This window comes from Acidovorax sp. sif0632 (assembly GCF_019218805.1).
Classification (GTDB): domain Bacteria; phylum Pseudomonadota; class Gammaproteobacteria; order Burkholderiales; family Burkholderiaceae_C; genus Acidovorax; species Acidovorax facilis.
The window spans coordinates 343,520-569,905 of sequence record NZ_JAHUWW010000003.1; the positions used below are offsets into that span (position 1 = coordinate 343,520).

Below are 226,386 nucleotides of genomic sequence, written 5' to 3' on the forward strand. Positions count from 1 at the left end.
GCTGCGCGGTCAGTTCGACAGCGGTCTCTACGGTGCCTTCAGCTGGACCGCGCTGGAGAACGGGCCTGAGCAATGGCGCGTGGAGATCGCCAAACCCGCAGACAGCAAGCCTGTGCATGGGGTGGACTCCTGCTGCGGCGCCTGCGGCGGCTGACCGGGAGGCATTGCCATGACCTTCGTGGTCACCGAAGCCTGCATCCGCTGCAAGTACACCGACTGCGTTGACGTTTGCCCGGTGGACGCATTTTGCGAAGGGCCGAACTTTCTGGTGATCAACCCGGACGAGTGCATCGACTGTGCGGTCTGCGTGCCCGAATGTCCTGTGGCGGCGATCTACGCCGAAGAAGACGTGCCCAAGACCAGCGCGACTTCATACCGCTCAACGCCGAACTGGCCCAGACGTGGAAACCGATCACCCGGACCCAACCCGCGCTGCGCGACGCCGAAACCTGGAGCAAGGTGCAGGAAAAACGCGACCGGCTCGAACGCTGAAACTGCAGTACGCGCAGAACCCGGTACAGCCACTGGGCAGTATTACAGACCCAGTGACAACAATGCCACTTCAGACATCCGGGACCGGTCCCAGGGCGGATCGAACACAAACTCCAGATCCACCTGCACCACGCGGGGCAAGGCCAGAAGTTTCTCGTGGATCTCTTCCACCAGCAGGTCTCCCATGCCGCAGCCGGGCGCTGTCAGGGTCATCTCAATCGATACCCTGAAATCACCCGTGCCATCTATCGGCAGCACGTCGCACGCATAGACCAGGCCGAGCTCCACGATGTCCACCGGAATCTCCGGGTCGTAGCAGGTCTTGAGCGCCTGCCATACCTGCGCCCGCACACCTTCGGGCCCCTCCGCCTGCTCCAGCACCGGAGCCGTCGGCACCGGCTTGCCGATGGCGTCGGCGTCCGCACCGGCCAGGCGCATCAGCTGGCCTTCGACCAACAAGGTGAACGATGCGCCCAGCGCCTGGGTGATCTGCACCAGCGTACCCGCGGTCAGTTCGGCCGGGGTTCCATCGGGTACGCAAACCACCTCGACATCGCGGCGGACGATCACCCGTTCGCGGCGCGCGCTCATGGCGTGACCTCCAGCGCGGAGTTGTCGCTCTTGGCCTCGGCGGCCAAAGCGTGCATCAGGGCATGCCAGCCCAGCAGGGCGCACTTGATGCGGCCGGGGTAGTGGCGAACGCCCGCCAGGCTGACCAGCTTGCCCAGGGGCGCCTCTTCGGACACCATCTGGCCCGTGAGCACGGCCCGAAAGCGCGCCTGCAAGGCCTGCGCTAGCGCCACCTCCTGCCCCAGCACCGCTTCGGTCATCATCGACGCCGACGCAATGCAGATCGCGCAGCCCTGGCCATTGAAGCGGATGTCGCTCACGCGCCCGTTGTCAACCACCAGGGCCACCTGCAGGTCGTCCCCGCATTGCGGGTTCTGGCCGCGCGCCTGGTGGGTCGGCGCGGCCAGAGTGCCGAAGTGGCGCGGCGCGCGCTTGTGGTCCATCACCACGTCCTGGTAGAGGTCGAGTTCGGCGGCAGTTTCTGAAGTCATTGCAGCACCTTGAGGGCATGTGCCACGCCAGCGAGCAGGCGCTCCACCTCGGCGTGTGTGTTGTAGAGCGCGAACGATGCGCGCGTGGTGGGCCCCACGCCCAGGTGTTCGAGCAACGGCTGGGCACAGTGGTGGCCGGTGCGCACGGCGATGCCGCGCTGGTCCAGCAAGGTGCCGATGTCGTGCGGGTGCACGCGGTCGGCAACGAACGAGACGATGGCCGATACGCGGCTGTGGGCGGACAGCACCGTGACGCCGGGCATCGCGGCCAGACCCGCCACCGCGTGCTCGCGCAGCGCGTTCAGGTGGGCGTCGATGCGATCACGCCCGACCCCGTCGATGAAGCCTGCCGCAGCGGCCATGCCGATCGCGCCTGCCACGTTGGGGGTGCCGCCTTCCAGCCGCGCTGGCAGTTCGGCAAAGCTGGCCTCGGTGGCGCTGACCCAGGCCACCATGTCACCACCGTAGCGCAAGGGCTCCAGGCGTTCCAGCGCAACGCGCCGGCCCACCAGCGCGCCAGTGCCCATGGGGCCGTACATCTTGTGGCCCGAGAAGGCCATGAAGTCGCAGCCCAGCGAAGACAGCGCGGGCGCAGCGTGGGCCATGGCCTGTGCTGCGTCGAGCACGGTCAGCGCGCCCGCGTCGGCGGCCAACTGGAGCAAGTCCTCGTAGGGCGGCCGCTCGCCGGTGGCATTGGCACAGGCGGTGAGCGCCAGCACGCGGGTGCGGGCGTTGAGCAGGGGGCGCAGATCCGCGGCGTGCAGCCGCCCCTGGGCATCGGGCTGCAGCACGCGTAGCACTGCCCCGGTGCGCCGCGCCACCTGCTGCCAGGGCACGAGGTTGGCATGGTGTTCCAGGCCGCTGACCACGATCTCGTCGCCTGCCTGCAACCAGGCCGGGTGCATGCCGCTGGTAGAGAGCCCATGGGCCACCATGTTCAGCGCATCGGTGGTGCCCGAGGTGAACACCAGCTCGTGGTCTGCGCCCGCTCCGACAAAGCGCTTGAGCGAGCTGCGCGCGTGCTCGAACGCATCCGTGGCGCGCTGGCTCAGCGCATGCACGCCACGGTGGATGTTGGCCCGGTCATGCTGCTCGAAGGCGCGCATCGCCTCCTGCACCGGCATGGCCATCTGGGTGGTGGCCGCGTTGTCGAGGTAAGCCAGCTCCGCACCGTAGATGCGCTGCGCGAGCACCGGGAACTGCGCACGCACAGCATCGAGCTCCAAAGGATCGATAAAAAACGCGTCACCCATGTGCGGCCTCCGGCTGGGTCATGGAGGCGGCAGGGTCGCCGCCCAGGTGCTGGGCCACCGCCTGGCGCAGCAGCGCCGTGAGGTCCAGCGAGTCGATCAACGGGGGATCACCCAACGCCCGCGCGAACAAGGCGGTGGCCATGCCTTCGATGATCAGTCCGCGCGCACTGCGTTCGTCCAGCCCCCGCTGGCGCGCATAGAACAGCGCGTCCTCCGGCAAGGCGCCCCAGGTGGCGCCGTGGGCCGCCTGCACTTGGTCATGGTGGATCTCCAGGTGCGGGCGCAGTACCAGCCGGGGCTGGCCGCTGGTGGGCACACCCGTCAGCCGCTGCCGCACCTCAGCGTCGGCGGCATGGGGAGCAATGCGGGTGTGGGCGTTGACCACCGCGCGCGCCGCGCCGCTGGCCAGCGCCAGCGTCTCGATGGTGCTGTGGGTGCGCTCGCCGGTGTGTAGCATGCGCACCTGTTGTTCCACATTGGCGGTGGCCGCCAGTAGCAGGCCCGCACTGTGGGCCTGGGCACGGTCGCCCGTCAGCTCAACCTCCTGGCGTTGCAGGTGGTAGCGGCCTCCCGTGGCGATCAGGCCCTGCTCGTAGCGCGCGCCCTGCCCCAACTCAAGCTGCAGGTGGTGGGCGACTTGGTCGGCAGCCCCGGGGCGCACGCTGCGCAGGTGCTGCAGCGTGGCGCCCGCGGCCAGGCGGATGTGGGCGTGCAGGTTCTGCACCACCGGCTGTTCGCAGGCCACCTGTTCACGGTGATGGGTTTCCACCAGCACGCAGTGCACTCCCTCCTGCACATCGATCACCAGCATCGGCGCTTCGACCGCGCTGCGTGGCTGGTGCCTCAGCTGTATCCACACCGTCTCGGCCGAACCGCGCTGGCTGGCCGGTTCCCCGCCGATGCGCAGCCGCAAACCGCGGCGGCACAACGCGCGGTGCACCCAGGCGAACGGTGCGGCATCCTGCTGGGCAGTGTCGCCCCGGCCGCCTGCATTGTCCGTGCCGGTCGGCAGGCGCAACCCGGCGAACAACTCCTGGCGCTGGGCCGGGTCGGCGGCGTCGAGCCAACGGGCGTCCACACAGCCTTGCGGCCTACCGCCCAGCAGGTGCAGCGTCCAGCCGGCGCAGATCAGCGGAGGGGCATCGCAGCTAGCCGATGCGGCTTCGGGTGCCTCGCCCAGCCAGACGGCGACCGGGGGCGGCGGCAGGTGGCGAAACGCATCAGCGTTGCGGGGGATCCAGCCCGAGTCTTCCAATCGGTGGCGGGCGGCCAGGATATCGGCGCGTGCGGTGTCCATGCTCAGACCTCCAGTACGTCGGCCGCGCGCGCGAACCCGGTCCGCTCGATCTGGCGGGCCAGTTCCAGATCGCCGGTCTCGGCGATGCAGCCCTGGTCCAACCGCAGCACCGCGTCGGGCTGCAACAACTCGATCAGGTGCAGGTAGTGCGACACCACCACGAAGGCCGTGCCCTGCGCACGCAGCGACTGCACCAGGTCCACCACCGCTCGGGTGCCGTCCACGTCCATGCCGGAGTCGATCTCGTCCAGCAGCGCCAGGCGCGGGCGCAGCAGGGCGAGCTGCAGCAGTTCGTTGCGCTTGCGCTCTCCGCCCGAAAAGCCGTCGTTGACGGGGCGCGCCAGCATCGCCTCGGGCAGGCCCAGACGGGCGGCAGTGGCCCGCGCGTCGCCCAGGAAATCGAAGGCATCCAGCGGCGCTTCGCCACGCGCCTCGCGCACAGCGTTGAGGGCCGTGCGGATGAACAGGTTGTTCTTCACGCCTGGGATCTCGGGCGGCGCCTGGAACGACACAAACAGCCCGGCGCGGGCGCGCACCTCGGGGCTCATGGCCAGCAGGTCCTGGCCTGCGAAGCGGGCTTCGCCGCCAACCACGCTGTAGCGCGGATGGCCGGCCAGCGTCTGGCCCAGCGTGCTCTTGCCGCTCCCGTTGGCGCCCATGAGCACCACCAGTGCACCGGCCGGGACATCGAGCGAGATCGACTTCAACACGTGGCGGCCGCCAACGTCAACGCGCAGATCGCGCACCTGCAACAAGGGTTCGGCATGGGTCATGGTGGTTCTCTCCTGGGAAATCGGGGGGGTGGACTCAGCCGACGGCACCTTCGAGCGAGACGGCCAGCAACGCCTTGGCTTCGAGCGCGAACTCCATGGGCAGCTCGTCCAGCACCGCCTGGCAGAAGCCGCCGACGATGAGGGCGGTGGCGTCCTGCGGATGGATGCCGCGCTGCTGGCAATAGAACAGGCGCTCTTCGGAAATGCGGGTGGTGGTGGCTTCGTGTTCCACCAGGGCGTCGTTGCGCGCGGTCTCGATGTACGGGAAGGTGTGGGCTCCGCAGTCGGGGCCGATGAGCAGCGAGTCGCACTGCGTGTGGTTGTGGGCGCCGGCCGCAGTGGGCGCCACGCGCACCAGGCCGCGGTAGCTGTTCTGCGCGTGCCCTGCGCTGATGCCCTTGGACACGATGCGGCTCTTGGTGTCGCGGCCCAGATGAATCATCTTGGTGCCGGTGTCTGCCTGTTGGAAGTGGTTGCTCACGGCAATCGAATGGAACTCGCCGCGCGAATCGTCGCCGCGCAGCACCACGCTGGGGTACTTCCAGGTGATGGCCGAACCGGTCTCGATCTGCGTCCAGGCAATGTGCGAGCGCCGGCCCGCACAGAGGCCCCGCTTGGTGACGAAGTTGTAGATGCCGCCACGGCCCTGCTCGTCGCCGGGGTACCAGTTCTGCACCGTCGAATACTTGATGTGGGCGTCGTCGTGGGCGATCAGTTCAACCACCGCCGCGTGTAGCTGGTGCTGGTCGCGCTGCGGCGCCGTGCAACCTTCGAGGTAGCTCACATAGCTGCCTTCCTCCACAATGACTAGCGTGCGCTCGAACTGGCCGGTGTTGGCCGCGTTAATGCGAAAGTACGACGACAGCTCCATCGGGCAGCGCACGCCCTTGGGGATGTAAACGAAGGAGCCGTCGGAAAACACCGCCGAATTCAGCGCCGCATAGAAGTTGTCGCCCGGGGGCACCACGGTGCCCAGGTAGCGCTCGACCAGCGCGGGGTGGTGTTGCACCGCATGCGAGAACGAGCAGAAGATCACGCCGACTTCGGCCAACTGCTCACGGAAAGTGGTGCCGACGGACACCGAGTCGAACACCGCGTCGACCGCCACCCCGGCCAGGCGTGCCCGCTCGTGCAGCGGCACGCCGAGTTTTTCGTAGGTCTCCAGCAGCTTGGGGTCCACCTCGGCCAGGCTCTTGGGGCCGTCTTTTTGCGACTTGGGCGCCGAGTAGTAGCTCAGGGACTGGAAGTCCACCGGCTCGATGCGCAGCTGGCCCCAGTGCGGATGCGCCATGGACTGCCAGCGCTCAAAAGCTGCCAGCCGCCATTGCAACAAGAACCCTGGCTCGCCCTTGCGGCGCGAGATGGCACGCACGGTGTCGGCGTCCAGCCCCGGGGGCAGTGAGTCGCTCTCCACGTCGGTGATGAAACCGTGCCGGTAGGACTGCTGCAACGCCTGGGTCAGCGGTAGTGCTTGTTCAACGGTGGTCATGGCGGGCTCCTGCGGCGTTGGGCTGCGACTTCGATATGCGATCGACGCGGTGTAGGCTTATCTAAACTTAAAGATTCATATTGTATGACTCTTTAATTCATTGAATAGCGGTCAACACCTTGCCGCGGAAGGGGAAAACTATTTGACGGTCAGCAGGCCACGTCCGACAGGCAACCTTCGATGCGCCCGCATGGACCCAGTTTCAGCAAAGCCTTGTGAATCGCAGTGATGGCATTGAAGAGTTGTGAGACAGCCCGGCATTTCCTGACAAGTTCAAATGACAGCTTGGTCAAGTGAAGGACTGTTGCGGTCGAGAGCAGACAGCGAAAAACTGCGTCGGATGCTCTTCCACATCGCAGGACTTACAGACTAGCGTGGTTAGTCTAGGAAGGCGCATCGACTGCCTCACCTTACTTGACGGGAGACCAATATGGAACCATTGCAACTGATATTCATCGCGTGCTTTGCACTGAACCACCCCGGTATTCCCGGAAACTTTTGAGCCTTTGGGAATGTCGCTGCTCGAACTCTACAGAAAATAGTGCTGCCTCCGACGAGTGACGGCGCGGGGAGCTACGGCGGGCGAAGCCATAGTGCCATCAGCGGTATCCAGGACCAGGCTCGCGTCAATGCAGCTGGCACCCCGCACGTCGCCTTCAATGTCAACCATGAGGATCAAGGCCAGCGCAACGCGCACACCCTCATGCGGACGCTGCAGGACGAGTAGTCCCGCTTCGGCGCCGTTGCGGGTCCGCGTCAGTCTTCAGGACCCTTGGACATCGGCACCCACCGGACGCTCTGCTTGAGCGCTACGCCGATGGAAATGAAGGACTCCAGTTCGCTCGGGTCCAGGCGATCGGAGATGGATGCGAGCAAGTGGGCGTAGGTAACAGCGATATCACGGGCTTTGGGGGCTGCCGTCGCGGGGTCGGAGATGAGACGAAGAATGGTTTGTGAATCCATAAATCGAATCATGCCGCAAGTTGATGACTGCATAGGCGAACACTCGGCGTATGTGACCACTCCTTACAGTAACTTCGGGACTCAGCGACTACCCTGGCTTGCCAGTCCACAAAGAAGCCCATCATGCTCACACGCATCCTCGTTCTGACCACTGCATTTCTCGCCGGTTGCTCGACCACGCATGGTGCACCCGACGTCGTTAACGTTCACATTCTGCCCACTAAATACCATGCCGGATCGGTCAGCTCGGACTTGGCCACACCCGTGGTGGACGCGGTGGTTCACCTGCGACCGAAAAGCGTCCACGTGTCGATGTGCCGCTCTACGCCTGCGGCGAAGGTGATCCAGTTTCAAACGGAACTTCGAGCGCGACATGATGTGCAAACAACTGCGGGTTACTACAAAGTCTGTCCCGAAACCGCCACTGAAAATACCGCGCCTGCCGACAAGCGGTTCGGGTTTCAACCGGATGGCATGCTGCGAGCACTGCCGACGTCCGGCACCTTCATTTGAGGAGATCGAGGTAATTGCTAGTTCACCCGTCCGATCGGGGAGCCTGGTAAAGCCTAAACACCCCGGTTTTCTAACCATCGGATGGCGCGATGTCCTACACAAATTACCCCACGCGAACCACAACAATGGCCAACCATAGTGCCCCCTTCGGGCATGCGAGGACTACGCCATGCAACCTTGGTACGCGCCATTCAAGATTTTTTCAATGGTCGTCGTTGTGCTGATGGCCTGTGCCATTGCCTACGGCGGCGGCATGGCGCTGATGTACTGGTCCGGTATAGGCGTTTGAGGCGGCCATGAACAAGCGCCAGACCCGCATCTTCGCCATCGCCGCCACCGCGATCTCTGCCCTGGTTTTCCTCGGGCTCACACTCGACAGCCACCGGCAGTTTGGCAAGCTGACCAACGCCGAAGCCATCACCCCCGCCGTCACGCTGGGCAAGGACGTGTGGCACAACAACAACTGCATCAACTGCCACACGCTGTTCGGTGAAGGCGCCTACTACGCGCCCGACCTCACCAAGATCACGCAGCTGCGCGGCGAGGCTTACCTCACGGCCTACCTCAAGGACCCGTCGAAGTTCTACGACGAGAAACGCCACCGTCGCCTCATGCCGAAGCAGGACCTGAGCGACGAAGACATCAAGGGGTTGATCGCCTTTCTGGACTGGGTGAGCAAGGTGGACAACCAGGGATGGCCACCCCGTCCCATCCTAGTGACCGGTGCCGCTCTGCCAGGTGGGGACCGCAGCGCCGAGCAGCAGACCGACCCCGCCCGTACCCAAAGCAGTGGCGTGGGAGAAGCGCCGCCCGGTGCGCGACCAGTGACGGGAGCGGAAGACCCGATCGCGCTCGGCGAGCGGCTGTTCCGCTCGGTCACGCCTGCATGCACTGCGTGCCATTCCACGGCGCCAGGGGTGAACATGGCCGGCCCGTCGCTGGCAGGTCTCTCGGCGCGCACCCAGGCACTGCTCGCATCGGGGCAATACAAGGGCAAGGCCAGTGACCTAGCCAGCTATGTGCGCGAATCCATCACCAGCCCGAGCGCCCACCTGGTGCCTGGCCCGATGTACTCGGCGGATGGCACCTCGTTCATGCCCACCACGTACGAGAAAGACCTGAAGCCTGAGCAGATCGATCAGCTCACCGCCTATCTGATGTCGCTCAAGTGAACGCTCACGATTCGATCTGCCTGTTGGACGCACCAAGCCGACGGCGCAAAGCCACAAACGCAGTGGCGGCGCCGCGGGCCCCGCGAGCCTAGAACCTGCCGGAGTACACCATGCGATACAAGTCCCAATCCGTTGCCTACTGGTATTTCGCTGTGGCGATGTGCCTTTTCGGCCTTCAGCTGGTGTTTGGCCTGTTGTCGGCCACCAAGTACCTGGGGCCAGATCCGCTGCTGTACATCCTCCCGTTCGACGTGACAAAGATGATCCACACGAACATCTTGATCGTGTGGGTGATCTGCGGCTTTATGGGCGCGACGTACTGGATGGTCCCTGACGAGTCGCGCACCGAGCTCCACAGCACGCGCATCGCCTACATCCAGCTCATCCTCTGGACCTTGATGGGCCTGGCGACCGTGGTGGGCTACCTGTTCCGCTGGGGCACGGGCAACAAGCTGCTCGAACAGCCACTGCCCTCCAAAATCGTGATCGTCATTGTCATGCTGATGTTCCTCTACAACGTGGGCATGACCATCCGCAAATCCGGGCGCTTCACCACCACCGAAGGTGTGCTGCTGGGCGGGCTGGGGCTGGCCGCCGTGCTGTACGTGCCGGCGCTGCTGTACTACGAAAACTACACCGTCTCCATCTTCTACCGCTGGTGGACCATCCACCTCTGGGTCGAGGGTGTTTGGGAGATGATCCAGGGCGGCTTCCTCGCCTACCTGCTCATCCGCCTCTCAGGCGCGGACCGCGAGGTGATGGAAAAGTGGCTGTATGTCATCGTCGGGCTTGTCTTCATCGCAGGCATCCTGGGCACGGCGCACCATTACTACTGGGTGGGCGTGCCAGCGTACTGGCTGCCCATCGGCGGGATCTTCAGTGCGCTAGAGCCGGTGGCGCTGGTGGGGATGGCGATGTATGCGTACTTTGCGATGCGGCGCACGGGCTTGGCCCATCCAAACAAGCTGGCGCTGCATTGGACGGTGGGCAGCGCCGTGTTCACGCTCTTTGGCGCCGGCTTGCTGGGCCTGGCGCACACGTTCCCCAGCGTCAACAAGTGGACGCACGGCACGCTGATCACAGCCATGCACGGGCACGCGGCCTTCTACGGCGCCTACGCCATGATCGTCATGGCCATGATCAGCTATGCGCTGCCGTCCTTCACCCGCCGCCCGGAAGAGGGCACGTCGATGGGCTTTCTGGCCTTCTGGCTGCAACTGGCGGGGATGTTTGGCATGACGCTGTCGTTCGCCACCGCGGGCATTGGCCAGGTTTACCTGGAGCGCATCATGGGCATGGGCTATCTGGACGCCCAGCTCAAGATCCAGGTGCACTTCGTGATGCTGATCATCACTGCGTCGATCTTCACCGTGGGCGTGGCACTGTTCATCATCGACTTCTTCCGATTCGCGCCACGGCTGGAGCCGCTTCGCCCCGAAGATCGGCCTGACGGCCGACCACTGGATGCACGACGTCCCGCACATGCCCTCTGACGGCGCCATCGGCGCGGCAGCGGCCCAGAGTGGTGCCGCGCCGTACTACCTGCAGACCGCCGACGAGGTCGAGGTCTTTGCCCAGTGTCACGCGCAGGGGCTGGCCGTGATGCTCAAAGGCCCCACGGGCTGCGGCAAGACCCGCTTTGTGGAGCACATGGCTTGGCGGCTGAATCGGCCGCTCGTCACCATTTCCTGCCACGACGACCTGAGTGCCAGCGACCTGATCGGGCGCTTTCTCATCCGCCATGACGGCACGGTGTGGCAGGACGGCCCGCTGACGCGGGCGGTGCGCGAGGGCGCGTTGTGCTATCTGGACGAGGTAGTGGAGGCTCGGCAGGACACGGTGGTGGTACTGCACCCCCTCACCGACCACCGGCGCATCCTGCCCATCGACAAGACGGGCGAGACCATCGAGGCAGCGCCAGGCTTTTGCTTGATTGTCTCATACAACCCTGGCTACCAGCGCATGCTCAAGGACCTCAAGCCCAGCACCCGCCAGCGTTTCGTGGCACTGGAGTTCGGCTTTCCCGAGCCCGAGGCCGAGGCACAGATCGTCGCGCGCGAAAGCGGCGTGCAGCTGGGCGACGCGCGGGCGTTGGTTCAGTTGGCGCAACGCCTGCGCGGCCTGCACGACCGGGGGTTGGCCGAGGTTCCCAGCACGCGGTTGCTGATTGCTGCGGCACAGTTGGCAGTCCATGGCATCGACCTGCGCAGGGCCTGCTGGCATGCGGTCGTGGCGCCGCTATCGGATGAACCATCGCTCGTCGCAGCCATGCGCGACCTGGTGGATGCCACGTTTGTCTAACGCCCGCTGAAGCGCTGAGCTGCTCGCCATGGCCGAGGCCGAAGACGTCATTGCCGATGCCGCCCGCCACGCGACGGTGTATGCGCAGGCCTTGTGGCGGCGCCACCGCCCGGCGCCGCCGGGCCCTCCGGTGGTGACACTCGCCGAAGTGGCTCCCCGCCTGGACCTGCTGATCGCCGCTGCATTTGGCGCCAGCCTTCCCCTGCGCGCCGCGCAGCCTCCAGCGCCGCCAACCTTGCTGATGCGCTGGGCTGGCCGACACAGCGCGCCGCCCCCGCGCACTGCGGTACCGGGGACTGATGGGAGCCACCTGTGGCTGCCCGCGGCGTTGCCAGCCGGGGGAGGCACAGTCCTGGCAACGGAACACTACCGCACCCTCGCGCTGGTTCAGGCACAGCGCGCACTGCGCAGCAGCGCGGCGATCGCGGCAACCCTGCGGGAGCCGCCGCTGCGCGCGCTGTTCCTGCTGCTGGAGGCCCACGCTGCCGATGCGGCGCTGGTGGCTCGGCTGCCCGGCATGGCCGCGCCCCTGATGCGGCTGCGCCAGGGTGCCCTGCGGAATCGCCCGGCCGTTCAAGCGCTACCAGGCGCCGTGCGCGGATTCGAGCGCCTGGTCCAAGCGCTGATGGCGGCTCCGCCGGGTGAGCCGGCACCCCTCGTTGCGGCCTTGGACGGGGCAGAGGCGCAGGGCGCGCGGCAAGGCATTTTGCTGGACCTGCCCGCCGACGCGACCGCCGTCGTTGTGCGAGCGCGCGAGCTGCTCAGCCGCCTGGTGGACCCTGCGGCGCCACCAGTGCGTCACTGGTTCTGCGCGGACCTGTGGACCGGCGAGTTCCGCTCCCCATCACCAGATGCGTCGGCGCTGCCGGGGAGGCAGCACGAAGTCGGCGATGCTGACGCCCCCGGCGCCCCACCGCGCGCGGCCCGAATGCCGCGCCGACCCGAGGCACGGCAGGCGCTGGACGAAGAAGACCGCGAAAGCCCGCCCGGCCCTTGGATGGTGCAGACCGCCCAGCCGCATGAGCAGGCCGAAGACCCGATGGGCATGCAGCGCCCCACCGATCGGGACACGACGACCGCGGCCGAAGATTTCGCCGACGCGCTTTCCGAGCTGCCCGAGGCGCGTCTGGTGACGGCGCCGGGACGCCCGAAGGAGGTGTTGCTATCCGACGACCCGCCCGATGCCGGTGCCCGCCGCGCCGCGGCAGCGCCTGGAGACTCAGCGGGCGCGGTGGCGCTGCAGTACCCAGAATGGGACTGGCGGGTGCGCTCCTACCGCGCCCCTGGCGCGACCGTCCGCCTGGGGGTGGCCCCTGACGGGCCCGCCCAGTGGCTAGCGCAGACCCTGGCCGAGCGCCATGGCATGCTGCAAGCGGTGCGCCGCCATTTCGAGTTGCTGCGCAGCCAACGCAGCGTGGTACGGCGCCAGGTCGATGGCGATGACATCGATCTGGACGCGTGGTGTGAAGCGCGTGCCGACTTCGTCGCCGGGCTGCCTTTATCCGAGCGGGTTTACCGCCGCCAGAGCCGACATCGCCGCGACCTGGCCGTGCTAGTGCTGATCGACGTGAGCGGCTCCACCGACGGCTGGGTGGCGCCAGGGCGTCGGGTCATCGACGTGGGCCGCGAGGCACTGCTTGTGGTGAGCATTGCGCTCGACGGCATGGGCGCGCCGTTCGGCGTGCAGGCTTTTTCCGGGGAGGGGCCGCAGGGCGTGGTGGTGCGAAGCGTCAAGCAGTTTGCGGAACCTTACGGCCCGTCGGTGGCCTTGCGCATCGCCGGCCTGGAGCCCGAGCACTACACCCGCGCGGGCGCCGCGCTGCGCCACGCCAGCAGCACCCTGATGGCCCAGGCCGCCGCGCACCGCCTGCTGCTGCTCATCTCGGACGGCAAACCCAACGACGTTGACGCCTACGAAGGCCGCTACGGTGTGGAGGACATGCGCCAGGCCGTAACCGAGGCCCGCCTGCAGGGCATCGCACCGTTTTGCCTGACGATTGACCGCCAGGCGGCAGGCTACCTGTCCTGCATTTTTGGAGCGCACAACTATGCGCTCCTTCCAAGGACAGAGAGGCTGCCGGAGGTATTGCTGGATTGGTTGCGGCGTCTGGTCACGCAGTAAAGAAAACCGACCAAAATCCGCACGCGAGGTCATGAGCGAGGCGCTCAAATTGGTGCGGACAGGAGGCTATTCGCATGCCGCTTGGTGCTTGTCCGCTGAACTCGAGGCTCCTTCACACTCAAGACCGCATTCGGCTGTGGAGCGGACTGCTGATTGCGTCAGCCTTGATGGCAGCTATCGCTGCAGAACGGCCATTTACACCGCCAAGCTCACACGCTTTGCCGACAGGGTCTCAACATTCAATTGAAGAGAAACTGCCATCGATTCATGGCAACCCACCGCAATGACCAAGTCCAGCGAAATGGCAGATCAGGTACTTGCATCGTCAAGAGTTTTGGAAGTCGTCTTGCCTGCTGCTTTGCCTTCCCTCAGTCTGTCCAGATAGTCTGCCCACCGCTGCATCATTTTCGTTCGATGGGCTAGGTACTGTGTCCTGTTGTAAGCGCGCCCATTGGCGTCCTTGACGGCGTGAGCCAGCTGCGCCTCAATCACCAACGGGTCCACATCCAATCGCTCCGCCAGCATTGTTCGCGCCGTGGCGCGAAAGCCATGCCATGTTTGGATCTCCGGCGTATAGCCCATGGTGATGAGCGCGGTTCGCACTGAGTTCTCTGAAATAGGTCGACTGTGGTTGCGCTCACCGGGAAACACCAAGGCACTGTGCCCCGTCAATGGATACAGCTCCCGCAACACTTTCACAGCCTGGGTTGAAAGAGGCACCAGATGTGGATCCCCGTTTTCCTTCCCGTCCTTGCCTCGCTTCATCCGGATAGCCGGAATCGTCCAGAGGGCAGCATCCAGGTCAACCTCGGCCCAAGCTGCACCGCGCAATTCGCCAGGACGCTGAAACAACAAGGGTGCCAACTGTAGTGCCGCCCGCACGATAGGCCCGCCCTTGTAAGCCTGGATAGCACGCAGTAGCTCACCCAGTTTGACCGGTTCGATAATGGCAGCGAAGTGCTTACCCCGGTACGGAGACAACGCGCCTTTGAGGTCTCCCGTGATATCCCGCCCCACCCTACCGGTGGCGACGCCATAGCGCCAGACCTGGCGAGCCAACATCAATCCACGATCGGCCGTCTCTACAGCCCCGCGCTCTTCCACCTTACGCAGGGTTGCCAGCAGTTCCACCGGCTCAATCTCAGCTAGGCGACGACCCCCTAACCAAGGAAAGAGATCACGTTCGAACTGGCGCAGCGAGCGCTCAGCATGAGAATCACTCCATAGAGGCTTCTGTTTGTCGTACCACTCCAGAGCGACAGCCTTGAAGGTATCCCCGGCACTGGCAGAAGCCTTCAGCCTTTCCACCTTTCTGGCATGCACAGGATTTATTCCTGTCGATTTCTGCAGCCTGGCGGTATCACGAGCCTTGCGAGCCGCCGTCAGGCTGATCGAGGGATAGCTGCCCAGAGCCATGCGCCCTTCCTTGCCCTCATGCCGATACTTCCAGAACCAGCGCCTCGATCCCCCGGGAGCGACTTCCAGGTACAAGCCTCCCGAATCCGATAAACGCTCCCGCTTCGATGTGGGGGAACAGACGGCGTTGCGGCACTGTGCGTCGGTCAACATGGGGGAACACCTCCAGAGGTTTCACTAGGATTTCCCCTCTGAAACGGGGGAACAAACGCCGCCAGTCTACCCTTTTCGGATTTTGTTCCCCCGTCTGTTCCCCCGCCTCAGCCTGGCTGCCAGGAGATCGCCTCGGACGTCTCCAGACCGTAACCCATTGATTTACCAAAGAAAAAGGGCGTTCACCGGATGTTGGTGAACGCCCTTGGACGTCGTAATGGTGGAGCTGGCGGGAATTGAACCCGCGTCCGCAAGCCTTCATCGGGCAGATCTACATGTTTAGCGATCTGATTTGAGTCTCGCCGCCTGTGTCGCGCAGTCGCACGCTACACAGGCCGCCAGCACCCTATTTTCTCGCTCCAACCCAAGGTACCCGGATCAGAGCCAGCCCATGTAATTATCCTTGCAGCCGGGAGGCACTGATTGCTCAGAACCCCCTTGCCCAGCCCATCGGCCAACTGTTGCAAGGCTCACTGGCAATTAAGCAGCGAGTGCGAAACGTTCGTCGTTTGCAGTTAGTTTTTTAAATCGAGATTTACGAGCGTGACTCAAGCTCGACATGCACCACACCGATTCCGAACCCACGTCGAAACCAGGACAGCCCCAGACCCTCTATTTTAGGTGCGTACAAGCAATTGCAAGAGCTCGACCGGAGATTTAATTGCAGCATGCGCGCCCCACTCCGCCGGATTGGTCTTGGCCCCCAGGTATCCGTAGGTTGCTGCGACAGTTCCCATGCCCGCAGCGAGGCCTGCAAGAATGTCGCGCTCATCGTCCCCCACATAGATGCACTGCCCCGGCTCCAGTTTCAAGCGCGACGCCGCTTCGAGCAAAGGGGCTGGATGGGGTTTTGCATGGGGAGTGGTATCTCCGCTGATCACCGCTCCTGCGGTCGCAAACAGTGGAATGGCGCGGGTCAGAGGGTCCGTAAAGCGGGTCGCCTTGTTGGTCACCACGCCCCATGCCAAATTGCGGCGGAGGATCTGGGATACCAGCTCCGGCACCCCCTCAAAAATGCTGGTGCGTTCTGTCATGCACGACTCATAGTTCACGAAGAACTCCTCGCGCATGGTCAGAAAGTCGGGATGGTCGGGCGCCATGCCAAATGCCTCGCCCAACATGCCACGGGCGCCAGCACCGGCCATCGGACGATAGCGCTCCAGCGGCAGGGAGGGCAAACCACGGTCCGTGCGCATCTTGTCGGCAGCAGCACCTAAATCAGGGGCACTGTCAATCAGTGTTCCATCCAGGTCAAACAGCACCGCGCGGATATTCTGAAACATTGGCTGGGCCTCAGGCTGCGCGCCGCGTGGCAAACAGGTAGTTCACACTGGTGTCGCTGCTCAACCAGTAACGTTGCGTAAGGGGGTTGTACTCCAGGCCTCGGGTGGTCTGCACGTCAAGGCCCGCACTGCGGCAGCTGGCGGCCAGTTCGCTGGGTCGAATCATCTTGGCGTATTCATGCGTTCCACGGGGCAGCATGTTCAATACATATTCAGCGCCCACAATGGCCAGCATGAAAGCCTTGGCACTTCGGTGTATGGTAGAAAAGAAGACCCATCCGCCCGGCTTCACGAGCTTAGAGCAGGCTCGCACAACCGATGCAGGATCAGGCACATGCTCAAGCATTTCCATGCAGGTCACCACGTCAAAGCTGGCGGGTTGCTCTTTGGCGAGCGCCTCCACACTGACTTCCCGGTACTGGATATTGGTGGTCTGGGCCTCCAGCGCGTGCAACTGGGCCACTCGCAGCGCCTTGGAAGCCAGGTCAATACCCAACACGTCCGCGCCTTTGCGGGCCATGGAATCGGCCAAAATACCGCCGCCACAGCCAACATCCAGTACACGCTTGCCTGACAGGCTGCACTGCGCATTGATCCAGTCGAGCCGCAAAGGATTAATCTGGTGCAAGGGGCGAAATTCACTTTCGGGATCCCACCAGCGATGGGCCAATTCCGAAAACTTGGCCAGTTCGGCCGGATCTGCATTGACGATTTCACTCATGCACTGATTCTCCACGACGAAAGGCAATGGACAAAAAACCCCAGACGCAAAAAAGCCCCGATAACGGGGCTTTTTTGGGAAGCAATCCGAGGATTACTTGGAAGCGCGGGTACCGACCACTTCGATTTCCACGCGACGGTTCTTCGCACGGCCTTCGGCAGTCTTGTTGTCAGCCACGGGTTGCTTTTCGCCCTTGCCTTCGGTGTAGACGCGGTTCTTTTCGATGCCCTTGGACACCAAGTAAGCCTTCACGGCTTCGGAACGACGCACCGACAGCTTCTGGTTGTAAGCATCGGAGCCCACGGAGTCGGTATGACCCACGGCAATGATCACTTCCAGGTTGATGCCCTTGACCTTGGAGACCAGGTCATCCAGCTTGGCCTTGCCTTCTGGCTTCAGCACCGACTTGTCGAAGTCGAAGAATGCGTCAGCAGCGTAGGTCACCTTGGTGGCCACAGCAGGAGCTGGAGCGGCAGGAGCTGGAGCGGCAGCAGCAGGAGCTGGGGCAGCAGCAGGAGCGGCAGCAGCAGGAGCTGGAGCGGCGATAGCGCCATCGCAGCCAGGAGCAGCCGTTGCAGGCGTCCAGTTGGCATTGCGCCAGCAGTATTCGTTGGTGCCGTTCTTCCAGACGATGCCAGAAGCGTTTCTCCAGTTGTCAACGGTTTGTGCGCCAGCGGCGGTTGCGAGCGCTGCAGAGGCAAACAACATCGCCACTTTGTTCAGTTTCTTCATGGTTCTCCTCTTGGGGAAAAAGCCGCAGCCGCGCTGCGAATCAGGACGCTTGGAGTGACCATCACCCAAAGCGTTCAAACGATTGTGCCATACGTAACAGGGCAAAAGCGGGGGCACCCGCCTGGGGCCCGTAGGACAAAACCGGAATTGCTTCGATATGTTGCGTGGTCGCTACACGGTCTTACCTCTAAAATGGTTCTCCTTCGCCGCCACCGCAGTCCCCAATGACCCAGTTTGCCAAAGAAACCCTGCCGATCAGCCTCGAAGAAGAGATGCGGCGCAGTTACCTTGATTACGCGATGAGCGTGATCGTGGGCCGGGCCCTGCCCGACGCGCGCGACGGCTTGAAGCCAGTGCACCGCCGCGTGCTTTTTGCGATGCACGAGCTCAACAACGATTGGAACCGGCCTTATAAAAAGTCGGCCCGTATCGTAGGCGACGTGATTGGTAAATACCACCCGCACGGTGATTCCGCTGTATACGACACCATCGTGCGGATGGCACAGGATTTTTCGCTGCGCCATATGCTGGTGGACGGCCAAGGAAATTTCGGATCGGTGGATGGCGATAACGCCGCAGCGATGCGGTATACCGAAATCCGCCTGGCCAAAATCGCGCATGAAATGCTGGGCGATATCGACAAGGAAACCGTCGATTTCGGCCCCAACTACGACGGCAGCGAAAAGGAACCGCTGGTATTGCCCAGCAAGCTTCCGAATCTGCTGGTCAATGGTTCGGCCGGTATTGCCGTGGGCATGGCCACCAATATCCCCCCCCACAACCTCAACGAAGTGGTCGATGGCTGCCTGCACATGCTGCGCAACCCCGATGCCACGGTTGATGAGCTGATGGAGATCATTCCCGCGCCAGACTTCCCCACGGCCGGCATCATCTATGGCATCAACGGCGTCAAAGACGGTTACCGCACGGGGCGCGGGCGTGTGATCATGCGCGCCAAGTGCCATTTTGAGGACATCGACCGGGGCCAGCGCCAGGCCATCATCGTCGATGAGCTGCCCTACCAGGTCAACAAAAAGACGCTGCAGGAGCGCATGGCCGAGCTGGTGCACGAGAAGAAGATCGAAGGCATCAGCCACATCCAGGACGAGTCTGACAAGTCGGGCATGCGCTTGGTGATTGAACTCAAGCGCGGCGAAGTGCCCGAGGTAGTGCTCAACAACCTGTACAAGCAGACGCAGCTGCAGGACACGTTCGGCATGAACATGGTGGCGTTGATCGACGGCCAGCCCCGCCTGTGCAACCTGCGCGACCTGATCAGCGTCTTTTTGCAGCACCGCCGTGAAGTGGTCACCCGCCGCACAGTGTTCGAGCTGCGCAAGGCGCGCGACCGTGGCCACGTGCTCGAAGGCCTGGCCGTGGCGCTGGCCAACATCGACGACTTCATCGCCATCATCCGCAACGCCCCCACCCCGCCGGTGGCCAAGGCCGAGCTGATGGCCCGCCCCTGGGACAGCAAGCTGGTGCGCGAGATGCTCACCCGCACGCGTGCCGACGGTGGCGTGATCAATGCTGACGACTATCGCCCCGACGGCCTCGAAAAAGAATTCGGCATGGGCCAGGACGGCCTGTACCGCCTGTCGGAAACGCAGGCCCAGGAAATCCTGCAGATGCGACTGCAGCGCCTGACTGGCCTGGAGCAGGACAAGATCGTCGCCGAGTACAAGGAGGTCATGGCGGTCATCGAAGACCTGCTGGACATCCTGGCCAAGCCCGAGCGCGTCTCCACCATCATTGGCGAAGAACTCACCTCCATCAAGACCGAGTTCGGCCAGCACAAGCTGGGAGCTCGCCGCAGCATCGTCGAGTACAGCGCGCAGGACCTCTCCACCGAGGACCTGATCACCCCCACCGACATGGTGGTCACACTCAGCCACACCGGCTACATCAAGAGCCAGCCCCTGTCCGAATACCGTGCCCAGAAGCGCGGCGGACGCGGCAAGCAGGCCACGGCGACCAAGGAAGACGACTGGATCGACCAGCTCTTCATCGCCAACACGCACGACTACATCCTGTGCTTCTCCAACCGAGGCCGCCTGTACTGGCTCAAGGTCTGGGAAGTGCCCGCCGGCTCGCGCGGATCGCGTGGCCGCCCCATCGTGAACATGTTCCCGCTGCAAGACGGCGAAAAAATCAACGTCGTGTTGCCACTGACCGGCGACATGCGCACTTTCCCGGCCGACCGCTATGTGTTCATGGGCACCAGCATGGGTACCGTGAAGAAAACGGCGCTGGATGAATTCAGCAACCCGCGCAAGGGCGGCATCATCGCCGTCAACCTGGATGATGGCGACTACCTGATCGGCGCCGCCCTCACCGATGGCAAACACGACGTGATGCTGTTCAGTGATGGCGGCAAGGCCGTGCGTTTCGACGAAAACGACGTGCGCCCACTGGGCCGTGCGGCACGTGGCGTACGCGGCATGATGCTGGAAGACGGCCAGAGCGTGATCGCCATGCTGGTCGCCGAGGACGAAACCCAGAGCGTGCTCACCGCCACCGAAAACGGCTATGGCAAGCGCACCAGCATCACCGAATACACCCGCCACGGCCGGGGCACCAAGGGCATGATCGCCATCCAGCAAAGCGAGCGCAATGGCAAGGTGGTGGCCGCCACGCTGGTGCATGCTGACGACGAGATCATGCTGATCACCGACAAGGGCGTGCTGGTGCGCACCCGCGTCTCCGAGATCCGCGAACTGGGCCGCGCCACGCAGGGTGTCACACTGATCGCATTGGACGAAGGCTCCAAGCTCAGCGGGCTGCAACGTATTGTTGAAAACGATGCCAATGTGGCTGAGGGCGAAATCGAAGGCAACGCCAACGACGGAAACCCGCCAGCCGCCGAAACCCCGGAACCACCAGACGCTTGAGTCAGACCAGCGGGTGCTGCCCCGACGGCGCAGCACCCATTGCGCTATTAAAACTGAAGCTGCTAGCGCTTATCTGATAAGCGCCAGCAGCCTTTTTGACCAAAAAATGAAACGCCCATATAACTTCTCGGCCGGCCCGGCCGCCATACCCACCGAAGTCCTGGAGCAGGCCGCCGCCGAGATGCTGGACTGGCATGGCAGCGGCATGGGCGTGATGGAAATGAGCCATCGGGGCAAAGAGTTCCTGTCGATCTACGAACAGGCGGAAGCCGATCTGCGCGAGCTTCTGGCCGTGCCAGCCAACTTCAAGATCCTGTTCATGCAAGGCGGTGGCCTGGCCGAGAACGCGATCGTCCCGCTCAATCTCTCGCGGGCCGGTGTGGTTGATTTTGTGGTGACTGGCAGCTGGAGCCAAAAGTCGCAGAAGGAAGCGCGCAAATACGCATCCGAAGTGAACATCGTGGCCTCCTCCGAAGACACCGGCTTCACCACCGTGCCCGACCCGGCCTCCTGGACGGTGAGCCGGGGCGCGAGCTATTTGCACATCTGCAGCAACGAAACCATCAATGGCACCGAGTTCCACGAGTTGCCCGACCTGAAGGCGCTGGGCAGCGATGCACCGCTGATCATTGACTTCTCTTCCCATGTCGCATCGCGGCCGGTGGACTGGTCACGTGTCGGACTTGCCTTTGGCGGTGCGCAGAAGAACCTCGGGCCTGCAGGCCTCACGCTGGTGATCGTGCGCGAGGACCTGCTGGGCCACGCCCTGCCCGCCTGCCCCAGCGCGTTTGACTACCGCGTGGTGGCAGAAAACCAATCCATGTTCAACACCCCCCCCACCTGGGGCATCTACGTTGCAGGCCTCACCTTCCAGTGGCTCAAGCGCCAGACCGAAGGGGCCTTGAGCGGTGTGGCAGCCATGGAACAGCGCAACATGGCCAAGGCGGATCTTCTCTACAAAGCCATCGACAGTTCGCAGTTGTATGTGAACAAGGTAGCTGCCAACTGCCGCTCGCGCATGAACATCCCGTTCTTCCTGCGCGACGAAAGCCGCAACGAAGCCTTCCTGGTCGGCGCCAAGGAGCGCGGCCTGCTGCAGCTCAAGGGCCACAAGTCCGTGGGCGGCATGCGCGCCAGCATCTACAACGCCATGCCCCTGGCGGGCGTGCAGGCGCTGGTGGACTACATGCGAGAATTTGAACAAAAACACGCCTGAGCGGACTACGGCCCACCCACGTTTTCGCGACAGCGCACCGAAATTTCCCCATCCATGAACACTCCGCAAGCCTCACCCGACCTCGCCAGCCTGCGCGTGCAGATCGACAGCATCGACCAGCAACTGCTCACGCTGCTGAACCAACGGGCGCTCGTGGCCGAACAGGTGGGTGAAGTCAAGAAGCGCGAAGGCACGCCCTTTTTCCGACCCGACCGTGTAGCCCAGGTCATCGACAAGATCACCCATGCCAACCCTGGGCCGCTCAAGGGTGCGCACGTCGCTGCCATCTGGCGCGAGATCATGTCCGCCTGCCTTGCGCTCGAATCGCCCCAGCGTGTGGCCGTGCTCGGCCCCGAGGGCACGTTCTGCGAGCAGGCAGCGATCGAGTTCTTTGGCGGCGCGGCCGACCTGATGTACTGCGCCAACTTCGACGAAGTGTTCCACGCCACAGCCGCTGGCAGCGCGCAGTACGGCGTCGTGGGCGTGGAGAACTCTACCGAAGGCGTGGTCACCCGCTCGCTCGACCTCTTCCTGCACACCCCCACCCACGTGGTGGGCGAAGTCAGCCTGCTCGTGCGCCACAACCTGCTGCGCACCAGCAACTCACTGGATGGCATTGAGGTGGTACTGGCCCATCCGCAAGCGCTCGCACAATGCCAGGCATGGCTGTCCAAGCACCTGCCGCATGCCGAGCGCCGCCCGGTGTCCAGCAATGCCGAAGGCGCACGCCTGGCCACCACCAACCCTGCCTGGGCGGCACTCTCCAGCGAACGCGCAGCCACTCAGTTCGGCTTGCACATCGTCTCCCACGCCATTCAGGACGACGCCTACAACCGCACCCGCTTCGCCATCATCTGCCTGCCGCACACGCTGCAGACGCCACCGCCCTCGGGCAAGGACTGCACCAGCCTTGTGGTGTCGGTGCCCAACCGCCCTGGCGCCGTGCACGACCTGCTGGTGCCACTCAAGACGCATGGCGTTTCCATGACACGTTTTGAGTCACGCCCTGCCCGCACGGGCCAGTGGGAGTACTACTTCTACATCGATCTCGATGGCCACCCCGCCCAGCCCCATGTGGCGAGAGCGCTGGAGGAACTGCGCAGCCTGTGCGCTTTCTACAAGGTCCTGGGGACCTACCCTGTCTCGTCATAAGGAGCCGTCGCCATGTTCGAACAATTGGGGCTGATCGGCTGTGGACTCATGGGTGGTTCGTTTGCCCTGGCCATGAAAAAAGCCGGGTTGGTCAAGCGCGTGGTGGGCTACAGCAAGTCCCCCTCCACCACCGACCGCGCGCGCCAGTTGGGCGTGATCGATGTGGAAGCGCCCTCCGCACTGCTGGCGGTGGCGGGTGCCGACATTGTGCTGGTGGCTGTGCCCGTAGCCGCCACCGAAGCCACGCTCAAGGCCATCAAGCATCTGGTCACGCCCCGGATGCTGATCATGGATGTGGGCTCGACCAAGGCCGATGTGGTGCAGGCTGCGCAGCGCTCGCTGCGCGACCAGGTGGGATCGTTCGTACCAGCACACCCCATCACGGGGCGCGAAGTATCAGGTGTGGAACACGCAGAAGCCGATCTGTACAGCGGACGCCAGGTGATCCTGACACCTACCGAGCGCACCCTGACGGCCCAGCTGCAGGACGCCGAAAAAATCTGGACTGCACTGGGCTGCCGTGTGACCAGCATGTCGCCGGAGTCGCACGACGCGGCCTTTGCCGCCGTCAGCCACCTGCCCCATTTGCTCGCGTTTGCAATGATGAACAGCATCACGGGCCAGACGCACGGCGACGAATTTTTATCGCTCGCAGGCCCCGGATTCCGCGACTTCACGCGCATTGCCGCCAGCGACCCCAAGGTATGGCGCGACATCCTGCTGTCCAACCGTGAAGAGCTGATTGCCCAGTCCAAGCTGTTCCAGCAGGCCCTGCGCAACATCGAGCAGGCCATGGAAAAAGGCAACGCCCAAGCGCTCGAAGACATGCTGACCTTGGCCAGCGAAACCCGTGTACACTGGCGCATGGGCGCGAAGAGAAAGTAACCCCCGGAGCCGCCTGCGGCGCCTTCCCCCAAGGGGGACGCACCCGGTGGCCTGGCAAAGCCAGCTCCACGGGTGCACTGGGATGGGCCTGCGCCAGTAATGACGGGCGCTTGCACCCAATGGACGAAAGATACCGATGTACAGCACCGCATTCCTTGATCTCCCCCCCCTGCAAGCCGCGGCAGGTGAAGTTGACCTGCCGGGCTCCAAGAGCATCTCCAACCGGGTACTGCTGCTGGCCGCGCTGAGCAATGGCACCACCACGGTGCACGACCTGCTGGCGTCCGACGACACGCGCGTAATGCTCGACGCGCTGCGCCAGATCGGGTGCACGGTGGATGAGGCTGGAAGCACGGTGCGCATCACAGGTCTGGGTGGCCGCCTGCCCCAATCCCCCGCCAAGCTGTTTCTGGGCAATGCGGCCACTGCCATGCGCCCGCTCACGGCAGCGCTGGCGCTGCTGGGCGGCGAGTTCGAGCTGTCGGGCGTCCCGCGCATGCACGAGCGCCCGATTGGCGACCTGATTGATGCCCTGCGACAACTGGGCTGCCAGATCGACTACCTCGGCAACGACGGCTACCCACCACTCAGGATCGCCCACGGCCAGGGTGTGCCTGTGCTGGCGCTGGCAGAGCCCATCCGCGTGCGCGGCGATGTATCGAGCCAGTTCCTCACCGCGCTGCTCATGGCGCTGCCTCTGGCCGCAGGCGCGCAGGCCATCGTGATCGAGGTGGTGGGCGAGCTGATCTCCAAGCCCTACATCGCCATCACGCTGCAGCTGCTGGCGCGGTTTGGCATCGTGGTCGAGCACCAGAACTGGCAGCGTTTCACCATCCCTGCGGGCAGCCGCTACCAGTCGCCCGGCAGTATTCATGTGGAGGCAGACGCCTCATCTGCTAGCTATTTCATAGCGCTTGGAGCAATAGCGACTGGCGCTACTGGCCAAAAAGATGCCAAATCCGGCATCAAGATACAAGGCGTCGGCCTCGACTCGATCCAGGGAGATATTCGCTTTGTCGAAGCGGCCCGGGCCATGGGCGCGGTGATCACCGGGGGCCCCAACTGGCTGCAGATCGAACGCGGCGCCTGGCCCCTCAAGGCCATTGACCTGGACTGCAATCACATCCCCGACGCGGCCATGACGCTGGCCGTGATGGCCCTGTATGCCCAGGGCACGACCACGCTAACCAACATCGCCAGCTGGCGCGTGAAGGAAACCGACCGCATCGCCGCCATGGCCACCGAGCTGCGCAAGCTCGGCGCCACGGTGGAGGAAGGGGCGGACTACATCCGCGTGACGCCTCCCGCCCAGTCCTCTGACTGGAAAGCCGCCAGCATCCACACCTATGACGACCACCGCGTGGCCATGTGCTTCTCGCTGGCCGCCTTCAATCCGGCGCGTCTGCCGGTGCGCATCGAAGACCCAAAGTGTGTGGCCAAGACCTTCCCGGACTATTTCGAGGCGCTGTTCTCGGTCGCCCAGGTCGACACCTCCCACATCCCGGTGATCTGCATTGACGGCCCCACGGCCTCGGGCAAAGGCACGGTGGCGGCGGCGGTGGCGCAGCGGCTGGGCTATCGCTTCTTGGATTCCGGCGCGATGTACCGCATCACCGCCCTCGCCGCGCTGCGGGCGGGTTTCGCCATCGATGCGGACCACGAAGCCCGCATCGCCACCCTGGCCCAGACGCTGCCGGTGCGGTTTGAGGGCGGCAAGGTGTGGCTGGGCAGCGACGACGTGACCGAGGCCATCCGCACCGAAGAAGCCGGTATGAACGCGTCCCGCGTGTCCGCCCTGCCTGCCGTGCGCACGGCGCTGGTGGACCTGCAACACAGCTTCCAGCGCCTGCCGGGGCTGGTGGCCGATGGCCGCGACATGGGCACCGTGATCTTCCCCGAGGCACCGTTGAAGGTGTATCTCACGGCCAGCGCCGCCTGCCGCGCAGAACGCCGTTATAAGCAGTTGATTTCTAAGGGTTTTTCGGCTAGTATCGCAGACCTTCGCGCAGATTTGGAGGCGCGCGACGCCAGGGACAGTTCCCGCAGCGTTGCACCCCTCAAGCCCGCGCAAGACGCTCTGGTCCTGGACAACTCCGATTTGACGATTGAACAAGCCGTCGAACAGGTGTTGGCCTGGTGGCAGGAGCGCCAGCCCTTCGCAGCTTCTGCGCAGCGCTGACAACGTGGAGCCCTAGGGCTCCAGGCAGTGCCGAAAGGCCTTGCCACAGGCCCACGCAGCCCCTCTCGCGCGTCAGCGCACAGGTTGTGTGGATCGATAACCTAACCCGCGGCTTTGCCGCAAAAAACCACCGCAAGCAGCTATAAAAACGGTAGCAATGGTGCTGCCGGAATCCTGTTTGTGGCAAGGAAACACATGTCCGAATCTTTTGCCGCCCTTTTTGAAGAATCCTTGCAGCGCACGGAAATGCGCCCAGGCGAAGTCATCACCGCTGAAGTCGTGCGCGTTGAGCACAACTTCGTGGTCGTGAACGCTGGCCTCAAGTCCGAAGCCTACGTGCCGCTGGAAGAGTTCAAGAACGACAAGGGCGAAGTCGAAGTCCAAGTGGGTGACTTCGTGTCGGTGGCCATTGGCTCCATCGAAAACGGCTACGGCGACACCATCCTGTCGCGCGACACCGCCAAACGTCTGGCTTCGTGGATGAGCCTGGAAAAGGCCCTGGAATCCGGCGAATTCGTCACTGGCACGACCAGCGGCAAGGTCAAGGGCGGTCTGACCGTTCTGGTCAACGGCATCCGCGCATTCCTGCCCGGTTCGCTGATCGATACCCGTCCGATCAAGGATCTGACGCCGTACGAAAACAAGACCATGGAATTCAAGGTCATCAAGCTGGACCGCAAGCGCAACAACGTGGTGCTGAGCCGCCGCGCCGTGGTGGAAGCCTCCATGGGCGAAGAGCGCGCCAAGCTGATGGAAACCCTGAAGGAAGGCTCCATCGTTCAAGGCGTGGTCAAGAACATCACCGAATACGGTGCGTTCGTGGACCTGGGCGGCATCGACGGCCTGCTGCACATCACCGACATGGCATGGCGCCGCGTGCGTCACCCTTCCGAAGTGGTGACAGCTGGCCAGGAAATCACGGCCAAGATCCTGAAGTTCGATACCGAAAAGAACCGCGTGTCCCTGGGTCTGAAGCAAATGGGCGACGACCCATGGATGGGCGTGAACCGCCGCTACCCCCAAGGCACCCGCCTGTTCGGCAAGATCACGAACATTGCCGACTACGGCGCGTTCGTCGAACTCGAACCCGGCATCGAAGGCCTGGTGCACGTGTCTGAAATGGACTGGACCAACAAGAACATCGCTCCCGCCAAGCTGGTTTCGCTGGGCGACGAAGTCGAAGTCATGGTCCTCGAAATCGACGAAGACAAGCGCCGTATCAGCCTGGGCATGAAGCAGTGCAAGGCCAACCCATGGCAAGAATTCGCACAGGACACGAAGCGCGGCGACCGCGTGAAGGGTCCTATCAAGTCGATCACCGACTTCGGCGTGTTCGTGGGCCTGGCTGCCGGCATCGACGGCCTGGTTCACCTGTCTGACCTGTCGTGGAATGAAGCTGGCGAAGCCGCAGTTCGTAACTACAAGAAGGGCCAGGAAGTGGAAGCCATCGTGCTGGCCGTGGACGTGGACCGCGAACGCATCTCGCTGGGCATCAAGCAGCTCGACGGCGACCCATTCACGACCTTCGTGACGGTGAACGACAAGGGCCAGACGGTGACCGGCAAGGTCAAGACCGTGGACGCCCGTGGCGCTGAAATCGACCTCGGCGAAGACATCGTGGGTTACCTGCGCGCTTCGGAAATCTCCCGCGACCGCGTGGAAGATGCCCGCAACGTGCTCAAGGAAGGCGACGAAGTCACGGCCGTGGTGGTCAACGTGGATCGCAAGACCCGCAACATCCAGCTGTCGATCAAGCAAAAGGACATGGCTGACGAACAAGGCGCCATGGCCAACCTGAGCCAGCAATCGAGCCGCGAAAGCGCCGGCACGACCAGCCTGGGCGCCCTGCTGCGCGCCAAGCTGGACAACTCGGAAAAGTAAAGCGCTGACCCGTTGAGGAGCCTCAGCGCACATTGCGCGGTAAGCTCCTTGTACGGTCAGACAGCGGGCGCCTCGGCGCCCGCTCTTTTTTCAGCAAAGACCTGCCCACCCGCAGCCTGCCCATGCCCCAAGATTCCATGACCCGCTCAGACCTCGTTGAAGAACTGGCCGCGCGCTTTGGTCAGCTCACCCATCGCGATGCCGAATACGCCGTCAAGACCATCCTGGACGCCGTGGGCGAGGCCCTGGTGCGTGGGCACCGCATCGAGATCCGGGGCTTTGGCAGCTTCTCGGTCAACCACCGCCCACCCCGCATGGGACGTAATCCGCGCAGCGGCGAGGCCGTGGCCATCCCCGAAAAACGGGTGCCCCATTTCAAGCCTGGCAAGGCTCTGCGTGAAGCCGTGGACAAGCGCACCGCCGAGATGGAAGAAAACTCCGGTGCCGCCAGCAGCACAACCATTCAAAAATAATAGCTGCTCGCGCTTTACAGATAAGCGCTAGAGGCCTATTTGACTTGAATTCTTATCCTGCAAGGGCCATGCGGCCCAGCAGGCACAAGCTCTTAGAATCGCCCCACCACTGGGGAGACCGATGAAATACCTCCTGTGGCTGCTCAAGGCAGCCATTTTTTTTACGCTGTTTGCCTTCGCGCTGAACAACCAGCAGGACGCCACCGTGCACTTCTTCTTTGGCACGCAATGGCGCGCGCCGTTGGTGCTGGTGGTATTGACCGCATTTTCAGCGGGCCTGGCCGTGGGAGTGCTGGGCATGGTGCCGCGCTGGTGGAGGCACCGCACCGCAGCGCGACGCGCCCATGCAGCGGTGGCAGCGCCCACGCCCGTGGCATCCTCCGCAGCAGCGGGCTCCATGCCCCCCGCCCCGCCACCACCGCCCGACCTGCCTTCAGCCCATGGAATTTGACCTGACCTGGATCCTGCTGGGCCTGCCCGTGGCCTTTGTGCTGGGCTGGCTGGCATCGCGTTTCGACCTGCGCCAGCTGCGCGCCGAAAACCGCCGTGCGCCCAAGGCCTACTTCAAGGGCCTGAACTTCCTGCTCAACGAGCAGCAGGACCAGGCCATCGACGCCTTCATCGAGGCCGTGCAGAACGACCCCGACACCTCAGAACTGCACTTTGCGCTGGGCAACCTGTTCCGCCGCCGGGGCGAATACGACCGCGCCGTGCGTGTGCACGAGCACCTGCTCTCGCGCGGCGACCTCTCCCGCACCGACCGCGAGCGTGCCCAGCACGCGCTGGCGCTCGACTTCCTCAAGGCCGGGCTGCTCGACCGCGCGGAAGACGCCCTGCACCGCCTGGAAGGCACGCCCTTCGAGGCCCAGGCCCGCCTGGCCCTGCTGGCCATCTACGAGCGCTCGCGCGACTGGCCACACGCTGCCACCATTGCCCGCAAGATGCACGACGCCGACCAGGGCGATTTCAGCACCCGGCAGGCACATTACCTGTGCGAACAGGCACTCGCCCTGATTGCGCAGGGCGACCTGCCCGCCGCCCAGGCGCTGCTGGAACAGGCGGTGGCCGCCGCCCCCGAGGCAGCGCGCGCGCGCATCGAACTGGCGCGGCTGCAGCGCCTCATGGGCCAACCCGCCGCCGTGCTGGCCACGCTCAAGACGCTGGGTGAACGCAACCCTGCGGCCTTGCCTCTGGCCGCCCCGCTGCTGGTCGAAGCCGCCACGGCCAGCGGGCGCACCGCCGAGGTCCATGGCCTGCTGCAGGCCCACTATGAACAGGCACCCTCGCTCGACGTGCTGGAGAGCATCGTGGCCATGGAGGCCGCTGACGCCACCACCAGCGGTTCCGCCCGGCAGCGCTATGTGGAGCATCTGGACAAGGAACGCTCGCTGGTGGCCGCCGCCAAATGGCTGGCCACCGAAAAGCTGGAGCACGAGGAGTTCCACCCCCAGGTCCAGCGGGCGCTGGAGCATGCCGTGAAACCCCTCACACGCTACCGCTGCGCGGCCTGCGGCTTTGAAGCGCGCCAGCATTTCTGGCAATGCCCCGGCTGCCAGACCTGGGACAGCTACCCCGCGCGCCGCGTCGAAGAACTCTGACCCGCCATTCCAGCCCTCCACGCCAAGGACACCCGCCACCATGCTGAAGACACTGCTGACCCTGATCGCCACTTTGCTGCTGGCCACCACCGCCGCCTTCGCCGCCGTGGACGTGAACACCGCCACCGAAGCCGAACTCGACGGCATCAAGGGCATCGGGCCCGGCCTGTCGGGCCGCATCCTCCAGGAGCGCCAGAGTGCTCCCTTCAAGGACTGGGCCGACTTCATCGGCCGTGTGGGTGGCGTGGGCAACAAGAGTGCCGTCAACTTCTCCAAAGAGGGCCTGACCGTCAACGGCAAGAAGTACAGCGCAGCAGCCGCCGCCAAGGCGGAAGCCAAGAGCAAACAGAAAGAGAAAGAAAAAACCGCCAGCCACCAGGGCACAGAACGCAAGGCCCGCAGCAGCGCAGACAAGACCGCCGCCGCACCAGCCACACCACCAACAGCGGCACCAGCAGCCCCCGCCCCTGCCGCTACCCCAGCAGCCAGCGCTAGCAAAAACTAAGCAGACTTCACAAGCAGCAAGCCCGCTCCAGCGGGCTTTTTTTTTGCACCCACCACAAGCTCGGCAGCAAGGGCTGGGCAGGGTTTTTAGGGGCTGCCCCTAAAATTGTTCGCGCATGCCCCTGATCACCCTCATCCTCCTCCCCTTCATCGGCAGCCTGCTGGCGGCAGTGTTGCCCGCCAATGCCCGCAACACCGAGTCCACGCTCGCCGGGCTCATTGCCTTGTTCTGCACGGTGCAGGCGGCGCTCTACTTCCCACAGATTGCAGACGGCGGCGTGCTCCGGCAAGAGCTGGCCTGGCTGCCCGCCCTGGGCCTGAACCTGGTCATCCGCATGGATGGCTTTGCGTGGATGTTCTGCATGCTGGTGCTGGGCGTGGGTAGCCTGGTGGTGCTGTATGCGCGCTACTACATGTCGGCCGCCGACCCGGTGCCACGCTTCTTTTCGTTTTTTCTGGCGTTCATGGGAGCGATGGCGGGTGTGGTGCTGTCGGGCAACATCATCCAGATTGCGTTCTTCTGGGAGCTGACCAGCCTGTTTTCCTTCCTGCTGATCGGCTACTGGCACCACCGCAAGGATGCGCGGCGCGGTGCGCGCATGGCGCTCACGGTGACGGGCACAGGCGGGCTGGCCATGCTGGCGGGCATGCTGGTGCTGGGCCACATCGTGGGCAGCTACGACCTCGATCACGTGCTGGCCGCAGGCGCGTTGATCAAGGCGCACCCGCTGTACCTCACCGCACTGGTGCTGATCCTGCAGGGCGCGCTCACCAAAAGCGCACAGTTCCCGTTCCACTTCTGGCTGCCCCACGCCATGGCTGCGCCTACGCCCGTGTCGGCCTACCTGCACTCGGCCACCATGGTGAAGGCCGGTGTGTTCCTGATGGCCCGGCTGTGGCCCGCACTGTCGGGCACGGAAGAGTGGTTCTGGCTGGTGGGCGGTGCGGGCCTGGTCACGCTGCTGGTGGGCGGCTACGCGGCGATGTTCCAGAACGACCTCAAGGGCCTGCTGGCCTACTCGACCATCTCGCACCTGGGCCTCATCACCCTGCTGCTGGGCCTCAACAGCCCGCTGGCCGCCGTGGCGGCCGTGTTCCACATCATGAACCACGCAACCTTCAAGGCCTCGCTGTTCATGGCTGTGGGCATCGTGGACCATGAAAGCGGCACGCGCGACATACGGCGCCTGTCGGGCCTGCGCAGGATGATGCCCATCACCGCCACCCTGGCCATGGTGGCCAGCGCGGCCATGGCGGGCGTGCCGCTGCTCAACGGCTTCCTGTCCAAGGAAATGTTCTTTGCCGAGACGGTGTACGTGAACACCACGCCGATGCTCGAATGGCTGCTGCCCGTCGCGGCCACAGTGGCCGGCATGTTCAGCGTGGCGTACTCGCTGCGCTTCACGGTGGATGTGTTCTTTGGCCCACCCGCTACCGACCTGCCGCGCCCGCCCCATGAGCCGCCGCACTGGATGCGCGTTCCTGTCGAACTGCTGGTGCTGGCCTGCCTGGTGGTGGGCACGCTGCCCGCCTGGTCTGTGGGGGCCTACCTGGCCGCCGCCGCACGGCCCGTGGTGGGCGGCGAGCTGCCCACGTACAGCCTGGCGGTGTGGCATGGCTTTAATACCCCGTTTGTAATGAGCCTGGTGGCATTGGGCGGTGGCATTGCGCTGTATGCGCTGCTGCGGCGTCAGCGCGCGCGCGGCATGCTGGATGCACCGCCCCTCATGCATCACCTGAGCGGCCAGCGCATGTTTGAGCACCTGCTGGCCGCCCTCACGCTGGCGGGCCGCAACGGCCGCCGCCTGCTGGGCACCAGCCGCCTGCAGTGGCAGATGCTGTGGCTGGCCGCAGCGGCCCTGGTGGCGGGTACCCTGCCCCTGTGGGCGCGGGGACTGCCAATTGGCGACCGCGTGCAGTTGCCGCTATCGCCCACGTTTGCGCTGCTGTGGCTGCTGGGCGCCGTGTGCGCCGTGGCGGCGGCGTGGCAGGCCAAGTACCACCGGCTGGCCGCCCTCACGCTGCTGGGCGGCTCGGGCCTGTGTGTGTGCCTGACCTTTTTGTGGTTCTCGGCGCCCGACCTCGCGCTCACACAGATCGTGGTGGAGATCGTGACCACCATCCTCATCCTGCTGGGCCTGCGCTGGCTGCCCCGCCGCGACGAAAGCCTGCGCGTGCCCACCCTGGCCGAAGAGCGCCGGACCCAGCTGCGCCGCTACCGGGACCTGGCACTGGCGTTGAGCGCGGGCGCAGGCATGGCGCTGTTGTCGTTCGCGATGATGAGCCGCCCTTTCCCCGACAGCACCTCCACCTTCTTCCTGGAGCGCGCCCTTACCGACGGGGGCGGCACCAACGTGGTCAACGTCATGCTGGTGGACTTCCGGGGCTTTGACACCTTTGGCGAGATCGTGGTACTGGGCATTGTGGCGCTCACGGTGTATGCGCTGCTGCGGCGCTTCCGCCCTGCGCGCGAGGTGATGGACCTGCCGCCCCAGCAGCGCGCACTGCCCGCCGATGTGGACACCGACCTGACCAACCCGCGCCAGACCGCCGACACCGCCGTCGGATACCTCATGGTGCCTGCGGTGCTGGTGCGGCTGATGCTGCCGTTTGCCACGCTGGTCGCGGTCTACCTCTTCATGCGCGGCCACAACGAGCCCGGCGGCGGGTTTGTGGCAGGGCTGGTGTTCTCGGTGGCCCTGCTGCTGCAGTACATCGTCTCGGGCACGTCATGGGTCGAGGCGCATCTGCCCCTGTACCCACGCCGCTGGATCGGCGTGGGCCTTCTAGCCGCGCTGGCCACCGGGCTGGGCGCACTGGCCTGGGGCTATCCGTTCCTGACCAGCCACACGGCCCATTGGCACCTGCCGGTGGTGGGCGAGATCCATGTAGCCAGCGCGCTGTTCTTCGACATCGGCGTGTTCACCCTGGTGGTGGGCTCCACCATGCTCATCCTCACCGGCATTGCCCACCAGTCGGTGCGCAGCCACCGCTACAACAATGCGCGCGCCGACGACGAGGCGGCAGAACAAGCCGCTGCTGCCACAGCGCCCACCACCCGGGGAGAAACTGCATGGAACTGATACTGGCCCTGGCCATCGGTGTGCTCACCGGCTCGGGTGTGTGGCTGCTGCTGCGCCCACGCACCTTCCAGGTCATCATGGGCCTGTCGCTGCTGTCGTACGCAGTCAACCTCTTCATCTTCAGCATGGGCCGCCTGGGCCTGGCGATTGACAAGGAGCCCGTACTGCAGCCCGGCCTGCCGCAGGACCTGGCCCACTATGCCGACCCCATGCCCCAGGCGCTCACACTCACGGCCATCGTGATCGGCTTTGCCATGACGGCGCTGTTCCTGGTGGTGCTGCTGGCATCGCGTGGCATGGCGGGCACTGACCATGTGGACGGCACCAAGGGTAAAGACGTGCAGGAAATGCCATGATGAAGAACACCCCCCTGAGCGGCTTCGCCGCTTCCCCCCGCTCTCGCAGTGCTGCACACTGGGGGGGCAGGGGGACGCAGCCCTCGCTGCGGGGCGGCCCTTGCTAGGCTGCCCTGGCCTAGCGCGTGCCAGTTTCGTGCGCAGCGCCGTGGACCGATGACATGACATTCACAGGATTTTTACTTGACCGGCTGATGCCGCACCTGATCCTCGCGCCCATTGCGCTGCCCCTGCTCACGGCCGGGCTCATGCTGCTGCTGCGCGAGGAACGCCAGCGCACCAAGGTCACGCTCAACATCACATCGACCCTGGTCGGCCTGGTGGTGGCTGTGTTGCTGCTGGTGCAGGCCAAGGAGCCCAGCGTGCAGACCAGCCTGGGCGTGTACCTGCCGGGCAACTGGCCGGCGCCGTTCGGCATCGTGCTGGTCATCGACCGCCTGTCGGCCATGATGCTGGTGCTGACCAGCACAGTGGCGCTCGCCACGGTGCTGTTCTCGGCCGCGCGCTGGCACCGGGCGGGTGTGCACTTTCACCCGCTGTTCCAGTTCCAGCTCATGGGGCTGGCCGGTGCGTTCCTCACGGCCGACCTGTTCAACCTGTTTGTGTTCTTCGAGATCATGCTGGCGGCGTCCTACGGGCTGCTGCTGCACGGCTCAGGCCGCCCGCGCGTGTCGGCGGGGCTGCACTACATCGCCATCAACCTCGCCGCCTCTTCGCTGTTCCTCATCGGGGTGTCGATGCTCTACGGCATCACCGGCACGCTCAACATGGCCGACCTGGCCCAGAGCATTGCGGGTGTGGCCGTGGCAGACCGGGGGCTGCTGCATGCGGCCGCTGCGATTCTGGCGGTCGCGTTCCTCATCAAGGCCGCCGTGTGGCCGCTCAACTTCTGGCTGGTACCCGCCTACAGCGCGGCCACGGCGCCCGTGGGCGCACTGTTTGCGCTGATGACCAAGGTGGGCGTGTACAGCGTGCTGCGGCTGTGGACGCTGTTGTTTGGCCCCGAGGCCGGTGAATCGGCCCAGTTTGGCAGCCAGTGGCTGATTGGCGGCGGCCTGCTCACCATGGCCTTTGGCGCCATCGGCATGCTGGGCTCGCAGCGCCTGGGGCACCTGGCAGGCTTCAGCGCCGTCCTGTCGTCGGGCACGCTGCTGGCGGCCGCGGGCTTCGGCCAGAACCTGCTCACAGGCGGGCTGCTGTACTACCTGCTCAGCTCCACGCTGGCGGTGAGCGCCCTCTTCCTGCTGACCGACCTGATCGACCGCTGGCGCAACGATGGCTCCAACCTCGCCCCCTACGAGCAGACGGACGATGCGCCGTTTCTGTCGGCCGATCTGGTGCCCACGGAAGGCATGAACCTCGACGACAAGGAGGAGGCGCTCATCGGCGAGGTGATCCCTGCGGCCGCTGCCTTCCTGGGCCTGGCCTTCATCGCCTGCACGCTGGTCATTGCAGGCCTGCCACCTCTGCCAGGGTTTGTGGGCAAGTTCGCCATGGTGCATGCGCTGCTCAACCCGCTGGGACTGGGCGCCTCCAGCGGGTTCCAGCTGGGCGCTGCGGGCTGGACGCTGGTGGCCCTGCTGGTGACCTCGGGCCTGCTGGCGCTGGTGGCCTTGACCCGTGCAGGCATCCGCCATTTCTGGGCCGCACATGATCGGTCGGCCCCCAAGCTGCTGGTACTGGAAGGCTTGCCGATTGCCCTGCTGCTGGGCGCCTGCGCGGCGCTGGCCTGGCAGGCCGGCGCCGTGATGCGCTACACCCAGGCCACGGCCGACGCATTGCACGCGCCCGCTGGCTACATGCGCGCGGTGATGGCCACTGAGCCCGTGCCCAACCCGCCCCAGCCTGCCACCACACCGGGGGGCAACCTGCCATGAAGCCAGAGCCCCTTCCCACATCCACATCGCCCCGGCCCTTCAAGCGGCTGGTGCCCGCGCCCCTGCTGTCGCTGGCGCTGCTGGGCCTGTGGCTGCTGCTCAACCGCAGCCTGAGTGCCGGGCATTTTGTGCTGGGCAGCGTGCTGGCGCTGGCGATTCCGCTGCTCACGGCCGGGCTGCGCCCGCTGCCGGTGCGCGTGCGCAAACCGGGCGCCGTGCTGCGCCTGGCCTTCACGGTGGTGGCTGACACCACCCGCTCCAACCTGGCCGTGGCCCGCCTGCTGCTGGCGCCCGGCCGCAGGCGCCACCCTGCCGGGTTTGTGCACATCCCGCTGGACGTGCGCGACCCCAACGCACTGGCCGTGCTGGCGATGATCGTCTGCATCACCCCTGGCACGGCCTGGGCCGAGCTGTCGCTGGACCGCAGCGTGCTGCTGCTGCATGTGCTGGAACTGGACGACGCGGCCACCGTGATCGCCGACGTGAAGCGGCGCTACGAGGCCCCTTTGATGGAGATTTTTGAATGACCCCGATACTGGATTGGGCCCTCCCCATCGCCCTGTTCATGCTGGCCCTGGCCATGGGCTGCGCGCTGATCCGCCTGCTCAAGGGCCCCTCCGCACAAGACCGGGTGCTGGCGCTCGACTGCATGTACCTGAGCGGCATGCTGGTGATGCTGGTGCTGGGCCTGCTGTATGGCAGCAAGAACTACTTCGAAGCTGCGCTGCTGCTGGCGCTGTTCAGCTTTGTGGGCAGCATGGCCATGGCCAAGTTTCTGCTGCGTGGCGAGGTGATCGAATGACCGACGCCGCTACCACTGCCGTGCTGCCGCTCTGGCTGGAAATCATCGTGGCCTTGCTGGTGCTGGCGGGCGCGGGGCTCGCGCTGCTGGGCTCCACCGGCCTGCTGCGCCTGCCCACGTTTTTTGAACGGGTGCACGCGCCTGCCATCATCGCCACGCTGGGCTGCTGGCTGATCATGCATGGCACGGTGCTGTACTTCTCGGTGGCCGACCGCAGCCTGGCGCTGCATGCACTGCTGATCGCCGTGTTCGTGGCGATCACGGTGCCGATCATGTCGATCTTCTTGATGCGTGCGGCGCTGTTCCGCGCGCGGCAGATGGGGCTGGATGTGCCTCCCAGCCTGAGCCAGCCCAAGGCATCTGCAGCGCCTGCAGATGCCAAAGACTCCTGATTTGATAGCTGCTTGCGCTTGATGGACGCGCGCAAGCAGCCATTTTTATCACTATTTTTGGTCTGAAGATCCAAAACCGCCGCCGCCCGGCGTGTGGATTTCAAACACGTCGCCCGGTTGCATCTCGGCCTGGCCGATGTGATCCAGCAGTTCCACCCGACCATCGCTGCGCACCACCTTGTTGATACCCACAGCGCCCGGCTGACCACCCGCCATGCCAAACGCGCCATGGTGGCGGCCGTTCGACAAGATGCTGGCCGTCATGGGCTCCAGAAAGCGCACACGGCGCACGCCGCCGTCGCCACCTTTCCACTGCCCGGCGCCTCCCGAGCCCTTGCGGATCTCGTAGCCCTCCAGCCGCACCGGAAAGCGAAACTCCAGCACCTCGGGGTCCGTCAGGCGCGAGTTGGTCATGTGGCATTGCACGACGCTGGTGCCACCAAAACCGCCCACCAGCTGCCCGTTGGCATCCCACACACCGCCCGCGCCGCTACCGCCCGAGATGGTCTCGTAGTACTGGTAGCGCGTGCTGCCAAAGGTGAAGTTGTTCATGGTGCACTGCCCCGCCGCCATCAGGCCCAGTGCGCCGTACAGCGCATTGGTGATGCAGGTGGACGTCTCAACATTGCCCGCCACCACCGATGTGGGTGGGTTGGGGTTGAGCATGCTGCCGGGCGGGATGATGACGTTGAGCGGCTTGAGGCACCCCGCGTTCAGCGGAATGTCGTCATCCACCAGCGTGCGGAACACATACAGCACCGCCGCCATGCACACCGCCGTGGGCGCGTTGAAGTTGTTCGTCTGCTGCGGGCTGGTGCCGGTGAAGTCGATGGTGGCGCTGCGACTCGCTGCATCCACCTTCACGGCCACGCTGATCTGCGCGCCGTTGTCCAGAGGCAGCGTGAACGCACCATCCTTGAGCCGTGTGATGACACGGCGCACGGACTCTTCGGCGTTGTCCTGCACATGGCGCATGTAGGCCTGCACCACGTCCAGCCCAAACTCGGCCACCATGCGGCGCAGCTCCTGCTGGCCTTTCTCGTTGGCGGCGATCTGCGCGCGCAGGTCGGCCATGTTCTGCTGCGGGTTGCGGCTGGGGTATTCGCCGCTTTCCAGCAGTGCAATCATCTCCGCCTCGCGCAGCACGCCGCGCTCCACCAGCTTCACATTGTTGATCTGCACGCCCTCTTCTTCAATGCGCGTGGAGAACGGCGGCATCGACCCCGGCGTGATGCCGCCCACATCGGCATGGTGGCCCCGGCTGCCCACGTAAAAAGTGGGCATGGCTTCATCGGCAAGGTACACCGGCGTGATGACCGTGATGTCCGGCAAATGCGTGCCACCGTGGTACGGGTCGTTGAGCACAAACACATCGCCGGGCTGCATCTTGCCTTGGTTCTCGCGGATCACCGTCTTGATGCTCTCGCCCATCGAGCCCAGGTGCACCGGCATGTGCGGCGCATTGGCAATCAGGTTGCCTGCGGTGTCGAACAGCGCGCAGCTGAAGTCCAGGCGCTCCTTGATATTGACCGAGTAGGCCGTGTTCTGCAGCTGCAGCCCCATCTGCTCGGCAATGTTCATGAACAGGTTGTTGAACACTTCGAGCAGCACCGGGTCCACCGTGGTGCCCACGGCATGCTGCACGGCACGGGCCACGCGGCGGTTGAGCAGCAGGTGGTCCAGGTCGGTCAGCGCGGCCTCCCAGCCAGGCTCCACTATTGTTGTAGCGTTCTTCTCGGCAATGATGGCCGGGCCGGGGATCACATCGCCGGGGCGCAAGTCCTCGCGCACCACCAGGGCGGCGTCGTGCCATGCAGGCACGCCATCGATGCCACCGGTGTACATGCGCACGGTGCTGCGGCGCGGCACCTCGCGCGCGGGTTGTAGCGTGTGGCGTGGCTCCACGGGCGCGTCGCCGGGCACCACGGCCTCGACGGACACGGCCTCCACCACCAGGCCCTTGCCCTGCATGAGGAACGCAAAACGCTGGCGATAAGCGTTCTCGAACGCGTCGGTGATCTCGGCCAGCGAGCCAAACGGCACGATCAGCGCCGAGTCGCTGCCCTCGTAGCGCACATGCACGCGGCGGTGCACCACGGCAGTGCCCGCGCCCACCTGCTGGCGCTCCAGCTCGGTGCGGGCGGTGGTGGCCAGTTGCTCCAGCGTGGCCTCGATGCCGGGCAACGCGTCGGGCACGAGCTTGGTCTCTACGGCCTGCTCACGGATCACGTTCTGGTCCGCCAGGCCCATGCCGTAAGCACTGAGCACGCCCGCCAGCGGGTGCACAAACACGCGCGTCATGCCTAAAGCGTCGGCCACCAAACACGCATGCTGGCCGCCCGCGCCGCCAAAGCACTGCAGCGTGTAGCGCGTCACGTCGTAGCCGCGCGCCACGCTGATCTTCTTGATGGCATTGGCCATCTGCTGCACGGCGATCTGAATGAAGCCATGGGCTACGTCTTCGGCCTTGCGTCCGGTCTGTGTGGCGAGGCCTTCAAACTTCTGCGCCACCGCATCGCCATCCAGCGCCTCGTTGGCCGCGTGGCCAAACACCTTGGGGAAATGTGCAGGCTGGATCTTGCCCACCATCACGTTCGCATCCGTCACGGCCAGCGGGCCGCCACGGCGGTAGCTGGCGGGGCCAGGGTTGGCGCCCGCGCTTTCGGGGCCCACGCGGAAGCGTGCGCCGTCAAAGCCGAGGATGGAGCCGCCCCCGGCTGCCACGGTATGGATGCTCATCATGGGCGCGCGCATGCGCACGCCCGCCACCTGGGTCTCGAACTCGCGCTCGAACTCGCCCGCGTGGTGGCTCACGTCGGTGCTGGTGCCACCCATATCAAAGCCGATGACCTTGTCGTGGCCTGCCAACCCAGCGGTGCGCGCCATGCCGACGATGCCGCCTGCAGGGCCGCTCAGGATCGCGTCCTTGCCCTGGAACACCTGTGCATCCGTCAGGCCACCCGACGACTGCATGAAGAACAGCTTGACGCCCGGCATTTCGCTCGCCACCTGGTCCACATAGCGGCGCAGGATGGGCGACAGGTACGCATCCACCACCGTGGTGTCACCCCGGCTCACCAGCTTCATCATGGGGCTGGTGGCGTGCGATGCGCTCACCTGCGTAAAGCCGATTTCGCGCGCGATGCGGGCTGCAGCCTCTTCGTGTGCGGTGTAGCGGTAGCCGTGCATGAACACGATGGCCGCGCTGCGCAGGCCCGCGTCGTAGGCCGCCCACAGGCGTTCTTTCAGGTGCGCTTCGTCCAGCGGCTCAATCACCTCGCCCCGTGCGCCCACACGCTCCTGCGCCTCGATCACGCGCTCATACAGCAGCTCGGGCAGCACGATGTGGCGGTCGAACAGACGCGGGCGGTTCTGGTAGGCGATGCGCAGCGCGTCCTTGAAGCCCTTGGTGGTAATGAGCAGCGTGGGCTCGCCCTTGCGCTCCAAGAGCGCGTTGGTGGCCACGGTGGTGCCCATCTTCACGCACTCCACCAGCTCGGGCGTCACAGGTTCGCCGGGCTTCAAACCCAGCAGGTGGCGGATGCCCGCCACGGCGGCATCCTTGTACTGCTCGGGGTTCTCGGACAGCAGTTTGTGCGTGACGAGCGTACCGTCCGGGCGCTTGCCCACCACGTCGGTGAAGGTGCCGCCCCGGTCGATCCAGAACTGCCAGCGGGACATGGGAGAGGGTTGGTTGGACATATCAATGCTACTCAATTGATAGCTATCAGCGCTTTACAGTCGCGCGCAAGAGCCGATTTTTATTCAAATTTCCGGACCATACAGGGCACCGAAGCCACTCAGGCCGCCAGCGTCACAGCGACGCGGCCGAGCGCGCCGCCTGGTCGTACATGCCCGAGAGCACACGCAGCAACCGGGCCAGCTCGCCGATGTCGCGGTTCAGCGCGTCATCGGCTTTCAGGGCGTCGATCAGGCAGCTCTCGCGGATCTCACGGTAGCGCTGCACGTAGGCACGGCCCACGTCGGTGGCAGCATAGGTGACTTCCTTGCCGTTCTTTTGCGAGGCCACGACGCCCAGGTTCTGCAGCTTTTTCAGCGCATAGTTCACCAGGTGCGTGTCTTCCACATTCATGATGAAGCAGATGTCGGCCAGGCGTTTGTCGCGCGCGCGGTGCGTGACATGGTGCAGAACCACCACGTCGAGCGGCGTCAGATCCTTGAGCCCCGCCGCCGCCATGCAGTGCACCACCCAGCGGTGGAACGCATTGCCCGCCACGATGAGACCGAACTCGAACTCGCTCATCTCTGCGCTCTGTGCCGACACCAGATGCGCCGAAGACACGATGGGGCCGGAGTCGGTTTTGGCCTTGGGCCTGGCGTCAGATTTCATGGCGGGTTCGGGCCTGTGGGTTCTGTCATTGGCACGGGATATGCATGGGGCATTGTAGGCAAGTCGATGGTAATTTGTTGGCAATTTGTCAGCGTTTAGGCAAAACACCTATCGCAATCGGATCGGCTTCCGATACAGTGATTTGTTACATCCAACCCTGCGGAGCAATATCCATGAAGCGTCGAATCTTCCCCGTGACCGCACTTGCCCTGACCCTGGCGGCGGGCCTGTCTGCGACCTCGGCATTCGCCCAGACCAAGTGGGATCTGGCGGCCGCCTACCCAGCCACCAACTTCCACACCGAGAACATGGTGCAGCTGGCCGGCGATGTAGACAAGGCCACGGGCGGCAAGCTCAAGATCACGGTGCATGCCAACGCCGCGCTGTTCAAGGCGCCCGAAATCAAGCGCGCGGTGCAAGGCGGCCAGGCGCAGATGGGCGAGATCCTGCTGGCCAACTTCCAGAACGAATGGCAGCTGTTTGGCGTGGACGGCCTGCCCTTCCTGGCCGACAGCTACGACGCATCCAAGAAGCTCTACGCCGCGCAAAAGCCGTTCCTGGAGAAGAAGCTGGCCGAACAAGGCATGGTGCTGCTGTATGCCGTGGCCTGGCCCCCACAAGGCATCTACACCAAGAAGCCCCTGGCCTCGGCCGCCGACCTCAAAGGCATCAAGTGGCGCGCCTACAGCCCCGCCACCGCCCGCATTGCCGAGCTGGTGGGCGCACAGCCTGTGACGGTGCAGGCCGCAGAGTTCTCGCAGGCCCTGGCCACGGGCGTGGTCGAATCGACGATGACCTCGGGCGCCACCGGCGTGGACAGCAAGCTGTACGAGCACCTCAAGTTCTACTACGACACCCAGGCCTGGCTGCCCAAGAACGCCGTGCTGGTAAACAAGAAGGCCTTTGACGCGCTGGACAAGCCCAGCCAGGACGCCCTCCTCAAGGCCGGTGCCGACGCCGAAGCACGCGGCTGGGCCGCCAGCGCCAAGGTCAACACCGACACCATCGCCAAGCTCAAGGCCAATGGCATGGCGGTAGAAGCGCCGCCCGCAGCCCTGAAGGCTGACATGGCCAAGGTCGGCGACACCATGCTCAAGGAATGGCTCGACAAGGCCGGCCCCGAAGGCAAGGCGCTGATTGACGCCTACCGCAAGTAAGCTCGGGCATCCACGCAAATGCGTCGTCTGCTGGACTTTCTGTACGACAGCGCCGCCGCCCTGGCGGCGCTTTTCATGGTCGGCCTGCTGGGCATGGTGCTGCTGTCCATCGCCAGCCGGCAGTTCCACTTCCACGTGCCGGGCACGGATGCCTACGCAGGCTATCTGATGGCGGCTGCGGGTTTTCTGGCGCTGGCCCACACCTTGAAGCGCGGCGAACACATCCGCGTCACGCTGCTGCTCAACTTTTTGAAGGGCGGCGCCAAGAAGGCCTTTGAGATCTGGGCCCTGGCCATTGCCACGCTGCTGGCCGTGCTGTTTGCGGTGTACAGCTGCAAGCTGGCCTGGCAATCGCACGAGTTCCACGACATCTCCACAGGCAGCGATGCCACGCCCCTGTGGATTCCCCAGATCGCCATGGCCGTGGGCACGGTGATTCTGGCCATCGCCTTCATCGACGAGCTGGTGCTGGAGGTGATGAACAAACGCGCCGACGCCCATCCCGGCGAAGCCTTGCGCAATGAATAAGACAACCAGGCCCATCTACCATGAGTGATCTCGCCATTACCGGCCTGCTGGTCCTGTCGCTGTTCCTGATTCTGGGCAGCGGTGTCTGGATCGGGCTGACCCTCTCGGGCGTCGCCTGGATCGGCATGCAACTGTTCTCGTCGCGCCCAGCTGGCGATGCGATGGCGGTGACGATCTGGGGCAGCGCCTCCAGCTGGACCTTGACCGCCCTGCCCCTGTTCATCTGGATGGGAGAAATCCTGTTTCGAACGCGGCTGTCGCAAGACATGTTCAAGGGCCTCGCCCCCTGGGTGCAGGCGCTGCCGGGCCGCCTGCTGCACACCAACGTAGTGGGCTGCACGATTTTTGCGGCCGTGTCGGGGTCGAGTGCCGCCACCTGCGCCACCATCGGCAAGATGACGCTGCCCGAACTGACACGCCGGGGCTACCCTGAGCACATGGTGGTGGGCACCCTGGCCGGTGCCAGCACGCTGGGCCTCTTGATCCCGCCGTCGATCATCATGATCGTCTACGGCGTATCGGCCGAAGTGTCCATCTCGCAGCTGTTCATTGCGGGCGTGCTGCCGGGCATTCTGCTGGCGGCCCTGTTTTCGGGGTACATCATGCTGTGGGCGCTGCGCCACCCCGACCAAGTGCCCGCCGCCGACGTGCGCCTGACCTTTGCGCAAAAGCTGGCCGAGTCGCGCAGCCTGATTCCGGTGGTGCTGCTGATTGCGGCGGTGCTGGGCAGCATCTACACCGGCTTTGCCACAGCCACCGAAGCCGCAGCCGTGGGTGTGGTCGGCTCACTGGTGCTCTCGGCCGTGCAGGGCTCGATGAGCTGGAGCACCTTCAAGGAATCGCTGATGGGCGCCACGCGCCTGTACTGCATGATTGCGCTGATCCTGGCCGGTGCCGCGTTTCTCACGCTGTCCATGGGCTATATCGGTCTGCCGCGCCACCTGGCTGAATGGATTGCGTCGCTGGGGCTCAACAAGGCCCAGCTCATTGCGGCGCTCGCAGTGTTCTTCATCATCCTGGGCTGCTTCCTGGACGGCATCTCCATGGTGGTGCTGACCATGGGCGTGCTCATGCCCACGGTACACGCGGCAGGCATCGACCCCATCTGGTTCGGCATCTTCATCGTGCTGGTGGTCGAGATGGCGCAGATCACACCGCCCGTGGGCTTCAACCTGTTCGTGCTGCAAGGCATGACCGGCCGCCAGCTGCCCTGGATCGCCAAGGTGGCCCTGCCCATGTTCCTGCTGATGTGCGCGGCCGTGGCGCTGCTCTATATCTTCCCCGGCATCGTCACCTGGCTGCCGCAGCAGATGGCGGCGCGCTAAGCCGCCAGCATGCGAAACGGGTGTGGTCCAGACCAGGGCCACTCCGTTTTGCGCTTTGGGGGAAGGCGCGAAGCGACCCAGGGGGACTTCATTTGCTGTGACAATCCCCCCATGCTCAATGTTCTGGCCATCTGCATCGGCGCCTGTGTGGGCGCACTGGCGCGCTGGCGCCTGGGCCTGTGGCTCAGCCCGGGCGGCTTGATTCCCTGGGGAACCCTGGCAGCCAACCTGGTGGGCGGTTATCTCATCGGCGTGTGTGTGGCTGTTTTTCACGCCCTGCCCCAGATCGATCCCGTCTGGCGGCTGGCTTTGGTCACGGGTTTTCTGGGCGCACTCACCACGTTCTCCAGCTTCTCGGCCGAGGTGGTTGAAATGTTGATGGTGCAACGCTACGCCATGGCCCTGGGCACTACAGCACTGCACCTGTTCGGGTCGCTATGCCTGACGGCGCTTGGCATACAAAGTGCTTCATATTTCATAGCAGCTCGCGCATTGTAGACTTGCCCAAGGGCCCATTTTCTCTCCACCTCATCCTCCATTGCATTACGCTGCCCAAGCCGGTGGCCGCAGCATTCGCCCCACCCCTTTTCCCCCTACAGACCGACACGAAGAGTCTCTTATGGACGCCAATACTCAACTCAACGAACGCCGCCTGGCCGATGCCTGGGCGGAACTGCAGAACCACGCAGTCAACGGCAACCCCTTGCACGCAGACGCTTATCGCCTCGCGTTTGCCGACCCGGAATTCCTGTTCCGCCGCGAGACACGCGGCATCCGCTTTCAGCTGGAAATGCTCAAGCCCGACCTGGGCCAGGCCGAGCAAGGCATCGAGAACACCGTGGTGGTCTACGGCAGCGCCCGGTTTGTGGCACCCGACGAGGCCGCAGCCCAGTTGGCCGAGGCCGAGGCCAGTGGCGACGAGGTGCGCCTGCAGCGTGCCCAGCAGGCTGTGCGCAACGCCCGCTACTACGACCTCGCCCGCCAGTTCGCCAAGGTGGTGGCGGAATACAGCGAGCACCAGCGCCCCGCAGACCGCATCTACATCTGCACGGGCGGCGGCCCTGGCATCATGGAGGCCGCCAACCGGGGTGCCCACGAAGCCGGTGCACTGAACGTGGGCCTGAATATCGCCCTGCCCCACGAGCAAAGCGGCAATCGCTTCATCTCGCCCTCGCTCTCCTTCAAGTTCCACTACTTCGCGCTACGCAAGATGCACTTCATGATGCGCGCCAAGGCATTGGTGGCCTTCCCGGGGGGTTTTGGCACGCTGGACGAACTGTTCGAGGTGCTCACGCTGGTGCAGACCAAGAAGGCCAAGCCGGTGCCCATCGTGCTGTTTGGTACCGACTACTGGAGGCGGCTGATCAACTTCGAAGTGCTGGTGGAAGAAGGCACGATCTCCGCCCAAGACCTCAAGCTCTTTCACTACACCGACGACCCGCAAGAGGCGTGGGAGCTGATCAAGTCGTTCTACCAGCTGTAGGCCTTTCTTTGCCTACTGGCTCCGCACGGCAAGCGGCACTCAGCCCGGCCCCTGCCCCGGCTGTTTTTTCTCGCCCCCGATGCGCCACGCCAGCCGGGCGCCGCCCAGGCCTGCGGCGCCCACCCCCCAGAACAGGCCGCTCACGCCAATCACCGCCCCGGCCGATCCGAACATCAGGGGCATCAGCACGCTGGATGCGTTGATGGCCATGAGGCGCAGACCCAGCGCTTCGCCCTGGCGATGTGAGGGCGTGATCTGGTGCAGCAGGCTCATCACCATGGGCTGCCCCGTGCCCAGCACCAGGCCCAGCAACACCGAGCACAGCCCCATGGCCCAGGCGCTTTGCAGCATGGGGTACACCGCAAACAACACGGCCGTCACCAGCATGGCGCCGGCCATTACGCCCCGCTCGCGCAAGTGCTTGGCCACAAAGGGCATGAGCACGCGGATCACGGTGGCCGCAATCGCAAACGCCCCGAAGATGGTGCCAATGACCGCCGCCGACAAGCCGCGCTCATGCCCCAGCAGCGGCACCGCAAAGGCATGCACATCCCAGCACGACGAGATGAGCCAGTTCACGATGAGCAGGCGGCGAAACGGTGGGTCGTTCAGCAGATCCCACGCGCGCTGTGGCGGGCCATCTTTGGCGGAGGCTGCAGCCGCAGCCGGCAGATCCTGCGTGCTGCGCACACACCACCAACTGACCAGGGGCAGCAACGCCAGCAACGCAAAGGCCGCGCGGTAGCCTTCCAGGCTGCCCGGGGTGGTACCCGCATGGTCGATGGCCAGCCCCGCCGCAAATGGGCCGATGAAGTTGGACACCGCCGGGCCTATCGACAGCCAGCTGAACACCTGCTTGAGTTCGGTGGCGTCATGCACGGCGCGGCCCGCGTGGCGCTGCACGGCAATGGTGGCGCCCCCTGCGCCCGCCCCTGTCATCAAGGCCGCAACGCACAAGACCGCATAGGTCGGAAACACCACCGCCAGCCCTGCGCCCATGCACGCCACAGCCACCGAATAACCCATCGGGCGCTTGAGGCCGTGGCGGTCTGCAAACCGGCCCGCAGGAAGGGCCAGAAACACCTGGGTGAGCGCGAACAGCGCCACCAGAAACCCCACTGCCGCCACGCTGTAGCCCTCGCGCAGCGCGAGCAGGGGCGCGGCCAGCCGCATGCCAGCCATGCTGCCGTGCACACAGATCTGCGCGGCAATCAGCCGGGCCAGTGCCCAGTTCACAGCGGATCGTCCTCGGGGTCCAGCCCCGGCAACGGCACGGTGGTGGCCCCTGGCGCAGGCAGGTCCTGCACATCCCGCAGGCGCTTCTGGATGGCGCGGGTGCGCACGCCCACCTCGTCAAACTTCTTGGCGGCGGCGTCGATGGATTTTTTGGTGGCCTCGACCACGTCGCCAAACTTGGCGAACTCGGTCTTGACCATGCCCAGAAGGCTCCACACTTCTGACGAGCGTTTCTCGATCGCCAGCGTCTTGAAGCCCATCTGCAGGCTGTTGAGCATGGCGGCCAGATTGGCCGGGCCGGTGATCATCACGCGGCAATCGTTCTGCACGGCCTCGACCAGGCCGGGGCGGCGCATGACCTCGGCAAACAGGCCTTCGGTGGGCAGGTACAGCACGGCAAAGTCGGTGGTGTGCGGGGGCGAGACGTACTTCGCGAAGATCTTCTTGGCTTCGAGCTTGATCGACGTTTCAAACGCATTGCCTGCCGACTGGATGGCCGCCTTGTCGGCCGCGTCCTGCGCATCCATCAGGCGCTGGTATTGCTCCACCGGGTACTTGGAATCGATGGGCAGCCACACGGGGTGCTCGTCGCTCTTGCCCGGCAGGCGGATAGCAAATTCCACCAACTCATCGCTGCCTGGCACGGTCTTGACGTTGCGCGCGAACTGCTCGGGGGTAAGCACGTTGTCGATGATGGCGCCCAGCTGCATTTCGCCCCAGGTACCGCGCGACTTCACGTTGGTCATCACGCGTTTCAAGTCGCCCACGCTGCCGGCCAGGGTCTGCATCTCGCCCAGGCCTTTATGCACTTGTTCGAGCCGGTCGCTCACCAGCTTGAAGGATTCGCCCAGGCGCTGCTCCAGCGTGGCGTGGAGCTTTTCGTCCACCGTGCGGCGCATTTCTTCGAGCTTGGTGGCGTTGTCGGCCTGGATGGCGGCCAGGCGCTCGTTGAGCGCGGTGCGCAGTTGTTCTGCATTGTGCTGGCTACCCTGCACCAGCCCGGTGAGCTGCTGCGACACCGCGTCTTGCAGCACCGCAAACTGGTTCTTGATCTGAAAGCTGTTGGCTTCGAGCTGGTCTTTGAGCGCTTGCGACATCACCCCCAGCTGCGACTGGGTGTCGCTCTTGAGCGAATCGAGCGTGAGGCGCGTGGCTGCGTCCAGGGCCGTGAGGCGCTGCTCCAGCCGCGCCTCGAACACGCCAAAGGCGGCCAACAGCTCGGCACGGCCGTTGCGCGATTCGGCCACCGCCTGCGTCAAACGCTCATCGACCGCGTGGCGCAGCCCCTCCAGCGTGGTCTGCGTGGTTTGGGTGAAGCCGCGCAGCTGCTGGCCCATGCCATCCAGCGCGCCATCGTTCTTGGCCACGGCCAGTTGGGTGGCCTGAGCAGTGCGCTCCAGCGCCTGCAGGCGGGCCAGCCATTCGGGCGGCAAATCCACGCGGGGGCGACGCAGCGCCAGCAGCGCGAGCGCGATGAACACCAGGGCCAGTGCGGCCAGCAGAACGAGGGTATCGGTAGTCAAGGAAGGATTACTATGGTTTCGATAGCTGCCAGCGCTTATCTATCAAACGCTAGCAGCCAATTTCTCTTAATAAATCCGGCGTTACTGCGCCCGCAGGCCAGGCACGGGCTGGTTCACCGGAGTGAGGGGGGCACGCCCGCCCAAAAAGGCAATCAGGTTGTCCGCCGCCAGGTTGGCCATGGCGCGGCGCGTGGGCACCGTGGCGCTGGCGATGTGAGGCGTGAGCACCACGTTGGGCACGGTGAGCAGGTCGGGGTGCACGCTGGGCTCGCCTTCAAACACATCCAGCCCCGCCGCGGCAATGCGGCCTTCGCGCAGCGCCACGGCCAGCGCCGCGTCGTCCACAATGCCGCCACGCGCAATGTTGATGAGGGTGGCCATGGGCTTCATCAGCGCCAGTTCGGCCGCGCCAATGGTGTGGTGCGAGGCTGCGCTGTACGGCACCACCAGCACCACATGGTCGGCCGTGCGCAGCAAGTCTTCCTTGCCCACGTAGGTGGCCTTGCATTCGGCTTCCAGGTCAGCCGACAGGCGCGAGCGGTTGTGATAAACCACCTTCATGCCAAAGCCATGCGCGCCGCGCTTGGCAATGCCCTGCCCGATGCGACCCATGCCGATGATGCCCAGCGTGCTGCCGTGGATGTCGCTGCCCGCGAACATGTCGTAGCTCCACTTCGTCCACTTGCCAGCGCGCAGGTAATGCTCGCTCTCGGTCATGCGGCGCGCCGTGGCCATCAAGAGCGCAAAGCCGAAGTCGGCCGTGGTCTCGGTCAGCACGTCGGGGGTGTTGGTGCCCAACACGCCCGCCGCCGTCATCGCGTCCACATCAAAGTTGTTGTAGCCCACGGCCATGTTGGCGCAGATTTTGAGACGCGGCGCCGCAGCCAGTAACGCGGCATCCACGCGCTGGCTGCCGGTGGTCAGCACTCCGTCCTTGTCCGCCAAGCGCGCGGCCAACTCGGCTGGGGTCCAGATCACGTCTTCGGGGTTGTCCTCCACGTCGAAGTGCGCGCGCAGGCGGTCCACGATGTCGGGGAAGATCGCTCGCGCGACCAGGATGCGGGGTTTGCTCATGAATCTTCAGTCTCCAATGTATCGATACGGCTGCCGTACCTTGCAACTTGCGCGGCCCGCACCAGCGGCCACCGTGCAAGGGCAGCCCCGCCGCACTGGTGGCGTCCCCCTTCCCATCGCGCAGCGATGAGAGAAGGGGGAAGCGGCGCAGCCGCTCAGGGGGATGGTCACTACCTAAACCAGATGAAAGTCATGACGACAAACAGCGGCACCAGGATGCCCCCCGACCACAGCATGTAGCCAAAGAAGCTCGGCATCTTCACGCCCCGGTCTTCGGCGATGGCCTTGACCATGAGGTTGGGCGCGTTGCCGATGTAGGTGTTGGCGCCCATGAACACCGCGCCCGCCGAGATGGCAGCCAGCGTGGGCGCCAGGGTGGTCATCAGCACCGCAGGGTCGCCGCCCGCAGTGTTGAAAAACACGAGGTAGGTGGGAGCGTTGTCGAGGAAGGAGCTGAGCGCGCCCGCGGCCCAGAAGTACATGGCCGGGTCGGGCGAACCATCTGCGCGGGTCACGGCCGACACAACGGCGCCAAACGGACCGTTGACGCCCGCCTTGAGCATGGCGATAACCGGGATGATGGTGAGAAAGATGCCCGCAAACAGCTTGGCCACCTCTTGCATCGGCCCCCAGCCGAACTGGTTGTCTTCATGCACCTTCTTGGGCGTGAGCCACAGGGATACAAAGGTGACGATGACCAAACCGACGTCGCGCACGATGCCAGGCAGGCCAACGTCGGTGCCCGCGATGTTGAACACCACCGACGACTTCCAGAAGCCGCTGACCAGCACCAGCGCCACCACCACGCCCAGCAGGGCAAAGTTGACCTTGCCATCAAAGCCGATGGCCCGGCTGTCGGGTGTGGGGTCGGCCGTGACCACCTCTTCGCTGCGGCGGTAGTACCAGGAATCGATCACAAAGAAGATGGCCAGCAGCGCACCCACGAGGAAAAGCGTTTCCTGGAAGATGTGGCTCACCGTCCAGAAGAAATCCACGCCCTTCAAGAAGCCCAGGAAAAGCGGCGGATCGCCCAGCGGCGTGAGCGAGCCCCCGGCGTTGGACACGATGAAGATGAAGAACACCACCACATGCGCCACATGCTTGCGGTTGTCGTTGGCGCGGATCAGGGGGCGGATCAGCAGCATGGACGCCCCGGTGGTGCCCATGAAGCTGGCCAGCACGGCGCCAATGGCCAGGATGGTGGTGTTGAGCCCCGGGCTGCCATGCAGGTTGCCGCGAATGAAAATCCCGCCCGCCACCGTGAACAGCGCAGTCAGCAGGATCACAAACGGGATGTACTCCGCCACCAGCGCATGCACCAGGCTCACGCCCGCCATGCCGGGGCCGAATGTGATGGCAAACGGCACCAGAAACGCCAGCCCCCAGGCTGCCGCCACCTTGCCAAAGTGGTGGTGCCAGAAGATCGGAGCCAGGAGCGGCATGAGGGCAATCGACAGCAGAATGCCCGCGAACGGAACGCCCCAGAGGACGGACAGCGTGCTGCCATCGATGTCGGCGGCCAGGGCCCAACCGGGCAGTGCCGCCAAAAGACCGGCCACTGCCAGCCCGCGCGAGAGTTTCATGGGTTGTGTCTCCATCCAGTTATAAAAATCGGGGCGCCTCACGGCGGTTTGACGTACTTCACAGCACATCGCGGCACTTCACGGAACCTCTGGGCGCTTCCGCGCGCCAGCGCGGCTACGCTGTCGCAGGGATATCAAACACCTGCCGCAGGTAGGCGAGGTATTTCTCGTCATCACACATGCCCTTGCCCGGCGTGTCCGACAGCTTGGCCACAGGCTGGTCGTTGCAACGCGTCATCTTGATGACCACCTGCAGCGGCTCGTGCGCCGGCGGGCTGCCCAGGTCATTGGTGAGATTGGTGCCAATTCCAAACGCCAGCTGGCAGCGGCCCCGGAACTGCTGGTACAGCTCGATGGTGCGCGGCACCGTGAGCGCATCGCTGAAGATCAGCGTCTTGGTCAGCGGGTCCACGCGGTTCTTGCGGTAGTGGTCCAAAAGGCGCTCGCCCCAGGCGAACGGATCGCCGCTGTCATGCCGCGCGCCGTCAAACAGCTTGCAAAAGTAAAGGTCAAAGTCGCGCAGGAAGGCGCTCATACCGTAGACGTCCGACAGCGCAATGCCCAGGTCCCCCCGGTACTCCTTGGCCCACATTTCAAAGCCAAAGACCTGGCTGTCGCGCAGGCGCGGGCCCAGCGCCTGGCAGGCCTGCAGATATTCATGCGCCATGGTGCCCAACGGCGTCACGCCCAGCTTCATGGCATAGAGCACGTTGCTCGTGCCCGCAAACTGGCCGGGCCCTGCGGGGGCGCCGGGACGGCGGTCGCCCGTGCCTAGGCGGGCCACCAGCACACGCAGCACTTCTTCGTGCCAGGCGCGGCTAAAACGCCGGCGCGTGCCGTAGTCGGCAATCTTGAGATCCGACAGGCCGTCACCCTGCAGCAGCGCAATCTTGGCATCCAGGCGGCGGCGGCCTTCCAGGAAGTCGGGCACTTTCTGCGTGTTGCGAAAGTAGACCTCATTGACGATGGCCAACACCGGGATCTCGAACAGGATGGTGTGCAGCCACGGCCCCCGGATGGAGATTTCGATCTCGCCGTTGTGCTGGGGCGTGACGGTGATGTATTTCTCGTTGAGCTTGAACAGCCCGAGAAAATCCACGAAGTCGCTCTTGATGAAACGCAGGGATCGCAGGTAGGCCAGTTCGGCATCCTGGAACTGCAGGCAACACAGCGACCGGATCTCGTCGCGGATTTCGTTGGCAAACGGTGCCAGTTGCACGCCGGGGTTGCGGCACTTGAATTTGTATTCGACCTGCGCCCCCGGAAACTGGTGCAGCACGACCTGCATCATGGTGAACTTGTACAGGTCGGTGTCGAGCAGGCTGGTGATGATCATGGACAGGGCAAGCCTCAGAAATCGCGAACACGTTCCCAAGGCCTCAGACCGGGCAACGAAGCCACAAAGTGTAGGCCATCGGGAGCCCTGGCACCGCGCAAGGCCAGCGGCGTCAGCCAGGTTTCAGCCGCCGCACAGCGCCTGGCCTGGTTGAGTTCCCTGTGGTGCGCCAGCACCTATCTGTGTTGCGTTACGCGCTATCAAAACCATACCAGCCAGTTTGCGCGCGGTCAGCCGGGCACCACCAGAGCTTGCAGCACGGTGCGCAGCGCCTCGGGCACGGGCACCGGCCGGCGGGTTTCGCGGTCCACATACACATGGATGAAATGGCCCGCGGCAGCGGTCAGTGGCTCGCCTTGGGCAAACAGGCCCACCTCATACCTGACGCTGGAGCCGCCCAGCCGTGCCACGCGGATGCCCGCCTCCACCGTCTGCGGAAACGCCAGCGGGGCAAAGTAGTTGCACTGGGTTTCGATCACCAGGCCAATGGTGCCGCCCGCATGGATATCGAGCACGCCCTGGTCGATCAGGTGGGCATTGACCGCAGTGTCAAACCAGCTGTAATACACGACGTTGTTCACATGGCCATACACGTCGTTGTCGGCCCAGCGTGTGGTGATGGAGCGAAAGGACTGGTAGGCGCTGCGCGGCTGCGGGGACGGGCGGGCGGCCGGTGCGGACGCAGCGGCAGGGGTGGTGCTGGCGGCAGAAGTCATGGCCGCACATTCTGCCAGCGCTGGTGGTACTGCCAGGCCACGCGCCAGGTGTTGAGCTGGGCCAACACCGTGTCGTCCAGGTTGCGGCCGTAACCTCCGGCCATGGCAAAAACCAGGGGGATGCGCCGCTGCCACGCCCAGTCGAACACACGCCGGTCGCGCGCCTCCAGCCCGTCGTGCGTCACCGCCAGCCGCCCCAGGCGGTCACCCTCATGGGGGTCGGCACCTGCCAGATAGAAGATGAGCTGGGGCGCAAACCGCTGTTCCAGGGTATCGAGCGCCTGCTCCAGGGCCTGTAGATAGTCAGGGTCCGTGCAGCCATCGGGCAGCTCGACATCGAGGTCGCTGGGCTCCTTGCGGAACGGAAAGTTGCGGGCCCCGTGCAGCGACAGCGTGAACACGCTGTGGTCTCCCCGGAAGATGTGCGCCGTGCCGTTGCCCTGGTGCACATCCAGGTCAATCACCGCCACCTGCAGCGGCCGGGCGGTGCGCCCGCCGCCGCCCCGCGCCCATTCCACCTGCATCAACCGGGCGGCCACCGCCACGTCGTTGAACACACAAAACCCGCTGCCCTTGTCGGCATAGGCATGGTGCGTGCCCCCCGCGAGGTTGCCCGCCACCCCTTCGCGCAGCGCCACGCGGCTTGCGGCCACGGTAGCGCCCACAGAGCGCCGCGCGCGCTCGGCCATGGCCTCGCTCCAGGGAAACCCAATCTCGCGCTGGGCCAGGGGCGGCAGCGTGCCTTCGGCAATGGCGTCGATGTAGTCGGGCGCATGGGCCAGCGCTAGCTCATGGTCTGTAGCAGGCAAGGCCACCTGGAGCGACACACCCGGCAGGTGTTGGGCAATCCGGTCGCGCAGCAGTCTGTACTTGGCCATGGGAAACCGATGGCCTTCGGGCAAGGGCAGCACAAAATGGTCTGCGTAGTAGGCGTGCATGACGCGATTGTGGCGAAGGCCGGATTTCTGGGTGGCCGTCCCTAATTTGCTGCACCGCAACAAAAAACCCTTGCAATCGCGAACGAAGCCCCTAAAATTCAACCCATGCTGCACTGCAACATGACTTACCGAGTCAGGGCCAGCGCAGATGTCTGTGAACCACCTGGCCTTCAAGGCCCTCATTTTTAGGAGATATGACATGACGCTGACCGCTGAACAAATCCTGGCCTCGCACAAAGCCAACATCGAAACCCTGTTTGGTCTGACCACCAAGGCCTTCGAAGGCGTGGAAAAGCTGGTTGAACTGAACGTGACCGCTTCGCGCGCCGCTCTGTCGGAAGCCGCTACCCACACCCAGGCTGTGCTGGGCGTGAAGGACGCACAAGAACTGCTGGCCCTGCAAGCTGGCCTGTTCCAGCCCCTGGCTGAAAAGACCGCCGCCTACAGCCGTCACCTGTATGACATCGCTTCGGGCACCGGCGCCGAATTCGGCAAGGCTTTTGAATCGCAAGCTGCTGATGCTCAGAAGAGCTTCACCAACTTGGTCGACAGCGCCGCCAAGAACGCACCTGCCGGCTCCGAAACCGCTGTGGCCGTGATGAAGAGCGCCGTCTCTGCCGCCAACAACGCTTTTGAATCCGTTCAAAAGGCCGTCAAGCAAGCGTCTGATGTGGCCGAAGCCAACTTCAACGCCGTGGCCAACACCGCTGCCAACGCCGCCAAGACTGCGGCTCCCCGCAAGCGCTAAGCCCAGTACCTGCGGTCTGGAGTGCAACCTCTAGGCCGCATTCAGGGAATACCCTGATAATTCAACCACGCGCTGCGGACACCCTCCGCAGTGCACCAGTTGTCTCCTTGGATCCTCTCGAAACCCCCGTTTCAGGGATCCTTTTAAAGCCCGGTTCATGACCGGGCTTTTTTTTGCCTGGACCTTCGCGCAGCGCACTGGAACTGGCTCTGCGCTGCTTCAGCGGCCGGTTCGGCGGGCGGCGGGCCCCGTTGTGGCGGCCTTGTCGGAAATTCCCGCCCCGTCCTTCCCGACGTGCAGACTTGCATTTGCGCTGCATCAGACGCTCGCACCAAATCCTGGTCTCTCTTGGGCGTTTATTAAGAATAATTCGTGTTTGCTTTATCATTGGCGGAGTTACAACCCCGAAAGATGCATCCATGTCGAAGACTGTGAAAGCCTTGCTGAGTGCTTGTGCCCTGGCCGCCGCTGCAGGCGTTGTCCATGCCCAGGAACAGGTCGTCAACCTCTACTCGGCCCGCCACTACTCCACCGACGAAGCGCTGTACAGCGGCTTCACCAAGGCCACTGGCATCAAGATCAACCGCGTGGATGCCGACGACGCCGGCATCCTGGCGCGCCTGAAGGCCGAGGGCGCGGCCTCGCCAGCGGATGTGATCCTGCTGGTGGACGCCGCACGTCTGTACAAGGGTGAAGTTGACGGTCTCTTCCAGCCCATCCAGTCCAAGGTGCTGAACGACGCCATCCCCGCCAACCTGCGCAGCAAGCCAGCCGCTGACGGCGGCATCGCCTGGTTCGGCCTTTCCACCCGCGCCCGCGTGATCGTCTACAACAAGGTCAAGATGCAAAAGGCGGACGTCGATACGTACGAAGAGCTGGGCGACCCCAAAAACAAGGGCAAGCTGTGCATCCGCTCCGGCTCGCACCCCTACAACCTGAGCCTTTTTGGCGCCGTGACAGAGCACATGGGCGAGCAGAAGGCCGAGGCCTGGCTCAAGGGCCTGGTGGCCAACCTGGCGCGCCCCCCCAAAGGTGGGGACACGGACCAGATCAAGGCAGTGGCTGCTGGCGAATGCGATATCGCCGTGACCAACAGCTACTACCTGGCCCGCATGATGCGTTCTACCAAGCCTGAAGATGTGGCTGTGGTGAACAAGGTGGGCGTGGTGTTCCCCAACCAGGAATCCTGGGGCACCCACCTGAACATCGCGGGCGGCGCTGTGGCCAAGCACTCCAAGAACCAGGCCAACGCGGTCAAGTTTCTGGAATACTTGGCCAGCCCGGAAGCACAGAACTACTTTGCCAATGGCAACAACGAGTGGCCTGCCGCAAAGGGTGTGACCCTGGACAACCCTGCCCTCAAGGCCATGACGGGTGGACAGCCTTTCAAGAGCGAGACCATTCCTATCAGCGCAGTGGGTGCCAACACCACGAAGGTGCAGCAGATGCTGGACCGCGTCGGCTTCCAGTAAGCCCGCCGGGCTCCCGACAAGCCCGGCCTGGCCGGGCTTTTTTTCGCCTGCAGAAAGTCGGCCTCGATGCGCCATAATTGACGTTTACGTTAACGTCACTTACAGGAGACAGCACATGGACATCAAGGGCAAGGTATTCATCGTCACCGGCGGCGCATCGGGCCTGGGTGAAGGTACGGCACGCATGCTGGCGGCCCAGGGCGGCATCGTGGTCATCGCCGACATGCAGGCCGAAAAAGGCGAAGCCGTGGCCAAGGAGATCGGCGGTGCCTTTGTGAAATGTGACGTGAGCAACGAGCCCGATGGCCAGGCGGTAGTGGCCAAGGCGGTTTCGCTGGGCAAGCTCATGGGCTTGGTCAACTGCGCTGGCATTGCCCCCGCAGAGAAAACGGTGGGCAAGAACGGCGCCCATGCCCTCGCGCTGTTCAGCAAGACCATCACGGTCAACCTGATCGGCAGCTTCAATATGATCCGCCTGGCCGCCGAAGCCATGAGCAAGAACGAGCCCGAATCCACCGGCGAGCGCGGCGCACTGATTTCCACCGCCAGCGTGGCCGCGTATGACGGCCAGATTGGCCAGGCCGCCTATTCCGCCTCCAAGGGCGGCGTGGTCGGCATGACCCTGCCGATCGCCCGCGACTTGGCGCGCAACGGCATCCGCAATATGACGATTGCCCCCGGCATCTTCGGCACACCGATGCTGTTTGGCATGCCGCAAGAAGTGCAGGACGCGCTGGCCGCTGGTGTGCCCTTCCCTAGCCGCCTGGGCACGCCGCAGGACTATGCCAAGCTGGTGCAGCACATCTTTGAGAACGACATGCTCAATGGCGAAGTGATTCGCCTCGACGGTGCCATCCGCTTGGCACCACGCTGAAACAATGGCCTGTGGCGCTGACAGCGCCACACCTTATTTGCTATTAAATATATAGCATACAAGGCTTTCATATAAAGCGCTACGGGCCATTTTCTTCAAACTTCTACCTTTCGCACCTCCTGAGAAGGAGGTTGTCATTGCCAGGAAGTTAGACGGCTGTCATCAGCAGCCTGTTCACGGTTTCGCATGGTCGTAAGCAGGCTCTCAGACCAGGGTGACGCGACGCTCTGTCATCCAGGCATCCAGTTGCGCCGCCGGAACCGGCCGACTGAAGTAATACCCCTGGCCGGTATTGCAACCCAAAGATAGCAAAGCTTCACACTGCGTGGCCGTCTCGACCCCTTCGGCGATGGACTCCAGGTCGAGGCTCTGCGCCAAGCCGATGATGGCGCGCACGATGTGTTGGGCGCTGCCATCCTCGCCAAGATGGCGCACGAAGGACTGGTCAATCTTGAGCTTGTGAACCCGCAGGCGCTGGATGTAGCTGAACGACGAGTAGCCTGTGCCAAAGTCGTCAATGGACAGCTGCACCCCCAGGTCGAACAGCTGCTGGACAATGGCGATCACCTTTTCGGGGGCGTCCATGGCAATGCTCTCGGTCAGCTCCAGCTCCAACATCTGAGGCGACACCCCGCTGTCAGCCAGTGCCTGCTGCACCATCTCGACCAAACCGGGATGGCGAAACTGAACCATCGACAGATTGACCGCCACCGTGAACCCGGTATGGCCCGCTTCGCACCACGCGCGTGCCTGTGCCAATGCCGTGCGCAATACCCATTCCCCAATGCCCAGAATCTGCCCACTGCTTTCCGCCACGGGGATGAACTCTGCGGGGCTGATCAAGCCGAGCTCCGGATGGGTCCAGCGCAGCAATGCCTCAACCCCGGTGAGCCTGCGGTCGCGCAAACGGATCTGGGGCTGGTAGTGCAACGCCAACTGGTTTTGCACCACCGCACTGCGCAACGCATTTTCTATCTGCAACACCCGCAATGAATGGGCTTGCATATCGGCAGAGAAAAACCGGTAGGTGTCACGCCCCGTCTCCTTGGCACGGAACATCGCCGCATCAGCACGCTGTGCCAGGGTTTCAAACTCACGGCCATCCTCTGGATACAAAGCAATGCCGATGGACGACGTCACCACCAGCTCATGGTGGCCCAACCTGCAGACCCGGCGCACCTCGGACTGCAGGCTCTCGGCCACATGGGCGGCATGCTGCGCATCCGCCAATGGCAGCACGATGATGAACTCGTCTCCCCCAGGGCGCGACACGGTATCCTCTTCGCGCAGCACCAACTGCAGCCGGTGTGCGATCTCCACCAGCAACTCATCGCCCACCTGGTGGCCCAGGGAGTCATTGACATTCTTGAAATGGTCCAGATCCAGGTACAGCAATGCAAGATGCTGTCCGCTGCGCTGGGTCAGCGCAAGCGCTTGGCTGAACCGCGACGCAAACATCGTACGGTTGGGCAAGCCCGTCAGCGCATCAAAGTTGACCAGCTTGCGGATACGCTCTTCATCGCGCTTGCGTTCGGTCACATCTTCTTGCACGGCCAGGTAGTGCGTGATCCGCCCTTGCTCATCGTGCAGCGGCGAAATGATGGCCGACTCATAGTACTCACGACCGTCCTTGCGGCGGTTGAGAAACTCGCCGCGCCAGGCACGCCCCGATGACAGATGCGCCCAAAGGTCGGCATAAACAGACAGCGGGGTTCCCCCCGCGCTGAGCAGACGCGGGTTGCGCCCGACAACTTCGGCGAGGCTGTATCCGGTGGTGACGGAAAAAGCCGGATTCACATATTCAATGTTACCGTCGGCTCCAGCGATGAAGATCGAATTGGGAGCCTGTTCTACGGCATGGCGCAGTTTGCGCAAAGTATCGAGCGTCTGCACCCGCTGCGTGATGTCACGGGACAACACCACAAAATGCGCCTCTGACGCCTCATACATCACTTTGCGGGCCACGGAGAGTTCGAACCAGTGCTTGCCATCTGGCAGATCGAGCGTGTACTGGAAATCACGGGCAACCCCGTGCTCGGCAGCCGCGTCAATGGCGCGCTGTGCCACCGCAGCAGCCTGCGGTGGAAGAATGTCGTGAATGGTGCGCCCCAGAACCTGTTCGGCCGGCAACAGCAGCAACTCGGGCTGGCGCGTATGGATCTCGACATAACGACCACCGCGCGTCACCTCGAACATGAGATCGGGAACCGCGTCCAGCACCGCACGCAAGGCCTTGTCGGACTGCTTCAATGCGCGGTATGGCGCCTCAATAGTGCCCACAAAAATGGCCCGGTACAGATAGTAGTAACCCACCACCTTGTAGACATGGCCCAGCAGGTTGAAAGGGTCCGTGGCGGTAACGTAGAAAGTGAAAAAGAACTCGCTCAAGCCCATGACCCAGACCGCCGCGAACAGGCGAGCCACATCAAACGATGTACGCTCTCTCGCCAGACGCAGCAGGAGCACCAGCGACCCGGCATACAAGGCAATCACGCCATATTCAGCCGCAATCTTGAACGGGGTAAGACCTGTTGATCCGTACGTTTCGGGATACCAGTGCGGGTACCAGAAAACCAGCACGTGAACCGCTCCGACAACGCCCAGGACCAGCGCCAGCACGGCAAATCGCCCTGGCCCCGCAGATGCCGAGTCCCCAGGCGCGTGCCAGTGCAGCCCCAGCGCCCACAGCAGGCTTACAGCCACCAGGTAACGCGCAGGCAGCCAGAAATTGATGCCCTTGGCCACCGAATTGGCCGTGACGTAATCGGGCATGCCGGCATACGACAGCATGTGCGAAAAATCCAGCAGGGCCACACCCAAAAACCCGCAGGCGAGGATGAACACGTTCCGCTGAGGATTGATGCTGTGCGCCTTCCAGCCCACCGCAAAGACCAGTGCCGACACCACAATAGAGAGCGTTTCCAGCCCCTGGTGAAGTACCAGGAAATGCCGCACTCGTTCGGGAGTCGCCATCGAGAAATATGCCCAGGCGGCAACTGCAGCCCCGGTCAGCAGCCACAACACAGGAGCCACACTTCCGAAGCTGGCGGTATGTTGGGAATGGATCTGCCACCGAGAGGGAGTCATGGGCGTCTTGTCTCTTTGATGTGCCCCACCCTCAGTGCGGCCATGCCGTTACACATTCTTGCACACCCCGTCTTCAGCCACAAACCAGGAACGCAGGCGCAAAAAAAACCGCTGCAGCCTTGCGACTGCAGCGGTTGATGACTGGCGGAGTGGACGGGACTCGAACCCGCGACCCCCGGCGTGACAGGCCGGTATTCTAACCAACTGAACTACCACTCCTGGCAGGCAGCTTTTGCTTGCATCTTTTCAACACAAGCCAAGCGCTACAACTTGGCGACCCTACGGGGATTCGAACCCCGGTACTCACCGTGAAAGGGTGATGTCCTAGGCCTCTAGACGATAGGGTCAAAACCTTGGAACTAACCGTTAACAAACTTTGGTGGAGGTAAACGGGATCGAACCGATGACCTCTTGCATGCCATGCAAGCGCTCTCCCAGCTGAGCTATACCCCCAAAATTTCTCTGGCTTACACCAAAGAAAAACCCTTGCATATCAAAGACCTGCAAGGGTTTTGACTGGCGGAGTGGACGGGACTCGAACCCGCGACCCCCGGCGTGACAGGCCGGTATTCTAACCAACTGAACTACCACTCCTGGCAGGCAGCTTTTGCTTGCATCTTTTCAACACAAGCCAAGCGCTACAACTTGGCGACCCTACGGGGATTCGAACCCCGGTACTCACCGTGAAAGGGTGATGTCCTAGGCCTCTAGACGATAGGGTCAAAACCTTGGAACTAACCGTTAACAAACTTTGGTGGAGGTAAACGGGATCGAACCGATGACCTCTTGCATGCCATGCAAGCGCTCTCCCAGCTGAGCTATACCCCCACTTAATGACTCGAAACACACCGTGTTTGTTGTCATCATCTGAGCCTTGAATTATAGACAGATTTTTAGCGGTTTCGCAAACGCGCTACAACTTTTTCACGACCGACCAATTCCAGCACGGCATCCACCGAGGGCGTGTGGGCCGTACCCACGGTCAGCACCCGTGCGGGCATGGCCAGCTGGGGCATCTTCAGGCCCTGGCTAGCCAGCACCTGTTTAAAAGCAGCGCTGATGGAAGCCTTGTCCCATGCGCAAGTTGACAACGCATCGGCCAATGCATCCAGCGCGGGTGCAATGGCTTCGGTAACGTGCTGGCTGCGCTCCGCATCCACGGGCGTTACCTCACCGTAGAAGACATGCGCCCAATCGGCGAGCGCCACTGTGGTGTCGCAGCGATCCTTGAACAAGGCGCAAATCCGCGCAAGCCGTCCATCTGCCAGCGCTTCGGCAGATACACCCCGCTGCTGCAGCTGAGGCGCCACCAGCGCGGCCAGTGCATCGTCGGCCATGGCCTTGAGGTGCTGGGCGTTCACCCAACGCAGCTTGGCTTCGTCGAACTGGGCCGCACTGCGACCCAGGTGGTCGAGGTTGAACCACTGCAGGAATTGCTCGCGGCTGAAGATCTCATCGTCGCCGTGGCTCCAGCCCAAGCGCGCCAGGTAGTTCACCATGGCATCTGGCAGATAGCCCTCATCGCGGTACTGCGTGACGGGCTTGGCACCGTTGCGCTTGCTCATCTTCTCGCCTTGCTCGTTGAGCACGGTGGGCAGGTGGGCATACACGGGCGGCTCCTTGCCCAGAGCGCGGAAGATATTGATCTGGCGCGGCGTGTTGTTCACGTGGTCGTCACCCCGGATCACGTGGGTGATGGCCATGTCGATATCGTCCACCACCACACAGAAGTTGTAGGTGGGTGTTCCGTCTGGGCGCGCAATCACAAGATCGTCGAGCTCGTCATTGCTGATCTCGATGCGGCCTTTGACCTTGTCGTCCCACGCCACCACACCGCCTTGCGGGTTCTTGAAACGCAGCACGGGCAATACCCCCTCGGGCACGGGCGGCAGGGTTTTTCCAGCCTCGGGGCGCCAGGTGCCGTCATAGCGGGGCTTTTCCTTGGCGGCCATCTGCTTCTCTCGCAAGGCATCCAGTTCGGCCACGCTCATGTAGCAGGGATACACATGGCCTGCGGCCTGCAGCTCTGCCAACACAGTCTTGTAGCGGTCCATGCGCTGCATTTGGTAGAACGGGCCTTCGTCGTGGTCCAGCCCGAGCCATGCCATGCCTTCGATGATCACGTCTACCGCCGCCTGGCTGGAACGCTCCAGGTCCGTGTCTTCAATGCGCAGGATGAAATCGCCGCCCGTAGCACGGGCAAACGCCCAGGGATACAGCGCAGAGCGGATGTTGCCCAGGTGGATAAATCCCGTGGGAGACGGGGCAAAACGGGTGCGCACGCGGCCCGCGCCGGAAGCAGTGGTATCAGTCATGTCAATAAGTTCTGGCCCTCGCGGGGCCAGTTTCAAGATTCAATCAATCCAGAGAGCGGGGGCAAAGCTTGCTGCCAGGTCGCCATCCAGGACAAGGCGACCTGCAACGATCCTATGCCTAAACCTCTTGGGCATTCGGCAGCGCCAGGCGGGAGGTGTCTTCCTCTCCCTCCTCCACCCCCACCCGCCCCTCGTTCAGGCTGGCGATGCCCTCGGCGGTAATGTCTCCGGTCACATAAACACCATCAAAGCAGGACGCATCAAACCCTACGATGGCGCTATTGAGGGCGCCCACCGCCTTTTTCATGCCGTCCACATCCTGATAAATCAGCGCGTCGCAGCCAATCGCCTGGCGAATCTCTTCCACCGTGCGGCCATGGGCCACCAGTTCGCTGCTGGTGGGCATGTCAATACCGTACACGTTGGGGTAACGCACCGGCGGTGCAGCGCTGGCAAGGTACACCTTGCGCGCGCCCGCATCGCGTGCCATCTGCACGATCTCGCGGCTGGTGGTGCCACGCACGATGGAATCGTCCACCAACAACACGTTGCGGCCCTTGAACTCGCTGCCGATCACATTGAGCTTCTGGCGCACCGACTTCTTGCGCACACCCTGCCCCGGCATGATGAAGGTCCGGCCCACATAGCGGTTCTTGACGAAGCCTTCGCGGTATGGGATGCCCAACAGGTGAGCCAATTGCGTGGCACTGGGGCGGCTGGACTCGGGGATCGGGATGATCACGTCGATTTCGTTGGGTGGCACGGTAGACACCACGCGCTTGGCAAGGGCCTCGCCCAGGTTCAGACGCGCCTGGTACACCGAAATGCCGTCGAGCACCGAGTCCGGGCGCGCCAGGTACACGAATTCGAAGATGCAGGGGTTGAGCTGCGGGTTTTCGGCGCATTGGCGGGCATGCACCTGTCCGTCGAGCGTGATGAAGATCGCCTCACCGGGGTCGATGTTGCGCTCGAACACATGCGATGTGCCCTCCAGGGCGACGGATTCGCTGCCCACCATCACAGTTCCATCCTGGCTGCGCCCCATGGCCAGCGGGCGAATGCCGTGCGGATCGCGGAAGGCCAGCAGGCCGTGGCCTGCGATCAGCGCGATCACAGCATAAGAGCCCTTGATGCGTTTGTGTACCGCACGTACCGCAGTGAAGACGTCTTCAGGCTGCAGCGGCACACCCCGGGTGGCGCGCTCCAGCTCGTGCGCGAACACATTCAGCAGAACTTCAGAATCGCTTTCCGTGTTCGTATGGCGGTGGTCCGTCAGGAACAGCTCGGTGCGAAGTTCGCGCGCATTGGTCAGGTTGCCGTTGTGCACCAGCACGATGCCGAACGGTGCATTGACATAGAACGGCTGCGCCTCTTCTTCGCTGTAGGCGTTGCCTGCGGTGGGGTAGCGGACCTGGCCCAGACCCACATTGCCAGGCAACGCGCGCATGTTGCGCGTGCGGAACACATCGCGCACCATGCCCTTGGCCTTGTGCATGAAAAACTTGCGGCCCTGCTGGGTCACGATGCCCGCTGCGTCCTGACCACGGTGCTGCAAGAGCAGCAAGGCGTCATAGATCAGCTGATTGACGGGCGCTGGACTGACGACGCCGACGATTCCACACATAGTTGTATTCCATCCGTTTGCGGGAACAGCCCCGCGGCAACCCAGCGGCAACGGCTTCTGGCCGCAACCGCATCGCTATCAAGAAGGCAGATGCCTTCCAAATTCTTCCGGCAGCGCCGGTTTCAAGCCCCGAAGCACTTCAGCCAGCACCGGGGCCCCTTGGGACTCCTGCCACCACAAGGCTTCGTGCAGGGGCGTGAGGCCCGCCACCACGGCCACCGCCAGCAGCAAAACCACCCCGCGCAACACCCCGAAGGCCGCCCCCAAAGTACGATCTGCAGGCCGCAGGCCGATGGCATCCACCAGCTTTTTTGCCAGCCATGTCAAAAAACCGCAGGCAAACACCGACGCAACAAACACCACCACAAACCCTGCGGCATAGCGCAATGCTTCGGCCGACTCGCCCATAGGCAACAACGCCGCCATGTCCTCGGCAAACCATTGCGCCACAAAAAAAGACACCACCCAGCCCACCAGAGACAGCACCTCGAACACCAGCCCGCGCCAGGCTCCTACGAGCATCGATGCCAGCAGCACCGCCGCAAAAATCCAGTCCAGCGCAGCCATGGATACAAAAACCCCTTGGCGCTGGCCTACAGAGTCAGCACAGAGGCCGACAGATCCAGCGCCTTGATGCGCGCCGCAGCCTTGTCCGCCTCAGCCCGGTTGGTGAAAGGCCCCACACGAACCCGTGTGCGCTTGCCCTCCTTGGTGTCCACCACCTGGGTGTAGGTTTTCATGCCCGCACGCTCCACTTTGGTACGCGCTTCACGAGCTTTGTCTGCGTCTGCGAAAGCACCCACCTGCACAATGAACCGGGCTTCCTCGGCGGTGGCAGCCGCAGCCGCGGGCTCTGCCGACCGGCCTTCCAGCAGCGCACGCGCGCGGGCAGCCTCGTCCGGGCGCTGCACAGGCTTGGGCTCGCTGGGCACCGGCGGCTTGGGCTCTGGCTTCGGTTCGGGTTTTACTTCCGGTTTGGCTGGCGCTGCAGGGGCGGGTTTGGAAGCCGCGGAACGCGATCCTTGCACCAGTTCCTCGCCATCCGCGAGGCCATTGCCCACCGCACTGTTGTTGCGCTGGGGCGTGGGGCGCGGTGCGGTGGCCACGTCCTGCGAAGACGGGGTCGAAGGCTTGGCAGCCGCTGGCGCCTCAGCAACCGGCGCGGGTACCACCAAGGGGGCCACCTTGTTGCGGTCGGGGATCTCGATGGGAATATCCACCGGAATCGGCCGGGGTTGGGTGTCAAACAGCATGGGGAAACCGATCACCCCAATCAGCACCAGCACTGCGGCGCCGATCAACCGATGGCGAGCACGCCGCCGCATCACCTCGATGCTCTCGGCCTGCGGGGTGCGCGGGCGCTTGGACGGCTTTTCGGCCTGAGCTTGTTCACCCTGACCGGGCCACCGAAACTTGAAAAATGCCATGGAGTAACGACTCGTTCGGACCTCAGAACCTGTCTATTGGCCCAGATGTTTGGCGTGCAGGCGAGGTGTTCCGTTGATCAGAACACCACCCACCGTGTAAAACGAGCCAAAGACCACGATTCTATCAGCGGGGTCTGCCGCGGCGACCGCCGCCTCCAGGGCATCCATGGGGTCTGCGTGCAGACTGGAGGTCACATCGCGGCGCCCGCCCGCCACCATCTGCACGGCGTTCCACTTCTGCTGCAGGACGGCGGCAGTCTCGGCGCGTGGGGTCGGCAGGTTGGTGAAATACCAGCGGTCCACGAGCGGGCCGACCTTGGCCAGCATGGGCCCTAGGTCCTTGTCGGCCATGGCGCCGAACACCGCATGCGTCGTGGGAAAAAACCCCATGGCATCCAGATTGGCAGTGAGTGCAGCCACTGAATGCGGGTTGTGCGCCACGTCGAGCACCAGCGTAGGCTGGCCTGGCACGATCTGGAACCGCCCCGGCAGCTCCACCAAAGCCAGGCCGTTGCGCACCGCCTGGGCCGTGACGGGAATGCGCTCGCGCAGGGCCTCCAGCGCGGCCAGCACGCCCGAGGCATTGATCAGCTGGTTGGCGCCGCGCAGCGATGGATAGGCCAGCCCCGCATAACGGCGGCCCCGCCCTGCCCAGCTCCACTGCTGTTTGTCGCCGGAGAAATTGAAATCCTTGCCGAAACGCCACAGGTCGGCACCGATTTCCAGCGCATGGTCGATGACACTCTGGGGAGCCATCGGATCGCCCACGATCACGGGGCGGCCCGTGCGCATGATGCCGGCCTTCTCCCGGCCGATGCTCTCGCGGTCTGGTCCCAGGAATTCAGTGTGGTCGATGTCGATGCTGGTGATGATGGCGCAGTCGGCATCAATGACGTTGGTGGCATCCAGGCGCCCGCCGAGCCCCACTTCGAGGATGGCCACGTCCAGCCGCGCATGGCTCATGAGGCGCAGGATGGCCAGCGTCGTGAATTCGAAGTAGGTGAGGGAGATTTCATTGCCATTTTGGACCCTGGCGCTTTCCACAGCTTCGAAGTGCGCTATCAAATCAGAAGCATTTACAATTTCACCGTGAACGCGGCAGCGCTCCTCGAAATGCACCAGGTGGGGCGACGTGTACACGCCTGTGCGGTAGCCCGCCTGCTGCGCCACCGCCTCCAGCATGGCGCAGGTAGAGCCTTTTCCATTGGTGCCCGCCACGGTGATCACGGGGCAGTCAAACCGCAGCACCATGCGGCGTGCCACTTCACGGACACGGTCCAGGCCCATTTCGATGTTGCGGGGATGAAGCTGCTCGCAGTGGCGGAGCCAGCCTTCCAGGGTGTGGATTTTGGTATGCATACAGGGCGGGATTGTCGCCCAGCCACAAGTTCGAGGATGATGCGCGGCATGACAACCTCACTCATCACCGTTTACGGTATACCCAACTGCGACACCGTCAAGAAATCCCGCACCTGGTTGACTGAACAGGGCGTGGAATACCAGTTTCACGACTTCAAGAAACAAGGGGTGCCCGCCCACCGCCTGCCCGACTGGATGGCGGCAGCAGGCTGGCAAAAACTGGTCAATCGGCAGGGGACCACATGGCGAAAGCTGGACGCGCAAACCCAGGCAGCTGTCACCAACGACGATAGCGCCAGCGCCCTGATGCAGGCCCAACCTAGCGTCATCAAACGCCCGGTGGTGGAGTGGCAGCACGGTGGCCAGGTGCACATTTCCGTGGGTTTTGCTCCCGACCAATGGCAGATGTGGTTGGGACGGGCTGCAGGCACCTGAACCGGCACGTGAATCAATCGCCAGGACCGGAGAAATTGCACAAATCTTTACGCAGATTTACGGCGGGCAGGCCCTGAATTGACCGTGCGGGCCTAAACTTTTCTGCAGTCTGGTGCGTTATGTACCGACCCGAAAGGAGTTTCTCCATGAAAAAGATCGTCATTTTTTCCGCCATGGCAGCCATCGCCACCATGGCCAGCGCCCTGGAACAGGGCCGCGTGCTCTCGGCCACCCCCATCGTCCAGCAGGTCGCGACGCCGCAGCAGGTGTGTGGCAACGAGACCGTCTATAGCGGTAACCGCACCACCGGAGCAGGCGCCGTGATGGGCGCGATTGCTGGCGGCGCAGCCGGCAACGCCATTGGCAAAGGCAGTGGCCGCGCCGCCGCCACAGCCATTGGCCTGATCGGTGGCGCCGTGATCGGCAACCAGATCGAAGGTGGCCAGCCGCAGTACCAGAACGTACAGCGCTGCACGACCGAGACGTATTACGAGAATCGCACAGTGGGCTACGACGTGGTGTATGAATATGCAGGGCGCCAGTACACCACCCGCACCCAGAACGATCCAGGCCGCTGGATCCCGCTGAGCGTGCAGCCTGCAGGCCAGACCTATTCCACCCAGCCTGATCCTTACGCCTCACAAGGTGTGTACAGCCAGCCGGGCGTAGTGACCTCGACCTACCCTGCGCAACCGGTGTACCAGCAGCAGCCCACCTATGTGACGCCGCCGGTCACGGTGATCGAGTACGGCTACGACAGCCGTCCTTATTACCCGCACCACCGCAACCCGTACTGGCGCTAAGCCTCGGCATGCCAGCATCACCAAGAGCCCTTCGGGGCTCTTTTTTTTTGCGCCCAACGGCTGATGGGAATTTTTCAGAGGCCCGCTGTAGCGGCGCTCCCCGCCCCCTGCCCTAAAATCCCGGGTTTCCCTCTACCTTATCCAGCGCACCCATGACCACCGAAAAAATTGACGGCGTGTCCGTCACCACCCAGGCCAATGTGTACTTTGACGGCAAGTGCGTGAGCCACGGCATCACGTTTGCCGACGGCACCAAGAAGTCGGTGGGCGTGGTACTGCCCGCAACGCTGACCTTCAACACCGGCGCGCCCGAGATCATGGAATGCGTGGCCGGATCCTGCGAATACAAGCTGGACGGCACCGACGCCTGGGTCAAGTCTTCGGCGGGCGACAAGTTCAGCGTGCCCGGCAACTCGAAGTTCGACATCCGCGTGACCGAGGCCTACCACTACATCTGCCATTTCGGCTGATCGTTCGACTGCGCATTCGGCTGGAATTTGATTGATTTTGGCCTCTAGCGCTTATCTATCAAGCGCAAGCAGCTATCATTTTTGAGAAGCATTTCATGGCAACCATCCTCCAGAACCTCCCCCTCGGCCAGAAGGTCGGCATTGCATTCTCCGGCGGCCTGGACACCAGCGCAGCCCTGCACTGGATGAAGCTCAAGGGCGCCGTGCCCTACGCCTACACCGCCAACCTCGGCCAGCCCGACGAGCCCGACTACGAAGCCATTCCGCGCAAGGCCATGGAATACGGCGCCGAGAAGGCACGCCTCGTGGACTGTCGCACACAGCTGGCGCACGAAGGCATTGCGGCCCTGCAGGCTGGCGCCTTCCATATCAGCACCGGCGGCCTCACCTACTTCAACACCACGCCTCTGGGCCGCGCTGTGACCGGCACCATGCTGGTGGCGGCGATGAAGGAAGACGACGTCAACATCTGGGGTGACGGATCGACCTTCAAGGGCAACGACATCGAGCGCTTTTACCGCTACGGCCTGCTGACCAACCCCTCGCTCAAGATCTACAAGCCCTGGCTGGACCAGCTGTTCATCGACGAACTGGGCGGCCGCGCCGAGATGTCGGCGTTCATGACACAAGCCGGTTTTGGCTACAAGATGAGCGCCGAGAAGGCCTACAGCACCGACAGCAACATGCTGGGCGCGACGCACGAGGCCAAGGACCTGGAGTTCCTTTCCAGTGGCATCCGCATCGTGAACCCCATCATGGGCGTGGCATTCTGGAAGGAAGAAGTCGCCGTCAAGGCCGAGGAAGTGTCGGTCCGCTTTGAAGAAGGCCAGCCCGTCGCCCTGAACGGCGTGGAGTTCAACGACCCGGTGGAGCTGATCCTCGAAGCCAACCGTATCGGCGGCCGCCACGGCCTGGGCATGAGCGACCAGATCGAAAACCGCATCATCGAAGCCAAGAGCCGCGGCATCTACGAAGCCCCGGGCCTGGCGCTGCTGCACATCGCCTACGAACGCCTGGTGACCGGCATCCACAACGAAGACACCATCGAGCAATACCGCATGAACGGCCTGAAACTGGGCCGCCTGCTGTACCAGGGCCGCTGGTTCGACCCCCAGGCCATCATGCTGCGCGAAACCGCCCAGCGCTGGGTGGCCCGCGCCGTGACCGGCACCGTGACGCTGGAACTGCGCCGTGGCAACGACTATTCGCTGCTGAACACCGAATCGCCCAACCTGACCTACGCGCCCGAACGCCTGTCGATGGAGAAGGTGGAAGACGCGCCTTTCAGCCCGCTGGACCGGATTGGCCAGCTGACCATGCGCAACCTGGACATCTCGGACACGCGCGACAAGCTGGGCGTGTATTCGCGCGCTGGCCTGCTGTCGCTGGGTGGCAACGCGGCACTGGCGCAGCTGGAAAATGACCGCAAATAAACCTTGGGCCCAGAATATGGGTCAAAAATGGCTCCAGCGCTTACCCATCAAGCGCTAGCAGCTACATATATATGAGCAAAGCCACCGGAAACGGTGGCTTTTTTCTTTGCGGGGAAGGTTGGCTGCTGGTCTAAACCACCACCGGCTCGGGCTCCAGCCGGATGCCAAAGCGCTCGTACACGCTGGTCTGGATGGCCTTGGCCAGGGTCATCACCTCGCCGCCCGTCACGCTGTCGGCGCCGTGCCCCCTGTTGACCAGCACCAAGGCCTGCTTTTCGTACACCCCCGCCTTGCCGATGGACTTGCCCTTCCAGCCGCAGGCATCAATCAGCCAGCCCGCCGCCAGCTTGATGCTGCCGTCGGGCATGGGGTAATGCACGATCTTGGGCTCGCGCGCGATGATGTCGGCGCACTGGTCGGGCGACACCGTGGGGTTCTTGAAGAAGCTGCCTGCGTTGCCCACCACGGCAGGGTCGGGCAGCTTGGCGCGGCGAATGTCGCAGATCCAGTCAAAAATCTGCTGGGCACTGGGGTGCTCCACGCCCGCCTCGGAGCGGCGGCGCTCCAGATCGAGGTAGCCCAGCACGGGCTTCCAGGGCTTGGGCAGCCGAAACCGCACATGGGTGATGACCGCGCGCCCCGCCAGGCCCATGCCGCGCGGCATCCCGCTGCCGTCGGGTGCTTCAGACGGCGCATGCTTGAAGACGGAGTCGCGGTAGCCAAAGCCGCACTGCGCGGCATCCAGGCTGAACGACTGGCCGGTGGCCAGATCGAGGGCGTCGAGCGATTCAAACCGATCCTGCAACTCCACGCCATAGGCACCGATGTTCTGCACGGGCGAGGCGCCCACCGTGCCCGGGATGAGCGCCAGATTTTCCAGCCCCGGGAACCCGTGCGCCAGCGTCCAGGCCACAGCATCGTGCCAGACCTCACCCGCACCCGCCTCCACGATCCAGGCCTTGGGGGTTTCCTCCACCAAGCGCAGCCCCTTGATCTCCATCTTGAGCACGATAGATTTCACATCGCCGGTCAGGATGATGTTGCTGCCACCGCCCAGCACAAACTTGGCTGCGGGGGCCAGGTCCGTATCGGCCAGAACTGCCTTCAGATCCGACACGGAGCGCACACGCACCAGGGTTTGGGCACGCGCAGCAATGCCAAAGGTGTTCCAGGGCTGCAAAGGGGCGTTTTTCTCGACTACCATTGGCCCGATTGTCGCACCCGCCCTTTCGGGCTCCTGCGATCTGTAGCTGTTTTCCCTGAGATTGAGAGCCATCCATGCCATCTTTTGACACCGTCTGTGAAGCCAACCTGGTTGAAGTGAAAAACGCCGTCGAGAACACCGCCAAGGAAATCGCCACCCGTTTCGACTTCAAGGGCACATCGGCCAGCATCGAGATCAAAGACAAGGACATCACGCTGATCGGCGACGCCGACTTTCAGCTCACCCAGATCGAGGATGTACTGCGCAACAAACTCACCAAGCGCAACGTGGACGTGCGTTTTCTGGACATGGGCGATGTCCAGAAGATAGGCGGCGACAAGGTCAAGCAGGTCATCAAGGTGCGCAACGGCATCGAGAGCGAGCTGGCCAAGAAGATCCAGAAGCTCATGAAGGAAAGCAAGCTCAAGGTGCAAGCGGCCATCCAGGAGGACAAGGTGCGCGTGACGGGTGCCAAGCGCGACGACCTGCAGGCGGCCATGGCGCTGATCCGCAAGGATGTAACGGACGTTCCCCTGTCGTTCGACAACTTCCGCGACTGAGATGGCGCACCCCCTGAGTCGCTTCGCGCCTTCCCCCTCTAGGGGGACGACGCCCTCGCTGCGGGGCGGCCCTGGCTTGGCGTCCCTCGCCTGGGCCGCGCCAGTTCCGAGGTACGGGGGAGGCGCACAACGCCATCAACGAATGACGATCCACTCCTTTGCCCTGGCCGCGCTGGTTGCTCTGTGCTTGGCTCCGTCGTGGGCTCATGCGCAGGCGGTGGCGCTGGCGGGCATGCTGGGCAGCAAGGCCTTGCTGGTGGTGGATGCCAACCCACCCAAGGCGGTGGGTGCTGGGGATGAGTACCAGGGCGTCAAGGTCGTTACCGTCACCAAAGAAGAAGCCACCATCGAAGTCAATGGCACGCGACGCGTGCTGCGGCTGGGCGAGGCCCCGGTGAGCGTTGGCGCCCGTGGCGGAAGCGGCAAGCGCGTCGTATTGATGGCCGACAGCCGTGGGCATTTCATCAACAGCGGCACCATCAACGGGCGTGTGATGCAGTACATGGTGGACACCGGTGCTTCCACCGTGGCCATCGGGCGGCAGGATGCTGAGCGCATGGGGCTCAACTACCAGAACGGCCAGTCCGTGCGCATGAACACGGCCAATGGTGTGGCGCAAGGGTGGCGCATGAAGCTGGACTCAGTGCGCATCGGCGATGTCGAGGTGTTCGGGGTCGAGGCCATCATCACCCCGCAGCCCATGCCCTACGTGCTGCTGGGCAACAGCTTTCTGACCGAGTTCCAGATGACACGCATCAACGACCAGATGGTGCTGGAAAAGCGCAACTGAGCCTGAGCGCTGCACACACCACCATGTCTGCCCACCACTCCACCGGCACCCCACACCACGCCGAAGGCGAGTACGAGGACTTGCTGGGCCTGTGGTCAGACCTGGAATCAGCGCTGTCGGTGCTGCTGTCGCGACCTCTGCAGGTACAGGATTTTGCCGCCAAGGTGCGCCAGTTCGATAGCTGGATGCAGGACCTGGTGGCGCACGACATCGACGCAGCGCTGTACCTGATGTTCCAGCTGGCGTCCACATCCACCGTGGGCTATAGCGCCTCCCATGCGCTGGTGTGCGGCACCTTGTGCCACATCATGGCGCACGAACTGCAGCTGGCACCACGCGAGCGCGACAGCCTGGTGCGCGCGGCCCTCACCATGAACATCGGCATGACGGCCCTGCAGGATGAGCTGGCCGAACAGCGTGAACGCCCGACACCGGTCCAACAAGAGGCCATCAAGAGCCACCCGGAAGAAAGCATGATGCTGCTGGAGCGCCTGTTCATCAACGATGCGCTCTGGCTGGACGTGGTGGGACAACACCATGCCACCGTGGCCGACCGTGTGCCGCTGGCCAACCAGGACCCCGTGGACCGGCTCACACGCGTCCTGGGCACCATCGACCGCTATGCAGCCATGATCAGCCCACGCAAGTCCCGTGCAGGCCGCAGTGCCACCGACTCGGTACGTGCCATCGTCGGGCAGGAGATCGACCAGCGCGATGAGGTGAGCTACACCCTGGTGCGCTCCATCGGCCTTTGCCCGCCAGGGACTTTTGTGAAGCTCGACAACGGCGAGACCGCCATCGTGCTGCGCCGCAGCGAAAAAGCCAATCATCCGCTGGTCGCCAGCCTTCTGGACCGCACCGGCACCCACCACGCGCAGCCCAGCCTGTACCAGACGGCCACCGGAAAACCCCGCATCCAGTCCGCTCTGGCCCGATCGGCCGTGAGCCTGGAGCTCAACCACCGCACCATGGTGCGCCTGGGCCTCTATGCCGCCCAGCACAGCGCCGGGCTCCGGGGGCTGATTTCAGGGCCAGGTTCGCTGTAGAACCTGGCCGTACAAGAAGCTGAGCAGACGGCACGTGCACCGCAGTCAGCGCGGCGTGCCTTCCCCCTGCGTTTACTTTGGCGACTTGCCTGCACCCTCGGCGTTCGGCTTGGCCTTTTTGCTGCCCAGTCGCGACTCCTTGCCTTCGATCAGGCGCTGGATGTTCTCCTTGTGGCGCCAGGCCAGCAACATGGCCATCACGATGATGGAGCCCGCAATCGTGCCCTCGGCATACCACACCACCCCATCCACCAGCAGGTAATACACCGGCGCAAAGGCGGCAGCCACCAGCGAGGCCAGGGACGAGTAGCGGAAGAAAAACGCGATGATGAGCCAGGTCGCAGCCGTGGCCAGCCCCAGCCAGACGCTGATGCCCAACAGCACGCCCAGCGCTGTGGCAACGCCCTTGCCCCCTTCAAATCGGAAGAACACAGGCCACAGGTGGCCCAGAAACGCCGCCAGCCCCACCATGGCGACCGTGCCGTCGTCCAGCCCGTAGGGCTGACCAAACCACATCACCAACGCCACAGGCAGCCAGCCTTTCATGGAGTCCAACAGCAGTGTGACGATGGCTGCGGCCTTGGAGCCCGAGCGCAGCACGTTGGTGGCGCCGGGGTTCTTGCTGCCATAGGTGCGCGGGTCGCTCAGCCCCATCACACGCGTCACGATGACGGCGAACGACAGCGAGCCCAGCAAGTAGGCGGCCACAGCGGCAAGGATGGGATACACGGCGGTCAAAGTAACTCCTCAAAAATCGGGGGACGGCGGACGGTCTGCCGTGGCGGCCTATTCTGCCAGCGCGCAGTGCACCGGTTTAGCACCCAGCAACTGCACGCACACCTGCGGATCGATCTGCACCAGAAAGCCCCGGCGCCCGCCATTAATGGCAATGCGCGGCAGCGCGAGGATGGTTTCTTCGATGTACACCGGCATGGCGCGCCGCGTGCCAAAGGGCGACGTGCCACCCACCAGGTAGCCGCTGTGGCGGTTGGCGACCTCCGGCGCACACGGCTCGACCGACTTGGCGCCGATCTGGCGCGCGAGGTTTTTGGTGGAGACCTTGCGATTGCCATGCATCAGCACCAGCAAGGGCTTGGCATCCTGGTCCTGCATGACCAGGGTCTTGACCACCGTGAAGGGGTCGAGGCCTAGCACCTCGGCGCTGTGCATGGCGCCGCCGTGCTCCAGGTATTCGTAGGGGTGCTCAGTGAATGCCACCTTGTTCGCCTTGAGCAACTGGGTGGCTTGGGTCTCGGAGACGTGTTCTTTCTTGGCCATGGTGCAATCTGGGTAGGGAACGAATGGTATCCAGTTGCGAGCCCCCACTGCGAACGGCAGGCAGCCCGAATCAAGGCACCTCGATCACCCGCGCTGCTGTCGTCTTGCGCCGCCCCACCTTGCGCTTGCCGTACTGCTCAATGGCAGCCACCAGCGCGTGCGTGAACTGCTGCACCAGCGCCGACGGTGCCCGCCCTTCCACGGCCAGCACCTGCAAGCGTCGCTGCTGCAGTTGCACCTCGTCAAACGGCCGGGCCGCCAGCAGGCCCGCCTCCACCCAGCGCGCCGCCGTGAGGTAGCTGGCCAGCACCACGTCCTGCCCGCTCAGCAGCGGCAGCAGCGCCGATGAAAAATTGCTCTCCACCGCCGGCACATACCGCAGGCCCTGCACTGCACAGCTCAGGTCAAACAGCTGCCGCCCGGTCGTGTTGCCCGCACCCAGCAGCAGCGGATAGCGCACCACATCGGCCACGCTCACGCTGCGCTGGCGGGCCAGCGGGTGCTGCGCGGGCATGATGGCGTAGATCGGGGCAATGGCCGAATGCAGCACCTGCAAACCTTTCTCGGGCGCCACGCTGTACTTCAGCGCCAGATCAACGTCTCCGCGCTGCACCAGGGCCGACACTTCCTGCGGCACGTCCACCAGCAACTGCAGCTGCACCTGTGGGTGCGTCTGCCGGAACACCGACATCACCAGCGGCATGAAGCTCGCGGCAAAGCCTTCGGTGCAGGCCACCCGCACACGCAAAGCCTGCTGGGCCGACAGCCCTTGCAGTTGCTCGACCAATTCTGTGGCCTGCGCATCGTGTGCCGTGGCATGGGCCAGCAGCCGGGTGCCCGCTTCGGTCAGCGCCATGCCACGTGCCTGGCGTTCGAACAGCGTCACGCCTAGGCTGTCTTCCAGCTTGCCCAACTGGCGGCTCACCGCCGATGCTGCCACGTACAGGCGCTGCGCCGCCTGATTGACAGAGCCGGTGCGCGCCACCTCCAGAAAGTAACGCAAGGGCAGGCTGAGCAGTGAAATGGGCATCGTGTACCTACTAACCAAAAGGCAACGCTCAGTTGCCAAATCTCTATCCAGAGCAATGGTAAACCGGCTCCCATCTTGCATGGTTTAAGGCTCCAATTCACCCATGGCTGTGGGTATCAGCGCGATCGCCTTTGCGGCAGTGCTACCAACACCCCACGCATCAACCTCTGGAGCCTGCATGAAAAGCCTTGTCCGAGTCTCTTTGCTGTCCGCCGTCCTGGCCATCTTCGCCAGCGCCAGCACCCTGTCCCTTGCCCAGACGACTGCGCCCTCGGAGGCGTGGCCCCAGCGAACTGTGCGCCTGGTCGCGCCCTTCCCACCCGGGGGCGGCACCGATGCCGTAGCCCGCGCGCTGGGCCAAAAGCTGTCCACACGCCTGGGCAAGCCCGTGGTCATCGACAACAAGCCCGGCGCCTCCACCATCATTGGCACCGACAGCGTGGTCAAGGCCGAGCCCGACGGCTATACCCTGCTGGTGTCGGGCTCCACCAGCTACACCGTGAACGCTGCGCTGCGGCCCAAGCTGCCGTACGACCCGCTCAAGGATCTGGCGCCTGTGGCCATCGTTGCCCGCGCACCGCTGGTGATCGTGGTCAGCGCCAGCTCGCCCCACAAGGACTTCGCCGCCCTGCTGGCCGCCGCAAAGGCTGCGCCCAAAACTATCAACTACGCCACTTTCGGCTCCGGTTCGGCCCCCCACCTGGTCGGCGCACTGTTGGAGCAGGCCGCTGGCGTGCGCCTGCAGGACGTGCCCTACCGGGGCAGCGCACAGGCCATGATGGGGTTGATCGGCGGTGAGATCCAGATGGCCATCGACACCGTGGCCAGTGCCGCACCGCATGTGCGCTCAGGCAAGCTGCGCGCACTGGCCATTGCAGGCAACGAGCGCGCCCGCGCCCTGCCCTCGGTTCCTACTGTGCGGGAACTGAAGCTGCCAGACGCAGCCTTTGACGGCTGGTACGCCGTGGCAGCCCCGGCGCGCACGCCCGCGCCCATCGTGGACAAACTGGTGAAAGAAGTCGAGGCCGCCATGCGCGACGTCCAGCTGCAGGACCAGATCCGTGCCCAGGGCATGGAGCCCGTTTTTGTGGGCCCCAAGGCCATGCACGCCGCCATGGAAGACGAGATCGGGCGCTACCGCGCGCTTGCCCACCGCGCACAGATCGTGGTGGAGTGACCCCAGCAAGGAGAAAACAATGAACCGAGAGCAACTGATCAACAGCGTCCACCACTACTTCGATGACGGCCGCTTTGCCGATGACCTGCGCCGACGCGTGGCCTGGCGCACCGAAAGCGACACCGGGCAAGTCCCCCCCACGCTGCGCACCTACCTGACCGACGAAATCGTGCCTTGGCTGGAGCCGCTGGGCTTTGACTGCCAGGTGCTCGACAACCCAGATTCCAAGGGTGGCCCGCTGTTGCTGGCCCGCAGGGTAGAAGACCCCGCCTTGCCCACCGTGATGACCTATGGCCACGGCGACGTGGTCAACGGCCAGGACAGCCAATGGCGCGAAGGTCTTTCACCCTGGGAGCTGACCATTGAAGGTGACCGCTGGTATGGCCGTGGCACCGCCGACAACAAGGGCCAACACACCGTCAGCCTTGCCGCGCTGGCGCACACGCTGGAGGCACGCCAAGGCCGTCTGGGCTACAACGTGACACTGCTCATGGAGATGGGCGAAGAAGCCGGTTCACCCGGCCTGGCCGCATTCTGCGAACAGCACAGGGATGCGCTGAAAGCCGACCTCTTCGTGGCCAGCGACGGCCCCCGGGTGAACGCGGCGCGCCCCACGCTCTTTCTGGGTTCGCGCGGTGCCATCAACTTTTCGCTCGCGGTGCGCAGCCGCGACAAGGCCTACCACTCGGGCAACTGGGGCGGCGTGTTGGCCAACCCGGCCACCGTGCTCACGCACGCGCTGGCCACGTTGGTGGACGCCCAGGGCCGCATTCTGGTCGAGGGCTTGCTACCGCCTGCCGTGCCCGACAAGCTGCGCACCGCACTGAAAGACGTGGTGATCGGCGCAGGTGCCGATGACCCTGCGCTCACGCCCGGATGGGGCGAACCCGGCCTCACGCCCGCCGAACAACTGGTGGGCTGGAACACTCTGGAAGTGCTGGCTCTGGGTGCGGGCAACGCCCAGCGCCCGATCAATGCCATCCCTTCCCAAGCGGTGGCCCATTGCCAGCTGCGCTTTGTAGTGGGCACCGACTGGAAGAACGTGCAGGCCACGCTGCGCGAGCATTTGGACGCACACGGTTTCAGCCAGGTGGAGATCACCATGGGCATGGTGTGCGGTGCCACCCGGCTCGACCTGCACAACCCCTGGGTGGACTGGACGCTGGCGTCGCTACAAGCCAGCGCGGGGCAGCCTGCCACCTTGCTGCCCAACCTGGCGGGCTCTCTGCCCAACGATATCTTTGCGGACCAGCTGGGCCTGCCCACCCTTTGGGTGCCCCACTCGTACCCGGCGTGCGCGCAACATGCGCCCAACGAGCACCTGCTGGCACCTGTGGCCCGCGAAGGGCTGGCCGTCATGGCAGGGCTGTTTTGGGACCTGGGTGAGGCGCAGGGCACACCGTGGAAGGAAGGACGTATCACCACCGCTGCGTAGACACCAGACGTACTGACCGTGACCCGTCCTGGAATAGGTTGACACCTATGCGGGATTGAATCCCAGCCGCAATTGGCTTGCGAGAGACGCCCGGTGCATCGCATCGGGCGTTTTGTATTCTAGGGACAGGTGGGGCCGCTGCTCGTTGTATAGACGCACTGACTCGCGCACCATGGTCTTGGCCTGCTCAAGGTTTGCCGGGCGGTGCAGCAGGAATTCCATCTTCAGGATGCCGTTAACCCGTTCTGCCAAGGCATTCTGGTAGCAGTCGTAGCCATCGGTCATCGAGCAGGTGATCTCATGGCGGTCATGGATGCGTTGGTACTCCGCCGAACAGTATTGGATGCCCCGATCAGAGTGGTGCACCAGCTTCTGGCTGGTCTGCCTGTTGCGCAGAGCCATTTTCAGCGCCTGGCTGACCCGAGCAGTCTCCAGCCCTTCATGTACATGCCAGCCCACGATCTTGCGGGAATAGGCATCCGTTACCAGGCTCAGGTAAGCCGGTTTTTCTTTGGTGGGCAGGTAGGTAATGTCTGCCACCCACAGCTGTTCGCAGCCGCTAGGTACCACCTTGGCTGCTGTGTCTTTAAGCAGGTTGGGATGGCGCCGGAAGCGATGGTGGCTGTTGGTGGTCTTGTGGTACGCCCGCTTGGGCAAGACCAGCATCCGTTCATGACGCAGGATGTCGAACAAGGCATCGCGGCCGAGCTTGATGCCCGCGTGCTGCAGCGGCTCCTTCAGCATGAAGTGCAGCTTGCGTGTGCCGATGCGCGGCTGGTGTCGCCGCTTCTCATCGACCATAGCCACTACGCTGGCCTGTTGTTCATCGCGCAGCCGTTGGCAGGCCAGGGCCTTGTAGTGCTCCTGCCGACTGATGCCCATGTACTGGCAAGCCCTCACAACGCTCAGCCCTTGGACGAGCTTTTCTTGGAGGACTTGCCAGCAGGCTTTTTTGTGATGGTTACCCCATGTTCGCGCTTGAGCACATGGATCACCGCCTCAAAGAACTGCGCTTTCTCCTGCGCCTGCTTCAGTTGCACCTCCAGCTCCTTGATGCGCTGCTCGGGTGTCAGCGGCTTGGATGGCTCTTGCATGGGTGTGGGTCCTTTGAAGCCCGATGATGCGGCCTGCCAGTCCTGGCGGCCATGCTTGCGCAGCCAGACCAGCACGGTCGAGGCACCATGGATGCCATAGCGCTCCTGGGCTTGCCCGTACGTCAGCTCGCCTCTTTCTACCTGATCCACCACCGCCAGCTTAAAGGCCAGTGTGTAGTCCTTCTGCGTTCTCTTAACCCATTGATCCGCTTGACTTTCCTTCCTGATGAACAGAAAGGTGTCAACCTCATTCAGGACGGGTCACCGACGTAAAAAAAGGGGCGATTCAGCCCCTTTTTGCTATCTGTGCACAGTGATCACAATGCCGGGTCGCGCAGCTCCCAGCGGATGGCGTCGATCTCCTTCAACACCTCTGGCGACAGCGTGGTTCCCCAGGCATTCAGGTCTTCATCCAACTGCGCCACCGACGTCACGCCGATGATGGTGCTGGCCACCTGCCACTTGGAGTAGCAGAATGCCAGCGCCATTTGCGTAGGCGTCATGCCATTGGCACGGGCCAGGGCGTTGTAGCGGCGCGATGCCGTGAGCGCCTCGGGGCGGCCCCAGCGCTGCTTGCGCACGGATTCATACGTGGCAATGCGTGCGCCTTGGGGTGCCGATGGGCCGGTGATGCCGCTCTCGTCGTACTTGCCCGTCAGCAGGCCAAAACCCAGCGGTGAGTAGGCGAGCAGCGACACGTTCAGCCGGTGGCAGGTTTCGTCCAGGCCGTTTTCCCAGGTGCGGTTGATCAGGCAATACGGGTTTTGCACCGTAGCCACGCGCGGCAGGCCGTGCTGCTCGGCCAGGCGCACGAATTCGTGCACACCATAGGGCGTCTCGTTCGACAGGCCGATGTACCGCACCTTGCCCGCCTTCACCAGCCCCGACAAAGCTTCGAGCTGCTCGCGAATGGGGGTGGTGGAGGTTTCCTTGGAAGGGTCGTAGTACAGGTTGCCAAAGGCGGGCACGTGGCGCTCGGGCCAGTGGATCTGGTAGAGGTCGATCACATCGGTCTGCAGGCGGCGCAGGCTGCCCTCGCACGAAGCAACGATATCGGCTGCAGCCATGCCCTTGCCCTCGCGCACCCAGGGCATGCCGCGCGAAGGGCCCGCCACCTTGGTGGCCACCACCAGTTTCTGGCGCGCGCCGGGGTTCTTGGCGAACCAGTTGCCGATGATGGTTTCGGTAGCGCCAAAGGTCTCAGCCTTGGCTGGCACCGAATACATCTCGGCCGTGTCGATGAAGTTCACCCCCCTTGCCAGCGAGCGGCTGAGGATGTCGTGGGAATCAGATTCGTTGACCTGTTCACCAAAGGTCATGGTGCCCAGGCAGATGGGGGTGACGTGCAGGTCGCTCTGACCGAGTTGGATATTGTTCATGCGGACTCCGTTGGCAAGCCGCGCAGTTTACGGGTTGCCAGCAAAGTCTGCAGGCCTGGGCTTGCACACCCGCCTCACAGGGTTTGCTGCACGCGCCATGCGGCAAACCCTGCGGTGTTTTTCTACCGTTCCATCAGCCCGTTCGAAGGCAGCGTTTCATCCAGCAGTTTGCGCGCTGTCTCCACCCCTGCCACGGGCAGGCCGTTGGGATCGAGCAACCCCACCTGCACAAGCACACTGGCCTGGTCCCAGTAGATATGCTCGTGGTAGAGCTTGTCGCCGCGAAACTTGACCACCGCCAGCAGCGGTATTTCTACACGCCGCCCCGTGGGCGCGACGCCGGGCAGCATCCAGGGGATCTCGGTGGTATGGGTGAAGCAAAACAGCATTTCATCCACCACCTGCGTGGCGCCCACCGTGCGCGAGATGGGGGTCAGGCTGGTATCAGGTGGGTTGCTGTTGACAAAGTGACGGGTGTAGAAGTCGTGCAGGTGCCGGTAGCCCACACCGCCCGTCATGGTGGGGATGTGGTTCACATAGGGCTCCGCCACCATGGTGGACATGGTGGCGTCCACATTGCGCGTGGCGAACTCATATTCGCAGTGTTTGTCCCACAGAGCCGAGAGGTCGTAGTGTGGCCCCATTGCGCGTCGCAAGGCAGCCACGCTGCGCTGGTGTGCCATCAGGGCCGACGGCTTGTGGAAGTGGTCGCCACCCACGCGTGCAAACGCATGGTCGGTGCCGGGGTAGATGTACAGCTCCACATTCTCGCGGCCCGAAAGGGTCTGCACGATGGCCTCGCGCGCGGGCGGCGGGCAAAAACCGTCAAGCTCAGCGATGTGCAGCACCAGGCGGCACTGGATATCAGCGGCTTCAGCCAGCGCAGCTTCTATGCCGACGCCGTAGTAGCCCACCGCCACGTCGGCATCGGTACGGCAGGCCGCCAGGTAGGCCAGCTTGCCGCCCAGGCAGAAGCCCAGCACACCCACCTTGCCGCCCTGCGTGCGGACCTCGGGGCGCGCACGCAGCGCCGAGATGGCTGTCTGCAGGTCCTGCACGCCCTTGGCTTCGTCAAAGCCCTGGTAGAGCGCAAATGCGCGCGGCATATCCTTCGCTGCATCGAGTTCCACCGCCGGCTCCTGGCGCCAGAAAAGATCGGGTACCAGCACCACATACCCTTCCTCTGCGTAGTAGTCGGCGACGTCACGCATGGTGCCGTTCACTCCAAAAATTTCCTGTGCAAGCACCAGCCCTGGTCCGCCGCCACTGGCGGGTGTGGCGAGGTAAGCGCGAAAGCTGCCGCTGCCGTCTGCGGCTTCGAGGGTGATCCATTGTCCTGGCATGTTCGGGATCCTTGTCGAGGGTATTAGTGGTTTCAGGAGGGTTCAGGAAGCCGCAGCCCCCGAGGTGGCTTGGGGCGCTGCCACAGCCACGGTGGCATTCGCATGCCGCGCCAGCAGTTGCCGGGTGACCACCGCATAGTCCGACGGATCCACCGGCCCCAGCCACTGCTTGAAGCGGGTGAGCACATCAAGCGGCAGCCCCATGTCCTGCAGCAGTTCGTCAATGTTGTGCACCGAGAACGGGATGATGTTGGTGCCTTTGGAATGCTTGCCGTCGGTGCGCTCCTCCATCCAGGCCAGGCGCCGGTCGATCTGCGCGTTCATCTGGTCCGGCGGCGGCAGCTGCAGCCCACCGCGCAGGTGGTTGGCCAGCCACAACGCACCGATCTCGCAGTTGAGCTGGCTGAAGAACGAGGAGTTGTAGCCGTTGAACGCCAGGCGCGGCATGCCCACAGGCAGGATGGACCGGTACAGCCGGAAGTTGCCGCGTGCATCGGTCACACGCTGCAGCACACTGCTGTCGAAGAACGGCACCTGCTGGTGCCAGCCCGTGCCGCAGACCACGATGTCGGCAGGCACCGTTTCACCGTTGCTCAGCACAGCCTGCCCGGGCTTCAGGGCCTGGATGATCACGCCTTTGCGCACGCCCAATTCGCCAGCGGCCACCTTCTCGTAGAAGCCGTCGGTCACCAGGCTCACGGTGCTGCGGGCGATGGTTTCGAGCGGCGTGCCCGGGTGCAGGCCGATCTCGCGGAGCTTGAGTTGGCGCGTGACCACCGATTCCACGCTGCCCAGCATGGAGTTGCGCACCGGCAGGCCCGGGCCGTGCAGGAATTTCTCGAAACCCTTGGGCTCGATGTACTTGAACAGCGCCTCGCCCATGCGCGTGAGCAGCAGGAACTTGAAGTTCAGCACGTTCATGAACTTCTTCGGAATCTTCCAGATGAGGTGGCGCGCGAGTACCGTGGTGCTGGCACTGTCGGCCGCGATGGCATTGGCCACATCGCACGACGACTTGCCGTAGCCCACCACCAGCACATGCTTGCCGTACGCATCGTTCGCGTTGTTGAACTGGCTGGTATGGCACACACGCCCGCCTGCGGCCACAAAGGCATCCGCCCCCGGGTACTGCGGCACTGCAGGCTCGCTGAAGATGCCGTTGCACACCACCAGGTAATCAAAGCGATACACCTCGGCCGGCAAGGCGCCGCCCTGCCCCGTCGCTGCGCGGCGCGCCTGCACGGTCCACACACCGGCCTCTTCATCGAGCACCGCGCTCTCCACCGTGGTGGACATGCGCAGGAATGGCAACAGTCCGAAGTGCTCGGCATATGACTGCAGGTAGGCCTGCACCTGCTGGCCCGAGGGCCACTCGGGGTAGCTGGCTGGCATCGGAAAGTCCGACAGCGCATAGGTGGTGCGCGGATTCTGCGTGGTCAGGCCCGGGTAGCGGCGCGAGGCGGCCCACACGCCGCCTACGTCAGGCTCCTTCTCGAACACCGTCACCTCAAAGCCAAAGGCGCGCAGCACCTTAGCGGTGGAAAGGCCGGCGAAACCAGCACCGATGATGCCTACAGATCGGATGGTCATAGCTGCTCCTTCACGACATGAGTTTGGGGATGGCCGGCTCGTACGACTCTGGCCCCATGGCCGAGTAGCCGCCGTCGCACGCATAGTCGGCGCCGGTCACGAAGCTGGCCAGGTCCGAGCACAGGAAGAGCACCACGTTGGCCACCTCGGCCGGGTCGCCCACGCGGCGCAGCAGGTGGAAGGGCGCGGCCACGCGGTCGGTCTTGGCGCGGTCGCCCCCGGTGAGCTGGTCCATGATGGCTGACCAGGTCCAGCCGGGTGAGACGCTGTTCACGCGCACACCCTCGCCCGCCAGGTCCATGGCCATGCTGCGCGTGAGCTGCACCATGGCCGCCTTACCCACCGGGTAGAGCCAGCGCCCGGTCTGCGCCACGCCTGAGGAGATGCTGGTGAAGTTGACCACCGCCCCGCCCCCAGCCTGCTGGAAATGCGGGCGCACGGCCTTGAGCACCATCACCGCGCTGACCAGGTTGACGTTGAGAGAGGCCAGCCAGTCCTCGCGCGGCGAGGCGATGCCGTCGTCCAGGTACGAGCAGGCCAGGTTCACCAGGTAGTTCACCCCGCCGTGGCGCTCGGCGGCCAGCGCCACGCAGGCAGCCACCTGGGCGTCGTCGGTGATGTCGGTGCGGCTGAACAGCACCCCATCGCCCAACTCGTCCACCAGGGCCTGTCCGGCCTCGGCATTGATGTCGGCCACCACCACCCGCACCCCAGCCTGGTGCAGTGCACGCACCACCCCGGCACCGATGAGGGTGGCGCCCCCGGTCACGATTGCGCTCTTGCCGCGCATGCCTTCAAATCCCTGGACCATGCTGACTCCTGTGGCTATTGCAATGACTGCTGCGGTGCAGCAGCGGTAACACGCCGTCACATCCGCCCCCATGCACCCGGTGCTAACGCTCTTGCGCAGCACCCGGGGCATGCACAAGAATAGAAAAGCAGCCCGCGCATCCACATCCCGAAAGCGCAGGGCGTATCCCACAAACGCATGTTTTCGCGCCCCTGCCGTGGCGTGTTTCGTGCTTGTCCAAGAACCAACATCCCACCGGCCAAACCGCATGCACACCGCCCAGCAGAACAGCACCGCGCACCCGCTACCGCTGGAGCGCTATCGCCTGTTCGACAGCCACGACCTGGACGAGGCGCGCGAGTTCGTGGGCCGCGTGTTCTGCCCGCATGACCTGGCCACACTGCGCCCGGGCGCGCAGCTTGACGCTTGCCACCACAGCGTGCCCCTGCACCGCGACGCAAGCCTGAACTACGTGCAGTACGGGCCGGCGGTGCGCATTGAGCCTGGCCATTTGGGAGGCTTTTACCTGCTGCAGATTCCGCTGCGCGGTGGCGCCATGGTGCGGTGCGGCAGCCAGGCCGTGGAATCGCATGCGCTCATGGCCTCGCTGCCATCGCCCACTGAAGCGCTGTCGATGCGCTGGCATGACGACAGCCCACAATTCATCGTCAAGATAGACCGAGCGGCTATGCAATCACGCCTGTCTGCCCTGCTGCAGGCGCCCTTGCACCTGCCGCTGGTGTTTGACCTGGGGGTGGACCTGACCAACCCGGCGCTCTTGGGCATGACGAGCTTCATTGCCTACCTGCGCTCTGCGGTAGAAACCAATGCCATCCTGCTGGGACACCCGGTGCTGGCCGAGCAGGCCGAGAACCACCTGCTCACCAGCCTGCTGCTCAGCACGGGACACAACTACTCAGCGGCACTGGCCTCAGGTGCATTCAGTTCTGGCGCAGTGCCCACGGTGCTGCCGCGCGTGGTCAAGCGTGCGCAGGAGTACATGCACAGCCAGTTAGAACAACCCATCACCCTGGCCGATGTGTGCGCGCATGTGGGCGTCAGCGCCCGCTCGCTGCAGCAGACCTTTGCGCAATGCACGGGTAAAAGCCCCATGGCATTCCTTCGGGATTTGCGGCTTGATGCCGCCCGCACGGCACTGCAAAGCAAGTTTGCAGAACGTGCACCGCAGGTGTCGGATATCGCCGCGCGCTATGGCTTCTTCCACCTCGGCCACTTTGCAGAAGGCTACCGCCGGCGCTTCGGCGAGACGCCCTCAGAGACACGCCAGCGCCTGGGCCCACCGCACTGATCCCCGCTCACCCCGGCTGTGCCACGAAGGCATCTGCAAAGAACAGGGTGGACTGCATACCGGCCAGGGCCATAAAGTCGCGCCGCGCGGCATTCACCATGGCGGGCGCACCGCAGGCATACACCTCATGCTGCGACAAATCTGGATGGTCCTGCAACACGGCCTGATGTACCCAGCCCCTACGCCCCGCCCAACCATCGGCTTCGGGGGAATCTGACAACACCGGCACATAGGTCAGGCGTCCCTTCAAGGCCTGTTCCCATTCCTTGCAGAGGTCATGCAGATACAGGTCCTGCCGCACGCGGCCGCCCCAGTACAGGGTGATTCGGCGTCCACTCCCCGCGGCAAGGAGCTGCTCCACCAATGCCTTGATAGGCGCAAAGCCTGTTCCGCTCGCCAGAAGAATGGTCGGGGCATCGGTGGCGGTGTGCATGCCGAAGGTACCAAACGGCCCCTCAATGCGCAGCACATCCCGCACCTTGAGTTTGCCGAACATCTGGTCCGTGAAAAGGCCGCCCGGCAGGTGGCGGATGTGCAGCTCCAGCAGGTCAACGCCCTCACGCGCCGGGGTGGCCAGCGAATAACTGCGACGCCGGTTGCCAGGCAGCAGCACATCCACATACTGGCCCGCCGCGTAGTGCAGGCGCTGGCCTGCGGGCGGTTGCAACTGCACGCGCATCACATCGGGGGCAAGACGCTCCATGGCCGCCACCCGCACCGGTAGCTTGCGCACATCGATACCCGGAATGTGAGGGATCTCGGCACACTCCAGCTGCAGGTCACCCGCTGCGGCCGAGCAGCACAGCAGGCGTCGGCCCTGGGCCAGGTCTTCAGCCGTCAGCGCGGAGGGTAAGGCCCCAGCAATATCCTGGACCGGCCCATGCAGCACCTGCGCCCTGCAGGCGCCGCAGCTGCCTGTTTTGCACTGGTGGGGCAAGCGGATGCCTGCGCGCGCTGCGGCGTCCAGCAGACTCTCGCCAAGCTGCGCCACAAACATCTTGCCGGCCGGCAGCAGCGTGACGCGGTGCTCCTGCGCACGGAGTTCAGCGTATGCCTGCGCAGATGGCGATTTCTGTAGATCCAAGTCCACATCACAGTCCAGCATGGTCGGCCCTTCAACCCTTACACCGTAAGGTAACGCGCCCACAGGCTGCGGTCTGCATTGAGCGCAGCAGAGTCGCCCTGCCACACCACCCGCCCGCGCTCCAGGATCACATGGCGGTCTGCCAGGTCCACCAGGCGGTGCACGTATTTGTCCACCACGAGAATGGTCTGCCCAGCGGCCTTGAGCGTGGCCAGGCAGCGCCAGATCTCCTCGCGGATCACGGGCGCCAGGCCTTCGGTGGCTTCATCCAGGATGAGCAGGCGCGGGTTGGTGGACAGCGCTCGGCCAATGGCCAGCATCTGCTGCTCGCCCCCCGATAGCTGGTTGCCCAGATTGTTCTGCCGCTCCTTCAGGCGCGGAAACACGCCGTAGATGCGCTCCAGGTCCCACGCATCGCGCAGGCCATTGCGGTGGTCGGCAAAGGCCACCAGATGCTCGCGCACGGTGAGGTTGGGAAACACATGGCGCCCCTCGGGCACGATGGCCAGGCCCAGACGGGCGATGGCATCGGTCTTGAGCCTGCTGGTCGCCTCTCCTGCAAAACGGATACCACCGGCTGTAGGACGCAGCGCACCGACCAGGGCCTTGATGGTGGTGCTTTTGCCCATGCCGTTGCGGCCGAGCAGCGAAACCACTTCGCCTGCCGCGATCTGAAGGTCAATACCAAACAACACCTGGCTCACGCCATAGCCGGCCTCCAGGGCCTGGCAACTCAACAGGGGCTCTGGCGCGCTCATGCGATGGTCTCCAGCGTTTCGGTGCCCAGGTACACAGCCTGCACCTCGGGATGGTTGCGGATCTCGTCGGGCGTGCCAGCGGTGAGCACGCGGCCATACACCAGCACCGAGATGCGGTCGGCCAGGCGAAACACGGCCTCCATGTCATGCTCGATGAGCAGCACCGCCATGTCCTTGCGCAGAGCCTCGATGAGCTGCACCATCTGTTGCGACTCATCTGGCCCCATGCCCGCCATGGGCTCATCCAGCAGCAGCAGCTTGGGGCTCGCAGCCAGTGCCAGCGCCACATCCAGCGTGCGCTGTGCGCCATGCGGCAAGGCACCCGCCGTCTCGGCAAGGCTGTGCTGCAGCCCTACGCGCTCCGCCAGTTGGTCTGCCTTGGCGTACAGCTCAGCGGCTTGCGAACGTGGCTGCAGAAAACGAAAACTGGAGCCGCTGTGCGCCTGCACGGCCAGAAGCAGGTTGTCACGCACAGTCTGCGCAGGGAAGATGCGCGTCACCTGAAAGCACCGCGACAGCCCGTGGGCCACACGGCGGTGCATGGGCAGCGGAGTGATGTCCACGCCGTCGAGCAGCACGCGCCCTGCATCGGGCTGCAGCAGGCCCGATATCTGGTTGACCAGCGTGGTCTTGCCAGCGCCGTTGGGGCCAATCAGCGCATGGATCTCTCCCCGCTCCACCGACAGGCTCACATGGTCGGTGGCCAGCAGGCCGCCAAAGCGCTTGACCAGGCCTTCGACTTGAAACAGGCTCATCGGGCACTCCTTGCACGCCGGTCTGCCAGCGCCGCCAGGCCCTGGGGCGCATACAGAGCGGTGACGATCAACAGCGCCCCCAACGGCATGTGCCAGTAGTCGGTATTGAGCTTGAGCACCTCTTCGAGCGTGAGCCACACCGCAGCCCCCACTGGCCCGCCCCAACGTCGGCCCAGGCCACCAATCACCACCATCACAATGAGCGTGGCCGATTGCGTCCAGTGCATCATCGACGGGCTCACGAAGCTGTTGCCAGTGGCCAGCAACGCACCAGCCAGTCCCGCCACCGCCCCCGCCAGCACAAATGCAGTCAGCTGCAGCAGATACACCGGGTAGCCCAACGCCCGCATGCGCGTTTCGTTGTCGCGGATGCCCGTGAGCGCTGCACCAAAACGCGAGGCCGTGGCCCGGTCAAGCCACCACAGCACCAAAGCCACCAGCGCCAGCACCACCCAATACAGCGTGGACTCATCGGCCCCGTTGAGGCCCAGGCCCAGCAGCGGCCGCATGGGCAGCGTGTAGCCGTCGTCGCCGCCATAACTGCGCAGTGACACAAACACGAAATACAGCATCTGCGCAAAAGCCAGCGTGATCATGATGAAGTACACGCCCCTGGTGCGCAGCGATACAGCGCCAATCAGCAACGCCGCCAATGCCGCCAATGCCATGGCTGCAGCCCACACAACCCAGGCCGATGTCACGCCCGCATCCGAGAGCATGACCACCGCATAGGCCCCCACGCCCACGAACCCGGCATGACCCAAGGCCACCATGCCACCAAAGCCCATGATGAAGTTCAGGCTGGCGGCAGCCAGGGCCACCACCAACACGCGGCGCACAAAACCGATGTAGAAATCCAGACCCAGGGCCGATGCCACCAGCGGGAACAGCGCCAGCGCCACCAGCAAGGCCAGCGGCAGCAGTGCGCCACGCCAGCGCGGCACATTCTCCTGCTGCAACGCGGAAGAAGTAAAACTCAGGGAAGAAGGCATATCAGGTTCCGTCGGTTCTATACGCCACCCGCAGCGCATGGAACTGGCGCGGCCAAGGCCAGCGCCCCCGCGCAAGAGCCGCCCCGCCGCAAAGGCGGCGTATCCAGAGCTTGCGCTGGGGGCGTCCCCCTCTCGACTCGCGCAGCGAGTCGAGAGGGGGGTGAAGGCGCGAAGCGACTCAGGGGGTGTTTCATTTCAGCCCTTGGCAGAAAACAGCCCCGCAGGGCGAAAAGACAGCACTGCGGCCATCAGCGCGTACATGGCCACTTCGGCGCACAGCGGCCCCAGGTCGGCAGCCACGGCGGGCGGCAAGGTAGCGCGCAGCAGCAGCGGCAGGAAGGCTCGGCCAATGGTGTCCACCAGGCCCACCAGCAGCGCGGCCACGAAGGCGCCCCGCACCGAGCCAATGCCGCCGATGACAATGACCACCAGCGCAGGAATCAAAATGGACTCACCCATGCCCACCTGCACGGCCATGATGGGTCCCATCAGCGCACCAGCCAGTGCGGCCAGTGCAGCACCCAGCAGAAAGATGCCACTGAACACGCGCTTGACGCGCACGCCCATCAGCTCGGCCATCCACCGGTCGGATGCCCCCGCCCGCACCAGCATGCCCACGCGGCTGTGGTTGACCAGCAGGTACAAAAGCCCTGCCACCAACACCCCTGCGCCCAGCACCACCAGGCGGTACGAGGGGTAAGGCAGCCCGGCAAACAGCTCCACCGGCCCCGCCAGGGCTGCGGGCGTGGGGGCCATGATGGGGGACGGGCCCCACACCATCTTTACGGCATCGTCGGCCACCAAAATCACACCGAACGTGGCCAGCACCTGGGCCAGGTGGTCACGCCCATACAGGCGGCGCATCAGCGTCACCTCCAGCAGCACCGCCACCAGCATCGTGGCCGCTATGGCCACCAGCACGGCGCCTGCCAGCGAGCCGCTTTGCACATGCACGGTGGCCGCCACATAGGCCCCCACCATGAACAGCGAGCCATGCGACAGGTTCATCACGTCCATGATGCCGAAGACCAGCGTGAGGCCCGCAGCGATGAGGAACAGCATGAGCCCATAGCCCGCGCCGTTGAGCAACTGCTCGAAGACAAGTATCGGATTCATGGTGCGCAAGGGCCTGTTCAAGTGGGCTGCCAACGATCACTTCAACGGGCACTGGCTGGCATAGGCATCGCCGTAGTTCTCCAGCACCGTCTTGATGGTCTTGTTGGTCACACGGCCTTCAGCGTTCTTGCCGATGGTGCGCAGGTAGAAGTTCTGCACCGGGAAGTGGTTGTTGGCGTATCGGAACGTGCCACGCACCGAGGGAAACTGCGCCTTGGCAAAGGCCTTGATAAGAGCCTCCTTGTCGCTCACCTTGCCGCCCACGGCCTTCACAGCGGCGTCCATGGCGGCAATCACGTCATAAGCCTGGGCTGCGTAGATGGAGGGATAGCGGCCGCCGTACTCCTTGCGGAAAGCCGACACAAAGGCCTTGTTGGGCGCGTTGTCCATGTCATGCGCCCAGTGTGTGGTGTTGAACAGGCCCAACATCGGTTCGCCCACCGCACCGATGATGTCTTCGTCGGCCGAAAAACCGCTGGTGACCAGCGTGATGTCCTTGGACAGGCCTGCGCCCACAAACTGCTTGATGAAGTTGATGCCCATGGCACCTGGCAAAAAGAAATACACCGCATCAGGCTTGGCCGCGCGCAGCTGGGCAAGCTCGGTGGCGTAGTCGATCTGCCCGACCTTGGTGTAGATCTCGTCGGCCACCTGGCCCTTGTACTTGCGCTTGAAGCCGGTGATGCCGTCCTTGCCCGCCGGGTAGTTGGGCGCCATCACCACCATGCGGCCAAATTTCTGATCGGCAGCAAACTGCCCAGCTGCCTCGTGGAACTGGTCATTCTGGTAGGCCGTGCCGAAGAAATACGCGTTGCACTGGGCGCCTGCGAGCTGGCTGGGACCGGCGTTGTTCGAGAGGTAAGGCACCTTGGCCGCGAACAGCGAAGGCGCCACCGCCAGCGCCACGTTCGACGCGATGGGGCCGGTGAAAAGGTCGATCTTCTCGCGCTGCACAAAGCGGTCCACCAGCTGCTTGGCCTGGTCGGGGCTGCCGGCCATGTCGGTTTGCACAAACTCGACCGGTTGGCCGCCCAGCTTGCCCCCGAGCTGCTTGATCGCCAGGGCAAAGCCGTCACGCGCCTCGGCACCGGGGCCTGCAAATGGGCCCGAGATATCAAGCGCCATGCCGACCTTGATGGGGCCGGACTGCGCAATCGCAGATACGCAGCTGCAGGTCGCCAGGGCCACCAGAGCCGTCAGGCGTGCCACAACGTGCACGCGAGAGGATGAGCGAAATGTGAGAGCCATCTTCAGTCCTTGTCTAACAACGTTCAAAAGAAAATCGGTGTGCACTACACGCCCACCTCGACCCGCCCCGCCACCACGCGCACCGGGAACGTGCGCACCGCTTCGGTGACCGGTGCCTTGCAGGGAGCGCCCGTGCGGATGTCAAAGGTGCCCTGATGCAAGGGGCATTCCACACAGCCGTCTTCCACGTAGCCATCGGACAACTTGGCGGCACCGTGGGTGCACAGGTCGTACAGGGCGTACAAGCCCTCTCCTTCGCGGAACACCGCCACGGGCAGTCCGCCCACCACCACGGGCCAGACGGCGCCGTCCGGGAAGTCATCGGGTTCGCCCACGTCGTGCCAGGCGGCGCAGGTGTGCCCGGTGGTTTCAATGTCTGTGGTTGTTTGCATGGTGGATCTCAGATGGGGGTGGCCAACAAGGTGGGTACGCGCAAGGTGTCGTACACCACCCGCTTGCTGCGGTAGCGCCACTCGCCTTCGTGTTGCACCACCTCGTCGAGGTAGGTGCCCGCCTGGTACACGCTGGAATCCCCGGCCTGACCGGTGATCACCACGATATAGCTCGACTGCGTGCGCACCATGCCGTCCTCCACACTGGTGATGACCAGGCCCGACGTGGCGTGGCGATAGGCATGGTCCTCAAAGATGTTGGCGTGGCGCAGGGAGAGCACACGGTCGCGCAACATGCTGGCGTTGCGGCAGTACACGATGGGTGCAGGAAAGCCCGCATCGAGGTTCTCCTTGGGGATGATTTCGTAGCGGCAGTCCTCCACAAAAAAGCCAGGCCAGTCTTCCAGCCGGTTGGTGTCCAGCGCGCTCACATAGCGGTGCTGCAGCTCCAGCAGCTCGGTCCACAGCTGCAGTCGTTGTAGTTGTGTTGTCATCTCGGTGGTTCCTCAATAGCCCATCAGCTTCTGGTAGCCCACCCAGAAGCGGCGGATCAGGTTTTCGGTGATGACGGTGTCTTGCTGGTCTGGCGCCTCGCGCGCCATGGCGATGTAGGAGTGCTTGTCGCCATCGCGCACCGTGCCCCGCTGCACCAGCTCGGTGGCCTCGGTGTCTTCCATCGAGATATAGCCCGCAGGCCCCACCAGGTTGGCCTGCAGCAGGCGCAGCTCGCGCATCTCGGGCGTGTCGTCCTCGTAGCCAAAAAAGTGAAACACCAGCTCGAAGTTGCTGGGCCCCTTGGGCAGCAACTGGCGCGCCACCAGCGTGTTGTGGATTTGCTGCACCACCAGCTGCGGAAAGATGGGCTGGATGTGGTTGGTGGTCATCTCATCGAACTCCTTGATCTGCCCCAGCAGCGTCGGGTCTTCGAGCGCAAAGCCTTCGTCCATCGAGCGGATGTTCTGCGCGCTGTAGGCCGCAGCGGTATCCGTCTCCACCTCAGGCTTGGTCACGGTGATGATGCTGTGCAGGCCGTGGTTCGCATCGGGGATCGAGCGCGCCTTCATCCCCACGCGGAAGATGTTGAAGGTGGTGTGGAACAGGTGTAGCAGGCTCGCGTGGTAGGGGTCCTTCACGTTCTCGAAGTACAGCTTCCAGTTCGACTTGGAGTACTGCCGCGTGCAGCCCAGGTAGACGATGGGCTTGTGGAAGATTCGGTCGATCCATGGGCGCATCTCGGCGCCCAGGTAGTCAGGCAGTGGTGGGGTTTCGCCGCTGAAGGTGGCAAACAGCAGCCCCTTGTAGCTGTCCACGCGCAGCTTGTGCAGGTTGTGTTCTTCGGGCTTGAAGTCCTTGGGCATGCCCACCATGCCCTTTTGGCCCCGGCGAAACGGCACACCCTGCAGGTCGCCATTGGCCGCAAAGCTCCACTGGTGGTACACGCAGGTGTGGCTGGCGGCATTGCCGCGCTTTTCGCGGCACACCATGGCGCCACGGTGCGCGCAGCGGTTGACCCAGCACGAAAGGCCTTCAGGGGTGCGGGTGACCACCACGGGCGTATCGCCAATGAACGTGGATTTGAAGTCACCCACATTGGGGATCTCGGCCTCCAGGCCCAGAAAGCTCCACACGGGGCCACGGAAGATGCGCTCCTGCTCGCGGTCATAGACCTCTTGCGCGCTGAACACCCGGTACGGCACGTTGGAGCCATCAGGCTGCGGGAAAAACACCTGGCGCTGGGCCTTCAGCGAGGCGGGTGGTGCGACTTCAACAACCGGGATTTCAGACATGGGCAACACCTCTTGGATGGGGATACCTCCATGCTAAAAATCGAAGCACACTCGCGCTATCCAGTATCGGCACAGTGCGCGCAATGCCTGTCCGGTTCTTGCAAATCTGATGCGAGTTGTGCAACGCCGGAGCATGCGGCAGCCCCTGCGCCACGCAGGCGACTGCAGCAGTCGTGGTGGCCAGTGAAACTACGCGCCAGCCGTCTGGCTCGGCAGCTCGCCGAAGCGCTCGCGGTAGTAGCTCGAAAAGCGGCCCAAGTGGCCAAAGCCAAATTCCAGCGCGGTATCTGTCACGCAGTGGCCCGGCTGCTCCAGCAGCCGCGCACGCACGGCGTCCAGTCGGCGGTTGCGCAACAGCACCATGGGGGACTCGCCATGGTGGCGCTGGCACAGCATGTTCAGCCCGCGCACGCTCACGCCAGCGGCACGCGCCAGGTCTTCCAGCGCCACGGGGGCGCTGAGGCGGCTGCGCATGTAGTCATCCAGCCGCTCCAGGCGGCGCGGGTCGCCTGCGGCAGCGGCACTGGAAGGCAGTTCGATCTGTGGCACCGTAGGCTGCATAAGTACCGGCATGCCCTGCGCACACGATGCAAGGAACAGCGCCACATTGCTCTCCATGTGATCCACCCAGCGCACATGGGCGGCGCTCTCCACCGTCTGCTGGCTCACGTGCAGCAGGGACTGCATCAGAAAATGCCACTGCTGCCCCTGCACCGAGGACAGCGCAACGATGGGGTGCACAAAACGGGTGTCGTTCTGCAGAGATTCGGGTGCCCAGGCCCTCAACAACTGGCACGGCACCTTGAGGATGAGCTGGCGCGCGCCCTGCTGCCAGCGCATGTGCAGGTCGCGGCGCGGCGCGATGAGCGCAGCGGCCCCCGCAGGCAGGCGGATCGGTACCCCATCCGACACCATCTCGGCCACGCCCGACAGCGACAGATGCACAAGGACAAAATCATCGAAAGGGCGCGGGCGGATTTCCACCTCTGCACCGTATTGCAGCATGAACATCTGCAACTGGCGGATGCGCACCTTGGACAACGCAGTGTCCACCGCACCACTGCACCATTTCAGGCCGTGGTCCGAAAACTCGCGGGCCACCAGATCATGGGAATCCACCCGCGCGTCCGAGGTGAACACCGGCCGCCGCTGCAGGGCGGACAGGTCCAGAGACAAGGCAGACGGGGACGCCATCGGATAAGACCTCTTCGTGGGAATAGGCGCAGCACATTCGACGATGCGCTGCTTGATATGCGTCAAAACAGCAATTTCCATACCCAAGGGGTCTTATCCGTCCTTTGTCCGTTGCAGGCCCTTTGCCTGGAGGGGCACATCCCATCGCGCTCCCTGGCTTTCGCTGCCTGCGCAGCCCTCACTACCTTGAGCCACCTAGGCGACAGGCCCCGCCCCACGGCTGGCTGGCACCCGACGTAACATTGCCGCCACACCGGATGCGTGCTTTGCAGCCACCTGCGCAGCCCCACCCCACACTGACCGCCCTGCCCCTCTCTCCATGTACCAAGCCCTCAAGCCCTCCCACAGCAGCACGCTGCCATTGCGCCACCTCGATTACCACGTCCGCCACTGGGGCCCTGAGCAGAGCGATCTGCCCACGCTGGTGCTGGTGCACGGCTGGATGGACGTGAGCGCCTCCTACCAGTTCACGGTGGACGCGCTGCAGCAAGAGCGGCGCATCATCGCGCCCGACTGGCGCGGCTTCGGGCTCACGTCCAGCGCGCAGGCCGACCATTACTTTTTTGCCGACTACCTGGCCGACCTGGACCTGCTGCTGGACCACTACGCACCCGGCGAGGCCATCGACCTCGTTGGCCACAGCATGGGCGGCAACGTGGCCATGATGTACGCCGGTGTGCGGCCCGAACGCGTGCGCAAGCTGGTCAACCTCGAAGGCTTCGGCTTGCCCGCCACGCGGCCCGCGCAGGCGCCCACGCGCTATGCGCAATGGATCGACGAAATCAAGCAGCTGCACCAGGGCAACAAGGACCTCAAGACCTACGACAGCGCCGATGGCGTGGCGCGCCGCCTCATGAAGACCAACCCGCGACTGTCGGAAGACAAGGCGCAATGGCTGGCCCAGCACTGGGCGCGACCCAACGCGCAGGGCCTGTGGGAGATCCTGGGCGACCCTGCGCACAAGATCACCAGCGCCCAGCTGTATCGCGTGGACGAAGCCCTGGCCATCTACGAGCGCATTACCGCCCCCGTGCTAGCCATAGAGGCCAGCGGCGACAGCCTGGGCCAGTGGTGGAACGGCCGGTACACGCTGGACGAATACCACCAGCGCCTGACCCATGTGCGCAACTGCCGCACCGCTGTCGTCGCAGACGCGGGCCACATGCTGCACCACGACCAGCCCGAGCACGTGGCGCAGCTCATGGAGCAGTTCCTGAACGATGCGTAGCCAGAATTTGAGCCCAATTGGCCGCTAGCGCTTATCCAACAAGCGATAGCAGCTATCATTTTTGAAATTTTGTCCCCACAGATTCTCCGTTTGGCAAGCCCCCTGTCAGTCCAGTTGCCCAGCCAGGGGGCATTGAGGGGGCCGTGGCCCATCCCATGAGAAAATCGCGGGTTATTCCACCGAACACTCAGGACAAGAATCATGGACGCAGAACGTATCAACCTCATCGGCACCACCCTCAGCGACCTGGCTCTGCGCACGCAAGAGTTACGGAGGTATCTTTGACTTCGATGCCAAATTTGAACGCCTGCGCACGGTAAACGCATCGCTGGAAGACCCTGCGGTCTGGAACGACCCCAAGAAGGCCCAGGAGCTGGGCAAGGAACAAAAGTCTCTCTCCAGTGTGGTCGTCACGCTCGACAAGCTCACGCGCGAGCTGGCCGACAACGCCGAGTTGTATGAGATGAGCAAGGAGGAAGGCGACGAGCCGGGCCTCATGACTATCGAGGCCGAAACCGCCAAGCTGCGCCCGCTGATCGAAGAGCTAGAGTTCCGCCGCATGTTCAGCAACGAGGCCGACCCGCTCAACTGCTTTGTGGACATCCAGGCCGGCGCCGGCGGCACCGAGGCCTGCGACTGGGCGAGCATGCTGCTGCGCCAGTACCTCAAGTACGCCGAACGCAAGGGCTTCAAGACCACGGTCGAGGAAGAAACCCCGGGCGACGTGGCCGGCATCAAGAGCGCCACGATCAAAGTGGAGGGCGAATACGCCTATGGCCTGCTGCGCACCGAAACCGGCGTGCACCGCCTGGTGCGCAAGAGCCCCTTCGACTCGTCGGGCGGCCGCCACACCAGCTTTGCCAGTTTGTTCGTCTACCCCGAGATTGATGACTCGATCCAGATCGACATCAACCCGGCCGATGTGCGCACCGACACCTACCGCGCATCGGGCGCGGGCGGCCAGCACATCAACAAGACCGACTCGGCCGTGCGCCTGACGCACATCCCCACGGGCATCGTGGTGCAGTGCCAGGACGGCCGCAGCCAGCACGGCAACCGCGACATCGCCTGGCAACGCCTGCGTTCGCGCCTGTACGACCACGAGATGCGCAAGCGCCAGGAAGAGCAGCAAAAGCTGGAAGACACCAAGACCGATGTGGGCTGGGGCCACCAGATCCGCTCGTACGTGCTGGACAACAGCCGCATCAAGGACCTGCGCACCAACGTCGAAATCTCGGCCACGCAGAAGGTGCTCGACGGCGACCTGGACGCCTTCATCGAAGCTTCGTTGAAGCAAGGCGTCTAAGCGATGCGGATGCGCACCGACGCCATCATCTTCGACATGGACGGCACCATGATCGACTCCATGCCCTGGCACGCCCAGGCGTGGGTCGAGTTTGCACGCCGCCGTGGCATGGACATTGACGTGCCCGACCTCATGGCACGCACCACGGGCCGCAACGGCACCGAGTGCATCGTGGAGCTGCTGGGGCGCCCCGTGTCGCAAGACGAGGCCGACGCGCTCACGCACGAAAAGGAAACCATCTACCGCGAACTGTTCGCCCCCCGGTTTTCCGAAGTGGCGGGTTTTCGCCAGTTCGCAACCCAGGTGCGCGCGCGCGGGCTCAAGGTGGCAGTGGGTACTGCGGGCGACATCGGCAATGTGGAATTCGCCCTGGGCCACCTGGGCCTGGAACCGGCCCCACAGGCCATCGTGCGCGGCGACGAGGGCCTGCCTGGCAAGCCCCAGCCCGCCATCTTTCTGGAGGCGGCACGCCGCATTGCGGCAGCCCCCGAGCACTGCATCGTTTTTGAAGACGCGCCTTTTGGCATTGAGGCCGCACGCCGCGCCGGCATGCGCGCCGTGGCCATCTGCAGCACCCACACGCCCGAACAACTGGCCGGGCCCCATGTGCTGGCTGCCGTGCGCGACTACACCGAACTCATGAACACCGACTTTCTGGAGAGCATCCATGTTGCAACTGCATAGCGCAGACGGAAGCGGAGACGGCGCAGGTCCGGCCGCCGCCATCCGCCGCGAGGACTACACGGCCCCCGCCTACTGGATCGACAGCGTCGAGCTGACCTTCGACCTGGACCCCAACAAGACCCGCGTGCTCAACCGCATGACGCTGCGCCGCAACCCCGATGTGGCTGCGCAGCCGCTCAAGCTCGATGGCGATGACCTGAACCTGGCGCGCGTGCTGGTCAACGGCCAGGGCACCTCGTTCAAGATGGAAGGCGCGCGCCTGGTGCTGGAGAATTTGCCTGAGGACAGCGAGCCTTTTGCGCTGGAGATCTTCACTACCTGCTGCCCCGCCAAGAACACGCAGCTCATGGGCCTGTACGTGAGCCAGGGCACCTTCTTCACGCAGTGCGAGGCCGAGGGCTTTCGCCGCATCACCTACTTCCTGGACCGCCCGGACGTGATGGCCAGCTACACCGTCACGCTGCGCGCCGACAAGGCCCAGTACCCGGTGCTGCTGAGTAACGGCAATCTGGTGGACAGCGGCGAGCTGGAAGACGGCCGCCACTTTGCCAAGTGGGTGGACCCGCACAAGAAGCCCTGCTACCTGTTCGCCCTGGTGGCGGGCAAGCTGGTGGCGCGCGAGCAGAAGATCAAGAGCCGCTCGGGCGCCGACCACCTGCTGCAGGTCTACGTGCGCCCCGGCGATCTGGGCAAGACCGAACACGCCATGAACTCGCTGATGTACAGCGTGGCCTGGGATGAAGCCCGCTTCGGCCTGCCGCTGGACCTGGAACGCTTCATGATCGTTGCCACCAGCGACTTCAACATGGGCGCGATGGAGAACAAGGGCCTGAACATCTTCAACACGAAGTACGTTCTGGCCAGCGAATCCACGGCCACCGACACCGACTTCGCCAACATCGAAAGCGTGGTGGGCCACGAGTACTTCCACAACTGGACGGGCAACCGCGTGACCTGCCGCGACTGGTTCCAGCTGAGCCTGAAGGAAGGCCTCACGGTCTTCCGCGACCAGGAATTCAGCATGGACCTCGCGGGCAGCCCCTCTGCCCGTGCCGTCAAGCGCATCGAAGATGTGCGTGTGCTGCGCACGGCACAGTTCCCCGAAGACGCAGGCCCCATGGCCCACCCGGTGCGTCCCGACAGCTACGTCGAGATCAACAACTTCTACACCGTCACCATCTACGAAAAGGGCGCCGAGGTGGTGCGCATGCAGCACAACCTGGTGGGCCGAGAAGGTTTTGCCAAGGGCATGAAGCTGTACTTTGAACGGCACGACGGCCAGGCCGTGACCTGCGACGATTTTGTGCAGGCCATCGCCGATGCCAACCCCGGCAGCCCGCTCACGCAGCATCTGGCCCAATTCAAGCGCTGGTACAGCCAGGCCGGCACGCCCCGCGTGCGCGCCACGGGCCGCTACGACGCGGCCACGCGCTGCTATGCGCTCACCCTGTCGCAAAGCTGTGCCCCTACGCCCGGCCAAAGCGAGAAACAGCCTTTCGTCATCCCGGTCGAGCTGGGCCTGATCGATGCCACCACCGGTGCCGCCCTGCCCTTGCACCTCGCGGGTGACGGCGCCGCAGAAGGCGCAGTCCCCACCACCTCGCGCGTGGTGGTGCTCACCGAGGCATCGCAGACCCTGACCTTCACCAACCTGGACGCCGAGCCGGTGCCGTCGCTGCTGCGCGGTTTCAGCGCCCCGGTGGTGCTGGACATCGACTACACCGATGCGCAGTTGCTCACTCTGCTGGCGCACGACGCCGATGCCTTCAACCGCTGGGAAGCAGGGCAACGCCTTGCGCTTCGCACCGCTATCAATGCAATAGCTGATAGCGCAATGGGGACAAGCGCTAGCGGCCAATTTGACTATCAAATTCTTGCTGCGGAATTTGTGGATGCCATGCGTAGCGTGCTGCGCAACCCAGCGCTCGACGCGGCCTTCAAGGAGCTGGTGCTCACGCTGCCGTCCGAAACCTACATTGCAGAGCAGCTTGCGGTGGTGGACCCACAGCGCATCCATGCCGTGCGCGAAGCCATGCGCGAGCAGTTGGCCCTGTCGCTGCAGGCCGACTGGGAAGCGGCCTGGGAGCAGAACCAGGACACCGGTGGCTACAGCCCCGATCCTGTGTCCTCGGGCCGCCGCGCACTCAGCGGGCTGGCGCTGCATATGCTGTGCATCGCCGCGCAGAAGACGGGCGACGTGGTCTGGCCCGGCAAGGCGTACCAACGCTTCAAGGTGGCCACCAACATGACGGACCGCTTCAACGCCCTGACTGCCCTGGTGGTCAGCGGCAGCGAACTGGCCACACCCGCCCTCGCCCGCTTCCATACGCTGTTCAAGGACGAGCCCCTGGTCATCGACAAGTGGTTTGCGCTGCAGGCCGGTGCGCCCGACCGTGGCGGCAACGTGCTGCCCGCAGTGCGCCAGCTCATGGCGCATCCAGACTTCAGCCTGAAGAACCCCAACCGCGCACGCAGCGTGATCTTCAGCTACTGCAGTGCAAACCCCGGCGCCTTCCACCGGTCGGATGCCGCAGGCTACGTGTTCTGGAGCGACCGTGTGATCGAGCTGGACGCCATCAACCCGCAGGTCGCTGCCCGCCTCGCGCGCGCGCTCGACCGCTGGAAGAAGCTGGCCGACCCGTGGCGCAGCGCCGCGCGCGAAGCCATTGCCCGCGTAGCCGCCAAGCCGGATCTGTCCAACGACGTGCGCGAGGTGGTGACCCGCGCACTCGCCGAATAAACCACGACCGAGAAGAGACCGACATGGCAAAAAGCATCAGCCTGACCCGCTACCTTGTTGAACAGCAACGGGTGGACGGACTCATCCCCTCGCAACTGCGCCTGCTCCTGGAAGTGGTGGCACGCGCCTGTAAGAGCATCAGCCACGCCGTGAACAAAGGCGCGCTGGGCGGCGTGCTGGGCACGGCCAGCAGCGAAAACGTGCAGGGCGAGATCCAGAAAAAGCTCGACATCATCGCCAACGAGGTGCTGATCGAAGCCAACGAATGGGGCGGCCACCTGGCGGCCATGGCGTCCGAGGAAATGGACGGCATCTACCTGGTGCCCAACCGCTACCCGCAAGGCGAATACCTGTTGCTGTTCGATCCCCTGGACGGCTCCAGCAACATCGACGTGAACGTGAGCATCGGCACCATCTTCAGCGTACTGAAAAAGCCCGATGGTGACCGCGGCGTGGAGGAAGGCGACTTCCTGCAGCCCGGCACCCAGCAAGTGGCCGCGGGCTACTGCATCTACGGCCCGCAGACCACCCTGGTGCTCACCGTAGGCGACGGCGTGGCCATGTTTACGCTCGACCGCGAACAGGGCTCCTTCGTGCTGACCGAAGAAAACGTGCGCATTCCCGAGGACACCAAGGAATTCGCCATCAACATGAGCAACATGCGCCACTGGGACGAGCCCGTGAAGCGCTACATCGACGAATGCCTGCAGGGCAAGGACGGCCCGCGCGGCAAGGACTTCAACATGCGCTGGATCGCCAGCATGGTGGCCGATGTGCACCGCATCCTGACCCGTGGCGGCGTCTTCATGTATCCCTGGGACAAGCGCGAGCCCAATAAGCCCGGTAAGCTGCGCCTGATGTATGAAGCCAACCCCATGGGCTGGCTCGTCGAGCAAGCTGGCGGCGCCGCCACCAATGGCAAGCAACGCATCCTCGACATCCAGCCCACCCAGCTCCATGAGCGCGTCAGCGTGATCCTCGGCTCAAAAAATGAGGTCGAGCGCGTGACCAGCTACCATTCCACGCTATAATTCAAGGCTAAGCCGGTGTAGCTCAGTCGGTAGAGCAGCTCATTCGTAATGAGAAGGTCGGGTGTTCGATTCATCTCTCCGGCACCAAATGAAAGCCCCTGATTCGCAAGCGTCAGGGGCTTTTTGCATGCGATTGCTGTGCAAATCCTTGTTGCACTACATCGTGGCGTAAACGTTGTGACACCGCTCAGCAACGCCACCGACAAGACCAGGCAGGGCTCGCAACCATCCTGCGCCCAGCCAAGGTCAAGGCCTGAGATCCCTCTGCCCCTGTTGCGCGAATGCGAAGTCCGGCAGCGACAACGTGGCCTCGGCTACCTCCAGCAGGCGGCGGTTCTGGTCCATCGAGGTTTTTTGCAACACTCTGAAGGCGACCTCCTCGTTCATGCCAAGTCGGGCCATCAACACTCCTTTGGCGCGCTCTATGACCTTGCGCTCGTTGAGCGTGCGGCGCGCAGCATCCAGCTCCGCTTCCATGCTGGCCATGCGGGCCGTCTGGGTCTGCAGCAGCTCCATGAGAGATGCGGGTTCCCCCGCTTGGGCGCCACCCGGAGGTGCTGGCACCACAGTGGGCGCCAGTGCCATGTCAAAAAACCGATCCACGGCATGCGTACGCTGCGGCGGGTTGTCGCGCAGTCCGCGCAGCAGGCCTTTGGAGTCCTGAAGGTCTTGCTGAGCTTCGAGGATGCGCGCCTCGCAGTCCGCCCGCAAGCGTTTGACGAGATCGACCTGGAGGTGCCACAGCGCATTGATGCGCTCGGAACAAACATCGAACCAGATGTCACTGAGATCGCCGTCCAGCGCAGCGTCTGGCCGGGCCACACACAGCGTTCGGCGCAAGCGCTCCAACTTGGCCACACCGGGAGATAGCTGTTGTTGCTCCCATCGCACGCGCAGTTCTGGCTCGGCGAACTCGGCGAAGACACGCAGGCTACGCTCCTGCGCATCGATGAGGTGAATCACACGCTGCTGGTGCGCCTCGTTGCTGCGGCCGGAGGCATACAGCAAGGCGCCCAAAGCCCGCTCCTGGCCCGCCTCTTCCTCAGCTTGCACGAGGTGCAGCAACGCCACCAGCAGGCGAGACACGCTGGGCAAACCCGCCGCATCGGCTACATGGAAGACCAACTCGATCAGCCCTGCAATGAGGTGGCTGTATGCGGCGACAGAATCGTTGGCACTCATTGCCTGGCGCTCGATCTGGGTGCGCAGCGCTGGCAACGACTCCATCCCGAGCAGCGCCCATGCCATCAGCGACAGCGCCTTGGCAGTGGCGCCCTGTGCAGGCTCGATGTGCTGAGCAAACACTTCACGCAGCCGGGCCTCCAAGGGGCCCACCTCTTCGACCACCCGCAGGCGCATGTCGGCAAAACGCTGTGCCTTGGAGGCCAGGAAGGCCCCTGAAGCGCCCCGCTCGCGCTGCAGGCCCTGGATCAGTTGCCCGATCACATCCACCAGTTCAGCCCGACTGGCCAGATGGCGCACAGCATCAATCTCCAGTTGCTTGGAACGCAGGACAAGGTTCGATACGGACAAGGGCGCCGCGAGGTCGGGCATGCAGGTTTCCTGGGTTGTTTAGGGCGCAGCCGGAGTGCCGCGACGTGGATGCGATTGTCTCAGGCTGCTGGCGCGCCGGCCACGCTGACACGACCACGTACCGCACGCACGCTGTAGGTGCGAACCGAATGCTCCGGCATTTCCAGGCATTCGCCGGTCTGCAGGTCAAAGTGGTTCTTGTACAGCGGTGAAGCCACCACCACGCGGCCGCTCAGGCTGCCGATCAGCCCGCGCGACAGCACGCTGGCGCCCGACTTGGGATCCACGTTGTCAATGGCGAAGAACTGGTCGCTGCCAGTGCGAAAAACCGCCACGTGGAGATCGGCGACCAGGGCGCAGACGCCGGTGTTGGGGAGGATGTCATCCACCGCACAGATGTCGGTCCAGTCGAGGGAATCGGTGCTGTTCATGGGGAGTGCACTCATGGTCTATTCCTTTCAGGCCGCCTGGCGGATGGGGATCACTCTGGCCGACGCAGGGCCACGCTCATCGGCGCGCGCCGGGCGGATCTGGCCGCGCTCTTCGACGAAGAGCACGTTCTCATCGGCCTGGTCGCTGTTCACGAACGAGCGGAAGCGCTTGCGCGTCTCGGGGTCGGTCACGGCCGCCTTCCACTCGCACTGGTAAGTGTTCACCACGTGCTGCATCTGCGATTCAAGCTCGGCGCACAGGCCCAGACTGTCTTTTTGCAGCACGTCCTTGAGGTAGTCGAGGCCCCCTTCGAGGTTTTCGCGCCAGGTGCTTGTGCGCTGCAGCCGGTCTGCCGTGCGCACGTAGAACATCAGCACGCGGTCGATCATGCGCACCAGTTCTTCCTTTGTCAGGTCGGAGGCAAACAGCTCGGCGTGGCGCGGCTTCATGCCGCCGTTGCCACAGATGTAGAGATTCCAGCCCTTTTCAGTGGCAATGACGCCAATGTCCTTTCCCTGCGCCTCGGCGCATTCGCGCGTGCAGCCCGACACACCGAACTTGATCTTGTGCGGGGCACGCAGGCCCTTGTAACGGTTCTCCAGTTCCACGGCCAAGCCCACGCTGTCCTGCACTCCGTAGCGGCACCACGCGGAGCCCACACAGCTCTTCACGGTGCGCAGCGACTTGCCGTAGGCGTGGCCGGATTCAAAACCGGCGGCGATCAGCTCTTCCCAAATCAACGGCAACTGCTCCACCCGCGCACCAAACATGTCCACGCGCGCACCGCCCGTGACCTTGGTGTACAGCCCATATTTCTTGGCCACCTGGCCCACGGCGATCAGGCCGTCGGGTGTGACTTCGCCACCGGGCATGCGCGGCACCACCGAGTAGGTGCCGTCCTTCTGGATGTTGCCCAGGAAGTAGTCGTTGCTGTCCTGCAGGCTGGCCAGCTCCTTCTTGAGCACAAACTCGTTCCAGCACGAGGCGAACACACTGGCCGCCACGGGCTTGCAGATATCGCAGCCCATGCCCTTGCCATGCTTTGCCAGCAGGTCCTCGAAGCTCTTGATCTGGCCCACACGCACCAGGTGGTAGATCTCCTGGCGCGAGTAAGCGAAGTGCTCGCAGATGTGGTTGTTCACGGCCATGCCACGGCGCGCCATTTCCGCCTTCATGACCTGGGTGACCAGGGGCACGCAGCCGCCGCAGGTGGCACCAGCCTTGGTGCAGGCCTTCATCTCGGCAATGGTGCACGCCCCATTGCCCACGGCCTCGCAGATGCCGCCCTTGGTGACGTTGTTGCACGAGCAGATCTGTGCCGTATCTGGCAACGCCTCTACACCCAGTCCGGGCTTGGCCTTGCCGTCGCTGGAGGGGAAGATCAGGAACTCGGGGTCATCGGGCAGCGTGATGCCGTTCAGGGCCATCTGCAGCAACGTGCCGTATTCGGAGGCATCGCCGATCAGCACGGCGCCCAGCAGCTGCTTGCCATCCTCGCTGATGACGATCTTTTTGTAGACCTGGCGACGCTCGTCCACGTACTGGCAGGTGCGGCTGTGCGGCGTTTTCCCATGCGCGTCGCCAATGCTGGCTACGTCCACGCCCATGAGCTTGAGTTTGGTGCTCATGTCCGCACCGACGAAAGCCGCGTCGGTCTCACCCGCGATGTGGCGGGCGGCCACACGCGCCATGTCGTAGCCGGGCGCGACCAGGCCGAAAGTCTGCTCGTTCCACGAGGCGCATTCGCCGATGGCGTAGACATCGTGGTCGCTGGTACGGCAGGCACTGTCAATGGCCACGCCGCCGCGCGGGCCAATGGCCAGCAGGCTCTGGCGCGCCAGTTCGTCTCGTGGGCGGATGCCAGCGGAGAACACGATCATGTCGGTCTCCAGCCAGGTGCCGTCGGCAAACACCATGCGGTGGCGCGCGCGGGCGCCATCGGTGATCTCCTGCGTATTGCGGCCGGTGTGCACCTGCACGCCCAGTTCTTCGATCTTGGCGCGCAGCACGCGGCCACCGCCCTCATCCACCTGAACAGCCATGAGCCTGGGAGCGAACTCGACCACATGGGTTTCGAGGCCCATGTCGCGCAGCGCCTTGGCGCATTCCAGGCCCAGCAGCCCCCCGCCCACGACCACGCCGGTCTTCGATTTGGCACCCGAGGCCTGCATGGCCTCCAGGTCCTCGATGGTGCGGTAGACAAAGCAGTGATCGCGGTCGCGTCCGGACACCTGGGGCACGAAGGGATTGGAGCCGGTGGCCAACACCAGCTTGTCGTAGGTGAGCACTTCGCCATCCGCCGTGGTCACGGTGCGGATGCGACGGTCCACCGATGCAGCGCGCGCGGCCAGGCGCAACGTGAAGCCGGTGCGCTCGAAGAAGCCGGGTTCGACCAGCGAAAGTTCATCGGCCGAGGTGCCACTGAAGAAGGCCGACAGATGCACCCGGTCGTAGGCAGGGCGCGGCTCCTCGCACAGCACGGTGACCTCGACACCAGTCATGCCGGTTTCGGCCAGACTTTCGAGGAACTTGTGGCCGACCATGCCGTGGCCAATGAGAACGATTTTCATGCTTGCTCATCCTGCAAGAACCCGGGGAACCGTTTCGAGGGGTGCAGGATGTGCCATGCCAGCGGCACAGCACACCCTCCGCGGAACCACGGGCGTGGGTTGGAACTACCAAGCGGGCGACTGCAAAAAAAGCCGCAACTCACTCGGGTGTTCCGCCATCATTAGCGGAGGGTATCGATCGGTCCGCAGGCAGCTTCACCAGCAGACACGGAAGGGGTTCGCAATATTCATGCCGCACCTTCCGAGGCCATGCCGAGCCTCTGTAGACGGACCAGGTAGGGCTGACCGGATCGTTCTCTGGAGTACCGCCCGGTGGCGGAATGCATCAATGCAGTGCAGCACCTCACCAAATCAGGGCAATCACCCATACCGATGGCGAGCGGCAAGGACTGGAGCCGCCCGGCTTTGGCAAAGGCTTGGGCGGTGGACACCTTGGAATCTTCCGATTCACCAAGGCATCTGCAGTGTCACCCTTGCAACCCACCTTGCCTTGCGGTCATCTTTTCATTTCCAAACAAAGCGAGCTCCGGCAGACTGGCACGGCAGGACGGAGGCGACTGGCAACCACCGAGCATCAAGTTCATGAAGCACCGACAGCCCCAGCCCCCATCAATACCCATGACCCCACCAGCATGAGCACCAGTATGAACACCGACCGGAGAGTCAACACCGACAGACGCAACGGGCAGGACCGCCGACAAACAGAAAAAGGCCCTCCCAGCAACTACGAACGCAGGCGTGCCGTGGAGGCACGGCAACCGGAATTGACGGAGCTGCATCTGGACGAAGAAGAACTCAAAGCGCTGGGATTTATAAAAACCACATCCATGCCACAAAGCCCGACTTGATATCTGCGGTGCCCCACAAGCGCCTGAAGCCGGTTGCCCAAACCCACAGGGATACACCGTTGCCCCGCTTCAGGTCCGCCACTCAGCAGCGTCCTGTTTCAATCTCCGTGGAGCGCAAGCAGACGGTGCGCCACCATGTCCAATGCAGGCCGGGTGTTGCCCTGCTTGTCCGTCCAGACTCTCGGTGTGATGCTGCCCGAAAGCGCGAGTGAATCCCCATCGCGCAGGTGATGAATGGCAGCGCAAACACCCACCTCAAACGCAATCACATTCACAAAAAGCAACTCGCCATCCGCCGTGTTTGCACGCACCTTGGCCACAGTGAAAGGCTTTCCAGCCTTGTCGGTACGCTGCTCGGAATCACCGTAAAGCCTTCCGGCCACGAGTCCATCGATCATGAAAGTCCTCCGCCCCGGCGGGCCATCACCTGTTTTCGATCAGCACACAGCGCGCTCCCTGGCGGCCAGCCCGCACAACAAGCCTTAAGAGTGCAGCGGTCAGGAGGCATGGCACAAATCATTCAGGGATACCTCTGAGCGCCCTCTCAAGCAAAAAAGCCCAGAACCTTTCGGTTCTGGGCTTTTGCTATCAATGGTCGGCGTGGCGGGATTCGAAATCCTCAGCTAACGCCGTATAAATACTTGCAAAATTGCATAGAGCGATCAGAGTTGCCCCCAAAGTTGCCCCATGCGCCCAACTGCTCCGATTCTCACACAGTCGCGGGCAGCGCAACCGCTGTTCAGTTCTGGATTGGCAATTCGACAGTTAGCGTTGGGTCTTGTGGGCCATGCACGAAACACTGGAGCTGTGGCAAATGAACTAAGGCTTCAGCTTGCTCCACGGTGCCATGGAGCCAGGTATCCCAGTCACCCTTTTCCAGCGGCACCACAGTGCGCTTGTCCTGCTTGTCAGGCGCGCGCTTGGGGTCCGGCCGGTGCATCAGGTTGAGCACCGGCACATCGTCGCAGTTCTGCGTGATCATGGTGTAGCTAGGCACCACCTCGCCCGTGGCCGGGTCGGTCCATTCGCTCCACAAGCCCGCCAGACCCCACGGCTCTCCATCGGCGCGCTCGAACTGCCAGGGGATGTGCTTGCCAGTGCCCCAGTAGGGTTCAACGTATAGCTGCGCCGGGATGATGCAGCGCTGCCCCTTGCGCCACGGGCCGCCGTATGTCCATGACTTGGCCATGCCCTCGCGCCTGGCATTCACCGTGTTCAGGCGTTTGCCATCCTTGCCAGTGGGGATGTGTGTTTTGGAGTGCGGCGGGATCATTCCCCACTGCCCCACCACCAGCTCGCGCCCTGTATCGCCCTTGGCCCGCAGGAACGGCCCCCGGTACAGCGGGCTCATTTTGTCGCGCCACTCTTCCTCGGGCACGTCACCGAAGTGCAGCACCAGCTGCTCGCGGCCCGGGACCTCGTAGTAGGTACACATGGCAACATTCTGGCAGCAGATGGCTATACTGTGAATATGTACAGCTTTTTGGATTCTCCCCTGCCCGTGCCGTATGACGCGGCTGTGCAGGTGCTCGCTCTGCCGGTGTGCGGCGTGAGTGTGCGCGCGGGGTTTCCATCGCCTGCTGACGACTTCGTGGTGGAGCGGCTGGACATCATGCAGCTGCTGGTGAAGCACCCCCAGGCCACCTACTTCTGGCGGGTGCGGGGGGACTCGATGCGCGACGCGGGCATTGATGACGGCTGCATCATTGCCGTGGACCGGGCGATCAAGCCCAAGCACAACAACATCGTGGTGGCCATCGTGGACGGCGAATGCACGGTGAAGTTTTTGCACCAGCGCGCCGGCCGCATCAAGCTGCGCGCGGCCAACCCCACCTATCCCGACATCATCCCCCGCGACAGCCAGACCATTGAGGTGTGGGGTGTGGTGAGTGGGTGCGTGAAGCTGTTTCCCACCTGATCTGATGGATGGAGGCCAGCATGTACGCGCTGGTGGATGGGAACAATTTTTACGTGAGCTGCGAGCGGGTTTTCCGCCCCAGTCTGAACGGCCGCCCGGTAGTGGTGCTGAGCAACAACGACGGCTGCGCCATTGCCCGCAGCAATGAGGCCAAGGCGCTGGGCATCAAGATGGGGGCGCCGTGGTTCCAGATCCGCCACATGGAGGAAACCCACGGCCTAGTGGCGCTGAGTGCGAATTTCACGCTGTACGGCGACATGAGCGACCGCATGATGAGTCTGGCGGCGGGCCTGGGTCCCACGCAGGAGATTTACAGCATCGATGAGTCGTTCATCGGCCTGCAAGGAGTGCGGGGCGATCTGACCAAACGCAGCCAGGCCATCCGCGACCGCATCAATCAATGGGTGGGCATCCCCTGTGGGGTGGGCATCGGCCAGACCAAGACGCTGGCGAAGCTGGCCAACCACATCGCCAAGACGGCCGAGCGCAAACCGGGCAGCTATCCGGTCGAGCTGGCCCAGGTGTGCAACCTGACCGCCCTGCCCGCCCAGGACCTGGACGACGTGCTGGCCGCCACGCTGGTGGAAGAAGTGTGGGGCGTGGGCCGGAAGATCGCGGCGCAGCTGCATGAAGGCGGGGTGCATACCGTGCTAGACCTGGCCCGGCTGGACCCCGCCACGGTGCGCAGGCGCTGGAGCGTGGTGCTGGAACGCACGGTGCGCGAGTTGCAGGGAATGCAGTGCATTGACCTGGACGATGCACCAGCACCGAAGAAAGAAATTGCCTGCACCCGGTCTTTCGGTCATGCGGTGACTGAGCTGCCGCCGCTGGTGGAGGCAGTGAGCGAATTCGCCAGCCGCGCGGCCGAGAAGTTGCGCAAGCAAGGCAGCCTGGCCAGCCAGCTGCTGGTGTTCTGCCACACCTCCCCTTTCCGACCCGGTCCCAGGTTCAACCGCAGCATCGTGGTGCCACTGCGCCGCCCTACGGCCGACACCGGCACGCTGGTATGGGCAGCATCCGCTGGCATGCGGCGCATCTACGAGCCCGGCTACAAGATGGCCAAGGCCGGGGTGATGCTCCTGGACCTGGTGCCGGGCAGCGTTTTGCAGGGCGAGCTGGATCTGGAGGATGAAGACCACCGGGACCGCACCAAGCTGATGGTGGCGCTGGACACGCTCAACCAGCGCTATGGCAAGGGCACTGTGCATTCAGGCGCGACGGGCGGCACCAACAAAGGCAAGGAATGGGGGATGAAGCAGGAGCGGCGCACTCCGCAGTACACGACGCGGTGGGAGGATGTGCCGGTGGCGCGAGCCTAGCTAAAACGCTAGAGTGATCGAACTACTACCTCTTGTGAAAAATTATGGAAACTAAATCACGTTGGGACGGGGATTTACTTGAGCGTGACATTTTTGGAGATTTTCTATACAAATTTATAGTCAAGCGTCACGAATCACAAACTGGTCACGACGCTACTTGTTGCGCTCTGGACGGAGGATGGGGAGAAGGGAAGACTTTCTTTATAAATCACTGGGCGAAGGACATCGAAGGAAATCAACATCCAGTAATCATATTTGATGCATGGAAGAACGATCACCACAAGGATCCTTTACTATCTTTCATCGCCCATATAAATAATGCCTTAAGCCCATTAATAAGCAGGACACCCAAAGGCCCGAGAATTGCAAGAAGCTTAAAAAAGAAAGCGCAAGAAGTTTTTATGCAAGCTGGAAAGGCGGCAATTCCACTCGGCGCCGCCGTGGTAAAAAATTACGCCAAAAAAATAGTAGGCGAAGAGGGTGGAGAAATCGCAAAACAAATAATTGAACCGAGCGATAAATTAATATTTGACGAAGATATCGAGAAATTTTTAGAAAAGACTTTTGAAGACTATGCAATCAAAAATAACACGATAGAAAAAGTCAAAACAGATCTGGAAACACTTGCAGAAAAACTCGAAACCATCGGAGGCTTCAGGGCGCCAATATTTATTATTGTCGATGAGTTAGACAGGTGTCGACCAGACTACGCTTTAAGCCTGCTAGAGGGAATCAAACACATTTTCAATGCAAAAGGGATTGCATTTGTAATCAGCACAAATATAACTCAGCTCGCTCAGTCGGTAAAAGCTCTTTATGGACAAGGCTTTGATGGCCGAAATTATTTGCGACGATTTTTTGATTTTGACTATCAATTACCAGAAGGAAGTTCTACAGATTACATTCGACAAATAATAAAAAATACTCCCGTATCAAACCCGAAATATGTGTACTCAGGTCTCTATTTGGCAGACAACTGGAACAACATAGAATTCACCCCCGAGGAAACCATCAACTATCTTATAAATCACTTCAACATAGACCTAAGAAGTGCAAAACAAGTCATAACAAAAGCTGAATGCTTTTTAGCCCTACAGCCAAGCCATGAGAAAACAAATCTAACATATCTTATTGCCTTATGCTGCCTCGATATAGTAAATGACACCGCAATCGAAAGCCTTATCCGCGACCCAGCGCAGCGCATGTCTACATTCATCGAAAAAACCGGTCAAACTTCGACGTTCAAAATCGCACATACAGACCTAGTCGGGAAAACATCCAATCAGGAAAAATCTCTCTCCGACGTGCTAGATATTTATCAATTATCTTCGGCAAAGGCGATGAAAATAATTCACAATATCGATTCACCAAATTGCTACGAACAGGCCATCATTTCATCAACTCCATCATCAGCCAGAATTAACCCGCTCAAAAAATATCCTCAGCAGGTAAAGAAAATGACGAAATTCACCGCTCACTGAATGGGCGTTAGAGTTTTCAAAACGATATTTTGAAGCGCCGAGAGCTTGTAAGTCTGAAAATTGGTCGAAACACTGACAAAACCCGTCAAAACCCGTCATTCGGAACGCCTCCAGAACCGACCTCGAAGCCGCAACGCGCCTCGCGCAGCATAGTGTCGGCAGGGTCGGCGGAAACGCCCCATCAAGAGGGTAGGCGCGGCGGGGTCTCGACTGCGCGCGGCGGGTCGGGCTGGGGGTTTGGGCAGGCGGGGGGCACCCCCGGGCGGGCACCCACCGGGGCAGGCCTGGCGGGGCCGTGGAGAGGCAAAGTAACGGGTAGAGGACAGCGCACAGCATGCCGCCCGCGTATGGGCGTAAAAAAGGCCACCGCTTGGGTGGCCTGTCACAGTGTGCAGACTGGTTATGCCGCTTCGCGCTGTTCGCCGTGCACCAGTGCTTCCAACCTGGCCACGGCCACATCGAAGTAGTGCTGATCCTGTTCAAACCCGATGAACCGGTATCCGGCCTGCAGCGCGGCCACGCCCGTGGAGGCGCTGCCCATGAAGGGGTCGAGGATGATGCTGCCAGGTGGCACCGCCTGCACCAGCTGCTGCATCAACTCCACCGGCTTGCCGGTCATGTGCAGTTTCTTGCGGTGGTCCACGCGCTCCCGCACCAAGCCGGGCCAGGGGCCGCCATGCTCTGCGATGGCCAGCGGACCATTCGACCCCCACACCACGTACTCGCACTGATGGCGGAAATACCCCTTGTGCGGGGCGCGGGATGATTCGGTCTTGTCCCACGGGACCAAGCCACGCCACACCAGCCCGCCCGCCTGGAAGGCATCGGTCAACGCGGGCAGCTGGCGCCAGTCGGTGAACACCATGGCATACCCGCCAGGGCGCAGCGCCTGGCGCGCGAGCGACACCCAGCAGCTGACCCAAAACGCCCAGCTGCGGGCGTCGCGGTTGTCCCCGCTGAAATCCACGTTGTGTTTTGCCTGCTGGGCGGGGCCGGACTGCGTGTACTTCGCGTTGGGCGTCTGCATGCGGTCCCCTCGCACCATGCCGCCGCTGCTGTACGGCGGGTCGGTGATGAGGGCGTCAACCCGCAGGCCCAGCTGCTGCATCAGTTGCATGCTGTCGCCCAGGTAAATGGTGGCGTTGCCGATCTGGCGGCAGACTGGGGTGGTTTGTGCTTCGGTTTCTTTGCTTTGAGTCATGGTCGGTTTTGTTCGACGCTCCCAGGCGTTCTGGCTGGGGACTCGCGGCCCTCACGTTATTCAGTGTCCCGCAGCGGGGGCACTTGATTTCCAAACACTGGAACACTGCGCGCGCCAGCAGGCGGTGGCAGCTCCCACATCTCACTTCGTTCATTCGGCATCACCTATGATCGCCCTCGCCTAGCTAGGTGGCAGGGTCTTCGGTCAATGCCGTGGTCACTCACGGCGGAGGCGTTTTCCTGGGGTGTTAGCGCACCCCGAGAATTCGCCCTGTCTTTTTTTGGCGATATTCACCGCCAGCGCTTTACCATCAAGCGCACATAGCTATCTATTTAGTAGCACCTTCTTTCTCACTGGTGACGGCCACCACATAGGGATCAAAGCGCACCACCTCCTGACCAAGCCAGTCGTTCAACTCCCGAAACTTGGCCTGCAGCGGCTCAATCTCGTTTCGGGCAAACACCTGGGCGGCGGGCAAGATGGCGCCGAAGCCGCCTGTGTTGCCTGGAACAATCCCCATCAACTGGGGCGGGATGCGGTGGGCCGCCAGCACATCGTCGCGGCTCACGTTCTTGATGTTGATGAAGTCGTCCTTGGCGGCCACCTCCCCCACTGGGATGATCTGGATACCGTCTTTCTTGCCGTTGGGCGCGTACATGAACAGGTTGCGAAAGTTGCCCGGCCCCTTGCTCTGTTTCAGTGCCTCGCGGATCGAATCCACATCCGCCTGCTGGTGGGCAGGGTCGGTGATATACATGATGAAACCCGCATGGCTCCCGTTCTGGAAATACTTGCGCCGGAACAAGGTGGCTGACTCATTGAGCCAGGCCGCCTGCAGCGTGGCCAGGTACTCGGGCAAGCCATAAATTTCCTGGTTGATATCGCACTCCATCAGATGGAACACGCTGCCCTTCTTGAACTCGTGTTCGGTCTTGAACCCGTGGACGTAGAAGTAGGAGTCCAGATCCGCGCCCCGGCGTACGTACTTTGCCAAGCTGTGATCGAGCCCAAGGTTTTCGCCCAGCATGTTGGGCCGTCGCTCAAGGTACGCATTGCCAAAGGTGAGGAAGTCCAGCGCCCACTTGCTGAACGTGGCCCGGTCCAGCAGCTTGTGGGGGATGAAGGTGCTGGCCAGCACGTTGCGCTTGAAATACAGGGCCGAGCTGTGGTGCGTGCTGGCGCGAAACGATCGCGCCAGGCCTTCCCAGCTCAAGGGCGGTTCGTACCACTTGCCATTCAGCCAAGTCTCTGCATAGTCCATCAGCTCGCGCCCGTCCATCACCGGCACCGGGTCGCCAAAGGAGAACGCCTCCATCCCCCCGCCTTGTGGCGCCGCCTGCATGGCGGCCATGGGTGCGGGCCGGTCCGTGCGGCCTTTTCTCTTTGCCATTACGAAATCTCCACGATTGATTGATTGGCCACGGTGTCGCCTTCCAGCGGCTCATTCGCCAGCGCGTGCATGCACGCCCAAGCCAGATCCGCGTGGCCTGTTTCGCTGTTGCGCCCGGCCGTGTAGGTCACGTGCCGCCCGCTGGGTGTCAACGTCTTTTTGATCGCCATGAAGGCCTGAGCGATATCCACGGCGCCCGCATCGAACTGCAAGCGCCCTTTGCTGATGACGTTCTGCGCCTTAAGCACCAGTTGCGCCTTCACCTCTGGCGAGTAGCGGAACCCCGTGGCGGCCGGGAAAAAGCCCTTCACGATCTGATAAACGCCCTGCCCCATACCCGTGGTGTCGATGCCGATGTACGCCACGTTGTAGCGGTCGGTGATCTTCTTGATTTCCGCCGCCTGGGCTTCGTAGTCCATGCCCCTGAACTGGTGGTGCTCCAACACGCGGAACTTGCCGCCCGGCGTGGTCGGTGGCGCCAGCACCACACAGCCCGCCGAATCGCCCGACAGCGCGGGGTCATACCCAATCCACACCGGCCGGTAGCCGTAGGGCCGGGTCATGAACGGCTTCACATCGTCCCAAAGTTCCCAGCTGTCCACCATGCAGGCCTGCAGCTGCGCGAGGGGGAACGAACTCTGTGAATCGTCGATGAACCCACACATCAGCAGGTTCTCGAACTCGTCCGGGGCGTACTCGATGCGCAGCTCGTCAACATCGAACAGGTCGCAGCCACCGCGCGCCGCGTCCATGATGTTGACGATCTGCCGCCAAATCTTGTCCTCGCCCGTGAAGCCGCCAGCCAGGCGGTCGTGCGACAGATCCAGCTTGATGCGGTCTGCCTTTGGGCGGCGCTTGTTGAAGCGGTCACCGTTCCACAGCGCATAGGCCTGGTGCTGGATGCTGCTGGGCGTGCTGAAGTAGGTTTTGCGCCATTGCTTGTGCAGCGCCATGCCGCTGGCCACCTTGTTCAGTTCCTCGAAGTTGTGGGTCCAGAAGAACTCGTCAAAGTAGAAATTGCCGTGGTAGCCCTGCGCCGTGCGCGCGTTCGTACCGAGGAAATACAAGTGCGCCCCGTTGGGCAGCACGATGGGATCACCCGACAGCTCCACGCCGCAAGCATCCTTGGCAAATTGGATGATGTACTGCTTGAAAACATGGGCCTGTGACTTCGACGCGCTGAGGAAAATCTGATTGCGGCCGGTGGTCAGTGCATCCGCCAGGGCCTCGCGGGCAAAGTACCAAGTCGCACCAATCTGGCGCGACTTGAGAATCATCCGGGTGCGTTCCTGGCTGCTGGCCCACCAAAGCTTTTGGTAGTCGAACAGTGAGTCGCGGAAAGCATCGAGCAGCTGTTCAATCTGCTGCTCGTCAAAGTGGTTGCGCTTGGGCTTCTTCTTGGGCCTGTCATTACGGGCATCAATAGCCGGATTCAGGTCGGCCTCTTTGCCCGTTTCCTTGTACTTGTGCACCCGGGCCACGCGCTCGATCTGTCGGCCTAAAAGATCGATTTCCTTGTAATCGCCGCCGCTCTTGTTGTCCTTGGCAATGAGCTGCACCAGCCGCGTTTCTAGCGCGCCTTCCACGCGCTGGATGGGCGTGGCCTTGTCCCACTGCTCCGCATCTTTCCAGCCATGCACCGTGGTGCGCGGTTCCTCGATGTATTCGGCAATGTTTGTGATGCGCCAGCCCTGCCAGTAAAGGTGCCGGGCTGCGCGCTTTTTATCCGCTGCCATGCCTTCGGCCGGAACGGTCGAAAACGGGAGCGATGTGGCGAGCGCTGATGCTGACATGGCCCCGAGATTAGGGGCGCACACGCGCGCGCGGACCCTGCTGCGCAGCCCTTTCGGATGTGCCTGAAGCGCACACATGCGGCATGCGTTGAAAGCGAATCCCAGCGGCCCGACCATGGCGGCTAGTCGCAACCACTACCGCAAAAGCAACCCGCAGGACACCACCACCATGGCCAAGAAATCCAAGTTCTTCCGCGTCGCCCGTGAAGGCGCCACCACTGACGGCCGCCAGATCGAGCGCAGCTGGATCGAGCAGATCGTCAAGAACTTCAGCCGCGAAACCTACAGTCCGCGTGTGTGGCTGGAACACATGCGCAGCGCCTACCCTGACAGCATGTTCAAGGCCTACGGCGACGTGCTGGCCGTCGAATCGCGCGAGGGCAAAGACGGCAAGCTGGAGCTGTTCGCGCAGATTGAACCGCTGCCCGAGTTGGAGGCCATGAACAAGGCCCGGCAAAAGCTGTTCACCAGCATCGAGGTGCACCCCAAGTTTGCCGACACAGGCGAGGCCTACCTGACGGGCCTGGCTGTCACCGACAGCCCGGCCAGCTTGGGCACCGAAATGCTGGCCTTCGCCCAGCAGAACCCCACAGCCAACCCCCTGGCATCCCGCAAAAGCGACCCGGCCACGCTGTTCACCCAGGCCGTCGAAACCGAGCTGGTGTTCGAGGACGACGACACCGAGGGCGTGGGCGCCAAGTTCACGGCTGGCCTCAAGGCACTGCGCGAAAAATTCAGCGCCAAGAACAAGACCGACGACGCCCGCTTTGCCGAAGTGCTCGCAGGCTTCGAGCAGTTTGCAGAGCTGGCCGAGAGCCAAAGCAAAGCCCACGACACGCTCGCCAAAGACCACGCCAAGCTGGCCCGGGAATTCGCAACCCTGCAAACCGCCCACGGCGACCTGGTGAAAAAGCTCGAAGGCACCACCGCGCAGAACCACACCCAGCGCCCGGCAGCCACCGGCGCCCAGGGCTATCAGCAGACCGACTGCTGAACCACCACCGACACCCGAAAACGCAACTACCCCGGAGCACTCTCAATGCGCAACGAAACCCGCCTTCTTTACACCGCCCTGCTGTCCCATGTGGGTCACCTCAACGGCGTTGCCAACGCCGCCGCCACTTTCACAGTGACGCCCAGCGTGCAACAGACGCTGGAGAACAAGATTCAGGAGAGCAGCGACTTTCTGAGCCGCATCAACATCGTTCCCGTGGTGGAACAAATGGGCGACAAACTGGGCCTGGGCATCAACGGCCCGGTGGCCAGCCGCACCAACACCGCCAACACAGACCGCCAAACCCGCGACGTGCACACGCTCGATCAGCGTGGCTACAAGTGCGAGAAGACCAACTTCGACACACACATCAAATACGCCACGCTCGACGCCTGGGCCAAGTTCAAGGACTTCCAGATCCGCGTGCGCGACCAGATCATTGCGCGCCAGGCCCTCGACCGCATGCTGATCGGTTTCCACGGCACCAGCGTTGCGGCTACCACCGACCTGGTGGCCAACCCCCTGCTGCAGGATGTGAACAAGGGCTGGCTGCAGAACCTGCGTGAAGAAGCGCCCGCGCGAGTGATGACGCAAGGCGGCACGCCGGGCGTGGTGAAAGTGGGTGCAGCTGGCGACTACAAGAACCTCGACGCACTGGTGTTCGACGCCATACGCCTGATGGACCCGTGGTTCCACAACAACCCAAATCTGGTTTGCATGCTGGGGCGCAATCTGCTGGATGACAAATATTTCCCGCTGGTGAATGTCGAACAGGCCCCCACCGAAACCCTGGCCGCGGACATCATCATCAGCCAGAAGCGCGTGGGCGGCCTGCAGGCTGCTGCGGTGCCATTCTTCCCCGACAACGCCCTGCTGATCACCACTTACGACAACCTGTCGATCTACTGGCAGGAAGGCGCGCGCCGCCGCCGCATGGAAGACAACCCAAAGCGTGACCGCATCGAGAACTACGAAAGCTCGAACGACGCCTATGTGGTGGAAAACACCGGCATGGCTGCGATGGTGGAAAACATCGAAATCGCGTAAAGGCCTGCACCACCATGCTGACCCCTGCACGCCGCCATCAGATGCGCGTCCTGGCCGAACTGGCGGCCAAGGCTGCGCCGCCTGGCGATGAAGTCAAGGGCGGTGCCTACGAGCTGATGCTTCGTCAGCTCCACGAGCACGGCCTGACCCTGCGAAAAATCCAGTCTGTCGAACGCAAGATCGAGGCAAAGCTCACCTTCGTCGGGGACTACGACGACTACATCACCGGCGCCCTCGAAGGCGGCCAAGGTGGCCAGGACATGGTGCTCACCAGCGTGATGGTGTGGCACCTCGACGTAGGTTCTTGGGCGCGCGCGCTGGAGATTGCAGCCTACGCGCTCCAGCACAACCTCGCGCTGCCCGACCGCTACGAACGCGACTTGGCCACGCTGCTGATTGACGAGACAGCCACCGCAGCAAACGCGGGCAAGCTGGTGGGAGACGAAGCCCTGCGCGTGCTGGCAGAGGTGGACAGCCTCACGGCCGACCGCGACGCCCCCGACCAAGCCCGCGCCAAGCTGCATAAGGCCATCGGCTATGCACTGTTGGGCAAAACGCCGACCAATGAGCCCGATATCACGACGCTGGACGAAACCAAGGCCCGCAAGGCCATGGACCACCTGCAGCGCGCCCACACCCTGTTCGACAAGGTGGGAGTGAAAAAAGACATGGAACGCCTGGAGCGCCGCATCAAGGCGGTTACCGGCACCGACTGAGCGTACCCCGCACCCTGGCGGCTCATGTGTCTGCCTCACTGCAATGCGCAAGCTACGCACGCAAGGCAGGCACAGGACCACCGCCACCTGAACACTAGCCATGAGTTTCATCGCCACCGCCAACCCGCCCATCCAAGAAGAGGATGCACAGGTCACAAACGACCCGTGGTTCCCATCCGTCGTCCCTGAGAAAGTGCGCGAGGTCTGCCTGCTGGATGGCACGGTCACCGCTGCCCGCCTGGCTAACGCCATTGAGGGCGCGCTCGACGCCGTGAATGGAGAACTGCACCTCTACAAAACCGAGCAGCTTGCGGCCGGTATTGCTGCGCTTACCAATGCGGGCGATGGCCGCCAGGCGGGCCGCTACCTGCGCGCCATCCATGCCCATGTGCAAGCCGACCTGGCCGAGGCTTACAGGCAGATCGACACAACGCCGCACAACGACAGCAAGGAAGCCCGCGTCCGCGAGCGCATCGAGGCAAAGATCGACGAACACCGGGCCACGATGCGCCGCGCAATCTCCGACATCTTGGGAATCGCCCGCACCACAGTGGAGCTGATCTGATGCGCGCCGTTGCCCAGGACTACGAAATGCTGGACGAGCTGTGCCGCCGCACTACGGGCAGCACGGCCGAGGTGGTGGAGGCCACGTTGGCCGCAAACCCCGGCCTGGCCAAGCTGGGGCCGCGCCTGCCCGCTGGAACGGTGGTGCAAATCGTTGTCCCGCCCAAGAGAACCAAAAAACAAACCATCAACCTGTGGGACTGATTCACCATGGACCGAGAAAGCATTATCAAAGCCATTGGCGTGGAAACCGCTAAAGCCTCCCCGCCCGTTGCCGTGGTGGCCCATCAGGCCGTCAACGGCTGGACCATGAGCCACACGCTCACAGCCCTGACCATCGTGTATGTGGCCGCGCAGTTGGGCTACCTGCTGTGGAAGTGGCGCAATGAACGCGCCGAGCGCATCGCAAAGAACGCGGCCTACGGGGTGGAACCATGAGCACCACCCTGCGCCAGGGCCTGGCCCGCGTGGCCGTGGCCTGCCTCACCATGTCGGCGGCGGGCTTTGCCGCGTGGCAGGCGAGCGAAGGCGACGGCCCCACCAGCGCGCGCGCTGATGGCGTAGTGGTACACCACCCCTACGTGCCAACAGCAGGCGATGTGCCCACCATCGGCCACGGGTCCACGCGGTACGAAGACGGCACACCCGTGCGCCTTTCCGACCCGCCAATCACCCGCCAGCGTGCCCAGCAGCTCGCCCGCAACCTGCACAGCGAGGAAGAAGCGCGCTTCAAAGCCAGCCTGCCCGGTGTGTTGCTCTATCAGGGTGAATACGACCTGTATCTGGACTTTGTGGGCCAGTACGGCATAGGCAATTGGCGCACCAGCTCCATGCGCCGCCACTTGATGGCTGGCGACCACGTGCGCGCCTGCGAAGCCCTGCCCCAGTGGCGGTTTCAGGCCGGGCGCGACTGCCGCCTGCCACAGAACTGGGGGCCGCAAGGCTGCAAAGGCGTGTGGACCCGGCAGCAAAAGAGGCATGCTGATTGCATGGCAATGCAATGATGGGCGCCCTCAAGTTCCTGGCCATCACCGCCCTGGTGCTGGTGCTGCTCGCGGTGGCGGCCGTCGCGGTCTTCTACTTCACCTTCTGCGGTGGCCACCCGCACGGGATGTGCTGACATGCTGACCACCCTACGCGCCAATGCCTGGAAATACACCGCCATCGCCCTGGGGCTGGGCCTGGGCTTCGCCCTGCTGATGCAGACCATTCGCCTGGCCGAAGCCCAGCTGGAAACCGCCCACACCGAAACCACCCTGCAGACAGAACGCACCACAGCCGCGCTGTCCGCGCTCAAGGCGTCAGAACGCTATCGAACCCTGGAAGGAAAACACCGTGACGAAATCGCCAAGAACGACACCGAAGCGCAGGCCGCGCTGGCTGCTGCTGATGATGGCCGCGCTCGCGCCCTGGATGCTCGCAACCGGCTGCAGCGCGACCTTGCCGACTACCTCACCCAGCACCGTGCCGCCGCCCAGGCTCGCGCCGCTGCCGGCCAGTGCACGCCAGACACCACCGCCGCCGATCTGTTTGCCGACCTGTTCAGACGCGCTGATGAAAGAGCGGGAGAGCTGGCGCACATTGCTGACACCGCCCGCCCGCGTGGTCTCGCCTGCGAGCGTGACTACGACAGCGCCAACACAATGATCGAGGCCGCACGCAATGGACAAGCCCAGTAGCCTGCGCGACACGCTCACCAAGGCATTGCCGGCCGTCAAGAAAGACCCGCAGAAACTCGCCATCTTCATCACGGGCGGCCGGGTCATGCACACCGGCACCGATGCGCTGTCGTTTGAGTACTCCTACACCCTGCGCGCGCTGCTGCTGGACTATGCAGGCCACGCCGATGCCGTCATGGCCCCGTTGGTGGGCTGGATGAAGCGCAATCAGCCCGAGGTGTTCGACAACCCCGAGCGCCGCGCCCGCGCCATCCGGTTTGAAGCCGAGTATCTGAACGCCAAGGCCATCGACCTGCAGATCGAGCTGGAGCTGACAGAGCGCGTTATCGCCCGCCCGCGTGCCAACGGCCCGGCCGGCGCGCTGGACCTGATCCACCAAAAGGAACCACCGCCACCGCTGGCGATCCTGCAGGCCGAGCATTGGGAAGTGTTCCTGCGCGACGAGAAGCTGGCCGAATGGGACTACGCCCCCCGATGAAATACGTGTTCACCGTCTGCTTTCTGGTGTGGGAGGGATACCAGCGCATTCGCGGACGCTGGCGCCGCTGGGTGCGCACCCGCCAGCGCGGGGAGCGCTGAACCATGGCCGACGACTTCATGCAGCTGGAAAGCTGGCTCCAGCCACTGCTGGACCGCCTCACCGAGGGCGAGCGCCGCAAACTCGCCTTGGACGTGGCCCGCGAGCTGCGCCGCGAGAACGCCGCTACCATCCGCGCCCAGCACGGCCCCGATGGTGAAGCCTGGGCGCCGCGCAAGCACCCGCTGCGTGACCAGCGCGGCCAGCTGCGCAAGCGCAAGGCGCAGAGCATGTTCGCCAAGCTGGCGGGCGCCAAACACCTGCGCGCCCAGGTCGAAGGCGGCGACGCGGTGGTGGGCTTCGCGGGCCGCACCGAACGCATTGCGCGCGTGCATCACTTCGGCCTGCGCGACAGCGTGAAGCCGGGCGGCCCGGAATACGACTACCCGGCCCGCCCCTTGCTAGGAATTTCAGGCGACAGTGCAAAACGTCTGCATGAAATCCTGCTTGCGAGCCTTAGCCTCTAGTCGGCTATCCAAGGCGCCACGAACGTGAAGCAGAATCAGGCGTCGATTCAAAAAAAAGGGAGGACAACCATGCGAATTCAGTTCAAGACAACCTACTGGGACGTTCTTTGGTTCAGCATTACGCACGCCTTCAGATCGCCTTGGTATCAACTCACGCACGGGCTGTTTGCTGCCTGGATCATCTGGACCTTCATGACGGATTCCAAGGCTGACTTCATGACGGCCTTCTTGATCGCGCTTTTTTGGTGGGTGGCTATCTGGCTGTCTGTTTTTTTCGTGTTGGCGTTTGCCGCCGCAGGAAAGAGGAACAAGACCATGTTTGTCGAACACACCATAGAGATATCCGACGAAGGACTACTTGAAGAAACTAAGTTCAACAAGTCCATTTTCTATTGGCCAGGCATCGTCAAGCTGTTGCAACGTCCTGGCTTCATCGCCGTGTACATATCTGGCCACCAGGCTCACGTCATACCCAAACGGTTCTTTGCCTCCAAGGCTGAGATGGACGAATTCCGGCGTCTTTTAGAACACCACGTTCAAACTGCGAAAAGTTCTGTGTAGGCCGTTTCTTCGACCTACAGCGCTACCGGACTCAACAACGCGAATGAGCCGGTGAAGTAGCGCATGTGTGCATCGCGCACACAGGGCAAACCGCGTGCTTTCTCTCGCACGCGCGGGCACCATCAAATGCATGGAACGCCCCGTCGATCAGCCCGAATCTCCGTTTGAAATCCTGCGCCGCCTGGAGAACATCGCACGGGTGGGGACCATTGCCGAAGTGCGCACCGGCCGCCCCGCGCGCTGCCGCATCCGCTGCGGCAACATCACCACCAACTGGATTCCCTGGGTAACGGGCCGCGCGGCCGGTGAAGCCGGCAGCGTGTGGTGGCCGCCCAAGGTGGGCGAGCAGTGCCTGATGCTCGCACCGGGCGGCGACCTCATGAACGCCGTGGTACTGCCCGGCGCCTACAGCGACGCAAACCCCCAGGTCAGCGAAAACCCCGAACTGTTCCGGCAGGAATTCGGCGGCGCGGGCTACATGGAACACGACGCCACGTCCGGCGAATTCACGCTGGCAGCGATCACAAGCATTCTTTTGCGCGTGATGGAGTCGTCCATCCAGATCACGCCCGATGCCATCGTGATGAAAGCCGGGGGCGCGACCGCCACGCTGAACGGCGAAGGCCTCAAGGTCACGCCTGATGTGCTGGCGCAAGACATCAGCCTGGCGAACCACCTGCACCCCGGCGTGAAGCGCGGCGGTGAAGAAACGGACCCGCCCGTATGAACAGCACCACCGGCCAATCCATCACCGGCCTGGACCACCTGCGCCAGTCCCTGGGCGACATTCTCACGACGCCCATTGGCTCGCGTGTCATGCGCCGCGAATACGGCTCCCTGGTGCCCGAGCTGATCGACCACCCCGACAACCTGCCCACCCAGGTGCGCGTCTATGCGGCCGTGGCCAGCGCCTTGATGCGCTGGGAGCCGCGTTTCCGGCTGTCGCGCATCGAATCCTTGCGCGAGGCCGACCGCCCCGGCGCTGTGCTGTTCCGCCTGCACGGCACCTACGACCAGCGCGGGCGCGTGGGGCCGCTGTCCTTGAATGTTTCCGTGACGGGCCGCGCCCCATGAACACCCTCGACCTGTCCGCCCTGCCCCGCCCTGCCGTGGTCGAAACCCTGGACTACGAAACCGTGCTGGCCGAGCTGCGCGCCGACCTGCTGCGCCTGTACCCGGCCGCCGCCGAGGTGATCGACCTTGAAAGCGAACCCCTCATCAAGCTGCTGCAGGTGGCCGCTTACCGCGAGCTGGTGATCCGCGCACGTATCAACGATGCCGCCCGCGCCGTCATGCTGGGCTGGGCCGTGGGCACCGACCTGGACAACCTGGCCGCGCGCTACGACCTGGCGCGCCTGCCCGGTGAAGACGACGAAAGGTTGCGTCAGAGCGTGCTGATGGGCTACCACGCTCTGTCTGCTGCGGCCAGCACCACCACTTGGCGCCTGCGCGCGCTGCGGGTGTCGGTGGACGTGCGCCAGGTGGACGTGTGGTCCGACCGCCCCGGCCGCGTCAAAGTCTCCCTGCTGGCCCGCGTGGCCGCCCGTGTCGAAGACGTGGACGCCCAGCAGCAGGCCATCGGCCGCGCCATGTTTGGCGAACACCCCGAGGCGGGCGCCAATTCCATGTGCTGGAGGGTTGCGGTGCCAGGCGACGCCATCGTGGGCCAGACCGAAGCCGCGCTGCTGGCCGAAGACGTGCGCCCCCTGACGGTGGATGTGGACGTGACAGCCGCGCGCATCCTGCCGCTGGCCGTGGCCGCAACCCTGGTGCACCCGCCCGGCCCTGATGGCGCCGTGCTGGCCGCAGCTGCCGCCCAGCGCGTGCGCCAGCTGGGCCTGCGCGCCGCCTTCCGCGTGGACGTGACACGCGCCGCCTTGGTGGCCGCCCTCATGGGCGAGGGCATCCGCGACGCGGTGCTGGCCACCCCCGCCGCCGACATTGCGGCCGGTGCCGGTGAAGTGCCCGTCATTACGTCCATCACCGTCACACCCCAGGCGCGCCATGACTGAACGCCACCACCTGCTGCCCCCGAACGCCACGCCCCTGGAGCGCGCGGCATCGTCTGCCATGGGACCGTGGACCGTGGGCGACTCTGCGCTTTCGACGTTGCAAGATCCCGCGCGCATCCCCGCCCACCTGCTGCCGCACATGGGCCTGGCCGAAGACGTGCCCGTGTGGCCCCAAGGCGAGGCCGAGCGCCGCGCCGTCATCAAGGCCAGCCCGCGTTTGCACGCACTGATCGGCACCCCCAAGGGCCTGCGCGAGCTGGCCCGCCTGGCAGGTGCGCGCATCGAGCGCCTGGAAATGCCGCCCGCCAAAACTTTCCTGGGCTTCTGGGATGCCGAAAGCCGCGCCAAATGGCTGGCCGCCCATCCAGAAATGCGCATCTACAGCCAGCGCGAGCGCGCCCCCTGCGAGGGGCTGATGCTGGGCCACGGCTACGTGGGCACGCGGGCAGAGCCACCCACCCGCACCAGCGCCATGGCCCGCAGCGCCGTGCGCGCAGAAATCCGCTACCCAACCGGCCAGGTATTGCCACTCACCACCCACGGCTGGAGCGCCATGGACCAAGAGCACACCGCCACAGTGGACATGGCCCGCCGCGCCGTGGCCCGTGGCCAGCACCTGGGCCAGCCGCTGGCCGGTGTGTTGAGCCGCGCCGACGCATCCACCCGCTACTGGCGCGTGCAGACAGTGAACTACCGCGAGCGCCTGCAGCTGCTCACGCTCAAGCAAATGGCGCCATCGCTCGCGCCCCTGTCGCCCGATGCCGAGCCCGTGGCCGAGCGCGCACCGCGCCCGCATGTGCTGTGCGCAGGCCTGCCCCTCGCAGGCTTCACGGTGCGCAGCGACAGCGCCCGGCGCATGTATGCCCGCATCCGGCTGCACGACCCGGCCGTGGCCAACGTGCCCAAGCACGGCCCCTCTTACCTGGGGTTCACCCGCCTATCGAGCCCGCCATTCATCGCCCTGGCCCATGTGCGCATGCCCGAGCAGCGCCAGCCCTTCGCCATGGCGGGCAGTGCCATGAATGCCGCGCTGTCGGCCGGTGGCGCCCGCGAGCGCATGGCCCCGGTACTGGACGCCATGGACTGGGCGCGGGCCGCGCACGACAAGGTGCTGGTGCGCACGCGGCTGCATGCCACCGCGCGCGCCAGCCGCATTCACAAAGCCGGTGCCGTGCTGGCCGGTCAAACCATCAACAGGAGCTGAACCCCATGGAAAAAAGCGTCATCTACCGCGACCGCCAAGAGCTGCAGGCCGCCGACCTCAACAGCACCCAGGCCTGGGGCGACGAAGCCCGCCGCCACATCGTCAGCGACGCCATCACCAGCGAGCGCCAGTTTGTAGGCCTGACCGTGTCCGGCCGCAGCGCCACCGAGCTGGAAGTGGCCGTGGGCCGCCTGTACGACGGCCCCACGGGCAAGGTGTACGCGCTGGACGTTGCACAGGTGCAATCCGTGTTCGCAATGCTCCCGTTACAGGATCAAAAGTGGGTGGCCGTCAGCGTGTTTGGCCAGGAAGAAGACACCAGCATCGAGCCGCGCGACTTCCTCATTGACCTGCAAACCCGCGAGGTGGAACCCCAGGCCGTGGCCATGCAGCGCCGCCGCGTGGCCACCGTACACATTGCCCAGGGCCTTGAGTCCCCCACCCCTGAGCGCCCCGAGCCGCCCACCGGCTATACGCTGATCGCGCATGTGCGCCTGTCGCCCACGGGCGTGCAAGAAGTGGTGCTGGCCGAAGGCCGCCGCCTGCCCAACCTCCAGCGCGTGGATGCCCGCTTGCGCACGGCAGAAGGCTGGATTCTGGGCGCCGAGCCACGCATCGCTCACATCATGAGCGATATCGCGGGCCTGGCTTCGGACCTTTCCACCCGCGCCAGCCTGGAACACGTGGCCCAACTGGGCGTGGACATGGCCAAGCTCAAGGAGCGGATGGAAATCCCCGACGACTACAAGTTCTACGGCGGGGACCACTTCCTCGACACGGGCGAGAGCGAAACCACCCACGCGGCCTACAGCGCCGACGCATTCGAGGGCATCCGGCCGCCCATCGCTGCGCAGCAGACCGGCACCCTGTCGCTGCTCAACCCGATGGACCCCGAGGCGCGCACCAGCGCGGCCGGGCTGATGCTGCCCGCGTTCGATGAAGTCACCCGCCTGCGCATGGAGAACCGGGCGGGCGAGCTGGCCATCAATCAGTACCAGTACCAGACCCTCAACGCGGTGCAAAAGACCCTGAGCCGCGAGCGCGTGCGCACCGGCGAAACGCTCACCTACTGCACCAACAGCGCCTTCTGGAAAAGTGGCGTGTACGACCCGGTTACCGGCATCCTGCGCCGTGGCGATGAAGTGTGGACGGTGGACCCGGCCGACCAAGCGCGCGCCAACATCGACCACCAGTTCCTGCGCGTCACGCGCATGTGGGTGGACCGCTGGGAAGAACCCTATTGGGACATGGTGACCACCAACTACGTGGTGCAGGGCTCCGTGCTCGCGCAAACCGTGCTGATGGCGCAAACGGGCTGGCTCACCAGCGTGGAAATCTTTGTGACCAGCGCCGACGCGGCCGGGGGCCTCACCGTGCTGGTGACCGAGGCCGCCCTGGGCCAGCCCGATATGGAAAAGGTGCTTTCCCGCGCCACCCTGGCGCCGGGTTCCGTCACGGCTGGCTGGCTCAAGGTGGCCTTGCCCGACCCGCTGCTGGTAGAAGCGGGCAAGCGCTATGCCGTGGCATTGGTAACCGGCGCGGGCCACCGCGTGGGCTTCACCGAGGGCACCGAATACACCCAGGGCATCCTGATGTACACGCAAGACGGCGCCTACTTCACCCAGGCGGCCGAGCGCGACCTGATGCTGCGCCTGAACTTCGCCCGGTTCGTGTCGCCCCGCGCGGTGGTGCAGATGCAGCCGCTGCAGCTGGCGGGCGGTGTGCAAGAGCTGGACTTGCTCTATGACAGCGCAGTGCCGGCCGGTTGCCGCCTGGTGTGGGAATACCAGACGGGCGGCCTGTGGCGCCCCGTCACTCCCGACACCCCGCCCGCCTTCGGTGGGGCGGCCCTGGTGCCGCTGCGCGCGGTATTCATCGGCACCCAGGACCTGATGCCCGCCGTTCGCCCTGGCAATGCCCAGGTCACGGTGCGCCGCCGTGGCACGGCCTTTGTGCACGTCAGCACCGACCGCGTTTTGGGCACCCCATCGCAAAACATCCGGGTGCGCCTGCTGCTCGAAGACTTCAGTGCCGCCGCTGGCCATACCGTGGACTGCCGCCTGATCGTGGGCGCCGCCACCGTGCCCGCCACCTCGTCCCGCGATGAAGTTGTGGACGGCCGCAGCCTGTGGCGCGAGTTCCGGTTTGCCCTGGGCGCCAATACCGGCGCGTACCGCATCCGCATCGACGGCGCGGGCGTGACGGGCGCCCACCCCTGGCACGTGGCCGAGCGCTACGACCTTGCGTTGTAAGGCAGAGGCAGCATGCCAAAACGATTCGAGGCCTACCGCATGCGCGACGGCCAAACGCCGTTGTCCGAGGACTTCTTCAATGGGGTCTTCGGAGATATCGACAACCGCATTGCAGAGCTGGAAGCGCGCCGGGCCGACCTGCAGGGCGTGGTCGATGAGCTGACCAAGTTTGGCTTGGCCCGCATCGACACGCTGGTGGGGCCGTCCATGGCCGAGGTGAACACCATGCTGGTGCAGCTGCGCCAGCGCCGCGACGAACTGGAAGCGGCGATTGGCAATGTGGGCGACCTGGCAACCAACACCCAACTGGAAGCCGCCATGGCCACGGTGGGCGAAAGCCTCGACACCTTGGACGGCGCGGTGGCCGCGCTGCAGGCCACCAAGGTGAGTGCAATCAACGGCCAGACCGGCCCGAACGTCACGCTGCTGCCCGCGCACCTGGCCCTGGGGCCAGCCAACGGCCCCAGCGCGGTGGCACTCACCCGCGACGCCCAGGGCCGCCTGTCCACCGTCACGCGAACGATTGGAGGAAAGCCCGCCGTGCAAACGCTGACCTACGACGCGCAGGGCCGCGTGGGCACTGTCACAACCACCTATGACGGCCGCACCCGCGTTGAAACGCTGACCTACGGCGCTGACGGGCTGCAATCCATCGCCGCTACCGAGGAGCAAGCCTGATGTTCGACCCCATCAACCTGGACGCGGTGCGCCTGTTCCGGGAATTCACCACCACCAAGCTGGCCGAGCTGCTGGCCGCAGTGAACAACAAGGCCGCCGAAGTGCTGGCAGCCATCAACGGCAAAGGCATCAAGTCGATTCAGCGGGGCGTCATCCTGATGGTAGGCGGCACGGCGACTGTGACCATCACCGCCGTGGACATGAACAAGGCAGAGCTGCGGGTGACGGGCTATCGGATAGCCAGTTTTGACATGTTCTGCACCGTAGCGCTGACGGCCAGCAACACCATCACGGCCACGCGAGGCAACAGCTCCGCCGCCCAAAGCTTCGTGGCCTGGGAACTGACCGAATGGAAATGACCATGCACATCTATGCACAGATCGACAGCGGGCGCCGTGCGTTCGCCATCTCGCAAACCACGGGGCCGCTGGAAGGCGCCGACCTGGTGGAACTTGCCACCTACGACCCCGAGCTGATCGGCAAGGTGCACAACCTGGCGACCGGCGAATGGGAAGCACCCGAGGCCGTCGAAGACCCGCGTGTCTGGTGGGTGGACGTGGGGCCGTTCAAGGATCGCCTGGGCATGGACGCCCCCGCCATCTACGCCAGCACACACGATGCCTGCAAAGGCGTGGTGGGCATGGTGGAGGGCCGCAAATACATCGACCTGCGCGACCCCCGCATCGCGGCAATGATGGGCGTGCTGATCGCCACCGCGCAGCCTGCAGCCAACTCGGTGTGGCCAGGCTCCGGCCCCATGACGGCCGCCAAGCGCGACGCCATCCTGACCACCCCCACCACAGAGGTGGAACGGCACGTCAAGGGTTTGGAGGGCTGACCCATGCTGCTGGCCTCCTACAAATCCACCCGGCCCGGCCTGCAGGGCCTGGCCAACGTGCTGATCCGTCTGCGACTGGGCGGCATTTACAGCCACTGCGAGCTGGTGTTCCAGCCCGGTGATGGCGTGGACCACCTCATGCCCGATGGCACCACCGCCCCCGATGACAACGGCGCGCTGTGGTGTGTCTCCAGCGTGGCCGCCGAGCGTCTGCCCGCCCACTCGCCACGGCGCGCGGGCCATGTGGGTGGCGTGCGCTTCAAGCGCATCACCCTGGACCCGGCCCGGTGGCACTGCATCCCCGTGCAGCGCAACGCCCTGCTGGCTGCAGCCGTGGCCCGACGACTGGAAGGCGCGCCCTACGACTGGCAGCTGATCGCGGGCTACGTGGCCTGGCTGATTCCGCACAAGGCCAGCCGCTTCACCTGCTCTGAGTTGGTGGCGGCGTGCCTCGCGCACCCGGACCCACACCGCTTTGACCCCTGCGTGCTGCACGCGGCGCATGCGTCTTTGGTGACTTCACTCCCATTTCCTGACGTGCCTGCAGAGCTGCACGCCACTTACCTGCCCACCCTGTAAACCCACCCATACCCCTGGAGAACCCCATGGCTACCCAAGCAAACTACCACCACGGCGTGCGCGTTGTCGAAATCAACGAAGGACAGCGCAACATCCGCATCATCAGCACGGCCGTGCTGGGCCTGATCTGCACGGCCAGCGACGCGGACGCCACCGCGTTCCCGCTCAACACCCCGGTGCTGGTCACCAAGGTGGACGCCGCCATTGCCAAGGCCGGCACGCTGGGCACCCTGTCCGGCGCACTGACCGCCATCCGCGACCAAGCCCGCCCCGTCGTTGTGGTGGTGCGCGTGGCCGATGGCGAGGGCGCAGACGCTGCCGCGAAGCTGACCGACCAGAACGGCAAGGTCATCGGCACGGCCATCGACTCGCAGTACACCGGCATGCAGGCCCTGTTGGCCGCCAAGGCCAAGCTGGGCGTGCAACCGCGCATCCTGGGCGCGCCAGGCCTGGACACACAAGCAGTGACCACCGCCCTGGTGGCCGTGGCGCAGAAGCTGCGCGCGTTCGTGTACGCCGAGGGCTACGGCGCCGATGTGTCCGAGGTGATGGACTACCGCCAGAACTTCGATGCCCGCGAGCTGATGCTGATCTGGCCGCGCGTGAAGGTGGCAACGCCTGGCACGGGCGTGGTGGTGGACGCATCGCCCGTGGCCTATGCCATGGGCCTGCGCGCCAAGATCGACGCCGAGCAGGGCTGGCACAAGACGATTTCCAACGTGCCCATGAATGGCGTGCTGGGCATCGACAAGGATGTGCTTTGGGACTTGCAGAACCCCGACACCGACGCGGGCCTGCTCAACGGCGCGGGCATCACGACGCTGATCCGAAACCAGGGGTTCCGCTTCTGGGGTTCGCGCACCTGCGCCACCGACGAGCTGTTCGCGTTCGAGAGCGCAACGCGCACGGCGCAAATCCTGGCCGACACCATGGCCGAGGGGCACTTCTGGGCGGTGGACAAGCCGCTGCACCCCAGCCTGGTGAAAGACATTCTGGAAGGCATCAACGCCAAGTTCCGCGAGCTGAAAAACCTGGGCTACATCCTGAACGGCCAGGCCTGGTACGACGAGGAGGTGAACGTGTCGGCCACGCTCAAGAACGGCAAATTGACGCTGGACTACGACTACACGCCCGTGCCCCCGCTGGAAGACCTCACGTTTCAGCAGCGCATTACCGACCGCTACTACGCCGACTTCGCCCTGCGCGTGGGCACCGGCGAATAAGGCCCCACCACCCCGACCGATTGACCACAGGAGAACACCACCATGGGACTGCCCCGCAAGATCAAGAACTTTGCCACCTTTGTGGATGGCACCAACTTCGTGGGCGAAATGCCCGAAGTAAGCCTGCCCAAGCTGGCCCGCAAGACAGAGGACTACCGCAGCGGCGGCATGAACGCGCCCGTGAAGACCGACCACGGCATGGAAGGCCTGGAAGCCGAGCTGACCGCCGCCGGGTACATGAAAGAACTGTTCACCAGCTGGGGCACGCTGCGCCATGACGGCGTGCTGCTGCGCTTTGCCGGTGCGCTGCAGGGCGACGACAGCGAGAACGTGGACTCGCTGGAAATCGTCATGCGCGGCCGTTTCGTGGAAATCGACCCAGGCAGCGCCAAGGCGGGCGAGGCAACCGCCATCAAATACAAGGCCGCACTGAGCTACTACAAGCTGAGCATCAACGGCGAAACCCTGATCGAGATTGACGCCGTGAACATGGTCGAAATGGTCAACGGCGTGGACCGCCTGGCCGAAGTGCGCGCCGCCCTGGGCGTTTGACGCCCACCCAATCCGCTGGCCCTTCGGGGCCGCTCCCTTCCCCCAATCAACCCCAATCGCCCCAATCAAATTCCCAATGGGCAAGGACACCAGACTATGACAACAACAACCACCGCCGCCGCCACCGCCCCCGCTGTCGCCATCACGGCTCCAGGCCTTCCCGTGGGCATCGCGCTGGATACGCCCATCCAGCGCAACGGCCAGACCATCACGCACGTGCAGGTGCGCAAGCCCAACGCGGGCGCCCTGCGCGGCCTGTCGCTGGTGGAGGTGCTGCAGATGAACGTGACGGCCTTGCAGGCGTTGCTGCCCCGTGTGACTGAGCCGCCCCTGCTGCGCCAAGAAGTGGACGCCATGGACCCCGCCGACCTGGTAAGCCTGGGTTCGGAGGTGGTCAGTTTTTTGGTTCCGAAGGCGCAGCGGGAGGGCTTCCAAACCGCGTAGAGGACGCCATGGCCGACCTGGCCCTGGTGTTCCATTGGCGGCTCGCCGACATGGACCCCATGAGCGTGGCCGAGCTGATGGACTGGCGGGAACGGGCGCGCGAGCGCTACGAACGCCAGGAATGACCTCCTCCAACCCTGCGCCCCTGGATGTGCAAGAATGAACCATGCTCACCGTGTTGAAGTACACCCTCCTTGTCGCCGTGGTGCTGTCTGGCCTGTGGCTGCTGATGGTGCCGGTGTACGTCTGGATACTGCACCGCGACGCGATGCTGGCGCCCCAGCGTGCGGCCGAGCTGGCCGAGATCGACGCGCTACTGGCCGAAACCGCCCCCACCCGCTGACCCTTCGCGCCCCGCGCGCCCGTGGGGTGCGCCATGGCTGACCAGTTGCGCCTGCGCGTGGTGCTGGACATGGCCGAGCGCGTGCTCGCGCCCATGAAGCGCATCAGCGGCGCCAGCGGGGAAACCGCCCGCGCCCTCAAGGCCGCCCGCGACAGACTCAAGGAGCTGAACGACCAGCAAGGGGCCGTGGGCAACGTGCAAAAGCACGCGGCCGAGCTGGCCCGGTTGAACAACGCCCTCAAGATGAAACAGGCCCTGCTCGATGGCATGCGGGCCAGCGGCACGGCCACGGCCGCGCAGATCAAGCGCGAGGAAGGCGGGGTGCGCAAACTGGCCGATGCACTGGAGGTGCAGAAGTCCGCAGCCGTCAAGGCCCGCGCTGCGCTCAATGTCATGGGCATTACCGGCAACTTGAACGCGGCCCAGGCACGCCTCAAGACCGACATTGACGGCGCCACGGCCGCCATGGGCAAGCAGCGCGTGGAGCTGCAGCGCCTGGCCGCCCAACAGCGGCACCTGCAAGAGCTGCGCGACAAGCACGCAAAGGCCATGCTGCACACCGGCATGGCGGCCGGTGCGGGCGTGGCCATGCAAGCAGCTGGACGCCGTGGCGTAGAGATTGGCATGGGGCCGGTGACCAACTACTCCAAGCACGAAGACGCCATGCTGGGCATTGCCCGCCAAGTGCCCGGCGCCCGCAACGAAATGGGGCAGCTGACCGAGGTGTACCGCCAGGCCGAGCGCGAGGTGCGTGAACTGAGCGGGCAGATTCCCATGCTCACCACCGAAATCACAAAGATGATGACGGCCGCCGCGCGCATGGAGGTGCCCACGGGCGAGTTGAAAGGGTTCACCCTGCTGGCCAGCGAGATGGCCACCGCCTTTGACGCCGTACCGGATCAGGTCACAGAGTCCATGGGCAAGGTGGCAAAGAACTTCAAGATTCCGCTGACCCAGATCCGTGGGCTGGCGGACTCCATCAACTACCTCGACGACAACGCCATCAGCAAGGGCGCGGACATCATCGACTTTCTGAACCGCACCAGCGGTGTGGTGTCCACGGTGGCCATGAGCGCCAAGGATGCTGCGGCGCTGGGCTCTACCCTGCTGACGCTGGGCGAGCACACCGAGACAGCGGGCACGGCAGCCAATGCCATCGTTCAGAAGTTTGCAGCCGCCACCAAGGGCACCAAGAAATTCCGCTCTGCACTCGATGAAATCGGCCTGTCGGCCGAGGCCGTACAGCTGGGCATGAGCAAAGATGCCACGGGCACGCTGGATGCAGTGATTGCGGCCATCGGCAAGCTGCCCGAACACAAGCGCATCGGCGTGATGGTGGAACTGGTGGGCCTGGAGCATTCCGACACCCTGGCCAAGCTGGTGGACAAGCCCGAAGAATTGGCCCGCCAGCGCGCACTGGCCAACGGTATGCAGGCCCAGGGCTCCATGGCCCGTGAGGCCGCCGCGCGCAACGCCGCGCTGTCGGCACAGTGGCAGATGGCGAAGAACCGCGCGTTCAACCTGAGCGCGACGGTGGGCGAAGCCCTGACCCCCGCACTGCTCAAGCTGCTCAAGGTCGTCAATCCGCTGATCGAGCGCTTCATGCGCTTTGTGCAAAACCACTCCACCCTGGTGGGCTGGGTGCTGGGCGCAGTCGTGGCTTTCTCTGCACTCACTGCCGGGCTGGGGTTCCTGCTGGTGCCCCTGGCCCTGATCGCGGGCAAGGTGATGCTGTTGCGCTTTGTCTTTGCGCGCCTCGGGCTGGTGACCGCTGGGCCGCTGGCAAGCGGGCTGCGGGTTGCAGGCCAGGCCGCCTTGGTGTTCTTGCGCGGCGGCCTGCTGGCCATGCTGGCAGCAGGTGGCCCGGTGATCGCTGTGGTGGCTGCAATCGCCGCTGCGGCTCTGCTGATCTACAAGTATTGGGGGCCTATCAAGGCCTTCTTGGGCGGGGTTTGGGACGGCCTGGCCATTGGGCTGGCACCAGTGCTTGCGCAGATGGCGCCGCTGCTGGAGTTCGGCAGCACGCTGGTGGGCTGGCTGGGCCAGGCATGGCGGTGGTTCACTGATCTGATCGCCCCCATTCAGTCCACCCAACAAGAGCTTGCCGGGTTTGCCAGTGCAGGCCAGCTGGTGGGCGAAGTGCTGGGCGGCATCGTGGCCAAGATCATCCAAGTGGCCCAGCATTTGCCCATGATTGGCTTGCTGGCGCGCATGTTCTCGGGGTCACAACAAGGCGCCCGGGGCGCCGCTGCAGGCTTGGGTTTGGCGGCCGGGCTACCCGCAATGCCAGCGGTTGCTGGACCGGGTGCACTGCGGTTCTTTGAAGAGCCTAAGCCCCTGAAATTCAATCCACGGGGCGAAGGTGGCGGCAACACCACCACCAACAACATCACGGTGAACGCTGCCCCCGGCATGGATGAAAAAGCGATGGCGCGCGCCATCACCTTTGAAATGGACCGCCGCGAGCGGGCCAAACGCTCGAACGTGCTGTCCACGTACGGCGACATCGACGGATAGGAGCACCCCACATGCTGTTTTCTTTGGGGCAGTTCGCGTTCGGACTGCGGACCCTGCCAATTGACCAGCTGCGCCGGCAAACGGCATGGCGGCATCCCAGTAACTCGCGGGTGGGCGCCAGGCCTGCGCGCCAGTTTGTGGGCCTGGGCGAAGACACCATCAACCTGTCGGGCGTGCTGGCGCCGGAGTTCGCGGGGTCCATGCGTTCGCTGGATGCACTGCGCAAGATGGCCGACAGTGGCAAGGCCTGGGCGCTGGTGTCCGGCGCCGGCGAGGTGTTCGGCGCCTGGAAGATCGAGAGCCTGAGCGAAACCCGATCTGTACTGATCGACAACGGCGCCGCGCGGCGCATCGAGTTCGACCTGCAGCTGGCGGCCGTGGATGACCAGCAGGCCGAGCCATCGGGCGGGGTAGACCCCTGGCCGGTGGATGACTATTGGGAGTGGTGGGAATGATGGCGCCCGACTACCTCAAGACCAGCCAGCTACACCGCGCCCCCACCTTCTCGCTGGTGGTGGACGGGCGGGACATTTCAAAGAAGGTGGAAGCGCGCCTGGTATCGCTCACCCTCACGGAAGCCCGAGGCGGCGAAGCCGACCAGCTGGACCTGGTGATTGACGACAGCGACGGCCACATGGGCATCCCTGCTAAAGGGGCCGAGCTGGCCCTGGCCCTGGGCTGGGAAGGCAGCGGCATGCAGGACAAAGGCACCTTCGACGTGGACGAGGTGGAGCACAGCGGCACGCCCGACACCATCAGCATTCGCGCCCGCTCTGCCGAAATGCGTCGCGAGCTGCGCACCCGCGCGGAGCGCAGCTACCACGGCAAGAAGCTGGGCGAAATCGTGGGCGACATTGCGCAGCGCAACGGCCTGCAGGTGCGCATTGACGACAGCCTGGCCAACACCCCGGTGGAACACATCGACCAGACGCGCGAGAGTGACCTGCACTTCCTCACCCGCCTGGCAACGAAGCACGACGCGGTGGCGACGGTGAAAAAAGGCCGCCTGGTGTTCAAGCCCATAGGCTCTACCCGCGCCGCCAACGGCGACGACTTGGAAACCATCACCATCACCCGCGCCGATGGCGACCAGCACCGCTACCACAGCGCCGACCGCAACGCCTACAGCGGGGTGCGCGCGTACTGGCACGACCCCAACGCGGCCGAGAAAAAGAGCGTGCTGGTGGGCGAGCAGGACAACGAAAAGCGCCTGAAAGACACCTATGGCAGCGAGGCCGACGCCATGGCCGCCGCGCGGTCCGAGCGCGGGCGCATCGAGCGGGGCAAAGCCACCATGGAACTGACCCTGGCCATAGGCCGCCCGGAGCTGATGCCGCAAACCCCGGTGGTGCTGCGTGGGTTCAAAGATGTGATCAATGCCACCGACTGGCTGGTGGTGAAGCTGACGCACACCCTGGGTGATAACGGCCTGACTACGCGCATAGAGCTGGAAACTCGCAAGACCGACCAGTCCCACTGAGAGCGGCAGGAGCGTTCAGCCGCCGCAGTCAGTGCCTCACTGCTCTGGACCGACGGATTCCAAACATGGCCATCAGGCTAGCCAGAAGCAACAGCGCCCAAGTCGACAATGTTGGAATTGATGAGATGGCGCTGCGCTGCACCGAGCCCGCGTCAAGACAAGCGCCCGATGTTCGAGGGCTACCGCGCTGGTCCGTCGTGACTCCACCAGGCAACAGCGCCGCCGAACCGGCGCAAATCGCGGCACCGCCAGCCACCGGGACCATCGTCTGCGTCAGTCCCCCGTTGTTTGCGATCGCCCCGAGGGGCTGAGTCACCGTCCACATGAAGTTCAGGGTTCCATAGCCGGTTTGGTCGTCCGCCATGCCTGCAGCGAGGTTGTTATAGAAAACGTTATTGCTTGACGTAGCAAAACCTCCGCTGGGCGAAAGTGCAGCAGGCGTCGTGCTGGCCACTTGGTCAGCAAAAACGTTGTTGTGCAAAGTCGCATTGCTGCCGCCCGTAGCTATCGCCGCGCCACCGCTGGCCTGATTCGCCGAGAACGTGTTGTTGATGGCAGTCGTGGTGCCAAGATTGGACATGGCACCGCCAAGGCCAGGTGTGCTGTTGGCACGGAAGGTATTGTTGACAATTGTCAGCGTCCCTCCGGGTTGGACATTGATCGCCCCACCGTTTGTCGCCGCTGTGTTGCCAATGAAGGTATTGCCAGTCACCGTCGTGTTGCCGAAAGTTATCAATGCGCCCCCTCCGACTGACGTTGCGCTATTGTTCGCAAAAGTCGAATCGATGACTGTCAACGTGCCACCGTTGGCTACAGATATGGCCCCCCCGTTTAGGGCTGAGTTGCCACTCAACACACTATTGCGAAGTGTCAGAGTAGAAGCAACGCTGAAAGCGCCACCAAGTCCACTAAAAAATCCGTTGGTTACTGTCACACCTGACACCGTCAGCGCGCCGGCAGTCACATCAAAAACACGGACTGCGCCCTGACCGCTGATCGTTAGGTTGCCTGCGCCGGGCCCTTGGATCGCAAGGTTCTGCGCAACCGTCAAAGTGGACGCCAACGGAATGGTTCCAGTAACGCCGGGACCGAAAACCACGGTATCGCCTGGCGCTGCGGCCAGTATTTGGCCGCGAAGCGATCCCGGGCCCGCATCGTTGAGGTTCAGCACCGTCAACGTGGCTGAATGGGCATTGCCAAAGAACAGTGCAAGCACAAACATGCCCACACCGATGAGTATTTTGTGATTTGGCACAGGCCTTCTCCCACTCTTTGAAAGCAGGCAGTGTAAGACTGAGTAACAAAGCGCGCACATCCTCCCGTGCCGACCGTGCGAATCTGCAACACGGCCGAGTGGCGGCCTATTGGCACCACCCCAACGCAGCCGAAAAGAAAAGCGTGCTGGTGGGCGAGCAGGACAACGAAAAACGCCTGAAAGACACCTATGGCAGCGAGGCCGACGCCATGGCCGCCGCACGATCCGAACACGGGCGCATCGAGCGGGGCAAAGCCACCATGGAGCTGACCCTGGCCATCGGCCGCCCCGAGCTGATGCCTCAAACCTCCGTGGTGTTCCGAGGGTTCAAGGATGTGATTGATGACACGCCTTGGCTGGTGGTGAAGCTCACGCACAACCTGGGAGATGGAGGGTTAAAGACGCGCATTGAACTCAAAACTCGCGCGCATTAAAAAATTGGCTCGTCCAGGGTGTCATGCTAGAAATCATGACGGAGGCGGACAAATGAGATTCGCAAGATCACGATTCCATCTGGACTGGAGTTCACGTCATGCTGCGGAAAGTCGCTACACCGAAGTCGTGGATGGCAGTCTCCGCCCTGCCGAAACGGTTTGCACTAGCTGGCCTAGGCGCATGGTGGCGAAGTCAGAATACTTCAATGGTCGGAGGAAACATGAGATTTTTTATCGCTGCAATTTTGTTTTTTCTCTTGTCTGGATGCGCAAACGTCACAAGAGTTGATTTGCAAATCGCAGAGGATGCCAACGAACGCTGCGTCAGAACTGAAGTCCTCAACATCTCAAAATTACACCCTCCGCCAAATTTTTTTGACATAGATGAAATTTCAAATATCTACCTCCCGTACGCAATTGCCTCACTAAACGCATATGAGTACAAATCAAAGGATGGAAAAATATATGAAGCGACAGGTGAATACAGCAACTTCACACTAGCGCAATTCGACAACACCTGGAAAAAGCAAGGGCGAATTGAAAGATCATCAGGTCTGGCGCTCGACTACTATTTCAATGATAGCCACCCTGAAAAATTTCAGATACTAATTGCGTTTAGGGGAACTGACTTCGACTCGCCATCTGATTGGTATTCCAATTTTTCCTGGCTCACACAATTTCTACCAATAAAGAATCAGTACGACCATGCACGAGAAGTAGTTCAAGAGATTCGCTCAAAGACACCCAAGACTGAGAAAAAACTAACATACCTCACGACCGGGCATTCTCTCGGCGGGGCACTTGCAGAGCACACCGCCAATGCCTTCCCATGCACATCGGCAATAGTATTCGACTCGTCTTTCATCGTGAACAAGCATCGCCTTGCCGAGCCGTACCCAGATGTGCAAGTCGCTCACATTTTTGACAAAGATGATGAAGCAACGTTTCTCCGCAGATTGTTGTTCTCTGACGAAGAAACACCAAATTACCGGAGGTTTCGGTTAAATGCAGTAGCCAAAGGCACCATGCAACACAGCTCGGAACGGCTTATTGTTGGCATGGCCCGCACGGTTGCGGAATGCCAGGCCACGCATGGATCCACCGGATGCCCACGGTCAGACCAACGGGCCAAAAGACTTTATTGCGGCTCACGATACGCCGCCCGAGAACAGAATGAAGCGCTCTGCCGCCAAGCACCATAAAACCCGCTTTCCTACTGCTTTAATCTACCCGCGCACCCAGGTGGGCACACCGTCAACGATGGTGCACACCTTCTCCAGCCTTCCCATGCGCAGTACGGCGCCCGCTGAGTAGGTGCCGCCCTGGTAGTGGCAGGCCGTGGGCGGATCGGGTGCGGCCGGGTTGCGCGGTGTGTCAGTATCCAGCACGGCAGCGATGCACGCTGACGCCAACGCTACGCTGACAGCGCCCAAAAAAAAGCCACGGCGGTGAGGCCATGGCTTGTTTTTGAAACGTATTTTTCGATGTGGGTCACTGCGTTGCCTGCGACCACCTGGCCAGCATCGCGGCCTATCACTACCTTCCCTTGTCCCTGCACGTTGTTCCTTGTTGTTGATCTGCAGGAACAAATTCTCACATGTACAGTGCGCGGTGCAGCGAGGGAATTTCGTTGTCTACGCTGCCTAAGCCCCCCCAGGTATCGGGGGTACTGCTAGTTAACAGCTGAGGCACGAAACGGCTGCCCGCGCAGGCATCCTGCTGTAACAATCGGGTACCGAATCAAATGCCTGCACGAGGTCATACAGTGGGCGTGCGGGCTCGCAGAAGTGCAAACAGCATTACAGGGGAGGCTTGATCTATGAAAGCGACAAATGCAGCAATACCGCTTCTGCACATTGGTCTCACTGAACTTCAGCTTCAAGATGTTGAGTTTGATTTTGGGAACGGCCTAATTCTCAGAAGCGCAACTTCAACTTTCAGTACACCTCTCATCTGGATCAACAAAGGCGAACGTTCCTACATAGGACCTGTAGAGCTGGGGCCGGATGGCTACCCTCCGCTTCCACCCCCCGCCATGGTGCGGGTGGCGGGACACAACATTGAGTTGACTGCGGAACTTGTAGTCCCTGGGGACGGTAGAACTACGTGGGCCGCCCAATTTACTCTAGCCCGCTTCATCGTTGCGCTAATTCGCCTATGGATTAACCCGGCAGTTGGTATGTTAGTCATGAGCAATACTTCGTTTACACAGCCCTTTTTGGAGCGCACAGAGAGTCAGACCGTTTTTCCGCTGGAAACCACACCACGTCATACAGCGCTGATCATTCCCAATGTGTTAGCGGGCATGGAGAATCTGGGGTGGATCAAAGATCGTTGGACCGCTGGTTTTCATCTGTATGCGCACAACGCCAAATTCCGATTGGCAGTCGACGCACTGGATAACTCGCAATTCGTCAACAATCAAGCGCTTGCCCTCGTGTCGATCTGGGGCGCGATGGAGCAACTGTTTCTGACAAGCAGGACGGAACTTAGCTACCGTCTGTCCTCGCTAGTAGCTTGTTATCTGGAGAAACCGGGGCAAGATCGCATAAACCTGCATAAGGCAGTGCAAAAACTCTATGGCAAGCGGTCAAGTGCAGCACACGGCACACCGAAACACGACACTGCCGACTTGGTCGATTCATTCCAGTTGCTTCGCCGGGTTCTGCTCAAGATGATCTACTTTGCGGCGGTCCCAGCTGCCGATGAATTGGAGGGACTTCTCTTTGAAGGCGCCGAGTATGCAGGGGCAAGCTCTGGCACATCTGAGAACAGAGATGGGTCTGTACCCTAGAAAAAATGCATGTGCAACTGACCAATGAAACCGGGCTGTTTGCAATGATCCTTATGACCCTCTGCAACTGCCTGCTCCCACTCGCATTTGGCTACCAACGTTTTTAGACTTGCTGGCTCACGCAAGCTGATCGTTGTGCGATTTTTCTCCCAGGCACACACGACAGCCTCGCTCAACTCAGGCACTGGCACACTGGCTATGTCGCCGACCATCTGGATTGCCAATTCAGCCAGCTCCTTGTGGCACTGCCGCTTGTCACCGTAACCAAACACCAGAGCTAGCACCCCAGTGAATGCGATAGCACCACCTACAGCGGGCAGGTAATCCGTCAATGTCTTGCCTGCCACCGCTACACCCCCGCCCACCGCGGCCACCTGAGTGAGCTTGTCCACTACATCGAAAAACCGCTGCCTTTTACGGTGGTATCGATAAGTGATGTATGCCCAGTTGAGGAGTTCGTGCCGACATTTCCAAATCTCATCAAACTTTTCATCAGAAAGAGTGGCGGCGGAAGATGCGGAGGTAGTCATGGTGTCCATTTTGGGCGAACACGCCAAGCGGGGCAACGTGTTCACGTCCTCTTCGGTGTCGGCGGTGCGGGAGGCGGGGCCGCGTTTCGCGTGATTACGAGACCCATAGAGCCGGAGTCCTCGACTCTCTTGCTTTTGTTCTGAGCAGAGGCAACCCGGTTGCGCGAACGCTTGATCTCGTCATCTGGCATGGTCCTACCGGCCGCCGGAGATCCCACCTTCTTTTTATCGTCGCTCATAGGGCTTCACCTGAATGACTACTTCCGCGAAGGCGCAGGAGGGGCCGGGGTGGGCAGAGTACTGCGCGTCACGTTGGAATAGTTTTGCGACTTGGGCGGTGGCGGTGGCGGTGGCGGTGGCGGTGGCGGTGGCGGTGGCGGTGGCGGTGGCGGCGTCTTGCTTGTCATGTCATTCCCTCATTGAAATTGTTGTGCCACACATCGGCCCTATTTGCGCTTTCCACCCACTTTGAAGGTCATCGGGCTGGTAATGGTCTGATCGCCATTCACCTGCTGGCCCACATCGCCGCCGATGGTGACTGTATTGCCGCCAGAACCGGGCGCCTGCCCAAACTCCTGAAGGTAGCCGCGCAAGGCTGGACTACCGCTGCGCCAACGCGCGAGGAGTAGAGATTCAGCCTCAGACAGCGTTTCTCCTAGCAAGGCAACGCGTCTGCCCAGCATTACGTAAACCACGTCAATGCCTGCTGCTGCAATGGCCTGAAGGTAATCAGAGTCTGGTTTTCGCGCTCCGCTCTCGTACAACGATTGGGCGTTCTTCTGAACGCCACCAATCACAGCAAGATCGGACTGCGTGAGCCCTGTTCGCTTTCGCTCTTCCCTAAGTCGATCGTGAAATTCACTCATATGAATACACCTGCTTGACAATTCCATCAAACGAGTGAAAAATGCGTTCTACGTTGTAACCAATTCACTCCAGATAGTACATGGACACGACCAATCCACCGCAAGGCAAATGCGCAGCAAAGCCGCGCACTGTGATGACAGCGAGCCCACGTGGCCAGTCCGACCTGGTTTGCTTCGCAATCAGACCGGGCGAGGCTGCCGCACCCGCTGACCTGCTTGCTTTTGCCGACCTGTGCGCAGCACTCTCCTATGGTGTGCTGGAGCTGGTGCACCAGCACCTACCTGGCGCAGAAGTTGGAATGGAAATCGGGAACGGAGCTACCTTGATTCGGGCATCAACCGAGGTGCTGCACCGCACAGAGGCAATCAGAAAAAACTCACAGAGGGCTTCTGACTGCTCGCAGCACGCGCCTCTTGTTTGTCCTCCAGCGCCTGCAGGTGAATGCGCTGGGCAGCCTGCAGAAGCGCGTGGTACGCATCCGGCAGGTCTTGCTCGATAGCCTCGTCGATGCGTTGGCTTTTGTTGGCCGCCAGCCTGCAGCCCACCAATGCGGCGGCGGCCTGAAACACCGGCCAGTTCACTTCTTCCATGGTTTCCTCCTTTGTGGTTTGACTATGTACACATCACTGAATACCGCACCTGCTGCCCGCCCGTCAGCCACTGGCTCAGCACTTGCGCCCGAGCGGCTGATTCATGACAAGCCCATTGCTCTGCGCATGACTCAGGCTGAACGCGACGAAGCCTTCCAGCTGGCTGGCGAGGAAAGCCGCAGTGCCAGTAGCTTTGCGCTGCATGCCTACCGCCTGGGCGTGGCAGAGCACAAGCGCCGCCGCGCTGCCCTTGCTGCCAACGCCTGAAAGCCGCCACGCTGTGCCACGCCACCTCGTCATCCTGAAAGCGCACCGACTGGGCCTGACCTTTGCCCGCAAGGGCGTCGCCCCAATGGCGAAGAACCTGCAGCAAAGCCAGCTGCCCGCCCAACGTGGCGCCGATCTCTTTGATGCCATTGTGCTGACCTTCGCGCAAGCGAGCGCAGAGCCAAAGGCCGTTTGTGCGCACTACGTCACGCCCACTGCAGCTATTGAGGACCGCAACCCATGCGAATGATGTGCCCGCACTGCAAACAGAACGCTTACACGCGGCACTCTGGCCAGCTGACCAACACCAGCCGCGAGACGATCTTCTACTGCCGCAACTACGAATGCGGCCACGTGTTCAGCGCTGTGACGGAAATCAACCGCACGATTTCACCCAGCGCGACGCCCGACCCCACGGTGGTGCTGCCCATGTCATCGCACATCAAGCGCGCCTTGCTGCAGCAGCAGCTGCAGTCGATGCCATCGGCTGACTATCAGCCGCGCCACGGCGGCTTTGTGACGGGCGACCTTTTCGCCGCGATGCCCGCCGCCGGGTAGCGCCCTCCCCCTCCCCTTTTCCACACGCCTGACGGTGCCCCTTTTTGGGGCCTCGCGGGGATTCGTTCGCCCTGTGTTTTTTGGAGTTGCCATGCGTTTGATTGCTTTTCGCGTAACCCTGCTGGCATGCGCCGTAGCCGTGCCGGGCGTGGCCATGGGTGCTGCCCCTTTGCTTTGGCTGGCCATTGCTTTGGTGGTGGTAGGCCTGGCGGCCATCGTGGCCGCGCTGGCGGGGGTTGCCCCATGAGCTGCTACCGCGTGACGCACATAGACGTGCACCACCGCCGCCGCCGCATGCGCGTGCAGGCGTTGAACCGCGCCAGGGCTGTGGCCTGGGTTGAGCGGCTGTACGGCGATGCCTGGTACATCGCGGCGGTGCGTGAGGTTGGGGGCCGCTGAGCATGTCTGAGGCTATGCGCCCCGAGCCGCTGCATTCACCCATTGCACAGGTGCACTACGCGCGCCTGTTCGGGGTGGGCAATGGCTCCCTACGTGATGAGTTCGTGAAAGTGGCCAGCCAGAAGCGGTGGTCGGACGCGGAGTCCCGCGAGTGGGCGCGCCTGGCTGAAACGCACCGCATGGCGTTGATGTTGCTGGCCGGTGTGGATGGCGACCTGGGTGCGCTGGCTCAACGCCACTGGCGCGAACTGCCCGAGCCCGAGCGCGTGGCCTTGAAGGCTGAGGCCCGGTTTGCGCGGCGCGAATTCAGCCGCCTGCATGCACTGACGGGGCGGTGGTGATGGCCAAGCGCAATCAGTACCAAGACTGGAGCACCGTGGAGCGGTGGCAGGCCAACACGCTGGCCGCCAAGCTCACGGCCACCCTGCCTACGCAATGGGCCGAGGGCGTGGCCGAGCTGCGCAGATCGCCACCGGATACCCCTGTATGGCAGCGCAACAGTGCCTGGCTGGAGCGCCTGCAGGCCTTCAAGGCCGAGCACGGCGATGCACTGCGCTTGAGCATGAGCGATTCGGACATTTGCGAATGGGCGGATGCAGTGGCCGGTGGGGTTGCGCGCCTGATGGACCTTTGGCCCGAGCCGCTGACCGAGGCCGAGCAGGTGGTGCTGGTGCGCACGTCTTGCAAGCTGATGGACGTGGACCCGCCAGAGGCTGACACCATCAAGGGCTTGATTGGCAAGGGGCAGGACGCGGCCTTCTGGCGCAAGCGCCTGCGCCAGCGGGTAGCGCGCGTGCGCGAGCTGGGCTCCATCAAGCTGGGTGTGGTGAACCACCAGAAGGGTGGCTACTGCAGCAACGCGGCGGTGGAGAACCGCCAGCAGCAGCTGGCCCGCGCTGCGGCCATGATGGAGCACACCCTGGTGCGCAATGAGGCTGGGCAGGTGTACCGCCTGGGCGAGCTGGCAAAGCTGGGCGTGTCTGACCGCGACGTGCGGCGGGGCGAGCTGATGGTGCGCATTCGCGGCTGCGAGGAATACGCCGATGCGGCGGGCCATGTGGGCCTGTTCTTTACGCAGACGTTGCCAAGCCGGTTCCACGCCATGCTGGCGCCCCCAAAGGGCACGCGCCTGGCGTCGCGCAAGAACCCCAAATATGACGGATCAAGCCCTCGTGAGGGGCAGGCCTGGTTGTGCAAGCGGTGGGCCGATGCCCGCGCAGCGCTGGACAAGGCGGGCGTTCGGTTCTACGGCTTTCGCGTGGCCGAGCCACACCACGATGGATGCCCACACTGGCATTCGCTTTTCTGGTTCCAGTCGCGTGAAGAGGCGCGGCTGGCGTCGGTCATCATCCGCCAGCACTGGCTCAAGCCCGAGGACGACGAGTTCCCCGAGGTGAAGTGCAAGAAGACCCGCGCGCACCTACAGACGCGCCAGCCAGGAGCCCGCAAGAACCGGGTGAACGTGAAGTGGCTGGACGCTGGCGGCGCTGCTGCCTACATCGCCAAATACGTGGCCAAGAACGTGGGCGGGTCGTACCAGATCAACCATCTGGACGGCCAGGGCGAGGGCCACGCGCAGGGCCAGCTGTTCGACGTGGATGCGGGCGATGTGCCCGGCTATGTGCGGGTGGATGCCTGGGCCGCGACCTGGGGTATCCGGCAGTTTCAGCCCATTGGCCAGCCCAGCGTGGTGGCCTGGCGCGAAATGCGCCGCGTAACGCACGATCAGGTGGAGCAGGCCCGCATCGAGGGCGACACCATCGCCTGGCAAATCTATGGGGCCGTTCACAAGGTGGGCACCATCAAGGCCGACTGGCGCCGGTTCATGGAGCTGATGGGCGGCCCATGCCGCAAACGCGGCGAGTGGGCCATGACAGTGGCGCACCGCGAAACCCAGACCACGAACCGCTACGGCGAGGACGTGGAAAAGAAGGTGGCCGTAGGCCTGGCGCTGCAGTCGGGCCGGTGGCTGATCTCGCGCCGCCAGTCGTGGAACCGGGTAGCCGATGGCCGCCAGGACCCCGAGGCCCGCGCCGCGAAGTCGGCGCCTTGGACTTGTTTCAATAACTGTAGAGCGCGCCTGACCGGCGAACTACGCAGAGCGTTTTTGGGCCGGGGCCGTCACGAAAAAGAGGACTGGACCCCAGAACCCGACCCGCAGCAGCCACCCCAGCGGCCCGCTGCCCACCCTTCCCCCGAGTTTTTTCAACCCTGAACGACTGCAGGAGGTATGACCGTGCCCGCAAAACTGACCATGCCCACGCTGGGCCTCACCAATCCGCGCTTCCGGTATCGCAACGCCAGCAGCACGGACATTTCGGAAACCTTCAAGCGTGCCCGCCGTGCCATGGCCAAGGCGAAGCGCGACGCGGAAACCGCCCAGCAGGCGCTGGAGCTGGAGCCCGAGGCGGACACGGCGGCGGCCGTGGTGGTGGCCATGCCCAGGCGGGTGCGGGGTGCCGCGTGAACGTACAGGCCCTGGCACAGCTGGTGCCCCCGTTGCGCGGCTGCGCGCTGTGCGTGCACGGCATCGAGCGCGACGGCGTGCGCCACTGCCACGCCCCGGCCGTGCGCCAGGTATTCGGCGTGCAGCCGGTGGCCACTGCCCGCAGCTGCGTGGAAGCCTGCGGCCCTGGCGCTGCCCACATGCACATGGACGCATGGAGCGCCACGGCATGACAGCGCCTACCGCCGACGCCTTGCGCGCCGCACTGCAGTCCATGGTCCGTCTGCCCGCCTGCCGCGAATGGCCCTCCGACTTCGAAGCCGTGATGGTTGACCCGGTGCGCATGCGCCTGGTTCGCCTGCAGGCCACGTTTCTGACGCGCGTTGCCGCCGAGAAGGCTGCGGCCCGCTCGCCGCCCCCTGTCCCACCGATGGCCATGCGCCCGCCTCGCTTTGACCACAAGCGGGCTGCAGCTGGCGACCTCGACGACTGATTCACATGCACAGAGAGAAACCTATGAAACAACCCCTGATAGTTGCCCTCACCGGCAAGCCTGCCGCCGGCAAAAAGACCATTGCCTCGATGCTGGCCCCTGGCCAGGGCTTCGCGGTGGTGTCGTTCACCGAGGCCGTGCGGCGCGACGTTGCACAAGCCTGGCGCCTTGACGTGCGCTTGCTGTCTGAACCCCACTTGCACAACACCCCTTTGAACGCCCTGGCTGCGGGAGTCTGCAGCGACCCTGCTTTCATGCTGTGGCTCACGGATGGTGGCGAGATCCTGCCGCCGCCGCGCACCCCGGCATGGGCCATGCAGCGTTGGTCGGAGTTCCGTTGCCGGTTCATCCCCGATTACTACTGCCGCCAGGTTGAGCGCCACATCGGGCGGCTGCTGAGCTGTGGTTGGTCGCGCATCGTCGTGCCCGACCTAGCCAGCACGACGCAAGAAACCATGCTGCGCCGGCTGGGGGCCAAGGTGGTGCGAGTGCACCGCATTGACTTGGCCGCCGCGACAGGGCAGCCCACCGACAGCGCGCCAGTGCTCACCATCAAGTCGCACGCGGACATCGAGAACTCTGGCTCGCTGGAAGGCTTGGCGACTGCAGTGATGGAGTGCATCGACTTTCTGGAAGTGCTGGTGCTTGCACCCTGCGACCGATCAATGGCAGAGGTCGCTTAATGAAGGCCGCGACAACGGTTGCAGTGAAGCCCGCCTACTACAACGAATTTGACAAATATGCAGCTCAATGGCTGCGCAACCTTATCGCTGCGGGGCACATCGCGCCGGGCGATGTTGACGATAGGAGTATTGAAGATGTTCGACCGAGCGACCTTGACGGATACGCGCAGTGCCACTTCTTCGCCGGAGTGGGAGTGTGGTCCTATGCCCTCCGGCTCGCAGGCTGGCCCGATGACAGACCTGTTTGGACTGGTTCCTGTCCGTGCCAACCTTTCAGCGCGGCAGGCGAAGGCGCTGGGTTTGCTGACGAGCGGCATCTCTGGCCCGCCTTCCACCACCTCATCGGCGAGCGAAGTCCTCCAACGGTCCTTGGAGAGCAGGTTGCAAGTAAAGATGCAAACCCTTGGATCGACCTTGTATGCACTGACATGGAAGCCTTGGGTTACAGCTTCGGGGCGGTCCCGTTCCCGTCTGCGGGCGTCGGTGCGCCGCACATCAGAGACAGGGCGTACTGGGTGGCCCACGCCAACAACGCGAGATTGGAAGGATGGTGGCTTTCAGGCAAATGTGCCGCTGAACTCGTTGCTGGGTCGGGTCGTGTGGCTGGTCAAACAAACGGATTTTGGGAAAACGCCGAATGGGTCAAATGCGACGATGGTGAGAGGCCAGTTGAACCCTTCACATTCCCGCTGGCTCATGGGGCTCCCTCCCGCGTGGGACGTCTGCGCGCCTACGGCAACGCCATCAACGCAGAAGCGGCGCGCGTCTTCATCGCGGCAGTAATGGAATGCGCACCATGAAGGGACAACGACATGCAAACCGTTGAAAAAGTCGTGCCTCTGCTGCGCCTGCCGAGCGTGCTGCAAGCCACTGGGGTGGGCCGCACTACCCTCTATGAGCGCATCAAGGATGGGCTGTTCACTCCGCCCATCAAGCTGGGTGCCCGCGCATCCGCCTGGCCGGCTAACGAGGTACAAGCCTTTAACGATGCAGCCATTCGGGGATTCAGACAAGAAGAGGTGAAGTCGCTGGTATCAGCGCTCATGCAAAGCCGTAGACCCATTTCCTAGAAATTGCCCACTATGAATTCATCGACAAGGCTTTAGTCACCAGCGATGATGGACTGTAAATGGAACACCAACGGAGGGACGCGAATGTCAATCAATGCAGGCGATTTGTTCAGACATCTTGAAAAAAAACTCCAAAGTCAGACTGACGTCGAGTTGGCCCAAGCGCTCGGTATGAGAAAAATACAGATGCAGGCTTGGCGCAGCGAAGGCAAGGAGCTGAGCGCACTTCAAGTCGCAAACATCGTTTCGAAGGCCACGGAGCACACGAAGCAGCACATTCACCGGACCGCAATTCGAGCAATTGTTGAGTTCTTCCCAATCACGCCCACCCCCACCAAGACGGGAGGAAATCAACTGCGAGTATTTGATGCGGCTGCAGACAAAGGGCGATATAGCACTGAGTTACAAAAGGTGCTCAATGCAACCAAGGCGGGTATCTATATTTTCTATGACACCCGGGGAAGAGCGCTCTACGCGGGGCAGACGAAGAAGCAAAACATCTGGAAAGAGATGAATCTCGCGTTCAACCGGGATCGCAGCACTCAAGTGATGACTCTGGTTAAACACCCAATCAACAACGTGGAGTTCAAACCAGCGCATCAGTATGTACGACAGCCGCACGACCGGATGCTGCGCTTACATGATTTGGCGGCATATTTCAGTGCCTACGAAATCATTCCCGAAATGGTCGACGACATAGAAGCGCTGCTTGTTAGAGCCTTCCCCAACGATCTTTTGAACTTCAAGATGGAACGGTTTGGCAAAGGTATCAGCAAGGATGAAAAGGCTAAGGCCCTTCCCAAAGCGAAAGCAATAGGGAAGGTGTAACTATTGCGGGTGGCGCACTACTACTCAAACTGACGCTGCACGAATAGGTAGTGTGATGGGCCGGCCGCGCATCCCGTCAAGATGATCCGCCCACAGCTGCATCAATGCGGTGCGCTGGGGCAGATACTGTGCGTGGTTGTATGCGGCGCTCACGCGGTCTCGCTCTTGGTGCGCTAGCTGTAGTTCAATTACGGCATGTTCCTGGCCAAGCTCATGCAAAACCGTCGAAGCAATGCCGCGGAACCCGTGGCCGGTCATTTCCCCTTTGTAGCCCATGCGGTATAGCGCAAACAAGATTGCGTTGTTGCTCATGGGCTTTTCGTGATCATGGCCACCGGGGAATAGCAGGGCATTGCCAGTGCCAACCAGCTGCAGCGCCTGCAGCACTTCAACAGCCTGGCGCGACAGGGGCACGATGTGCTCCGTTTTCATCTTCATTCGTGGGGCAGGTATCCGCCACTGTGATGCCGCCAGATTGAATTCCACCCATTCCGCTTTGATCAGCTCGCTGGTGCGCACGAACGTGAGGGCCATCAGATGGATGGCCAAGCGAGTGCGAACGTGGCCCCGATAGTCGTCCACGTCGCGTAGCAGCTGTGGCAACTTCGCCACATCCACCCGCGCATAGTTCTGCTCGCGCACCGGCGCAAGCACGTCGCCAGGCTGTATGTCGCCCGATGGGTTGTGTTCGGCCAGGCCGTGGCCGAGGGCATAGCGGAACACCTGGCCCGAAATTTGGATTGCGCGCCGCGCTAGGTCGTGCGCGCCGCGCTGTTCAACCTTCTTGGCTAGGGCCACGATCTGCGGCGCCTTGATCGAGGCAATGGGCAGCGCGCCAATCTGCGGGAAAACATCCAACTCCATCCGGCGCAGCACCTGGTCCGCGTGTTTTTTGGTGCGCGTGCGCGCCCAGCTCGCATGCCAGGCGCGGGCCACCGTTTCAAAGGAGTTATCGGCCGCCACCGCGCTTGCCCGTTTCTGCGCCTGGCGGTTTGCCGAGGGGTCGATGCCGTCCACCACCTGGCGGCGCGCATCGTCGCGGGCCTTGCGCGCCTGCAGCAGTGACACCTCGGGATACACCCCAAGGCTCAGGCGCTTTTCTTTGCCGTCGATGCGGTACTTGAAACGCCACCATTTGCCGCCCGATGGGGCGACCTCAAGGTATAGGCCATCAGCGTCGTACAGCTTGCGAGCTTTTTCCGAGGGCTTGGCCGCCTTGATTGCGGCGTCTGTGAGGGGCATGTGGGGCAACTCCGAGGCATGGGGCAATTGCTGCCCCAATAGTTGCCCCAAAGTATAGGCGGCTGCCTGCGGACGCTGGCGGACGATGCCGAACGCGAAAAGCCGCGCCACAAAAGAGAAAACCGCCAGGTCCGGATTTCTACGGACGCTGGCGGTTGAATAAATGGTCGGCGTGGCGGGATTCGAACTCGCGACCCCTTGCACCCCATGCAAGTGCGCTACCAGGCTGCGCTACACGCCGACAAGACTTAGATTATATGCACAAAAAACCTCAGTTCAGAGAAAGCAGCGCACGAATCTCAAATAATTCTTTGCGCACCGCATTGGAGTCCAGGGTGAACCCCATCGCCTCGATGGAAAGGTCACGCGCGCTATCCACCAGCATGCTGGGCATCTGGGAATCCAGGCCATCACCATTCAATGCAGCGTCGGTTCCGGAATCATCGCGGGCCGGATGCGCAAGCTCCTGCAGACGATTGCGTGCACCACTGATCGTGAACCCCTGGTCGTACAGCAGATCGCGGATGCGGCGGATCATCAACACCTCATGGTGCTGGTAATAGCGCCGATTGCCGCGCCGCTTCATGGGACGCAACTGCGTGAACTCCTGCTCCCAATAGCGCAAAACATGGGGCTTGACGCCACACAACTCCGCGACCTCACCAATCGTGAAGTAGCGCTTGGCAGGGATGGAAGGAAGCGGGGTGCCCATGGGTTGTGGATTCAAACCGAACAGCCGACTAGCGTACTGCAGACGCGCACAGACCGCCAGCCATCGGCAACATTCTGGTCACAAAAAGCGCACAAATTCACGAGGCAGCGGCCGTCTGGATCTGCTCCTTGAGCTTGCTGCTGGCATGAAACGTCACGACCCGGCGTGCTTTGATCGGAATGGCCTCGCCCGTGCGCGGATTACGACCAGGTCGTGGAGCCTTGGTCCGAATCTGAAAGTTGCCGAAGCCCGACAACTTGACATCCTTGCCCTCCACAAGGCTCTGGGAGATCAGGTCAAAGAACGCATCGATCATGTCCTTGGACTCGCGCTTGTTCAGGCCGATTTGGTCGAACAGCAGATCGGCCAGCTGCGCCTTGGTCAGCGCTGGGGTCTCCAGGCTTTCGACTGCGAATTCGATCATGATTTATCACTCCCTTTGGACATCGTCACATCCGCAGCCGTGCGCCCGCACGCTGCGCCAGCTGTGCGACCACGGCTTGCACCGCCGCCTCGATCTCGGCCTCTGTGAGCGTGGCCTCGTCACGCCCCAGAGTGAGACGCACAGCCAAGCTCTTCTCGCCGGGAGCCAGGCCACCTGCGGGGGTCTCTTCACCGGCACGCAGTGCCTTGGGCCGGTACACGTCAAACAGCACGGCAGACCGCAGCATGCCATCGGGAACGGCCTGCTCCACCGCACCCATGATGTCGGCGTGCGTCACGCGCTCGGCCACCACTACGGCCAGATCACGCTCAACAGCCTGATGCTTGGCCACTGGCTTGAACTGGGGCACTACGCGTTGCAGCACGGCATCGAGCTCCAGCTCGAACATCACAGGCGCCTGTGGCAAATCCCACGACTGGCGCCACTGAGGGTGCAACTCGCCCACAAAACCTATGGCACGCCCATTCACCAGCACGCGCGCACACCGGCCGGGGTGCATGGCAGGATGGGTCGCAGGTTCAAACATGGCCTCCACAGGCGCCAGGAGCGCCTCCACATCGCCCTTCACGTCAAAGAAATCGATAGCCTGCTCTTTGCGGCCCCATTGCAAGGTGTCGTTCGGGCCATACGCCAGGCCTGACACTCGCATAGGCTGATGAAAGCCCTCCACGGTGGTGTCCGTGTTGCGCACACTCGCGTCGCGCAGGAACACGCGGCCCAGTTCGAACACCCGCACACGCTGTGCTTTGCGGTCCAGGTTGAACTTCAAAACTTGTAGCAGAGAACCCAGCAAGGTAGAGCGCATCACGCTCATCTGGCTTGCAATGGGGTTCAGCAGCTTGATGGGTTGTGTGTTGGCGGCCAGTTCGTGCTCCCAACGCTCTTCCACAAAACTGAAGTTGATCGTCTCCTGGTACCCCAGGCCTGCCAATGAACGGCGCACCGCAAACGGGCTGCGCGTGGCCTCGGCCGGCAACTTGGGCGTAATGGGCGCCAGCGGTGGGGTGGTGGGGAGGTTGTTGTAACCCACCATGCGCGCCACTTCTTCGATCAGGTCTTCCTCGATCGTGACGTCGAACCGGAACGACGGTGGCGTGACGGTGAGCGTACCCTCGCCCTGCACCACGGGCAGCCCCAGACGCTGCAATGCATCAGCGCATTGCGCCTGGGTGAGGGGCATACCGATGACCTTGGCCGCACGTGCGACACGCAGTGCGACCGGCCGGGGTACCGGCAGATTCACCGCCTGATCATCCATGGGGCCACATACCGTGTCAGGCGTACCGCAGATATCAATCACAAGCTGTGTGATGCGCTCGATGTGCTCCACTGTCAGGCTCGGGTCCACACCCCGCTCAAAGCGATGGCCTGCGTCGGTCGAGAAGCTGAAGCGGCGCGAGCGCCCTGCCACCGCCTTGGGCCACCAGAAGGCGGCCTCGATGTAAATGTGCTGGGTATCGTCGGACACTGCCGTGGCGTCGCCGCCCATGATGCCCGCCAGCGACTCGACTTGGCTGTCGTCGGCGATCACACCCACCTTGTCGTCCACGGTGATGGTGTTGCCGTTGAGCAGCTTGAGCTGTTCACCGGGCTTGCCCCAGCGCACATCCAGGCCGCCGTGGATCTTGTCCAGATCAAAAATGTGAGATGGGCGCCCCAGCTCAAACATCACATAGTTGGAGATATCCACCAACGGCGACACACCACGCTGGCCGCAACGGGCCAGGCGATCCAGCATCCATTGGGGCGTGGCAGCCCGCGTGTTCACGTTGCGCACGACGCGACCGGAGAAGCGGCCGCACAGGTCAGGAGCGCTCACCTTGACCGGCAACCGGTCGGCAAGCTTGGTAGCAACGGCGGGGAACGAGGGTTGCTGCAGCGGCACCCCGGTCAGTGCGGACACTTCGCGTGCAATCCCATAGACGCTGAGGCAATGCGCCAGGTTGGGCGTGAGCTTGAGGGTGAACAGCGTGTCATCCAAGTTCAAGTGTTCACGGATGTCCTGGCCCACCGGCGCAGAAGCATCGAGTTCGAGCAAACCGCCATGGTCCTCGGACAGCTTGAGTTCGCGCGCCGAGCACAACATGCCCTGGCTTTCCACACCGCGCAGCTTGCCCACCTTGATGAGGAACGGCTTGCCGTCATCACCCGGCGGCAGTTCGGCCCCCACCAGCGCACAAGGCACCTTGATGCCCACACGGGCGTTGGGAGCACCACACACGATATTCAGCAAGGCCCCCTGCCCCACGTCCACCTGGCACACGCGCAGGCGGTCGGCGTCCGGGTGCTGAACGGCTTCCTTGATTTCGCCGACCACAATTTTCGTGAAAGGCGGCGCCACGGGCCGCAATTCTTCAACTTCCAGACCCGCCATGGTCAGCGTGTCGGCCAGTTCTTGGGTGGTCAGCGGTGGGTTGCAAAATTCGCGCAACCAGGACTCAGGGAATTGCATAGTGAAGAGATTCTTTGGCGTTTGCTCTGAAAAAATAGCTGCTTGCGCTTGTTTGTTCTTTATTTCAATGTCAAAAGGCGATGAAACCCATTGAAATCAAGCGCTAGCAGCTCACTTTTTTGCTTTATTGGAACTGCGACAGGAAACGAATGTCGCCGTCGAAGAACAGGCGCAGGTCGTTCACGCCATAGCGCAACATGGTCAGGCGGTCCGGTCCCATGCCAAAGGCAAAGCCGATGTACTTTTCGGGGTCGAGGCCCATGTTGCGCACCACGTTGGGGTGCACCTGGCCCGAGCCTGCCACCTCCAGCCAACGGCCGGCCAATGGGCCCGTCTGGAACTGGATGTCGATCTCGGCGCTGGGCTCCGTGAAGGGGAAGAAGCTGGGACGGAAGCGCAGCACGAGGTCGTCACTCTCGAAGAACGTGCGGCAAAAATCCGTGAAGATGACCTTCAGATCCTTGAAACTCACGTTTTCGCCAATCCACAGGCCTTCGCACTGGTGGAACATGGGCGAGTGCGTGGCGTCACTGTCCACCCGGTAGGTGCGGCCGGGGGCAATGACGCGGATCTCGGGCATCGCCTGACCGGCATCGAGCGCAGCCCGGTGCTTTTTGACATGCTGCACCGCGTGGCGGATCTGCATGGGGCTGGTGTGCGTGCGCAGCAGGTTGGGGGCAGTGGCAGTGCCGCCCTCGACATAAAACGTGTCATGCATGGACCGCGCAGGGTGGTCTTCCGGCGTATTCAATGCGGTGAAGTTGAACCAGTCGGTTTCGATCTCGGGGCCTTCGGCGACGTCAAAACCCATGGAGCCAAAGATGCCCTGGATGCGTTCGAGCGTGAGGGACACCGGGTGAAGACCACCCTGCCCGCGCTGGCGGCCTGGCAGGCTCACATCCAATGCCTCGGCCTTGAGCTGAAGCTGCAATTCTGCGTCGGCCAGCGCCTGGCGCCGTGCGGTCAGTGCGGCTTCAATGGCTTGCTTGGCCACATTGATGGCTGCGCCACGGGATTTTTTTTCCTCGACGGACAGCTGCGCCATGCCCTTCATCAGCTCGGTCACGCGGCCCGACTTGCCCAGAAACTGCGCCTTGGCGTTTTCCAGATCAGCGGGGGTGGCGCTTTGGGCAAACAGTTGCGTCGCGCTCTCGACCAGGGAATCCAACTCGTTCATACGACTCTTTATCGCTCGTGAAAAATAAACAAGGGCTAGCGCCTTTTCAAGCTCTAGCCCTTGCTGTTATTGCGCAAGCAGCTATCAGAACGATAGCCGCTCATCGTGATCTCAAGCAGCCAGCTTGGCCTTGACTTGGTTCACGATGCTGCCAAAGGCAGCCTTGTCGTGCACGGCGAGGTCGGCCAGCATCTTGCGGTCGATCTCGATGGATGCCTTCTTCAGGCCGTTGGCGAACTGGCTGTAGGTCAGGCCCAGTTCACGGGCAGCGGCGTTGATACGGGCGATCCACAACTGGCGGAACACGCGCTTCTTGGTGCGGCGGTCACGGTAGGCATATTGCCCAGCCTTCATTACCGCCTGTTTGGCGATACGGTAGACATTACCGCGGCGACCACGGAAGCCCTTGGCAAGGGCGAGAACTTTCTTGTGACGGGCACGGGCCGTTACACCACGTTTGACGCGAGGCATGTATGTACTCCTTGTTCGTCGTTATTAAAGGCCAGCACTGGGCAGCATTTGTGCGATCGAGCCCATGTTGGTCTCATGCACAGCAACTGCACCACGCAGGTGGCGCTTGTTCTTGGTGGTCTTCTTGGTCAAGATGTGACGTTTGAAGGCTTGACCGCGCTTGACGGTGCCACCGGGACGAACGCGGAAACGTTTTTTCGCGCTGCTCTTGGTCTTCATTTTGGGCATGTGAATGCTCCTTTTGTTTGTGCTCGTGAGGCGTTTGCAAACCGATCTGCAAACTTGTTGGCCCCGAGCCACTTTTATCGAAGGGTTCGCACCCTTCGCTCAGCAGTGCCGAAACACTGCCTTTTTGAACCCTGCCCCGATGACGGAGCAGCATTCAAAATCTCATACCAACCCGCACAACTTCAGACTGCGGTGCCCGTTGCCGGAGCAACCTCTGCTGCTGGCTTGGCACCAGCAGGCTTTTTCTTGCCCGGGGCAATCATCATGATCATCTGGCGGCCTTCCAGCTTGGGAAACTGCTCGATGATGATGCTGTCTGCCAATTCGTCACGAATCCGGTTCAGCAAAGCCAAGCCCAGTTCTTGGTGCGTGATTTCGCGCCCCCGGAATCGCAGCGTGATCTTGCACTTGTCGCCATCCGCCAGAAAACGGCGGATGTTACGCATCTTGATGTTGTAGTCGCCATCGTCCGTGCCCGGACGGAACTTGACTTCCTTGATCTCAATGACCGTTTGCTTGGCTTTGGCTTCCGCCGCACGCTTTTGCTCTTGGTACTTGAACTTGCCGTAGTCCATGAGGCGGCACACTGGAGGGTTCGCCGTAGCGGCGATTTCCACCAGATCCACATCCAACTCGCCCGCCATGCGCAGGGCTTCCATCAGACTGACAACCCCCAAAGGCTCGTTATCAGGACCCGAAAGACGGACCTCCGGAGCCATGATTTCACGGTTCAGGCGGTGCTTGCGCTCTTCACGGTGGCGACGATCACGAAATTCAGTAGCGATGGCTATCTTCCTTCAATCAAAATACTACAAACTTTGTAGCTACAACCGTACACATGGCAGGCGCCGAAGCATGTTTTCACTAAAAATCAGGCTTTGGTGGCAATGTCTTGGGCGATCAGCTCAGCGAACGCTTCAACAGACATCACGCCGAGGTCACGATTGCCCCGGCCGCGCACTGCGACGGCTCCTGCGGCCTTTTCCTTGTCGCCCGCGACAAGGATGTACGGCAGCTTTTGCAACGAATGCTCACGTATTTTATACGTAATCTTTTCGTTGCGCAGATCGACCGCCACCCTAAGGTCTTGATTCGGAAGTGCTTTTTGCAGTTTTGCGGCAATTTCGCGACAGTAATCGGCCTGTGCGTCGGTGATGTTGAGCACCGCAACCTGCACCGGAGCGAGCCAGACCGGGAACGCCCCGGCATAGTGTTCGATCAGCATGCCAATGAACCGTTCCATGCTGCCCACGGTTGCACGGTGCAGCATCAGTGGGCGCTTGCGGCTGCCGTCTTCGGCCACGTATTCGGCGTCCAGACGCTCGGGAAGGTTGGGGTCGATCTGCATCGTGCCGCACTGCCATTGACGGCCCAGCGCGTCCTTGAGCGTGTACTCGATCTTCGGACCATAGAACGCACCTTCGCCTTCGGCAATCTCGAACTCGCAACCCGAATGGCGCAGGCCATCCATCAGCGCCTTCTCCGCGCGGTCCCACGACTCGTCCGTGCCAATGCGTGCCTCGGGCCGTGTGGCCACCTTGTAGATGATGTCGGTAAAGCCAAAGTCCTTGTAGACCTTCTGCACCAGCGCCGTGTAGTTGGCGCACTCTTCTAGCACCTGCTCTTCCGTACAGAAAATGTGCCCGTCATCCTGCGTGAAGCCGCGCACGCGCATGATGCCGTGCAGGCCGCCCGTAGGCTCATTGCGGTGGCAGGCACCGAACTCGCCGTAGCGCAATGGCAGGTCGCGGTAGCTCTTGATCCCCTGCTTGTAGATCAGGATGTGGCCGGGGCAGTTCATCGGCTTGAGCGCGTACTCGCGCTTTTCCGACTCGGTCGTGAACATGTTGTCGCGGTACTTGTCCCAGTGGCCCGTTTTCTCCCACAGGCTCTTGTCCAGGATCTGCGGACCCTTCACCTCCTGGTAGCCGTTATTGCGATAGACGCGGCGCATGTACTGTTCCACCTCCTGCCACAAAGCCCAGCCCTTGGGGTGCCAGAACACGGTGCCGGGCGAATGCTCATCCATATGGAACAGATCCAGTTCACGACCCAGCTTGCGGTGGTCGCGCTTTTCGGCCTCTTCCAGCATGGTGAGGTACTGCTGCAGTTCTTCTTTGGAAGTCCAGGCCGTGCCATAAATACGCTGCAGCATCTCGTTGCGGTGGTCGCCACGCCAGTAGGCGCCCGCTACCTTCATGAGCTTGAAGAACTTCAGCTTGCCCGTGCTGGGCACGTGGGGGCCACGGCATAGGTCTTCGAAGTTGCCTTCGCGGTACAGACTCACGTCTTCATTGCTGGGGATGCTCGCAATGATCTCGGCCTTGTAGTGCTCGCCCAGGCTCTTGAAATAGGCCACGGCCTCGTCGCGCGGCAGAACGCGGCGTACCACGGGCTCGTCCTTGGCGGCGAGTTCGGCCATGCGCTTTTCGATGGCCACTAGGTCCTCAGGCGTGAAGGGGCGCTTGTACGCAAAGTCGTAGAAGAAACCGTTCTCGATCACCGGGCCGATGGTCACCTGGGCTTCCGGGAACAGCTCCTTGACGGCATAGGCCAGCAAGTGGGCTGTGGAGTGGCGAATGACCTCCAGGCCATCGGCATCCTTGGCCGTGATGATGGACAGTGGGCTGTCGGCCGTGATCTGGTAACTGGTGTCCACCACCTTGCCGTCAATCTTGCCGGCCAGAGCCGCCTTGGCCAGACCGGTGCCGATAGAGGCCGCCACTTCGGCCACCGTGACAGGACCCGGGAATTGGCGCTGCGAGCCATCAGGAAGCGTGATGTGAATCATGGGAGTAACTCTTTCTTTTCAATCAGTGCAATGGATGCGGGCACGCGCCAGGCCCAGAAACAAAAAAGCGCGGAACGGGTCCGCGCTTTCTGGATGAGGAGTGCAATCTCGTGCAGGCGCGAACAGCCAGCCTTAACGGCCAGTCAACATCTCCGATGTAGTTCGCGGTGTCATAACCAGATTGCCTTTCTCGCTCTTGTAAGTGGAATTTTTGGCATTTTACCCCCGCCCCGGGATCGATTGCCCAGACAACGCGCTTGCGCACATCATCAAAGACGTTTCGCTTACACAACTGGAGCACCCATGAACACGCCCGCCCCATGAGCAAAACTGTGCGATGATTTTTGGCGGTAGTCAATCTGGCAACTACAGTCGGTGCGTCGAAATGTGAGAAAGTCCTGCACTAGGGTGTCACCAAGCCAGGCGTCCCGGTAACACGGGCGTCAAGCAACAGCACCCCGCTAGCACCGATTGCGCAGCCACACCCCAAGGCAGCACTTCGGTACCCCCCCCACACTGGCTCGTAGCTGATCTTCGGCCAGGATCGGCTTTATGAGAATGTTTATGCACCCTGAGATTTCCGTTGTCATCCCTGTCTATTGTGAAGAAGCCGGCATCCGCTTCACCTTGGGGGAGGTCGAGAAATTTCTGGCTGTGTCAGCCTCCACCTGGGAAATCGTGGTGGTGGATGATGGGTCCAAAGACAACACATGGAATGAAATTACCGCCATCTCTCAAACCATGGCCCGGTTGCGGGGTCTGCGCCTGAGTCGCAATTTTGGCAAGGAAGCGGCGGTGTCGGCGGGCCTGGAGGCGGCACGAGGCAAGGCGGTGATCATCATGGACGGCGACATGCAGCACCCTCCTTCCCTGCTCCCGACCATGATCGAAACTTGGCGCACTGGCGAGTTCGACATCGTGGAAGCGGTCAAATCCAGCCGGGGCGACGAATCCAGCCTCTCTGCTGCACGGGCAAAACTGTTTTATCTTATTTTGCGGGCGTTCTCCGGCCACGACTTGAACGGCGCGTCCGACTACAAACTGCTTGATCAACGGGTCATCGAGGCGTATCGCACGATGAAAGAACGCAACGTCTTCTTTCGCGGCATGATCAGCTGGATGGGGTTCCGGTCTACGCAGATCCCCTTCGAGGTGGAGCCCCGCATCGCTGGAGATTCGGGATGGTCTGTCTTTGGCCTGATTCGCCTTGCGGCCGTTGCCGTCACAAGTTTCAGCACTTTTCCACTGCACCTGATCACAATCTTTGGTGTGCTCTTCTTCGCATTTTCCGTCATGCTGGGGATGCACACGGTGTACATGAAGTTATCGGGAGCGGCGATCAACGGCTTTACCACCGTCATCTTGCTGCTACTGATCATCGGCAGCTCGCTGATGATTGGCCTCGGAATCATCGGGGAGTATCTCGCGCGCATCTATGACGAGGTCAAACAACGACCCCGCTACATCGTCTCCCAGAAGCTGCCTCTGAACCAACCCGACAACCCCGCTAGCCCTTGATCCGGCAACGCAGGCCGCACGCCTGAGCGCTCCATGGCGCACTGACCCTTCTTTCTCCACCACGCGGGGGTCACGGCACCGCTATTTCACATTCACCACTGCCCTCATGCCCTCCTTTTCCAAACTGCTTCGCTATGGCGTTGTGGGTGTTATCGGTGCCGTGGTGCACATGTCCACCCTGTTCCTGCTGGTGGAGCTTGGCTTAACAGGGCCGGTCGTTGCCACCACCACAGGGTTTGTATTTGCACTGCTGATCTCCTACGGAATGAACAGGATCTGGACCTTTGGATACGTTGGCAGCTACTGGGCTTCGCTGATCAGGTACTGCATCGTGTCGCTGATCGGCCTGGGGCTGAACATCCTCATCATCAAGCTGTTCACGGATTTTCTGGGCCTGTGGTACGGCTGGGGGGCGTTTGTAGCTGTGGGCGCCGTGGCACTGAACAATTTCCTTCTCAACAACGCCTGGACCTTCACGCACAAGACCTCGGACATGCCCTAAACAAGCTCTGGCAACGGCCCATCACACCCCGCGCAACAGGGGTCTTGGGCTCTCTTGCCCTTCGAGGAACAGGGCGCAGCCCCCGGCAACAAGACGATCAAAAGGGTAGACATGCAGACAGCCGCTTTGATGACCCGCCAGCGAACATCAAGCTACTGGATAGCGCTGATCTTTGTCGCCATCCTGGGGGCCATACAGGTCTACTTCTTTGACATTACATTCCACGGCCCTGACCAGATCCGCGACGTGGAAATAGCACGCAGACTGATCCATCACCGGGAATGGCCGCTCAACGGTCCTCCGCTGTTCGGGGAACGTTTCAACCTGCCGCCAGGTTTTTACTACCTGCTCGCCCTGCCCCTTCTGGTCAGGGACACCGAGGCTGCGATCTTCATCACATTCGGCGCTCTGTTTGCGCTGTCGGTCTGGTATCTGCTCCGCGTCATCCACGCACAGTTGGGTTCCAGATGTGCACTTGCCTATGCAGTGCTGGCATTCCCCGTCTTTGCGTCTTTCTACACCCACAGCGCCTGGAATCCTGCTCTGGTGATGACATTGAGCAATGTGGTCCTGGGGTTGTTCATCAGCCTTGCGCAACAGCACCGTCACGATGGGCTGTTGCTTCCGCTTGCGGCATTCCTGCTTGTACAAATCCACCCCTCTGCAGCGCCATTGTTGCTGGGCCTGGGAATCTACGCACTGCTGAACTACCAGGTTCTCCTGAACCGTAGAACGCTGGCTTCCCTGCTCCTCATTGCAGGGCTGACAGCCGTGTGGGGAAGTCAATCAGGGGCCGTCTCGAAGCTGTTGTCGCCCGCGCCTGCGTCGGCCGCCACAGCCTCCGGCCATGGCTGGCTCAGCAATCTGTTGGACATGGACAAATGGCGTGACGTTTTCCTGATGCCCTACAGCGCCATTGAGAGCATCCAGCCGGCCATCAGTGGACTGGGCGCACTGACGGCCTTTCACCTGACTCTGATGCTGGGAGGGGTGTTGCTGGGCATCGTCTTTGCAGCAAAAGAGCGGGCCCTCCGCTGGATATTGCTCACCACGGTGCTGTGGTTCATCGTTTCCATGGCTTTTCTAAGCCAGGGCGCTTTTTGGCACCTGGACGTGGTGCACCCGTGGCTTGCAGTATTGGCGGCCTATGGTTTGGCGCGCGCCAGCGAAAAAGCGTCACTTTCGACCGGGCACTTCAATGCCCTAGCCACAACATCCTTGGTCCTCGTTGTCGTCGCCCATCTGAACCTTTACCTTCAGTTCGAGAAAAGGGGCAAATACGATCTCCTGCTCGCGTCGCTGTTTTTCCCCAAACTCGAACCCCTGGAATACAAGATTCCGGGGTACACATTCAAGTACCTGCATGCGATGCGCGACGGCCTGTCGAGCCGAGGGATTTGCCAGGACCAAGTCATCGGCCTGGACCCCATGGTGATAGGCAACGCCGTCAACCGGACGCTCGACGCGCCTTGCCCCTCTCCGGCTACGACGGAGCAGGTTTCGCAGACCCTTTATTTCATCGCCAACGATCAGGATGCACTCCGGTTCGACTTCACCAAAGGCTTGCAGGCCATGACCACAGTGGGCGCCAGCGCGATTTATGCAGTCCGCAACACTGGTGCGCTGGTCAATGGCAAGGCAGAAAACAATGTCCTGTCCAACAAAAAGATCGACTACATGACCTTCCTGCCAGCACGACTCGCAGAAGGCCTGACCCTCACCCTCCCGCCTGCGCCAGAAACCATCGTGCGTGTTGCCTTGCGGTGCGGCAGGGACTACCCCATCGAACAACAGGCCCATTGGAAGGTGCAGGGCGCCGAGTACAAAAAACCCCTGACCACCGCGCACGCCCGGTACCTTGGTTCCAACTACTACGATCTGGAGTGGACACTGACCATGCCCGCAAGCCAAGTCTACGGCGCCACCATTTCGTCGACGCTGGGCCCACTGGACTGCGACGTTTCGGCAATTACCCGTCCCATCACTGCGCACTGAGGGGGCGAACTCCCCGGAAAGACCACGCAAAGCCCATGTGCGCGTACCGCCCGGCCCCGATGCGTCCAACACCAGACGAAAAAGAGAGACGGAAAAAAGCCACCCCAAGGGGTGGCTTTTTTTCTTGCTGTTGACCCGTCCTACCCAGCGTTGACACGTGGACCTTTCAAAAGGGCATGTGTCATGGAATCGAGTGTCAAACGCACGCAGCGCGACTACACGCTGGCCTTTAAATTGGCGGTGGTGGAGCAGGTAGAAAAAGGCGAGCTCACGTACAAAGAGGCGCAGCAGCGCTACGGCATTCAGGGCCGCTCGACGGTGTTGGTGTGGCTGCGCAAGCACGGCCGCCTGGGCTGGAGTCCTGCGGCATCATCCGCAGCCATGCCACTAGACAAGACCAAAGGACCGCTCACGCCCGAGCAGCAGATCAAGGCGCTACAGGTGCAGCTCGAGCAGGCGCAGGAGAAGGCCAGGCTGTTTGAAGCCGTCATCGATGTGCTGCGCAAGGACTACGGGGTGCGCGTCGTAAAAAAGCCTTTGGGCAAGTTCTCTCGCAAAAACTCATCGCAGGGTTGAGCGTGAAGAAGGCTTGCCAGCATATGGGCCACAGCCGTCAGGCGTACTACCAGGGCAGGCGCCGAGAGGCCGATCACCTCGCGAATGCGCAGGCGGTGGTGGAGTTGGTGCGCGAGCAGCGCATGCGTCAGCCACGCATCGGCACGCGCAAGCTGCACTATCTGCTGCACTATCTGCTGCACTATCTGCTGCAGGAGCCGCTGCAGCGCCAGGGAATAGGTCTGGGCCGGGATGCGATGTTCGACGTCCTGCGCAACGCCAGGCTGCTGGTGGCGCCCCGGCGGGCGTACCACAAGACGACCGACAGCCACCACCGCTTCAGGCGCCACCCCAACCTGCTCAAAGCCGGGCCACAGCAGATTCGCGCCAGCGCCAGCGAACAGGTCTGGGTAGCAGACATCACCTACTTGCCCACACACGGCAAGTTCGTCTACCTGAGTCTGGTCACGGATGCGTACTCCAGGAAGATCGTCGGCTGGCACGTGCATGAGAGCATGCAGACCGAGGAGGTGGCGCAGGCCATGAAGATGGCGCCATCGGGGCGACAGAGCAGTCGGCAGCTGGTGCACCACTCCGACAGGGGTATCCAGTACTGCTCGACGTATTACCAGGCCCTGCACAAGCGCCACGGAGTGATCTGCTCGATGACCGACGGTTACGACTGCTACCAGAACGCGCTGGCCGAGCGGGTCAACGGCATTCTGAAGACCGAGCTCTTGTTGCAGCGCCCTGCGGATCTCGCCCAGGCCAGACGCATGGTCGAGCAGTCGGTGCGCATCTACAACTGCGAGCGGCCACACCTATCGCTGAAAATGCAAACGCCCGATGCGGTGCATCGGGCGTCGTTGGCCGGATAGTCCGGCTGAGTTTTAAACCGTCCTGGGTGTCAACGCTATTTAGGACGGGTCATGTATCCCCATCCCCCGTACGGGGGATTTCAGATCAGTGGAACTGCTCTTCTTCGGTCGAACCCGTCAGGGCCTTCACGGAGGACGAGCCGCCCTGGATCACCGTGGTCACGTCGTCAAAGTAGCCTGCGCCCACTTCCTGCTGGTGCGACACGAAGGTGTAGCCCTTTTCGCGTGCTGCGAATTCTGGCTCTTGCACCATTTCGGTGTAGTGCTTCATGCCTTCGCCTTGAGCGTATGCATGGGCGAACTGGAACGTGTTGAACCAGTTGATGTGAATACCGGCCAGCGTGATGAACTGGTACTTGTAGCCCAGGGCCGACAGGTCTTCCTGGAAGGAGGCGATCTGCTTGTCGTTGAGGTTCTTCTTCCAGTTGAACGAGGGCGAGCAGTTGTACGACAGCAGCTTGCCGGGGCAGGCGGCGTGCACAGCTTGCGCAAATTCACGGGCGAAGCCGATGTCTGGCACGCCGGTTTCGCACCACACCAGGTCGGCGTAGGGAGCGTAGGCCACGCCACGGCTGATGGCTTGCTCCAGGCCGTTCTTGACGCGGTAGAAGCCTTCTTGCGTGCGCTCGCCGGTCAGGAAGGGCTTGTCGTTGGCGTCGTGGTCGGACGTGATCAGGTTGGCGGCTTCAGCGTCGGTACGGGCCAGAACGATGGTGGACACGCCCATCACGTCAGCGGCGAAACGTGCGGAGATCAGCTTTTCGCAGGCTTCTTGCGTAGGCACCAGCACCTTGCCACCCATGTGGCCGCACTTCTTCACGGCAGCCAGTTGGTCTTCGAAGTGAACGCCAGCAGCGCCGCTTTGAATCATGTTCTTCATCAGTTCAAAGGCGTTCAGCACGCCGCCGAAACCGGCTTCTGCATCGGCCACGATAGGCAGGAAGTAGTCGATGAATTCCTTGTCGCCGGGGTTGATGCCACGGCCCCACTGGATTTCGTCAGCGCGCTTGAAGGTGTTGTTGATGCGGCGAACCATGGTGGGCACCGAGTCGTAGGCGTACAGCGACTGGTCGGGGTACATGGTTTCGCTGGTGTTGCCGTCAGCTGCCACTTGCCAGCCCGACAGGTACACGGCTTCGAGGCCTGCCTTGGCCTGTTGCATGGCCTGGCCGGCGGAGATGGCGCCGAACGCGTTGACGTAGCCCTTCTTGGCGCCGCCGTTGATCTTGTCCCACAGCTTTTCAGCGCCGCGCTTGGCCAGCGTGTGCTCAATGGGCAACGAGCCGCGCAGACGCACCACGTCGGCAGCGGAGTAGCCGCGCTTCACGCCCTTCCAGCGGGGGTTGGTCGCCCAGTCTTTTTCCAGGGCGGCAATTTGCTGTTCGCGGCTCAGTTGTTCGTTGAGGGATTGGGGCATGAGATCACTCCAGAGGTTGGTTGAAAACGCCGGGCTGCTTGTGCCGCCCTTGGAGACAACTTTAAGTCTTCTATAAGACTTGCGCAAGCTCTTATGTCTTATAGAAGATATAAATTTTCTCTTTGAAAAACAACAACTTAACCACAGCATTTCTCAATACAGAAATTGATTTCTCATATCGAGAAAAAATGCGGCAATGCAACATCTATCGTATTCCACATTGAGGAATCAAAATTCCGCATTACAAAAAAACAGAGATCAGCATTCACAACGCGGCCAAAGGCGGCGCTTGCAGCCAGTCCCCCCCGGCAATCCGGGGTGCCGAGACTACATACCGGGGATTGATCTCATAGACCAGGCAAGGCACGCCCTGCCCGCCCACATCAACCACGATCTCGCGCTTCACATACTCGTCACTGGGGGTCGCCCCCAGGTCCTCGATCTCGTCCAGTACGGCTTCCAGCGCTGGCTCGATGGCATACACCTCCCCGTGCACCACCCCCAGGGGCCCGCCCAACGCCATGCCGGGATAGGCCCCCAGGTGGTAGAGCCCCCCAGGCACCTGGGCGGCCCCCATGAATCTTGGCGCCGGGCGAAGGCGGGTGATGTCATTGGATCCGCCGCGCCGCAAGGTGCCATAGACAAAGACGTGGCGTGCAGGGCTGGCGGGCGGGGTTTCGTCGGGCATGATGCGCACCTCCTTTGCGTTGAGCGATCACCAGTCTAGTGAACACCACTCCCAGCCGCCCCTTTGCCTACCTGTGCCTGGCCCTCAGCATGGCGCTGGTGGGCAGCTACGTGGCGCTGTCCAAACCGCTGGCCGCCGTGCTGCCGGTTTTTCTGCTCGCATGGATGCGTTTTGGCATTGGTGGCATAGCCATGCTGCATTGGCTCCGCAAACCTGTGGATGAGCCGCCCCTCGCCCCACAAACCCGGCGGCTGCTGTTTCTGCAGTCGTTTCTGGGCAATTTCCTGTTCACCATCTGCATGATCTATGGCGTGAGCCTCACCGATGCGGTCACGGCCGGAGTGACCCTGGCCGCGATTCCCGCCGCTGTGGCGGTGATGGGCTGGCTCTTTTTGCACGAACGCGTGGCGCCACGCACCTGGGCCGCCGTGGTTTGTGCCGTGGCGGGGATTGCCTTGTTTTCGCTATCAAAACAAGAGCATTCAGCGCATATTGGACAAGCGCTAGGCACCCAAAATACTCAAAACCTTGCATGGTTGGGGCCCTTGCTGCTGCTGGGCGCGGTGGTGTGCGAAGCTGCTTACACGGTGATCGGCAAGATGCTCACCAGCAGTCTGGGCCCCAAGCGCATCACCTCGCTCATCAACCTGTGGGGCTTTGTGCTGTCCACGCCTTTCGGGCTGTACGCCGCCTGGCATTTTGACTTTGCCGCCGTAGGCTGGGGCACCTGGACGCTGCTGGTGTTCTACGCGCTGGCCGCCTGCGTGTGGACGGTGTGGCTCTGGATGACCGGGCTCAAGGCCGTGCCGGCTGCTCAGGGCGGCGTCTTCTCGGTCATGTTGCCATTGAGCGCGGCCCTGGTCGGCGTGCTCGTGCTGGGCGAATCACTGACCGTCTGGCAATGGGCGGCGTTTGCCATCGCGCTGGCCAGCATGCTGCTGGCCACCCTGCCCTCACGCACAGCGCTGCGTGTCGGCCGACGCGACAATCAAGCAGGGTGACGATAGCCCGACCGCGATCGCTACGCAGCCAAGGGCTGTGTGCTGACCACGATGCCATCCGCATCGGCATACAGCCAGTCGCCCGGCCGCACCCAGACCCCCTGGATCTGCACGGCCACATCGCGCTGCCCCTCGCCACGGCGCTCGGTGGGCAATGGCATCAACCCCAGCGCACGAAGGCCGACGGCTGCCGCGTTCAGTTCGGCCACGTCACGCACGCAGCCATCCACCACCAGGCCGGCCCAGCCATTGCGCGCAGCGGCAGCCGCCAGATTGCCACCCACCAGCGCGCGGCGCAGCGATCCACCCCCATCCACCACCAGCACGCGGCCCTCACCCGGTGACTCCACAGCTGCCTTGACCTGCGTGTTGTCCTCATGGCACTTGACGGTGCTTACGGGGCCCGCAAACGCGGCCACACCGCCAAAACTCTGGAAAACGGGGGGCAAAACGCGGAAAGACCCGCTCATATCACCCTTGTGCTCGTCGCAAAAATCACAGGTGCTGAAGGGGGTGGAGGAAGGTGCAGCAGTCATGTTTCGAAAGCCTTTCAGGCGGAATGGACAACAGGGAAAGCGGCTAGGAGGCTGCGCGGCAGAAGGAACATCGGCTGCAACGTGCGATAAACCGGGAATCGCGCGGTACTACCTCCTGCGCCCAGAGGTCCACCCTGGGCTTGTCGGCTGCACCGCGCGATTCCCGGTTTTCGCGCGTTTCGCTTCGACGCCTTCTGCCGCGAAGCCTCCTAGCGCCGGGCCACGCAGGTTGCCCCGCATTGTCATACAGCCCCAGGGGCAGGCCCTCAAACGCGGCCAGCGCAGGCCGCTTTGTCAAGGCAGGAGCGCTGCGTGGGCTACTTATTGGCCTGCACGCGGCACCACGGCTACAAATCGAGGCAAAAAAAGCCGTTTCTCCCTTGGAAACGCGTTTTTTTCCCAGTAGCATCAGCCTGCCAGTGGGAAAGCCTAGTTTTCGCTGGTGAAAATTTACTTCCAACAAGGAAAACCCAACATGGCAACTGCAAAAAAAGCTCCGGCAAAAACAGCCCCCGCAGCCAAGACGGCTGCTGCCCCCGCCAAGAAGCGCACCCCCAACGCTGCTTTCATGAAAGCGCTCACGCCCAGCCCCGCGCTGGCCGCCGTGGTGGGCTCGGCACCGCTGCCACGCACGGAGATCATCAGCAAGCTGTGGGTCTACATCAAGGCCAACAACCTGCAGGACGCCACCAACAAGCGCAACATCAACGCCGATGCCAAGCTCAAGGAGCTGTTCGGCAAGCCCCAGGTCTCGATGTTTGAGCTGGCTGGCCTGATTGGCAAACACGTCAAATAATCCCCGCACCTGGTGCACCAAAGAAGCCGGCTCAGCCGGCTTTTTTTCGCCTGTACTCCGGCAGACTGTGGCGCATTAACATCAATGCAAATGAGAATGACCCGCATTTGATGTAACATAATGAAGCAAGTCGAAGCACAGCCATGTTGATCTAGCCACTGCCTCTCGCCTGCGCCTGGCGCCCCGCGCGCCATCAGCACATCCCCACCGACGGAGGCCATCTTGGCAAAACCACGCGCTCAGCGCCGCAGCTCCGTGCTGCGCCCACAACAATCCTCTCCTTCCTTCGTGTCAACTACACCGCGCAGCCTGTCGTCCGACAAGGCCCTGCTCCCGCTGGGCGCACTCATGTTGGCTGCCTCTGTGGGCGCCATGGCACAGACCGGCACCCAGGAAACCACCCTGTCCACCGTGACGGTGAAAGAAGCCGCCGAAGTGCAAGGCAAAGACACCTTGCTGCTCAAGAAGACCACGGTCGGCAAGGGCAAGCAGGACATCAAGGACATTCCGCAGTCGGTGACGGTGTTCACCGAAAAGCAGATGAACGACCGCAACATGGACGACTTCCGCGAGGTGCTGCGCAACACTGCGGGCGTGACCTTCCAGTCGGGCGAGACGGGTGAAGAAGACGTGCGCCTGCGCGGTTTCTCCCTGGGCCAAGCGGGCGACATCTATGTGGACGGCATGAAGGATGCGCCGCTGATCGAACGCGACACATTCAACCTCGACCGCGTCGAAGTGCTCAAGGGCTCGGCATCCATGCTGTTTGGCAAGGGCTCGACTGGCGGCGTGGTCAACCAGGTCAACAAGGCCCCGTTGCTGATCGACCAGCACGAAGCCTCGTACACCTACGGCACCGGCCAATACCACCGTGCCACGGGCGACTTCAACTTCAAGACCGGCGAGAACGCGGCCTTCCGCCTGAACGCCATGGTGCAGGAGTTCGACAACTACGGCGCCAAGCAGGACAAGCGCGGCATTGCGCCCACGTTCGCCTGGGGCATCGGCACGCGCGATGAGTTCTCCATCGGCCTGTACTACCTCGAATCCAAGGGCCGCCCGCTGTACAACCACCCTTGGCGCGTGGTGGACGGCAAGATCAACACGCCGCTGGAAGCCCGCAACTACTACGGCCTGGCCAGCGACCACAACAACACCTCGGCGCAGCACGTCACGCTGGGCCACATCCACCGTTTTGACAACAACGGCGAGCTGAACACGCGCCTGCGCTACGGCACCTACGAGCGCGATCTGCTGGCCAGCACCATCGGCTTCCAGAACAGCGCCATCACGCTCGACCAGATCAACGGCAACACCGTGCTGACCCGTGGCTCCAAGGGCCGCCTGGGCGAAAGCGATGTGCTGCAGGTGCAAAGCGACTACAACAACACCTTCAACTGGGGCGGCAAGAAACACGCCGTGCTGGCGGGCGTCGACTATTACGACGACGATGCCAAGCGCAACCAGAACTATCCCAACACCACCACCCGCCCCACCACCACCGTCGGCTCGCCCAACGACGGCGCCTGGGTGGCCGATGGCCGCGCGCCCGTGCAGTGGAACACCTTCAAGTCGCGCAACCTGGGCCTGTACTTCCAGGACACGATGGCGCTGAACGACACCCTGAAGCTGGTGGGTGGCCTGCGTTATGACAACTTCAAGGCCTCCTACAAGAACGCCACCGGCGCACTGAGCAACTCCCGCTCCGACAGCCTGGTCAGCCCCCGCGTGGGCCTGCTGTTCCAGCCCAGCGAGCTGGTCTCGTACTACGCCTCGTTCGGCACTTCGTACAACACCTCTGGCGACACCTACCAGTTTGGCAACCCCGGCGCCAACACGGCCCGCACCGCCAACACCGACCCCGAGAAGAGCCGCAATTTCGAGATCGGCAGCAAGTTCGAGCTGTTCGAGCGCCGCGCGCTGCTGGGTGTGGCCGTGTTCCGCAGCGAGAAGTACAACGAGCGCAACACCGACCCCGACACCGCTGCCCAGCAAGAGCTGCTGTCCGGCAAGCGCCACGCCACCGGCATGGAATTCAACCTGGCAGGCCGCCTCACACCCCAGTGGGAAGTGTTCGCCAACCACACCTGGATTCCTTCGGCCAAGATCGACCGCAGCAACGTGGCGCTGGCGGCCAACGGCGGCGGTGCCCAGGTGCAGGGCGACCGCCCCGGCCTCACGCCCAAGCACAGTGGCAGCGTGTGGAGCACCTATGCCGTCACGTCCAAGCTGCGCGTGGGCGCTGGCCTGACCTACCGCAGCAAGCAGAACCCCGAGGGTTCGCGTGCGGTGTACGCCAGCGGCTTTGCCGTGATGGACGCCATGGCCGAGTACGCGTTTGACGACAAGACCACGCTCAAGCTGAACGTGAGCAACCTGTTCGACCGCACCTACGCCGACGGCCTGTACCGTGGCTTCTACACGCCGGGCGCACCCCGCGCCGTGCAGGTGTCCATCAAGACGCGCTTCTGACATTCGATGCGCTGATGCGCTGATGTTCTGACGAAACGACTCCGCCCCTTCACTGGGGCGGAGTCACAATCGGACTCCATGTTTCTGCACATTCCCCACGTTCTCACCGCCGAAGAAGTCGCCTTCTTCCGGCAACAGCTCTGGGCCCCCGACACCCCCTGGGTGGATGGCGCCCGCAGCGCAGGCGGCCAGGCCGTGCACCAGAAGAACAACCGGCAACTGGCCCAGGGCAGCGAGCTGTCGGCCCAGCTGCAGGGCCTGGTGAAGGCAGCGCTGCATCGCAACGCACTGTTTTTCTCGGCCGCCCTGCCACGCCGCATCTACAACCCGCTGTTCAACCACTACGGCGGTGGCTCCAACGCCTACGGCAACCATGTCGATAGCGCCGTCATGCACTCCAAGGCCGACAACGGCTGGGTGCGCAGCGACCTGTCGTGCACGCTGTTCCTCACGCCGCCCGACGAATACGAAGGCGGCGAACTCGTGGCCACCGAAGCCTGGGGCGAAAAACGCATCAAGCTGCCGGCAGGCGACATGGTTTTGTACCCCAGCAGCACCGTGCACCAGGTGTCGCCCGTCACACGCGGGCAGCGCATCAGCAGCTTCTTCTGGGTTGAGAGCATGGTGCGCGGGCTGGAGCAGCGGCAGCTGCTGTTCGACATGGACATGTCGCTGCTGCGGCTGCGCCAGAGCGTGGGCGAGACGGACCCGGCGGTCATTGCGCTCTCGGGCACGTACCACAACCTGCTGCGCATGTGGGCCGACGTGTGACCCGCCTCTCCTGGCATCCAGGCTCCACGGCCCCTGCGCGCCGTGGCCCCTGCCTTGCCAGATTTACTCCTATTTCAATAGCACCTCGCGCATACTGAACGCGCGCAAGGTGCTTTTTTTATTGGTATGACTGACACCCCCGCCCGCCACAGGCTGCCGCCCGAGATCGCCAACCTGGCCGACCATGAACTGCTGGCGCGCCAGCAGCTGGACGACAACGCCTGGGCCTACTTCAGCGGGGGTGCGGGCGACGAGATCACGCTGCGCGCCAACCGCAGCGCCTGGGACACTCTGCCCCTGTGGCCCCGCGTGCTGCGGCCGCTGGCGGGCGGCCACACCCGGGTGCAGCTGCTGGGGCGCACACTGGCCCACCCCATCCTGCTGGCCCCGGTCGCCTTCCAGCGCCTGGCCCACCCCGATGGCGAACTGGCCATGGCCTACGCAGCGGCCGCACTGGGCGCGGGCGTGGTGCTCAGCACCCAGGCCAGCGTATCGCTCGAAGCCGTTGCCGGCGCGGTGCAGCCTGACCCCGGGCGCGGCCCGCTGTGGTTCCAGCTGTACCTGCAGCATGACCGGGGCTTTACGCAGGCGCTGGTGCAGCGGGCCGAGGCGGCGGGCTACGAAGCCCTGGTGCTCACGGTGGATGCCCCCACCAGCGGCGTGCGCGACCGCGAGCGGCGCGCAGGCTTCCGGCTGCCACCCGGCGTGGGCCCGGTCAACCTAGCGGGCCTGCCCCCGCCGCCACAACCCGACCTGTGCCCCGGCCAGAGCGCGCTGTTTGACGGCCTGCTGCACCAGGCGCCCACCTGGGACGACGTGGCCTGGCTGCAGTCCATTACCCGCCTGCCCGTGCTGCTCAAGGGCGTGCTGCACCCAGCCGACGCACGCCAGGCCGTGGCAGCGGGTGCGGCGGGCCTGATCGTCTCCAACCACGGTGGCCGCACGCTGGACACCGCGCCCGCCACCGCCACCGCCCTGCCCCGCGTGGTGCAGGCCGTGGCCGACGCAGTGCCGGTGCTGGTGGACGGCGGCATCCGGCGCGGCACCGATGTGCTCAAGGCCATGGCGCTGGGCGCATCGGCCGTACTGGTGGGGCGCCCCGCCGTGTGGGGCCTGGCCAATGCGGGGGCCACAGGCGTAGCCCATGTGCTGCGCCTGCTGCGCGACGAGCTGGAAGTTGCCATGGCGCTCACCGGCTGCGCCACGCTGACCAACGCCACGCCTGCGCTGTTGGATGTCGGAGAAGACGCAGCCCGTCGCCCCAACCGGTGAGGGCCGCCGCCGTGGCCGCTGGCGAATAGCCTTGGGCCGGTGAGAAGTGTTGATGGCGATCAACGCCCTTCCCCCTGACGGCAGGAATGATTTATTGCAAATGCGATAGATTCGTATTTATAATAAGATCACCTTCAACAGCCAGCCACACTGCCTGCCGCCATGATCGTCTGTGTTTGCCGCCGGATTTCCGACCGTGAGATTGCCCGCCACGCACGTGCAGGCATGAGCTTTGACGAAATCCAGTTCGAACTGGGCGTGGCCACCCAATGCGGGTGCTGCGAAAGCTGCGCCCGGGATGTGGTGGCGCAGTGCAGTGCATCGAGTCCGGTGGCCGCCCTGCACAATGAGGCAGCGCCGAAAACGATCCAGCTTGCCAGCTCCATCCTGGAAAGCAAGTCATGGAACTCCTCTCTACACTCGCAGGCAGCCTGATCCTCGTCGCAGGCTCGGCCTGGTGGATCTTTCGCAAATAATCGAGGTCTTTTAGGGCGCTAGCGCTTGATTTACAAGCGCTAGCTGCTATCATTTTTATGTCTCACCCAGATCGATTTGCCACCCCCGGGGGCCTCAGCCGCAATACCGTGATCGTGGGCTCCGTCGTCGCACTGCATGTTGCGGGCCTCTGGGCCCTGCAATCGGGCCTGCTGCGCAAGGCCGCCGAAGTCATCGTGCCAGCAGAACTGCTGACCGAGTTCATCGCGCCCCCCGCTCCGCCCAAGGTCACCCCCCCGCCGCCAGCGCCACCCCCACCGCCCAAGCCCGCCCCCAAGGTGGCTCCGCGCCCCGCACCCATGCCGGTGGCCATTGCCGACCCCACCCCGGCGCCCAACGCCCCCACGGGCATCACCACACCCCAGCCACCTGCGCCGCCCATGGAGGCGCCCGTCGCCCCGCCTGCGCCTGCGCCAGCCCCCCCGGCTCCGCCCACACCGCCCAAGATCGAGCTGCCGTCGAGCGACGCCGCTTACCTGAACAACCCCAAGCCCAGCTACCCCGCCATCAGCAAACGCATGGGCGAACAGGGCAAGGTGGTGCTGCGCGTACTGATCGGCATCGATGGCACCCCGCAGAAGGTGGAAATCAACAAGTCCAGCGGCTTCGACCGCCTGGACCGGCAGGCCCAGGAGGCCGTCATGCGCTGGCGCTTCGTGCCGGGCAAACGCAACGGCGTGCCTGAGACCATGTGGAACCTGGTCCCTGTCAATTTCGTTCTCGAATAACCGCATTCACCACCAATCATCGCTTTAGGGAGTTTTCTCATGGAATCGCAATTCGGCATCGCCAACGTCTGGATCCAGGGTGACTTTGTCACCCGCGCCGTCGCCATCCTGCTGCTGGCCATGTCGCTGGCATCGTGGATCGTCATCCTCATCAAGGCGCTGGACATCATCAAGTTCAAGAAACACGCCCGCGCCGCACAGGATTTCTGGCACAGCGAAGACTTTGCCGCCGGCCTGACCAAGCTGGGAGCCGACCCCACCAACCCCTTCCGCCACCTGGCGCTGGAAGGCCGCGAAGCCACCGCCCACCACCGCAACACCAAGGCCCACCTGCACGACAGCCTGGACGTGAGCGACTGGGTCACCCGCTGCCTGCGCAACTGCATTGACGAGTTCACTGCACGCCTGCAATCGGGCCTGGCCATCCTGGCCTCGGTGGGTTCCACTGCGCCGTTCATCGGCCTGTTCGGCACCGTCTGGGGCATCTACCACGCGCTGCTGGCCATTGGCACCTCGGGCCAGTCCACCATCGACAAAGTGGCCGGCCCCATCGGCGAGGCGCTGATCATGACCGCCCTGGGCCTGGCCGTGGCCATCCCTGCCGTGCTGGGCTATAACGCGCTGGTGCGTGGCAACAAGTCCATCCTGGGCGGCCTCAACAGCTTTGCGCACGACCTGCATGCCTACTTTGTGACCGGCGCCCGCGTGAATGCGCCCGGCGAGCAAGGCAAGGTCCTGCCCATGAAGAAAGGTGGCTAAGCCATGGCCTTCGGAACCCAAGACGATGCCGATGACGTGATGAACGAGATCAACATGACGCCCCTCGTGGACGTCATGTTGGTGCTGCTCATCATCTTCATCATCACCGTGCCGGTGATGAAACACTCGGTGAACGTGGACCTGCCCCGCGCCACCAACCAGCCCGAGAACATCAAGCCCGAGACCGTGCGCCTGTCGGTGTCGGCCGATGGCAAGTACTTCTGGAACGAGTTCGAGGTCACGGAGGAAGAACTCTTCCCCCGACTGCAGACCGAGGCCGCCAAGGAACCCCAGCCCGACCTGCACATCCGTGGCGACAAGAACGTGCGCTACGAGTTCGTGGCCCAGGCCATGGCCGCAGCGCAGCGGGCCGGCGTGCGCAAGATTGGGTTCGTGACCGAGCCCCAGTCCTGAGTGGGTCGGGCTTTACAGGCGCAGTGAATCCATTTCGCCCGAATCAGCACCGCCTGCAGGTCACTTTCAAGAACGTTTTTACGCCTGTGCCCGGTGCAGCAACGCTGCCCGGGCACAGGCGTTGAAGGCCCTCAGAACCTGTTCAAAGTCTTTTCAGGGTCGCACAGGCCATAAAAAACAACAAAAAGAAACACCAAACCCGCTTGACTCGTAATTGCGAATCGTTATCATTAACAAAACGCACTGCAACGCAACAGGAATACTCTTCATGCAAGCCACACTGACCGCCGCCTCGCTCCTGCGTACTGCCCCTTCAGATCTGCCCGTGCCACGCACAGATCGGGACACGCCCCACCCTGCCGACGCAGTAGCTGGCGCCGTGGACAGCAGTGCCCTGCTTCAGGGTCAGAAAGCGGTAGCGATCAGCCACAACGGCTCGGTATATCGCCTGCAGGCCACCAAGCTGGGCAAGCTCATCCTCACCAAGTAATTGCACCAGGAACCAAGTTTCATCGTGGGGCGACTCCCGGGCTTGCAACAAGCTCGAAAGGGTCGTTTTTGCCAGCCAACGGGTTCGCCCGCGTAGCCAGGCTTTTTTTCTCCCCAGCTCTCCTCGCCCCAGGATTCATCGAACCCCATAAAAAAACCGGCCAGTGGCCGGTTTTTTTATGGGAGATGCTGGTCTGCCCTGAAGGTTTAAAGCTTTTTTGGTTGCTAGCGCTTGATGGAAAAGCGCCAGCAGCTATTAAGTCTATAGCAATCTCCAGCAACCCGCGGGTATCAAAGCCCCAGCGCTGCAATCCCGGCGCGGGCAATCTGCGCATCTTCCGTGGACTTCACACCGCTCACGCCCACGGCGCCCAGGCACTGGCCGTCCTTGAGGATCGGCACGCCGCCTTCGAGCAGGCCGTCGATCGTGGGGGCGCTCAGGAAGGATGTGCGGCCACCGTTGATCACGTCCTCGTACACCTTGCTCTCACGGCGGCCCAATGCGGCCGTGCGCGCTTTGGACGGGGCGATGTGGGACGACACCGCTGCGGCGCCATCCAGGCGCTGCAGCCACAGCAGATGGCCGCCGTCATCGACGATGGCGATGGTCACTGCCCAGTTGTTCTTGAGGGCTTCGGCTTCGGCCGCTGCGGCGACGGCCTTGACGTCGGCCAGTTCGAGTTCGTGTTTGGTTTTCATGGTGCGATCCGAGAAATGGAAAAGTAGAGAAATAGAGAGATGAAATGGAGGCTGTGCGGGCTGCCAACGGGCCAGCCCGGCACAAGAAGCGGCAAGCATAGCGGCATCCCAACCGCCCTTCACCCCCAGCCAGGGTGAAAGAACCCTTACCAAAAGTAGGTGACCGGATGCGGGTATTGCAGGGCCAAAAACCATCACCACCTAAAATTTGTCATGTCTGCGTTGTGCAGGCCAACAAGGAGAGACACAAGATGAATGACCAAGTCACCACCCTGGGCCACTCTGCGGGCTATGGCATCTCGCAGGAAGAGCGCCACAAGGTGCTTCGCAATACTTACTGGCTGCTCGCACTGAGCATGATCCCCACGGTGCTCGGCGCCTGGGTGGGCGTTGCCACAGGCATCACCCAGTCGCTGCGCGGCGGCGTGGGCCTGATCGTGTTCCTGGGCGGCGCGTTCGCTTTCATGTTCGCGATCGAAAAGACCAAGCGCTCGGCCGCTGGCGTGCCTGTGCTGCTCGCCTTCACGTTCTTCATGGGCCTCATGCTCTCGCGCCTGATCGGCATGGTGCTGGGCTTCAAGAACGGTACCGACCTCATCATGACGGCGTTTGCCGGCACCGCAGGCGTGTTCTTCGTGATGGCCAGCCTGGCCAGCGTGATCAAGCGCGATCTGTCGGGCATGGGCAAGTGGCTGATGGTGGGCGCTCTGGTGCTCATGGTCGGCGCTGTCATCAACGTGTTCGTGGGCTCCTCGGTCGGCATGATGGCGATCTCGGTGGCGGCCATCGGCATCTTCAGCGCCTACATGCTGTATGACTTGAAGCAGATCCTGGACGGCGGCGAAACCAACTATATCAGCGCTACCCTGGCTCTGTATCTGGACATCTTCAACGTGTTCCAGAGCCTGCTGGCCCTGCTGGGCATCATGGGCGGGGAGCGCGAGTAACCCGCGCACCTGCAAGCAGGTGATTTCCCTCAAAGGCTCCTTCGGGAGCCTTTTTTCTTGCGGCTTTGCACAGCCCGGGGCTCAATAGCGCGCACGGCGTGCCGATAATGCAAGTACATGTATCGCAAACCTTCCTCCAACGCACTACGGCTGCTGGCTCTTTCCAGCATCCTGCTGCTGACTGCCTGCGACAAGATTCCCGGCCTGGGCCCGGATCCGCGCGTCGCCCAGCGCGAGGAGGAAGCCAAGGCCATCGGCGGCGCCTGCCGCCACGCGCTGCGGGGCCTGGAAGACTGCTACACCTTGAACCCCAAGGCCCCCAAGGCCTCGGTGTTTGCCGGGTGGAAGGACATGGACGCCTACATGCGCGAAAACAAGATCGAAGGCGCACCGTCAGTGCTCGGCAAGGTCGAGAAACCCGAGCGCACCGAACGATCCAGCGACATCGAAACCGAGCCACGCGACCCGGCTGCCAGCCGCAATCGCAGCTAGCCCGCCCCGCAATCGACACCTGAGGAGGCAGGCAGCGCCGTTGTCGGCCTCCCCCCTTCGCTCAGTCGCGCTCGAACACCGCCATGCTCTCAACATGTGCCGTGTGCGGGAACATGTTCACCATGCCCGCCGCCGTGCACCGGTAGCCTGCCAGGTGCACGAGCAGCCCAGCGTCCCGCGCCAGTGTGGCGGGGTTGCAGCTCACGTAGACGATGCGCTTCGGCGGGGCCCAGCCCTCCGCCCCTGTTGGCAGCGGGCCCGCGCCTTCGGCGCCGATGCGCGCCTGCTCGATGTCGGCAAGGGCCTTGGCCAGGGCAAACGCCCCTTCGCGAGGTGGGTCCACCAGCCATTTGTCGGCAGATCCGTCGGCCACCAGCATTTCCGGGGTCATTTCGAACAGGTTGCGCGCTACAAAATCAGTAGCTGCTAGCGCTTTATGGTCAGGCGCCACGGCCTGATTCAATGCATAGTTTTCGCGCGAACGGGCCACCAGGGCCTCGCTGCCTTCGATGCCCAGCACCTCGCGCGCCTGTGTGGCCAGCGGGAGCGTGAAATTGCCCAAACCGCAAAACCAGTCGATCACGCGTTCGTGCGGCTGCACATCCAGCAGGCGCAGCGCACGCGACACCAGCACGCGGTTGATGTGCGGGTTCACCTGGGTGAAGTCGGTGGGCTTGAACGGCATGGTGATGCCAAAGTCCGGCAGCGCATAAGACAGCAGCTCGCCCCCTTCGTCCAGCAGCTTCACCGTGTCGGGCCCCTTGGGCTGCAGCCACCATTGCACGTGGTGTTCGGCCGCAAAGGCGCGCAACCGGGCGAGGTCATCCGTACTCAGCGGCTCCAGGTGCCGCAGCACCAACGCGGTTACGGTGTCGCCGCAGGCCAGTTCGATCTGGGGGCAGGTGTCGCGCGCATCCATGCCGGCAATCAGCGCGCGCAAGGGCATCAGCATGGCGTCCACATGGGGGGGCAGCACGGGGCACTGCTGCATGTCGGCCACATAGCGGCTCTTGCGCTCATGGAAACCGATCAGCACCTGGCCCTTCTTGATCACATGGCGCACCGACAAACGGGCGCGGTAGCGATAACCCCAGGACGGGCCTTCGATGGGCCGCAGCATGGTCTGGGCCTTGACCTTGCCCAGGTGCCAGAGGTTGTCTTCGAGCACGCGCTGCTTGACGGCAACCTGGGCGCCCACGTGCAGGTGCTGCATCTTGCAGCCACCGCAGGCACCGGCGTGCAGGCCAAAGTGCTGGCAGCCGGGGCGCACACGCTGCGACGATTCGCGGTGAATCGCCACCAGGCTGGCCTGCTCCCAGTTGTTCTTTTTGCGGTGGGTGTTGGCGGTGACCAGCTCGAACGGCAGGGCACCGTCGATGAAGATCACCTTGCCGTCGGGCTTGCGGGCAACGCCCTGGGCATCCAGGTCCATGGACTGCACTTGCAGCCAGCCTTCGGGCAAGTCGCTCTGGGAATCCTGCGCGGTGGGTTCAAACGAGGGGGATAGTTCTTTCGGTTCGCTCATCCCCCGATTGTCTCAGGCCCGGGACAGCCCCCGCACGGGCCGCTGAACCGGGCGCTCAGCTGCGGTCTGCGCGGGCGGGACGACCGCCCATGCCCATGGAACCCGTAGCCCCTTGAGCAGACGCCAGGGGAAGCTTGTTGATGGGGAGGTCGCAGTTGTGGTTGTCAGGCGAGAACACCAGTGTGGAGCCCGGGGCAACCTGTGGCAGGGTCTGGTGGATCTGGTAGGACAGGTCCACCGGTGGCTGGGGGGCGCGGTACACGATGTCCTGGTCGGGGCCGTAAACCACGTAGCACGAGGCTGCAGCCGACTGGCTGAAAAAGGCCGCCGCCAGCAGGGCAGTAGTAGCGTATGGAAAGCGGATCATGGTTCTTCTCCTCAATCTGACAGGTCTGCCGGGCATTATGCGGGCTTTGGCAGGCAACGCCAATGTGGCCGCTGGAGGCTGCGGTGCGGCAACACGAACCCCGTGGCTTTCACCGCAAATGCAGATGGTTGGTGTGCTTGACCTCTTCCATCACCGCATAGGTCCGCGTCTCGCGCACGCCCGGCAGTTGCCACAGCACGTTCCCCGCAAACACGCGGTAGGCATTCATATCGGCCGAGCGGGTTTTGAGCAGGTAGTCGAACCCGCCCGCCACCATGTGGCATTCCATGATTTCGGGGTGCACCTGCACGGCGGCCTTGAACTGGTCGAACACATTGGGCGTGGTGCGGTCCAGCAGCACCTCCACAAACACCAGCATGCTCGCGCCCAGCTTCAGGGGGTTCAGGCGCGCCTCGTAGCCGAGGATGAAGCCATCCCGCGTGAGGCGCTGCACGCGCGCCAGCACGGCCGTGGGCGACAGAGCCACCGCCTCGGCCAGCTTGAGGTTGGCAATGCGGCCGTCTTCCTGCAGGATTGACAGGATCTTGCGGTCAATCCGGTCGAGATCGGGTTCTGCTTGCATCTTGATTAGCGATTAATTCGGTGTAGAAGCCAATTTTCGACCATTTATTCACCACCAACCCAAGGATCATCGCCAATAACGCGCCCCACCAACACTTTCCCCCGTGTTGGGCCCCGCCAAACCCCTGAAAGACTCCGTCATGACGCAGCCCTCCGCCCCGTTTGCAGACTTCGCGCCCCGCACGCCGCTCTCCAACCCGCTGCGCGCAGCCATCACCGCCGCTACCCGCCGCCCCGAGCCCGAAGCACTGGCCCCACTCCTGGCCCAGGCCCGCCTGCCTGCTGATCAAGCAGCGTCGGCCCAGCAACTGGCCCTGCGCATTGCCAAGGCACTGCGCGAACGCAAGGCCAGCGCCGGGCGCGCGGGCATCGTGCAGGGGCTGCTGCAGGAATTTTCGCTGTCGTCGCAAGAAGGCGTGGCGCTGATGTGCCTCGCCGAGGCGCTGCTGCGCATCCCCGACAAGGCCACACGCGATGCGCTGATCCGCGACAAGATCAGCCACGGCCAGTGGGATGCCCACCTGGGCAAGAGCCCATCGCTGTTCGTCAACGCCGCCACCTGGGGCCTGCTCATCACCGGCAAGCTGGTGGCCACGCACAGCGAAGGCAGCCTGGGCAACTCGCTCAGCCGCCTGATCGGCAAGGGCGGCGAGCCGCTGATCCGCAAGGGCGTGGACATGGCCATGCGCATGATGGGCGAGCAGTTTGTGACCGGCGAAACCATTGACGAAGCCCTGCGCAACGCCCGCACGATGGAAGCCGAGGGCTTTCGCTATTCGTACGACATGCTGGGCGAGGCTGCACTGACCAGCGAAGACGCCCAGCACTACTACGCCTCGTACGAGCAGGCCATCCACGCGATTGGCAAGGCCTCTGCCGGGCGCGGCATCTACGAAGGGCCGGGCATCTCCATCAAGCTCTCGGCCCTGCACCCGCGCTACAGCCGCGCGCAGTTTGGCCGTGTGATGGACGAGCTGTACCCGCTGGTGTTGCGCCTGACAGCGCTGGCCAAGCAGTACGACATTGGCCTGAACATCGACGCCGAAGAAACCGACCGCCTGGAGCTGTCGCTGGACCTGCTGGAACGCCTGTGCCACGAGCCCACGCTGGCGGGCTGGAACGGCATCGGCTTTGTCATCCAGGCCTACCAAAAGCGCTGCCCCTTCGTCATCGACTTTGTGGTGGATTTGGCGCGCCGCACCCAGCGCCGCCTGATGGTGCGCCTGGTCAAGGGCGCGTACTGGGACAGCGAAATCAAACGCGCCCAGGTTGATGGCCTGGAGGACTACCCCGTCTACACCCGCAAGGTGCACACCGACATTTCCTACATCGCCTGCGCCAAGAAGCTGCTGGCCGCGCCCGAAGCCGTGTACCCCCAGTTCGCCACCCACAACGCCGAGACGGTGGCCACCATCTACCAACTGGCGGGCAGCAACTACTACGCGGGGCAGTACGAGTTCCAGTGCCTGCACGGCATGGGCGAGCCGCTCTATGAGCAGGTGGTGGGCGCCATCACTGCGGGCAAGCTGGGCCGCCCCTGCCGCATCTACGCCCCCGTGGGCACGCACGAAACCCTGCTGGCCTACCTAGTGCGCCGCCTGCTGGAAAACGGCGCCAACACCTCGTTTGTGAACCGCATTGCCGATGAAACGATTGCGCTGGACGAGCTGGTGAAGAGCCCCGTGCAAGTGGTGGACCAGCAAGCTGCGGCAGAAGGCACCGCTGGCCTGCCCCACCCCCGCATTGCAACGCCCCAGGGCCTGTACGGCGCGCACCGCACCAACTCGCGCGGGCTGGACCTGTCGAACGAAAACACGCTGACCGAACTGGCCACCACCCTGCAAGCCACTGCCACCCATGCCTGGACCTCCGCACCCCTGCTGGGCGCCGATGCCCCCGCAGGCCCCATGCAGCCCGTGCGCAACCCCGCCGACCACAGCGATGTGGTGGGTACCGTGCAGGAGGCCACTACCGCCGATGTGGACCAGGCACTGGCCCACGCCCAGGCCGCCGCAGCCCCCTGGGCCGCCACCCCGCCCGCCGAGCGCGCAGCGGCCCTGCTGCGTACCGCCGACTTGCTGGAGGCCCGCATGCAGCCCCTGCTGGGCCTGCTGATGCGCGAAGCAGGCAAGAGCGCCAGCAACGCCATCGCCGAAGTACGCGAAGCCGTGGACTTCCTGCGCTACTACGCCGCCCAGGTGCAAAACACGTTCGACAACGCCACCCACGTCCCTCTGGGCCCGGTGGCCTGCATCAGCCCCTGGAACTTCCCCCTCGCCATCTTCATGGGCCAGGTGGCGGCTGCACTGGCCGCAGGCAACCCCGTGCTGGCCAAGCCGGCAGAGCAAACCCCGCTGATCGCCGCCGAGGCCGTGCGCCTGCTGTGGCAGGCCGGTGTGCCCCGCGCCGCCGTGCAACTGCTGCCCGGCCAGGGCGAAACCGTGGGCGCCCGCCTGATCGGTGACGCCCGCGTGATGGGCGTGATGTTCACCGGCTCCACCGAGGTGGCGCGCATCCTGCAGCGCACCGTGGCCGGGCGGCTGGATGCCGCAGGCCGCCCCATCCCGCTGATTGCCGAAACAGGTGGGCAGAACGCGATGATCGTGGACTCGTCCGCGCTGGTGGAACAGGTGGTGGGCGATGCCGTGTCGTCCGCCTTTGACAGCGCAGGCCAGCGCTGCTCCGCCCTGCGCGTGTTGTGTGTGCAGGAAGACGCCGCCGACCGCGTGGTGGAGATGCTGCAAGGTGCCATGGGTGAACTGCGCGTGGGCAACCCTGGCGAGCTGCGCGTGGACGTGGGCCCGGTGATCGACGCCGAAGCACAAGCGGGCATCACCCAACACATCGAGAACTTCAAGGCCCAAGGCCATCGGGTGTTCCAGCACCCGCAGCACCTTGCGACCGCGACCAGCCAAGGCACTTTTGTGCCCCCCACGCTGATCGAGCTGAATCACATCGGCGAGCTGCAACGCGAAGTCTTCGGCCCTGTGCTGCACCTTGTGCGCTACGCCCGCAACGACCTTGACCAGTTGCTCGACCAGATCAACGCCACCGGCTACGGCCTGACGCAAGGCGTGCACACCCGCATCGACGAAACCATCGCCCGCGTGGTCAACCGCGCCCATGCTGGCAACGTGTACGTCAACCGCAACATGGTGGGCGCCGTGGTGGGCGTGCAGCCGTTTGGCGGCGAAGGCCTGTCGGGCACGGGGCCCAAGGCAGGCGGGCCGCTGTACCTGCTGCGCCTGGTGTCGCAGCGCCCGGCCGATGCGCTGGCGCGCACCTTTGCCGACGCCGACCGCACTACGCCGCCCGAGGAGGCAGTGCGCGAGCGCCTGCTGGCGCCTCTGGCCACCTTGCAGCAATGGGCGCAGCTCCAGGGCAATGCAGCCCTGGCCAACACCTGCCAACAGTTTGCCCAGCAAACCCAAAGCGGCACCGCCCGCACCCTGCCCGGCCCCACGGGCGAGCGCAACGTCTACACCCTGGCCCCCCGTGCCCGGGTGCTGTGCCTGGCGCGAAGTGTGGATGACCTGCTGGTACAGACTGCGGCCGTGCTCGCCACCGGTGGCACCGCCCTGTGGCCCAACGCCCAGGCCCACCTGCGCACGCCATTGCCCACGCTGGTGCAGGCGCAGATCCAGTTGCAGGACAACACGCTGAACGACGGCACGCTGGAGCTGGATGCTGTGCTGCACCACGGCGACGCCCCCTCGCTGCAGGCCGTGTGCACCGCCCTCGCCCGCCGCGCGGGGCCTATCGTGGGCGTGACGGCACTGCAGCCCGGTACCACGGACATCCCGCTGGAGCGCCTGCTGATCGAGCGCGCGTTGAGCGTGAACACAGCCGCAGCGGGCGGAAACGCGAGCCTGATGACCATTGGATGAGGGCCCAGCATCGGGCCATCATCCAACCTGGAGAAATTTGAATAAAATTGGCTGCTAGCGCTTATTCATCAAGCGCTAGCAGCTATTAATTTAATAGCAATCAAGATGCCGACGCCAGCGGCAGATTGAGCAACAGGTTCTGCGGCTTGATGCGCACCACGCCCTCGGCGTTGGTCGCCAGCCCCAGGTACACCGGCTTGCCCGCCACATCGGCCCGCATCTCGGCCGGGTTGACAAAGGTCAGCGTGAACAGGCTCACCAGCCGCGCCATGCGCTCAGACTCCACGGGCCGGTCCTGGTACAGGTCGTTAAGGATGGCGGTGGACTCCACATCCAGCCCCACATGCCAGCGCCACGCGCTGTCGGTGACCTGGTGCACGGGCTCGATGTGCACCTGCACGCCCAGCAGGTGGGCCACCCAGCGCTCCAGCACGCGGGCCAGCGCCTTCAGGCCCGATCGGGCACGGGTCATCTTGAAGGTCAGGCCATGGCTCAGGTCCTGCGTCAGCTCATGGGTCAGGTCGAGCAAAAAGTGGTGGCGATCACTCTCCTGCCAATATTGCGCCGCATTGTCGGCCGACAGCACCTTGACCTGCGCCGTGGGCTGCAGTGCACCGCTTTGCAACAGCAGGCGCCCCACCTCGCCCAGGCCCGCTGTTTCGTTGAGCATGTCGAGCGTCGCCCGGTCGCCTGCCAGCATTTGCCCGTCTTGCAAGGTAATGCGCTGCGACCGAAACAGCATTTCAGCAGCGCGGGCTTCGAAGGCGTCGTTGCAGTTGTCGAGCAGGTTGCGCAGCAGGGCCTGCACCACGGCGTCGATGAACACGGCGGGCACGTTCACCACCCCACTGCGCATGAGCTGCAAGTAGTACGCCTCCAGCGTGCCGGCGGCCAGCAGGCCATCGCGAAAACGCAGGAACACGGTGTAGTTTTCACGGGCGTCGTCGTCCTGCACCGCTGCCAGTTCGGCCGACAAAACCACCCGTGAAGGCGATAACGCCAGAGATTCGTGCAGGGCGATCTCGGCGGCGCAGGACTCTGGCACCAGCGCCAGTTCAGGCCGGGCAAGCAGCCACTGCAAGTATTCATCGGAAGGCACCAGCCAGCCGCGCGCATCCCGGGCCAGCGCCTGAAAGCCACATCCGGGCCAGAAATCAGCAGCTGGCGTCATGCGAAGGACCTCTGCCCCAGGAAGAAGAACGTTGTGGCGGCGCGGTGGGAAGCGTCAAGGGTCGGACCATGGAAGACGGGAGGTGAATGCTGGGGTGAATGTGGGTGGGCAACAAGTGGCTTCACGGGAAGTTGCGACGCGGCGTTGACACAGTCCGTGAGTGTAGTTGTCGCACTCCTCACGCCTTACGCTGTGTGCGAACGCCTCTCGCTACCCATACCGCCCCATGGACGCAAAGGGGGCCACCTCCTCTCGAAAAGCACCGTTTTTCCGCTGCTTACCCCGGGATTGGCCTGATCGAATTCAGGGACTATCAAGGCAACGTCCACAGAACCCCCATCGGCCCGGTGATCCACCCGATGCCACACCATGGACTGCCAGATCACCCGAGGAGTCGCAACATGCTCGATATTTCACAAGCCACCAACATGCTGACGTCCCTGGGCGTCTCCAGTTCCATGGCGGCCAAGGCGGCAGAGCGCACGGCCCAGAACCACGCGGGCGCGGACCCCGTGACCTTTCTCAAAGAATTGCAGACCACGCTGGAACAACTGTCTGCCGAGGCTGCACAGGGAAAAGCTACTGGCACCAGCACGGCAGGGGCCACCACGGTGGCCGCACAAACCAAACCCTACCAATCCACCGCCGCCCTCTACAGCACCAAAGATGCGGTGGACACCGGGACCACCGAGGCCGCAGTCAAGGCGCCCTTCAGCAACCTGGAAGAATTCCGCGCCTGGGAGCGTGGTCTGGGCGATACGTTTGCCGAAGACTACGAAGTGCCGGACTATGTGCGTATGACAGCGATGTCTTTGAGCGGAGGCGACCAGGAGGTGGTCGGCCGCTACATGTTCTTCAAGAACCACCCCGAGTTTGCGGCGGACTACGAAGCCATTCGCAGCGGCAAACTGTCGCAGTTCCCAACTGATGGCTCGACGCTCGTCAAAAGCGACCTGACTGCAATGCCGTCGGAGACCGCCTCGTTCTACAAGAAGAACCCCGACATGCTGCTGGCGGCCGAAGGCTTCAACATGGACCCGACACTCGCCAAGATGCGCACGGACGGGACCGTCGCTACGCCTGAGGGCGTGAACCCCTCTGAATGGCTGATGAGCAATAAATGGACGGCTGATGGGGTAGTTCCCCAAGACAACCGCTTGGTTCTCGCCCAAGCGCCCTACATCGGTCTGGACGGCAAAGGTGCCGACACCTACCGCCTGACCACTTACGACTCGGCCACAAACAGCATCATCAACTTCGACGGAACCGCCTACGATCCGGTCACCGGTGAAGCCAGGGCCTGACCGCAGCCTGGCCTGGGGTTTGCCGTCTTCCCAGGGCGGGGAAGACGTGGTCCGGCATGGTCTTCCTAAATGAGCCGTTTCAACCAGGGGGTACGGTGGAACACCAGCGCCACCACCAGCGCGCCACCAAACACCACAGCGGCCACAAGCGGCACCGTGAGCAGCGGCGCGTGGTCCTCAGGCTTGAAACCGTATTCCCTGAACGATTCCAGCAAAATCGGATGCACCAGATAGACGCCCAGCGTTAACGGAGCAACCCTCTGAACGCTCTGCGCCCATCCCCCCGCCAACGTGCATTGTTTGAGCATCAGCATCAAGCTGATCGACATGGGGATGACGGAAAAGCTCAGGTAGCCATAGAAATACAGTCCCCTGTCCAGCCCCTGCGCGCGGCCCAGCCAGTAGCAGCCCACGGCGGTGACCGCCACAGCCAACCCAAAGACCGCCATCAACACAGCCAGGGGGATTTTCCTGTCACTGGTCTGGATCAGGTAGCCGCAGAGGAAATACGGCAGGTACGGCAGAAACCAGTTGATGAAAAGGCCCGCCCCATCGCCAGAAAAGACGCGGGAAAACTCGTTCACGCCAGACAGCACAAACATCAAGGCCACAAGCCACCACAGATCGCGCCGGCTTGTGTTGCGCACCAGCGTCCTCAGGAAGGGAACGAACAGGTACAGGCACAGGATCATGTACAGGAACCACAGGTGGTAGTGAGGCCACCCTCTGGCAACGCTGTGCAAGACATCCATCGCGCGCAGCTCGGCCAGGGCACCCCGGTGGTTCCAAAGAATGTAGACAGCACTCCAGAAGGCAATTGGCAGCAGGACCCGTGCCGCCCGCTTGCGGTAGAACTCGGCCACGCCCTCGGTCTTGCGCGGGTCGAGCAACAACGCGCCGCTCACCATCACGAACACCGGCACACACCAGCGCACGAGGGCGTCGTACAGATTGCCGTACCACCAACCAGGGGAACCCAGCGCCGCCACGGTGACCACGCTGCCGACCACGTGCAGGACCACCACGGCCATGATGGAGACGACCCTCGCTGCATCAAGCCAGATCATTGTTTCTAGGTCTTTGGCGTGACAGTGCTTGTTTATTCCCACTCGATCATCAATAGGCCCCGCAAACCCGCATGGTTAAAGGATTCTCGGTTGATTGACATGGGTCGTTTTCGTCATTTTTACCGTCAGAACAGCAGAGCTTTTGCTGGTGAGGGCTGCAGCGCTATCTGGCGAAATTTGGCTAGCTCGAATCAATTGTCAATCAGGGCGTAGCATACCGAAAAAACGCAGCTCAGTCGGTAGGCTCGGAGAGAGGCCCCTCCATCTACAGCTTGTCAGCGAGTGCTCGTAGTTTCTTGCTCGCCTTCGCTACCTTGATCTGCGCCCTGCCCTCTTTGCTTACGCGAATTGAGGTGGCGTATTGAATGATTGCGTCATAGGCTTCCTTGTTCTTGGCTTCATACCAACCAGACTTACGGGAGAGCAAGCCCGCTGCAACCATCCCATCCAAGTCAGGGTAGTTGTCTACCCGATCCTTGATCAATTTCTTTAGGTCAGTGAACTCTTTTTCTGTAAGAGGCACGTTGGAAACTCCTAAATTAAATGGATGAGTCCGAAGCTCCCGATCCTCAGCTTCACCACTTGCATGACTGCTCGTCCTTGACGCGATCAGGGCAACACCACGATCCCACCGATAGGCGGCGGATCGACATCGTTCACAGTCTCGTCGATGTCGCCCGTCGCACCTTCCGGACCTCCTACCTCGACGACGACATCTCCGGGGAAGACCAACGTGTGCGAACGTATCGCATCGATCAACTGGGCAAGCTGCCAGTCCAGCATGCGCACGCACCCATTCGTAGGCTTCAGCGATTCAGGACCGACCACAGATGAGAAGGCATGCCGCCCTGCATGTATGAGAAGACCGGTGCGGCCATTCTTCTTCGCATCTTTAGCCTCCCCTGATTGGGGATCCAGGACAAGGGAGCCGCTCTGCCCGTACTGCGAGATCGGCCGAGTCGTACCCGCCCCGTTGGCCACGATGTTGACAACGCGGTATCCGCCTGTTGGCGTGTCTCCGTAGCCGAGCAAGGGATTGCCGCTGGGATTGCCCCTTGCTTTCGCGGTGTCGCGCGCCGCCCGCCCAAGCACGGGAACCGGGCCGTAGATTGGCAGACTGGTCAAAGGATCGATGAGCGTCAATGTCCCCGTCTTCTTTCAGTCCGATGGCAACTTTATCTTTATCTTTATCGTCAACTTCACCTCAGTTCTCCCTTGGAAGAGTGACCTCTGCTACCAACAAGCCAAGTTGAGTCGCAAGCAAATTCGAACGCAAGTGCGGCCCTTCAGGCTCATGGATTGTGAAACACATTGAATAGCGTATTAACGGCATCCGTCGCGCCATACAGCTTTCCAAAGGCCTCGAACGTGATGACCAATTCACGGCCACCGTTCGGGTCGATCAACTTGATCGTCGTTCCCTTGGGCGTACCGTCGCCATCAATGCCATAGATCGTGACGAGATGCGCCATGTAGTTGTTAGGGTTATCGGCATCGACACCGACGCCCAATGGACCATGGGCCTTGAGCAAGCCCTCCCACACCTTGGCAGGACGCGACTGTCCTGGATTGGCTACGAGCTTTGATCGTCGCAAGAATAGTGGCACATCGGCGGCGTCAAGTGCATCGCCCCCCGTTAGGTATTCGGTGAAGGGGGAGCCAAGCTGAGCGGCAGTTTCCTCCATGCTCATGCGTTTCAAACTTGACCACGACAGCAATGTCGCCGTCGTAGCAAGCCAGCACAGCGTTGCGTCGCCCATATCGACGGGATTGATGATGCCGCCAACTACGTAGTTCACTCTCATGATGTCACTCCTGCAAAAGGCCGACGCTGTGCATCGCGTGGGAAAAAGGCTGTCGATGATTTCAGGGTCAAGCTCTGCCTCAACTTCTGAACCTGTCGCCAGGTCTATGTCTGGCCCTCGCCATATCGCGCGCGGCGTGCCCAGGCGCGGGCTCGAGCCCACATATGGACACGACGGTCGAAAGATTGACGGACCCCAGCATTTCCGCCCTCTTCCGGCACTCCGGCAATTCGATCTTTGACGTCCAGCGTGCGCAGTGGCTCGTCCAGGATGGGGAGCGAAGGAGACACCGATATCACACGCGCTTGCGCTTCGTACATCATCCTGAGGCTCGACTCGGAAGTTGCTCCGGCAGAGAGGCCATCCAAGATCGAGTTCCCTGAAGAACCAAAAAGCCAATCGAAATCGACGGCGCCGCCAAAGCCAAAAGTCGGGCTGGACGCGACCAGAAGTCCGATCTCAAACCAGAGTTCATTTTCGCCTGCGTCCTGGACGGTCAGCGCAAAGCCTTCGGGTTTCACGCTGTCGAATGAGGCCAATGGCAGTGTCGTATTGGGAACAGGCAACTCAAGCTCTTCACTCCCCCCCGTTGCCGTCAGCCAGCGACCTCTCCTTATCGACGCGCCCCACTCGGCATCCAGCATGAGGTCCAACTGCAGTGCAACGACTTCAGCCTTGGCGTTGGCAGGCCTTGTCAGCTCCAGGGGCTGCCATGCTCGTGCATCATCCGCACGCAACCCAATTTTGAGAGAACGCAAGTTGGAGCGCGCAATCTTCGCACCAATCACCCTGAAGTGAAGTGACAAACACCGATCGCCGGCGGTTTTCCCGATGGACATCAGATCAAAATATGAGAACCTGAATGCTTCAGGAAGTGCGGCACTCTGCCCTGGAATAAAACCGATGATCTGCGCAGGAACCTCGAACTCCACCAACCTCAACTTTGAGGCTTGCGCAAATCCATCTTTATCGTTGATTACAGTACTCACGCCTGTCAGCATGTGCGAGAAGAGCAGTTGCTCCACCGGTCGCCCAAGCCCCTCATCGAAAGTCGAGAATAGCGCGGCGACATGGCGTTGCGCATGCACGGGAAAATTCCCTGTGCTTTGACTGCTTCGAATCCATACGTCCTTGTCGCGATCAGCACGTGCAGTGCACATCACGGACAGCAATCCTTCTTCCTCTTCGGTGCCCCTAATGGCGACCATGCTCCTCACGTCGAGTCTGTCCCTGCCGTCTAGACCACCGACATTGACCATGTCGAAGTTCCGGTTGGTCCGCACCCAGTTCATCGCGGTTGGCTGACTGGCACTGGTCCTGACGCGGTTGTTCGGCGCCTGCATCACGAACATCGCCTTCGGCCCATCCGCTTGCTGGGGATCCGCGGGCAACACCGGAATCGACCAGTCGATGCCACCCAGCAATAGCGGTAGATTGCCGTGCTTCTGATGAGCGCGGTCATCCGATCGCGGCAGCAAGAACACGGAGAGCGAGGCATTTTGTCGATCAACCGGAGTGTGCATGAACGCCAAGATGGCCTTGCCTGCAATTCCTCCGGGTATACGGCACAGCACCAGCGGCTTCGGATCAGGTTTCAATGTCACCTGTTCGCTTGGATCCGACGGCTTGACGTACAGCGCACTGAGATCCACCACGGCACGATCCACGAACACGACAATGTCAGGCCCATCTGGCTCGCACCAGATGGCGTTGATCGCCAGTTTGGCGGCGGCGTCCGCAAGTTCGATGATGACATCCTTGCCGCCTGTGCATGCGTGTTCGCTCCACCATGTGTCATCGAAGCTCACCGACACGTTGTCTTCGTCCACCAGCCAGACGGGATCCAGGACTCGGCGCATGGCAACGCTGACGAAATGCTCCTCCATGCCGACGGGCCCTTGGACGTGCCCTCCCGGCACGAGTTTTCTCGGATGCAACAGCCAACTCGAATTGGGAAACACCTGGCCTGTGCCATCCGTACGATCGAAAGTCAGGCCGAGAGGCCCTTCCGGAGCCAGCACTGTCAGTTGCGCCTCCGCGGCAGGCATCGCGGAGTACGACAGGCGCGGGTCGGGTCCAACCTCCTTCCTCAGATCGAGCGCACGCACGCGGTCATGCGGGTTGCCGGTTCCCTCCAACGATGCACCGCCATAACCCACGCCAGTTGTCACCTCTGACATGACACGCTCGGCAAGTCCGCCATAGGCGAACGGCTCGTCATGAAGAATGGCCGCGATCGGTGGCGTGCCGTCGACGTCGAGATCGGGCGCTACGGTCAGCGGCATGAGCGCCCTCAATTGCGGCCGCGGCATCTTGATTGCACCTCGATCCGCCAGCATCACCACTCGACGCCAATGTTCGACGTTGGACGGATCGCCAGGCGCGCGTTCTCGCCAAGCCTCGCACTCGGCATTGGAGCGCAGCACCATGGCCCCCGCATACCTCGACCGCAGCACCAAACGATGGCGGAACCAGGTCGCCGTCGGCTTGTCCCACCTCACGGTGATCAATGACGTCTTGTGGCCCAGCGTGGAGAGCTGCGTCGTCTTCACTTCCACATCCGAATCGAGGCGTCGATGAAATGCCTGCAATTCGAATGCAACAACCTCCCGTCCGGCGTCACCTTTGGAGCTGGGTACGAATGACACGTCTCCGTTGATCCTGTGCAACGCGCCATGACGCGTCGGCCATTGGTCGACAGGCATGCCCATGAAGCGCCACCGCTGGGTTTGCACATCAATCCATCCCAACTGACGCCAGGCCCAGTCCTGCACGCCAGGTGTCGCTGCAAGTTCGTACTGGCGAGATCTCCCACCATAGTGGTCAACTATCCTATCAGTATGCTTAGTCCAATCCTGCCGCGTCATGCGCCACGGATCTCTACGGACCTGATCGCGCATCACGGGCATCGGCTTCTCAAGCGTAATCATCGCTTCCGCAAGCAGCGATGCTCCGTCGAAGAGCAGCCCTTTCACATCTCCTTCACTACGGCCGGTGACGTACTGAAGCAGCCTTCGATCGATGACGCTGACGCCCTCACCCTCATCGAAGAGCGCGTCGTCCACGATAGGTCGAACCCTGAGTTGCACAGTGAGCCCCTCGGGCACGCGAACGCCATTTGGCGACAAGTCGTTGCCAAGTTCCCAGGCAAGCACGGCGTCCTCCTGAGCCGAACACGTCGCTCCAAAACGCCTTGAGTACCGATCATCAATGGCCGCAAGCACACGCTCAAACTTCTCGGGTTCGAACTTCGGCGGGTTGTCATGGGGACTCATCCCAAGAACCTTGGCGAACACATCTGCCAACACCTGACCGAGTGACGGAATTGATATGCAACGTTTCAGTGCGGGGAAACTTCCCTTGAGCGCATCAGGACTGTTCCTCATACAGTCCACTGGTGCGACTTCCAGTTGGACGCCCGTCACGGCCGGATCCGGCAGTCGATCCATCAACGCTGCAAGCCGCTCGTATCGCTTGAAACCCCTACCGATCTGGCAAGCCACAAGACAGTTGCAGAAGTACTCGACCTGTTTTGGAGGCAGCGAAGCGAATACCTTTTTCTTCAGAGATGGATTATTGATCCAGCGCTCGAAATCCTGATATCCAACACGGGGGAACCCAAGCAACAGGCCGGCGGCCGTACCGAAAGGGGCAAGCCACGCGTCACCCAGTCCGAGCAGCAGCAGCTTCTCCGGGATCGGACGTGACGCAGCGGCGTGACCCTTCATGTCGCCCGAGGGGTCGTCCATGCTGATGCTCGCCCCAGGTTCACTTGAATCGAAGCGCAAGCGCAACCAGACCGAGTTCCGGGATGACTTGAATGTCCTCGGAGTACTTCCGTTCAGGCTGACAGTGAATTCACCGCCCGCCGTTTGTACGATCGCGACAGCGGCACTCACCACTGCACCCGGCGCCAGCGCCAAGGTCAGATTTCCGATGACACTAGCAGTATCCAGCGAGGCGTCTGGCGACTCCATGACAGCACATTGGAACTCGCCCTTTTGCTCACCCCAATTCCAGATATTGCGCAGCGTCAGCCGTACATCCTGACCGGGAATGGATGGCAGCGGAATTGCGCCGCTACCGTCCGTATTCCTGAAGACATCCAGAAACGGTGCGTCCCCTGCCGAAAGTGCGATCCGAGGATAGTCCGCGCTCAACGGTTGTACGTTCTTTGGAGCCACTCCGATCCGCTTGCGGTCTCCGACCTCCGCAATGGTGGTCTGACCGATCGCCGTCGTTCGCGCATATGGCACACGTGTGAGAAGTCCGTCCGCAGGAAATTCGATTGTGGACTCCGGCCTCCACGGCAGATCATCTTGCAGCCAAATCGGCAGCGATCCTGATCGCCCCACAGCGTGCGCGACCAGTTCGAAATGCGCGCCATAGGCCAATTCTGGCGCAGGCTTGAACTGTGGAGCGCGCGTCCTTTCAGGGTAGTCCGTTTCGAACATGGCCCCGGGTGATTCAGGTCTGAAAGCGGCGCTTGAAAATGGAATGCCATCGTAAGTCTGGAAGAGGTTTCTTCGACCATCATCAACAGTTGTCGGCAAAGGCTGCATTCCGATAGCTGAGAAAACCGCTTCGACCTTGGTATTTTCATCTGACGGAGTACTTTCAGCGACCTCGATCTCTGCCAGATTGGCATAGGACCACGGCGGTCTGTTGCCCTTGTTGGTAAAGCTCCTCCGCATCAGCAACGACATGCCTGCAAACGCTGCCGAGAACTCATCGGCCTCTGTTTCGCTGTCGTCCGCTGCGGGGTCGACCGCGATGTGGATGGCCAGGGGACGTGGCGAAGAGTCTGGGATGAATCTGTCACCGGCTTCCGGAAAGATCTCGACGAGGACACTGGCCTGCATGTTGTCAGCCAACGCACTCAAGGCGAGCTTTGCCGTCACCGGCTTCGACGGACCGTCTTGAAAATCGTCTGGAACGCTACCTATCTGAGCGAAGAATTCAGCTGGCCGGGGCACTGGCAAAATCAAGGCAGACATCAACGTTTGCATCATCGCTGGAACTGTTCCAGCATCAGCACCCGTCGCGGTTTCAAGGCCGAAACGCCAATGCCAGAATCGCCAACCCGCAGCGCTGGATCTGAGGTTCGCCACCTCCATGGGACTGTTGTTGCTTACGCCCTTGACCAAGAGGTCTGCAAGCAGCGAACCAGCTGCTTGTCGCGCCACCAGCGCGCCATTGATCTCCGAGCCAAGCTTCTTCTCAAAGGCTTGGAGAGCAGTTTCAAGCACATCCTTTGCGCCATCGTCCCCGGTACTTAACGCGCCTTTTAGAAACGCAAGCAGGCGCTCGAGAACAGCGGGTTGTCTCAGCAACAACATGAGAGCACGCTCCACGCCTGTCTCACCGATGAGCCGCTCGTTGAGATCCGCTAGGTTCCGTTCAAGCTCTCGTGCCTGCTGATCAATCTTGGGCGCGTCATCTAGTTGTGCAGTCTGGATACCCTGCCAGCCTTCCACGGCGGAGATCCAGCTATCTTGCTTCGCGAAAGCCTTGAGCAACAGCCCCAGCCAGGTCTCCTTCGCCTCACCCGGCTCTTCGATGCAAAGTTTGGAGAGCACTTCTACAAACTGGCCGGTACTATTCGCTGCCTGGGCGTTGATATCTTGCACCAAGGCATTGACACCCGCTCTCAACGCCGCACGCAGCCTTGCTCGATCGACAACAGAACCATGGCTGGCCTCGGCTTGGGCCAGAATCAGATCAAACAATGGCGCCAATAGAGGACCATCGCGCAGGGTTCGGCCAGGCATGCAAAGCGCGAGCAGCAGCGGATCTAACGCTGACGCCAAGGAAGTAACTGCACGCCACGCCAATCGACGAACGTGCTGCGTGTCCAGCAGCGTGTGCCGTGTCGCCGCTTGTCTGCGCTGATCGGCATCCTGCAGGCCCAACAGAGCACCGTCACCGCGCCAGCGGAACTCACCTGCGGCGACAAAGCCGGTGAACAGCGATCCAGCGCGTTGCTCGAACCGCTGCAATGCCGCGTGCACGGCCGCCGTCTCGTCAGATCCCTTGCAGAATCCCGTTTCGTGACTGACGTTGGTGGAGGGATCATCAAGGACAAGTCGCCGAATCAGCGTCATTCGACAGCGACGAATGCCGCCGGCGGACGAGATCTCGACGTCAACCTCTCCGGGCGGATTGCGATTCGAATCGAGCTCTACGTCATAGGTTTCTTTCGGAGATTCACCATCAAAACGAGGAACGATGGCCAGGATAGCTGAATCTGTGGGATCGCTTGGAAGCTTTGAAAATGGAATACGCAAAACAAACGAAAGATGCAACGCCTGTGGGAGCGGGGCCAGTCGGCTTGCCGTCGCAAGGATGACATCCTGCGCGCAGATCAAGTGATCGGTCGCGACGTGCTGCGAGCTATCGGCGTTGAAGCTCGTGAAGAATGTCTTGGCGCCCGACTTCAAGAGCGGATCGTCTGGATACGCGCCCAGCCATTCGGAAAAGTGCTTCGAAAGCGCGCTATCGAATTCCTCCGACAGAAGCTCCATGCCGTTGACCTCATGCATGGATAGCTTGTCGGCTTTCAACTGGTAGATGACAAAGTTTTCTGGGGAGTTGATCTCCTGCAGTCGCGACAGCAGCAAGACGAGCTCGTCGCGGGCCTTGACCTGGTCAACTTCATCCGTTCCAACGGAGAGGCGCACGGAGAATCCACGCACGCCATCCGGATGAAATCCAGCAGGTTCTTCCTCGCAATAGCAGTTCAATGACCAGACCATGTCGTTACTCCTTCCGTCCATTGGCAAGCTTCATGGCTTTGCGATAGTCGACTTCTGAACTTATGCTCGACGAGCTCGTGGTTTCGCTTTTTCCGCCTGTCATACGGTACTGAGCTTGGCCACTGGCTGATATCTTGAAGAATCTCGAGATTCGAATCGAAATGCTGAAACTTCCCGTCGCATCGATGTCGCCGTTCTCGCGATACGCTAGGCGCAACATCACCGTGAGGCACGCTGAAGCGATTCGCAGCACATCCACGACGCCGACGATCAGCACGATGACCGAGATCGTCACGCCGCCACCAGATCGGCGCATCAACTTCCGATAGGTGAGTGCAATACTGAAGGTGATCGCAACCGAGCCCGTGCAACCCGCAAATGCGAACGCCAAGGAAGCCGATCCCCCAGCACCGGCATCCACGACAACCATCAAGTCGTCATTGAACGGCCGGTACTCGACATCCACCGTGAGCCAGCCTGTGCCACCGATAATGAACACCGTGAACAGAAACGGAAGCTCGGGTTTGGCCAGTGAAAACCGGTTGGACAGCAGGAAGTCCGGGTAAGCAACGAGTTGGAACTGGTTGTTGATCTGGATGTTCTGAACGCCACTGGTGCCAAACATCAAGCTCATCGGCGGCATGGTGAACAGGTGTTCAAGGCCGACAGGAAGACCATTCTCTTTGACGATTCTCAATCCACCTATCTCGTCGCCAACGATCGAACGAAGCGTGTTCTGTATGAACTGGAGCCCCGGATTGAGCTTGATGTTCTTGGCGTCGAACTCCACCTGCAAGCCGTTGGCCTTGTCATAGTTCACCGCGGTCTTTTGCAGGGTCACCATCGTCTGTCCGCCGACGACGGCCGCAAAGTCCGCCTGCAGCGTTGAGCTGCCTTCCTCGACCACACCGTCCTGCGTCGCATCTATGCGCAGCTGTCCGACCAGGTTTGCATTGAGGATATCTAGCGTGAATGGGCCGAAACTGAACAGCGATCGTCGTCCCTCAAGTCGCACGTTCATGTCGACCTGTACCCAAGCTCTCATACTTTTCTTGTCGAAGCCGTGGGTGACCTTGACCGCGTCTCGCATGGACTGCGGCATGGGATAACCCCGGCACATGCGTTCAAGCTCTGCTCCGCCGCACTTGCGCACGATGTATCCGATGTCGAACTTCGATGTGTCTAGCGCCTTGAGGTAGCCCTCAATGCCTGAAACGGGTAGACACAGGCCCATCGCCTTCAGTCCGTCTCCCATCCTGCCGAAATACGCCTCCACCGGCGTGACATCAATGTACTTCGATGCCTTGTCGAAGTAGTAGCAGATCTTCGCCTTGCAGAGATCAAGATTGGGCAGTTCGGGGCCGGCACCGTAGGCTGCCAGCGCACTCAGGACATTGCCTGGCATCGCCAGAACACCGCCCGACCCGAGATTGCCGATCGCGGAGATGACATTGTCGGCGTAGGCACGTGTGATCTCTCCTGCTGCCGAAATGTCATTGCCGAAACGACGAATATCGCGATCGAAATTGTCGAATTCCCTGGTGAACTCGAGGTACCTTTCCAAATTCTCAAACGGGTCGAGGACGCCTCCGAGAAACTTCCCGAACTGCGAATCCTCGATCTGCTTGACCATATCTTCGAGAAATTTGCCAGCCTCCTTCTCAAGGTACTTCCTTGCATCCTGAACCCCATCGCTGAGGCCTACACATGCATCATGGATCGGTTTGGAGAAACCTTCGATGAGTGCTTCAGGCGCTCGAACCACCGTCTCGATGCGGTCGACGGCATCCGAGGCAAGTTCGAGAAGAACCTGCCTTTGGCGCCCGACGTTCAGCGGTGCAGACCATGCACCAAGCTTACTGCTCACCAGATCGTCCAGAATCCGCTGGAATGCCTCATCCAGTGCGGCCTGGAGCTTGTCCGGCGACAAAGCACTCTCGAGGTTTTCCACTTTGGCACGGGCATCAGAGATTGCCTCCTCAGCCACGTCCGCCACCTCATCCACCCATCCATCAACGGACCTGATCAGCCGGTCGATCTCGGCATTCGTTTCGTTGACGATCTGGTCGATCACTGCCGTCTGCTTGGAAGCTGCATCCAGCATGCGTGTCACGCCCGCTTGGACATCCACCTTGATGGCCGTCGTCCCCGACTTCAGCTCGTCGAAGATGACCGCCCCAACGCCACCGAGTTCGCTCTCGATGCTCTTGAACAGCTCGTCCACTTCGGCCCGAGCAAGCTCGAGACCGTCTCGCGCAGCCGCGGCGGCCTTCGCGACGACATCACTGACGTCGCTCCCGAAATCCTCATACTGAATCGGGATAGCACTAAGGAGCTTCTCCGACTTGCTGAGCGCATTTTGGACAGCATCCGCAGCGGCATCGATCCTGGGCTTGAACGTCCCCAATTCATTCTTGTACTTCTCGGCGAGCGCCCTCAGCTTGTCGATCGGGCCACCCGACGCGACCAGATCGGAAATCGAGGCCTGAAGCTCGGCAACGATCATGAGTCGCCGCTCAACGGACGGGCTGCGCATCAAAGATCTGAAGCGACTCTCGCCCATGATCAACTGTTGCAATGCCAGTGAAGCAAGGCTGCCGAGTTGCTGCGCCAGTCGATCCAGCCCCCCCGCGAGATCCGCGCATGCATCGTCAACGATGCCCTGCGCCTGCGCCTGAATCCGGTCAAGGTTGGCATCCACGGATCGATGGAACTCGGCAACACGCAACGAAGACCAAGGTTTCGATGCGTCGATCGATTGCCTGGTCGCAGCTACTCTCGCCTTCGCAACCACGAGCTCCTGCTTGAGCTTCACGCGCACTTCAGAGATGGATCCACGCGTCGCCTCGAAACCACGGTACAGTTTTCCAACTTCCACTCCCGCCGCCGAGAACAGAGGCTTGATGGCTTCCGAGAACGGCGCATGCATCGCACGGATGAGCTCCTCTCTTGTCGCGAAAACGAGATCTGGCGTGCTTAGCAGACGGGCGATCTCCGATTCCCAGGCCTGGACCTCCTGCATGATCGCCAGACGCTTGCCCATGACGGATGTTTTGAGATCACCCTTCAAGCGTTCGCACACTTCGGAGCCCTTGAATAGACCCGCGATACCGTTGGGAACCACCGCTTTGAGATGCTCGTCAAGTGCTTTGCTTGACGCCCTTAGCTTCTCGAATCGCGTTCGCAGTTCCTCCTCCATCGACACGCCCAAGGCGCTGTACTTCTGATTAACCGCCGTCCGCAGATCCTCCAGTTGTTTCCTCAACTCTCCGTCCGGCACCTGGGTCCGCGGCATGTCCTGCCACTTCGCCATGAGATCCGACAGTTCGACCAACGCAGCAGGACCGCTTTCAAGCTTCTGCCCCTTGCGCCAAATCGGGTGAAAATCCCACTCACCATGCACGCCAGCCGACAGCGCGTCCGCCGATTTCAACACCTCAATCTTCTCCTGCACACCAACAGCGCTTGTGCTGGTCGGACCGGATCGCATGAAGGTCACGGACTCGACCGCGGCATAAACCGGATCATCGCCCCGATGCGCATTGACGACTGCGCGTTGCGCTGGTGGCGAAAGCAGCCATGTGAACGCTGCATATCCTTTCGGTACACGCTCGGCGCTTTTCGTCGAAGAGGATTCCAAGGCCTTGGCGTCTTCGCTTCTCTCTTCGAATGCTCCCGTCGGCCGGACCATATTGATGTAGTCGACACCCAGTGCCGCCGGCCAGATGTCGGTTTCATCGGTGGCGCCCGGCGTGGTGTCGGCATAGAAGTACAGTGCTTCTGGATTCAGGCACTCCTGTGCGCCTTCCGCATCCGCATCCCGGCCTTCCGCCGCGCAGAGAAACGCGACATCCGGCATCCGGTACACCTGTGGTCGGATCAGCGCGGCATGGCGGTTCCACAGCGGAATCTTCCACCCCACATCGCCCACGTCCTCGCCCCAGAGACTATCCACTGGAATGATCGGGTTGTTGAAACGCATGCCGCGCATGAACGCACGCGTCTGTGCATCCACGTTCGGAAAATCGGGATAGCGACGTTCGTTCTGCATGACTTCGACGAACTCGCTGACCTTGCGCAGCACCGGCCTGCGTGAACGGGGGCCACGAAGCTTGTCGTCATTCTCGACTTCCGCCGAATCTGGAGCGAACTGGGCCGATGGATTGACCGTCCGCTCATAGATCACGACATGTTTGGCGCGATGCCACCAGGCACCGATGCGGCCGATGACCTCCACACGCTGGCGCTGCACATAGCCGCCTCGGGTCTCCGTGATGATGGCCACACGGTTGCCGCAGAAGCGCACGGTCTGATCGGCGTCTCCGCCGAGGGGTGTCAGGGCGATCGACTCAATGGATCCACCGGTTGCAGATGGCGCATCCAGCACCATGTTGAGCACGTTTCGCGACTCGATTGGCCACAACGCCCCCCCGGACAATCCCAGCGGGTGCAGTCGCGGCGAGAGGCCAAGGACGCGCTGCTTGGGCTTCGCGGGTCCTTCAGCCATGCCGGGATCGAGTTCGGCAACAGCCGGCCTGTGCAGCGCGGTTGATCGCAGCGCGAAGCTCGCGCCGCGCGTGAAGCGGGCGGGCGCAAACGGCATAGTGCTGTCCGGATCATCGGCCCAGAACTCGAGGCGCTCCGGTCGGCTCTGGAATGCCGTATGCAACAGGTTCCAACGGGTCTCCAAGCCATTCGGATCGTCGGGCGCCTTGTCGATGATACGTCCGGTCAACGCCTCGATTTCGGCAACCCGCGCGCGTCGTGCGGGACCACGCTCCAGATCTGGTCGAACGCCGACAGCCAGACCGTATACAAACTCGCCTCGAAAGGCATCGAGTGCGGCACCAAGCCCCTGTTCACCACGTTGACGGAAAATGTCGCCGCTGGCCCATTCGGGCAAGACAAAGCTGCGCCGCACATCGCCCGGGCGAATCCAGAGTTCGGCAGGAGGAGTCAGCCTGAATTCCACCGCGCGCCGTGACAAACCGGGCAACTCATCATCGGGCACGTCGGGATATGGGCGGAGGAACTCGGCGCCATCCATTTCCTGATCATGCAGCTCGAGCCGGCGCGGCTTGTCCATACTTTCGCCGATAGACTGCGGCGCCATGGCGTAGGCATAGACGCGTGCAACCTGCTTCAGCAACCACACCCCCGTATCGCTGTCGTAGGTGGCGACGGCAGCATTCTCCTGGGCACCACGAGTCTCCAAGGGCTGCGAATGGAAACGATGGAAGGCAAAGGGTTGTTCAGATAGCAGCACCCTTGGCGAAGCACCGGATTGGCGAGATTGGACGCGCTCAAGCAATTGCACCGTCAGCCGCCGCTCAGACGAGGCATCCCAGCTTTCCGCGACGATGATTCCGAAATCTCCCTGCTCGCCCTCGCTCCGAAGGATCAACGGCTGACTGCGTCCGGTTCTGTCGAATCTGGGCTCATCAACCCCCACAGGCTCAACCTGTCCGATTCCGAACGACAGCTCTACGCGAATGCGGGCCAACGCCGTGGAATTCTGCCCAATCGGCTTGCGATATCCGATCCGCAAAAGGGAGGGATTGCTGTCGTCGAAAACGCCATGCTTGTCATTTCGCCGATGCGTGAGGACAACGCCCCCAAGCACAGCCTTTTGCAATCCATTTCGATGATCAGCCTTGTCGATGTCCTCGAATTTGAGGACAAGGAAAGTCGCCTTCGCAGAACCTTGAACGGCACAGTGAGCCAAGCGCAGCCGCGAGGACGCCCGCAGGTCCCACAATGGCCAGCGCGTCTGAAACTCGAGCTGCGTCAGTTCGACGGCATGGCCGTCGAAAGCTACATCCTTGGTTTGCAAACTGGCCCAGAAGCCTTTGGCCAGTGAATTGGCGCTATCGCCTTGCTCAAGGACGGGCTGACCAAGCTCAAATTCGGAATCCGTCTGCTTGGGATTCGCCAGTCCGGAAAAAAGACCGAAATGCTTCGTGCTCTTGCCGCCTTCGATCAGGGAAATGTGGGGCACGACCGACTGTGGCTGCGGCCCCTGGTTCTGCCTCAGTGCATTGTGGCTTGCACGTGTTGCCGCAAGGCCGTTTTGCACAAACCAAGACAGGCTCGGCGCAGCACCCGCAAATGGCGGTGCTTCATCGCTCGTTCTTGTACCATCAAATGCTTGCCCACTGCCAACCGTCACGTCCACACGATCCAAGATAGCGGGCTTTAGCTTCCACCCATTCTCGTCTGGGACACGCCCCCTGAGGATGGCCGCTGCGTAAAACTGCCCGCCGAGCGAAACCCACTCATCCGGTTCGGCTCGCACGCGAAACTGGACTTGATCAGGGCGCACCCGTAGATCCGATTCATCTTCCAGGATTGCGGCAGATTGGCGCACCAGCTTCAGTGCAAAGCGCTGGTGCACCGCAAATCCACCGCCGGCGGTGGCCTCTATTCTCAAGCCTGGAAATGGCCTCTGCCTCCCGTCTCCGCCTATCCGGCCCTTCGCGAACGCCACGGACGGGCTTGTATCTCCATCTTGAGCAACCGCGATGCCCATCGCGGGCAGTGCCCGACAAAGAAGTGAGTCAACGCTCGGAAACAATGTGGAAGCGTCTTTCAGCGCAAAGAGGGAGATATCGCATTCGCCAAGACGTTGGACGGGCGTGCCGGTAACCGGAACATCATTCTTCCGAGGTCCGAACATCAGTGACTCGGCGACTGCGCCCTTACCCCAGTTTGAAAGATCATTTCTAGCAAGGGTAGATTTGTATGTCGCGCCGAGCGGGCAGCACGCTCTACCTGACTGCCATTGGGGGTCGGTGGCGGGAAGTGGCACCAGAATCCCCAGATCCAACTGCATCTGCGAGTTGGATTGATAGTCACCGCGACCAATCTGGACACTGCTGTGCAGATCTCTGGGGCTCCCCCCATCCTGTTCGGGGACCGTTCGATTACGCACGAGTGGCAGTCTCAGGCTCGGCGATGGGATAGCACCTTCATCCGTAGCAGTCGCCTCGAACTGCTCTAGCAAGCGAATACCTTCGAAGCGCAGTTTTCCAAACTCTCGCCGCCAGAATCTCGGAGCGTCGTCAAAGCGATAGATCAGAGTTCCGTCATGCGCTACGCCCTCAAAGTCCTTGATGAGGTCAGCATCTTCCCTTCGAAGGACCTGCACGAGTTTGTTGACCTGACGCTCTTCCGGTCGTAAAGGCTTCCACAAATTACCGGCCTCCACCTCTTCGTCTGAAAAGGCCGCTTTGGGCACCCATCGGACGCAGGCAACCCACACGCTGCCGTCGCGTTGGTAGTGGATCTCAACGAGTCCTTCTCGGGTGCTACTTTTTTCAGATGCACTCGACACAGGTGGCCACGCAAATTCGCCCACAAAGCGGAAAGCCAGAAAGTGATCCATGCTCGGCTCCTCAGTCGGTTTCATAGCATTGCGACATCTATCCTCATCCGAGATAGACGACACTTATGGCTTCACGGTGTAGCAACGTCGAGATGCGACCTGCGCGCTCGCGTGGGATAGATATCGGGTGGCGAGAGATCGCACCCAGGAAGTTCTCTGGCTTTGGTCGACGCGAGCCGAAGCGGGGACTACGTTATCCGTCGACTTGCGTATGTAACGCTGTCCCGCGAACCAGAGTCCCACGCCCAGTTGACGGTCTTGTTGAAGCCCGCATTGGCAGGATCGTTGAGCTTTCCCCAGAAGGCGAACGGGTATTTGCCGTGCGCGAGAGGGCTCCCGGCCACGACGATCACGACATGGCCATTTCCGGCTTCTTTTCGCGCGCCGACCACGAACTCGCCCTTTGCCGCGGCTGCGGCTGCGCGCTGACCCGCATCTGCGTCTGCACCAAGTACCGTCCAGCCATTGGACGCGTTAAGCTGGTCGACGATGTCGTTCGCCTGCCCCGTAAGCGTGACCGAAAAGTCCTGAGCAACTGCCTTGGCGAACGCAGAGCAGTCCCCGGCATTGGCCGGGAGTTTCAGCAGGCGATCGCAGCTTTGCTTGACGCGATCTGCAGCTCCCAAAGCGTTCGCGCGCTCGAACGCCGCCACCAGGTTGGCTTCGGTTAAAGAAGCCGTGTTCGCGCTCGGCATGCCCTTGGGCAATTGCGTACGGATGAATCCTTCGATGAAATCGGTGCCAGCGTAGCCGATGCCGATCACACCAAAAAAGATCTCGGGTGTGATGTTCGCTGCAGCCCCGGGCTTGAACCCGGTGATCGTGAAGATTCCGACACCGCCCGCAATTGCTCCGATGAACAAACTGAAGACGAGGCGTCCGACATCAAGGCCGTCCGAACGCAATGTAGATCCTTGGGCTGCCGCCTCTTCGCTCGCTTTCTTGATTCCGACAATGGCGCGAAGGCCTTGTCCAAATGCACCTGCGATCGCACCAATAGCGACGAGCTGCAGCAAGTCGTTGCCGTTCATAGCATCCCCCCATCGTTAGGCTTTGTGAAATTGATCTGCCGTCAATACCGCGCCGAAAGAACCCTCTCGCCGAACGGATTCAATCACACGATTCGGTCTTGTCAAAGGAATTTGTGACGAATGGCCATGCGTCGAAATTGACACGCATCTGACACCAAATCGAGCTGGGTCGACTGTGTTTGCAATCAATACCTTAGCCGATGCAGCGCGATCATGACCCTTCGCTGCGGAAGACGGGGTTTCATGTCACCGTACCACGGCGTACTCGCCGTCAAGGGCTGCGCATGCATGCCGCGCGCAGGTGGCCGCTGGCCTTCAGCGCCCCTGTGACGGCATGCATTGTGTTGAGATTTCGTGGACCGAGTGTGGGCTCGATAAAGGACGGCCGTCTATCAAAAAATACCAGTGTGCTGCCAGCCAGCAGGATCGCACCACGTCCTCAAGGAATCTCACCGCTGAACTCCTCAAAGCTGGAGTAAGACCGATGGCCCTTGGCGGAGTTCGACTTGGCGATGCGCGTCCTTCCAATCCGGTTCTGGAGATATGTGCACAGGACATCGAAATCCCCCATCGAGAGAAGCCGCCAGGGCGCACGAAAATTCGTCTCAATGTTTTTCGATATCGCGCCATAACTGAACTTTGTAGCGCGAGTGGTGTCCGCGCTGGCAAATTCGTTGTAGCGTCCAATCAGATGTTGGATGTATCTACTGGCGCGTTGGTCGGCTCCTATGGTTCCAGGCGGGGCTTGGACCTTCACGGTTTGTCGAGTCGCCTTTACAGTGACCGTTTGCGCCAAGATCGCTCCCGGGCTGTTGATCGCGACATTGCCCGAGTTATGGTGGATCTCGATTCTTCTCAGATCGTTGAGAAGTATCTTCGCAAAGAATCCGTCGGTTGCCTGCTCAGGGCGACCCGCCTTACTTTCGTGCATTTCCTTGACTTCCCGCAGAATATCCACCGTATAGACATCCGGCTCGGAATCCACCACCTTGTGATGGCGCCGGCATAGAAGGACCAGGTTGTCGAAACCATGCCGGTCCTCTTCCGCTCGGGCCTGGTCGAATCTCGGGCCTCCGGCACTTTTTGCCTTTATGTGGCAGATTTCACCAGTGATGGTGCCAGCGCTCTCGACGATGGGCAGCGGACAACCGGGGAATGCGCAGACATTGCCGGACATCGCAAAAAGTCTCTTGATCGTCTTATCAGTCAAACCTGACACGCAGCCCCCTTGAACATTGAGTGAGTCGAATCAAACTTCCCCTGCAGCGGCGACTTGCGTCGCTCAATTTCTGCAAACGAGTGAATGCGTCGAATGTAAGTCTCAAAAATCCGGATCCACCCCAAGACGACGGATGAGTTCCTGCTGCAGTTCGAGCGAGGACAGTTTCCTCTTGCCCGCGTCGGTCTTTACATAGACCTCTTGCCCGCCGGTGGCAAAGAGCAACGTGCGCCTTATCGATGGGATACGCACCTCAACGACGTACAAGTCATCAATCCGGGCCGCTCCGTCGCTAACCGGGTGGAGCTCCACTCGATATGCCGTTGGAGCGATCGGAGGAACAATCTGATGCAGACGCTCAGTGACGATCCGTCGTAATTCATCGCACTCTTTCTGACGCAATTCAACACCAATGATGACGCGATCCTCATCGCGGACTCCCCAGAAGATTGCGCCCTCTTGCGGAACACCCGCATTCAGAAAGGCAACGGCGTACTGATCCACGACACCCCTGATGGCGCCAAGTGGGTTTCCACCTTTGACCTCCTTGAACTCACAGGTGCGGTTCTCCTGCTTGTGGAACGTCGCTCCCTTGACCCACTGGAACTGCTTCGGTCGCTCTAGATTGGGTCGGCGCGCCGCGTACAGATAGTTGTAACCTGCGAGAGAATTGTGCCCTTGAGGTGCCGAGACGATCTGTATTGAACCACTTCCGAGATCCCGGCCAGAAGACCCGACTACGATGACTTGCGAGTCTCTTGCGATCACTTCCAGTAGCCGGCATACGAAATGAACCACGTCCTGTGGGACGATTCTTCAGCGCCCCCCAATTATCGGCGCCTGGATACTTCACCTCAATGCTGAAGCCAACGAAATCGTCGGTCGCATTGCCTTCGTCAAGGTCGAAGGCGAGCAGAGCTGCTCCCTCACCCCGGTATAGCTTGAAAGTCAGGCCGTCGACGCTGGCCTTGCGCTCGAAGTCAGTGGACATCAAATCCCCTCCGTGGTCGGCCGAATTGTAGCTACCTCTAATTCTTCTCCTTACGAAAATTTGGGCAGCAAACGGCCATACCACGCTTTTAGCCAACTAGTGTCGAAACGTCAGCACCCGATCGGGATGTGGGCTAGCCTGTAAGGTGTTCTTTTGTTGGGCGAAATCGAGAAATCGAGGGCAATCAGCAACGCTCCTCTGGACGCAGCAAGGTGTCCCGCGACGCGAAAGCAGCAACTGCGCGGCCCCTCTGCCCTGCCACCTCCGTGCAGATGGAATCTGACTGCGGCATTTGGCCAACAGTCATCGCCTTCTGGAACTGCGACTGCAAATGCAAGTACCAGGAGTAGTCGCCTCTCGCGCGCGAAGCGGCGGTTGATGCGGCAATCATTCCTTCTTACGCCAGTTGCTCCCTAATGATGAAGGCCCAAACTTTGCGGCCAATGGCCTTCGTGGTGCGCTGCTCAAGTCATTCCTGCGGAACTTCTTTCCACAACCGCACAGCACAGGAGAGATTCGACGCACGCACAGGTTTGCTGACGGGTCATGAATACGACTTCAAAGGTGAAGATGGAGAATGGCCAAGCGCACGATGCCCTGCGCGAGAGGAACACGATTCGAGCCACTGTGGAAGCGCATCGCGACTTCGGGCACTCTACCGCAGCAAGGTTCCCGTAGAACAAAGCGTTTTCTGCGGGCGGAACCTATTTCGGCAATCCTCAACTGGCTCCTCACCTGCCCCAACTCACTGGATTCGATGTAGCGATTTCAACCTACGCCCTGCGTACAGGGGGGCTCTCCCAAAAATCCTCGCCATATCAACCAAGCCTTCGCCAAAATCGAAAAAAATGAAAACTTCCTGGACAACTATCACAGCAGAGCCGGCGTGCTCTCTTTCGCCAGCTTCTCCGACGAAGACATTTTTTGACACTCGAGACACGGATCGCCTTCGCCTAGCCTATACGCTCCTCAGCTATCCTCATCAGTATTGTCTGAACGTCGGGAACCAACAGCGGCTTCAGCGGCTGCTGCCACCATCTGAGGGCAGCCAGCGTTTGATAGCCAAGCTCATAGAAACGCAGGCAGCGCTCGAATCACACCTGCCATTGCCTTTCGCCGAAGTTTGGGACCGGCGCAATTCACTGCAATCAGGCTCCGTGCCAGTGACAACCTATGTTGGCTCAGCGGTTGCCGGAACCCACATCGACGAACTGTCCCGCATACTTGATCGCAGCCTCATCGAAGAGGCGCTTGAGGCGATGCCGAGTATTGCGACAGGTGCGGTCGCGCCGGACGGCATAGCCTTGGCAATCGCCAGTGCCTGGCTGTCGGAACATCTCGCTCTGGTGGCGCTTGGTCTCGCCAAGGTTGAAGTCGACAGCCCCAATCAAATTACCATCAAACCAAGTGGCACCGGCGCCATCGCGCACCTTAGACGTCTGTGGTTCGCTTCGGCCTTTGAGGAGCTATCCCTCAGGAAGGCTCAGATGAGTCTGGAGGTCTACGCCTATTTAGCAGCTGGTGGCCAAGACATTTCTGGTGAGGTCGAAACGGCATTCTTCCACGCCCTGTCTCTTTTTCCTCAACACTGGCGCTTGCCGGTTGAAGAGGGGCCGGTCGGAAGACTGATGGAAAACCACCTGTGGCCGCTGATCTTGCTCGCCGGTGCTGCTCTCCAAGCCGAGCGCGACGGTACTCGGCGGCCAATCCTTCGCGCTGATTTTCCCACTGAGAATTTCAGGATGGCGTTCGATGCCGTACTGAAAGACCAGACAAGTCGAAAATTGTTTGATCGAGCATTTGATGTCCGCAATGGTGGCCTGATCCTTGGACCGAGAAAACTTGCTCCCGGGCTCTTGTTGATCGCCGAAAAAATGGCCTACGAACTGCTCGGACCCAACTGGCACAACAAGGAACTTTCGAATACGCAAAAGAGATACCTTCTTGGCAGGCTGCGAGACATTCCGCACGTGCAGACCATCGATGTTGGAATCGAAAAGCACGACACTTCCGACGGGACGCATGTTGACGTTGACTTCTTCGTTCGCGACAAGCAACAAGGAATTCTTTTCGCTGTGCAGCTCAAGCACCTTGAGTACAGCGACAAAGGCGGCATGCGCTATTGGATCAGTCGCTTCGCTCACGTTGACAGGGGTTTGGCCTACGGTATCACCCAACTCGAGGCATTCAAGTCTTTGGCGAAATCAGATTCAAAGGTCAGGGAAAAGCTCCTTTCCAGCGGCATTCAATCAAATGAGCTTGACCATGTCGTTCCCGTCGTCCTGCACAATGTCGGTGTCATGGACTGCCTGGCGTTTCAGGAAGGTATTCTGGTTTACGACCAACAGACCTTTGTCAACGTTCTTGATGGACGTCCCGCCATTGGCGTGGGAGTTGTCGACGGTCAGGCAGTTCATTTTTCGCGCAAAGGGTCTCCGACAGCCTGTCGACTTGACGATCCCGACACGGTGATTTCGGCCTATGCCGGCGACCCTCATTTCGCCACTATTGAGCATTTCAGTGTTGCTGCTGACGTCACCAGGCATCTGTCCGTGCTCGGTTCCACGGTGAGGGCAGAAGGGTTGGGAATCTGAGCGGTGGGGGATGAAATGGCCAATGCGGTCGAGTTCTCGGTTTGACTTGCTATCTGCATCTTTGACTTCGACTATTACATCGACTCTACAACCAAGGATCCAAGTCATGCCATCAATGATGGACAGGTGGCATCAGCTTGCTGCTTATCTAAACACTTTGCTGAACGACAACCCTGAAGAGGCCGTGAGGCAGGCGCGTGAAATCAAGCTCGAGCCCGATACGGACGAGCACTTCAATCTGATGGGTCTGCGGGCCGCCATCCTTGTGGACGGAGGCGCATTGATCCAACAGCAGGATGCGATTGAAGAAGGAATCGCGCTGTTTCGTGAGCTTTACAACCGGTTTCCGATTGCTGACATCGCCTACAACCTAGCCAACGGATTGGTTTCCGCGACAAGCTCTCCGCCCAATGATGAGACTTGGTTGAACCACCAGGAACATTCCAGAGAGCGCCGCGCAGAAGCACGAAGGCTTTTCTGGAGAGTAGCTCAGGACGTAGATGCCGATCCACCACTGCGAACGCAAGCTTGGACCAACCTCGCCAACCAGTTCAGCAACAGCTATCGCCTTGGAGAAGCACACGATGGATGGCTTGCCGCCCTGAAGATAGATCCGGAAAACGGAGTTGCGGCAATTTGCGCGGCCCGTAATCTGCTCTGGCACTACGAGCGAGGCGGCTGCTCGGAGCTTACGCATGTTGAGGCCATTTTCTTGGCCAAAATTGCAGACCGGCATAGGGAGCGGGTAATCCAATACGCTGGCACACAGGTCGCAAAAAGGATCTCGGAATTCGCAAGTAAATTGGATGACCCACCCCCTCGATCACCTCACAGAGATCCCTTCATCAGTTGGGTAGAGCGTGAACGCCTGACACTCGCGCCAGTCGTCGAACTTGTCGATCCTAACTTGGGCACGCTGGACTGGCTAATGCTTCCTGGAATTCTGGAACGTGAATCGAATGCCGGCATGATGCCGCCGCCGGTGTTCGCCATGTTCAATATGCTGAAGAGCGACTACATCCTTGCACGGGACCTGCTATGGCGGGCTGTTGCAGAGGATGCGTGGCCAATAACTGGGCGGTATGGCGACACGCTCGACTACGCGACCTATGGCCCTGATGTGTCTGCACTGGTCCTGACACACCGAACTGCCCTTGACTTGCTCGACAAAATCGCCGTAACCGCGAACCATTACTTTGAGCTTGGGCAACCACCTGACAAGGTTTACTTCGGGAAGTTGTGGCGAGCAAAGCCTAACAAGAGCACCGGGGCCCACCCCCTTGCCGAAAAGGTGGAGAAGGCGATTCGTGGAGGCACAAGCGCGCTCTATGGCCTTGTTGAGCTTGCTGATGACTATGACGGCAGTGCAGGGATCCTGCGTTCTCAAAAGGACCTTCGAAATGCGGGCACCCATCGATTCGTGGTGCTGCATGACTCGGGCGATCCGGCGCTCAGCAGACAAGCGCCTGAAATCGAGCGCCACCAAAGGGAGCCGTTCACACAGGAAGTTCTACGTGCTCTACGTGTTGCCCGGTCGGCCATCCAAATGCTTGCGCTTTCGATTTCGCAACATGAAGAAAGTATGGAGAAGCGGACCAGCGGCATCATTGGATCCTTGATCGTCCCCGACCACGACTGGGTTCGTGGGCGGGACGACGAAGTCTAGATGACGCTTGTCTCATCGCTTATGGCGATATGGCCGCTGCTTTCATGGTGCCATCCAGCTTGCGATGAATTAGAGACACCAAGGTCAAAATGTCCAGCGCATCCTGTTCGGACATGGGCCAATTCGTCTTGGGCGCGTGTGCCAGCGGATTGCGCACGGCGCCGAATAGGCCAATCAGCAAATTGGCAAAGCCTTTCTGTTCGCTCTTTTCGGACTCGGTATTGAGCGGTCCCAAGACTAGAACGGGCTGTTGGCCAGCGAACGCCTTGTTCACCAGATCCGCGCCATCGCCGTTCAGACCAGACAGCAGGCGAATCCTCTCTGCGACGCCCTTCGTTGCCTCGAAGACGGCATGGAAATAGTTTTCGTCCAGCAATTCGGCACGGCAGTAGTTCAGCACCTCGGCATGCACAAGGCGGTTTTCCAGAGCTGCCTTGAGTCGCCCGGCTCGGGCGCGGGCGGCATCGAGCGTTGTGGCCTTATCGGCGTGTGCGACCTTGCCATCTTCGCGCACGTAAAAGCCGGAGAAGGCAAGAACGACGTTTAGTTCGTCGCGCCGCCATGCGAAGGTTGCAGCATCTCGCGCGTAGCTCACCGGGTTCATAACTCGGTTGATGAACATGATGAGGTGGTTACCGATTTGATGCTGGTTCTGCGCTCCGGCCAGCGCATTGAATAGTCGCTTCCACTTCGTCATACCGGGTGACATGTCGGCGACGTTGATGTCCTCCAGCAACCTCGCGATCTGTGTGCCGGTTAAACCTCGTTCGGTATCAGCGAGAACCCGGCAGGCGGCTTCAAGATGTTGTGAACTGAAAATTGGAATATCAGCCATGAGTTTCTCTTTGAGTTTCCTTGAAGCCCATTCAAGCCATCTGACCGCTCATGCCCTCGCCTATTTGTCTTCAGTACGCCTCTCTACGCTCCTGCGAGTTTCCGCGATAGCCAAAGAAAGCCACCATAGCTTTATGCGATGGGGATCCGCGCATCGCCGAACATCAGGAGCTCAATATGGAGAATAGCGCGTCGAGAAAAATTAACCAGATCAGCGGCAGCGAGGTGCCACCGCCGCCTGCACCCCTGCCCCTGCCCGGCTCGAGCGGCTACGACGATCTCCCGCAGTTCCCGAAGCATGGCGTTCTTCCATTTCGGCGCACCATTCGCCGCCATGAGTTGCGGCAGATCGTCCCACTGGCTGAAACCACGATCTATGAAATGGAGCGCCGCGGTGAGTTCCCAAAGCGATTCAATCTGACGCCACGCTGCGTAGTGTGGGATCTGGCCGAGGTGGAGGCCTGGGTCAACGAACGCAGAAATACACCTCGCACCTGCGTCAGCAAGCCGGATGTCCACCTGCGAAAGACCCGCCCAGTTCGGGCGGGTTCCAGCCGCGAATAAGGCTCGCGGCGACCTCACCCCACACGTGCTTCCAGATCCTCCACAACGGCCCCTGAAAGCCGCTGTCCCTCTTTCAACACATTGACCTGCAGGGCCACGCGCGCGACCTCCAGCACGCCCTTGGCCAGCGAGTAGCTGCCCCGGGCCTGCAGCCAAGCCAGTACATCCGCCAAATGCCAGATCGACGCACTGCCTTCGTGCACCGGTGTCGGGAAGCTGCCTGGATGAGCCAGCATCAGCTTGCGCATGTTTTGCCGCGATACCCCCACGATGTCGGCCACCTCGGTCAGCCCGACCAAATCCGGCGCAACCTCGATCAACTTGGCCGATGGCACGGCGCGCCGCACGTCGGCCAGCGCACTGCGCACTGCATGATCGGCATCGACCGCCTCGCGGGTGAACTCCAGTGCCAGGCGACCCGGTTGCCCGATGCCGACCAGGGCATCGTCGCAGCCGGCCTCGCCCAGGCGCTCAACCAGCGCTTCGGCGTCGCGATCGTCTTCGGCAAGTTGGTACTTGAGTGTGAAGGTGTACTCCATCGTGCTACTCCTGCGCATCGTCGGCCGCCTCCTGCTCCTTGCGGTGGGTCGTACAGTTGTCCACGACGCGCCGGACGGCGTGCGCGTGGTTCCCAGGGCTCTTCGGCGTGCTCCAGATGCTGGTGATGCAGAACTCGCCGCAGCGGCACTCCGCGTCGTTGTAAGGACAATAGATCCGCCCCCAGGCGTGGCTACCGCCGACGTCTACGCGCCAGCCCTGCCCTTCGGCGTGCCTGAGTGCTTCCTCGACTTCCTTTTTCGGATGAGAGGGACGTGCCATCAGTGATCTCCAGTGTGAGGATGATCGCCACGGTTGTCAAGTGACAACCAAGCGCGTTTCAATCCGACGCAGTCACTGCCGGCACGAATACGTCCCTTGGGATCAACTTCGGCACGTAGTTCTGTCCCCCACCCCAGGCATCGATGAGATGGGCCCACTCCTGCAGCATGTGGCGCCTCTGCTCCGCGTACTGGGCCTTGTTGTAGATTGAGCGCGAGGAACGACCGTCCTCGTGTGCGAGGCATTTCTCGATCCAGTCGCGGTTGAAGCCGATTTCGTTCAGCAGCGTCGACCCTGTGCGGCGCAGGTCATGGACGGTGAACGGATGCAGCGGCAGCCCTTTGCTCTTGGCTGCCTGCACCAAGAGCTGCGTGACCCGGTTCAATGTGGCGTTGGACATGCAACGCTCTGCGTCGTAGCGCGAAGGAAAGACGTATCTCGATCCAGCCGCACAGGCGTGCAACTTGATAAAGATGTCGAGCGCCTGGCGCGACAGGTAGACCACGTGCGGATTGCGTCCCTTCATCCGCTCCTTTGGAATCGTCCACGTCGCGTTTTCGAAATTGACCTCGTCCCATGTGGCATGGATCAATTCGCTCTTGCGCACCAGCGTCAGCAGAATCAAACGCAATGCCAGTTTGATGGTCGGATAGGTCGCGGCTTGGTCCAGTTGCTGCACGACGAGCCGGATCTCCAGAGGCGACAGCGCGCGATCCTTGGGTACGAAAGTTGCGATCGAGGCAGCGCCCACGCTGTCGGTGGGGTTGGGTACTTTTTCGCCATGCGCGATGGCGTAGACGTACACCTGCTTCACGATGTCGCGGATCTGTACCGCCGTGGCAGGCGCGCCGCGTTCCTTGACCTTGTTGCACAGGGCGCGCAGATCCTCCGGCTCGATCTCGGTGAGCAGGCGATTGCGAAACGCCGGCAGGATGTCGCGGTCGATGATGTGTTTGCGCATGGCACGGGTGCTGTCTGCCAACTTGGCATTGGCAAACCATGCGTCCATGGCCTCCCCGAACGTCTTGATGGACGCCACCCGGCGCTTCTCGCGCTGCTTTTCGATCGCGGGCGAGACGCCCTTGAGCACGGCCTTGCGCGCATCGAGGAGCAGTTCGCGCGCCATGGCCAGCGAAATGCCTGCGGGGCCATAGCGACCCAGGGTCAGCGTCTCTCGGCGACCGTGAAGGCGGTAGTCGTAGCGGAAGGTGACGGTACCGCCCGGCGATACCGTCACGTACATCCCATCCCTGTCAGAAGCCTTATAAACCTTGGACTTAGGCTTCAAATTTCGTAGCGCAGTGTCGGTCAGCATGGCAATTTTTCTCCTGTTTTGTGACGGTATTTCCGTCTGGGTCCCAGGAGACCTGCTGATGCCCGGAAAGCCGCGTGAAACAAGCATTTCCGAGATAACTTTTACCGTCAAAGACGGGTTAAGTCCGAATAGTGAATGAAATTGTCTTAATTTCGCCCCGATTTTTACCGTCAGAGCTTTCGTCAGATTTTTTTGCTGCCCGGCGATAGCCACCGATAGGTGCCGCGACGTATTTCCTTTTAGATCAACACGTTACGGCAGTTTTTCGATTGCTGGCGATAGTCCTCAAAAGACCTGATTTCACTCCCACTCGATCGTCGCTGGCGGCTTGCTGCTCACGTCGTACGTTACGCGGTTGATGCCGCGGACTTCGTTAATGATGCGGCCTGACACCTTCTTGAGCAGCGCATAGGGCAGTTCAGCCCAGTCGGCGGTCATGAAGTCGCTGGTCTGCACGGCGCGCAGGGCCACCACGTAATCGTAGGTGCGGCCATCGCCCATCACGCCCACGCTCTTGACGGGCAGGAAGACGGTGAAGGCCTGGCTGGTGAGGTCGTACCAGGTCTTGCCACTGGATTCGTCACGGAAGTTGCGCAGCTCTTCGATAAAGATCGCGTCGGCACGGCGCAGCAGGTCGGCGTATTCCTTCTTCACCTCGCCCAGAATGCGCACGCCCAGGCCGGGGCCAGGGAAGGGGTGTCGGTAGACCATTTCGGGCGGCAGGCCCAGGGCAACGCCGAGTTCGCGCACTTCGTCCTTGAACAAATCGCGCAGGGGCTCCAGCAGCTTGAGGCCCAGTTGCTCGGGCAGACCGCCCACGTTGTGGTGGCTCTTGATGGTGACGGCCTTCTTGCTCTTGGCCCCGCCGCTCTCGATCACGTCGGGGTAAATCGTGCCCTGCGCCAGGAAGGTGGCACCCTTGTGGCCCCCGTCGCCCGCCTTCAGTTTCGCGGCTTCCGCCTTGAACACGTCCACGAACAGGCCGCCGATGATCTTGCGCTTGGCTTCGGGGTCGCTCACGCCCGCCAGCTTGCCCAGGAACAGGTCGCTCGCATCCACGCGGATCACTTTGGCGTGCAGCTTGCCGACGAACATGTCCATGACCATGTCGCCTTCGTTCAGGCGCAGCAGGCCGTGATCGACGAAGACGCAGGTCAGCTGGTCGCCAATCGCGCGGTGGATGAGCGCGGCGGCCACGGACGAATCCACACCGCCCGAGAGACCCAGGATCACTTCTTCATCACCCACCTGCTGGCGGATCTGCTCCACAGCTTCGGCGATGTGGTCACGCATCACCCAGTCGGGACGGGTGCCGCAAATGCCGAGCACGAAACGGTCCAGCAACGCCCTGCCCTGCACGGTGTGCGTGACTTCGGGGTGGAACTGCACGGCGTAGAAGCGACGGCTTTCATCGGCCATGCCGGCGATGGGGCAGCTGTCGGTGCTGGCCATGAGCTTGAAGCCCGGGGGCAGCTCGGTGACCTTGTCGCCGTGGCTCATCCACACGTTGAGCATGCCGTGGCCTTCAGGCGTGGTGAAGTCGGCGATGTCCTTGAGCAGCGCGGTGTGGCCGCGCGCGCGCACGGCAGCAAAGCCGAACTCGCGCTTGTGGCCCATTTCGACCTTGCCACCCAGCTGCTGCGCCATGGTCTGCATGCCGTAGCAGATGCCCAAGACGGGCAAACCCAGATCGAACACCGCTTGCGGCGCGCGGTCGGTGGTGTCTTCGGTCACGCTGGCGTGGCTGCCCGACAGGATGATGCCCTTGAGCGAACCGTCCTTGGCATAGTCGCGCACCCATTCGTCAGTCACATCGCAGGGGTGCACTTCGCAGTACACATTGGCCTCGCGCACGCGGCGGGCGATGAGCTGGGTGACTTGCGAGCCGAAATCGAGGATGAGGATTTTCTGGTGTTGCATGGTGGTGGTCCGTCAGAGGCGGGAGAGGTCGAGAAGTGGGACACCGCTGCGCCGTGCGGCAGCGGCCTGTTGGGGATCAAAGGTGGCCAGGGGCAAGCGCAGCGAGCGGGCGAGCCACAGATAGGCCGCATCAAAGGTGGGCAGGCCGGTCTCCAGTGCCACGTCGAGCACGGCCTTGTGCTGGGCAGGGGCCAATTCATGGAGCTCCACCCGGTGGCGGATGGCTTCGAGTACGCCCCACAGGCCTTCGACAGATGTGGCGGGGATGCGCCCGCTGTTCACGCCACTGGCCAGGATGTTGTGGCACTCCCAGTGCCAGAGGTTGGGCGCCTGGGGCTCCACCTCATCGCGGCGGATAAGGGTGTAAAGACGGCGGGTATGTTCGCTAGCACTGTCAGGCAGCAGCCAGGCGGCGGTGACCGAGGCATCCAGCACGAAGGCGGTCATGCGTTACTCCGACCTGTGCGACGCAGGCTATCCACCGTCGATGAACCTGCGGGTTGAATGCTGGCATGAAGTGCATCCATCTGGCCCAGCTCGCGCGCAATCTGCTCGTCAGAAATCACTGGGCGCCGACGCACGGGAAGCATGCGCACCACCTCTTTGCCATGGCGCGTAATGCGCACTTCCTCGCCCTGCTCGACCAGTTCGATCAAGGCAGAGAACCTGCTTTTCGCTTCGTAGATGCCAACGGACTGCATAAATAAAAAAGTCTGGCCTGAATGCTGAATTCAGACCAGACTATATCAGTCTGACCAGATTTTTTCAATCAGGCCAGACTCGGTATCTCCCAAGGTAGATCAGACCCATGCCCTGCTAACGCCCGCGATCCAGGCTAGGGCAGCCGTGCAAGGGCCGCCCCGCCGCACTGGCTGCGTCTCCCTTCCCGAATGGCGCAGCCATTCGAGAGAAGGGGGAAGGCGCGAAGCGACTCAGGGGGTTGTCCCTTAATCAGCGCGGTAGTTCGGCGCTTCCTTGGTGATCTGCACATCGTGCACATGGCTTTCGCGGATACCAGCCGTGGTGATCTCGACGAACTCCGCTTTGTTGTTCATCTCTTCGATCGTGGCGCAACCGCAGTAGCCCATGGAGGCACGCACGCCGCCCGCCATCTGGTAGACGATGGAAACCATGGAGCCCTTGTAGGGCACGCGGCCTTCGATGCCTTCAGGCACGAGCTTGTCAGCGTTGGGGTTGCCGGTGCTCGACTCCTGGAAGTAGCGGTCTGCACTGCCCTGCTGCATGGCGCCAATGGAGCCCATGCCGCGGTAGCTCTTGTAGCTGCGGCCCTGGAACAGGATGACTTCTCCGGGCGCTTCTTCGGTGCCTGCAAACATGCCGCCCATCATCACCGTGCCGGCGCCAGCGGCCAGGGCCTTGGCGATGTCGCCGCTGTAGCGAATGCCACCGTCAGCAATCAGCGGCACCCCGGTGCCCTTGAGGGCCGTGGCCACGTTGTCGATGGCCATGATCTGGGGCACGCCCACACCCGCCACGATGCGGGTGGTGCAGATGGAACCGGGGCCGATACCGACCTTGACCGCATCCGCACCGGCCTCAACCAGTGCCAGGGCTGCAGCGCCGGTGGCGATGTTGCCACCGATCACGTCGATCTGCGGGTAGTTCTGCTTGACCCAGCGCACGCGGTCGATCACGCCCTTGCTGTGGCCGTGGGCCGTGTCCACCACGATGGCATCCACACCGGCCTTGACCAGGGCTTCGACGCGTTCTTCGGTACCCTCACCCACACCCACCGCCGCGCCTACGCGCAGGCGGCCTGCGGCATCGCGGGCCGCGTTGGGAAAGCTGGTCTGCTTGGTGATGTCCTTCACCGTGATCAGGCCCTTGAGTTCAAAGGCGTCGTTCACGACCAGGATGCGTTCGAGCTTGTGCTTGTTGAGCAGCGCCTTGGCTTCGACCGGCGTGGTGCCCTCTTTTTCATTGACCGTGATGAGCTTCTCGCGCGGGGTCATGATCTGGTGGACCTTGACGTCGTAACGGGTCTCGAAGCGCAGGTCGCGGCCGGTGACGATACCCACCACCTTGCCGCCGTCGCACACGGGAAAGCCCGAGATGCCCAGTTGTTCGGACAGCTGGAGCACCTGCAGCACCGTGTGCTCGGGGGTGATGACCACGGGATCACGCAACACGCCAGACTCATAGCGCTTGACCTTGGCCACATGAGCAGCCTGCTCCTGCGCCGTGAGGTTCTTGTGCACGATGCCGATGCCGCCCTCCTGGGCAATGGCAATGGCCAGACGCGCCTCGGTCACGGTGTCCATGGCGGCGGACACGAGCGGCAGGTTCAGTTGGATATTGCGGGAGAGTTTCGTCGCGAGGGACGTGTCCTTGGGCAGGACCTGGGAGTACGCTGGCACCAGCAACACATCGTCGAAGGTGAGCGCTTTTCCAAGAAGGCGCATGAGAAAGCTCCAAAAGACGGATTGTACCCGCGCCGCGTGTGGTGAAAACGCGCCCGCCCGTCTTCAACGCACTGGCGGGGGGTGAGTCACATGGATAAACTTGTCCGCATGAAAATGCACAAGCTTCTCCTGCTGGCCGTGGCCTGCACCTGGGCCATGGGCGCGGCGGCGCAATGGCAGTGGATCGACAAGGACGGCCGCAAGGTCTTCAGCGACCGACCCCCACCCCAAGATACCCCGGAAAAGAACATCCTGAAGCAGCCCGGTGGCGGGGGTCCGCGTTCAGCACCCGCTCCAGTGGCAGCCGCACCAGCGGAAGGAACCCCTGTGGCCGCAACCACCGCTGCCGCCTCGGCCACCAAGCCTGCCGCCAGCGCGCCGGGTACCGGCAAGGACAAAGCCCTGGAAGAGAAAAAAGCCCAGGCAGAAGCGGCCGAAGCGGCCAAGAAAAAAGCAGACGAAGAAAAGCTGGCCAAGGCCAAGGCAGACAACTGCACGCGCGCGCGCCAGGCCAAGGCGGCGTTTGATTCGGGCAGACCCATCACCCAGTCCAATGCCCAGGGAGAGCGCATCTTCCTCGACGAAGCTGGCCGGGCGGCCGAATCCAAACGCCTCGACGGCATCATTGCCGCCGACTGCAAGCGCTAACCCGAGCCCCCCAAGGCGACCTCAGTAGCCCGACTTACCCCCGGGCCGCTGGCGTGCAAAAAGCCCCGTGGTCCGCGCGCCCTGCCGTGCAAAACGTTCACGGCGGGCCACCTTGGGGTCCACTTTCAGTGGGCGGTAAACCTCCACACGGTCCAGATGCCTGACTGCGGCGTCAGGCAACACTGCGCGACCCCAGATGCCCAGGGTCGGCCGGTCTGCACTGCCCTGCGGCCCCAATGCGCCATCCGCCCCACACGCCCGCAGTGCATCAGCCACGGTGGCACCTTCGGGCAGCTGAAGTACCCATTCCTGCGTTTTGCGAGGAGCAATACAGACCAACACCGTGACCTGCACAGTGCTCCCCGGCACCCGCTCAGCCATACACCTGCTCCGCACGCTTCACAAAGGCATCGACCATGCTGCCAGCGATGCGGTCAAACACCGGGCCTACGAGCGCCGCGAGCGTGGCACTGTCAAAACCGTAGTTCAGCAGCAATTCCACCTTGCATGCGCGCTGCGAACCGTCGCCCACCGGGTGGAAGTGCCAGTCGCCATCCAGGCGCGAGAACGGCCCTTTGATGAGATGCATCTGCACGCGCCGACCTGCCTCGTGGGTATTGCGCGTCACAAAGGTCTGGCGGATGCCACTGAACGCAATGCCCACTTCGGCGGTCATGCCGTCCTCGGTCTGCTCCAGCACGCCCGCGTGATCGCACCATGGCAGAAACTGGGGGTAGTGTTCCACCCCGGTGACCAGGGCAAACATTTCTTCGGGGCTGTACCAAATGAGGACGGACTTGTGAACGGTTTTCATGCAGACTGTGCCTGGCATCGGTGTGCGCCAAGCGGAGGAAATTAGAATCGCTGCCAGCGACACCCACACATTGTAGGGAGGCCTTTTAACTCCCGGTTTGTGCCGCATCTACCTCTTCATGGCCAAAAAACCCGATCCTACGTCCCGCATTGCCGACAACAAGAAAGCGGCTTACAACTATTTCTTCGAGGAACGCCACGAGGCGGGCATGGTGCTGCACGGCTGGGAGGTCAAGGCCCTGCGCGAGGGCAAGGTGCAGCTGACCGATGGCTACGTGCTGATCCGCGATGGCGAGCTGTATCTGCTCGGCTGCCTGATCCATGCGCTCAAGACCGCCTCCACCCACGTCAACCCCGAATCGGCGCGCACCAAGAAACTGCTGCTCAAGAAAGACGACATCAAGCGCCTGATCGGCAAGGTCGAGCAAAAGGGCTACACGCTGGTGCCGCTCAATCTGCACTGGAAAAACGGCTTTGTGAAATGCGAAATTGCCCTGGCCAAGGGCAAGGCTGAGCATGACAAGCGCGACACCATCAAGGACCGCGAAGGCAAGCGCGAGGTGGAGCGCGCCATGAAAAGTCGCAGCCGCTGAGGCATGCGTGCGATGCGGTCTGCGCTCACCCAGCCCAGCCCTTGAGATTTTTTTGTGACGCCGTGGAATAAACCGCTGCGCCCATGTGTTTGTCCCGGTGCAAGGCAGCATTCGCCTCCGCCTGCACCACACCCTGGAGAAACCCATGAAAAAACTGATCTCGATGGCCGCCTTCGTCGCAGCAGCCGCACTGGCCGGCTGCGCCACCATGAACGACTCGCCCGTGAAGACCATGGACGGCGTACTGGTCGGAGCGGGCGGCATGACGCTGTACACGTTCGACCGCGACGCGGCAGGCAGTGGCAAGTCGGTGTGCAACGGCCCCTGCGCCACCAACTGGCCACCACTCTTGGCCAGCAAGGCACCCGGTGGCGACTACAGCGTCATCACCCGTGACGATGGCAAGACCCAACTGGCCTACAAGGGCAAGCCGCTCTACTACTGGATCAAGGACACCAAGCCCGGCGACAAAACCGGCGACGGGGTGAACCAGGTCTGGCGCACCGCACGGCCCTGAGAACCCTTCAACGCCGCACAGGCCCCACACGGCATGAACCGCACCCAGGTCATCGAACAACTGCCCGGCCTGCGCCGGTACGCGCGGGTGCTCACAGGCGATGCCTGGGCGGCCGATGATCTGGTGCAGGACACGCTGGAACGTGCCTGCAGCAAGTGGTTGCTGTGGCGCACGGGCAGCGACCTGCGCGCGTGGTTGTTCACTCTGATGCACAACCTGTACCTCAACCAACGCCGTGCGCTGCCCGCGCTGGCGCAGGTGGACATCGACGACATTCACGACCAGTTGCCGGGTGCCCGCGCTCCCTCGGATGACGCCCTGGATCTGGAGCGCTGTCTGCAGCGCCTGCCCGCCGACCAGCGGGCCGTGCTGCTGCTGGTGGCCATGGAGGACATGAGCTACGAGGACACCGCGCGCATTCTGGGCATTCCGGCAGGCACTGTGATGTCACGCCTGTCCCGCGCCCGCACGCGCCTGCGCGCGCTGATGGACCGAGAGCCCGCGCCCAGCCCTATACCGGCCGCCCACGCAGACGCACCCGCAGCAGGCTCAGTGCCTGCGCTGCGTCGCCTCAAATAAAAAAGAGCCATGACCCGCCCCCCCACCATGGACCCGATCCACCCTGCCCCCCACCCACGCGCTGGCGAAAGCAGCACCTGGCACGCCCTCGTGGACGGCCAATTGCCGCCCGCACAGGCGCAGGCGCTGCGCGAGCAATTGCAGGATGATCAGGAAGCGCAGGCCACACTGGCGCACTGGCAGGCACAGCGAGAGCAGCTACACGCCCTGCACCAGGACCTGCTCCACGCCCCCGTGCCCGATACGTTGATGGCCGCAGCATTGCGGGCCACGGACCGCCGGGAGCAGCAGGCGCAGTGGTGGCGTTGGGGTAGCATGGCCGCCTCCGTGTTGCTGGCCTTTGTGCTGGGGTGGACGGGACGCGGCCAGTGGCCCGCCGTGGCACCCGGCAAAACGCTGGCGACGGGCAACGGCACCACGCTGCTGGCTGCCGAACCGGCACAACGCTTCGCCCAGCAAGCCGCAGTCGCCCACGCGGTGTACCAGCCCGAAGTCCGCCACCCCGTGGAAGTTACAGCCGCCCAGCAAGACCACCTGGTGCAATGGCTGTCCAAGCGGCTGGACCGCCCGCTCAAGGTCCCCGCGCTGGGCGCGCAGGGTTATGAGCTGGTGGGTGGCCGCTTGCTGCCTGGCGACACCGGGGTACGCGCGCAGTTCATGTACCAGAACAGCGCAGGCCAGCGCATCACGCTGTACCTGGGCGCCTTGGCTGCGGCATCCACCAGCCCTGGCCCTGCCAGCGACAACACGCCCCGTCCAAAGCCACCGACCACCGCAAGCGCGACCGCATTCCAGTTCACGCAAGATGGCCCGGTGCCAGGCTTTTACTGGACGGACGCGGGCTTTGGCTACGCCTTGAGCGGACAGCTGTCCCGCACCGAGCTGCTGAGCTTGGCGACAGCGGCGTACCAGCAGCTGAACACCTGACGCGCCGCCAGGGACTCTCCGGGTGGCCTGCCCGGCTACAACCTTTGCCGATCAGGACAAATGGGCCAGCGGGTGGGCGTGTGCAGGCCAGGGACTGGTGAAGAACTGCGCCACCATATCGGGCGTCACGTCTTCGATGCGGCCAGGGTTCCATTGGGGCGCATGGTCTTTGTCCACGGCCAGGGCTCGGATGCCCTCCACCGTTTCGCTCTGGCCGGGGCGCAGGAAGAAGCAGTGGCGCACCATGTCGCGCTCCATGCGCAGGTCGTCGGCCAAGCCCATGTCCCGTGCGCGGCGGATTTGTTCCAGCACCACGTGCAGCATGAGGGGCGAGCGCTTGCGCAGCGTGGCCGCCGTGGCGCGTGCCCAGTCACTGTCGGCCGCTTCAAGCGCCGCCACGATCTCGCCCACGCTGCCCAACGAAAAATATTGGTCAATTTGGCCCCTAGCGCTTTTCTGCAAAGCGCTAGCAGCTACAAATTTAGAAGCAACATAGTCTTTGACGGCAGCACCGCTGGCAAAGCTCTGGATGCCCAGCGCCTCCCACACGGCCGCTTGCTGGTCAGCAGGCAGACAACCGTCCGCCAACCGGTTTTCGATGGCATCACCGGCGCCAATGGTGTCGCCGGTGAGCGCCAGCCATTCGCCCACACGACCGGGACACCGGCTCAGAAAATAGCCCCCCCCCACATCCGGGAACAGGCCAATGGCCGTCTCCGGCATGGCCATCTTCGTGCGCTCGGTCACCACGCGCAGGGCGGCGCCCTGGCTGATGCCCATGCCGCCACCCATCACGATGCCGTCCATGAAGGCGATGTAGGGCTTGGCGTAGTTGTGGATCAGGTGGTTGAGCGCGTACTCCTCGGTGAAGAAGTCCTCGATCAGCGGGTTGCCCTGGCTGCCCGCCTGGTGCAAAAAGCGGATGTCTCCACCGGCGCAGAATGCACCAAACGGGCCTTCCTTGTTGCTGCCACGGATGGCCACGGCCAGCACCCGCGCATCGTTTTGCCATGCCAGCAAGATGCCCATGAGGTCACGCACCATGCCCAGC

216 protein-coding genes, 8 tRNA genes, 1 other RNA gene and 1 pseudogene (2 of these 226 only partly in view) are annotated in these 226,386 nt (G+C 62.6%); 122 read left to right on the forward strand and 104 right to left on the reverse strand.

All coding sequences use genetic code 11. The features are described 5' to 3' along the window. Both KW832_RS11490 and fdxA read left to right on the forward strand, forming a co-directional pair. Nucleotides 1-154: the 3' portion of a DUF2249 domain-containing protein gene (locus KW832_RS11490; protein ID WP_218299988.1), read on the forward strand. It extends 143 nt beyond the left edge of the window; the window shows 154 of its 297 coding nt (coding positions 144-297); the start codon falls outside the window, past its left edge; its stop codon occupies nucleotides 152-154. 15 nt (nucleotides 155-169) lie between these two features. Further along, a pseudogene (fdxA, locus tag KW832_RS11495) lies at nucleotides 170-492 on the forward strand (ferredoxin FdxA). Nucleotides 493-534: 42 nt separating this feature from the next. Here fdxA and sufT read toward each other — a convergent pair. From sufT to KW832_RS11530, 7 genes are all read right to left on the reverse strand, one after another. Beyond that, complete coding sequence (gene sufT, locus KW832_RS11500; protein ID WP_218299989.1) at nucleotides 535-1,083, reverse strand: putative Fe-S cluster assembly protein SufT; 549 nt, start codon at nucleotides 1,081-1,083, stop codon at nucleotides 535-537. Next, a complete protein-coding gene (gene sufU, locus KW832_RS11505) occupies nucleotides 1,080-1,553 on the reverse strand; it encodes a Fe-S cluster assembly sulfur transfer protein SufU (protein ID WP_055396496.1) in 474 nt (157 codons plus the stop codon). The genes sufT and sufU overlap by 4 nt, the downstream gene beginning before the upstream one ends. Then, nucleotides 1,550-2,806, reverse strand: coding sequence for an aminotransferase class V-fold PLP-dependent enzyme (locus KW832_RS11510; RefSeq protein ID WP_218299990.1), 1,257 nt, complete (start codon nucleotides 2,804-2,806; stop codon nucleotides 1,550-1,552). Before KW832_RS11510 ends, sufU begins: the two co-directional genes overlap by 4 nt. Continuing rightward, nucleotides 2,799-4,103, reverse strand: a complete 1,305-nt coding sequence (locus KW832_RS11515; protein WP_218299991.1) for a SufD family Fe-S cluster assembly protein — start codon at nucleotides 4,101-4,103, stop codon at nucleotides 2,799-2,801. The genes KW832_RS11510 and KW832_RS11515 overlap by 8 nt, the downstream gene beginning before the upstream one ends. 2 nt (nucleotides 4,104-4,105) lie before the next feature. Continuing rightward, nucleotides 4,106-4,876 (reverse strand): Fe-S cluster assembly ATPase SufC, encoded by a 771-nt coding sequence (gene sufC / locus KW832_RS11520; RefSeq protein ID WP_218299992.1) that lies wholly within the window; start codon nucleotides 4,874-4,876, stop codon nucleotides 4,106-4,108. Nucleotides 4,877-4,910: 34 nt separating this feature from the next. Continuing rightward, complete coding sequence (gene sufB / locus KW832_RS11525) at nucleotides 4,911-6,365, reverse strand: Fe-S cluster assembly protein SufB (RefSeq protein WP_218299993.1); 1,455 nt, start codon at nucleotides 6,363-6,365, stop codon at nucleotides 4,911-4,913. 756 nt (nucleotides 6,366-7,121) lie between these two features. Beyond that, on the reverse strand, nucleotides 7,122-7,328 hold the full coding sequence (locus KW832_RS11530; RefSeq protein WP_218299994.1) for a hypothetical protein: 207 nt from the start codon (nucleotides 7,326-7,328) through the stop codon (nucleotides 7,122-7,124). 123 nt (nucleotides 7,329-7,451) lie between these two features. Between KW832_RS11530 and KW832_RS11535 the strand changes: the two genes are divergently transcribed. From KW832_RS11535 to KW832_RS11555, 5 genes are all read left to right on the forward strand, one after another. Further along, the gene (locus tag KW832_RS11535) at nucleotides 7,452-7,841 is read left to right on the forward strand and encodes a hypothetical protein (RefSeq protein WP_218299995.1); all 390 of its coding nucleotides are present in this window, start codon (nucleotides 7,452-7,454) and stop codon (nucleotides 7,839-7,841) included. Between the two features lie 296 nt (nucleotides 7,842-8,137). Next, complete coding sequence (locus tag KW832_RS11540; RefSeq protein ID WP_218299996.1) at nucleotides 8,138-9,013, forward strand: c-type cytochrome; 876 nt, start codon at nucleotides 8,138-8,140, stop codon at nucleotides 9,011-9,013. A 110-nt stretch (nucleotides 9,014-9,123) separates the two neighbouring features. Next, on the forward strand, nucleotides 9,124-10,506 hold the full coding sequence (locus tag KW832_RS11545; RefSeq protein ID WP_218299997.1) for a cbb3-type cytochrome c oxidase subunit I: 1,383 nt from the start codon (nucleotides 9,124-9,126) through the stop codon (nucleotides 10,504-10,506). After that, entirely contained in the window at nucleotides 10,496-11,314 is an 819-nt protein-coding gene (locus tag KW832_RS11550; protein ID WP_218299998.1) for a CbbQ/NirQ/NorQ/GpvN family protein, read from the forward strand. The genes KW832_RS11545 and KW832_RS11550 overlap by 11 nt, the downstream gene beginning before the upstream one ends. Before the next feature lie 130 nt (nucleotides 11,315-11,444). Further along, nucleotides 11,445-13,436, forward strand: coding sequence for a nitric oxide reductase activation protein NorD (locus KW832_RS11555; RefSeq protein ID WP_370633144.1), 1,992 nt, complete (start codon nucleotides 11,445-11,447; stop codon nucleotides 13,434-13,436). Between the two features lie 309 nt (nucleotides 13,437-13,745). On the opposite strand, the gene KW832_RS11560 is transcribed toward KW832_RS11555, so the two are convergent. The 5 genes from KW832_RS11560 to ompA form a co-directional block, all read right to left on the reverse strand. Next, nucleotides 13,746-15,005: a site-specific integrase gene (locus tag KW832_RS11560; protein WP_218300000.1), complete on the reverse strand. Its 1,260-nt coding sequence runs from the start codon at nucleotides 15,003-15,005 to the stop codon at nucleotides 13,746-13,748. Nucleotides 15,006-15,223: 218 nt separating this feature from the next. Beyond that, nucleotides 15,224-15,610: a transfer-messenger RNA gene (gene ssrA / locus KW832_RS11565) on the reverse strand. 12 nt (nucleotides 15,611-15,622) lie between these two features. After that, on the reverse strand, nucleotides 15,623-16,288 hold the full coding sequence (locus tag KW832_RS11570; RefSeq protein ID WP_176886246.1) for an HAD-IA family hydrolase: 666 nt from the start codon (nucleotides 16,286-16,288) through the stop codon (nucleotides 15,623-15,625). Nucleotides 16,289-16,298: 10 nt separating this feature from the next. Further along, the gene (gene ubiG / locus KW832_RS11575) at nucleotides 16,299-17,009 is read right to left on the reverse strand and encodes a bifunctional 2-polyprenyl-6-hydroxyphenol methylase/3-demethylubiquinol 3-O-methyltransferase UbiG (protein ID WP_218300001.1); all 711 of its coding nucleotides are present in this window, start codon (nucleotides 17,007-17,009) and stop codon (nucleotides 16,299-16,301) included. A 93-nt stretch (nucleotides 17,010-17,102) separates the two neighbouring features. Then, a complete protein-coding gene (gene ompA, locus KW832_RS11580; protein ID WP_121506111.1) occupies nucleotides 17,103-17,741 on the reverse strand; it encodes an outer membrane protein OmpA in 639 nt (212 codons plus the stop codon). Between the two features lie 224 nt (nucleotides 17,742-17,965). Here ompA and gyrA point away from each other — a divergent pair, with 224 nt between their 5' ends. The 16 genes from gyrA to mnhG all read left to right on the forward strand — a co-directional run bounded on the left by gyrA (nucleotide 17,966) and on the right by mnhG (nucleotide 37,030). Beyond that, entirely contained in the window at nucleotides 17,966-20,632 is a 2,667-nt protein-coding gene (gene gyrA / locus KW832_RS11585) for a DNA gyrase subunit A (protein WP_121506110.1), read from the forward strand. 106 nt (nucleotides 20,633-20,738) lie between these two features. Continuing rightward, nucleotides 20,739-21,848, forward strand: a complete 1,110-nt coding sequence (gene serC, locus KW832_RS11590; RefSeq protein ID WP_121506109.1) for a 3-phosphoserine/phosphohydroxythreonine transaminase — start codon at nucleotides 20,739-20,741, stop codon at nucleotides 21,846-21,848. Nucleotides 21,849-21,902: 54 nt separating this feature from the next. Next, nucleotides 21,903-23,000: a prephenate dehydratase gene (gene pheA, locus KW832_RS11595; protein ID WP_218300002.1), complete on the forward strand. Its 1,098-nt coding sequence runs from the start codon at nucleotides 21,903-21,905 to the stop codon at nucleotides 22,998-23,000. Between the two features lie 12 nt (nucleotides 23,001-23,012). After that, nucleotides 23,013-23,885, forward strand: coding sequence for a prephenate dehydrogenase (locus tag KW832_RS11600; protein WP_218300003.1), 873 nt, complete (start codon nucleotides 23,013-23,015; stop codon nucleotides 23,883-23,885). Nucleotides 23,886-24,021: 136 nt separating this feature from the next. After that, nucleotides 24,022-26,064, forward strand: coding sequence for a bifunctional 3-phosphoshikimate 1-carboxyvinyltransferase/cytidylate kinase (locus KW832_RS11605; protein ID WP_218300004.1), 2,043 nt, complete (start codon nucleotides 24,022-24,024; stop codon nucleotides 26,062-26,064). 195 nt (nucleotides 26,065-26,259) lie between these two features. After that, nucleotides 26,260-27,945 (forward strand): 30S ribosomal protein S1, encoded by a 1,686-nt coding sequence (gene rpsA / locus KW832_RS11610; protein WP_055402516.1) that lies wholly within the window; start codon nucleotides 26,260-26,262, stop codon nucleotides 27,943-27,945. Nucleotides 27,946-28,067: 122 nt separating this feature from the next. Next, complete coding sequence (locus KW832_RS11615; protein ID WP_055402517.1) at nucleotides 28,068-28,418, forward strand: integration host factor subunit beta; 351 nt, start codon at nucleotides 28,068-28,070, stop codon at nucleotides 28,416-28,418. A 121-nt stretch (nucleotides 28,419-28,539) separates the two neighbouring features. Then, on the forward strand, nucleotides 28,540-28,869 hold the full coding sequence (locus KW832_RS11620; protein ID WP_055402518.1) for a lipopolysaccharide assembly LapA domain-containing protein: 330 nt from the start codon (nucleotides 28,540-28,542) through the stop codon (nucleotides 28,867-28,869). After that, nucleotides 28,859-30,016: a lipopolysaccharide assembly protein LapB gene (gene lapB / locus KW832_RS11625; RefSeq protein WP_218300005.1), complete on the forward strand. Its 1,158-nt coding sequence runs from the start codon at nucleotides 28,859-28,861 to the stop codon at nucleotides 30,014-30,016. The genes KW832_RS11620 and lapB overlap by 11 nt, the downstream gene beginning before the upstream one ends. Nucleotides 30,017-30,056: 40 nt before the next feature. Then, nucleotides 30,057-30,521, forward strand: coding sequence for a helix-hairpin-helix domain-containing protein (locus KW832_RS11630; RefSeq protein ID WP_218300006.1), 465 nt, complete (start codon nucleotides 30,057-30,059; stop codon nucleotides 30,519-30,521). Between the two features lie 115 nt (nucleotides 30,522-30,636). After that, nucleotides 30,637-33,603, forward strand: a complete 2,967-nt coding sequence (locus KW832_RS11635) for a monovalent cation/H+ antiporter subunit A (RefSeq protein ID WP_218300007.1) — start codon at nucleotides 30,637-30,639, stop codon at nucleotides 33,601-33,603. Then, nucleotides 33,594-33,959 (forward strand): Na+/H+ antiporter subunit C, encoded by a 366-nt coding sequence (locus tag KW832_RS11640; protein ID WP_063460563.1) that lies wholly within the window; start codon nucleotides 33,594-33,596, stop codon nucleotides 33,957-33,959. The genes KW832_RS11635 and KW832_RS11640 overlap by 10 nt, the downstream gene beginning before the upstream one ends. A 161-nt stretch (nucleotides 33,960-34,120) precedes the next feature. Continuing rightward, a complete protein-coding gene (locus tag KW832_RS11645) occupies nucleotides 34,121-35,836 on the forward strand; it encodes a monovalent cation/H+ antiporter subunit D (RefSeq protein WP_255577692.1) in 1,716 nt (571 codons plus the stop codon). Continuing rightward, complete coding sequence (locus KW832_RS11650; protein ID WP_121420416.1) at nucleotides 35,833-36,363, forward strand: Na+/H+ antiporter subunit E; 531 nt, start codon at nucleotides 35,833-35,835, stop codon at nucleotides 36,361-36,363. Before KW832_RS11645 ends, KW832_RS11650 begins: the two co-directional genes overlap by 4 nt. Beyond that, nucleotides 36,360-36,638 carry a K+/H+ antiporter subunit F gene (locus tag KW832_RS11655; protein ID WP_055402533.1) on the forward strand — a complete coding sequence of 93 codons (279 nt, stop codon included), beginning with the start codon at nucleotides 36,360-36,362 and terminating at the stop codon, nucleotides 36,636-36,638. Before KW832_RS11650 ends, KW832_RS11655 begins: the two co-directional genes overlap by 4 nt. After that, complete coding sequence (gene mnhG / locus KW832_RS11660) at nucleotides 36,635-37,030, forward strand: monovalent cation/H(+) antiporter subunit G (protein WP_218300008.1); 396 nt, start codon at nucleotides 36,635-36,637, stop codon at nucleotides 37,028-37,030. The genes KW832_RS11655 and mnhG overlap by 4 nt, the downstream gene beginning before the upstream one ends. 51 nt (nucleotides 37,031-37,081) lie before the next feature. On the opposite strand, the gene KW832_RS11665 is transcribed toward mnhG, so the two are convergent. Then, nucleotides 37,082-40,732 carry a hydantoinase B/oxoprolinase family protein gene (locus tag KW832_RS11665; RefSeq protein WP_218300009.1) on the reverse strand — a complete coding sequence of 1,217 codons (3,651 nt, stop codon included), beginning with the start codon at nucleotides 40,730-40,732 and terminating at the stop codon, nucleotides 37,082-37,084. A gap of 112 nt (nucleotides 40,733-40,844) precedes the next feature. After that, on the reverse strand, nucleotides 40,845-41,381 hold the full coding sequence (locus tag KW832_RS11670; protein ID WP_218300010.1) for a winged helix DNA-binding protein: 537 nt from the start codon (nucleotides 41,379-41,381) through the stop codon (nucleotides 40,845-40,847). 173 nt (nucleotides 41,382-41,554) lie between these two features. Between KW832_RS11670 and KW832_RS11675 the strand changes: the two genes are divergently transcribed. The 5 genes from KW832_RS11675 to KW832_RS11695 all read left to right on the forward strand — a co-directional run bounded on the left by KW832_RS11675 (nucleotide 41,555) and on the right by KW832_RS11695 (nucleotide 45,874). Continuing rightward, entirely contained in the window at nucleotides 41,555-42,538 is a 984-nt protein-coding gene (locus KW832_RS11675) for a TRAP transporter substrate-binding protein (protein WP_055402541.1), read from the forward strand. Nucleotides 42,539-42,556: 18 nt separating this feature from the next. Continuing rightward, nucleotides 42,557-43,066 carry a TRAP transporter small permease gene (locus tag KW832_RS11680; protein ID WP_121420420.1) on the forward strand — a complete coding sequence of 170 codons (510 nt, stop codon included), beginning with the start codon at nucleotides 42,557-42,559 and terminating at the stop codon, nucleotides 43,064-43,066. Nucleotides 43,067-43,086: 20 nt separating this feature from the next. Beyond that, nucleotides 43,087-44,391, forward strand: coding sequence for a TRAP transporter large permease (locus KW832_RS11685; RefSeq protein ID WP_055402545.1), 1,305 nt, complete (start codon nucleotides 43,087-43,089; stop codon nucleotides 44,389-44,391). A 111-nt stretch (nucleotides 44,392-44,502) separates the two neighbouring features. Next, nucleotides 44,503-44,889 carry a fluoride efflux transporter CrcB gene (gene crcB / locus KW832_RS11690; RefSeq protein ID WP_055402547.1) on the forward strand — a complete coding sequence of 129 codons (387 nt, stop codon included), beginning with the start codon at nucleotides 44,503-44,505 and terminating at the stop codon, nucleotides 44,887-44,889. A gap of 121 nt (nucleotides 44,890-45,010) precedes the next feature. Beyond that, entirely contained in the window at nucleotides 45,011-45,874 is an 864-nt protein-coding gene (locus KW832_RS11695; protein ID WP_055402549.1) for a TIGR00730 family Rossman fold protein, read from the forward strand. A 39-nt stretch (nucleotides 45,875-45,913) separates the two neighbouring features. Here KW832_RS11695 and KW832_RS11700 read toward each other — a convergent pair whose 3' ends face one another. From KW832_RS11700 to KW832_RS11730, 7 genes are all read right to left on the reverse strand, one after another. Continuing rightward, nucleotides 45,914-47,110, reverse strand: coding sequence for an MFS transporter (locus tag KW832_RS11700; protein WP_218300011.1), 1,197 nt, complete (start codon nucleotides 47,108-47,110; stop codon nucleotides 45,914-45,916). Next, nucleotides 47,107-48,633 (reverse strand): DNA recombination protein RmuC, encoded by a 1,527-nt coding sequence (gene rmuC / locus KW832_RS11705; RefSeq protein WP_218300012.1) that lies wholly within the window; start codon nucleotides 48,631-48,633, stop codon nucleotides 47,107-47,109. The genes KW832_RS11700 and rmuC overlap by 4 nt, the downstream gene beginning before the upstream one ends. 81 nt (nucleotides 48,634-48,714) lie before the next feature. Next, complete coding sequence (locus tag KW832_RS11710) at nucleotides 48,715-49,707, reverse strand: D-glycerate dehydrogenase (protein WP_218300013.1); 993 nt, start codon at nucleotides 49,705-49,707, stop codon at nucleotides 48,715-48,717. A 170-nt stretch (nucleotides 49,708-49,877) separates the two neighbouring features. Beyond that, entirely contained in the window at nucleotides 49,878-51,290 is a 1,413-nt protein-coding gene (locus KW832_RS11715; RefSeq protein WP_218300014.1) for a sodium:proton antiporter, read from the reverse strand. A 115-nt stretch (nucleotides 51,291-51,405) separates the two neighbouring features. Next, entirely contained in the window at nucleotides 51,406-52,626 is a 1,221-nt protein-coding gene (pncB, locus tag KW832_RS11720; protein ID WP_176886269.1) for a nicotinate phosphoribosyltransferase, read from the reverse strand. 230 nt (nucleotides 52,627-52,856) lie between these two features. Continuing rightward, nucleotides 52,857-53,342: a thioesterase family protein gene (locus KW832_RS11725; protein WP_218300015.1), complete on the reverse strand. Its 486-nt coding sequence runs from the start codon at nucleotides 53,340-53,342 to the stop codon at nucleotides 52,857-52,859. Further along, the gene (locus tag KW832_RS11730; RefSeq protein ID WP_218300016.1) at nucleotides 53,339-54,280 is read right to left on the reverse strand and encodes a histone deacetylase; all 942 of its coding nucleotides are present in this window, start codon (nucleotides 54,278-54,280) and stop codon (nucleotides 53,339-53,341) included. The genes KW832_RS11725 and KW832_RS11730 overlap by 4 nt, the downstream gene beginning before the upstream one ends. A gap of 199 nt (nucleotides 54,281-54,479) precedes the next feature. Here KW832_RS11730 and KW832_RS11735 point away from each other — a divergent pair, with 199 nt between their 5' ends. The 3 genes from KW832_RS11735 (at nucleotide 54,480) to KW832_RS11745 (ending at nucleotide 57,374) form a co-directional block, all read left to right on the forward strand. Further along, nucleotides 54,480-55,028, forward strand: coding sequence for a phasin family protein (locus tag KW832_RS11735; protein ID WP_055402564.1), 549 nt, complete (start codon nucleotides 54,480-54,482; stop codon nucleotides 55,026-55,028). A gap of 419 nt (nucleotides 55,029-55,447) precedes the next feature. Beyond that, complete coding sequence (locus KW832_RS11740; RefSeq protein WP_121506091.1) at nucleotides 55,448-56,500, forward strand: extracellular solute-binding protein; 1,053 nt, start codon at nucleotides 55,448-55,450, stop codon at nucleotides 56,498-56,500. Between the two features lie 115 nt (nucleotides 56,501-56,615). Then, nucleotides 56,616-57,374: a 3-hydroxyacyl-CoA dehydrogenase gene (locus KW832_RS11745; RefSeq protein WP_218300017.1), complete on the forward strand. Its 759-nt coding sequence runs from the start codon at nucleotides 56,616-56,618 to the stop codon at nucleotides 57,372-57,374. A gap of 204 nt (nucleotides 57,375-57,578) precedes the next feature. Here the strand turns inward: KW832_RS11745 and KW832_RS11750 are convergent, their stop codons facing one another. From KW832_RS11750 to folC, 12 genes are all read right to left on the reverse strand, one after another. Beyond that, a complete protein-coding gene (locus tag KW832_RS11750) occupies nucleotides 57,579-60,461 on the reverse strand; it encodes an EAL domain-containing protein (protein WP_218300018.1) in 2,883 nt (960 codons plus the stop codon). Nucleotides 60,462-60,603: 142 nt separating this feature from the next. Beyond that, a tRNA-Asp gene (locus tag KW832_RS11755) sits at nucleotides 60,604-60,680 on the reverse strand. Between the two features lie 52 nt (nucleotides 60,681-60,732). Then, nucleotides 60,733-60,808: transfer RNA gene (locus KW832_RS11760), tRNA-Glu, on the reverse strand. 30 nt (nucleotides 60,809-60,838) lie between these two features. Beyond that, nucleotides 60,839-60,914, reverse strand: a tRNA-Ala gene (locus KW832_RS11765). A 64-nt stretch (nucleotides 60,915-60,978) separates the two neighbouring features. Then, nucleotides 60,979-61,055, reverse strand: a tRNA-Asp gene (locus tag KW832_RS11770). A gap of 52 nt (nucleotides 61,056-61,107) precedes the next feature. Beyond that, a tRNA-Glu gene (locus KW832_RS11775) sits at nucleotides 61,108-61,183 on the reverse strand. A 30-nt stretch (nucleotides 61,184-61,213) separates the two neighbouring features. Then, nucleotides 61,214-61,289: transfer RNA gene (locus KW832_RS11780), tRNA-Ala, on the reverse strand. A 65-nt stretch (nucleotides 61,290-61,354) separates the two neighbouring features. Beyond that, entirely contained in the window at nucleotides 61,355-62,776 is a 1,422-nt protein-coding gene (gene gltX / locus KW832_RS11785) for a glutamate--tRNA ligase (protein ID WP_218300019.1), read from the reverse strand. A 118-nt stretch (nucleotides 62,777-62,894) separates the two neighbouring features. Next, nucleotides 62,895-64,400 (reverse strand): amidophosphoribosyltransferase, encoded by a 1,506-nt coding sequence (purF, locus tag KW832_RS11790; protein WP_055402574.1) that lies wholly within the window; start codon nucleotides 64,398-64,400, stop codon nucleotides 62,895-62,897. Between the two features lie 78 nt (nucleotides 64,401-64,478). Beyond that, nucleotides 64,479-64,967 carry a CvpA family protein gene (locus tag KW832_RS11795; protein ID WP_055402576.1) on the reverse strand — a complete coding sequence of 163 codons (489 nt, stop codon included), beginning with the start codon at nucleotides 64,965-64,967 and terminating at the stop codon, nucleotides 64,479-64,481. Nucleotides 64,968-64,993: 26 nt separating this feature from the next. Next, nucleotides 64,994-65,827: an SPOR domain-containing protein gene (locus tag KW832_RS11800; protein WP_218300020.1), complete on the reverse strand. Its 834-nt coding sequence runs from the start codon at nucleotides 65,825-65,827 to the stop codon at nucleotides 64,994-64,996. Between the two features lie 33 nt (nucleotides 65,828-65,860). Further along, entirely contained in the window at nucleotides 65,861-67,186 is a 1,326-nt protein-coding gene (gene folC, locus KW832_RS11805) for a bifunctional tetrahydrofolate synthase/dihydrofolate synthase (RefSeq protein ID WP_218300021.1), read from the reverse strand. A gap of 48 nt (nucleotides 67,187-67,234) precedes the next feature. On the opposite strand from folC, the gene KW832_RS11810 reads away from it, so the two are divergent. The 4 genes from KW832_RS11810 (at nucleotide 67,235) to argG (ending at nucleotide 70,327) form a co-directional block, all read left to right on the forward strand. Continuing rightward, nucleotides 67,235-67,621 (forward strand): ArsC family reductase, encoded by a 387-nt coding sequence (locus KW832_RS11810; RefSeq protein WP_218300022.1) that lies wholly within the window; start codon nucleotides 67,235-67,237, stop codon nucleotides 67,619-67,621. Nucleotides 67,622-67,767: 146 nt separating this feature from the next. Next, a complete protein-coding gene (locus KW832_RS11815; protein ID WP_218300023.1) occupies nucleotides 67,768-68,424 on the forward strand; it encodes a glycine zipper 2TM domain-containing protein in 657 nt (218 codons plus the stop codon). Between the two features lie 152 nt (nucleotides 68,425-68,576). Next, nucleotides 68,577-68,894 (forward strand): pyrimidine/purine nucleoside phosphorylase, encoded by a 318-nt coding sequence (locus KW832_RS11820; protein WP_121506085.1) that lies wholly within the window; start codon nucleotides 68,577-68,579, stop codon nucleotides 68,892-68,894. A 95-nt stretch (nucleotides 68,895-68,989) separates the two neighbouring features. Continuing rightward, complete coding sequence (gene argG, locus KW832_RS11825) at nucleotides 68,990-70,327, forward strand: argininosuccinate synthase (RefSeq protein WP_055402586.1); 1,338 nt, start codon at nucleotides 68,990-68,992, stop codon at nucleotides 70,325-70,327. Nucleotides 70,328-70,457: 130 nt separating this feature from the next. Here argG and murB read toward each other — a convergent pair whose 3' ends face one another. Further along, nucleotides 70,458-71,531 (reverse strand): UDP-N-acetylmuramate dehydrogenase, encoded by a 1,074-nt coding sequence (murB, locus tag KW832_RS11830; RefSeq protein WP_218300024.1) that lies wholly within the window; start codon nucleotides 71,529-71,531, stop codon nucleotides 70,458-70,460. Between the two features lie 74 nt (nucleotides 71,532-71,605). On the opposite strand from murB, the gene KW832_RS11835 reads away from it, so the two are divergent. From KW832_RS11835 to KW832_RS11845, 3 genes are all read left to right on the forward strand, one after another. Continuing rightward, nucleotides 71,606-72,091, forward strand: coding sequence for a YajQ family cyclic di-GMP-binding protein (locus KW832_RS11835; RefSeq protein ID WP_055402590.1), 486 nt, complete (start codon nucleotides 71,606-71,608; stop codon nucleotides 72,089-72,091). Between the two features lie 142 nt (nucleotides 72,092-72,233). Beyond that, a complete protein-coding gene (locus KW832_RS11840) occupies nucleotides 72,234-72,881 on the forward strand; it encodes a TIGR02281 family clan AA aspartic protease (protein WP_218300025.1) in 648 nt (215 codons plus the stop codon). A gap of 23 nt (nucleotides 72,882-72,904) precedes the next feature. Continuing rightward, entirely contained in the window at nucleotides 72,905-73,927 is a 1,023-nt protein-coding gene (locus KW832_RS11845) for an HD-GYP domain-containing protein (RefSeq protein WP_055402593.1), read from the forward strand. A gap of 72 nt (nucleotides 73,928-73,999) precedes the next feature. Here KW832_RS11845 and plsY read toward each other — a convergent pair whose 3' ends face one another. The 3 genes from plsY to KW832_RS11860 form a co-directional block, all read right to left on the reverse strand. Continuing rightward, nucleotides 74,000-74,665, reverse strand: a complete 666-nt coding sequence (plsY, locus tag KW832_RS11850; RefSeq protein ID WP_218300026.1) for a glycerol-3-phosphate 1-O-acyltransferase PlsY — start codon at nucleotides 74,663-74,665, stop codon at nucleotides 74,000-74,002. 48 nt (nucleotides 74,666-74,713) lie between these two features. Continuing rightward, complete coding sequence (locus KW832_RS11855) at nucleotides 74,714-75,205, reverse strand: aminoacyl-tRNA deacylase (RefSeq protein ID WP_055402597.1); 492 nt, start codon at nucleotides 75,203-75,205, stop codon at nucleotides 74,714-74,716. A gap of 70 nt (nucleotides 75,206-75,275) precedes the next feature. Further along, nucleotides 75,276-76,235, reverse strand: coding sequence for a LysR family transcriptional regulator (locus KW832_RS11860; protein ID WP_218300027.1), 960 nt, complete (start codon nucleotides 76,233-76,235; stop codon nucleotides 75,276-75,278). Nucleotides 76,236-76,413: 178 nt separating this feature from the next. Between KW832_RS11860 and KW832_RS11865 the strand changes: the two genes are divergently transcribed. Together KW832_RS11865 and KW832_RS11870 are read left to right on the forward strand one after the other, a co-directional pair. Then, on the forward strand, nucleotides 76,414-77,412 hold the full coding sequence (locus KW832_RS11865; protein WP_218300028.1) for a tripartite tricarboxylate transporter substrate binding protein: 999 nt from the start codon (nucleotides 76,414-76,416) through the stop codon (nucleotides 77,410-77,412). 19 nt (nucleotides 77,413-77,431) lie between these two features. After that, a complete protein-coding gene (locus tag KW832_RS11870) occupies nucleotides 77,432-78,847 on the forward strand; it encodes a M20 family metallopeptidase (RefSeq protein WP_218300029.1) in 1,416 nt (471 codons plus the stop codon). 45 nt (nucleotides 78,848-78,892) lie between these two features. Here KW832_RS11870 and KW832_RS11875 read toward each other — a convergent pair. The 5 genes from KW832_RS11875 to KW832_RS11895 form a co-directional block, all read right to left on the reverse strand. Continuing rightward, nucleotides 78,893-80,169 (reverse strand): IS3 family transposase gene (locus tag KW832_RS11875; protein WP_370628704.1). Its coding sequence is split into 2 segments (ribosomal slippage): nucleotides 78,893-79,803 and nucleotides 79,803-80,169, totalling 1,278 coding nucleotides; the frame shifts between segments, so codons are not numbered across the junction. An 89-nt stretch (nucleotides 80,170-80,258) separates the two neighbouring features. After that, entirely contained in the window at nucleotides 80,259-81,320 is a 1,062-nt protein-coding gene (locus tag KW832_RS11880) for an aldo/keto reductase (protein WP_218300030.1), read from the reverse strand. 122 nt (nucleotides 81,321-81,442) lie between these two features. Then, nucleotides 81,443-82,663 carry a dienelactone hydrolase family protein gene (locus tag KW832_RS11885; RefSeq protein WP_218300031.1) on the reverse strand — a complete coding sequence of 407 codons (1,221 nt, stop codon included), beginning with the start codon at nucleotides 82,661-82,663 and terminating at the stop codon, nucleotides 81,443-81,445. Nucleotides 82,664-82,705: 42 nt separating this feature from the next. Further along, on the reverse strand, nucleotides 82,706-84,253 hold the full coding sequence (locus KW832_RS11890; protein WP_218300032.1) for an NAD(P)/FAD-dependent oxidoreductase: 1,548 nt from the start codon (nucleotides 84,251-84,253) through the stop codon (nucleotides 82,706-82,708). Nucleotides 84,254-84,263: 10 nt separating this feature from the next. Next, entirely contained in the window at nucleotides 84,264-85,064 is an 801-nt protein-coding gene (locus tag KW832_RS11895; protein WP_218300033.1) for an SDR family oxidoreductase, read from the reverse strand. 247 nt (nucleotides 85,065-85,311) lie between these two features. On the opposite strand from KW832_RS11895, the gene KW832_RS11900 reads away from it, so the two are divergent. Continuing rightward, nucleotides 85,312-86,352 carry an AraC family transcriptional regulator gene (locus KW832_RS11900; RefSeq protein WP_218300034.1) on the forward strand — a complete coding sequence of 347 codons (1,041 nt, stop codon included), beginning with the start codon at nucleotides 85,312-85,314 and terminating at the stop codon, nucleotides 86,350-86,352. A 7-nt stretch (nucleotides 86,353-86,359) separates the two neighbouring features. On the opposite strand, the gene KW832_RS11905 is transcribed toward KW832_RS11900, so the two are convergent. The 10 genes from KW832_RS11905 to KW832_RS11950 all read right to left on the reverse strand — a co-directional run bounded on the left by KW832_RS11905 (nucleotide 86,360) and on the right by KW832_RS11950 (nucleotide 95,678). Continuing rightward, nucleotides 86,360-87,457, reverse strand: coding sequence for a CDP-6-deoxy-delta-3,4-glucoseen reductase (locus tag KW832_RS11905; protein ID WP_218300035.1), 1,098 nt, complete (start codon nucleotides 87,455-87,457; stop codon nucleotides 86,360-86,362). A gap of 17 nt (nucleotides 87,458-87,474) precedes the next feature. After that, complete coding sequence (locus tag KW832_RS11910) at nucleotides 87,475-88,194, reverse strand: ABC transporter ATP-binding protein (protein ID WP_218300036.1); 720 nt, start codon at nucleotides 88,192-88,194, stop codon at nucleotides 87,475-87,477. Next, nucleotides 88,191-88,949 (reverse strand): ABC transporter ATP-binding protein, encoded by a 759-nt coding sequence (locus KW832_RS11915; protein WP_218300037.1) that lies wholly within the window; start codon nucleotides 88,947-88,949, stop codon nucleotides 88,191-88,193. Before KW832_RS11915 ends, KW832_RS11910 begins: the two co-directional genes overlap by 4 nt. Beyond that, on the reverse strand, nucleotides 88,946-89,941 hold the full coding sequence (locus tag KW832_RS11920) for a branched-chain amino acid ABC transporter permease (RefSeq protein ID WP_218300038.1): 996 nt from the start codon (nucleotides 89,939-89,941) through the stop codon (nucleotides 88,946-88,948). Before KW832_RS11920 ends, KW832_RS11915 begins: the two co-directional genes overlap by 4 nt. A gap of 195 nt (nucleotides 89,942-90,136) precedes the next feature. After that, entirely contained in the window at nucleotides 90,137-91,057 is a 921-nt protein-coding gene (locus KW832_RS11925; protein ID WP_121420450.1) for a branched-chain amino acid ABC transporter permease, read from the reverse strand. 36 nt (nucleotides 91,058-91,093) lie between these two features. After that, nucleotides 91,094-92,305 carry an ABC transporter substrate-binding protein gene (locus tag KW832_RS11930; RefSeq protein ID WP_218300039.1) on the reverse strand — a complete coding sequence of 404 codons (1,212 nt, stop codon included), beginning with the start codon at nucleotides 92,303-92,305 and terminating at the stop codon, nucleotides 91,094-91,096. 44 nt (nucleotides 92,306-92,349) lie between these two features. Continuing rightward, the gene (gene andAb / locus KW832_RS11935) at nucleotides 92,350-92,697 is read right to left on the reverse strand and encodes an anthranilate 1,2-dioxygenase ferredoxin subunit AndAb (RefSeq protein ID WP_055402625.1); all 348 of its coding nucleotides are present in this window, start codon (nucleotides 92,695-92,697) and stop codon (nucleotides 92,350-92,352) included. A gap of 8 nt (nucleotides 92,698-92,705) precedes the next feature. After that, entirely contained in the window at nucleotides 92,706-93,191 is a 486-nt protein-coding gene (gene andAd / locus KW832_RS11940) for an anthranilate 1,2-dioxygenase small subunit AndAd (RefSeq protein WP_218300040.1), read from the reverse strand. Between the two features lie 12 nt (nucleotides 93,192-93,203). Beyond that, nucleotides 93,204-94,484: an anthranilate 1,2-dioxygenase large subunit AndAc gene (andAc, locus tag KW832_RS11945; protein ID WP_055402630.1), complete on the reverse strand. Its 1,281-nt coding sequence runs from the start codon at nucleotides 94,482-94,484 to the stop codon at nucleotides 93,204-93,206. A gap of 189 nt (nucleotides 94,485-94,673) precedes the next feature. Continuing rightward, nucleotides 94,674-95,678 carry an AraC family transcriptional regulator gene (locus KW832_RS11950; protein WP_218300041.1) on the reverse strand — a complete coding sequence of 335 codons (1,005 nt, stop codon included), beginning with the start codon at nucleotides 95,676-95,678 and terminating at the stop codon, nucleotides 94,674-94,676. 319 nt (nucleotides 95,679-95,997) lie between these two features. Between KW832_RS11950 and KW832_RS11955 the strand changes: the two genes are divergently transcribed. The 6 genes from KW832_RS11955 to KW832_RS11980 all read left to right on the forward strand — a co-directional run bounded on the left by KW832_RS11955 (nucleotide 95,998) and on the right by KW832_RS11980 (nucleotide 102,754). After that, a complete protein-coding gene (locus KW832_RS11955; protein WP_218300042.1) occupies nucleotides 95,998-96,906 on the forward strand; it encodes an alpha/beta fold hydrolase in 909 nt (302 codons plus the stop codon). 201 nt (nucleotides 96,907-97,107) lie between these two features. Continuing rightward, a protein-coding gene (gene prfB / locus KW832_RS11960) for a peptide chain release factor 2 (protein WP_121420455.1) occupies nucleotides 97,108-98,212 on the forward strand; the annotation gives its coding sequence in 2 pieces (ribosomal slippage) (nucleotides 97,108-97,188 and nucleotides 97,190-98,212; 1,104 coding nt in all). 9 nt (nucleotides 98,213-98,221) lie between these two features. Further along, entirely contained in the window at nucleotides 98,222-98,896 is a 675-nt protein-coding gene (locus KW832_RS11965) for an HAD family phosphatase (protein WP_055402639.1), read from the forward strand. Then, nucleotides 98,880-101,636, forward strand: a complete 2,757-nt coding sequence (gene pepN, locus KW832_RS11970) for an aminopeptidase N (protein WP_218300043.1) — start codon at nucleotides 98,880-98,882, stop codon at nucleotides 101,634-101,636. The genes KW832_RS11965 and pepN overlap by 17 nt, the downstream gene beginning before the upstream one ends. Nucleotides 101,637-101,659: 23 nt before the next feature. Further along, the gene (locus KW832_RS11975; protein ID WP_055402642.1) at nucleotides 101,660-102,667 is read left to right on the forward strand and encodes a class 1 fructose-bisphosphatase; all 1,008 of its coding nucleotides are present in this window, start codon (nucleotides 101,660-101,662) and stop codon (nucleotides 102,665-102,667) included. A gap of 11 nt (nucleotides 102,668-102,678) precedes the next feature. Then, a tRNA-Thr gene (locus KW832_RS11980) sits at nucleotides 102,679-102,754 on the forward strand. Nucleotides 102,755-102,913: 159 nt separating this feature from the next. Here KW832_RS11980 and KW832_RS11985 read toward each other — a convergent pair. From KW832_RS11985 to nirB, 3 genes are read right to left on the reverse strand one after another with little or no spacing between them, the layout of a single operon-like run. After that, entirely contained in the window at nucleotides 102,914-104,221 is a 1,308-nt protein-coding gene (locus KW832_RS11985; RefSeq protein WP_218300044.1) for a nitrate- and nitrite sensing domain-containing protein, read from the reverse strand. Nucleotides 104,222-104,280: 59 nt separating this feature from the next. Continuing rightward, complete coding sequence (gene nirD / locus KW832_RS11990; RefSeq protein WP_228897937.1) at nucleotides 104,281-104,646, reverse strand: nitrite reductase small subunit NirD; 366 nt, start codon at nucleotides 104,644-104,646, stop codon at nucleotides 104,281-104,283. A gap of 12 nt (nucleotides 104,647-104,658) precedes the next feature. Further along, a complete protein-coding gene (gene nirB / locus KW832_RS11995; RefSeq protein WP_218300045.1) occupies nucleotides 104,659-107,202 on the reverse strand; it encodes a nitrite reductase large subunit NirB in 2,544 nt (847 codons plus the stop codon). Between the two features lie 632 nt (nucleotides 107,203-107,834). On the opposite strand from nirB, the gene KW832_RS12000 reads away from it, so the two are divergent. Further along, nucleotides 107,835-108,050: a hypothetical protein gene (locus KW832_RS12000; RefSeq protein ID WP_233573437.1), complete on the forward strand. Its 216-nt coding sequence runs from the start codon at nucleotides 107,835-107,837 to the stop codon at nucleotides 108,048-108,050. Between the two features lie 98 nt (nucleotides 108,051-108,148). Here the strand turns inward: KW832_RS12000 and KW832_RS12005 are convergent, their stop codons facing one another. Beyond that, nucleotides 108,149-108,448 (reverse strand): single-stranded DNA-binding protein, encoded by a 300-nt coding sequence (locus tag KW832_RS12005; protein WP_218300046.1) that lies wholly within the window; start codon nucleotides 108,446-108,448, stop codon nucleotides 108,149-108,151. Between the two features lie 341 nt (nucleotides 108,449-108,789). Beyond that, the gene (locus KW832_RS12010; RefSeq protein WP_218300047.1) at nucleotides 108,790-109,485 is read right to left on the reverse strand and encodes an SOS response-associated peptidase; all 696 of its coding nucleotides are present in this window, start codon (nucleotides 109,483-109,485) and stop codon (nucleotides 108,790-108,792) included. Nucleotides 109,486-109,521: 36 nt separating this feature from the next. Between KW832_RS12010 and KW832_RS12015 the strand changes: the two genes are divergently transcribed. From KW832_RS12015 to KW832_RS12025, 3 genes are read left to right on the forward strand one after another with little or no spacing between them, the layout of a single operon-like run. Continuing rightward, the gene (locus KW832_RS12015) at nucleotides 109,522-109,968 is read left to right on the forward strand and encodes a LexA family transcriptional regulator (RefSeq protein WP_010465837.1); all 447 of its coding nucleotides are present in this window, start codon (nucleotides 109,522-109,524) and stop codon (nucleotides 109,966-109,968) included. 20 nt (nucleotides 109,969-109,988) lie between these two features. Next, the gene (locus KW832_RS12020) at nucleotides 109,989-111,287 is read left to right on the forward strand and encodes a Y-family DNA polymerase (protein WP_218300048.1); all 1,299 of its coding nucleotides are present in this window, start codon (nucleotides 109,989-109,991) and stop codon (nucleotides 111,285-111,287) included. Between the two features lie 44 nt (nucleotides 111,288-111,331). Next, nucleotides 111,332-112,768, forward strand: a complete 1,437-nt coding sequence (locus KW832_RS12025) for a P-loop NTPase fold protein (RefSeq protein ID WP_218300049.1) — start codon at nucleotides 111,332-111,334, stop codon at nucleotides 112,766-112,768. 400 nt (nucleotides 112,769-113,168) lie between these two features. On the opposite strand, the gene KW832_RS12030 is transcribed toward KW832_RS12025, so the two are convergent. The 4 genes from KW832_RS12030 to KW832_RS12045 all read right to left on the reverse strand — a co-directional run bounded on the left by KW832_RS12030 (nucleotide 113,169) and on the right by KW832_RS12045 (nucleotide 117,152). Beyond that, nucleotides 113,169-113,969 carry a DNA methyltransferase gene (locus tag KW832_RS12030; protein WP_255577698.1) on the reverse strand — a complete coding sequence of 267 codons (801 nt, stop codon included), beginning with the start codon at nucleotides 113,967-113,969 and terminating at the stop codon, nucleotides 113,169-113,171. Next, the gene (locus tag KW832_RS12035) at nucleotides 113,851-114,123 is read right to left on the reverse strand and encodes a Com family DNA-binding transcriptional regulator (RefSeq protein ID WP_218300051.1); all 273 of its coding nucleotides are present in this window, start codon (nucleotides 114,121-114,123) and stop codon (nucleotides 113,851-113,853) included. Before KW832_RS12035 ends, KW832_RS12030 begins: the two co-directional genes overlap by 119 nt. Nucleotides 114,124-114,297: 174 nt before the next feature. Next, nucleotides 114,298-115,359 (reverse strand): phage portal protein, encoded by a 1,062-nt coding sequence (locus KW832_RS12040; RefSeq protein WP_218300052.1) that lies wholly within the window; start codon nucleotides 115,357-115,359, stop codon nucleotides 114,298-114,300. Continuing rightward, nucleotides 115,359-117,152, reverse strand: coding sequence for a terminase ATPase subunit family protein (locus KW832_RS12045; protein WP_370628686.1), 1,794 nt, complete (start codon nucleotides 117,150-117,152; stop codon nucleotides 115,359-115,361). The genes KW832_RS12040 and KW832_RS12045 overlap by 1 nt, the downstream gene beginning before the upstream one ends. 115 nt (nucleotides 117,153-117,267) lie before the next feature. Here KW832_RS12045 and KW832_RS12050 point away from each other — a divergent pair, with 115 nt between their 5' ends. From KW832_RS12050 to KW832_RS12185, 28 genes are all read left to right on the forward strand, one after another. Beyond that, nucleotides 117,268-118,146 carry a GPO family capsid scaffolding protein gene (locus KW832_RS12050; RefSeq protein WP_255577700.1) on the forward strand — a complete coding sequence of 293 codons (879 nt, stop codon included), beginning with the start codon at nucleotides 117,268-117,270 and terminating at the stop codon, nucleotides 118,144-118,146. A 45-nt stretch (nucleotides 118,147-118,191) separates the two neighbouring features. After that, nucleotides 118,192-119,193 carry a phage major capsid protein, P2 family gene (locus tag KW832_RS12055; protein ID WP_218300054.1) on the forward strand — a complete coding sequence of 334 codons (1,002 nt, stop codon included), beginning with the start codon at nucleotides 118,192-118,194 and terminating at the stop codon, nucleotides 119,191-119,193. Between the two features lie 14 nt (nucleotides 119,194-119,207). Continuing rightward, nucleotides 119,208-119,909, forward strand: a complete 702-nt coding sequence (gpM, locus tag KW832_RS12060; RefSeq protein ID WP_218300055.1) for a phage terminase small subunit — start codon at nucleotides 119,208-119,210, stop codon at nucleotides 119,907-119,909. Nucleotides 119,910-120,009: 100 nt separating this feature from the next. Beyond that, nucleotides 120,010-120,474 (forward strand): head completion/stabilization protein, encoded by a 465-nt coding sequence (locus KW832_RS12065; protein WP_218300056.1) that lies wholly within the window; start codon nucleotides 120,010-120,012, stop codon nucleotides 120,472-120,474. Then, a complete protein-coding gene (locus tag KW832_RS12070) occupies nucleotides 120,474-120,677 on the forward strand; it encodes a tail protein X (protein ID WP_218300057.1) in 204 nt (67 codons plus the stop codon). Before KW832_RS12065 ends, KW832_RS12070 begins: the two co-directional genes overlap by 1 nt. A gap of 6 nt (nucleotides 120,678-120,683) precedes the next feature. Continuing rightward, complete coding sequence (locus KW832_RS12075; protein ID WP_010465856.1) at nucleotides 120,684-120,911, forward strand: hypothetical protein; 228 nt, start codon at nucleotides 120,684-120,686, stop codon at nucleotides 120,909-120,911. After that, nucleotides 120,908-121,477, forward strand: coding sequence for a glycoside hydrolase family protein (locus KW832_RS12080; RefSeq protein ID WP_218300058.1), 570 nt, complete (start codon nucleotides 120,908-120,910; stop codon nucleotides 121,475-121,477). Before KW832_RS12075 ends, KW832_RS12080 begins: the two co-directional genes overlap by 4 nt. 117 nt (nucleotides 121,478-121,594) lie before the next feature. Continuing rightward, nucleotides 121,595-122,152 (forward strand): DUF2514 family protein, encoded by a 558-nt coding sequence (locus KW832_RS12085; protein WP_218300059.1) that lies wholly within the window; start codon nucleotides 121,595-121,597, stop codon nucleotides 122,150-122,152. After that, on the forward strand, nucleotides 122,136-122,630 hold the full coding sequence (locus tag KW832_RS12090) for a phage tail protein (protein WP_218300060.1): 495 nt from the start codon (nucleotides 122,136-122,138) through the stop codon (nucleotides 122,628-122,630). The genes KW832_RS12085 and KW832_RS12090 overlap by 17 nt, the downstream gene beginning before the upstream one ends. Before the next feature lie 104 nt (nucleotides 122,631-122,734). Beyond that, nucleotides 122,735-123,196, forward strand: coding sequence for a phage virion morphogenesis protein (locus KW832_RS12095; protein ID WP_218300061.1), 462 nt, complete (start codon nucleotides 122,735-122,737; stop codon nucleotides 123,194-123,196). A 69-nt stretch (nucleotides 123,197-123,265) separates the two neighbouring features. Further along, nucleotides 123,266-123,757: a YcxB family protein gene (locus KW832_RS12100; protein WP_218300062.1), complete on the forward strand. Its 492-nt coding sequence runs from the start codon at nucleotides 123,266-123,268 to the stop codon at nucleotides 123,755-123,757. A gap of 130 nt (nucleotides 123,758-123,887) precedes the next feature. Further along, nucleotides 123,888-124,484 (forward strand): phage baseplate assembly protein V, encoded by a 597-nt coding sequence (locus KW832_RS12105; RefSeq protein WP_218300388.1) that lies wholly within the window; start codon nucleotides 123,888-123,890, stop codon nucleotides 124,482-124,484. Next, entirely contained in the window at nucleotides 124,481-124,831 is a 351-nt protein-coding gene (locus tag KW832_RS12110) for a GPW/gp25 family protein (protein ID WP_218300063.1), read from the forward strand. The genes KW832_RS12105 and KW832_RS12110 overlap by 4 nt, the downstream gene beginning before the upstream one ends. Next, on the forward strand, nucleotides 124,828-125,769 hold the full coding sequence (locus KW832_RS12115; protein ID WP_218300064.1) for a baseplate J/gp47 family protein: 942 nt from the start codon (nucleotides 124,828-124,830) through the stop codon (nucleotides 125,767-125,769). The genes KW832_RS12110 and KW832_RS12115 overlap by 4 nt, the downstream gene beginning before the upstream one ends. After that, nucleotides 125,762-126,973, forward strand: a complete 1,212-nt coding sequence (locus KW832_RS12120; protein ID WP_218300065.1) for a phage tail protein — start codon at nucleotides 125,762-125,764, stop codon at nucleotides 126,971-126,973. Before KW832_RS12115 ends, KW832_RS12120 begins: the two co-directional genes overlap by 8 nt. Nucleotides 126,974-126,978: 5 nt before the next feature. Next, complete coding sequence (locus tag KW832_RS12125; protein WP_218300066.1) at nucleotides 126,979-129,225, forward strand: hypothetical protein; 2,247 nt, start codon at nucleotides 126,979-126,981, stop codon at nucleotides 129,223-129,225. A 12-nt stretch (nucleotides 129,226-129,237) separates the two neighbouring features. Further along, nucleotides 129,238-129,903 (forward strand): hypothetical protein, encoded by a 666-nt coding sequence (locus tag KW832_RS12130; RefSeq protein ID WP_218300067.1) that lies wholly within the window; start codon nucleotides 129,238-129,240, stop codon nucleotides 129,901-129,903. Then, nucleotides 129,903-130,262 (forward strand): hypothetical protein, encoded by a 360-nt coding sequence (locus KW832_RS12135; RefSeq protein ID WP_218300068.1) that lies wholly within the window; start codon nucleotides 129,903-129,905, stop codon nucleotides 130,260-130,262. Before KW832_RS12130 ends, KW832_RS12135 begins: the two co-directional genes overlap by 1 nt. A 2-nt stretch (nucleotides 130,263-130,264) precedes the next feature. Further along, the gene (locus KW832_RS12140) at nucleotides 130,265-130,741 is read left to right on the forward strand and encodes a hypothetical protein (protein ID WP_218300069.1); all 477 of its coding nucleotides are present in this window, start codon (nucleotides 130,265-130,267) and stop codon (nucleotides 130,739-130,741) included. Nucleotides 130,742-130,744: 3 nt separating this feature from the next. Then, complete coding sequence (locus tag KW832_RS12145) at nucleotides 130,745-131,320, forward strand: hypothetical protein (protein ID WP_218300070.1); 576 nt, start codon at nucleotides 130,745-130,747, stop codon at nucleotides 131,318-131,320. A 26-nt stretch (nucleotides 131,321-131,346) separates the two neighbouring features. Beyond that, nucleotides 131,347-132,543, forward strand: coding sequence for a phage tail sheath subtilisin-like domain-containing protein (locus KW832_RS12150; protein ID WP_218300071.1), 1,197 nt, complete (start codon nucleotides 131,347-131,349; stop codon nucleotides 132,541-132,543). 42 nt (nucleotides 132,544-132,585) lie between these two features. Next, nucleotides 132,586-133,095 carry a phage major tail tube protein gene (locus KW832_RS12155; RefSeq protein ID WP_218300072.1) on the forward strand — a complete coding sequence of 170 codons (510 nt, stop codon included), beginning with the start codon at nucleotides 132,586-132,588 and terminating at the stop codon, nucleotides 133,093-133,095. A 96-nt stretch (nucleotides 133,096-133,191) separates the two neighbouring features. Then, nucleotides 133,192-133,539: a phage tail assembly protein gene (locus KW832_RS12160; protein ID WP_255577702.1), complete on the forward strand. Its 348-nt coding sequence runs from the start codon at nucleotides 133,192-133,194 to the stop codon at nucleotides 133,537-133,539. A gap of 8 nt (nucleotides 133,540-133,547) precedes the next feature. Beyond that, the gene (locus tag KW832_RS12165) at nucleotides 133,548-133,664 is read left to right on the forward strand and encodes a GpE family phage tail protein (protein ID WP_218300073.1); all 117 of its coding nucleotides are present in this window, start codon (nucleotides 133,548-133,550) and stop codon (nucleotides 133,662-133,664) included. A gap of 41 nt (nucleotides 133,665-133,705) precedes the next feature. Continuing rightward, entirely contained in the window at nucleotides 133,706-133,882 is a 177-nt protein-coding gene (locus tag KW832_RS12170; RefSeq protein WP_218300074.1) for a hypothetical protein, read from the forward strand. Between the two features lie 33 nt (nucleotides 133,883-133,915). Beyond that, nucleotides 133,916-136,399 (forward strand): phage tail tape measure protein, encoded by a 2,484-nt coding sequence (locus KW832_RS12175; RefSeq protein ID WP_218300075.1) that lies wholly within the window; start codon nucleotides 133,916-133,918, stop codon nucleotides 136,397-136,399. Between the two features lie 11 nt (nucleotides 136,400-136,410). Further along, entirely contained in the window at nucleotides 136,411-136,854 is a 444-nt protein-coding gene (locus KW832_RS12180) for a phage tail protein (protein ID WP_218300076.1), read from the forward strand. Next, nucleotides 136,851-137,879, forward strand: a complete 1,029-nt coding sequence (locus KW832_RS12185) for a phage late control D family protein (RefSeq protein WP_218300077.1) — start codon at nucleotides 136,851-136,853, stop codon at nucleotides 137,877-137,879. The genes KW832_RS12180 and KW832_RS12185 overlap by 4 nt, the downstream gene beginning before the upstream one ends. Nucleotides 137,880-137,907: 28 nt before the next feature. On the opposite strand, the gene KW832_RS12190 is transcribed toward KW832_RS12185, so the two are convergent. After that, nucleotides 137,908-139,101 (reverse strand): right-handed parallel beta-helix repeat-containing protein, encoded by a 1,194-nt coding sequence (locus tag KW832_RS12190; protein ID WP_218300078.1) that lies wholly within the window; start codon nucleotides 139,099-139,101, stop codon nucleotides 137,908-137,910. Nucleotides 139,102-139,232: 131 nt separating this feature from the next. Between KW832_RS12190 and KW832_RS12195 the strand changes: the two genes are divergently transcribed. Beyond that, complete coding sequence (locus KW832_RS12195; RefSeq protein WP_255577703.1) at nucleotides 139,233-139,568, forward strand: hypothetical protein; 336 nt, start codon at nucleotides 139,233-139,235, stop codon at nucleotides 139,566-139,568. Between the two features lie 98 nt (nucleotides 139,569-139,666). After that, nucleotides 139,667-140,770 carry an Mbeg1-like protein gene (locus KW832_RS12200; protein WP_218300079.1) on the forward strand — a complete coding sequence of 368 codons (1,104 nt, stop codon included), beginning with the start codon at nucleotides 139,667-139,669 and terminating at the stop codon, nucleotides 140,768-140,770. A gap of 24 nt (nucleotides 140,771-140,794) precedes the next feature. Here the strand turns inward: KW832_RS12200 and KW832_RS12205 are convergent, their stop codons facing one another. Further along, on the reverse strand, nucleotides 140,795-140,956 hold the full coding sequence (locus KW832_RS12205; RefSeq protein ID WP_218300080.1) for a hypothetical protein: 162 nt from the start codon (nucleotides 140,954-140,956) through the stop codon (nucleotides 140,795-140,797). A gap of 431 nt (nucleotides 140,957-141,387) precedes the next feature. Between KW832_RS12205 and KW832_RS12210 the strand changes: the two genes are divergently transcribed. Beyond that, nucleotides 141,388-142,362 carry a HEPN domain-containing protein gene (locus KW832_RS12210; protein WP_218300081.1) on the forward strand — a complete coding sequence of 325 codons (975 nt, stop codon included), beginning with the start codon at nucleotides 141,388-141,390 and terminating at the stop codon, nucleotides 142,360-142,362. Here the strand turns inward: KW832_RS12210 and KW832_RS12215 are convergent. The 3 genes from KW832_RS12215 to KW832_RS12225 form a co-directional block, all read right to left on the reverse strand. Then, the gene (locus tag KW832_RS12215; protein ID WP_218300082.1) at nucleotides 142,359-142,892 is read right to left on the reverse strand and encodes a hypothetical protein; all 534 of its coding nucleotides are present in this window, start codon (nucleotides 142,890-142,892) and stop codon (nucleotides 142,359-142,361) included. The two genes, KW832_RS12210 and KW832_RS12215, sit on opposite strands and share 4 nt — an antisense overlap. Before the next feature lie 446 nt (nucleotides 142,893-143,338). Then, a complete protein-coding gene (locus tag KW832_RS12220) occupies nucleotides 143,339-143,758 on the reverse strand; it encodes a helix-turn-helix domain-containing protein (protein ID WP_218300083.1) in 420 nt (139 codons plus the stop codon). Nucleotides 143,759-144,124: 366 nt separating this feature from the next. Continuing rightward, nucleotides 144,125-144,349 (reverse strand): hypothetical protein, encoded by a 225-nt coding sequence (locus KW832_RS12225; RefSeq protein WP_218300084.1) that lies wholly within the window; start codon nucleotides 144,347-144,349, stop codon nucleotides 144,125-144,127. A gap of 24 nt (nucleotides 144,350-144,373) precedes the next feature. Here KW832_RS12225 and KW832_RS12230 point away from each other — a divergent pair, with 24 nt between their 5' ends. The 14 genes from KW832_RS12230 (at nucleotide 144,374) to KW832_RS12295 (ending at nucleotide 151,093) form a co-directional block, all read left to right on the forward strand. Continuing rightward, nucleotides 144,374-144,616: a hypothetical protein gene (locus KW832_RS12230; RefSeq protein WP_218338453.1), complete on the forward strand. Its 243-nt coding sequence runs from the start codon at nucleotides 144,374-144,376 to the stop codon at nucleotides 144,614-144,616. 13 nt (nucleotides 144,617-144,629) lie between these two features. After that, nucleotides 144,630-144,866, forward strand: coding sequence for a hypothetical protein (locus KW832_RS12235; protein WP_218300086.1), 237 nt, complete (start codon nucleotides 144,630-144,632; stop codon nucleotides 144,864-144,866). Further along, a complete protein-coding gene (locus KW832_RS12240; protein WP_050812561.1) occupies nucleotides 144,857-145,174 on the forward strand; it encodes an ogr/Delta-like zinc finger family protein in 318 nt (105 codons plus the stop codon). The genes KW832_RS12235 and KW832_RS12240 overlap by 10 nt, the downstream gene beginning before the upstream one ends. A gap of 91 nt (nucleotides 145,175-145,265) precedes the next feature. Continuing rightward, the gene (locus tag KW832_RS12245; protein ID WP_010465931.1) at nucleotides 145,266-145,421 is read left to right on the forward strand and encodes a hypothetical protein; all 156 of its coding nucleotides are present in this window, start codon (nucleotides 145,266-145,268) and stop codon (nucleotides 145,419-145,421) included. An 11-nt stretch (nucleotides 145,422-145,432) separates the two neighbouring features. Further along, nucleotides 145,433-145,573 carry a hypothetical protein gene (locus KW832_RS12250; RefSeq protein WP_218300401.1) on the forward strand — a complete coding sequence of 47 codons (141 nt, stop codon included), beginning with the start codon at nucleotides 145,433-145,435 and terminating at the stop codon, nucleotides 145,571-145,573. Between the two features lie 2 nt (nucleotides 145,574-145,575). Continuing rightward, nucleotides 145,576-145,914 carry a hypothetical protein gene (locus tag KW832_RS12255; RefSeq protein ID WP_140426694.1) on the forward strand — a complete coding sequence of 113 codons (339 nt, stop codon included), beginning with the start codon at nucleotides 145,576-145,578 and terminating at the stop codon, nucleotides 145,912-145,914. Further along, a complete protein-coding gene (locus tag KW832_RS12260) occupies nucleotides 145,914-147,788 on the forward strand; it encodes a replication endonuclease (protein WP_218300087.1) in 1,875 nt (624 codons plus the stop codon). The genes KW832_RS12255 and KW832_RS12260 overlap by 1 nt, the downstream gene beginning before the upstream one ends. Before the next feature lie 21 nt (nucleotides 147,789-147,809). Beyond that, on the forward strand, nucleotides 147,810-148,040 hold the full coding sequence (locus KW832_RS12265; protein WP_218300088.1) for a hypothetical protein: 231 nt from the start codon (nucleotides 147,810-147,812) through the stop codon (nucleotides 148,038-148,040). Further along, a complete protein-coding gene (locus KW832_RS12270; protein ID WP_218300089.1) occupies nucleotides 148,037-148,252 on the forward strand; it encodes a hypothetical protein in 216 nt (71 codons plus the stop codon). Before KW832_RS12265 ends, KW832_RS12270 begins: the two co-directional genes overlap by 4 nt. Next, on the forward strand, nucleotides 148,249-148,512 hold the full coding sequence (locus tag KW832_RS12275) for a hypothetical protein (protein ID WP_218300090.1): 264 nt from the start codon (nucleotides 148,249-148,251) through the stop codon (nucleotides 148,510-148,512). The genes KW832_RS12270 and KW832_RS12275 overlap by 4 nt, the downstream gene beginning before the upstream one ends. 23 nt (nucleotides 148,513-148,535) lie before the next feature. Further along, nucleotides 148,536-149,195, forward strand: a complete 660-nt coding sequence (locus tag KW832_RS12280) for a hypothetical protein (RefSeq protein ID WP_218300091.1) — start codon at nucleotides 148,536-148,538, stop codon at nucleotides 149,193-149,195. Continuing rightward, nucleotides 149,195-149,995 (forward strand): DNA cytosine methyltransferase, encoded by an 801-nt coding sequence (locus tag KW832_RS12285; RefSeq protein WP_218300092.1) that lies wholly within the window; start codon nucleotides 149,195-149,197, stop codon nucleotides 149,993-149,995. Before KW832_RS12280 ends, KW832_RS12285 begins: the two co-directional genes overlap by 1 nt. 12 nt (nucleotides 149,996-150,007) lie before the next feature. Next, nucleotides 150,008-150,265 (forward strand): AlpA family transcriptional regulator, encoded by a 258-nt coding sequence (locus KW832_RS12290; protein ID WP_218300093.1) that lies wholly within the window; start codon nucleotides 150,008-150,010, stop codon nucleotides 150,263-150,265. 84 nt (nucleotides 150,266-150,349) lie between these two features. After that, nucleotides 150,350-151,093, forward strand: a complete 744-nt coding sequence (locus KW832_RS12295) for a hypothetical protein (RefSeq protein ID WP_218300094.1) — start codon at nucleotides 150,350-150,352, stop codon at nucleotides 151,091-151,093. Nucleotides 151,094-151,117: 24 nt separating this feature from the next. Here KW832_RS12295 and KW832_RS12300 read toward each other — a convergent pair whose 3' ends face one another. The 10 genes from KW832_RS12300 to thrS form a co-directional block, all read right to left on the reverse strand. Further along, nucleotides 151,118-152,335 (reverse strand): integrase arm-type DNA-binding domain-containing protein, encoded by a 1,218-nt coding sequence (locus KW832_RS12300; protein ID WP_218300095.1) that lies wholly within the window; start codon nucleotides 152,333-152,335, stop codon nucleotides 151,118-151,120. A 164-nt stretch (nucleotides 152,336-152,499) separates the two neighbouring features. Beyond that, a tRNA-Pro gene (locus KW832_RS12305) sits at nucleotides 152,500-152,576 on the reverse strand. Nucleotides 152,577-152,606: 30 nt separating this feature from the next. Beyond that, entirely contained in the window at nucleotides 152,607-153,047 is a 441-nt protein-coding gene (locus KW832_RS12310; RefSeq protein ID WP_055402676.1) for a MerR family transcriptional regulator, read from the reverse strand. 97 nt (nucleotides 153,048-153,144) lie between these two features. After that, complete coding sequence (locus KW832_RS12315; protein ID WP_035198379.1) at nucleotides 153,145-153,471, reverse strand: integration host factor subunit alpha; 327 nt, start codon at nucleotides 153,469-153,471, stop codon at nucleotides 153,145-153,147. Nucleotides 153,472-153,496: 25 nt separating this feature from the next. Then, nucleotides 153,497-155,944, reverse strand: coding sequence for a phenylalanine--tRNA ligase subunit beta (gene pheT / locus KW832_RS12320; protein WP_218300096.1), 2,448 nt, complete (start codon nucleotides 155,942-155,944; stop codon nucleotides 153,497-153,499). Nucleotides 155,945-156,068: 124 nt separating this feature from the next. Next, on the reverse strand, nucleotides 156,069-157,121 hold the full coding sequence (pheS, locus tag KW832_RS12325; RefSeq protein ID WP_056063795.1) for a phenylalanine--tRNA ligase subunit alpha: 1,053 nt from the start codon (nucleotides 157,119-157,121) through the stop codon (nucleotides 156,069-156,071). A gap of 111 nt (nucleotides 157,122-157,232) precedes the next feature. Further along, nucleotides 157,233-157,592, reverse strand: a complete 360-nt coding sequence (rplT, locus tag KW832_RS12330) for a 50S ribosomal protein L20 (protein WP_121420463.1) — start codon at nucleotides 157,590-157,592, stop codon at nucleotides 157,233-157,235. Between the two features lie 24 nt (nucleotides 157,593-157,616). Further along, complete coding sequence (rpmI, locus tag KW832_RS12335; RefSeq protein ID WP_055402683.1) at nucleotides 157,617-157,820, reverse strand: 50S ribosomal protein L35; 204 nt, start codon at nucleotides 157,818-157,820, stop codon at nucleotides 157,617-157,619. A gap of 182 nt (nucleotides 157,821-158,002) precedes the next feature. After that, nucleotides 158,003-158,611, reverse strand: a complete 609-nt coding sequence (gene infC, locus KW832_RS12340; protein WP_370628706.1) for a translation initiation factor IF-3 — start codon at nucleotides 158,609-158,611, stop codon at nucleotides 158,003-158,005. An 80-nt stretch (nucleotides 158,612-158,691) separates the two neighbouring features. Further along, a complete protein-coding gene (thrS, locus tag KW832_RS12345; protein ID WP_218300097.1) occupies nucleotides 158,692-160,611 on the reverse strand; it encodes a threonine--tRNA ligase in 1,920 nt (639 codons plus the stop codon). 564 nt (nucleotides 160,612-161,175) lie between these two features. Between thrS and KW832_RS12350 the strand changes: the two genes are divergently transcribed. From KW832_RS12350 to KW832_RS12365, 4 genes are all read left to right on the forward strand, one after another. After that, complete coding sequence (locus tag KW832_RS12350) at nucleotides 161,176-162,129, forward strand: glycosyltransferase family 2 protein (RefSeq protein ID WP_218300098.1); 954 nt, start codon at nucleotides 161,176-161,178, stop codon at nucleotides 162,127-162,129. Between the two features lie 106 nt (nucleotides 162,130-162,235). Next, entirely contained in the window at nucleotides 162,236-162,631 is a 396-nt protein-coding gene (locus KW832_RS12355) for a GtrA family protein (RefSeq protein WP_055402691.1), read from the forward strand. Between the two features lie 111 nt (nucleotides 162,632-162,742). Further along, nucleotides 162,743-164,626: a hypothetical protein gene (locus tag KW832_RS12360; RefSeq protein ID WP_218300099.1), complete on the forward strand. Its 1,884-nt coding sequence runs from the start codon at nucleotides 162,743-162,745 to the stop codon at nucleotides 164,624-164,626. A 183-nt stretch (nucleotides 164,627-164,809) separates the two neighbouring features. Beyond that, a protein-coding gene (locus tag KW832_RS12365) for an IS3 family transposase (protein WP_370628689.1) occupies nucleotides 164,810-166,059 on the forward strand; the annotation gives its coding sequence in 2 pieces (ribosomal slippage) (nucleotides 164,810-165,167 and nucleotides 165,167-166,059; 1,251 coding nt in all). An 85-nt stretch (nucleotides 166,060-166,144) separates the two neighbouring features. Here KW832_RS12365 and aceA read toward each other — a convergent pair. Both aceA and KW832_RS12375 read right to left on the reverse strand, forming a co-directional pair. Continuing rightward, nucleotides 166,145-167,476, reverse strand: a complete 1,332-nt coding sequence (gene aceA / locus KW832_RS12370; protein ID WP_055402695.1) for an isocitrate lyase — start codon at nucleotides 167,474-167,476, stop codon at nucleotides 166,145-166,147. A gap of 265 nt (nucleotides 167,477-167,741) precedes the next feature. Beyond that, nucleotides 167,742-168,164, reverse strand: a complete 423-nt coding sequence (locus KW832_RS12375) for a gamma-glutamylcyclotransferase (protein WP_218300101.1) — start codon at nucleotides 168,162-168,164, stop codon at nucleotides 167,742-167,744. A 38-nt stretch (nucleotides 168,165-168,202) separates the two neighbouring features. On the opposite strand from KW832_RS12375, the gene KW832_RS12380 reads away from it, so the two are divergent. Continuing rightward, nucleotides 168,203-169,165 (forward strand): DMT family transporter, encoded by a 963-nt coding sequence (locus tag KW832_RS12380; protein ID WP_218300102.1) that lies wholly within the window; start codon nucleotides 168,203-168,205, stop codon nucleotides 169,163-169,165. A 20-nt stretch (nucleotides 169,166-169,185) separates the two neighbouring features. On the opposite strand, the gene rraA is transcribed toward KW832_RS12380, so the two are convergent. Continuing rightward, nucleotides 169,186-169,701 (reverse strand): ribonuclease E activity regulator RraA, encoded by a 516-nt coding sequence (gene rraA, locus KW832_RS12385; RefSeq protein WP_218300103.1) that lies wholly within the window; start codon nucleotides 169,699-169,701, stop codon nucleotides 169,186-169,188. Between the two features lie 475 nt (nucleotides 169,702-170,176). Here rraA and KW832_RS12390 point away from each other — a divergent pair, with 475 nt between their 5' ends. The 9 genes from KW832_RS12390 (at nucleotide 170,177) to hemP (ending at nucleotide 177,898) form a co-directional block, all read left to right on the forward strand. Continuing rightward, complete coding sequence (locus KW832_RS12390) at nucleotides 170,177-170,497, forward strand: SWIB/MDM2 domain-containing protein (protein WP_055402700.1); 321 nt, start codon at nucleotides 170,177-170,179, stop codon at nucleotides 170,495-170,497. A 348-nt stretch (nucleotides 170,498-170,845) separates the two neighbouring features. Next, nucleotides 170,846-172,969 carry a TonB-dependent siderophore receptor gene (locus KW832_RS12395; RefSeq protein ID WP_255577742.1) on the forward strand — a complete coding sequence of 708 codons (2,124 nt, stop codon included), beginning with the start codon at nucleotides 170,846-170,848 and terminating at the stop codon, nucleotides 172,967-172,969. Nucleotides 172,970-173,047: 78 nt separating this feature from the next. Further along, nucleotides 173,048-173,740: a Fe2+-dependent dioxygenase gene (locus KW832_RS12400; RefSeq protein WP_218300105.1), complete on the forward strand. Its 693-nt coding sequence runs from the start codon at nucleotides 173,048-173,050 to the stop codon at nucleotides 173,738-173,740. A gap of 126 nt (nucleotides 173,741-173,866) precedes the next feature. Continuing rightward, nucleotides 173,867-175,012: an alpha-hydroxy acid oxidase gene (locus tag KW832_RS12405; RefSeq protein ID WP_218300106.1), complete on the forward strand. Its 1,146-nt coding sequence runs from the start codon at nucleotides 173,867-173,869 to the stop codon at nucleotides 175,010-175,012. A gap of 162 nt (nucleotides 175,013-175,174) precedes the next feature. Further along, nucleotides 175,175-175,447 (forward strand): bacterioferritin-associated ferredoxin, encoded by a 273-nt coding sequence (locus KW832_RS12410; RefSeq protein WP_055402706.1) that lies wholly within the window; start codon nucleotides 175,175-175,177, stop codon nucleotides 175,445-175,447. Between the two features lie 98 nt (nucleotides 175,448-175,545). Beyond that, nucleotides 175,546-176,235, forward strand: a complete 690-nt coding sequence (locus KW832_RS12415) for an energy transducer TonB (protein ID WP_218300107.1) — start codon at nucleotides 175,546-175,548, stop codon at nucleotides 176,233-176,235. 39 nt (nucleotides 176,236-176,274) lie between these two features. After that, nucleotides 176,275-176,994: a MotA/TolQ/ExbB proton channel family protein gene (locus KW832_RS12420; RefSeq protein WP_055398135.1), complete on the forward strand. Its 720-nt coding sequence runs from the start codon at nucleotides 176,275-176,277 to the stop codon at nucleotides 176,992-176,994. A gap of 3 nt (nucleotides 176,995-176,997) precedes the next feature. Then, on the forward strand, nucleotides 176,998-177,408 hold the full coding sequence (locus KW832_RS12425; RefSeq protein ID WP_055398136.1) for a biopolymer transporter ExbD: 411 nt from the start codon (nucleotides 176,998-177,000) through the stop codon (nucleotides 177,406-177,408). Between the two features lie 268 nt (nucleotides 177,409-177,676). Continuing rightward, complete coding sequence (hemP, locus tag KW832_RS12430) at nucleotides 177,677-177,898, forward strand: hemin uptake protein HemP (RefSeq protein WP_055398137.1); 222 nt, start codon at nucleotides 177,677-177,679, stop codon at nucleotides 177,896-177,898. Between the two features lie 290 nt (nucleotides 177,899-178,188). Here hemP and KW832_RS12435 read toward each other — a convergent pair whose 3' ends face one another. Further along, complete coding sequence (locus KW832_RS12435; RefSeq protein WP_121420472.1) at nucleotides 178,189-178,596, reverse strand: heme-binding protein; 408 nt, start codon at nucleotides 178,594-178,596, stop codon at nucleotides 178,189-178,191. A 251-nt stretch (nucleotides 178,597-178,847) separates the two neighbouring features. Here KW832_RS12435 and KW832_RS12440 point away from each other — a divergent pair, with 251 nt between their 5' ends. Further along, complete coding sequence (locus KW832_RS12440) at nucleotides 178,848-179,543, forward strand: Bax inhibitor-1/YccA family protein (protein WP_055398139.1); 696 nt, start codon at nucleotides 178,848-178,850, stop codon at nucleotides 179,541-179,543. Nucleotides 179,544-179,660: 117 nt separating this feature from the next. Continuing rightward, the gene (locus KW832_RS12445) at nucleotides 179,661-180,035 is read left to right on the forward strand and encodes a hypothetical protein (protein WP_218300108.1); all 375 of its coding nucleotides are present in this window, start codon (nucleotides 179,661-179,663) and stop codon (nucleotides 180,033-180,035) included. Nucleotides 180,036-180,096: 61 nt separating this feature from the next. Here KW832_RS12445 and rlmD read toward each other — a convergent pair whose 3' ends face one another. The 3 genes from rlmD to KW832_RS12460 all read right to left on the reverse strand — a co-directional run bounded on the left by rlmD (nucleotide 180,097) and on the right by KW832_RS12460 (nucleotide 182,510). Next, the gene (rlmD, locus tag KW832_RS12450; protein WP_055398141.1) at nucleotides 180,097-181,560 is read right to left on the reverse strand and encodes a 23S rRNA (uracil(1939)-C(5))-methyltransferase RlmD; all 1,464 of its coding nucleotides are present in this window, start codon (nucleotides 181,558-181,560) and stop codon (nucleotides 180,097-180,099) included. 55 nt (nucleotides 181,561-181,615) lie between these two features. Then, the gene (locus KW832_RS12455; RefSeq protein ID WP_218300109.1) at nucleotides 181,616-181,927 is read right to left on the reverse strand and encodes a hypothetical protein; all 312 of its coding nucleotides are present in this window, start codon (nucleotides 181,925-181,927) and stop codon (nucleotides 181,616-181,618) included. Nucleotides 181,928-182,036: 109 nt separating this feature from the next. Continuing rightward, on the reverse strand, nucleotides 182,037-182,510 hold the full coding sequence (locus tag KW832_RS12460) for an Lrp/AsnC ligand binding domain-containing protein (protein WP_218300110.1): 474 nt from the start codon (nucleotides 182,508-182,510) through the stop codon (nucleotides 182,037-182,039). Nucleotides 182,511-182,649: 139 nt separating this feature from the next. Here KW832_RS12460 and putA point away from each other — a divergent pair, with 139 nt between their 5' ends. Then, nucleotides 182,650-186,396, forward strand: coding sequence for a trifunctional transcriptional regulator/proline dehydrogenase/L-glutamate gamma-semialdehyde dehydrogenase (gene putA / locus KW832_RS12465; protein ID WP_218300111.1), 3,747 nt, complete (start codon nucleotides 182,650-182,652; stop codon nucleotides 186,394-186,396). Between the two features lie 100 nt (nucleotides 186,397-186,496). On the opposite strand, the gene KW832_RS12470 is transcribed toward putA, so the two are convergent. Continuing rightward, nucleotides 186,497-187,567 carry a DUF6352 family protein gene (locus KW832_RS12470; RefSeq protein WP_218300112.1) on the reverse strand — a complete coding sequence of 357 codons (1,071 nt, stop codon included), beginning with the start codon at nucleotides 187,565-187,567 and terminating at the stop codon, nucleotides 186,497-186,499. 401 nt (nucleotides 187,568-187,968) lie between these two features. Here KW832_RS12470 and KW832_RS12475 point away from each other — a divergent pair, with 401 nt between their 5' ends. After that, nucleotides 187,969-188,871, forward strand: a complete 903-nt coding sequence (locus KW832_RS12475; protein WP_218300113.1) for a hypothetical protein — start codon at nucleotides 187,969-187,971, stop codon at nucleotides 188,869-188,871. Nucleotides 188,872-188,936: 65 nt separating this feature from the next. Here the strand turns inward: KW832_RS12475 and KW832_RS12480 are convergent, their stop codons facing one another. The 9 genes from KW832_RS12480 to KW832_RS12520 all read right to left on the reverse strand — a co-directional run bounded on the left by KW832_RS12480 (nucleotide 188,937) and on the right by KW832_RS12520 (nucleotide 208,900). Then, the gene (locus KW832_RS12480) at nucleotides 188,937-189,938 is read right to left on the reverse strand and encodes an acyltransferase (RefSeq protein ID WP_218300114.1); all 1,002 of its coding nucleotides are present in this window, start codon (nucleotides 189,936-189,938) and stop codon (nucleotides 188,937-188,939) included. A 265-nt stretch (nucleotides 189,939-190,203) separates the two neighbouring features. Beyond that, a complete protein-coding gene (locus tag KW832_RS12485) occupies nucleotides 190,204-190,461 on the reverse strand; it encodes a hypothetical protein (RefSeq protein ID WP_218300115.1) in 258 nt (85 codons plus the stop codon). A gap of 86 nt (nucleotides 190,462-190,547) precedes the next feature. Next, nucleotides 190,548-191,081, reverse strand: a complete 534-nt coding sequence (locus KW832_RS12490) for a L,D-transpeptidase family protein (protein WP_218300116.1) — start codon at nucleotides 191,079-191,081, stop codon at nucleotides 190,548-190,550. Nucleotides 191,082-191,230: 149 nt separating this feature from the next. Continuing rightward, on the reverse strand, nucleotides 191,231-191,743 hold the full coding sequence (locus KW832_RS12495; protein ID WP_218300117.1) for a papain-like cysteine protease family protein: 513 nt from the start codon (nucleotides 191,741-191,743) through the stop codon (nucleotides 191,231-191,233). A gap of 104 nt (nucleotides 191,744-191,847) precedes the next feature. After that, the gene (locus KW832_RS12500) at nucleotides 191,848-198,498 is read right to left on the reverse strand and encodes a hypothetical protein (protein WP_218300118.1); all 6,651 of its coding nucleotides are present in this window, start codon (nucleotides 198,496-198,498) and stop codon (nucleotides 191,848-191,850) included. A gap of 4 nt (nucleotides 198,499-198,502) precedes the next feature. Beyond that, complete coding sequence (locus KW832_RS12505) at nucleotides 198,503-205,882, reverse strand: hypothetical protein (protein WP_218300119.1); 7,380 nt, start codon at nucleotides 205,880-205,882, stop codon at nucleotides 198,503-198,505. Between the two features lie 188 nt (nucleotides 205,883-206,070). Beyond that, nucleotides 206,071-206,913, reverse strand: a complete 843-nt coding sequence (locus KW832_RS12510; protein WP_218300120.1) for a hypothetical protein — start codon at nucleotides 206,911-206,913, stop codon at nucleotides 206,071-206,073. Nucleotides 206,914-207,352: 439 nt separating this feature from the next. Continuing rightward, nucleotides 207,353-208,090 carry an HNH endonuclease signature motif containing protein gene (locus tag KW832_RS12515; RefSeq protein ID WP_218300121.1) on the reverse strand — a complete coding sequence of 246 codons (738 nt, stop codon included), beginning with the start codon at nucleotides 208,088-208,090 and terminating at the stop codon, nucleotides 207,353-207,355. Between the two features lie 144 nt (nucleotides 208,091-208,234). Further along, nucleotides 208,235-208,900, reverse strand: a complete 666-nt coding sequence (locus KW832_RS12520) for an ATP-binding protein (protein ID WP_218300122.1) — start codon at nucleotides 208,898-208,900, stop codon at nucleotides 208,235-208,237. 1,071 nt (nucleotides 208,901-209,971) lie between these two features. Between KW832_RS12520 and KW832_RS12525 the strand changes: the two genes are divergently transcribed. After that, a complete protein-coding gene (locus KW832_RS12525; RefSeq protein ID WP_218300123.1) occupies nucleotides 209,972-211,717 on the forward strand; it encodes a hypothetical protein in 1,746 nt (581 codons plus the stop codon). Between the two features lie 106 nt (nucleotides 211,718-211,823). Then, nucleotides 211,824-213,383 (forward strand): LA2681 family HEPN domain-containing protein, encoded by a 1,560-nt coding sequence (locus tag KW832_RS12530; protein ID WP_218300124.1) that lies wholly within the window; start codon nucleotides 211,824-211,826, stop codon nucleotides 213,381-213,383. Between the two features lie 19 nt (nucleotides 213,384-213,402). Here the strand turns inward: KW832_RS12530 and KW832_RS12535 are convergent, their stop codons facing one another. Then, nucleotides 213,403-214,218, reverse strand: coding sequence for a TIGR02391 family protein (locus KW832_RS12535; protein ID WP_218300126.1), 816 nt, complete (start codon nucleotides 214,216-214,218; stop codon nucleotides 213,403-213,405). Nucleotides 214,219-214,394: 176 nt separating this feature from the next. Here KW832_RS12535 and KW832_RS12540 point away from each other — a divergent pair, with 176 nt between their 5' ends. Then, a complete protein-coding gene (locus tag KW832_RS12540) occupies nucleotides 214,395-214,781 on the forward strand; it encodes an AlpA family transcriptional regulator (protein WP_218300127.1) in 387 nt (128 codons plus the stop codon). A gap of 14 nt (nucleotides 214,782-214,795) precedes the next feature. Here KW832_RS12540 and KW832_RS12545 read toward each other — a convergent pair whose 3' ends face one another. The 7 genes from KW832_RS12545 to guaB all read right to left on the reverse strand — a co-directional run bounded on the left by KW832_RS12545 (nucleotide 214,796) and on the right by guaB (nucleotide 221,258). After that, nucleotides 214,796-215,320 carry an AlpA family transcriptional regulator gene (locus tag KW832_RS12545; RefSeq protein ID WP_218300129.1) on the reverse strand — a complete coding sequence of 175 codons (525 nt, stop codon included), beginning with the start codon at nucleotides 215,318-215,320 and terminating at the stop codon, nucleotides 214,796-214,798. A 4-nt stretch (nucleotides 215,321-215,324) separates the two neighbouring features. Next, nucleotides 215,325-215,600 carry a hypothetical protein gene (locus KW832_RS12550; protein WP_218300130.1) on the reverse strand — a complete coding sequence of 92 codons (276 nt, stop codon included), beginning with the start codon at nucleotides 215,598-215,600 and terminating at the stop codon, nucleotides 215,325-215,327. A 58-nt stretch (nucleotides 215,601-215,658) separates the two neighbouring features. Beyond that, nucleotides 215,659-216,915, reverse strand: coding sequence for a site-specific integrase (locus tag KW832_RS12555; protein ID WP_218300132.1), 1,257 nt, complete (start codon nucleotides 216,913-216,915; stop codon nucleotides 215,659-215,661). A gap of 300 nt (nucleotides 216,916-217,215) precedes the next feature. Further along, nucleotides 217,216-218,835, reverse strand: coding sequence for a glutamine-hydrolyzing GMP synthase (guaA, locus tag KW832_RS12560; protein ID WP_218300134.1), 1,620 nt, complete (start codon nucleotides 218,833-218,835; stop codon nucleotides 217,216-217,218). A gap of 12 nt (nucleotides 218,836-218,847) precedes the next feature. Then, on the reverse strand, nucleotides 218,848-219,282 hold the full coding sequence (locus KW832_RS12565) for a type II toxin-antitoxin system VapC family toxin (RefSeq protein WP_055398149.1): 435 nt from the start codon (nucleotides 219,280-219,282) through the stop codon (nucleotides 218,848-218,850). Continuing rightward, entirely contained in the window at nucleotides 219,279-219,536 is a 258-nt protein-coding gene (locus KW832_RS12570) for a type II toxin-antitoxin system Phd/YefM family antitoxin (protein WP_142145376.1), read from the reverse strand. The genes KW832_RS12565 and KW832_RS12570 overlap by 4 nt, the downstream gene beginning before the upstream one ends. 246 nt (nucleotides 219,537-219,782) lie before the next feature. Continuing rightward, nucleotides 219,783-221,258 carry an IMP dehydrogenase gene (gene guaB, locus KW832_RS12575; protein ID WP_218300136.1) on the reverse strand — a complete coding sequence of 492 codons (1,476 nt, stop codon included), beginning with the start codon at nucleotides 221,256-221,258 and terminating at the stop codon, nucleotides 219,783-219,785. A 108-nt stretch (nucleotides 221,259-221,366) separates the two neighbouring features. Between guaB and KW832_RS12580 the strand changes: the two genes are divergently transcribed. Further along, nucleotides 221,367-221,906, forward strand: coding sequence for a DUF4124 domain-containing protein (locus KW832_RS12580; RefSeq protein ID WP_218300138.1), 540 nt, complete (start codon nucleotides 221,367-221,369; stop codon nucleotides 221,904-221,906). 21 nt (nucleotides 221,907-221,927) lie between these two features. On the opposite strand, the gene KW832_RS12585 is transcribed toward KW832_RS12580, so the two are convergent. Both KW832_RS12585 and KW832_RS12590 read right to left on the reverse strand, forming a co-directional pair. After that, nucleotides 221,928-222,287: an RnfH family protein gene (locus KW832_RS12585; protein WP_218300139.1), complete on the reverse strand. Its 360-nt coding sequence runs from the start codon at nucleotides 222,285-222,287 to the stop codon at nucleotides 221,928-221,930. Then, the gene (locus tag KW832_RS12590; protein WP_121420481.1) at nucleotides 222,280-222,720 is read right to left on the reverse strand and encodes a type II toxin-antitoxin system RatA family toxin; all 441 of its coding nucleotides are present in this window, start codon (nucleotides 222,718-222,720) and stop codon (nucleotides 222,280-222,282) included. The genes KW832_RS12585 and KW832_RS12590 overlap by 8 nt, the downstream gene beginning before the upstream one ends. 118 nt (nucleotides 222,721-222,838) lie before the next feature. On the opposite strand from KW832_RS12590, the gene smpB reads away from it, so the two are divergent. From smpB to KW832_RS12610, 4 genes are all read left to right on the forward strand, one after another. Then, complete coding sequence (smpB, locus tag KW832_RS12595; protein ID WP_055398252.1) at nucleotides 222,839-223,312, forward strand: SsrA-binding protein SmpB; 474 nt, start codon at nucleotides 222,839-222,841, stop codon at nucleotides 223,310-223,312. 145 nt (nucleotides 223,313-223,457) lie between these two features. Further along, nucleotides 223,458-223,829 carry a hypothetical protein gene (locus KW832_RS12600; protein WP_218300140.1) on the forward strand — a complete coding sequence of 124 codons (372 nt, stop codon included), beginning with the start codon at nucleotides 223,458-223,460 and terminating at the stop codon, nucleotides 223,827-223,829. A gap of 33 nt (nucleotides 223,830-223,862) precedes the next feature. Then, nucleotides 223,863-224,408, forward strand: a complete 546-nt coding sequence (locus KW832_RS12605; protein ID WP_218300142.1) for an RNA polymerase sigma factor — start codon at nucleotides 223,863-223,865, stop codon at nucleotides 224,406-224,408. Between the two features lie 9 nt (nucleotides 224,409-224,417). After that, the gene (locus KW832_RS12610) at nucleotides 224,418-225,335 is read left to right on the forward strand and encodes an anti-sigma factor (protein WP_370628690.1); all 918 of its coding nucleotides are present in this window, start codon (nucleotides 224,418-224,420) and stop codon (nucleotides 225,333-225,335) included. A gap of 51 nt (nucleotides 225,336-225,386) precedes the next feature. Here KW832_RS12610 and KW832_RS12615 read toward each other — a convergent pair whose 3' ends face one another. After that, on the reverse strand, nucleotides 225,387-226,386 hold the 3' portion of the coding sequence (locus tag KW832_RS12615; RefSeq protein ID WP_218300144.1) for an enoyl-CoA hydratase/isomerase family protein. Its footprint extends 95 nt past the window's final position; the window shows 1,000 of its 1,095 coding nt (coding positions 96-1,095); the start codon falls outside the window, past its right edge; the stop codon is at nucleotides 225,387-225,389.

Bases quoted from the DNA above. Each gene is read 5' to 3' on its own strand.
- KW832_RS11630 (WP_218300006.1), top strand. From the start codon at position 30,057: ATGCTGAAGACACTGCTGACCCTGATCGCCACTTTGCTGCTGGCCACC.
- KW832_RS11620 (WP_055402518.1), top strand. From the start codon at position 28,540: ATGAAATACCTCCTGTGGCTGCTCAAGGCAGCCATTTTTTTTACGCTG.
- KW832_RS12255 (WP_140426694.1), top strand. From the start codon at position 145,576: ATGTCTGAGGCTATGCGCCCCGAGCCGCTGCATTCACCCATTGCACAG.
- KW832_RS12160 (WP_255577702.1), top strand. From the start codon at position 133,192: ATGACAACAACAACCACCGCCGCCGCCACCGCCCCCGCTGTCGCCATC.
- KW832_RS11730 (WP_218300016.1), bottom strand. From the start codon at position 54,280: ATGCACGCCTACTACGCAGACCATTTTGTGCTGCCCTTGCCCGAAGGC.
- KW832_RS11890 (WP_218300032.1), bottom strand. From the start codon at position 84,253: ATGACCATCCGATCTGTAGGCATCATCGGTGCTGGTTTCGCCGGCCTT.
- KW832_RS11985 (WP_218300044.1), bottom strand. From the start codon at position 104,221: ATGCCCGACCTCGCGGCGCCCTTGTCCGTATCGAACCTTGTCCTGCGT.
- folC (WP_218300021.1), bottom strand. From the start codon at position 67,186: ATGCATACCAAAATCCACACCCTGGAAGGCTGGCTCCGCCACTGCGAG.
- KW832_RS12460 (WP_218300110.1), bottom strand. From the start codon at position 182,510: ATGCAAGCAGAACCCGATCTCGACCGGATTGACCGCAAGATCCTGTCA.
- KW832_RS12580 (WP_218300138.1), top strand. From the start codon at position 221,367: ATGAAAATGCACAAGCTTCTCCTGCTGGCCGTGGCCTGCACCTGGGCC.
- KW832_RS12095 (WP_218300061.1), top strand. From the start codon at position 122,735: ATGGCCGACGACTTCATGCAGCTGGAAAGCTGGCTCCAGCCACTGCTG.
- KW832_RS11640 (WP_063460563.1), top strand. From the start codon at position 33,594: ATGGAACTGATACTGGCCCTGGCCATCGGTGTGCTCACCGGCTCGGGT.
- KW832_RS12040 (WP_218300052.1), bottom strand. From the start codon at position 115,359: ATGGCAAAGAGAAAAGGCCGCACGGACCGGCCCGCACCCATGGCCGCC.
- KW832_RS12605 (WP_218300142.1), top strand. From the start codon at position 223,863: ATGAACCGCACCCAGGTCATCGAACAACTGCCCGGCCTGCGCCGGTAC.
- KW832_RS12590 (WP_121420481.1), bottom strand. From the start codon at position 222,720: ATGAAAACCGTTCACAAGTCCGTCCTCATTTGGTACAGCCCCGAAGAA.
- KW832_RS11860 (WP_218300027.1), bottom strand. From the start codon at position 76,235: ATGCCCATTTCACTGCTCAGCCTGCCCTTGCGTTACTTTCTGGAGGTG.
- KW832_RS11895 (WP_218300033.1), bottom strand. From the start codon at position 85,064: ATGGTCCAGGGATTTGAAGGCATGCGCGGCAAGAGCGCAATCGTGACC.
- KW832_RS12505 (WP_218300119.1), bottom strand. From the start codon at position 205,882: ATGGATCACTTTCTGGCTTTCCGCTTTGTGGGCGAATTTGCGTGGCCA.
- KW832_RS12125 (WP_218300066.1), top strand. From the start codon at position 126,979: ATGGAAAAAAGCGTCATCTACCGCGACCGCCAAGAGCTGCAGGCCGCC.
- KW832_RS11880 (WP_218300030.1), bottom strand. From the start codon at position 81,320: ATGAACAATATCCAACTCGGTCAGAGCGACCTGCACGTCACCCCCATC.
- KW832_RS12425 (WP_055398136.1), top strand. From the start codon at position 176,998: ATGGCCTTCGGAACCCAAGACGATGCCGATGACGTGATGAACGAGATC.
- KW832_RS12375 (WP_218300101.1), bottom strand. From the start codon at position 168,164: ATGCCCGACGAAACCCCGCCCGCCAGCCCTGCACGCCACGTCTTTGTC.
- KW832_RS12610 (WP_370628690.1), top strand. From the start codon at position 224,418: ATGACCCGCCCCCCCACCATGGACCCGATCCACCCTGCCCCCCACCCA.
- KW832_RS11635 (WP_218300007.1), top strand. From the start codon at position 30,637: ATGCCCCTGATCACCCTCATCCTCCTCCCCTTCATCGGCAGCCTGCTG.
- KW832_RS11835 (WP_055402590.1), top strand. From the start codon at position 71,606: ATGCCATCTTTTGACACCGTCTGTGAAGCCAACCTGGTTGAAGTGAAA.
- KW832_RS11735 (WP_055402564.1), top strand. From the start codon at position 54,480: ATGACGCTGACCGCTGAACAAATCCTGGCCTCGCACAAAGCCAACATC.
- KW832_RS12215 (WP_218300082.1), bottom strand. From the start codon at position 142,892: ATGACTACCTCCGCATCTTCCGCCGCCACTCTTTCTGATGAAAAGTTT.
- KW832_RS11920 (WP_218300038.1), bottom strand. From the start codon at position 89,941: ATGCCTTCTTCCCTGAGTTTTACTTCTTCCGCGTTGCAGCAGGAGAAT.
- KW832_RS11695 (WP_055402549.1), top strand. From the start codon at position 45,011: ATGGACGCCAATACTCAACTCAACGAACGCCGCCTGGCCGATGCCTGG.
- KW832_RS12275 (WP_218300090.1), top strand. From the start codon at position 148,249: ATGACAGCGCCTACCGCCGACGCCTTGCGCGCCGCACTGCAGTCCATG.
- KW832_RS11950 (WP_218300041.1), bottom strand. From the start codon at position 95,678: ATGGCGTCCCCGTCTGCCTTGTCTCTGGACCTGTCCGCCCTGCAGCGG.
- KW832_RS12355 (WP_055402691.1), top strand. From the start codon at position 162,236: ATGCCCTCCTTTTCCAAACTGCTTCGCTATGGCGTTGTGGGTGTTATC.
- KW832_RS11570 (WP_176886246.1), bottom strand. From the start codon at position 16,288: ATGTTTCAGAATATCCGCGCGGTGCTGTTTGACCTGGATGGAACACTG.
- KW832_RS12075 (WP_010465856.1), top strand. From the start codon at position 120,684: ATGGACCGAGAAAGCATTATCAAAGCCATTGGCGTGGAAACCGCTAAA.
- KW832_RS12030 (WP_255577698.1), bottom strand. From the start codon at position 113,969: ATGACTCAAAGCAAAGAAACCGAAGCACAAACCACCCCAGTCTGCCGC.
- KW832_RS12555 (WP_218300132.1), bottom strand. From the start codon at position 216,915: ATGCTGACCGACACTGCGCTACGAAATTTGAAGCCTAAGTCCAAGGTT.
- KW832_RS12035 (WP_218300051.1), bottom strand. From the start codon at position 114,123: ATGAACGAAGTGAGATGTGGGAGCTGCCACCGCCTGCTGGCGCGCGCA.
- KW832_RS11840 (WP_218300025.1), top strand. From the start codon at position 72,234: ATGACGATCCACTCCTTTGCCCTGGCCGCGCTGGTTGCTCTGTGCTTG.
- andAc (WP_055402630.1), bottom strand. From the start codon at position 94,484: ATGTCTGAAATCCCGGTTGTTGAAGTCGCACCACCCGCCTCGCTGAAG.
- KW832_RS11810 (WP_218300022.1), top strand. From the start codon at position 67,235: ATGACAACCTCACTCATCACCGTTTACGGTATACCCAACTGCGACACC.
- KW832_RS12535 (WP_218300126.1), bottom strand. From the start codon at position 214,218: ATGGCTGATATTCCAATTTTCAGTTCACAACATCTTGAAGCCGCCTGC.
- pheT (WP_218300096.1), bottom strand. From the start codon at position 155,944: ATGCAATTCCCTGAGTCCTGGTTGCGCGAATTTTGCAACCCACCGCTG.
- KW832_RS11845 (WP_055402593.1), top strand. From the start codon at position 72,905: ATGTCTGCCCACCACTCCACCGGCACCCCACACCACGCCGAAGGCGAG.
- smpB (WP_055398252.1), top strand. From the start codon at position 222,839: ATGGCCAAAAAACCCGATCCTACGTCCCGCATTGCCGACAACAAGAAA.
- KW832_RS11670 (WP_218300010.1), bottom strand. From the start codon at position 41,381: ATGAAATCTGACGCCAGGCCCAAGGCCAAAACCGACTCCGGCCCCATC.
- KW832_RS12240 (WP_050812561.1), top strand. From the start codon at position 144,857: ATGCGAATGATGTGCCCGCACTGCAAACAGAACGCTTACACGCGGCAC.
- KW832_RS11885 (WP_218300031.1), bottom strand. From the start codon at position 82,663: ATGCCAGGACAATGGATCACCCTCGAAGCCGCAGACGGCAGCGGCAGC.
- KW832_RS12145 (WP_218300070.1), top strand. From the start codon at position 130,745: ATGCTGCTGGCCTCCTACAAATCCACCCGGCCCGGCCTGCAGGGCCTG.
- KW832_RS11870 (WP_218300029.1), top strand. From the start codon at position 77,432: ATGAACCGAGAGCAACTGATCAACAGCGTCCACCACTACTTCGATGAC.
- purF (WP_055402574.1), bottom strand. From the start codon at position 64,400: ATGTGTGGAATCGTCGGCGTCGTCAGTCCAGCGCCCGTCAATCAGCTG.
- KW832_RS12090 (WP_218300060.1), top strand. From the start codon at position 122,136: ATGGACAAGCCCAGTAGCCTGCGCGACACGCTCACCAAGGCATTGCCG.
- KW832_RS11925 (WP_121420450.1), bottom strand. From the start codon at position 91,057: ATGAATCCGATACTTGTCTTCGAGCAGTTGCTCAACGGCGCGGGCTAT.
- KW832_RS12130 (WP_218300067.1), top strand. From the start codon at position 129,238: ATGCCAAAACGATTCGAGGCCTACCGCATGCGCGACGGCCAAACGCCG.
- KW832_RS12550 (WP_218300130.1), bottom strand. From the start codon at position 215,600: ATGGCACGTCCCTCTCATCCGAAAAAGGAAGTCGAGGAAGCACTCAGG.
- KW832_RS11710 (WP_218300013.1), bottom strand. From the start codon at position 49,707: ATGAGCAAACCCCGCATCCTGGTCGCGCGAGCGATCTTCCCCGACATC.
- KW832_RS12350 (WP_218300098.1), top strand. From the start codon at position 161,176: ATGCACCCTGAGATTTCCGTTGTCATCCCTGTCTATTGTGAAGAAGCC.
- ompA (WP_121506111.1), bottom strand. From the start codon at position 17,741: ATGAAGAAACTGAACAAAGTGGCGATGTTGTTTGCCTCTGCAGCGCTC.
- KW832_RS11560 (WP_218300000.1), bottom strand. From the start codon at position 15,005: ATGTTGACCGACGCACAGTGCCGCAACGCCGTCTGTTCCCCCACATCG.
- andAb (WP_055402625.1), bottom strand. From the start codon at position 92,697: ATGCAAACAACCACAGACATTGAAACCACCGGGCACACCTGCGCCGCC.
- KW832_RS11675 (WP_055402541.1), top strand. From the start codon at position 41,555: ATGAAGCGTCGAATCTTCCCCGTGACCGCACTTGCCCTGACCCTGGCG.
- KW832_RS12140 (WP_218300069.1), top strand. From the start codon at position 130,265: ATGCACATCTATGCACAGATCGACAGCGGGCGCCGTGCGTTCGCCATC.
- hemP (WP_055398137.1), top strand. From the start codon at position 177,677: ATGCAAGCCACACTGACCGCCGCCTCGCTCCTGCGTACTGCCCCTTCA.
- andAd (WP_218300040.1), bottom strand. From the start codon at position 93,191: ATGACAACACAACTACAACGACTGCAGCTGTGGACCGAGCTGCTGGAG.
- putA (WP_218300111.1), top strand. From the start codon at position 182,650: ATGACGCAGCCCTCCGCCCCGTTTGCAGACTTCGCGCCCCGCACGCCG.
- KW832_RS12085 (WP_218300059.1), top strand. From the start codon at position 121,595: ATGCTGACCACCCTACGCGCCAATGCCTGGAAATACACCGCCATCGCC.
- KW832_RS12315 (WP_035198379.1), bottom strand. From the start codon at position 153,471: ATGATCGAATTCGCAGTCGAAAGCCTGGAGACCCCAGCGCTGACCAAG.
- rlmD (WP_055398141.1), bottom strand. From the start codon at position 181,560: ATGAGCGAACCGAAAGAACTATCCCCCTCGTTTGAACCCACCGCGCAG.
- KW832_RS11965 (WP_055402639.1), top strand. From the start codon at position 98,222: ATGCGCACCGACGCCATCATCTTCGACATGGACGGCACCATGATCGAC.
- KW832_RS12405 (WP_218300106.1), top strand. From the start codon at position 173,867: ATGACTGACACCCCCGCCCGCCACAGGCTGCCGCCCGAGATCGCCAAC.
- KW832_RS12225 (WP_218300084.1), bottom strand. From the start codon at position 144,349: ATGGAAGAAGTGAACTGGCCGGTGTTTCAGGCCGCCGCCGCATTGGTG.
- KW832_RS12220 (WP_218300083.1), bottom strand. From the start codon at position 143,758: ATGAGTGAATTTCACGATCGACTTAGGGAAGAGCGAAAGCGAACAGGG.
- crcB (WP_055402547.1), top strand. From the start codon at position 44,503: ATGCTCAATGTTCTGGCCATCTGCATCGGCGCCTGTGTGGGCGCACTG.
- KW832_RS12600 (WP_218300140.1), top strand. From the start codon at position 223,458: ATGAAAAAACTGATCTCGATGGCCGCCTTCGTCGCAGCAGCCGCACTG.
- KW832_RS12290 (WP_218300093.1), top strand. From the start codon at position 150,008: ATGCAAACCGTTGAAAAAGTCGTGCCTCTGCTGCGCCTGCCGAGCGTG.
- serC (WP_121506109.1), top strand. From the start codon at position 20,739: ATGAAACGCCCATATAACTTCTCGGCCGGCCCGGCCGCCATACCCACC.
- KW832_RS11750 (WP_218300018.1), bottom strand. From the start codon at position 60,461: ATGACTCCCTCTCGGTGGCAGATCCATTCCCAACATACCGCCAGCTTC.
- KW832_RS12190 (WP_218300078.1), bottom strand. From the start codon at position 139,101: ATGTTTGTGCTTGCACTGTTCTTTGGCAATGCCCATTCAGCCACGTTG.
- KW832_RS11540 (WP_218299996.1), top strand. From the start codon at position 8,138: ATGAACAAGCGCCAGACCCGCATCTTCGCCATCGCCGCCACCGCGATC.
- KW832_RS12395 (WP_255577742.1), top strand. From the start codon at position 170,846: ATGTTGGCTGCCTCTGTGGGCGCCATGGCACAGACCGGCACCCAGGAA.
- sufU (WP_055396496.1), bottom strand. From the start codon at position 1,553: ATGACTTCAGAAACTGCCGCCGAACTCGACCTCTACCAGGACGTGGTG.
- KW832_RS11795 (WP_055402576.1), bottom strand. From the start codon at position 64,967: ATGGCTGCGCTGGACTGGATTTTTGCGGCGGTGCTGCTGGCATCGATG.
- KW832_RS11955 (WP_218300042.1), top strand. From the start codon at position 95,998: ATGTACCAAGCCCTCAAGCCCTCCCACAGCAGCACGCTGCCATTGCGC.
- nirB (WP_218300045.1), bottom strand. From the start codon at position 107,202: ATGAAAATCGTTCTCATTGGCCACGGCATGGTCGGCCACAAGTTCCTC.
- KW832_RS12400 (WP_218300105.1), top strand. From the start codon at position 173,048: ATGTTTCTGCACATTCCCCACGTTCTCACCGCCGAAGAAGTCGCCTTC.
- KW832_RS12495 (WP_218300117.1), bottom strand. From the start codon at position 191,743: ATGAGAGTGAACTACGTAGTTGGCGGCATCATCAATCCCGTCGATATG.
- sufT (WP_218299989.1), bottom strand. From the start codon at position 1,083: ATGAGCGCGCGCCGCGAACGGGTGATCGTCCGCCGCGATGTCGAGGTG.
- KW832_RS12005 (WP_218300046.1), bottom strand. From the start codon at position 108,448: ATGATCGATGGACTCGTGGCCGGAAGGCTTTACGGTGATTCCGAGCAG.
- KW832_RS12015 (WP_010465837.1), top strand. From the start codon at position 109,522: ATGTACAGCTTTTTGGATTCTCCCCTGCCCGTGCCGTATGACGCGGCT.
- KW832_RS12100 (WP_218300062.1), top strand. From the start codon at position 123,266: ATGCGAATTCAGTTCAAGACAACCTACTGGGACGTTCTTTGGTTCAGC.
- pncB (WP_176886269.1), bottom strand. From the start codon at position 52,626: ATGATCATCACCAGCCTGCTCGACACCGACCTGTACAAGTTCACCATG.
- aceA (WP_055402695.1), bottom strand. From the start codon at position 167,476: ATGCCCCAATCCCTCAACGAACAACTGAGCCGCGAACAGCAAATTGCC.
- KW832_RS12105 (WP_218300388.1), top strand. From the start codon at position 123,888: ATGGAACGCCCCGTCGATCAGCCCGAATCTCCGTTTGAAATCCTGCGC.
- lapB (WP_218300005.1), top strand. From the start codon at position 28,859: ATGGAATTTGACCTGACCTGGATCCTGCTGGGCCTGCCCGTGGCCTTT.
- gpM (WP_218300055.1), top strand. From the start codon at position 119,208: ATGCTGACCCCTGCACGCCGCCATCAGATGCGCGTCCTGGCCGAACTG.
- KW832_RS11655 (WP_055402533.1), top strand. From the start codon at position 36,360: ATGACCCCGATACTGGATTGGGCCCTCCCCATCGCCCTGTTCATGCTG.
- guaA (WP_218300134.1), bottom strand. From the start codon at position 218,835: ATGCAACACCAGAAAATCCTCATCCTCGATTTCGGCTCGCAAGTCACC.
- murB (WP_218300024.1), bottom strand. From the start codon at position 71,531: ATGGTAGTCGAGAAAAACGCCCCTTTGCAGCCCTGGAACACCTTTGGC.
- KW832_RS11545 (WP_218299997.1), top strand. From the start codon at position 9,124: ATGCGATACAAGTCCCAATCCGTTGCCTACTGGTATTTCGCTGTGGCG.
- KW832_RS11515 (WP_218299991.1), bottom strand. From the start codon at position 4,103: ATGGACACCGCACGCGCCGATATCCTGGCCGCCCGCCACCGATTGGAA.
- KW832_RS12185 (WP_218300077.1), top strand. From the start codon at position 136,851: ATGATGGCGCCCGACTACCTCAAGACCAGCCAGCTACACCGCGCCCCC.
- KW832_RS12020 (WP_218300048.1), top strand. From the start codon at position 109,989: ATGTACGCGCTGGTGGATGGGAACAATTTTTACGTGAGCTGCGAGCGG.
- KW832_RS11745 (WP_218300017.1), top strand. From the start codon at position 56,616: ATGGACATCAAGGGCAAGGTATTCATCGTCACCGGCGGCGCATCGGGC.
- KW832_RS12080 (WP_218300058.1), top strand. From the start codon at position 120,908: ATGAGCACCACCCTGCGCCAGGGCCTGGCCCGCGTGGCCGTGGCCTGC.
- KW832_RS12165 (WP_218300073.1), top strand. From the start codon at position 133,548: ATGGCCGACCTGGCCCTGGTGTTCCATTGGCGGCTCGCCGACATGGAC.
- KW832_RS12300 (WP_218300095.1), bottom strand. From the start codon at position 152,335: ATGCCCCTCACAGACGCCGCAATCAAGGCGGCCAAGCCCTCGGAAAAA.
- KW832_RS12050 (WP_255577700.1), top strand. From the start codon at position 117,268: ATGGCGGCTAGTCGCAACCACTACCGCAAAAGCAACCCGCAGGACACC.
- KW832_RS11910 (WP_218300036.1), bottom strand. From the start codon at position 88,194: ATGAGCGCGCCAGAGCCCCTGTTGAGTTGCCAGGCCCTGGAGGCCGGC.
- KW832_RS12540 (WP_218300127.1), top strand. From the start codon at position 214,395: ATGGAGAATAGCGCGTCGAGAAAAATTAACCAGATCAGCGGCAGCGAG.
- guaB (WP_218300136.1), bottom strand. From the start codon at position 221,258: ATGCGCCTTCTTGGAAAAGCGCTCACCTTCGACGATGTGTTGCTGGTG.
- KW832_RS12440 (WP_055398139.1), top strand. From the start codon at position 178,848: ATGAATGACCAAGTCACCACCCTGGGCCACTCTGCGGGCTATGGCATC.
- KW832_RS12115 (WP_218300064.1), top strand. From the start codon at position 124,828: ATGAACACCCTCGACCTGTCCGCCCTGCCCCGCCCTGCCGTGGTCGAA.
- KW832_RS12500 (WP_218300118.1), bottom strand. From the start codon at position 198,498: ATGGTCTGGTCATTGAACTGCTATTGCGAGGAAGAACCTGCTGGATTT.
- KW832_RS11930 (WP_218300039.1), bottom strand. From the start codon at position 92,305: ATGGCTCTCACATTTCGCTCATCCTCTCGCGTGCACGTTGTGGCACGC.
- KW832_RS12525 (WP_218300123.1), top strand. From the start codon at position 209,972: ATGAAAACTTCCTGGACAACTATCACAGCAGAGCCGGCGTGCTCTCTT.
- KW832_RS11865 (WP_218300028.1), top strand. From the start codon at position 76,414: ATGAAAAGCCTTGTCCGAGTCTCTTTGCTGTCCGCCGTCCTGGCCATC.
- KW832_RS12545 (WP_218300129.1), bottom strand. From the start codon at position 215,320: ATGGAGTACACCTTCACACTCAAGTACCAACTTGCCGAAGACGATCGC.
- ubiG (WP_218300001.1), bottom strand. From the start codon at position 17,009: ATGAGTGAAATCGTCAATGCAGATCCGGCCGAACTGGCCAAGTTTTCG.
- thrS (WP_218300097.1), bottom strand. From the start codon at position 160,611: ATGATTCACATCACGCTTCCTGATGGCTCGCAGCGCCAATTCCCGGGT.
- KW832_RS12310 (WP_055402676.1), bottom strand. From the start codon at position 153,047: ATGGGCACCCCGCTTCCTTCCATCCCTGCCAAGCGCTACTTCACGATT.
- rpmI (WP_055402683.1), bottom strand. From the start codon at position 157,820: ATGCCCAAAATGAAGACCAAGAGCAGCGCGAAAAAACGTTTCCGCGTT.
- KW832_RS11550 (WP_218299998.1), top strand. From the start codon at position 10,496: ATGCCCTCTGACGGCGCCATCGGCGCGGCAGCGGCCCAGAGTGGTGCC.
- KW832_RS11800 (WP_218300020.1), bottom strand. From the start codon at position 65,827: ATGGCATTTTTCAAGTTTCGGTGGCCCGGTCAGGGTGAACAAGCTCAG.
- KW832_RS11600 (WP_218300003.1), top strand. From the start codon at position 23,013: ATGTTCGAACAATTGGGGCTGATCGGCTGTGGACTCATGGGTGGTTCG.
- KW832_RS12120 (WP_218300065.1), top strand. From the start codon at position 125,762: ATGACTGAACGCCACCACCTGCTGCCCCCGAACGCCACGCCCCTGGAG.
- KW832_RS12135 (WP_218300068.1), top strand. From the start codon at position 129,903: ATGTTCGACCCCATCAACCTGGACGCGGTGCGCCTGTTCCGGGAATTC.
- KW832_RS11725 (WP_218300015.1), bottom strand. From the start codon at position 53,342: ATGACTTCTGCCGCCAGCACCACCCCTGCCGCTGCGTCCGCACCGGCC.
- rplT (WP_121420463.1), bottom strand. From the start codon at position 157,592: ATGCCTCGCGTCAAACGTGGTGTAACGGCCCGTGCCCGTCACAAGAAA.
- KW832_RS11645 (WP_255577692.1), top strand. From the start codon at position 34,121: ATGACATTCACAGGATTTTTACTTGACCGGCTGATGCCGCACCTGATC.
- KW832_RS12295 (WP_218300094.1), top strand. From the start codon at position 150,350: ATGTCAATCAATGCAGGCGATTTGTTCAGACATCTTGAAAAAAAACTC.
- KW832_RS12565 (WP_055398149.1), bottom strand. From the start codon at position 219,282: ATGACCGCCTTCGTGCTGGATGCCTCGGTCACCGCCGCCTGGCTGCTG.
- gltX (WP_218300019.1), bottom strand. From the start codon at position 62,776: ATGACTGATACCACTGCTTCCGGCGCGGGCCGCGTGCGCACCCGTTTT.
- KW832_RS12150 (WP_218300071.1), top strand. From the start codon at position 131,347: ATGGCTACCCAAGCAAACTACCACCACGGCGTGCGCGTTGTCGAAATC.
- KW832_RS11605 (WP_218300004.1), top strand. From the start codon at position 24,022: ATGTACAGCACCGCATTCCTTGATCTCCCCCCCCTGCAAGCCGCGGCA.
- KW832_RS12390 (WP_055402700.1), top strand. From the start codon at position 170,177: ATGGCAACTGCAAAAAAAGCTCCGGCAAAAACAGCCCCCGCAGCCAAG.
- pheA (WP_218300002.1), top strand. From the start codon at position 21,903: ATGAACACTCCGCAAGCCTCACCCGACCTCGCCAGCCTGCGCGTGCAG.
- KW832_RS11530 (WP_218299994.1), bottom strand. From the start codon at position 7,328: ATGGATTCACAAACCATTCTTCGTCTCATCTCCGACCCCGCGACGGCA.
- sufC (WP_218299992.1), bottom strand. From the start codon at position 4,876: ATGACCCATGCCGAACCCTTGTTGCAGGTGCGCGATCTGCGCGTTGAC.
- KW832_RS12585 (WP_218300139.1), bottom strand. From the start codon at position 222,287: ATGGCTGAGCGGGTGCCGGGGAGCACTGTGCAGGTCACGGTGTTGGTC.
- KW832_RS12530 (WP_218300124.1), top strand. From the start codon at position 211,824: ATGCCATCAATGATGGACAGGTGGCATCAGCTTGCTGCTTATCTAAAC.
- KW832_RS11975 (WP_055402642.1), top strand. From the start codon at position 101,660: ATGGCAAAAAGCATCAGCCTGACCCGCTACCTTGTTGAACAGCAACGG.
- KW832_RS11740 (WP_121506091.1), top strand. From the start codon at position 55,448: ATGTCGAAGACTGTGAAAGCCTTGCTGAGTGCTTGTGCCCTGGCCGCC.
- KW832_RS12010 (WP_218300047.1), bottom strand. From the start codon at position 109,485: ATGTGTACCTACTACGAGGTCCCGGGCCGCGAGCAGCTGGTGCTGCAC.
- KW832_RS12175 (WP_218300075.1), top strand. From the start codon at position 133,916: ATGGCTGACCAGTTGCGCCTGCGCGTGGTGCTGGACATGGCCGAGCGC.
- KW832_RS11815 (WP_218300023.1), top strand. From the start codon at position 67,768: ATGAAAAAGATCGTCATTTTTTCCGCCATGGCAGCCATCGCCACCATG.
- nirD (WP_228897937.1), bottom strand. From the start codon at position 104,646: ATGAGTGCACTCCCCATGAACAGCACCGATTCCCTCGACTGGACCGAC.
- sufB (WP_218299993.1), bottom strand. From the start codon at position 6,365: ATGACCACCGTTGAACAAGCACTACCGCTGACCCAGGCGTTGCAGCAG.
- KW832_RS12445 (WP_218300108.1), top strand. From the start codon at position 179,661: ATGTATCGCAAACCTTCCTCCAACGCACTACGGCTGCTGGCTCTTTCC.
- pepN (WP_218300043.1), top strand. From the start codon at position 98,880: ATGTTGCAACTGCATAGCGCAGACGGAAGCGGAGACGGCGCAGGTCCG.
- mnhG (WP_218300008.1), top strand. From the start codon at position 36,635: ATGACCGACGCCGCTACCACTGCCGTGCTGCCGCTCTGGCTGGAAATC.
- KW832_RS11905 (WP_218300035.1), bottom strand. From the start codon at position 87,457: ATGCTGGACTGTGATGTGGACTTGGATCTACAGAAATCGCCATCTGCG.
- KW832_RS12025 (WP_218300049.1), top strand. From the start codon at position 111,332: ATGGAAACTAAATCACGTTGGGACGGGGATTTACTTGAGCGTGACATT.
- KW832_RS12110 (WP_218300063.1), top strand. From the start codon at position 124,481: ATGAACAGCACCACCGGCCAATCCATCACCGGCCTGGACCACCTGCGC.
- argG (WP_055402586.1), top strand. From the start codon at position 68,990: ATGGCAACCATCCTCCAGAACCTCCCCCTCGGCCAGAAGGTCGGCATT.
- KW832_RS11820 (WP_121506085.1), top strand. From the start codon at position 68,577: ATGACCACCGAAAAAATTGACGGCGTGTCCGTCACCACCCAGGCCAAT.
- KW832_RS11665 (WP_218300009.1), bottom strand. From the start codon at position 40,732: ATGTCCAACCAACCCTCTCCCATGTCCCGCTGGCAGTTCTGGATCGAC.
- KW832_RS12360 (WP_218300099.1), top strand. From the start codon at position 162,743: ATGCAGACAGCCGCTTTGATGACCCGCCAGCGAACATCAAGCTACTGG.
- KW832_RS12420 (WP_055398135.1), top strand. From the start codon at position 176,275: ATGGAATCGCAATTCGGCATCGCCAACGTCTGGATCCAGGGTGACTTT.
- KW832_RS12415 (WP_218300107.1), top strand. From the start codon at position 175,546: ATGTCTCACCCAGATCGATTTGCCACCCCCGGGGGCCTCAGCCGCAAT.
- rraA (WP_218300103.1), bottom strand. From the start codon at position 169,701: ATGACTGCTGCACCTTCCTCCACCCCCTTCAGCACCTGTGATTTTTGC.
- KW832_RS11680 (WP_121420420.1), top strand. From the start codon at position 42,557: ATGCGTCGTCTGCTGGACTTTCTGTACGACAGCGCCGCCGCCCTGGCG.
- KW832_RS12285 (WP_218300092.1), top strand. From the start codon at position 149,195: ATGAAGGCCGCGACAACGGTTGCAGTGAAGCCCGCCTACTACAACGAA.
- KW832_RS12200 (WP_218300079.1), top strand. From the start codon at position 139,667: ATGCTGCGGAAAGTCGCTACACCGAAGTCGTGGATGGCAGTCTCCGCC.
- KW832_RS12480 (WP_218300114.1), bottom strand. From the start codon at position 189,938: ATGATCTGGCTTGATGCAGCGAGGGTCGTCTCCATCATGGCCGTGGTG.
- KW832_RS12065 (WP_218300056.1), top strand. From the start codon at position 120,010: ATGAGTTTCATCGCCACCGCCAACCCGCCCATCCAAGAAGAGGATGCA.
- KW832_RS11615 (WP_055402517.1), top strand. From the start codon at position 28,068: ATGCCCCAAGATTCCATGACCCGCTCAGACCTCGTTGAAGAACTGGCC.
- KW832_RS11900 (WP_218300034.1), top strand. From the start codon at position 85,312: ATGCACACCGCCCAGCAGAACAGCACCGCGCACCCGCTACCGCTGGAG.
- KW832_RS11510 (WP_218299990.1), bottom strand. From the start codon at position 2,806: ATGGGTGACGCGTTTTTTATCGATCCTTTGGAGCTCGATGCTGTGCGT.
- KW832_RS11650 (WP_121420416.1), top strand. From the start codon at position 35,833: ATGAAGCCAGAGCCCCTTCCCACATCCACATCGCCCCGGCCCTTCAAG.
- KW832_RS12000 (WP_233573437.1), top strand. From the start codon at position 107,835: ATGAGCACCAGTATGAACACCGACCGGAGAGTCAACACCGACAGACGC.
- KW832_RS12470 (WP_218300112.1), bottom strand. From the start codon at position 187,567: ATGACGCCAGCTGCTGATTTCTGGCCCGGATGTGGCTTTCAGGCGCTG.
- rpsA (WP_055402516.1), top strand. From the start codon at position 26,260: ATGTCCGAATCTTTTGCCGCCCTTTTTGAAGAATCCTTGCAGCGCACG.
- KW832_RS11855 (WP_055402597.1), bottom strand. From the start codon at position 75,205: ATGGCCAAGAAAGAACACGTCTCCGAGACCCAAGCCACCCAGTTGCTC.
- KW832_RS11685 (WP_055402545.1), top strand. From the start codon at position 43,087: ATGAGTGATCTCGCCATTACCGGCCTGCTGGTCCTGTCGCTGTTCCTG.
- pheS (WP_056063795.1), bottom strand. From the start codon at position 157,121: ATGAACGAGTTGGATTCCCTGGTCGAGAGCGCGACGCAACTGTTTGCC.
- KW832_RS12515 (WP_218300121.1), bottom strand. From the start codon at position 208,090: ATGTCCGGCAATGTCTGCGCATTCCCCGGTTGTCCGCTGCCCATCGTC.
- KW832_RS12455 (WP_218300109.1), bottom strand. From the start codon at position 181,927: ATGATCCGCTTTCCATACGCTACTACTGCCCTGCTGGCGGCGGCCTTT.
- KW832_RS12230 (WP_218338453.1), top strand. From the start codon at position 144,374: ATGTACACATCACTGAATACCGCACCTGCTGCCCGCCCGTCAGCCACT.
- KW832_RS12070 (WP_218300057.1), top strand. From the start codon at position 120,474: ATGCGCGCCGTTGCCCAGGACTACGAAATGCTGGACGAGCTGTGCCGC.
- KW832_RS11915 (WP_218300037.1), bottom strand. From the start codon at position 88,949: ATGAGCCTGTTTCAAGTCGAAGGCCTGGTCAAGCGCTTTGGCGGCCTG.
- KW832_RS12170 (WP_218300074.1), top strand. From the start codon at position 133,706: ATGCTCACCGTGTTGAAGTACACCCTCCTTGTCGCCGTGGTGCTGTCT.
- KW832_RS11715 (WP_218300014.1), bottom strand. From the start codon at position 51,290: ATGAAACTCTCGCGCGGGCTGGCAGTGGCCGGTCTTTTGGCGGCACTG.
- KW832_RS12210 (WP_218300081.1), top strand. From the start codon at position 141,388: ATGAAAGCGACAAATGCAGCAATACCGCTTCTGCACATTGGTCTCACT.
- KW832_RS12475 (WP_218300113.1), top strand. From the start codon at position 187,969: ATGCTCGATATTTCACAAGCCACCAACATGCTGACGTCCCTGGGCGTC.
- KW832_RS12180 (WP_218300076.1), top strand. From the start codon at position 136,411: ATGCTGTTTTCTTTGGGGCAGTTCGCGTTCGGACTGCGGACCCTGCCA.
- KW832_RS12155 (WP_218300072.1), top strand. From the start codon at position 132,586: ATGGGACTGCCCCGCAAGATCAAGAACTTTGCCACCTTTGTGGATGGC.
- KW832_RS12570 (WP_142145376.1), bottom strand. From the start codon at position 219,536: ATGCAGTCCGTTGGCATCTACGAAGCGAAAAGCAGGTTCTCTGCCTTG.
- KW832_RS12055 (WP_218300054.1), top strand. From the start codon at position 118,192: ATGCGCAACGAAACCCGCCTTCTTTACACCGCCCTGCTGTCCCATGTG.
- KW832_RS12045 (WP_370628686.1), bottom strand. From the start codon at position 117,152: ATGTCAGCATCAGCGCTCGCCACATCGCTCCCGTTTTCGACCGTTCCG.
- gyrA (WP_121506110.1), top strand. From the start codon at position 17,966: ATGACCCAGTTTGCCAAAGAAACCCTGCCGATCAGCCTCGAAGAAGAG.
- KW832_RS12245 (WP_010465931.1), top strand. From the start codon at position 145,266: ATGCGTTTGATTGCTTTTCGCGTAACCCTGCTGGCATGCGCCGTAGCC.
- KW832_RS12260 (WP_218300087.1), top strand. From the start codon at position 145,914: ATGGCCAAGCGCAATCAGTACCAAGACTGGAGCACCGTGGAGCGGTGG.
- KW832_RS12435 (WP_121420472.1), bottom strand. From the start codon at position 178,596: ATGAAAACCAAACACGAACTCGAACTGGCCGACGTCAAGGCCGTCGCC.
- KW832_RS11535 (WP_218299995.1), top strand. From the start codon at position 7,452: ATGCTCACACGCATCCTCGTTCTGACCACTGCATTTCTCGCCGGTTGC.
- KW832_RS12510 (WP_218300120.1), bottom strand. From the start codon at position 206,913: ATGAACGGCAACGACTTGCTGCAGCTCGTCGCTATTGGTGCGATCGCA.
- KW832_RS12280 (WP_218300091.1), top strand. From the start codon at position 148,536: ATGAAACAACCCCTGATAGTTGCCCTCACCGGCAAGCCTGCCGCCGGC.
- KW832_RS12410 (WP_055402706.1), top strand. From the start codon at position 175,175: ATGATCGTCTGTGTTTGCCGCCGGATTTCCGACCGTGAGATTGCCCGC.